Origin of the sequence: Natrinema halophilum (assembly GCF_013402815.2) — an archaeon.
GTDB classification, from domain to species: Archaea; Halobacteriota; Halobacteria; order Halobacteriales; family Natrialbaceae; genus Natrinema; species Natrinema halophilum.
The window spans coordinates 684894-915579 of the sequence record NZ_CP058601.1 but is presented as its reverse complement, the minus strand read 5'-3'; the positions used below and the strand labels follow the sequence as shown (position 1 = coordinate 915579).

Genomic DNA, 230686 nt, shown 5'->3' with positions numbered 1-230686 from the left:
CGCACGAGACGGTTCCGGCGGGCTCCACGAGTCGGTTCGAGCGGATCGCACCGGAGTCTCGGGCCGGACGAACGGACCCTGCCTGCTGACCAACGAATACTCAAAGCTGCGCGAACGATTGGTTGTAGGGACGATCATATGTCCGGATTACTGACGGGACTCGACTGGCTGTCGGAAGCGATTCCGTCGGCCACCCTCAAACTCGCAGTCTCTCTCGTTGCGGTTGCGATCGTAGTCTCGGTTCTTCTCTCCTATCGACGATTCCACGCGTGGGTTTGCCAACGGACGAAGCCGCTTTACGCCGACGTCATCTCGATGACCTTGCTCATCGGCATCTGTTTCGTGTGCCTCGGCGTCGTGACGGGTGTCTGGGGGCGCATGGAAGAAGTTCAGCAGCTGTACTCGGAACTCGATCTGAACAGTAACGTCATTCCGCGTGCGATCTTTTCGTTCCTTCTCATCGTCGTGACGGTGATCATCACCCGATTCGTCCGCCGATTGATCGAGGAAGTATTCGGTTCATCGTCCGCCGTGACGGCCCACCAGCGGAAAGTCACTCATCGCCTCTCGCAGGTGATCATCTGGTCCGTCTCGCTCGTCGTCGTGCTGGGCGTCTGGATCGAGGATCTCGGGAGCCTCCTCGTGGGTGCCGGCTTCCTCGGTATCATCGTCGGCATGGCCGCTCGCCAGACCCTGGGAACGATGCTCTCGGGCTTCGTGCTGATGTTCGCGCGGCCGTTCGAGATCGGCGACTGGATCGAAGTCGAGGACAACGAGGGAGTCGTCACCGACATTTCGATCGTTAACACGCAACTTCGGTCGTTCGACGGCGAGTACATCATGATCCCCAACGACGTCATCGCCTCGAGCATGGTAACCAATCGTTCGAAGCGAGGCCGCCTGCGCCTCGAGATCGAAGTCGGCGTTGACTATGCAACCGACGTCGATCGGGCGATCACCCTCGCCGAAGACGCAATCGACGACATCGAACAGGCGCTTTCCGCGCCGGCACCCCAGGTCGTTACCAAGTCCTTCGGCGATTCAGCCGTCGTTCTTTCAGCTCGGTTCTGGATCGATAAACCGAGTGCAAGGCGATACTGGCGGGCGCGGACTGAAGCGATTGGCGCTATCAAACGAGCGTACGAAGCCGAAGACATTACGATCCCGTTCCCACAGCGGGAACTCTCAGGACGAGCCGAAACCGGCGGGTTCCGGATCGCCGACGAACAGGAGCGGAGTGTGGGGAGCCAGACGGGCGAGAACGGCAGTGACGAAGCCAGACAGGAACACCGGATGACCACTCCGGAGGAGAACTGATGGGGCTCGACGATAGACGCGACCGGGAGCCGGACGTCTACCAGCCCGCCGAAGACTCCGCGCTCTTGGCTCGAGCGGCCTGTGATCGGGTGGGCGAAAACGAGCTGGTTCTCGAAGTAGGCACCGGTTCGGGCTTCGTGGCCGGACGGATCGCCGACGAAACGGACGCCCGGGTTATCGCATCGGACGTAAACCCGTGGGCAGTACGACAAGCCCGCCGCACCGATGTCGAGACTGTGCGGGCCGACCTCGTCGCGCCGTTTCGCGACGGAACGTTCGACGCCGTGGTGTTCAACCCGCCGTATCTCCCGACCGATCCCGAAAACGAGTGGGACGACTGGATGGAACGTGCGCTGTCCGGCGGTGAAGACGGCCGCGCGGTCATCGATCCGTTTCTCGAGACGGTCGACCGCGTTCTCGCTCCCGACGGCGTCGTCTATCTGCTTGTCAGTAGCCTCACTGGCGTCGACGATGTCGTCGGACGCGCCGGCGAGGAAGGGTTCAGTGCCGTCGCCATCGCCGATGAATCGTTCCCCTTCGAGACGCTAACAGTCCTCGAATTGCTTCGGTAAGCGGTGCCGACGGTCCGCGAACGACGAGGGGGTGAGCGCGCCGAATACTCGTTTGCGGTTCTCGTGCGGCGATACAGCAACAATGCGCCCGATGATACGCGACAACGCGGCTCACCGGGCTAATTCGGATCACGCCGACGGTTCTGTCGGCGGAACTGATGTTTTTGTCGCACGGAGAGGCTTCGGACGGCGAGCGGAATACCGGCGAATACGAACGCGGCCGTCGGAGACGGATTTCGAACTCCCAGGCCGTCCCGATTCGGCTATCGGATGCCGCAATGATTACTGTGAAGTATTACGATGGATGGAAAATATTAAGCGTCGGTATAGCCTAGCCAGGTCTACGATGACTGAGTACGTTTCGACCACGCCGGGACTGTATCCGCTCCCGGATTGGGCGAAAGACGACCTCTCGGACCTCAAAGGCCACCAGAAACACGATCTCGTCAGCGGTGACGAGGGCGAAGAGATCACCGCGGCCTACGATGCGGCCCGCGAGGAAGTGATCGAGGGACAGATCGAGGCGGGACTCGACCGCGTCGTCGAGGGCCAACTCCGCTGGGACGACATGCTCGCACACCCGCTCGCAGTCCACGACGCCGTTGAAACGCGCGGGATCGTCCGCTACTACGACAACAACAACTTTTACCGCGAACCCGTCGTCGACGGTGATCTCGAGTTCTCCGGTGACGTCGCCTCGGAACTCGAGTCGGCGGCCGAACTGACCGACGATCTGCAGGCCGTCCTCCCCGGTCCGTACTCGCTCGCGGATCTCGCGACCGACGAACACTACGGCAACGAGGCGGAATTTATCGGTGCGATCGGGGACTTCCTCGCCGGCGAGGTTGAGGCCTTCCCCGACCACGAGACCCTGTTCCTGCTCGAGCCGTCATTGGTCGAGAACGCACCGACGGACGGCGAAGACGAACGTGCCAGCGATGCGATCGATCAGGTCGCAAACGCAACCGACGCAGACGTCGTCGTCCAGCCGTACTGGGGCGCACTCGAGGAAAAAGTATACGCGCACCTGCTCGATGCCGACATCGACGCGGTCGGTTTCGATTTCGTCGCCAACCAGGACGACAATCTCTACAACGTACAGGAGTACGGGGTGACCGATGACATTTCACTCGGTCTCGCCGACGGCCAGAACACTCTCGTTGAGGACCCGGAGGCGATCCGGGACCGAGTCGACTGGGTCGACGACCAACTGCAGGTGACCGAGTTCGAAACGGTCTATCTGACGACCAATACGGAAACGTTCTATCTGCCCTACGGCAAGTACGTGGAGAAACTCGACGTCCTTGCGGAAGCCGCAGACCTCGCGGAGGTGACCGCCGCATGAGCCCACAGGAAACCAAAGATCAGTTCCGACCCGAGAATCACGAGAACGACACCTTCCTGCTGACGACCGTCGTCGGCTCCTACCCCAAGCCCAAATGGCTCAACCGCGCGAAGGAACTCTACGAGGACGACGACGCCGACTTCGACGAAGCGAACTGGCAAGAAGCCAAAGACGACGCTGCCCGGCTCATCACGGACGAACACGAACGCGCCGGTCTCGACGTCGTCGTGGACGGCGAGATGCGCCGCACCGAGATGGTCGAATTCTTCGCCCATCGTATCGAGGGCTACGAGTTCAACGGCCCGGTCAAGGTCTGGGGTCACAACTACTTCGACAAGCCAAGCGTCGTCAGCGAAGTCGAGTACGACGAGAGCTGGCTCGTCGACGAGTACGAGTTCACCGCGGCAGCGACCGATCGACCGGTCAAGGTCCCCATTACGGGGCCCTACACCCTCGCTAACTGGTCGTTCAACGAAGCCTACGACGACGAGGAGGAACTCGCCTACGACCTCGCCGATCTCGTCAACGAGGAGATCGAAAAGCTAGTCGACGCCGGCGCACGCTACATCCAGATCGACGAACCCGCGCTCGCAACCACGCCCGACGACCACGCCATCGTCGGCGAAGCACTCGAGCGCATCGTCGACGACATCCCCGAGGAAGTCCGCATCGGCCTCCACGTCTGTTACGGCGATTACTCCCGTATCTATCCCGAGATCCTTGAATTCCCGGTCGACGAGTTCGACCTCGAACTCGCCAACGGTGATTACGACCAACTCGACGTGTTCAAAGATCCCGAATTCACGAAGGACCTTGCCCTCGGCGTCTGTGACGTCCACGTCGCTGACGTCGAATCTGTCGATGAGATCGAGGACAACATCAAGAAGGGTCTCGAGGTCGTCCCGCCGGAACAACTCGTCGTCTCCCCCGACTGCGGCGTAAAGCTACTGCCACGCGAGGTCGCCTTCGGCAAGATGAAGAACATGGTACAGGCTGCTCGGAACGTCGAAGCGGACCTCGACGCGGGCAACATCGATATCGAACGCGGTACGCCAACCCCGGCCGACGACTGAGCGGTTCGCCGAACCGTCGCCCCCCGTTCCCGCGGGAGCCGAGTTTCGGCCACAGCCCTCGACCCGGGCTGGCACTCGCTTCGTTCCGACGAGCAACCGCTCGCCTCATAGCATCCCGACGCGACCACGTCGCGATCGAGCACGGATCGACGGAAATGGCAGAAATAGATGCAGTACCGCCGCGATGAATCGGCACGGCTACTGCACCGAACGGAGTCGACGAATCCGTCGCATTCGAACCGCCTGGGACGCCCGTCCCCGTCGAGATTGAATCGTTGGCGACTGAATAGGTGCTTTCGAGAGCAGTTAGTCCGCCACAGCCTGCGTCTCGAGGACGTCTATTTTTTCGGCAGAGTAGCCGAAGACGTCTTGATATCCGTTCGACGACATGAGGACCGGGTAGAACGATTCTTCGGCGATCTGCTTTTCACCGTCAGCCGCGGCGAACGGTGCACCTGGCTCGACTTCGGTGAAGTTGTCGACGAAGACTTCGTAGGTGTCGGCCTGATCCTTCCGGATGACGTCAGTGAGCCGGTAAACGGGGAGGTCCCGGCGAACCGTATCTCCGGGTAACGCGTCCACAGCGGTTAGAAAGGCCCGTGTCAGTCGATCGGCATTTTCGGCAGCCGTCTCCGATCCCTGAAGCCCACACTCGACTTCGATGGTATCGATAGCAGAGAACAGTCGGCCCTCCGCGAAGTTGCTCGTCTCGACCATTGCCGTGACGGGAAGTTGTGGAACGATGTCTCTCGCCGTCTCGGTGACACCGTTGACGATGGCGAACGGTTCGGCATGGCTTTGCGTCGAATGCATCGAGAACGCCAGACAGCCCTCGAGTTCGGAGACGAGATCGTGTGCGAGTTTACCCTCGTGGGTCGTCGCTGCCGGGTCACCCGGGAACGCGCGGTTGAGATCTTCATCGACGAACCGAATCCGTCGCTCCAGAGCCGCCTCGTTGACGACGATGAGTTTGATTGGGCGGTTGACGGATGGGCGGTCATCGAGGAGTCGCTCGACAGCCCGGACGCCGCATGGTTCGTCCCCATGGATACCCGCAACGACTGCAATTTCTGGCTCTCCCGTCCCAAGCTGTGCAACTCTCATTATCAGTTACTTGGACTGAGACGGCAAAGGCGGTTCGATCTATTGCGGTCCAGATCAGTCAGTAGCTCCCAGCTAGCAGCAGTTTTCACGCCCGTTGTCATGGCGGGCGGAATCCGTAGTGGTAGTCTGACCGACAGCTCGCGATCGGCGCCCCACGTCGTGCCGATCTCAATACCTGTTCGAACCCCACTGGTTCTCGGATGAGAACGGATATTCGCTGTCGACGGTACGATCGATCGGAAACGAGAATTCACGGTTCACAATCGCTTGGAGACGACCGCTGGTAAATGTACTGTCGGACGCGAATCGATTCCGAATCCAGGACGGCGGATGGGAGTTCCCAGTTTGACGGTTCCGAGCGGTTCGCTGCTCGAGTCAGACCTGTCGAAGTAGCTCGAGGACATCCGTGCCGTCGACCTGGCCGTTCCCGCTGAAGTCGAATTTCTCGGGGTTGTTCTGGACACCGTCGGACCGCAGGTGTTCGAGGAACGCCTCGACGTCTTCGTGGGTAGTCTCGCCATCACCAGTGAAGTCATTGTACAGGCCGTCGCCGGTAGTATCACGGATTTCGTACTTGCCGATTTCGATGGTTTCAGCTCCGACGGTGTCGTTGCCGGTGTCAGTACCGTTTCTCTCATCGGTGTCGTTGCCGGTGTCAGTACCGTTTCTCTCATCGGTGTCGTTGCCGCCGTCCGTACCGTCGGTAGCCGTGATTTCGAGCCAGTTGAAATTCCACTCGGCCGCGTTAGCAGTGACGCGAACGACGTGTTCGCCGGCTGACAGCGACGCGTTGCCAAGGTCGACCGTCGTCCAGTTTCGCCAGCCGCCGGTTCGCCGAAGGAACTGGCCGCGACCGTCGATCCGTCGACGGCGACGGTGAAATCGCCTCCTGTATACTCCGAAGCAACTTTCGCTGTCAGATCGTACGTCCCACCGGATGAGCCCTCGACGGTGTACTCCCACCATTCATCGGTTTCGATCCAGCCGACGTTGTAGCCGCCTTCGGACGCGGATTCGATGTCGACGTCGTCAGAACGATAGGCGCCACCCTCGTTTCCGGAGGTCCGTTCATGATACGCCACGCCTTCTCCCACAGTGTCGTAATTCTCGGCCTCGATCCGGCCCGGTATTTCGTGGGGCGAGCCACCATAGGGAGATCGCGTGTCAGTACTCTCGTCGTCACTGTTGCCACCGCCACCACTGCTTCCCTTCCGTGCAAACCTGGCGCCAAAATCCAGATCGAAGTGGAACTCGCTTCGCTCGTCCGTCATGTAACCTCGTTCCCAACCGGCGTTGACGACGTCGCCCTCGTGAGAGACGAAGGCGATGTTCTCGCTATCGACGTTGTTTGCAACCCATCGTGTCTGGTCGTGGGCGTATCCGATTCGGCTGTCCGATTCAGCGTAGTACTGCGTGTCCGAAAGTGCAACGATCGTCCATTCCTCGCTCGCTGCGCTCGCTGAGTGCGTGGCACCTGCCCCGAGGACGATCCCGGAAGCCGTACATCGCAAAAACGTTCGCCGATCTACGACGTTGCTGTTCCACTCTGTCCCCCTTTCGAACTGCCATCCTCGACTTGCATGTAACCTCCAGTTTTTGGGTATTGATGGATGCGCCGGTATCGCGGTCCCTGTGCGCTTCGAAGATAATGTACTTGATTATCTTCTTGGTAAATGTTACCATCTTTCATCCATAATACTTGCTATCAACAATAATATATTCACATCGAACCGTCGATGAGTGGACGTGCGGATCCAACGCGGTTATCGTATCGAGACAGCCGGCATTCGGTTGGCCTTTACGTGCCGGAATCGTGACACCACAGGTCGCTGGTCTCGGAAATCGATTCCGTCCTATGTCGCTTCCTGCCGTCCAACCTGGTAGAATTTCCAGTGTCTCTGCGTCCGAAAGCGGAAGTCGTCACGAACTGCAATCCGCGATCCTTTTCCCCGGAATGACGTTACAGAAACGTCGTCAAGGCAGCACCTCTGGTACGTGGCATCCGATCCTGGCGGCGACCGACCCGCGATACGTCTCTACTCGAGTTCCCTCGCGTATTCGAGATCGATTTCCGACGCCTCCGGGTGTGTCCCGTCGAGTTTAATCTGCCAGTCGTGCAGTACAGATGGGTCGTCCAGCGCGTCTTCGAGCGTCGATTTCACGTCAGGAATATCGACGCCATAGAAATCGCTCGGCACGTTCTCTAGGTACTGCAACGCCGTCTGAAACAAGCTCGACATGCCCCCGTCGTCCTCGAAATCGAAGTGCTTGTAGGCTCCCGCCGCGACTTGGACCATCCCGTGTAAAAACGTGCTCTCTGTGGACCCTCTTCCGTAATTGTACCATTCCGCTTCGAAACAATCGTGTGCATCGTGAAATTCACCGACGTTGTAGAGAGATATCCCGTGGATTACGGCTCGTCGAAGCGTCCCGTGTTCCCACCCGTTCGACGCCGCCCGCCCCTCGTTCCATCCGGCCGGATTCCCCGAAATAGGTGGCCCAACGGTATCGTCCCGAGTATGGTCACGCATCAGTTCTCACTACGTCGGTTAGGGCCGTATCTTTTATCCACGAATCGTCGACCTCGAGTAGACGGCCTCGAGGCAATCGGAGGACCATAGCACGCCTCGTCGTTGACGGGCCGTCACGATGGACGGTGGCGACACGAGACACGACGAGTAGCTGTCGACCGAGGTCACAGGCTGCTCTATCGGAGCCCGTGTAGTTGGCTCGTCGACGGTGAGGGAGCCGAAACTGGACAAGAGCAGTTGGAGGACTGTCTGGTCAATTCTGCGACCCCGTAGCCATGGAGTTGAGTGTGTAAGCACCGCCTTTATTCGGTTACGTCACGCTACATTGATTGAAATGACCCAGCCATACGGCCGGTGTCAGCACTGCGGTGAGCGCCTCTACTCCCACATCGAGGGAGGCTATCAGTGTCTGAACTGCAACGAGCGATACGCGAAGCTCGAACACTGAGTGACTCGATCGACTCGACAGCCTAACCGACAGAATGCGTTGCCCTGTCACGGTTATTTGTCGCTCCTCGAGTGAGGTCTAGGCCCACCATACCGATAACCGACGGTAGTCGTCACACGTAATTCCGTCTTTCTAGCCGACACGTCACCGAACGCGGATCGGACGATTTATCCTCTGGGAGGGCCTCAGGCTCAGATGCGTGCGAGGGTAGCCAAGCGGTCAACGGCGGCGGACTCAAGATCCGCTCTCGTAGGAGTTCGTGGGTTCAATTCCCTCCCCTCGCATCGCAAGATGCGGAAGATCCCGACGGAGCGATCTTCCCTCGCAAATATCTGCTGCTGATAGCCGCTGAGCGACGCGTAACCGATGGATTCGTTGGTCGACTGACGGACTGACACCGCACCAAACCCAGCGATGCGAACCGTCATCGATTCGGACCGGTCGATTTCGTCCGATTTCCCACCCAGGTTTATGCTCTCGACGGTGGGAGGTCGCCCCACTCTATGGCCAGTGATCAGATACCGGGGTATACGTACGGAACGGACGATATCCCCGATGCACCGATCAGTATGGACGAGTTCGATCGGTTGAAGCAGACGGTGCTGTTCGACGAGGAAGACGAGGAGGCACTTCGGCGAGCCGGCGACGTCCTCGAGGAACAGATCGACGACGTTCTCGAACTGTGGTACGGCTTCGTCGGTGACCACGACTTCCTGCTGTACTACTTTACAGACGGCGAGGGAAACCCCGACGAGGAGTATCTCGAGCGGGTCCGCGAGCGGTTCGGCCAGTGGATCCTCGATACCTGTGACGCGCCGTACGACGAGGAGTGGCTGAACTATCAGTTCGAAATCGGTCGTCGCCACACTCGCGAGAAGAAAAATCAGGTCGACGATGCGGACGCGGTCGATCACATCGACATGCGATATCTCGTCGCCTTCATCTATCCGATTACGGCGACGATTCGCGACTTTCTCACGGCGGGTGACCACACCGACGAGGAGGTTGACGAGATGTACCACGCCTGGTTCAAGTCGATCGTGTTGCAGGTAACCCTCTGGAGCTACCCGTACGTGCCGGAGGAAAACTGGTAACGGTCACCGCGTTCACCGGTCTCGGTCGCGTCGAGTTGAGGGGGACCGAGAAACGATAGTACGACCACTTTTGACTCCCGGTCGCCGAAGATGGCTCATGAGTGAAGTCGACTCCGATTCCGGTCGCGCGGCCGTCGCCGTTCGCGCAGCGAACGAAGGTGCAGCTGTCGCGGCCGACTCGTTCCGGACGGACCTGGCCGTCGAGAACAAAGGAACCAAGACGGACGTCGTGACGCAAGTCGACCGGGATGCCCAGAAAACCGTTATCGAGACGATTCGAGGGGCATACCCGGACGACCCGATCGTCGGAGAGGAGGACGGTGCCTGCAAGAAGGTCCCGGCATCGGGCCCGGCGTGGATCGTCGATCCCATCGACGGAACGAACAATTACGTCGGCGGCAATCGCGCGTTCGGGACCGCCGTCGCAGTAGTTGTCGACGGCGAACCCGTCAGTGCCGCGACGGTCTGCCCGGCCCTTTCCGATACGTACCGCGTCGGACCCGAAGGCGCGTTTCGCAACGACGAGCCGCTATCGGTCAGCGACTGCGACGATCCGGAGGCTGCGACCGTCTGCCCGACCTTCTGGTGGGACTTCGATCAACGCGATCAGTACGCCGCCGCGACTCGCGAACTCGTCCAGCGGTTCGGCGACATGCGTCGGTTCGGTTGCGCCCAACTCGAGTTGGCTATGGTCGCATCGGGCGCGCTCGAAGGGATTATGACTAACCTGCGGACGAACCCCTGGGACACCGTTGCCGGCGTTCAGTTGATCCGCGAGGCGGGCGGCGTCGTCACCGACCTCGAGGGAGACCGCTGGCGACACGACAGCGCCGGTCTGGTTGCCTCGAACGGTGCGATTCACGACGAGTTGCTCGCGGCTACTCGCGAAATAGAGCGATGAGCCGTGCTTTGACCTCCGTGATTGGTCAGTGCTCGGCGATCGAACAGTCACGCGCGGTGAAAATCGGAAACGGTAAGCGCTCCCGGTAGGGCATTCGGGTATGGACGACTTCATCGATCGGATCGGGCCCGAACGCGTCTGGGCCGCGACCGTCGCGAGTCTCGTTGCCGTCGTGGTTCTCGGCGCTGTCCTGTTCCCGCAGCGGGTGTACGTCGACATCATCTGGCAGTATTTCTGGGGTCCGGTCGTGGCCGATGCTCACAGCTGGAACTGCGTCACCTGGGCCGACGGCCAACAGGTTCCTTGCGGCCAGGCACCCGCTGATCCCGGTCCAACCGCTGAACCCGGTTACACGTTCGTCTCCTATAGCGGCTACATCCCGACACTGGTCTTACTGTTGGTCGGGGTCGTCTTCCTCATTCGTCGCCTCGAGATCGACCGTTACCGGGCTGGCTTTTTCGCCCTGTTCCCGTTCATGCTCTTCGGCGGCGCGCTACGAGTCGTCGAAGATGCGAACGCGGCCTCGTTCGAAGCGACCGGCGAAATGGCCATCCAGCTCCCGTGGTCCGGCTTCATCATCAGTCCGCTCATCTACTTCACCGTCTTCTTCATCGCCCTCATCGCGGTGGTGAGCTCGGTCTGGCTCGAGCGCAACGACTACGTCACTGGCTATGAGTACCCACTGGCCGGAATCGGAACGGCGCTGCTGACGATCGCAATCGTCTACCTCGCGTACATCGCCGCAACGGAGCCGTACGCGGAATTCCACCCCCTGATTCCCCTCGTCATCCTCGTGGGTGCCACCCTCACTACCATGATCACCTGGGTCGGGATCGAACGGTATGCTCCGGAACTGAACCGCGGGACGCGGAACATGGGGATTATCGTCATCTGGGCCCACGCGGTCGACGGGGTCGCAAACGTCGTCGGCCTCGACTGGGCGACCTCGCTCGGATTGCCCGCTAATCTCGTTCCGAAGCACCCGATTAACCGAGCGATCGCCAATACGACGGCGGACGTTTTGCCCGCCGACATCGTTTCGACGATCGGCTCCGCCTGGCCGTTCCTGTTGGTGAAAGTCGCCGCCGCCATCTTCATCATCTGGATCTTCGACGATACCGTGTTCGAAGAGAACCCTCGCTATGCGATCTTGCTCATGATTACCGTCGTCGCCGTCGGCCTCGGACCCGGCACTCGCGACATGTTGCGGGCGACGTTCGGCGTCTGAATCGCCATTTTCCCGGGTTCCCAACCGGTGACCGATCGCGAACGGGGGCTTTAATCGCCCCGGGCGGGAACGAGCGACTATGACCGACACGGACGGGTGGTTCGCGGACGCGGAACGCGACGATTCCGACGCGATGGCAGCCGGGATTCGCGAGGGGAATTCCGACGAACCGCGGAACTGGCCCGCTCTCGCGCTCGAGGCGGGATTCGCCAGCGACGAGGACGACTACTACGACGCTCTGCGCGAAGCGACGACCGCAGCGACGCGGACCGCGGTGGCCGAACGCGAGCAGGCCGACGACCGTCAACTCGTCCACGCGGTCCGAGCGATGGACGACTGTAACCGAACTGCCAACGAACTGGCAGAGCGGCTAGCCGAGTGGGCCGGGACTGTAGACCCCGAGGCGGGAACCGGCGTCGAGTACGCCAGAGCGGTGGCAAGCGGTGAATCCGGCGACGCGCTGACAGAGCCCGCGATTCGTTCGCTCGCCGAACGGATCGCCGACTTGGCCGACGAGGCCGACGATCTGCGCGCATTCGTCGAGCGGCGGACGCCGGCCATTGCGCCAAACCTCTGTGCACTCGGCGATCCGGTCCTCGCAGCGCGACTGATATCCCTCGCCGGTGGCCTCGAGGAACTGGCGAAGAAACCGAGCGGAACGATTCAGGTCCTGGGTGCGGAGGACGCTCTATTCGCCCACCTTCGGGGGCACGCACCGTCACCCAAACACGGAATTATCTACACGCACGACGCGGTCCGCGGCACGCACCCCGACGACCGGGGGTCAGCCGCCCGCGCAGTCGCTGGCAAGCTCGCTATCGCGGCCCGCGTCGATTACTACTCGGGCGAATCGAAGCCCGAACTCGAAGCGGAACTAGCTGAGCGGATCGAGACGATTCAAGCCCGGACTGCGGAGAAGGAGTCAGACGACGATGCCGCACCTGACGGGGGTGTCGACCATGAGTGACAACCGTCCGGCGGGGGTCGAGCGCCGCTCGTTCGACGGAGATGAGCGACTCGCGACCCACGGCGAGCCGGTGTACGGCGAACCGACGGACGGCGAGTGGCGCGCCTGGAATCCGAACCGGTCGAAACTCGGTGCGATGCTCGAGCTGGGGATGGACACTGGTCTCGAGGGAGGCGAGACCGTCCTCTACCTGGGTGCCGCGAGCGGGACGACCGTGAGTCACGTCGCCGATTTCGCGGGACCCACCTACGCCGTCGAGTTCGCCGCGCGACCGGCGCGCGATCTGCTCGAGGCCGCGAAATCTCGCGATCGGCTCTTTCCGTTGCTCAAGGACGCGCGGAAGCCGGAGACCTACGCCCACGTCGTCGAATCGGACGTGGACGTGATCGTCCAGGACGTTGCGACGCGGGGGCAGGCGCGTGTGGCGCTCGAGAACCGGCGCTTTCTGGCCGACGACGGGCGGCTCCTGTTGGCCGTGAAGGCGCGGAGCGAGGACGTGACTCGGGAGCCGTCAGCTGTGTACGATGACGTTCGGGAGGAGCTTTCGGAGGGCTATGAGTTTGTTGAGACGAGGGGGCTCGAGGAGTACCATACGGATCACCTCGGAATTGTGGCACAGCCTCTCTAAGTCAGAGATGGGGTTGCTGTCGTAATTCCTGCTGTCTTTCTGATTCACTATGCCGAAAAACCCGGAATTGCTGAGGTAACCACAATCAAACAACGCATATACACAAAAGCGAATGGACTATTATAACCAGTATGATATAATTTTGGAGGTGCGATTCAGTCACTTACTAGTTTCAGATAGCGATTGTGTTCCGACCTCCGAAGTCGAAACGACGCTCTCAAATAGCGGAACCCCTGCGGATAAGTACATCGCTGAGTCTCCTTACACCTCAGTGCGTACCATTTTGTCGAACGCGACTGTGACTGCTTCCGTACCAACGTTTTCTTCAGCATTTGCATCCAGTTCTGGCGGCTCATACTCCGTAATCCACGAGTTGGAAAACTGCCATTCGATCACTGCTTCACCGTCTTCGTTCATCAGGCTGACCGTGACTTTTTTTCGGCCTGAGTCTACCTTACCCGCGATGACGTCATCTTTCCACTCCCGAAGTACAGGATCACCGGGAACGAATCCTCGTACCAGTTCCAGTTCGTCGTAGGTCGTTTTTCCCCAGAGTTTCTTTTCGTAGTCGGGGTCAGAGCCGTCACGATATTCATCACGTTCGGTCGAACTACCTGGAATCTTTACGTGTTGAAACCCTGCAATTTCGGTGTCGTTTATTTGAACCGTGAATCGTCCAGTACGCATCGGTCCGTGACGGTCTTGTGTATTTGTGTTCATATCTATCATCTCGCTTAACATGCCCTGACAACCACTGAGTGCGACCGTAATCCCACCCACCGAGAGGGTTTGAATGGCCTTTCGCCGCGTGATGTCTTGATCCATCGGTGTTATTCGTTAGGGGAATGGTTTCGACTGCCACCAACCCGTTCGAGTCGCACGTTCACGGGTTGAGCGTAACACGATACGTGTGGATTCGATTGATACCGTTTCTCACACTCTCGCCAGTTGCCACATATACGTCAGTGTATATAGAATTTTATTTTTTCAATGGTATAATTTTATAGATTAAATTATTAAATAGTAAAATGTGGTGCGGTCGAACGTCTATCGAAAGCATTCCATTCCGACGATCGAAATGATCGTCGGTCATTTTCAACCGACACCATTAGAACGAGTTTGTCGATTACAGATATCTCTGATAATGAAGTTAAAATAGTTATTTGATCTCGAATCCGGGAAAAGGGGGACGTTTCCCACCTTGAGCAGAGTAATATCGTCTCTGACGTCACGACTGGTTCATTCCACCGAAATACCACTATCGTCATCCATGCACCGCGGTATGTTCGATGGTGATCCGCTTGCGAATCGTCCAACCGATGGAGAACTAACGGTCGGGCACAACTATCATATTCAACCTCTATCCAATTTTCTCCCGTCTAAATCGCCTTGAAGATACTTTTCGCCAGTATCAGTAATCGTATATACTCCATTTCCGATATTTTGGGTCAGACCATACTTTTCCAACTTCATACAGCGATTATTTATATGTTGGCGGGAGAACGGGATCGGACCCTCACTTTTGATCTTTGATGGCGATCGTGGTCCGTTCTCTTCCAAAAACTCGAGAATCCTGTCGTCAGCGAGAACCATCCAGTCAGCAGAAATCCGCATATTACTCGAATACCCTCACGGTATCTAATCGTCGTCGGAAAGCAGCTACAAATATTAGATAGATTGTTCAGACGCTATCGATAATTATACAAACTTTGAGAAACTATAGTTTCTCCAGGAGCTCTCAACAAACCCGATTGTCAGAGTAACGTGGAAAACGGCCCGGTGCTGGAGACACCGAGACCGCAGATAGCTCCCAAATCGACCCTGGAAGCCATGATTGACGACGTTCGCGGGGCCTTGAACGCCCCGCTCGAGCAGACGTACCACCCCGTAACCGACCCTGATCCGACGGCAAAATCGTCTGGACCGCCCTCACCGCCTTCCAGCGCGATTGCCTCGAGGCCATCGCCCGTCGCGAGCGCGACTGCAGACGGTGCGACGAGCGTGGAATCGCACACACCCTCGAGCGGGCCTATCCCGTGGTCGATCGCACCTGGCTGTATCCGACTCTGACTGTCCTCGTCGGTCGCGGTCTCTTCTCGAGACGCGAGCACCCGGCCGAACGCGCGACCGAGTACCGGTTGACTGGCGAAGGTTGCGCCCTTCTGTTGCAACGCGCCGAACGCATAGCCGACGCCTGTGGGATGTCGACCACCGCGCTCGGCGGCAGATCGGAGCGGGAGCGCGGTCGAAGGGTAAACGAAGAGGTCGTATGATCGGACCTCGAGACGATGCCCCGCTGCAGTGCCCGGACTGTCGCGCGGCGATCGACGAACGCGACCCGTTGCTCGACTGGTGTCTCTGTGACGACTGTGAAGTTGCGCTCGACGCCGACGGAGAACGGATCACTTGACTACCTCCCACGACTGACCAGTATACACCGTGTTTCGAGTGAGGCTTATGGTGATTGCCAAAAACTATTTAGTATGGGGATCTCCCGTCGGACTCTCAAAAGACTACAGAAAAGTCAGGATACTCCATCAGAACCCTCCACTCCACTTTCATCTGCAGTAGAGGCTGGAGAGAAAATCGAAGAATTACAGGCCCAACGCATAGAAAATCTCAATTCGACGGCGAATACGATTTTTGCATCCCTCGTCGGCGGCTCGAGTATCTTCGCTGGCCTCGCTGCCCTGTTGTCGTTTTTCGGATCAGGCGGCGGAGAGATGATAAGTGCCTCTCTTCTCAACTACATCACCGATTCGCCCTACTTCATATCGGGGATCGTGTTTTTCGGCAGTTCGGTCCTTTTCACACTGCTCGCTATTGCGCCGTATCGATACAGACGAGGTGTCGATCAGATCGATTTAACAAACGCTAGATTGAACAAGGTAACCAGTACGGACCAGTGGCACCGCGAAGTACTGGATACGGTGATCCGAAACATCGAATACAATGCAACGTCGATCACGTGGAAAGTTCACGTCCTGTTCGCGTCCGTAATATCCCTCGTTATTTCGTTATTTTTGTTCGCGATTGTGGTACTCGAATTGCTGTCGACACTCGAGCAAAACGGTTCCTACGAGATACCTAGTGAGGTCACACATGGGTATCTGGTGGACGAGGGGATAGTAACGGTTCTCTTTTTACTCATTATCTGCATTTCGTATTTCCCGGTTCACGTCCAATTCACCCCTTATTCGATCACGGAACGACTCGTAGATGGCGACTCGACTGATTGGTGCCAGGGAGCACGGAAATCTGTTTTTCACGATCCGATATCTCATTTTTCCCTTCTCCCCTTCACCGTCTTAATAATCGAATCAGTTGGTGTGTACTTCATTTTTAGAGAAGGGATGCCACCGGGATGGCGGTTAGCGTCCGCGATCATCGTCGGTCTCGTTTTAAGTTTCTTGCTCCACATCGGTTCGCACGTGATCCAGTACTGGATAGACCGAGAACCACTGACGGTTCGATTAGAAGGAGATTCAGCACAGCCGTATATAGAGCTAGGAAATAACTACAGGGATAAATTAAATGTAACGGGATGGAGTATCGAAGTTGCTCCTTTGCCAGCAGAACAGACGAGTGAATATACATTCCCTCCGAAAAGCGAAGTTTCTGAATCCGATAAAATAAAGATATACGGAGAGAGGGGAGAAAGTATGAATGACGAACTGTCTATTCCCGAACTTTCTCTTACCGAACGGGGCTCTGGTTGGATGGAAGAAAAATACGAGCTCACGGTTCGAGATTCGAACGGACACGTGAAACAGAAGGTCGTAATTCCATCGTGAGGGCTCATTAAAGAATATATGCGGGAACGTAGTATTCCGTGGTATGTCAGAGCACCCCACTTTGGGCGACACGTTGGAGGGGACTGTCGAGCGACACCCGGATCGCGATGCGATCATCTATCCGCGCAAGGACCAACGGTGGACGTACGCCGACTTCGACGATCGGGTAAATCGGCTCGCGAACGCCCTACTCGAGGCCGGAATCGAGAAAGGAGATCGGGTAGCAACCGTGCTCTACAACGGGTCAGAAATAGCACTCACCGTCTTTGCGTGTGCGAAAATCGGCGCCGTTTTTACCCCGCTTAACTTCCGCCTGCCAGCAGGCGAGATCGAGTACATCGTCACCGACGCCGAGGCGGAGATGGTCCTCTTCGAATCAGCGACTCGGGAGGCAGTCGAGAGTGCCCGACCGAACCTCGAGACCGTCGACGAGTACGTGTTCATCGACGACGACCGGGCGGATACCCCGTCGGATGCCGACGGTTTCTACGAGATGCTCGAGTCAGGGTCGCCCGACCGACCCGACGTTCGCGTCGACGAAAACGACGTGTACGCCTTCATCTACACGTCCGGGACGACGGGCCAGCCGAAAGGAGTCGTCCACGAACATCGGGACATGGTCGAGCACAACCTGCTGTGTATCGCGGAGTCGAATCTCACTCGAGACGACGTGGGACTGTCAATGATGCCGCTGTATCACTGCGCCGAACTCCACTGCAACCTATTCCCGCGAGTCCACCGCGGTGCGGCGAACGTGATCCACCACGAATTCGAACCAAATGCCGTCCTCGAGGCGATCGAAACGCATGCCGTTACGCTCGTATTCGCCGCACCGACAGCCTGGAACGCACTCTCGCTGACCGCCGCCGAGATGGACGTCGACGTCTCCTCGCTCCGACTCGGCCTGTACGGCGCAGCGCCGATGCCCGAACAGGTTCTCGAAAACTGTAGGCAACACCTTTGCGATGACTACCTGCAAGCCTACGGCATGACCGAAATCGGACCCGCGGGCGTCTTTCAGGCCCCGGAAGATCAGCTTTCGAAACAGGGATCGGCCGGCCTGCCCGCGCTCAATCACCGCGTGCGAATCGTCGAACCGGATGCGGATCCGGAACAGGTCGTCGATGAAGGCGCCGTCGGCGAAATCCTTATCGCCAGTCCGTGTACGATGCGCGAGTACTGGAACCGGCCTGAAGCGACCGCAGACTCGTTGCGCGAAGCCGATGGGACGACGTGGTACTACACCGGCGATCTGGGCTATCGCGACGACGACGGCTACCTCTACGTCGTCGACCGGAAAGACGACATGATCGTTTCCGGCGGCGAGAACATCTATCCGTCCGAAATCGAGGACGTGCTGTTTACACACGACGCCGTCGAAGAAGCGGCCATCGTCGGCGAACCCGACGATGAATGGGGCGAGCAGGTCGTCGCGTACGTCGTCGCCGACGACAGCATCACTGCGTCGGACCTCGATGCATTCGCCCTCGAGAGCGATCACCTCGCTGACTTCAAGCGACCGCGAACGTACTATTTCGTCGACAAACTCCCCAAGAATCCAAGCGGTAAGGTACAGAAGTTCAAACTTCGGACGCACGAAGCGGACGTCGAGCCCGAAACCGAATCGATCTCGACCTGACTCGACGATCAGGGACAGGGTGGCTCGACTTACTGTTCCGGTTGAACGCTCCGACTCCAAACCGTATTTATTGTCGGCGGCAAAACCACGTTACGATGGAACGCGGGTCGCGAGAATCGTTTACGCGCATGGGGACGCTGGGGATCGAAGAGGAGTGTTTCGTCGTCGACAAGGACGGCCGTCCGACCAGCGGGACTGACGAACTCGTCTACGAATACGACCCGCCGGAGATACTCGAGGACCGACTCGACCACGAACTGTTCAAGTTCGTGATCGAGACCCAGACGCCACTGATAGAGGACCTCGGCGACGCCCGCGAGTCACTGCTTGCGATCCGGCAGGCCCTCCTCGACCATGCAAAAGCGCACGGCTACAGAATCGCCGCCGCCGGTCTCCACCCACTGGCGAAGTGGCAGGAACTCGAGCACGCCGACAAGCCTCGCTATCGGGCCCAACTCGACCGGATTCAGTATCCGCAGCACCGAAACACGACCGCCGGAGTCCACGTTCATATCGGGGTCGACGACGCCGACAAAGCGGTCTGGATCGCGAACGAACTGCGATGGTACGTGCCGGTCTTGCTTGCGCTCTCTGCCAACTCTCCGTACTGGAACGGATTCGACACCGGACTCCAGTCCGCGCGAGCGAAGATTTTCGAAGCGCTACCGAACACGGGAATGCCGACCTATTTCGAGGATTTCGAGGCGTTCGACCGGTTCGAACGATTGATGCTCGAAACGGAGTCGATCAACGACCGCGGTGAACTGTGGTACGACGTTCGACCCCATACCGCCCACGGAACCGTCGAGGTACGGACGCCGGACAGTCAGGCCGACCCCGACGTCGTCCTGGCATTCGTCGAGTACGCCCATGCACTCGTCGAAGAGCTTGCAGACGAGTACGAGGACGGCGCAAACGGCCACCACCATCGTCGGGAACTGCTCGACGAGAACAAATGGCGAGCCATCCGCTACGGACAAGACGCAACGTTCATCGACCGCGATCTCGACGGCACCGTCGATCTCGGCGATCTGGTCGACCGGGAGTGTGAGCGACTCGGAATCGATGGCATCAAACGCGTTTACGAGCGGGAGAGCGGGGCAAACCGACAGCGGCGCTTGTCCGAAAAGGAGGGGCCTGACGCGCTGTGTGAGTCGCTCTTTTTGGACGCAGAATAACCGCGCCACAAAGGTTTAACTCCGCGCGAGACTTCGTCCTGTACGAGTAGACACATGAGTTCCGATGATACCGACGAGCATTCCGTCGATGCCGCTGAGGAGGGAGATGAACCGCTCGAGGAACCGGCCGACTTCGTTGGGACCGATGCGGGCGAACCCGAGCGAAACGCGGCCGTCGAGGAACTCGATCAGCGGATCGTCGACCTGCTTTCGTGGATCCTCGATACCGAAACCCGTGCAAAGATCTACGTCTACCTGCTGGCAAGCCCCGGTAGTACTTCCGAGGAGGTTGCCAAGGGAACCGGCCTCTATCCCAGCACCGTTCGCGAAGCGCTCGCTGAACTGCACGACGAGGATCGCGTTACGAGGGAAAAACGCGCGAGCAAGGGTGCCGGGAACAACCCCTACGAATACACTGCGATTCAGCCAAGCGATCTAGTCGGGGGTGTCGTCGATCAAGTCCAGCGCGAACTGAATACTATTTTCACACTCGATCGCGTTCTCGACCGAAATTCCGCTCGGGAATCCGGAGCCGAACTCGAGGAATCTGTCGAACCGGTCACGATCACCGTCGACGACACGACGCCGAGCGACGAGTCAAACTCGGACGCCGACGTCGTCGCGTTCGGCGACGACATGGAGGTCGGGTCAGTCGACACGGAGACCGCCGAACACGACGAAAGCGGTGACTCCGAAACTGATCCGTAGCCCCACTCGACCGCCGTTCTCGTCAGTCTTCATGCCTCGAGTTCGAGGACGTCGGGACGGTCCAGCTCGAGGTCGTACTCGACTGCCGCGACGGTCGTGGTCGGCCAGGCGTCAGTCGTCGTCAGCAATTCGATCCCGTCGTCGGTGACGAGCGCAGTGTCTTCACTCTTTGCGCCTTTGACGGTCGGATTCCACGCATAGGCCATCGGCGCTACAATCGGTGCTTCGTGGTCGGGCGCGGCGATCCACTCTCGTCCGGCGAAGCCGGCGGCGCCGCCCTGATGATGGTTCGTCCACTCGCCTTCGTATCCGAGTTCAGCGTAGGCGTTTTGGATCGACCCGAAAACGTCACCGGCCGACCCGGTCTCGCCGGTATTGGTAGTCGTTTCATTCGCAACCTCCACGACACCTGAAGCGTCTCGCGTCGCTGCCAGTGCAGTCGTCTCTACGCGAGCGGCGGCGGTGTGCCGGTCTGTAAGCCAGTCCGGTCCATCGAAGGCGACTGTTCGAGTGCAACTCGCGTGGAGGCCATCTCGTTCAGCGGTCACGGAGAGGAGGGCGTACTCGCCGAGTTCAGCCTGCGTCGGCGTGTAGTGTCGGTACCGCTGTGCCCGTTCTGCCCCACCAACGAGGACGACGGGCGCTTCGATCTCCCGAGCCGAAAGGGCGATGCGAAGGGCTGACGCCACCTCGTGTTCCGTGTCGTCAGGTCGCAGTTCCCGACAGACCGACTCGACGGCGGCCGCCGTCTCCCGCCCGAGGTCGCGGTATCGTTCGCTGTCGCGTTCCGTAAGCGGCTGACGCAACGGTGTCGGATCGATTCTCTCGAGGCCGGCAACCGAAATATCGGCTGCCACCCGACCGTCGTTCGGTACGCGTTCGGCGATGGCTTCGGGCAGTGACGTCGTGTACCAGGGGAACTGTTCGACGGAAACCTCGCTCGGTTCCAGCTCCGGCAGTTCCTCGGCCACGATGCGGTCGGCTTCGATGTTGTTCGTGAGCAGAGTCACGTCACGTCCGTCGTACCCGATCGCCGCAACGCCGGCATCAGTTTCTCTATCGACAACGTTGCTTCCGCCGGTCATCCACGCAAACGAGTTCGGTCGTGCGAACCAGACCGAATCGAGATTGTGGGACTCGATATAGTCCTCGAGACGTTCGCGTTTGTCCATGTCGTGTGCTGGTCAGGGTAGTTCTTGAATCCGACGAACGTCGAGCTGACGGTCTGTGTGAGTGTTCATCGGCTCCACATGTATCGACTCTTGGACTCCCACTGACCGTGGAGCGATGTCCAAACTTGTTTTCACTGCGAACCGAGGGAAATGGACGAGTTCCTAGACCTGTACTGGTTCCTCAGCAGTCAGCACGTTTCGGATGTACTCCCCGATCAGTATCGCGCCACCACACGTCACGGCACCGCCTACTCCCGTCAGTACCGAGGCTGATACGTCGGTTGTGGTTTGTAACGCGAACAATAGTCCGACGCAGACGAGAAACGGCGGACTCCACGCCAGTCCTGAGATGACGGCCACAGTCGCCCACGAAGATCCGACGGAGCGCGTGCGTCCGGCGACCAGGACCAGTGGAAGACCGACAACGGTGCCAAATAGTACGGAAAGAAGGGGCGCCTCATCGACGAAGGCGATGCTGGCAACCCCTGCGATGGCAATGGCGACTCCAACCAACGTGATCGCGACGAAACGGATGGACGGCTGTTCTCGTCTCTGCGGCCAGTAAAAGGCGACAACAGTAATTACAACGAGGATTGTCGCAACCGTGACCAAAACCGCGAAAAGTACGATCCCCGCAAATGCTGCACCCAGACCGCCTTCCATCCGAACGCATACGTTACTAGAGACCTTAACTACTTCGGAGGCTGAAGATAGCGGTAATTTCGAACGGACGCAACCGCTGGCGAACGATACTGACGACTGGATTGTACGGCGCTCGTATCGAGGATAGCAAACTCGAGACGAATTTCTCGCTTCGACAGAGAGCAGGCTGGCCGCGTTCCATCGAGCGAGCACCGACCCGCGTATCACGTCTCTGCAGTCCGTTCCCTGTACGTCGAATACAGTAGATAACGTCGTTCCAAATCAGTGAGCGGGTCGATTATTTCTACTGACCGTTTCCACTATCATCGGTTCATCGAGCCGTTTCTACTGCATCAATCGGTTCCCGGTATCCTTTGAGTATTCGGTTCGGTACGCTACCAGAACGAGGTCCCGTACTCCGTGTGGAGGCCGAATACGCGTCAGGGCCGATTCGATAGCTCACCCGCCCTCTCCCGGTTGTCGGCCACGAGAATTAAAAGCGAGCATTCCCATTGGTTACGGATAGGAGCCCCGAACGTGTTCGACAGTGATATTCCCGGCGAACCGGAGTCGATATTAGACCGATTCGTCGATACTCTTCCCGGACTTGCCTACCGATGCGACCCCGAACCGCCCTGGGAGATGATGTTTCTTAAAGGTCAAGTTGAAACCCTCACGGGATACCCATCGGCTGCTTTCGAGCGGGGTGAAATCACCTACGGCAATCTCGTCGAACAAGACGATCGTGAAGCCCTTACACAGGATGTCATGGAGGGCATCGGTGCCCAACGTCAATTCAGCGTGTCTTATCGTATCAAAACGCGTTCCGGTGATACGAAGCACGTCTTCGAGCGAGGCGTCCCTGTCGTTGACGACGGAGAGGTGAAAGCTTTGGAAGGCATCATCATCGATATCACACAACAGAAGGCATACGAACAGCGGTTGAAGCGCCAAAACGATCTCTTCGCTCATACCCAGAAGATGGCTGCGGTCGGCGGATGGGAAATCGACCCTCGAACCGATGATCTGCGATGGACCGATCAGGTCAATCGAATTCACGGCCTTCCGATCGACGAATCCCCGTCAATCGAAGATGCTATCGATTTCTACCACCCGGAGGATCAGCCGATCATACGGCAGGCAGTTGATGGTGCTATTCACGACGGCGAACCATTCGAACACGAGCTTCGTATTATTACTCGACATGACGAACAGCGGTGGGTCCGCACGAAGGGCGTTCCACGACTCGAGGATGGGGAGGTCGTTCGAATCCGTGGTGCCATCCAAGACATTACAGACCGGCGAAAACGGGAGCAATCACTTCGAGACGAACAGGCCTTCACGAAGAGCATCTTCGAGGCACTGCCCGATCTCCTCTACACGTTCGATGAAGAGGGGTCGTTCACGCGATGGAATGATCAGTTTCGACGCGCCACCGGGTACACCGACGAGGAGATAGCGGAGATGGGTCCGCTCGATTTCATCGCCGAGCAGGATCGAGGGCGCGTTCGAAAACACATCGAAAAGGTCCTCGTAGGCGACGAAACTACCACGGTCGAAGGTCGACTGAAAACGAAGAACGGCGACCTCATTCCCTACGAGTTTACCGGTGCACCGATGATGGACGAAGAGGGAACGCTAACCGAACTGGTCGGTGTGGGACGTGACATCTCCGGCCGTATAGAGCGACAACGCCAGTTCGAAGCAGTGTTCAACAACACCTATCAGTTTACGGGGCTATTGAATTTAGACGGGACAATTATGGAACCGAACGAAGCGGGGCTCTCATTCGCCAATGCGGACCGGCAAGAGGCCATCGGAACCAAACTGTGGGAAGTGTTGGATCTCCGTACTGACGAGGGTCGTGAATCCGTGCGTCAGGGGGTCGAGAAAGCAAAGGCGGGGGGCTCTTATCAGGATGAACTTCGGGTTCAAGACACAGACAAGGAAGCGGTCATCGACTTTTCAATTCGACCGATAACGGACGCGGATGGAGAAATCAACTTGCTGGTTGCGGAGGGGACAGATATAACAGGGCTCAAAGATCGCGAACGCCTCCTGCGTGTGCTCCATCGATTGCTTCGACACAACATTCGGAACGATTTGACCGTGATACGGGGGTACTCCGACACGCTTCAGGAGACGCTATCGGACGAGAAACTGATAGAATATGCTGATCGGGTTGATGACGCTGCAGAAAACCTGCTAACGACCACCGAAAAGGCAAAGCAAATGGTGGACGTGATTCTCGATCATGCCGGAGACACGAATCTCGATCTGGGCGCGGTGGTAAAGTCCGTAGCCGAACAGCTTCAAGAGCGCTATCCAGCGGCGTCGGTCGACGTGTCAATAGAAGATACGGTTGTCGTTACGTCTGACATCTGGGTCGAGACAGTTTTCGAACAGTTCATCGAAAACGGTATCGAGCACAACACCGCCTCCTCACCACGAGTAGAGGTGCGTGTGTTCGAACGAAACGGGGAAGGATGTGTGGAGATTGCCGATAACGGGTCTGGAATCTCTGAGGATGAGTGGTTGATGGTGGACGAAGAAGTTCGAGACGAACCGTCACAACTGCAACACGGTAGCGGGATCGGGTTGTTGCTCGCACAATGGTCCGTTCACAAATTCGGCGGATCACTCCAGCATAGGAAACGAGACGGCGGCGGCAGCGTCGTTACAGTTCGCTTCCCGTTCGATTGACATCCTCCCGCACCTGAAGACGCGGGAATCCCACGGCACCGAACCGCTGGATTGGGATATTAGGGTTTGCAGTCTACCACTTGTGCCTGCGGTTGGAATCCGCTGGACAAGTCGTGAAGGTAGACTCCGGGCTGTGCCAACCAGCCGGTACTCCTATCCCCGTCCAAATTGGCCGAAGATTCGGAGTTACTTTGATTCGAGTCGAGACGGATGTTCTCCGCCCCATTCACATCAGCGTTGAACGCCGCATCACACGTCTCACAGACGTACAAGCCACGTTCGACGCGCTGACTATCGTCTTCCCGACTGCAGACGCAACACGTTTTGCTCGTGTCGCGTTCAGACACGTCTACGACTTCAATTCCTTCGACTTTCGCTTTGTACGTGAGAATCGAGGTGAATCTGTCAAACGCCCATCCGTGCAAGTCGAGGTTGCCGTGACGACCCCAGTTCTTCGAGTCGCCGTTCTCGTCCTCACGGATACCAGCGAGTTTTCCGATGTTGATGCGCCCCACACAACGCTCGACACACTTCTCAACGATGTGTTTCGCGAGGCTGTGGAAGAAGTGTCTTCGGCGCTCCGACCACTTCTTGTGAAGACGAGTGGCTTCTTGGCCGCCTGAATCGTCACACTTGACGATTTCCTTCGGGAAGTAGTATCCATCCTGTTTCAGGCGGTTGCCGGGGTACAAGTCGGCTTGCTCGGTACTGTATGTGACCGCCGCGAAGTTACAGATGCCGAGGTCAACACCAGCCGTCTCGTTACCGGGAGCAGTGGGCGTCTCCACTTCGTGTTTGCACACTAAGTGCAGTTCCCAGCGTTCTTTCACTTTGTCGTAGACCGCTCGAACCTGTTGCAGGTTCTCGACGGTGACGCCGGGGTGCGTTTCGTACTCGACAAGGAGGTATTCCCATGCTTTCGGGTGTTCCTTGTGATTCGCACCTTTCGATAGGCGGACGCGGTTGTTCTTGGTGTCGTGACGGATGCCTTTTTGCTTCCACGTCACGGTGGAACGCGGGTGTTCTTCGTGGACGCGACGGCCTTGGTTGTCGTAGTAGTTTTTCTTGCGGTACCGGGCGGGTTCGCACGAGAATCGTTCGTGCGTTTGCCGTACCACGAGTTGAAGGCTTCAGCGAGTTCTTCCAGAACGCGCTGACTGGACTGAGAATGTAGTCCTTTGTATTTTGGATGAGTCTTCAACTCGTGTTTCAAGTCCGAATCGTCGGGAATCTCGCCCGTTTCATCCCACTCTCGTCGAGAGTGGTAGTTTGCAACGTTCCAGAGTTTCGATGCACTCCATCCGTGCTGGTCGAGCATCTCAGCCACTTGGCTGTGGTTAAGGATTTTCGCTCGGTAGGTTCGGTGGATGTACATCGTGGAATGCTTCCATAACTGGTTATGTAGCGTTCTGTCGTAAAAGTTCGGATTAAAGTGTGGAATATCCAGACGTGCGTTTGTACGGGGACTGTGTAGAATATTGTCGGGTTCATCCCGCGCCTAAAGGCGGGGGTATTCTCCTTGCCCTTTATAAACAGGCGGGAATACTGCGGCCTTCAGGCCGTGGGTGCGCTCCGTTACTGAGGCAGACAATCCACCCTTCGGACGCCTCTCCCGAGTTTCCAACGCTACCATTCAAGTGACAGTCTGTGGTCATCGCCGATAGGAATCGGTCGGAACGGAGCGGGTTCCGAACCGTGCTTCGAAGGCGGCCTGTCCGCCCACGCAACGCGGCAATTTCAGAAAGAGCAGGCGGTGACCGCCAGATGCTCGAAGCGAGTGCCAACGTGGCGTTTGCCCAACGCATGCGAAACGATATCCCCGAGTCCGTTGACGCGGTGGTGAATTCTCGGCGGCAAAGCCGATCCCTCGAATCTAGACTTGTCGAAGATAGGATCAAGGCGGTTTGGCACCGCCAGCAGTCCATCATTCCGATATTGTGGGATTCACCGTACCAGGAGGGCGTAGTTCTCAGGTGATAGAACTGTGAACCTGAAACACCCACCGCTCGGGATCCCGGTACGGTTCTCCTAGATACTTACCCAGTGGTACAATGCGCGTTGTCGAAGCAGGAAGCGCGTCTCTCGACGAACGAACCATGAAAGCAGTGAGCGGGGAGAAGGGGTCGCGACGGTAGCAGAGAGAAAGCAGTTCGGCATCGATGGACAGGTCAGTTCTTTGTGATCAATCACGGTCCCAGAGAGTCGTTGAAACGATTTACCCCGCTCGCACTGCTGCGGCCAGCGAATGCTCGCTGGCCGCGAACTGGCGAGCGGGGGGTACAGTGACTTTCAACGACTACCGATACTTCTAACAATACTGGACTGATTACCTCAGGCGATTCAGATACCAACGTTTTGGTTACCAGCCTCCGCACGTCTCTCCCGGGGGAAGGGCTGCCGATAGGATCGCCGTGTGGACCGTTCGGAGGTCCGAATCCTGGATCGTAGCGGCCGCCTGGAATCGTTCGCGGGCACTCGCTACCGTTTGCGGGGCAGCTGCGAGATGAGCGAGGACGAATGCATCGGCCTCGACACGCCGAGCGGCATCGAAATCTGCCTCGTCGTACAGATCTGCGAAATTAGCGACGAGATTCGAAACGAGTCCATCGGTTGCATCGGCGCCAGGATCGCCTGTGGGAACCGTCGATTGTGACTGATCGAAGTACTCTCCGTAGTCGACGACGCCTGCCTCCTCGTACAGAAACTCGCCAAGTGCGTCGAAGATGTCCGTCGAGACGTAGACACCGAACAGTTTGTATCGGCCATCTCCGCTCTGCGAGTATCGATTGTCTCGAGTCATAACAACTGGTGGCACCCCGTTGTGTACGGATTTTATGACTCCGACTACAATAAATCGCGGTCGTTTTGATTAGGAGTGATTCGTTCAGCTACCACCCCAGCATGGAATCACGTCTATTCGTTCAGCAGACGAGAATGGAACTGCGTGAATGAAATACTAGAATACCGAGAGGTTGCAACTCATACCAATATAAATATGCAACTCATGGGTTGGCAATAGCCACGGCGATCCGACCGTAGCTACAATTGATCGAAGTGAAAAAGAAACTCTTGTGACCTTAGAACGAGGGAACCGCAGACGTATGAATCGTCGTATTTATCCGGGATTTGCGAAATGACATCCTGGATACAATTCGATGTTTGACCTCTTATCACCGTTTCTCGGGAGTATCCGCCGCTTCATGGCGACAGTTGAAACCGACTGGTAACGGTACTCCACGAACAGAAACGAACACTGGAGACGGGATACGAACTCGAACCAGACCATACTATTATTGTATACTCACATATATGCCAATTGTAAATTCAGTCGAGTGAAGTCTACTGGATATACACATATCACATTCAATATCTATTATGGGAGCTGGTAGGAGGGGCAATTAAAACTGACCCTGAACCGACCACACAAACGTCGCGCTATGATCGTCTCGGCATCTCCTTTCTCGGTGAATCCAAGCCGACGAGAGAAAAAGGGTTTACGAGAGTAATATCGTAAAATCCACCGTTCCACCAGTTAGTCTGGATCGTGCGAGCTATGGCGATCTGCTGCCGTCTGAGGTAACATGCGCTTAGCCACGCAATACATCGTATATCGTGCCGACGACGACGGCAATGGCGTAGCAGCCGACGAGAAACGGTATCCAATAGAACTTGAGTTTGAGTCCTGGTGAAATTGCATTACCGATGGCCGTTCCGAGGACGTAGATCAGATATCCAGGCAGCGCCAGCGGTGTTAGTAGTGCTGTCTCGAACCAGCCGATCGCCAGTGGAACGACCAGTACGCCATAGGTAGCGATTGTGATGGGACTCGCAAGCGCACGCCGAATTGATTCGTTCATCAGTTGTTACCCACCTCGAGGAGGCCGTGCAAGGCGAGTGTCTTCGCTGCCGCCAGTCGTGTGTGTTCATTTCTCGTATCTCGATCGAGCATGAAATCCGTCGTTTCGAAAAGGTATCCCGTTGCGTCGAGGTCCCGGATCGCCTTTTGAAAGAGCAATGGCCCCCCACTATGGGTTCGCCGTGCCGAAATGCGGTGCAATGGCATGTACCAGGGTACCGCCACGTCGTTTAAGTACGATGCGAGTTCGTCGCCGTACGAATCAGACGAATGGTAGACGGCTTGGCCGACGTACTGTTGGTGAACACCTGCGATGCCGAGTGATCGATGGAGGTCGAGAACAACATCGGGGTCGTAGCGCTCGACGGCGTCCCAGATACCGCGCGCGAGGTCACTCACGGGCTCTTTTCCGGCCGGAAAGTGGCGGTTCAGATCGCCTTCGGGGCCTTCTCGTGTGTTCTCATCAACGGCGATACGATTGGTTTCAGGGACGACGACCAGCGTTCCTGCATCGGGATACCATTCGGTGGTATCGCGTGCGACTTCAATTCCAGTCCGTTCGTCGCCGTGGACACCACCGAAGATCATTGCCGTCGGGCCGTCTCGCGGTGCATCACGTTCGAAGACCGTCGTCTCGTGGACGGTTCCGGAGAGAATCGTCTCAGTTGCGGTCGACGACTCGGTAGCACTCCCGGGCTCTCGGGCCACTGTTAGAAGCGCGTTGTCGCCGGATGGTTGACTCATGACTCCTGTAGCGGTCGCCGCGACGACGGTCCCACTGGCGATTAACATCTGCCGACGCCTCATACTACCGTCCATAACGAACTCAGTAAAGCCTTTTCTCATCGAAGCTTCTGACACCCGTCGAATTTCGGTCAGTTTGCAATATCAAACGACCTTATCGCCACCTAAAGATAGTTGCACGTATTGATCTGTCGAGATCTGAATCGATTCCCCTGATCGAAAATGCGAGATAGTTCACGATTTGCAACCGGTCAAACCGCGATTGAGTCGTACAAACTATCAAAACGATACGTTCTATTTATGTATATGGTGAGTGGACAAAAAGGAGAAATGAAGGAAGAGACACGCCTTCAGCGTCGAACTGTACTTACTGCAACGGGGACGGCAGCACTGGTCGGTGCAACGGGGGTAGCCACTGCCCAGACAGCATCGACAGTTGCAACTGCCCCTATTCCGGACTCGCCGGACGCATATGCGTATCCCACGATGGGCGTCGACGACGGCGAGACTCCGACAGCAATAGTATACGGGAATTTCAAATGTCCGTACACGAAAGGATTTGTTTCCGGAAATTTCCCCGCTATCATCGAGGAATTCGTCAAAACAGGTCGGCTCAAAATTCAATTTTACAATCTCGCATACGAGCCAGGCACCACGTCGTCGTACTTCATATCGGGGAGCGATCCGCGCTGTGCGGCCATGGGCCTCGGTGCGTGGGATGAAGACCCAAACAGCTACTGGCAATTCTTCGCCGAGACGTTCGATGACCCGCCCAGCGGGTACGTCGATTACAACGAGCTCGCGTCGCGTGCACAGTCCGCAGGCGTGTCCAACGCCAACGAAATCGCCGACCGAGTCCGTTCGGGCAAGTACCATGCCGAGGTCGAGCAAGTCAGTGCCGAAGCTGCAAGGGACGGTGTCACGTACACGCCAACGCTTGAACTCGCGGGAGACACCACCGCGCCCCACCACGGGACGCAAGCGATACTCACGTGGATCGAATCACGATTGAACGACGAGGCAGTCGAAACTACCAGTACGAATACGGAACGCACAGACGACCGTTCGGCTGCCGAATCTGGAGACACCACTGACTCCGATACGCAAGAATCGGGGAGTAACATCGACTCCGACACGCCAGAGCCCAGTGGCGATACTGACTCCAGCACCCGAGAGACCGGGAGCGACACTGGCTCTGACACGCGAGAGAGCTGGGGAGACACCGTCTCCAGCGACCGAGACCCCAATAACACGTCTAATTCGATGTGTGAATCGGCCAGGTCCGACGAAAACGTGATACAAACAGAGATGCAAAACGTCAATAGTTCTGAAAACGGGGGAGCTGTTTGGAACGACGACGGGGGAAGTAACGACATCTGGGGGGTTGACGAGGAGTGTTGAGAAATCACGAGTCAGCATTACAATACAAAAATAAATAGAAACCCCTGGCCACTTCGTCCGGACGGACACTGAAGGAGTGGGGTCGGTAGCTGGGATATATCTGTTTCGACGAGCTGTTATTTTCGACACCTACTAGTTGTTTGTGACGCCAACTGTGCGCTCTCTACAGCTACTATTGCGGATTTGGACTCGATGGATGAAATAATAACTATATTGAGAAACGACGAATGAAACGGTTCGGGCAAGCCGTGTCAGATCTCACGGACATACTTATATGAGTCCGAGAGGGCTTCGGCATCTTCTCTGAGCAAGGCGACGACGAGACAATCGACGTACTCTTCGAAGTAATCGACGATTTCGGCGATTCGCGTAGAGTCTATCGACTCGAGCGAATCGAGGAGCATGAACGGGACGTCCTCGTAAACGTTGTGGACCAGATATCCAGCGAGCGCAAAGACCAGTCCCGTAACTTCGCGTTCGCTCTCGGAGAGATGATCAACAGTATCTTCGTAGGTCGTTCCGTCCTCAGTCGAGCGGACGATATGAAGGTCGAATGCGGTCCGTGTCACATTTCGGCGGCCTTCTCGGACAGTCTCTTCGCGGCGCTGGATCCAGATACGATCAATGTTCTGATATTCGAGGATCGAAAGGATCGAGCTCATGTGTTCGTTGAACGCATCGACAGCGTTTTCCTCGATCCGATCGACGCGCGTTCTGAGATCAGTAAGCTCGTCGTCGAGGCTCTCCCGTTCGCTTTCGAGATCGCTCCGTTCATCGACCTTTGTTTCGATTTCGTCGATACGGGCTTCTACCTCGTCGCGTTCGTCTTTGAGGTTCTCGAGTTCGAGTTCGAGGCGATTCAGTTCACGATGTGTCTCGATAACGTCACTGTATGCGGTATCTTCGAACGTTTCGGCGTTTTCCTCCAGTTCGTCGACGTAGTCTTGTTGCTCTTCGATATCTGCCTCGAGTTCTTCGATTCGTTGTGCGCGACGTTCCAGTTCGTCTTCGACTGTCGAAAGCCGCTCTTCGATCCGGCTGCGCTTTTGGGTTTGTTTCCGCAGTTCCTTCTGACGGGCGGAGATCTCGTCTATCTGCTCTTGCAAATCGTTCCGATCCTCCAATTTCGTCTGTCGGAGTGAGCGCAGTTGTTCGAGCGTCGAGTCGATCCGCTCGCGGTCCACTTGTGAACCGCAGGTCCAACAGACGATATCATCAGAGTCTTCAAGAAGCTGTTCTGTTATCGCTCCGTCGTCGCTGTCTGACGGACTCGAAGCATCGAGTTCGAGATCATACCCGTCATTGGCAAGGCGTTCTTCGTTGAATCGAATTACGCTTTGCAGTTCGCTCACGGTCGTATCGAGCGATCGTTTTCGAGCGCGGAGTTCCTGGATACGACCCTCGAGACGATCCGGCGACTCGTCGTCTTCGTCGATCGACTCGAGTTCATCCTCGAGATCGTCACGTTCTCGTTCGAGTTCGGCGTAGCTTTCCCGTTCGGTCTCAAGGTCGTACTCGATCGATTCGAGATCCGTCCGGGCTTCCTGGAGGTCAGCAAACGCTGATTCGATCTCTTCTTTTCGGTTACGACTTGCATCGACGTCTAGATCGAACTCGTCAAGTGTGACTTCAAGATCGGATATCTGTTCGCCCGTTTCGTCGATTTCTTCTTCGAGTGTGACTCGTCGTTCCTCGAGGTCCGGTAGTTCGCCTCCGAGACGAGAAAGTTCTTCGAGGCGGTCGTCGAGGTCGCGCTTTTCGGCCTCGAGCATACTGATCTCGGCCTCGATCTCATCGGTATCGATGGGGCGCATGATGAGTTCGCGGAGGTTGTCGCCGCTTCTGACGGCTCGGCGCGCCTCGTTGGACTCGAGTAAGAAGGCGAAGAGATCTGCGAGTTCCGGATCATCGAGGTAGGGGTCGCCCTCGAAGACGACCTCTCCGTTGCGCCGCTCGAGATATCGCGTGTATTGTTCGTCGTCGAACGTTAACTCGACGTGACCAGCGTCCGCGTCTCCTTTCAACGACGACCGTCGGCTGCCGAGACCTGCCATGATCGTCTGGAGAAACGAGGTTCGATTCGTCGCGTTCCGGCCAGTCAGAACGTTTACGCCGGGCTGGAGTGATACCTCGGTACTATCGATACCTCCAATATTTTCCGCTTCTACGGAAATCGACGAGGTGACTGACTCTGGGGATGACATGGGGTCCTCTTCTCGTCGCTCAATATAAATGTTATTTGGTTACGATCGTCTTTCTGCCATGGTCGTCATTGAACCGCGACGACGTCACAGTCACATCCACCTTGTTCGAGTAATTCGCTGACCGAGTAATCTGCCCCACAGTTGCCACAGATAGCGCGCACATCGATGAATACGTTGTAATCTCGAGCAGCGATTTCACCGGCGTTACCCAACTCCTCGAGCGTGGATTCTGTAACAACCTGTGTTCGACCGGCTAACCGTTGGATGGTCTCTTTCTTTCGTTCGACGCGGTCTTCGGTGTCTTCGTCGGGCAGAGAGGCGTCGCGAACGTTCGTGAGATAGGTATAGATCGTCTGATGGGTGAGAAAATCCGATTGAACGTCGTCGATGTCGACCCCTGAGCGTTCGAGATTGCGCCGCCTCCGAACGGCTTCTGACCGCGACACGTCATCGTCCGTTAACGTTTGGTAGAGGGCTTCGATGTCGGAATCGAGGACGGATGCCTCCGCCTCGCGCACTGCTGATCGAAGTACAGCCTGATTGAACTGGGTCGCGAGGTCGCGCAGACTCGTTCGCTCCGCACCGTCGCCGACCCATTCAGCTTCTAACCGATCGCCCCATCCATCGAGCTCGTATTTATCTATTACTCGCTCGACCTTTGTTTGTCGACGGTCGCTCGAGTCACCTGTCATACTGACCGTGTCAGCGTCCGATAGTACAAATGTTGTGGTTGACTCCAATGTGGACCCAAACGTCCTCGGTTGCCCAACACTGATGCCCGGTTTCAATTTTCTTCTCGGAATGTACTTGGGAGACGCTACGTTCGACACGTGTTGTACAAGAGGTGCGACGCATTTGGCAGACCTGAGATATTATGTATGTATTTTTATCTGTATGATTTCGGGACGTTCTAGTAATGCATAAGATGGACAAGAAAAAACGCGTCACGCATCGGACGGCTACCCGGCCAGGTTTGCGATTAGACCACGCCACTTTCGAAGGATCAAATCTGGTTTTTGACTAGGTTTCGCTCGATGCGCTTGAGGTAGTTCGTTCCCCAAAGTGGCCACCAGCGATTTGATACTCGTAACGGAAAAAGAGAAATCGAAGGATAGATAGTTCTATTTATGAGGGAGCGATACAGTATTACAGACGCTGGAACCGATCCCTATTACTGGAATATCCGATCAGTGCGACTGAAAACCCATCTGGTATTATTGCATTGAACTCACAAGATAAGATTGTGTTACTCGTGACAGCACCCACAACAATGGCTGTCCCCGGCCGCGTCATCGTCCGTCGCGATAGCCTATTCTTGGCGCGCACGGTAACCAGGCTCCTACGATAGAAACCCTATCTGACATGACGAGAATGAACTTATTTCGTCACAGTAAATTGCCTAACGTGATCGTTCTATCCCAGCCCAGTAAGATACTGATAGTCTACTCCGAAGCAAACGATTAGTTGTGTGGAATCCGATAGCGACCGCTACAATGGGCGTAGTCTGTCGGATTCACAGATGCCAAACACTCTGGTAATTCGTATGGTACTCCGTGTTTCGTTTAGTATTCCTTTCATTTCCTCTCTCGTATTGCCAATCAGTCGAACGAGAGGGTTCTTTCGGCCGTATTGAAGAATCAAGACCAGATATACAGATCAATTAATATTATATATGTCAACCTCGAATAGATATGTGTATTCATGGTGTCACGCAGACGATTCCTCAAAACATCGGCTACCGGTGCTGTTATCAGCACTTCCGTACTGACCAACACATCGGGATCCGTTTCAGCGTCCGCGACGGATCTGGGATTCGGCGACGGTACAAATCTCCAGCCATCGTATTACTGTAACGGAAACCAGGATCTTGGATGGGACCTGATGAACCAACACCGAGACAGCATTCACACACTTCGAATTGAACTCGAGCCACCCGAACGCGGTGAGTCACAAGCGGACGTCGCTGAGCAGAGACGATGGATCGAAGAAGGATACGAGGAAGGGTACGAGCTCATCGCAACCTACCACCACTACCCACACAACGGCCAGTCAGATCCGCAGTATCTGCAGAACGCAGCCGACTGGTGGGTCGAACAGTACGATGCCCTCTCGAGCAATGCCGAGTTCACGATCAACCTGATGAACGAATGGGGCGGTCATGACGTAGGCGCCAGCGAGTGGGCCTCAGCGTACACTGATGCGATTGCCACCGTCCGAAAAGGAACCGATTACACGAAACCGATCGTCGTCGACGCTCCCGGCTATGGACAGAACGTCCATGCTGCCGCCGAAGGAGTACACGAGATCGATGACGACAACATCATCATCTCGACGCACGTCTACGGTGTCGCCTACAATGCAGGCGCGGGCGAGTCGCTTCGTTCCGAACACCTTGATCACCTCGATGATCAGGGATATCCGTGTCTTATCGGCGAGTTCGGTACCCGGCGTCCGGGGAGCACTGATGCGACAGCAGTGATCCAGCACGCCAACGAGTTGGACTGGCCGGTAATCGCGTGGGCCTGGAACGGTGACGGGGAAACCCCTCCGATGAATATGGCCAGTCCAGCGTGGTCCGAGAGCTGTTCGGGTCCCTACTCCGCGTCGGACTATTTCGACGAAATCATCGGTTTCTTGCACGGCAGATCCGAAAATACTCCCGACACGCCCGAAGATCCGGATGAACCCGACGAACCGGACGGACCTACTACGCCGGCGAAACCCATCGCCGAAATCGACCCGAGCACGACGGAAATCAGCGTCGGCGAACGGATATCGTTCAACGCACGAGATACGTCAGGGAAGTCACGCTGGCCGACGTGTCTCTCGTGGAATCTGGGAGACGACACGACAAAGAACGGCTGGTGGATCGACCACCGGTACCGTTCTTCGGGCTCCTATACGGTCTCGTTGACCGCCACGGACAACGACGGCGAATCGACCACTGACGAGGTCACGATTACCGTCATCGATTGAAACACGGGGCTCAAACCGACTCGGATTTGTTCGCCGGTAGACGAAAGTTACGTTCTCACCAACCGATTCCACACTGTTGACACGGTCAGAGCGGTCGTCGAAGGTATCGGTCGTGGTGATGCCCTCGTGAAACATCGATATTTCGTCAGCGGTGGACCGTTTGATCTGACCGACGGCAATTATCTGACAGACTGACGCGAACACGATTCAACTCGATCGCGGCGAGATAGTGTGTAGCCGAGTACGCATTTCAGGTCGCGACGATCAAAATTTCGAACCCTCGAGTTCACTGTCCTCTCTGAGCAGCACGCACTCGTTCAGTCGACGGGCCGCTGCAGTCAATAGGTCGCTCGGAGGTGATTTACCGACAATTCTTCAGCGAGGCGGTGTTCGGTATCGTCGGGGTCACGATCGGTGTCGAACGCGACCGTGCGTTCCTCGTCGGCCGCCAGATGGAAGTAGTTGTCCGAAAACCGTCCATCCACCGACACGTCTAGTTCGACGAATAGTGCGACAGCGTCCGTACTGACCGTCACCTCGTTCCCGTCGACAGCGATATCCAAGATCGGTTCCGGAAGTTCGAGATGCTTATACTCCTCGAAGAACTCGAATACAGGATACGTCTCGTCGGTTCCGTCGAAGGTGACGCGAAGAAAGAGGTCTTCCACTGGGACGTCACCACCCATTCGATCGACGTCGACGGTCGCGACAGAAACGCTGTCGAGCGCTGCGATCGAAACCTGTTCGTCGACTTCGCACACGAGTTCACCGTCGAAGGTGTACGCTTCGACGGTTACGATCCCCTCGAGTGGTTCGGGCTCGTCGTTCGTAAGCCAGACGTCGACATCGTCGCCGTCATCAGTGGCTGTAGTAGAGAGCAGGACCGGTGCGTAGATGCGGCGCGCAATATGTTGGAGCGCCTTCCAGTCACCGCCGTACTCGATAGAAGACCACGATGCACAGGGCCAGAGATCGTTCAGTTGCCAGTAGAGCGTCCCCATGCAGTAGGGTTTCGATCGTCGCCAGTGTTCGACAGCAATCTTCATCGCCAGCCCCTGCTGTATCTGACTGAGATAGACGAAATCGCTGAAGCTAAACGGGATGCGAAACGATGCTGCCATCCGTTGGAGGATCGTCCGGTTCCCCCGTTCGTTTCGCTGATGATGCTCCATCAACGGCGCGGTCGGATTAAGCTCGTCGGCAGGAAGAACCGAGGAGAGGACGTCGACCGACGGAAACGACTGATATCCGAACTCGGAGACGAACCGCGGTTCGACCGTCTCGTATTCCTCGAAATCCGCACCGTCGTGCCAGACGTCCCAGTAGTGCAGGTCGCCCGTGTTTGTCTGGTGGGGATCTTTCATCCCGAAGCCGCTCGACGGCGAGCCCGGCCAGTACGTTCGCGTCTCATCCTCCTCGGTAACGGCGTTTCCGATCACGTCGTAAAACAACGTTTCGAAGTCATCCGTCAGTTGATCCAATTCGTCGACTTCGTTGAACCAGCTTTGGAGACCCATCTCTACCTCGTTGTTACCACACCAAAGCGCGATCGATGGGTGATCAGCTAGCCGGCGAACCTGGTACCTGACCTCCGCTTCGACGGAATCGAGATACTTCTCATCGCTGGGGTACAGGGCGCAAGCGAACATGAAGTCTTGCCAGACGAGGAGCCCCCGCTCGTCGCATGCCTCGTAGAAGCTGTCGCGCTCATAGTAGCCACCTCCCCAGACGCGAATCATGTTCATGTTGGCGTCTACAGCGCTGTCGAGCAATGACTCGTACCGCTCGCGGTTGACCCGTCCGTACAATGCGTCCGCCGGAATCCAGTTGGCTCCCTTCGCGAAAACTGGGGTCCCGTTGACTTCGAACGTAAACGATTCGCCGGTGCCGTCTTGGTCGGATTCACGAACGAGTTCGAGATCACGGAAGCCGATGCGAGTAGTCACCTCGTGAACAGGATCGGGAGGAACCGGCGTGTCAGCCGACTTCACGGAGCGGTTGGCCGTTTCTTTGTCAGTATCGGACGGCACCGACTCGGTTTCTGTGTCGACGATTACGGTGAGGTCATAGAGCGGCTGATCGCCGTACCCGTTTGGCCACCAAAGGTCGGGATCAAAGACGTCGAGTCTCACCGTAACCTCGTTGTCTCCCTCCGCAACGCTGATAACTTCGCGTACCGTCACGTCGGCGACTTCTGCTGCGAGTACCAATTTTCCATCCGTCGGCGCGTCGATGCCAACAGTTACGTCGAGGCCGACGCCGTCACTGCGGTGGTCCTGTCTGGTCTTCGTATACTCGATCCGCGCCTCGGAATAGGCGAGGAGTTCGATATCCCGCCAGATACCGACGGTTGGAAGGCACGGACCCCAGTCCCACCCGTAATGACACTGAGCTTTTCGAATGAAGTTTCGACCCGGCTGGTCGTTCGGGTACCGGAGCGTCGGAACCGGGTAATCGTGGCTCTCCGAGTAACGCGTACTGTATTTGACAGGGGAGTGAAATGTGATTTCCACCTGATTTTTCCCGGGCATGAGAGCGTCGCTGACGTCGAACTCGTACTTACGGTGCATGTTAGCGACTTCGCCGACGATTTCACCGTTGATGCGAATCGTCGCGACCGTATCGAGACCGGCACACTGCAGGCGGATACAGTCTTCATCGAGAAATGCGTCGTCGAGAATCACGGATCGTCGATACACCCAATCAGATTCACCGATCCACTGCAAGTCGAGTTCGTTATCGGCGTCGTATGGATCTGGAATCTCGTCTGCGTTGCGGAGGTCCGTGTACACTCCGCCAGGAACCGACGCTTCAAGCCATCGATCAGCATCCGACTCCCGGAACTCCCAACTGCCGTTGAGCGACTCTACCCGCATATAGTTCACTTCGACCGTAGGGAATAATAATGCTACCGGTACCCGTATCGAAATTCGCGACTTGCTCTCTGCTGAAAACAGCAACTGGACCCGATATTTCTCAAGGACTGTCAGGACGAGGCTTGCACGGAAGATAGCCTGTTCGGCAAAACGTCCAGCGAGGCGATCAAAACTGTCTGAGAGAACACGGTGAAAGGACCCGTGTGACGTCACCTGTTTTTTTACGCTGGATTGGTCTGAACTCCGGGAGTGCGTGTCTTATTTCTGACATTGCCATCTCGACCATATCGGCGACCTGAAAATCGTCTCGGTGCGTGCATCTGGTTGTGGATCGCTCACAGGGCAGATAAGCGACAGTCTCAGGAAACGGTTCTGGCCGCACACGAAGAAGAGTGCTAGTCTCCGATCGATTCAGCGGGAAATCTTTGGCGAGCATTTTCCAGCATCCTCTCGCCACCTCCAGTAATGACTAGCCTCCGCTGCAGGGTCGTTTGAAGGGGTTGATTTCCCGAAGCACCGCCGGTACTCTATCGCCGGCAGTTCCTGACGTTTGATAGTGGCAAACGAGATTGAATTATCATCGTCGGGCGTTTTCTGGCGCTGACACCAGAACCAGGTTCGATTCGAAGCGAGCAGGCTTCAGCGTTAAACCGTCCAGTGAGAGCCGACAACGAATAACCACAGGTTTTCGCAAAGTGGTGATCAGTTCCTGAGCAGTTTCCGATGATCAAACGTCACGGATCCGAGCACGGAGTCATTTGACGAGTCCGTCGCCAGTCCTCAGACGAGAACACGAGGCGAGATTCTCTTTACACACCTACTATTGTAATAAGACCCGTAGCATCCGAGAGGACCGCGATTTACTCAGCGTACGTCCGTCCACTCGGAGTACGTGGTGTTGATCTCGACGACGCCAGCGACGTTCTGTAGCTGATTCGGCACGTCGGTGCGAAACCGCTCTTCGGCCATCCGGTCGGTCGGCGCAGAAATGCTGAGTGCACCGAACAGTTCGCTCTCCGTGGTGCTGATAGCGGCAGCGACGCACCGGTACCCTTTGTATCGTTCTTCGTCGTCAAATCCGACGCCCAGATCACGGATCTCCTCGAGTTCTATCCGGAGCTCGCCGGGATCGGTAATCGTCCGTTCGGTGTAGGATGGAAACGATATCTCGTCGAGGAAGGCGTCGATTTCAGCATCCGACAGTTCAGCCAGGAATACTTTGCCGGCTGCAGTGCAGTGCAGTTCTTCGGTGCTACCCACGTGCGTGATCGGCTCATCGACGCGATCGCCGGTCGCTTGATAGAGCGTGATAACGGACCCGTTGCGTTCAACGATGAGTCGCGCCTGCTCGCCCGTCTCATGTGCGAGTTCATCGACGACGTCCTTTCCGAGATGATAGAGGCGTTCGCGTTCGCGGACCTGACCGCCAAGTGTAAGAAACCGAAGACTGAGCTGATATTCACCGTCTACTTTGTCGAGATAGTCGTGTTTGACCAGCGTCGTCACGTAGTGATGAACAGTGCTTTTGGAGCGATCCAGTTCCTTCGTGATCTCCGTCACACCAGCCCGCTCCTTTCGGCGGATGACCTCGATGACCTCCAACGCGGACTCGACGGATTGGATCGTCTTTCCGCGACCGCCGGTTGATTCTTCTGGCATATCTTCCTTTAGGAACCACTGACTGTTAAGGATATCCAACTATTCGACGGCGGTCGAAAAACGAGGGCAGGTACCCGCCAGCACCCATGAAGGGGATATACGGTACATCAGCGACTTGCCTGATAGATTCGGTCGATAGCACGCTGCACTTCGAGTGCCTGCTCGACGTTCGTCATCTCCGGTCGCTGACCAGACCTGACCGCTTCGAGAAACGTCTCCAGTTCGTCACGGTATGGATCGTTCGACGGGACGATGACTTCGCTATCGACGAAGTGGTCACATCGTCTCGAGCGCGTCTCGTAGAGTCGAAGGTCGTTCCGCTGCTCGACCTCCGGTTCGACTTCCTCGAGCGTGTTCGTGATATCGACCGACATACCCGCTTCCGTCCCTCGAAATCGATAACTGTGTGAGGACGCTACGTTTGCGGCCCACGCCACCTGGATGTTCGCAGTCGTTCCGGAGTCGAACTCACAAAACGCTGTAACAGAGTCCTCTACGTCGTATAATTTGCCCCGGTCGTCTTCCCCCCACATGTGGAGATAGCTGTAATCGTCGTGCTGGCCGAAATCTGACCGCGACGTTGCCATCGTCTGCGCCAGCGTCGGCCAGTCAGTCCAGAAGAAAAGCAAGTCGAGTAGGTGAGCACCAATATCGATCAGTGCGCCACCACCGGCGATGTCCTGTGACGTATACCACGTTCCCCGACCGGGAATCCCGCGCCGTCGCACGAACTGGGCATCGATATGTGTGATTTCGCCGAGATACCCCTCCTCGATATAGGATTTGGCAACCTGACAGACGCGCCGGAAGCGGTGGTGGAATCCGACCATGCAAACGTTTTCGGTCCGGTCAGCGACGTCAGCGATGCGCTCTGCACTCTCTACGTTGTGCGCAAGCGGTTTCTCGAGCAAGATATCGTGGCCGGTTTCGAGTGCGTCAATGGCAGCCGTCTCGTGAAACTTATTTGGGGTTGAGATGATGATCGCGTCCAGGTCCTGATCGTATAACTCGTCGAGAGACTCGAATATCGTAGCATCGTATTGCTCTTGGAACGCTTGTCTCGCCGATGTGTCTGCGTCGACTCCATACACTTCGTGGCCGAGTTCGCTGAGGATATCCACGTGGTTTGTCCCGTGTGGCCCTAACCCGACGATGCCGACCATGAGCGTCGTGTCCTCCATATTAATTGTGAGCTTGGTTGCTAATGATAAATCGTTTCCGGTAGTTTATTTTTATAAGATTCGTGTCTCTTGTCGAGAGGACGTGTCGAAGCCGGGCCTATTCGATATCTACCTATCTGTCCGACATCGCTGGAATACGACTAGGGCCCGGTCGAATCGTCGGCACACCTGTTTCACCTGGTCAAACGAACTGGGTTCGCCGTCGCGACCGGATACGTTTTACTGGAGACTGACGCCCCAAAGCGCGTTCGCTGTTCAGTCCAGCGTCAATCGCTTGCACTGCTTTATGACAGAATGCGATGAAAGGATTCGGCCGACGTTCACCAGCCATTCCGTTTGCTATCGTCAAATGACGTCGCAGACCTATCGAATTGTACTGATTTTTGTTGTGCACGCACAGCGTGTCGAAATCCCTCGTCCTCGCACATGTACGTTCGATGGGTGCCGGAGTAGCACTGCAGTTTTCGAGTAGCTGAACGAAATAGATGAACCGTGCCGTCTCGAAAACCCGTTCGGCTTTCTTCCGATCGGCTTTCTGCGGTACCGTCGCACGAGTGCTTCGGAGGCATGTCGAAGTATATCGATATGATTCGCTATCGAATCGGTATAGATTATTTCTAACGATTGCTAATGTACCTGCTTGATAGCATAGTTTTATTATCTTACAGTATAAGTATCATGGTGGACAATGAGAGATAAAGGCAATGACTATACCAGTTACATCGACAGACGTGTATTCCTGAGAGCGGCTGGTGTCTCAGGTGCCGCCGCGCTCGGTGGCTGTATGGGTGGGAACGCAAGCGGTAGCACCCACATCAGCTATACGAATCAAGTGCCGACAAAGATACAGTACAATCCCAGTAATCCGACCAGTTATTCGCAAATTTCGCATTACCTCCTCTTCGACCGGTTCGCGAATTTCAATTTCGCAAAAGGGGAGTTCGAACCGTACCTCATTCAGGACTGGCGGTCCGAGGGTGGGACGTTCGAATTAATTCTCCGGGACGGCGTCACCTGGGAGGACGGTGATGACGTTACTGCCGGTGACGTTGCAACGCAACTTCGTCTCGCGATGCTGAATGGCGGAGCGATCGACAAGTTCACGGACACCATCGACGCTCCGGACGATCAGACGGTCGTTCTCAATCTCAGCGGCGACGTCAATCCCCAGATCGTGGAGTTCAACGTTCTGGGTCAGCGGTTTATGACGCAAAAGGAGAGCGAATTCGGAAAGTACGTCGACCAGTTCGAGGACGACCCCGAAGCGGCACAATCAGAGATACAGGAGTTCGCCTATCAGGACGTTATCGCGAGCGGGCCGTTTACGCTCTCAGAACGAGGAAATCAGCAACTCCTCTTAGAAAAGCGAGACGATCATCCGGACTCGGACAACAGTAACTTCGACGAGGTGGCGTTTCGATACCTCGATGGGAACACTGCGGTCCACAACGAGATTGGGGCGAACAACCTCGATTCGGTTTACTCTGTGTTCGCTCCTCCGAGTGTCGTAAGTAACTTCCCGGATCACATCCAGATGGAGACCATCCCCGGAAAAACCGGCTACGGTCTTATTCCGCAACACGACCACAAACACGCGGGAGATAGAGCTGTGCGTCAAGCCATCGCGCACGTGCTCGACCGAGAGACCATCGTCAAAAATGTCGGCGAAACGCTAAAGCAGGTTCCACCGATTCCGATGGGGATTCCGTCCGACGATCAGGAACGGTGGATCGGCGACGTCTCCGATTCATTCGACGACTACGGTGCGGATGCACAACAGACTGACGAGGCTACCCAAATCCTTCGGGATGCCGGCTACTCTCAGGAAAATGGCATCTGGGTCGACAGTGACGAAGAGACGGTTACGCTTCCCGTGACGGTCCCGTCCGGGTGGAGCGACTGGGTCACCGCAACGCAGACAATCGTCGATCAACTGACTGGCTTCGGGTTCGAATCACAGGTCGACTCACGGAACTTCAGCGCGCTGAACGGAACGGCATGGCCAAACGGGGACTTCGTCCTCTCCGCCGGCGGGTGGCTCCCAGGCGGCGGTCGTGCTGCATACCCCTACTTCTCACTCCAGCACATGCTGCTCGAGCACTACCGGAACTTCACGTACAATTACATCCCGGCAAATTCCAACCGCGGGGGAAGCAACGGGGACGTCACTGTCCCGTCCCGAGCCGGTTCAGGGACGATGACGGTCAATCCGAATGACCGACTGTCGGAATTATCCGAGACGGCACAGGACGAAACGATTCAGGAGATTATCACCGAACAGGCCTGGGTGACTAACGTCGATTTGCCCATGATCCCCGTCATGGAAAAGCAAGAGCAGACATTCCTCGCGACCGACGAGTGGACCGTTCCCGAACAGGGTGCCGACGTTTCACAGGTCCGGTGGGCCAATTCGTGGCTTATACGGCAGGGCGAACTCCAGTACGACGGCTGAGAGACCGAGGAGGAAACAAGCTGATGTCTAACCGAAAAATCAACTAAAATCATAATGAATGAATAGCAATGAATTCGTACTATATTAAACGAACGGGGCGTGCAGTGTTCACGCTGTGGGTCACTGCGACGATCACCTTCGGGTTGATTCGGGCGATTCCCGGCGGTCCGTTGGAGATGCTCAGGGCCCGACTGGTCCGACAGGGCGTCGACCCGGCGCGAATCGACGCCATCATCCAATCTCGACAGCAGGAGAGTCAACCGATTTACGTCGAGTACTACGAGTACGTGTCATCTCTCCTGTCTGGAAATCTAGGACAATCGTTTTTTTACAGGCAGCCAGTTTCCGACATCATCACTGACGCGCTCCCGTGGACGGTATTTGTCATGGTGACAGCGACGATCATCCTGTTCGTGATCGCCGTCGTCTGGGGTGCACTAATGGCATACAACGAAGGGTCCAGATTCGACACGGTCTCGAGCAGCCTTTCGATTCTGCTGTCGTCGATCCCCTTCTACGTGCTCGGGATGCTGTTCGTGGTCGTGTTCTCGTACAAGCTGGGCGTCTTTCCGGCGCGGTACCGGACGAGCCCGGGTGTCTCCCCCGGACTATCGCTTGCGTTCGTCTCGGACGCCCTGTACCACGCGGCCCTGCCGATCGCATCGATCGTGATCACGCAGGCCGGCCTCCAGACCCTCGCGATGCGGGGCAATAGCATTCAGGTTCTCGGCGAGGACTACGTCAGGGTCGCTCGACTGCGCGGACTATCCGACCGCCGGATCGCCGTCAGGTACGTCGGCCAAAACGCGATTCTGCCGATGTACACCGGCTTCTTGACGCTCATCGGGTTCAACCTCGGTGGATCGGTAATCCTGGAGGAGGTTTTCACGTACACCGGGATCGGCTACTATATGTTCGAAGCCCTCATCAACCGTGACTATCCGCTCATGATGGGTATCTTCCTCGTCATCACGACCGCGCTCGTCCTGTCGGTGTACATCGCCGACCTGACGTACGGGCTGGTCGATCCGCGGGTCAAATCGGGTGATTCCAGTGAAGCATACTGACGCAGACAGCGGCTCGGAGCAGGAGTTCTCGTTCGGCACAGCCCAGTCCGACGTCGACGTGACGACGGCGGACCGCCTTCGCGACTTCTATCGGGAGTTTATCTACAAACCGGGACTGGTCGCATGGGAGGATCGCCGAACGCGTATCGGTTCGGTCATCCTGGCCGTGTACGTCTTCATTGGCACTGTCGGCGCGTGGCTCTACCGAGCGCCGAGTACGAATCAGTCGGCACGGGGACTTCGACCGTTTGTAACCGTGGAGGCACCGCTTGGGACGACCCGCTCCGGTGAGGACGTCCTTGCCATGGCGATCCACGCAACGCCCGAGATGCTCGTGATGATCCTGTCCGGTGGCATCTTCGCAACCGGTCTCGCCGTCCTGATCGGGACGGTTGCGGGATACAAGGGTGGAACGACGGATCGCGTTCTAACGACGTTCTCAGACGTCACAATGTCTATTCCGGGGCTTCCGCTCATCATGGTACTTGCGGTCGTCATTTCGCCGGAGCGAGCCGTCGTGATCGGTATCCTCATCACGATCAACTACTGGGCGGGGCTCGCTCGATCCATCCGCTCGCAGGTGCTGACCATTCGCGAACACGCCTACGTAGAAGCATCGCGAACGATGGGAGTGAGCACGCCCAGGATACTGCTGAAAGACGTCATCCCGAACATCATGCCGTACGTGCTCGTGAATTTCGCAAACGCCGCACGATACGTCGTCTTCGCGTCAGTCGGCCTCTACTATCTGGGCATCCTCCCGACATCGGTCGATAACTGGGGGATTCAATTGAACAACGCCTACAGCCAAGAGGGAGCACTCAGCGGCGGCGACACGATGTATCAGCTCGTCGTCCCCATGCTCGCGATCATGTTTCTCGCGCTCGGTCTCATCCTGCTCGCGCAGGGGATGGACCGAGTGTTCAACCCGCGTGTTCGGACTCGTCTCGCCGGCGAATCCGAATCGACGACGGACGACGACACTGCTGCGCCCACTGAGGTGATGACCTGATGGTAATCGATCAACGTCCGGATGACCAGGTGTACAGTGTCGACGATCCGATCGTCGAGATACGCGACGCGGCCGTAACCTACGACGAGGGCGACTCCTACGTCCTCGATCACGTCTCGCTCGACCTCGAGCGCGGCGAGATTCTCGGTATCGTCGGCGAGAGCGGTTCCGGGAAGTCGATGCTCGCTTCGTCGTTGCTCGATGCCGTCCCGTCCCCAGGTCGTCTAACGGGTGAGATCACGTACTACCCCGAGGACGACGATCCGGTCGACGTTCTGGGGCTGGGGAACGACGAGCTCCGGTCGCTTCGCTGGGCGGACATCTCGATGGTGTTCCAGGGTGCGATGAACTCGTTCAATCCGACGATGGATCTCCGGACGCACTTCGAGGAGACGCTGCGGGCCCACGACGCCGACCTGGACGCGGGACTCGAGCGGGCCGCGGAGCTGCTGCGGGATCTCCATCTCGAGCCGGAGCGCGTCCTCGGCTCCTATCCCCACGAGTTGAGCGGTGGGATGCAACAGCGCGCCCTGATCGCGCTCAGCCTCGTCCTCGAGCCGGATGTGCTGGTGATGGACGAGCCGACGGCGGCGCTCGACCTGCTGATGCAGCGGTCGATCCAGTTGTTGCTGGCCGACCTGCAGGAGAAGTACACCCTCACGATGGTGTTCATCACACACGACCTGCCGCTCGTCGCCGGCCTGGCCGACCGAATGGCCATCATGTACGCGTTTCGACTCGTGGAGATCGGTGAGACCCGTGACATCGTCGAGAACCCGGGTCACCCGTATACGCGCGCGCTGCTCAATTCGACGCCGAATCTCGACGCGCCGCTGTCGGAGATGCGACCGATCGAGGGGCAGAGCCCCGCTCCGGTCACCATGCCGTCCGGCTGCACCTACCACCCGCGGTGTCCGCTGGCGACCGAGGAGTGTCGAACCGAGGTACCTGACTACCACGAGGTCGGAGCGGGCCACGGCTCGGCCTGTTATCACTGGCAGGAGTCGGCCGACGAGGTGCCGCTCGTCTACGAGGAGTCGTTAGACAACGTCGTCGGTGGTGAGGGCCGATGAGTTCCGACCCGCTCGTCTCGCTCGAGGGCGTCGAGGTTCACTTCACCGAGGAGAATTTCTTGGATTTCGATGCAGCCGAGACGGTTCATGCAGTCGATGGCGTATCGCTCGACATCGAAGAAAACGACATCGTCTCGCTCGTCGGCGAAAGCGGCTGTGGCAAGACGACGCTCGGCAAGACGGCGATCGGTCTCCAGCGCCCCACTGGCGGGACGGTCGCGTATCGTGGTGAGGATATCTGGGCGATTCGTGACGGCGACGCCAACACCGACACGGAGTGGGCAGACGTTCGCACGTCGCTCCAGATCATCCACCAGGATCCCGGTGCATCGCTCAACCCCAACCGGCGGCTCGTCTCGATCCTCTCGGAACCGCTCCGGCAGGTCAACCCGGAACTCAGCCGGTCGGAGAAGCGCGGCCGGATCTACTCGCTGCTCGAGCGCGTCGGCATGAACCCGCCGGCGGACTTCGCGGAGCGGTATCCCCATCAGCTGTCTGGCGGCGAAAAGCAACGCGTCGCGCTCTGTCGCGCGCTGTTGATGAACCCAGACGTCATCCTCGCCGACGAGGCGATCAGCGCCCTGGACGTTTCTCTGCGGGTCGAGATGATGGATCTCATGCTTGACCTGCAAGACGAGTTCGACACGTCCTACATCTTCGTCTCGCACGATCTCTCGAACGCGAGATACTTCTCCGTCCACGGCGGCGGGAAGATCGGCGTGATGTACCTCGGCGAACTCGTCGAGATCGGACCAGCCGAGGACGTGATCGATGATCCCCAGCATCCCTACACGAACGTCCTCCGCTGGGCGACGCCGGACCTGACGCTGCGAGAGACCGGCGAGCCGCCGATGCGGAGGATCGACATTCCCGACCCGGTGAATCCGCCGAGCGGCTGTCGGTTCCACACCCGCTGTCCGAAGGCGACCGAGGTCTGCCGCCGGGAACCGCCTGCCGACTACCAGCACGGCGAGCAGACGGTCGCCTGCTTCCGCGAAGACGACGCTCACGAGTACTGGGAGAGCCCCGAACTCACGGACTGACCTGCGTCGTGTCAGTCAGTCCGACCAGGTGACCGTCACAGGCTCCCGGTCCCGGCTACCGGTATCGGACGTTTTCCCGTGGTCGTCACGCCTTCCGTTCCTGGTGGTCGTCACGCCTTCCGTTCCTGGTGGTCGTCACGGACTCGCGACTGCTGACCGTTGTACGCCCGGGACGCGGTGGAAAAGCTTAATCCGCTGACGGTACAGATCGTGAACATGTCCTGGAAAGAGATGCTCTTGTCGCTCGCTCGCGACTACCAGACGCAACTCGGGGTTCTGTGGCTGTTCCTCGTGTTCATGCTGGTCCTCACGGCGATCACCCTGCTGTTCGGCGAGCGCGGGACCCGGTCGTACACGCTCGCCGCGTTCAACCTCGTCCTCATCCTCGCCGTCGGGTCGATCGTCAGCGTCGCCTACTGGGGGAGCGTTCGCCGAGCCGCTCGCTGAGAGGTATCGTACACGAGGGGTCGAACCGGGGTGACCGTCTCGAGGCCGGCGCGTTTCCGTCTCGCCGCTAGCGCGTTTCCGTCTCGAGGCCGGCGCGTTTCCGTCTCGAGGCCGGCGCGTTTCCGTCTCGCCGCTGGCGCGCTCACGTCGCCAGCCGCGTGCCGGAGTGGTTCAATCACGTCCCCGTCCTCGAGGACGTCCACCCTGACGATTCGTCGGCGTAGCGGGTTCTCGTACGGGCCCACAGGCCATCGCCGGGACCAGTATTGTTATGACCGTATATGTATTATTTTAACACACGATGGCAGAGTTAGCGACTTGTAAAGACGAGTATCGCTCGTCGCTCGAACGGACGCTGACGGACAACGTGCTCGATTTCTGGTTTCCGCGCAGCGTGGACGACCAGCACGGCGGCTTCCTCACCAGCTACGACGAATGCGGCGAGTTCGCCGGTAATAGTGCCAAACAGATCGTCACACAGGCGCGCATGGTCTGGCTGACCGCTCGCCTCGCTCGAGAGGGATATGGCGAGGAGTACCGCGAGCTCGCGGACCACGGCCTCGCGTTCCTGCTCGAGGAGCTGTGGGACGCGGACGACGGCGGCTTCGTGTGGGAGGTCGAGCGCGACGGCACGACCCGGAAACCCAACAAACACCTGTACGGCCAGTCATTCGGCCTCTACGCGCTCTCTGAGTACTATCGGGCTACCGGGGACGAGGAGGCTGCCGACCACGCTCACGAACTCGTCGCGTTACTGGACGAACACGCCAAGGACGACGAACACGGCGGGTACGTCGAGTACTTCTCACCCGAGTGGAAACCGATCACGACGGGTCAGACGTACCTCGAGAACATCGAACCGGACTGGTCTCCCAAGGAGTCGGGGGAGAGCGTCCTCGACCCCACGCTGAAGCTAATGAACACGCACCTCCACCTCATGGAGGCGTTCACGACCTACTACGAGGCGTTCGGCACCGATCGCGGACGCGACCGGCTGCACGAACTGCTCACGATTCTCACTACCACCGTCCACCGGTCGCAACGGGGGTTCTGTACGGACAAGTACAAGCCCGACTGGTCGCCCAGACTCGACGACGAGGAGTTTCGGGTCGTCTCCTACGGACACGACCTCGAGACCGTCTGGCTCGTCATGGAGGCCGCCGACGCACTCGACGTTCCCGTGAGCCTCTACCGCGAGTTTTTCGAGACGCTGTGGGACTACTCGCTCGAGTACGGCTACGACGACGAGAACGGCGGGTTCTACTTCTACGGCGGCTTCGACGAACCCGCGAGCTTCCGCGTCAAAGCCTGGTGGGTACAAGCCGAGTGCATGACCAGCGCCCTCCGGACCTACGAGTGCACCGGCGACGATCGGTATCTCGACGTCTTCGCCGAGACGTGGGACTTTCTCGATACGCACCAGATCGACCGCGAACACGGCGAATGGCACTCCGGCGTCGACGACGACCTCGAGCCCGTTGGCCGCAAAGGCGCCGTGTACAAGGCGGCATACCACAACGGCCGGGCGCTTCTCGAATGCATCGAAGCTCTTAAACGCCTCTAGGATCTTTCAGACAATCGCTGGCTGGAGGCACACCGACCGCCGAGCGTCCGCGGCGACGATGGATAGGGTCTCATCCGTTTGTTGGTTTCGACGACGAACGCTGTGCCGCGATGCCCGGGCTCACGAGTCGACAGATCGGACGTTCGTACGGTTCAACCGACAGGAGCGAGCCGTTGAGCGGTGAACGGATGCGTTCGAGATATCGGATCGTGCGTCCGGAGCGTTTCGGCGTCCGTCTCGAGAGCGTCGATGGGTGCCGCCGCCAGAGATTCCGGTGCGATTTGACCGGGTGCTCATCTTTTAGCACGTCGCCCGTCAGATACGGGAGATGGACTACTGGGGAGATCTATCTTCGGGGACGAGCGAGATGGTCTCTTCCAACGAACCGCGCGGGGAAACGGTAGTGAGAACTCTGAACTGTCCGACCGGTATTCCCCTCCACAAACTCGTTTCGAGAAAATGGCTAGCAAGCGGATTTCGGTGACGGAGTCGGGACACGCACCATTATGACGTAACCTGGGAGATGATAGACATGGATGATCGGCGACGGATCGAAGCGTTATTCCTTCCCTCATTCGTTGAATCGGGACCGAGTTTTGCGCCACCGTGGCTGAGATTCCCCCGCAAACCGAGTTGCAACGTTTCGTGATCACGCCTCATGAAAGCCGAGCAGAGACGGGGTCACTGCCCCTACGGTCGAAGTGCTCTCTTGTGAAAGTTACCCTTCAAAGCCATTGCATACGACAACGACGCACTTCGCGGTTCTGGCGCGGTGCAACTGGACCACAATTTCTCTTCAGCTTTTCCGCCTGCCATCTGAGATGGGAGTTCGGATTTACAGATTCGGCGATTGGCCTGCTGCGTCGAGCGGGTCGTAAAACAATCAGAAAAATTAGTATTTTGACTATTGGTATTAATACCAGTACTAAATAACAGGTATTAATATCAATCTAGTAAAGATGAATGTCCAGCGAACGTGTCGAATCATCAAACGTATTTCTATCCATCCTAAGGTGCGGTTTATGACGTAGTATGCCCACAAAATAAATATTATTTGTATGGTGCCGCCTATAAGTTGAAGATTCACAAGTTCTCGACGCCAAAGTTCATCAGTTCTTATTATACGCTCCGCTGGCGGGAGGGGAATGACACGTCCGTTTGTAAGCTCATAGACGCCTGAAAATGGATCTACGACGATTGCTATTCAGGAACGGATCTTCTCGGCAGATCGTCTCACAAGAGACGATCACCACCACATACGGTTTCAAATGTCTGAATTAGTATATAGCTACTTATCTGGTATAAAGTTGCCAAATTGATCGGGACTGTCGAAAAAAGCCGATATTTGTGTTTGGTTTGGGTAGCGACGAAAACCGAGACTCCGCTCATATCACCAGCGTCTCGTTGGAACACTATACGTTACGGTATGCAAACACACGGCGACTGTGTTTTGGCACCGTATCCTTAAACGACCGCTCTGTTACTGATGTAGGCCGAAAAATAGACGAATGCTCGATGGAAACGATACCAAATCAGTATTTAGTTTATGATAAGTCATGAGCGTATCGCCTATACTTTTATACCCTATGCCCTAACGGTTGGACCATGCGAGCTGCCGTCATCGAAGAACACGGTGAACCACTTGCAATCAAAGATGTTGAATATCCGGAACCGGGCCCGGATCAAATCGTCGTCGAAACCGAAGCGTGTGGAATCTGCCGCAGTGACTGGCACGCCTGGCAGGGTGACTGGAGCTGGATCGGTGCTGGCGTTCCGGAGGGACAAATTCTGGGCCACGAACCCGCGGGCATCGTTTCTGCGGTCGGTGAAGACGTCGAAACGCTCGCGGAAGGCGACCGCGTAGCCGTTCCGTTCCACCTCGGCGACGGAACCTGTCCACACTGTCTCGAGGGTCGAGCGAACAACTGCGAAACGATACTGCCGCTCGGATTGTCGGAGTTTGCACCCGGCGCATTCGCAGAAGCGTTTCCCGTTCGAGAAGCCGATTTCAACTGCGTAAAACTCCCCGAAAACGTCGGGTTCGCTGAAATGGCCGGTCTCGGTTGCCGGTTCATGACGGCCTATCACGCCCTGGCCGATCGCGCCGACCTTCGGCCCGGGGACTGGGTCGCCGTCCACGGCTGTGGGGGCGTTGGTCTCTCTGCGATCCACATCGCTCAGGCGCTCGGGGCCCACCCGATCGCGGTCGACGTTCTCGACAGCAAACTCGAGCGTGCGGCGGAACTCGGCGCAGTCGAGACGATCAACGGTGACGAAGTGGACAGCGCACCGCAGGAAGTAAAGTCGATCACAGGCGGCGGTGCCGACGTTTCGATCGATGCGCTCGGAATCGCAGAAACCTGTCAGAATTCGATTGACAGTCTCGGGACGCGCGGCAGCCACGTTCAGGTCGGACTGACGACGGGCGAAGAACAGGGTCGGATCGACCTTCCAGTTGACGTTATGACGATGATGGAAATCGACTTTCACGGCTCGTTTGGCATGCCACTGGTTCGCTACAAGGAACTGTTCAATCTGATCGCACAGGGGACCCTCGAACCCGAAAAGATCATCGGCGAAACACTGTCGCTCGACGAAGCCCCCGAAACGCTGGCCTCGATGGACGATTACGAGACGGTCGGCATTCCCGTTATTACGGAATTTTGAGTCATCGGTTCACCGCCATGTGTCGATCCGTGGTCCACGATCAGCTCCAGTTTGCCGGTCCGTTTTCCTGCCGGTGATGGCCGAGCTATCGCTGTCCAAGAGAGTCGTTTGTGTCGGCTTGAAACCCGGGCGGGCGGGAACCGCCCTGGGCGTGAGAGACATGAGCGCACTCGAAGGCGGGGGCGAGTCCACGTCCGAGCGATCCGGGCACGAATGCACGCAATCGGCGCTGTAGCACGTCGGTTGGGCCAAATGCGTACCCGACGGGGTGTTTCATCCCCGCAGGTCGGCTAATGCACGTTTCGACCATTGTTATGCAGTATGGATGCCGACAGTAGCGTCTCCAATCTCACCGCAAGTAGCGTGTAATCCAACGGTAGCCACCTGCTACGAGTGGCCGTCGGCGGATTTTCGAGTCCGCCGCAGAAGGGTGATCGGCAGATCGTTCTGTTGCTTGCCGGCCTCGTCGGCGACCAGTACGGACGGCAGTAGTCGTGTTCGAACCAGGCCGACAGCCGTTGGACCATGCGGATCCGTTCGTGCTTGCTGACGACACCTCCAGAGGGATGCGACTGCGAGCCGAACGGAGGCATATGAGCGACGGGAACGCGTTACGGCCGATTCGAATCGGTATTGTCGGTCTAGGATACATCGGGTCCACCGTCGGCGGCCAGTTTCATCGCCACCCCGATGCGACCGTCCGTGCGATCTGTGATCTCGATGCTGGCCGCCGTGCCAAAGTTGGCCGCGAGTTCGACGTTTCCGCCGACAGATGGCATGCTGAATACGGCTCCCTTCTGGATGACGAGACCGTCGACGCGGTCCCCATCGGCACGCCTCACACCCTTCACTACGAGCAAGTCGTCGCTGCCCTCGAACGCGGGTGTCACGTCTACTGTGATAAGCCGTTGACGACTGACCTGGAGCAGGCTCGCGACCTCACAGCCCGGGTGAGCGGAGTGACCGAACGGTGATGGTCGGCTACCAGCGGCACTTACGGACGGCGTTTCGGACGGCACGGAAACGGTTCGCCGATCACGACCCGAACTGGCTGTCTGCCTCGATGACACAGGGATGGGTCGACGATTCGCGAGGGACGTGGCGTCTCGAGCCTGACCTGTCCGGCGACGGGTTTCTGTACGATACGGGAAGTAACGTTCTCGATGGAGTCCTCTGGACGACCGGCCTCGAGCCGTCGACCGTCGCTGCGAGCAGGACTTCCACGTCGAGGCGGCGCGAATCGACCGCCGTTCTCACCTCGACGTGCGATTTGACAACGGCGCAACCGGGACGATTTCCCTGTATGGCGATGCGCCGTCCGTTCGCGAACGCATCCAGTTGTGGGACGACGACGGAGTGGTTTGCCTCGAAGGGACCCACTGGGCTCGCGAGAGATCGTCGAAATCGACTCCGAGGCCGGTGAATACGTCCCGTACATCGATCCCCGCTGCGAACAATCGCGTGCCGATGCATTCATCGAGAGTATCCGCCAGAGGACCGAGCCGCCGGCGACAGTCCACGATGCACGTCGAGTAACAGCGCTAACCGATGCGGCGTACGAGGCGGCCATATCTGGGGAACGGATTGCGGTGAACCGGTAGTCACGGTGTCTCCAATAGGGTGGTCACGGGTCAGTTCACGGGAAAGCGGTTATTTTTCGGAGCGATCAACTTCTCGACATCGTGTCCATCCAGCACCGAGACTGGTTCTAATCGGTAATCGACCGACAGTTACCGTCGGCGGAGCGAAGTTGCGATCGACTGCGGACGACTGTTCCGAACGGCGTGTGAGGTATGCACTTTGTTCCACTCGTTTTCACTCATTTCATTGCGTAAGAGATGTTTTCGACGGCACGATTTGCTTCTCGGCCGTCGAAACTGATACCGCTGCAGTCCTGCGATTATGAGGTTCTTACTTCCGTTCTATCGGTACCGATTGTTTGTGAGTGCTTGTGGCGCCCGCCCGAAACTCCATCGGTGACCGAACAGTGGGTAAGAAACCCATAGTCTCTCATCCCTTTCGGTTACAAGCCGGATAACTACAACCGGTGCTGTTAATCGAACGGATATGATCACCTGCACAAACTGTGAAACCGCCCAGTTCCTGCAGATCACGCAGAGCCGCGTCTACTTCGAAGACGGGGAAATGATCAACGAAATTTCCGAAACCTACGAGTGTACGCTGTGTGGGGCTACCGGTCAGTACGCCTACGACGATGATCTGGACGAGGAGACCGTCACCGGCGACGTCGAACACACCACGGAACGACCCAAGTACGCCTGACGAGCGGCCCCCGTTCGGGGGCGTAGCCGTCCGATAGCTGTATCGGGTTCGCTCTCCAGTTCCGTCTCCCAGTCTCGCCGTCTCGATGTGCCGCTATTCGTCCCGTTCATCCCGTTCGTCCCGTTCGTCACGTTCACCGCGTTCGTCTCGATCCTGCATCTCTTCCCTGGAACTCCCAACGCCGAAATCGGGTAACTTCTCCAGATCGCTGTCAGCCTCAGTGTCGTGGTATTGACGACGATCGAGGGCTGCTTTCCGGCGGCTGGCATCCCACTCTTCGAAGAGTCCGTACTCGTTCATTGTCTCCATGCCGGCGATCGCCGCCGTGAGCTTGATGCCCACCAGAGGGACTTCCGCGACCGAAACGATCACGTCCGCACGGAGGATCGCGCCGTCCCTGAGCAAGACGTCGATCACGTCGACGAACGTCTCCTCGTCCTTTCGCGGCCTCATGGTTGTGGGTTCGCGCGATCGTCGGCAGTCGCGTCTCCGTTACTCTCCCCTCCCAGTTCGGGCGCGAACGTGTACGGTGGCCAGGGCCCCGTGAATCTGACCTCGAGCCCCTCGTTCGCCGCCACGTCGTCGAGTATCGAGCCGATCGCTTCCTCGTCGTCCTCGTGAGCTAGCAGCGTCAGCCGGCAGATCGTTTCGCCGTCATCCGGTGTGTCGGTTTCGCCGGTCGATCCCGACCCGCCAGCCACGTCGTCGGCCAGCGACGCGTTCGGCGCTCGCTCGAGCGCGTGGACTTCCCGTGCGTCTTCGGCCAGACGTCCCTTGAGGTCGGCGGTCAGCGACTCGCGGCGTGCCACTCGGAGTTCCGATAGCCGCTGGTCGAACTGCTTCTCGAGCAGGAACGCGGTTCCCTCTTCGGAGTCTCCGATCCGCTCGTCGAGTTCCCGTAGCCGCTCGTCGCGCTCGATCAACGAGTCGTCGCTGATCGGGTCGACCTCGACGACCTGGACCCGGTACTCCCAGTGGCCGGCAAATTCCGAGAGAGCGCGTTCGAGCGTTTCGTGTTCCTCGCGAAGCCACTCGCGAACGCCCGCGTCGTCACTTCGGAGGATCGTATCGAACTGGAACGGGATCGGCGTCCCGAAAGCCTGTCCAGCTTCGTCGACGACCGTCTGATGGCGAACGAGCCAGCGCCTGATCTGTGCGAGGTCCCCTGAGTCGTAGATGCTGTCGCAGGCGTGGACGATGGCGCCGATCCCGCCCTCGGCGAGGACCGAGACCGGTTCGCCGTCGACGCCGGTCATCTCGAGGTCGGCGTCCTCGTCAGCCCGAACGATACAGTAGAGGTACCGGCCTTCGTCGATTGCGGGCGTTTGGGCCGGTTCGCCCGTCGCCTGATCTTCGACGCGCTCGTGGGTGCTATCGGAACCGTCCCGACTCATTCATCCTCACCTCCGAACACCGAGTAGCCGGGTTTGCGAGCGGCGGTGCCCTCGCCGTGAAACTGTTCGATCGCGTCGGTGACCAGCCCGTCCAGATCGCCTCTGAGGTCGTCGACACCGTCTTCGATCCCCTCGTCTCTCTTGAGGCGTTCGATCTCGGCCTCGATCGTCGCGAGTTGGCCTCCGAGTCGTTCGATCTCCTCGTCCGTGAGGTTCCCCGACTCCATCCGACGAACCGCCTCACGCTCGAGGGCGTCAATCAGAATCTCGACGACGGTGACGACCAGCGTCATCAGTCCGTCGCGAGCGTCCTCGCCGTCGCCGACGTCGATCGCCGTCACGACTCCGCACCCTCCGTATCCGGGCTGGTTTCGTCCGGTTCGGACTCCTCGTCGCTCGATTCCGCGTCGTCGTCGTTCGACTCGGAGTCACTCGAGTCGCCGTCCGAGTCGTCTCCGAGGAGATCGAACCCGCCGGTGGTCGGCCGTTCGGGGTCCGGCCTCGTGCCGAGGTGTTCGCTCACCCGATCCTCGTCGCCGACGGCGAGGTCGCTTTCGTCCGACTCCCCGCTATCGCCGTCACGTCCACTGCTGTCGGGGCTCTCCTCGCCGCCCGCGTCTTCTTCGTCCGCCGTCACGTTGACGCCCCGGGTGGGTGCGATCACCGGATTCGGACGGTCCATCTCCGCCAGTTCGGGATCGCCGACCGCCTCGGCGACTCGGCGCATGTCCGTCCCCTCGGGGAACTCGAGGCCGTACTTCGCCGCGGTTTCGAAGGAGGCGATCGCGGCCCTGACCTGCACGCCGAGCAGTTGGGTGTCGCCGATCGAGACGGCGATGTCCGCGTTGATCACGATTCCCTTGTCCAGCAGCATCTCGACAACTTCGGCGAGGTCGGCCTTCTGCCGGCTGGGCTGGAAATCATTTACCATAGCGCTCACCTCCGGTGGCAACCGGTTTCGGTTCCGAATCAGTCGTCGGGCTTACCACGCGGCCGCGCTGTCGTTGTATCGGTGGATCAGTCATCGTTGGTTCTCCGCTGTCGTTCCCGCTCGATCTCGAACCGCCGGCCGTAGATTCGCTTCCGGGTTGGTGCCGTCGAGAGTTTGACCTCCTGTGGCACCGTCGAATAGCGGGCACCGCCGCCGAGGTCGAGTCGATCCATCGGCATCGTCGACGAGGCCGTCGGATTCCGTGAGTTCGTACTCTTGTCCTGCCGGCGCATCTTCTCGCGGTTGAACTCGTAGAGCCGCTCGAACGTCTCGTGGGTCTCGAGTAGCGCCGTCCGAAAGGCGTCGATCCCCCGCATCGCCTGCTGCTGGATCGCAATCTGGTAGGCCTCCGGGTCTTCCGCGACGTCGATGTCGCCGAGCGTTTCCTTGGTCGCGGTCGCGGCATCCATCCCCGTGTCGAGGACACCATCCTCGTCGTCTCCGAGCAACCCGTCGCCGCCGTCATCTGTGACGTCCGACACCGCGTCTTCGACCATCCCGGCGACGTCGCCGTCTTCGAGATCCGTCAGGGCATCGTCCAGTTCGTTTTTCTCCTGCCAGACCTCGGTCAGATCCGTGGCGTTCCAGGCGTTCAGCAGGTCGATCGCCTCGAACAGCTCCGTGAAGTCGACGAGCTCGGTCACACCCTCGTCTTCGTTCGCCAGTACGTCGGGAATCTCGCCGATATCGATCGCATCCAGAAGCTCATCTCCATCGATCGCGTCCGGAAGATCGCTGAGGTCCATCGCCTCGAGCAGTTCGAGTATTTCCTCGGTGACCCGTACGAGGTTGTCGACGTCACCCACGACCGTCTCGATGGTATCGTCGTCGAGGTCGTCCAGAGCGTCGCTCTCGCCGAGCGTCTCCTCGAGTCGATCGAGACTCGCTTCCGCGTCCTCGAGCAGCGCGTCGAACGTCTCGTCGTCGGACTCGGCGGTGCTCATTCGTCGTCCTCCGTCTCACCGTTTCCTTCGGTCGTTGTCGTCGCTGCGCCGATCTGGACTGTGAGTACGCCGTTATTGATCGTCGCCTGAGACGTCGTCTCCCGCCACGGGACTTCGATGCGATCGAGTTCGACCTCTTCGACGGCGATTACGAGCGCCGAATCGTCGAAACCGACTGTAACGTCGTCCGGATCGGCGCCGTCGATGTCCGCGGTGATGATCATTTCGTCGTCGTAAGACCGGGTGGCCACGTTGTGGTCTGTCGAGGGAGTTGACGATCGAATTCGACGCTTTCGTGACCGGTTATCGTCCTGATTCCGTCTCTCACCGAACGATTCCCGCCTGAACGGCGAATCGTCCGCCGGGAGGTCGTCCCCGGTCTGAATCGAGATGTCGTAATCGAACATCGTTCGATCGCCCCGCCGACGGCCCGAACGCGACATCGAGCCGGAGTCTAACGATTCCAGCGCAGACAGCAGGCTCGAGAGCCAGTGGCCGCTCTCGTCGGTGAATCGATCGTCGGGAGTGCGGTCGTCGTCCGATTCGTCGCGGTCGTCGTCGGGATTGATATCGCTCATTTATCGTTTCACCTCTACACGCCCGCTCGAGAGCCGTTCGTGTACATCACGAGCGGCTTCGAGCTCCGCCTCGAGTTCTTCCTTGCGGCGACGGTATTCCTCCTCGGAGCGCTCGCCGAGTTCGTACAGCAGCTGGTTCTCCTTTAGATCGTCCTCGAGGGCCTCCACGTCGTACATCTCGTCGAGGGCGATGGAGTGGAGTGCGTCGACGATGCCGACGAACGGGCGAAACAGGAGGTCATCGAGGATGAACATGGATATTACTGGGCTCCGATTTTCACGTCGACGAAACTGTAGGGCGCGAACGGCCCCGTGTACCGGACCATCAGTTCGTCGTGATCGTCCTCGAATTCTGCGACCGCTTCGTCGAAGGACTCTCGCTCGTCCGCATCGACGAGATACGAGCGGTTGAGTACGAGACGATCGCTGAACAGGTCGTTCTCGACGGACTGTGCGGCGATGGGCTCGAGGTGGTCGGCGACCTCGGTCTCGATCGCCTCGCGGTCGATATCGGTGTCCTCCTCGCGAACGAGTTTGAGGCCGAGTTCGATCTTGCCCTCGATATCGTTTAGCGCCCGTCGGAACGCCGGTCGCGCTCCGCGAAGGACGTTTTTTAGCGCACGATCGCTTTCGAAGGCCATGCCGAACTGCATTGGGACGATGGTCGTTCCGCCGTCGTAGTCCATGATCTCCCTGAGGACATCGTCGTGAATCTGTGCATCTTCGTCGGTCTCTTCGGGATCGGTGGTGTCGATGTCCGAGACGACCGCACCGAGTCGCCGATGGGAAATCGTGTAGACGCGGTCCGCGCCGGCGACCGCTTCCGTCTCGAACTCGACGGTATCCGACTCGACGACGCCGTAGACGTACCGGTTACTCATCGTGGATCACTCGCTGTACGTGCATGGAAGTATCACGTTACTGGTTCGAACCCGGTAATCGAGGCCCGTTACGAATTCGGAGCCGAGTCCCTCGTTACGAATTCGAAGCCGAGTCCCTGGTCTTGACAAACGCGTGCGTGACACGTCTCGGCCGGTGATGGGGCAACTGGATGCCATGGGTCTTCGATAGGTGTGCTCTCCGCGATAGCCAACTGAACGCCGCGACGAGCACTCGAGTATCGTCACTGACGATTCGTCGGCGTAGCGGGTTACGGTGGTGCTTGCAGTGGCAGCCTGTGGGACCCATCCGTCGGATTGGGGTTCCTGGTGTCGACAACGGACCCGGGGCCTAAGTGCCGGCAAATCGGCGCTGTGGGCTGCTGCGGGCCGGTCGGCCTGCCATCGCAGCCCAAGCCGTGTTACGAGCAGCCGATGAACGATCGGTGTATGGCACAACCACAACGACGACCCGACTCCTCCAGCCTCGCGGAAGTACTCGACCGCGTCCTCGACAAGGGTGTCGTCATCGACGTCTGGGCCCGGATCTCGGTCGTCGGGATCGAGCTGCTGACGATCGAAGCCCGCGTCGTCGTCGCATCGGTCGACACCTTCCTTCACTACGCGGAGGAGATCGCAAAAATTGAGCAAGCCACGGCAGAAGGCGATCTCGACGAACTCGAGGAGCTCGAGGTCGAGCCCCGCCCTGAATCGTCGCCGAAATCGGCAACGGAATAACTCTACATGGCCGACGACGCTTCGCGCAAGCGTAAGGTCCGCGGTCGGAAGATCACGGACAGTCGCGAGCAGAAGGAGGGTCGAAGAGCGAAGAAAGAGCTCGCGCGAACGGCATCGAACGCCGGCGAACGCAACGGCGACAGTCCCCTTGGCGATCCATCGGACGTCGTCCCCGAGCCGTTCATCGAGACGGATGCCATCAGATCACTGCGCGATCGGATCGGCGGCTGGCTCGAGGCGGACCAGCCGGTGCACCTGATCGGACCGACGGGCTGTGGCAAGACGGCGCTCGCGCTGTCCGCCGCCGCAGAGCGCGGCCGGCCAGTCGTCTGGCTGAACGGCGACGAGGCGGTCGACACCGCCGCACTCGTCGGCTCTCACGCCGGCGGGGAGCGCTACAAGGAGGACGACCGGTTCGTCGGCGGCGTCAGCAAACAGACGGAGATCGTCCGCGAACGCTGGGTCGATAACCCGCTCTCGGTCGCGGTGCGAGAGGGCGCGACGCTCGTCTACAACGAGTTCTCGCGCAGCGATCCCGCCGCTCACAACGTCTTACTCTCGGTTTTCGAGGAAGGCGTCCTGGAACGGCCGGGCAAACGGGGGGAGGACCGGACGATAGACGTTCACCCCGAATTTCGGGCGATCCTCACGTCGAACGACGTGGAGTACGCGGGCGTCCACGAGCAACAGGATGCGCTGCTGGATCGGTTCATCGGTGTCCGCGTCGACTACTATGACGAGGAGACCGAACGAGAGATCGTCGGCGCGCACGTCACCCTCTCCGAAGCTGATATCGAGACTATCGTGGAAAAGACGCGAGCGCTCCGCGACGAACTCGACATCGTCGTCGGGACCCGCGCAGCGATTACGGCTGCGAAGGGACTGGCCGTTTTCGACGGGCACGACGGGAACGGCGAGTTCGACGACGAGACGCTGATCCACGTTTTCACGGATGTGCTCGCACCGAAGATTGCGGGCGAAGACGGCGACAGCATCGACGGATTGCGATTGCAGATCACCGAGACCATCTGACCAAACCGGAGGCGATCGAAGGGACACAGGAGTCACACAGCGAACCGAATCAAGAAAAATGGCAGAAGCCGAAACCCAATCACGGGAGCAGTGCAAAGCCCTCACCGAGGACGGCGAGCGCTGTTCACGACCGGCTCAAGACGACGGCTTTTGCTACCAACACGACGAGAGTGATCCAACAGTGAACGACAGTCAGGCAGCCCAAGAGGAAGAACAGACGGACGAACAGGCCGAAGGCGGCAACGTCGAGGAGCAACGATCCCGCGGGACGGTCAATATGACCGCCGAAGAGATGACCGATCCTGAGGAGGTCGATGCGGACGTCGAGACCGACAACGAGGAGATTGCAGGGGTCCTCGCCGTTCGCAAGACCGTCCAGTCGACCGCCGGTCAACTCATCGGCCACGAGTTCGACGGCGTCAGCGAAATCTCCCCGACCGACGACGGCTGGCGCGCAGTCGTCGAGGTCGTCGAACGCCGCGCCGTCCCCGACACCCAGGACATCATCGGTCGGTACGAGATAGAACTCGACACCGATGCCACCGTCCACGGCTATCGGCGGGTCGACCGGTACCGGCGCGGTGACACCGCCCAGTTCGAGTAAGGGAGTCGGCGATGCTGGTGTCGACGAGGGAGGGCGAGAGCCGTCTGCATCGGTGGCGGCGCTTGGGCCGACGTCTCGCCACCGTCGTTGACTGTTGGATCATTCGCTGTCGGGTCTCCGCCTCCCTGGAGACCGGTCGTCCAATCGCGGACCGAGTAGCGAATACGTGTCAGATAGAAGCCGATCAGTCTTGATTCATTTGACCGGGTGCCACCGGAACGGTTTCGATCACCACCGGTTTCATCTCGAGGGTTGTCCGCCTCACAACAACCACCTTTCGTCGTCACTTTTTCGACAAAACCGGGCCGAGACCGGTTGGGAACTCCGTCGGAAACACACGGTCGGCCGCTCGGTGACTACGTGTCACTCGAGATATCAGTCGAGTCAGAAGATATCGTCGATAGCCGACCCTCCTATCGATAGGGTCGGGTTTCATCGTGGAACAGCTCGAACAGTCACAACGCCGAAGGTTCCAGCGCCCGACGGATCGGCTGGCGCACGCTTCCATGACGGATCACACAGTCCATGGCGTCGAGGTCGATTCCGAGACGCGATGTTCTCATTACCGCACCGACAGCGACGTCGTCGCGTTCAAGTTCGCCTGCTGCGAGCGGTACTATCCCTGTTTCCGCTGCCACGAGGCCGTCTCGGGGCACGAAGCCGTCCCCTGGCCGAGGGATCGGTTCGACGAGCCGTCGGTTCTGTGCGGCGTTTGTGACGGGGAACTCACCGTTCCCGAGTACCTCGAGTCCGACTACCGCTGTCCGGCCTGCGGCGCCGCGTTCAACCCCGGTTGCTCGAACCACGCGGAGTTGTACTTCGATATCGCGGACAGAGACCCGTGACCACCGGGGTTCGGTCCCGCATGCGGCGGTCAGTCGTCTGCCGGCGCAGTTCGCGAGTCGACAGCCGCCGCCGTCTGGTCGACCAGCGCCGCCTCGACCTGTGCCGGGAGTTCGTTGGCGATCGATCGCCCGTCTTTTTCGCGGGCGACCAGTCCGTCGTCCTCGAGCGCCGAGAGGTGGTGCGAGATCGTACTCGGGTCGCGGTCGAGTTCGTCGGCGAGTTGGCCGTTGTGTGCGCGACCGAGCGCCGCCAGTGCCTCGAGAACGTCGCGCTTTGCGGGTTCGGCGAGGGCAGCTCGGAGTTCGGCGCCGTCCGCGTCGAGGAAGTAGCGCCGCTTCCCGTTGACCTTGACACCGGTTACGAGCGATTCGTCTTCGAGAATGCGAACGTGGTACCGAACTGTCGAAAGCGGAATGTCGACTCGGTCGCTCACCTGAGAGAGATAACACCCGGGGTCGGTTTCGATCGTCTCGTAAATTTTCCGGCGGCCATCGTGTTCGAGCGGGTCCGAGTCGTCGTACTGGCTGTATCTGAACAGCGGGAGGATCTTCCAGGGAATTGCGGACCCAGCCCCTTGCAGATGTCGGATACCTCGGTTCTGGGTCAGCCAACTGGCGGTTACACCGCCTGCACCGCTTGCTGCACCGGACGCGCTGGTGCCGCCCACCGCAGCCCCGGAAACGCTAATTGCCCCAAGCAGCCCGACCAACACCGCGTCCGTCGCCGTTTCAGTGGCGCCGGGAACCCCGGTCGGAGCGGATTCGTCGCCGTTCCTGTCTGCACTCGGCGTTCCGATTTGCCGCGTGTCGTCGCGGTCGGCCCCCGAGGTTGTCCATCCGACTCCGGCATCGACTCCGGCATCGACTTCGGCGGAGACGGTGACCATTCTACCGCCGACGGACTCGACCGTAGAACCAGTCTCGTCGAGCGTCGAATTGACGGCTCCCGTCGTCGTATCGACGGTCCCGTCGACGGTTCCAGACGTCTCGTTGATCGCTGTATCGACCGATCCGTCAGGATTCGATAAATTTCTGGTCGTGTCTTCGAGCCCGTCGGTCGTAGTATCAGTGGTATTCTCGAGCCCGTCAGTCGTAGTATCAGTGGCGTTCTCGAGCCCGTCAGTCGTAGTATCAGTGGCGTTCTCGAGCCCGTCAGTCGTAGTATCAGTGGCGTTCTCGAGCCCGTCAGTCGTAGTATCAGTGGCGTTCTCGAGCCCGTCAGTCGTAGTATCAGTGGCGTTCTCGAGCCCGTCAGTCGTAGTATCAGTGGCGTTCTCGAGCCCGTCGGTCGTGGTCTCCGTGGTATTCTCGCGTCCGTCGGACGTGGTCTCCGTGGTATTTTCCAGTGTCGATGTCGTATCTTCGAGGCCAAACGAGATCGATTTCGTCGTCTCGCCCGTACCGAGGAGCCCATCGCCGAGTGAGTGAGTGGATGGACTCGACAGCCCCGGTCCGGCACCCGCTGCGACGCCCGTGAGCCCGCCGCCGAGGAGCATCGCAGCCGCGAGAACGGCGAGCAAGCGTGCCACGGTGGACGAATCCCGATCCATACCGATCGTTCCCCACTGTGTCGTGGATCGTAATACGTTTTGTCCGTTTCGTGACAATCAGGTGACCGAACAGGTGGGTTATCCTGCCGCAACTGAGGCCAGAACGGGAGTCCACGCTGAATCCCACGACTTCAGTCGTGGGTAGCTCAACGAGCGGCGTATCCAGCAAGGTATTTCCGCATCGGACGGCGGAATTTAGGTATGGATCCGGCGCTTGGCCCGCCCGACGCGATGGCCGAGAAACGCGACGAGTTGACGCCGATGATGCGCCAGTATCACGACCTTTGTGTGCGTTACGACGACGCGATCGTTCTCTTTCAGGTCGGTGATTTCTACGAGACGTTCTGTGGCGCAGCCGAACGAACTGCACGCCTGCTCGAGATCGCACTGACCAGCCGTGAGGATAGCACCGGCGAATACCCGATGTCCGGCATCCCGATCGACAATGCCGAGTCGTACATCGAAGAACTGCTCGAAGCGGGCTATCGGGTCGCTGTCGCGGATCAGGTCGAGGAGCCGGGGGAGTCCCCGGGCGTCGTCGAGCGCGCCGTCACGCGCGTTATCACACCCGGGACGCTCACCGAGGACGAACTGTTGACGAGCGACGACAACAATTTCGTTGCAGCAGTCGCCCGCGGGAGCGAATCGGGTACCAACGACGCGAACGACGAATTCGCGCTCGCGCTCCTCGATGTTTCGACGGGCGACTTTCTCGCGACGAGTTCATCATCGCCGGAGGCGGTCGCCGACGAAGTGAGCCGGTTCGAACCCGCGGAGGCTGTTGTCGGTCCCGACGCAACCGCTGAGCTGTTCCCGGACGATTGCATGGTCTCGCCGTACGACGAGAGCGTTTTCGATCGAGATCTGGCCAGCGAGAAACTCTCGGCGTACTTCGGAAATCCCGAAACGCTGCTCGCAAGCGACGCCGAAATTCGAGCCTGCGGTGCGCTCCTCTCGTACGCAGAGTACGTCCGCGGTGGGGAACACGAGGGAGAACGCGGCGATGAGCGACGCGACGACGAAAGCGGGGATGTCAATCGATCTGACCCGGACGATGACGCACGCCTCGACTATCTCACCCACCTCACTCGATACGATCCGCGAGAATACCTGTTGCTCGACGCGGTTGCGCTACGGAGCCTCGAGCTATTCGAATCCCGTGCCGTCCACGGACGGGATGATGCGACGTTGGTCGGCGTCCTCGACGAAACCGCCAGCGCGCTCGGCGGTCGAAAACTCCGCGATTGGCTCCGGCGGCCGCTGCTCGAACCCGACCGAATCGAGTCGCGACTCGACGCCGTCGAGGAATTCACGAGCGCGGTCCAGACCCGCGAACGGCTTCACGATCGCCTACGAGAGGTCTACGATCTCGAGCGGCTTATCGGGCGCATCTCCCGAGAACGGGCGAACGCGCGAGACCTGCGCTCGCTTCGTGACACGCTCGCCGTCGTGCCCGACGTTCGCGAGGAACTCGCCGACGCGGATTGCGATCGACTGCGGCGACTCTACGAGAATCTCGATCCGTTGAGCGACGTCCGCGAATTGATCGACAACGGGATCGTCTCGGACCCGCCGATCGAGATCACCGACGGCGGGATTATCGCCGAAGGGTACGACGACGACCTGGACGACCTGCGCGGGACAGCGCGGGACGGCAAGCAGTGGATCGACGACCTGGAGGAGCGCGAACGAGATCGGACCGGAATCGATTCCCTGAAGGTCGGTCACAATTCGGTTCACGGCTACTACATCGAAGTAACGAATCCGAACCTCGAGTTGGTACCCGAAAACTACCAGCGTCGACAGACACTCAAAAACTCGGAACGATTCGTCACGCCGGAACTCAAAGAACGCGAAGACCAGATCGTCGGAGCCCAAGAGCGCGCCGACAGGCGTGAATACGAACTGTTCTGCGACGTCCGCCGTGAGGTCGCAAACGAGGTCGAACGCATCCAGTCGCTTGCCGAGGCGCTCGCGTCGCTCGACGCGCTCGTTTCGCTTTCGACGGTCGCAGCCACGTACGATTACTGCCGCCCAGAAATCCTCGAGCGAGATGGAAGTCAGGTTCTCGAGATCGAGGGTGGTCGCCACCCAGTCGTAGAGCGGACACAGGAGTCGTTCGTTCCCAACGGCGCCCGCTTCGGGACGGATCGTCGCCTGGCCGTCATTACGGGCCCAAACATGTCGGGGAAATCGACGTACATGCGACAGGTCGCTCAGATCGTACTGCTGGCACAGGTGGGAAGCTTCGTGCCTGCCAGCGCGGCGCGGCTTTCACCCGTCGACCGAATCTTTACGCGCGTCGGCGCCAGCGACGATATCGCGGGCGGGCGCTCGACGTTTATGGTCGAGATGGACGAACTCGCAACTATCCTTCGGGAGGCCGACGAGAACTCGCTGGTCTTGCTCGACGAAGTCGGCCGAGGCACCTCGACGGCCGACGGGATGGCGATCGCACAGGCGATCACTGAACACATCCACGACGAGGTCGGCGCGACGACGCTCTTTGCCACCCACCACCACCCGCTGACCGAACTTGCAGACGATCTCGAAGCGGCCTTTTCGCTTCACTTCGAGGTCGGCCAGGACGACGACGAGGTGGTCTTCCACCACGAGATTGCCTCGGGGGCGGCGACGGGTTCGTACGGCGTCGAAGTCGCGACCGCAGCCGGCGTTCCCGACTCCGTCGTGGATCGTGCGCGAGAGCTGGTTTCGCCCGCCTCGAATGACACAGGATCCGTCGCCCGTGACAGTTTCGAGGCGAGCGATGACGCAGACCCGATCGAGGCTACTTCGAGCAGTGAACCGTCTTTCGACCCCGACAGCGAGTCACCTGCAACGGCGACTGCGGACGGTGGTAAATCACCCGCCAGTGCGCCGGCCGACTCGAAGGAAGTACCGGCTGCCGGCGACGTCCCGCCGGAGGTGGCAGCCGAACTCCGCGCGCTCGATCTCGCACACCTCACTCCTGTCGAAGCGTTGACCGAACTCGACCGGCTGAAGCGGTTACTCGAGGAATGAGGACCGATCACCCGTCGTCGACGATCGATTTCCGATAGACGATCTGTTCGAAGGGATCGTCGAATTTTTCAACCCGCTCGCGGCACACTGCTTCGAGCTCTTCCGTCTCGGACAGCCTGCGAACCGCGGTTTGTTTCGGCTCGTATCGAGGACGGCCCGTGTAGATCCTGGCGACCGGGTGCGCCGCTCGAGTTCCCGATATATCCGTCCTGCGTAGCCGCGGCGCTGCGAGTCAGGCGCGACGCGCATTCGAGTCACCTCGACCGCCGCGTCGTCGAGACCGCGAACGTACGTCGTGATAGACTCCGATTCGTCGACGGGGCGAAACGCACCCATCGCGACGATTCGTCCCTCGATCTCCCCCACGATAAGCTCGCCACCTGCCTCGAGAAATGACTCGGTGACGGATTCCAGGTCCTCGTCAGCTAGGTCCTCGACGTAGGCACCGGCGTCTCGCATGGCGGTTTCTGTAGCTTACGAATCCGAACGGCGACCGCCGGGCGGAAGCGACGGATCGTCGGAATTTGCCCCATGTCTGAACGGTCTCCCGGCGAGAGATAAAGTCCAGCCATTGGCCCACCGAACTGCATGGCCCGGCACAACACACAACCGGCTTGGCGTGGGCATTTCCCTATGACCTATCGAACGACGATCGGCTGGTCGCTCATCACCTCGGGAATCGTCACACTGCTGCTGGCGTATCTGCCGGGGAAATCGTGGTGGTGGGGCGTCGGGCTTCTGGCGCTCGGAATCATCATTTTCACGGTTCGACGGTAGCCGTTCACCGCCGCGAGGCCGGTATTCGGCCGGCCCGCGGACTCCGACTCTAGCGGCGTCGGTCACAATTCGAAGTACTGTCGCAAAATGTAGCTGAAAGTTTCTTCTGCCTCGTGAGCGAACGGTTGAGCGCAACTCATCCGAGGTGACGACCGACATGGGATCGACGACACTCGAGAGTCCTGCGTTCGACGACGGCGAACGCATCCCCGAGGAGTACGGCTATGCCGAAGACAACACCAATCCGCCACTCGAAATCGACGCCGTTCCCGACGACGCCGAGTCGCTCGCGCTGATCGTGGACGACCCCGACGCGAGAGAACCCGCCGGAAAGGTGTGGGACCACTGGGTCCTCTGGAACGTCCCGCCGGAAACCGGGACGATCCCGGAAGGCTGGGACCCGATCGAGGCGCGTGAGGGGATGAACGATTTCGGAGAACGGGGCTACGGCGGCCCGAACCCGCCGGACAGGGAGCACACCTACCGGTTCAGACTGTTCGCTCTCGATACGACGGTCGAACTCGAATCCGATGCCGACGCGAACGACCTCGAGTCGGCGATCGACGGTCACGTCCTCGAGCAGGCGAAACTCGAAGGAACGTATCCGGCGTAGCGCCGCGACGACTCGTCGGCCGAGTCGACTACCGCAATCGGTGACGTCAGGCGTTCACTCGTCCGGCGGCTCGAGAGAGATGAATTCGAGGCCGTGATCGCTCAGCAGCCGATTCGCACGGTCGGTCACCGACGGAGCCACCAGTATCCCGCGGACGGTGGCGTCGGCATGCATGTCTCGCTCGAGCGCGTCGACGTAGCGCCGGAGCTGGCTCACCGCGTCGGGACCGACCCGGCGGCGCTTCAGTTCGACGACGACGGCACGCCCCGTCGAGTCCTCGCCGTAGATGTCAACCGCTCCCGCTGGCGTCTCGCGCTCGGTCGCCAGCGGCATGAAGCCGGTCTCCAGCAGATCCGGCTCCTCGAGGATACGCCGGCGCAGATCCGCTTCGGTCCCGACGAGGGCAAGTTCCGTCTCGTCGGAGCCGGCGAACGCCGATACCTGCAGGACGTTCTGAAATCGCACCCGGAGTTGCTCGTCCGGCGACGTCCGGAGGCTTTCGATGACGATGTGTCCGTCCTCGCAAAAGACGTCGTGATCGCATCCCGGCGGTTGCCAGTTGACCGGTTGCTGGCCCTCGGCGGTGTGGACCAGCGCAGCCCCGTCGGGTTTGAGCATGACGTGGCGATCGCCCGCCTCGAGATAGCTCGTGGCACGACCGTCGTAGTCGACGGTACAGCGGCCATACACCGTGACGATGGCACCGCGGTCGATTCCGCGTGCGATCGCATCGCGGGCGGCCTCGGGCGACGGTTGCTGGAGGGTTTCGGTTCGGTGTCCGAACTCAGGGTCGCTCACTGAACCAACCCTACCGGCGGAGCGAATAAAAAGTGCCCGACAGCGGACGGTTCCATCCGCGTTTGCTAGTTCGGACGAACGATGCGGAGGGCTTGTCATTCGTAATCTCTGCACTCGAGACTGCTGGAAATCCGACCGGCTCGAAGGGCACCGACCAATCACTGCCAGGGGTCGCGTCGATCCAGCGGTGATCGATCTCGAACCGGTCTGCCGCGGGCATCGCGATCACGTTACGCTGAACGGACTCTCGCGTTCAGTCCAGTCCCAACCGGGGAGTCGCTCCTGGAAGCCGGCAGCGAGTGCGGCCTCGCAGTCGTCGATGCCTGCGTTTTCGTCTTCGCCGCCGTGGACGTTGACGTCGACGTAGTGAAAGGTGGCCTCGCCGAGGGTCCGCAACGGTTGCGTACCAGCGATCGTCGCGGCCAGTTCTCGGCCCAGTAGTTCGTCCACGACGAATCCGGGATAATCTCCCTCGACGTCGAGCGTTTTGAGGATCGCAACCATGGCGGCGACGTTGACGGCCAAATCGCCATCTGCAAAGACGATATCGACTTCCTCGCGATATTGGGTCTCGGTGACTGCGTCTACTTCAGTGTCGAAACGAGCGCCGAGATCCGCGCGGACGTCGTTGATGAGCGCGACGACTGTCTCCGCTCGATCGGCGACCCAATCACGTTCCTCGATGACACGATCTGGTGAAATATGCATCTGACGTCACGGACTACTGTCCGGAAGACCCTGGTTTTTGCGAAGGCTTTTATACTACGCAAAGAATAGCGTCGAGTAAGCGGGTTCTCCCTGGAATCTTCCCGCGCGGACCAGGATAACCGATTCGGGAGCGTGTTCGTCAGGCACGGAGTAGGATACGATGATTCGGAAGACGCGACGGAGTGTGAGCTACGTTGTCACACGGAGGCGACGAGACTCGCTGTCGGTTGCGGTTCGGTGGCCACCGGACGACGCCCCCACCGGAGCGGGCCGCCGTTTACGGTCATCAGTCGAAATCCCACTACCTGTCGTGGAATGCGAGCCCGAGCGGAGAGTTCACGCAAGCCACATTCGGCGATTATGAGTACTGTAGAGCAGCAACTTGACGATTTGAAAGCACAGATCACGAGCGAGTTACCGAGCGATATCTCGGTCTCCTCAGTGAAATACGAAGGCCCGGAACTCGTCGTTTACACGCGCGATCCGAAAAAGTTCGCCCAGCAAGGCGATCTCATCCGGCAACTCGCCAGCAAACTTCGCAAGCGAATCACTGTTCGGCCCGACCCGAGCGTCCTCTCGCGACCCGAGCAAGCCCGCGAAGAAATAATGAACGTCTTGCCCGAAAATGCGGGGGTAACGGACCTCGATTTCCACGCCGATACCGGCGAAGTCGTCATCGAGGCTGAAAAACCCGGCATGGTGATCGGTCGCCACGGGTCAACGCTCCGCGAGATCACGAAGAACGTCGGCTGGACGCCAGAAGTCGTCCGGACGCCACCGATCCAATCCTCGACCGTCTCGAACGTCCGGAGCTTTCTCAAGCAAGAACGCGACGAGCGCCGCGACATACTGGAGAAAGTCGGCCGGCAGATCCATCGCGAAGAGATGTCCGAAGACGAGTACGTCCGCATCACCACCCTCGGCTGCTGCCGAGAAGTCGGTCGTGCGTCGTTCATTCTCTCGACACCCGAAACGCGAATCCTCATCGATTGCGGTGACAAGCCGGGTGCGGAGGGCGAAGTTCCGTACCTCCACGCACCGGAAGCCCTGGGAGCAGGGCCACAGACCATCGATGCCGTCGTTCTCACGCACGCCCACCTTGACCACTCCGCGCTGATTCCCCTCCTGTTCAAGTACGGCTACGACGGTCCCATTTACTGTACCGAGCCCACGCGGGACCTGATGGGACTCCTGACGCTCGATTACCTCGACGTCGCCGCCAAAGAAGGGCGCGCGCCGCCCTATGAGAGCGAGCAGGTTCGCGAGGCGATCAAACACGCCATCCCGCTCGAGTACGGCGACGTCACCGACATTGCACCGGACGTCAAACTCACCTTCCATAACGCCGGCCACATCCTCGGCTCGGCAGTCTCGCATTTCCACATCGGCGACGGGCTCTACAACGTCGCGTTCTCCGGCGACATCCACTACGAGGACACCCGCCTGTTCAACGGTGCGGTCAACGACTTCCCGCGAGTCGAGACGCTCGTCCTCGAGTCGACCTACGGCGGTCGCAACGACTACCAAACTGACCAGGTTGACTCTGAGCGGAACCTCAAAGAAGTCATCAACGAAACCTACGACCGGGACGGGAAAATCGTCATCCCCGCGTTCGCGGTCGGGCGGTCCCAGGAGATCATGCTCGTTCTCGAGGAGGCGATGCGCAACGGCGACATCCCCTCGATGCCGGTCCACTTAGACGGGATGATCTGGGAAGCGACGGCGATCCACACCACCTATCCCGAATACCTTCGAGACGACCTCCGGGACCGAATCTTCCACGAGGACGAAAACCCCTTCCTCGCCGAAGAGTTCAACCACATCGACGGCGGTGAGGAGGAACGACAGGACGTCGCGGACGGCGAACCGTGTATCATCCTATCGACCTCGGGGATGGTCACTGGCGGTCCGATCATGTCCTGGCTCTCTCACATCGGGCCCGATCCGGACTCGACGCTCGTCTTCGTCGGCTACCAGGCCCAGGGGACCCTCGGCCGACGCATCCAGAACGGCTGGGACGAGATCCCAACCAGCGAAGTCGGCGCCATGGGCAACGGCGGCAGCGGCCGCGGCACCCTCTCGCTGAATATGGCCGTCGAAACCGTCGACGGCTTCTCCGGACACGCCGACCGCGCCGGCCTCGAGAACTTCGTCAAGACGATGAACCCGCGTCCCGAGAAGGTGCTTTGTGTCCACGGAGACGAACGTTCTACCCAGGACCTGTCGTCGGCGCTCTACCACGACTTCGACATGCGGACGTTTGCACCGAAGAACCTGGAGACGTTCAGGTTCCTGTAGGCTCGCCAGTTTCGGTCGCGTTTCCTGTATTGCAGTACCGACCATCGAAGGAAGCTGCCGGTACGTCCGGTACAACAAACTGGGATCGTACTGTTGGTGCGCGTTCAGTTCCGGGGAGAACCGTGTGATCGGCAACTTCGCTCGACGCATCGACGACCAGTGGAACCCTCGACCGTGACGCCGGTTCGCCGAGGAGTGGTAAACGATTCGCCAGTCGGTTCTGCTCGCGGCTGACCGGAGCTAGTCGGTCTTGCTTTGCGCAACGGTTCTGGTCTCAGACTCGTTGGTGGCTTTCGTGAGTTGGACGTTGAACGCTGCCCCGCCCTCGTCGGATTCCTCGACCCAAACGTCGCCACCGTACCCGTCGACCAGCGTGGCGACCAGGTAGAGCCCGATACCGGTCCCCTCGCTCTCGAGGCCTTTCTGGCCACGGCCGAAAATTTCGTCACGCTGTCCTTCCGGAATGCCGGGTCCGTTATCGGCGACGCGGATGACAACCGTTTCATCTCGTTCGTCGACAGAGAGGGTTACGCGTGGCTTGGCGGAATTATTGTGGAGGACGGCGTTGTTGAAGAGGTTCGTAAAGACGGATGACAACATTTCGTCTGCACGAACAGTGACGTCCGTCGGCAGTTCCCCGTCCATGGCGAATTCTGCCGACGGATAACTTATCCGAGCTTTCTCGAGCTGATTCCAGACGACCGGTTCGAGATGAACGGTTTCGAGATCGAGATCAGCATTGTTCGAGAGTGTTTCGACGAGATCGCCGACGACCTGGGTGAGGTCGACGACGTGACTGCTGCTCTCCTGGATCAACTCGAGGTGTTGCTCTCCCGCGGAATCGACGTGATCTTCGAGGAGTTCGCTGCGTCCCGAGATGACGTTCATTTCGTTTCTGATGTCGTGTCGGACGATGCGGTTGAGAACGGTCAGTTCCTGTTCTCGGTTTTTCAGTGCGGTGATGTCTCTGAGGACGATCAAGCGGCCGGTCTGAGATCCGCGGGAGCTCGTGAGCGGCGAAATCTGGATTGCGAAGTGTCTGGTTTCACCGTCGATTTCGAACGAGAGTTCGCTCTGTGCGTCGGATACATCGTCGAACTCCGTGATCTGCGACGAAGGGAATGCCTCCTCGAGCGAGTCTCCAACCACCACGTCGTTGTCGACGAGGCGTTTGGCCGCGGGATTGGCATCGACGACTCGATTCGTCGAGTTGACGACGAAAACGGCGTCTTGCATGTTGTCGATGACTTTCGTCCGTGCGACCGGGACGATATCGAGGAGTTGGAGGCGGTCGACCGCGAGGTAAAACCCGACGACCTTTACCGTACTCGTCAGGGTGAGCGTATCGAGGGTAACGAATCCGCGCCACCAGACGATCATCCCGACCACCACGAACAGAATGGTTGCGATGAGGATGCCAGCTTGCTTTTTGAACTCCGGGAGTGAGAGGAACAGCCGGATGAGGAGGTAGACGCCGACAAAGAGATACGTCGTCATCGGAACCGCGTAAAGCCAGTAGAGCGGTTCGAACGTAGGAACCAAGAGGCCGGTTTCCGGACTTATTGCAGCGGAGTAAACCCACCCGTGACTATCGTTGGTCCACACGAGGAACTGAGTCAGAATCGGTATGCTGACGAGTGCGGCTCCAGTTCGATAGGTGATGTACTCCTCGTTGTTGGTGTATTCGACCGCCATCAGCAGATAGCCGATCGCCATAAGCGGCCCCGCGACGAATCGCCAGTTCCACCAGAATAACTTCTGTGCCTCCGTCGTGGCAAACATCTGGAGGGTTACCGTCAGGCCGAGAAAGATGAGTCCGACGATGTCGAGAATAAACCCTTTCGCTCCTCGTCGATCGCGATGTCTCCAGATCGTCCCCAGGAGAACGGTACAGATAACGGAGGAAGCGATATACGGAAGTGCAACCGGTGTGAATTCGTATCCCATTCTGAACAGTCCTACTGAGGCGATCGGTCTCTTGCGCTCGAGACGGCGCCTCTCGTGGCGAAATACTGCCGACTGATGGGCGCCGTCCGCCGCTCTCGGTGGTGGTGGTGAGATGGTATTCGGTCGACAGCTGGTGGCATACTCATCAGATATCGCACGTTTCCATATTATCGTTACAGTTCAGTGGCCGGGTATGATTAACGTTTTGGCAATAATACAGTATCCCTCGGGACGACGCACGGCTTCCCAACACTATCAGTTACGGTTATAATTGCGTTTGGCTAACACTTCTGCGCTACACGGACCGCATCACCGAGCGCGGTCGCGACGAAACGGTCGACTCGCGTCAAGGCCCGTTTTCGCCTCCATTATCGGGAGTGGCCGTCACCGTCTGGTCCGAATACCATCGCTCCTCGTGGACGAGAGAATCGACGTCGAGACGACCACGCCATCCTTCGCTCTGGAGCACTGGTTCGTCGGGAAATCCACCGTCTGGGTACCCAAGACAGAGATACGCTACTGGTTTGACGTGAGGTGGGATCTCCAGTATCTCCTGTAACTCGTACGGGTAGAGGATGCTCACCCACCCGACGCCGATAGCTTCCGTCCGAGCGGCCAACCAGAGATTCTGGACGGCGAGACATGCCGAGTACACGTCGGTCCGTTTCATCGAACTCCGCCCCAGAACGTGTGGCGCGCCTCGCGTCGGATCGCAGGTCACGCAGATGTTGACTGGTGCGTCACGAATTCCCTCGAGTTTCAACGCCGCAAACTCCGCCCGTTTGGGCTCTTTGTACCCCTCGCAGGCAGCGGCAATAGCTCGTTCCGCGACCGACCCGATAGCGTCTTTCGTATCGTCGTCGGTGATGACGACGAAGTCCCACGGTTGTGAAAATCCCACACTCGGCGCACGGTGGGCAGCCCGGATGAGCCGCTCGAGGACGTCGTCAGGGATCGATTCGTCTCTGAACCGGCGAATGTCCCGCCGGGAGTAAATCGCTTTGTAAATCGCGTTCCGTTCTACATCCGAAAACTCAACCATGCGTCCATACGTAAAAATGACGTCGTATAAAGTCGACGGTACCGGTGGCGAATTCGTCGTGTTCGCACGACGGAACCGCCAGTTCGATCGACGGTCGATCACTTGGGCGCGTCGGCCGGGTCGACGACCTCATCCGTCTCCGGGTAGACCCCGACCTGATCGCACACGTCGGCCATCGGACACGCTTCCGGGTCCTCGAGACAGGCTGGTTTCCGTGCCGTACAGTACTCCCGGCCGAATTGAATCGTCGCCGTGTGTCCGAATCCACACTTTGCTGCGGGTACGTCCCGCTCGAGGACTGCTCGGACTTCTTCGTGGGTCGCCGATGGTGCTGCGATCCCCATGCGCCGATAGATCCGGTGAACGTGGGTGTCGACGGGGAAGACGCCGCCGCGACCGCCTGCAAAAAGTAAGATACAGTCGGCCGTCTTCGGTCCGACGCCCCGAACCTCGAGTAGCGTTTCTCGTACTGTCGACGGCGACTCGCCGCGAACGTAGGAATCGAATTCCGAAGCCGAACCGAATTCCTCGAGGACCCACACGGCGGCATCGATGAGGATTTCCGACTTTTGGTTGTAAAGTCCCGCGGTCTTGATGGTCTCGGCGAGCAGTGACTGCTCTGCGTTCGCGAGGGATTCCGCGAGGTCGACAGTTGTTCCGTCGTATCTGTCGATCAGCGCATCGTGTGCCGGCTGGCTCGCCTTGTCACTGGTGTTTTGGCTCAGGATCGTTCGTACGAGGCACGTGAACGCGTCCTGACCGCCGTAGGTCTTTTGCCAGTACAATTCCCCCAACCGATCGACGACCACCTCTGTGCGAGTCTCAGCTGTCGCAGGATCGAAATCAGTGGCCATGCCGCCGCCGTCAGCTCCGCCGCTGATGTTGATCGCAGGCTCCGGATCGTCGCTCATAGGGGAGCGTTCGAACTCGGCGAGTAAAACCGCGACGGAGCGCCGACCATTCGAACCATCAGAGACGGTATCTGTCACTCGACGGTGATTGTCACGATTGCCTCGGCACCCTCCGCCAGCGCTTCGACGAGGGCGCGATCGAATCCGTCGGCTGCAAATTCGGCTCCGAGCATGATCGTCCGATCATCGACGTAGTCGCTCGTCCGACCGACCGCGCTACGCTCGTTGGTACACTCGAGGGCTGGATCACCGCACCCCGTCACGGACTCGCGGTAGCCATCAGCCTCGAGAGTGACCGTGATCGTCGCATCGGCGTCCTGGCAGGCTGCGACGAATTCACGATCGAAGTCCGCAGGAGCACGGTTGGCGTCGATGGCGAGTATGCAGTCGCCTGCGGGGGTGAGGTAGTCGTCGGTCGACACTTCGAACGTGCTCGCGTGGTCTGCGCTGACGTTTTCGTGGCCGCGAGCATGAATGACCTCTTCCATACGAATTCAGTTCTGTGCCGATCGGAAAACGGACTCGAATCGTCGCGACGGCTATGCAATGCGGGCAATGGGAGTCTCGTGCACGTTCGCGAAAAAACGTATCGGCACTCGAGACGGCCGCTCAGACCAGACTCGCGCCGTCGAACTCTCCCCGATTGTAGTCGATGTTCATCAGGTCGAGGATCGTCGGTGTGATGTCGAAGAGGTCGGCGTTCTCGATGGTCGCATCGGGACTGTCGACGTACAGCGACGTGTCGTCGAAGCTGTGCATCCCGTTTCGCGGTCCCGTGTCGAAAACGTCCGAGTCCGCCTTGAAACCCGACTTGAGATCGAAACCGTTGTTCGGAATCGCGACCAGGTCGGGCGCGATGTCGTCGTGATCGCCGCGGAATGCCTCTTCCTTCTCGACGACGCGGTCGACGACTTTCGTTCCGTCGGGGCCTTCGAGCGCTTCGAGATCGGCCTTGAGCTCGTCGCGAACCGCGTCGTACTCGGATTCGGGAACGGACCCACGGGGCTCGCGGCCCTCGAGATTGATGTAAAAACGGCCGGGAATGAACGAGTAGGCTCTCGTATCGTCCGCGATATCGCCGAGTTCCTCCGGCTCGTCAGTCTGGAAGGAGAGCCATCCCTCCTCCCGAAGCCACTCGTTGAAATGGACCTCGTAATCGAGGCTGGTGAAGCCGTGGTCGGAGGCGACGATCATCGTCACGTCGTCGGGCAGCGCGTCTCGCAGGCGGCCGATGTAGTCGTCGACCTTCCTGTAGAAGTCGATGAACTCGTCTTTGTACTCGCCGTCGCGTTCGTAGTCTTTGAACAGGAAGTGGTTGACCCGGTCGGTCGTCATGAAGACGCCGAAAAACAGATCCCAGTCATCTTCCTCGATATAATGTTTGAAAGCTTCGAACTGGGCATCGACCGTGGCGTTAGCGTCCTCGATAAACTCGGATTTGTCTTCCTGGTGTCCCAGTTTCGGATTGACGTCGATTCGGTAATCTAGCGTCTCGAGGTAATCGCGAACGTCGTCGGGGTAGGCCGCCTTATCGAGTCCAGGAGAGAGAAAGCCCGAGACCATTCGCTGGACGTTTCGTTGTGGCGGAAAGGTGACGGGGACGTTCATCACCGTCGCCTTCCGGCCGTTCTCTTGAACGCGGTCCCAGATGCGATCGGCCTGGACTTCTCGACCCATCGGGACGTACGTGTCGTACGTGCCGACTTCTCGGTCCTGAAAGCCGTAGACGCCCGTCTCGCCGGGGTTCACCCCGGTCGTCAGCGACGGCCAGCACGCGCTGGATTCGGGCGGAACGATGCTCGAAATCTCGTTTGCGGTTCCATCGTTTGCGATCGCAGCGAAGTTCGGGAACAGTTCCTCGTTCTCCGATAGGAGACTATACGGCACGCCGTCGACCCCGATAAATGCGACCCGGGGATCGCCGTCGCCCCGCAATCGATCGAACAGACCCATAGAGAGACGTTAATCGAGCGCATACAAGAAGGTTCGTTTCGCGACAGTGTTTTGCGAACCGATGCCACACGGTTCGTCGCAGCGTTTTTGGACCTTGCATTCCGGAATCAGATGTGAGAATTGACAGGTTTCGGCACGGATAGTCCGCCACCTATTCGTCGGATTCGTTCGAATCGTCGGGGTCGAAGTTAGTCGGGACGACCGTGAGATGTGCCATACCCACGCCGGAATCGGTTGCAGCGTTGGTCGACGACGGACGGAGGGGTGGATTGGAGGCTGCCATACAGGTAGGCATACGCCGGGAGACGGGATAAAATTACCCATGCTCATAATGCATGCGACAGATGGGCGGGAATAACTCTCGGGAATCCATCGCAGCGATGACAGCACAAGGGTTCAGACTGCAGGACCCAGTACGTTACTGGAATTTCTCCTCGTAGAGATCCTGTGCGTGTTCGATCGCGTCGTACGCAGCCTGCTTGTCCTCCCAGCCTTCCGTCTGGACTTCCTTTCCTTCCTCGAGGTTCTTGTAGGTCGCAAAGAACTCGTCGATCTCGTCGAGTTGTTGCTGTGGTATGTCGTCGAGGTCCTCGATGTGATCGTAGCGCGGGTCCTCCGACGGAACGGCGATGACCTTGTCGTCCTGTTCGCCGTCGTCGTCCATTTTCATCAGTGCGACTGGACGGGCCTCGATGACGCATCCGGGAAACGTCTGATCCTCGACGAGGACGAGAACGTCGAAGGGGTCCTCGTCGTCGTAGTAGGACTGTGGGATGAACCCGTAGTCACTAGGATAATGGACATTACTGTGGAGGACGCGGTCGAGGACGACTCCCGGCACGTCCTTGTCGTACTCGTACTTGTTTCGTTCACCCTTGAGACACTCGACGACGGCGTAGATCTCTTCGGGCGGATTCGGTCCGGTTTCGAGGTCTTCCCAGAGGTTGACCATGTACCGGAAACTCCAGCGTCGATCAAAAAGTACTTTCGTAATCGAGTGTCACCATCTACGTGACGGTTGCCAGATACCCGACAGACAAGAACAGGACACGATTCACCGGTGTCCGGCGGTGTAGTGGTCGGTAGCGGGCTGTCTAACCGACTGACACGAAGTGATAGTTGACAAGTCTTAAATAGTCTGGTGACATTTGCACACGTATGTCAGAGGCACAATCAATCACCGGCGAACAGAGTATTGCACGCGAACTTACAGCCTTCCAGAATAACATTCTCGTCATCCTCGCAAAAGAGCCCATGTACGGGCTCGCTATCAAGCGCGAACTCGAGGATTACTACGGGACGGAAGTAAACCACGGACGTCTCTACCCCAATCTCGACGAACTCGTCAATCTCGGGCTGGTCGAAAAGAGCGAACTCGACAAGCGAACCAACCAGTATTCGCTAACCGAGGACGGCTACGACGCTGTCCTCGACGGCCTTCAGTGGACGCTCTCCAAGGTCGTTACCGACAACGATCGCGCCAGTGAAATCTCCGATATCGTCGAGAACAGCTACTAAGATCCTCGATCCGGAATCGGCTTATCGGCAATCTCAAAGAGGAGCCTGATCGACTCCTCGATCACCTCCTTTTGTTTTTCGGTGGGCCATGCGTTCCGAACGAAGTACTCGGTGCGAAACTCAGCTAGTTCTTCGCCCGTGAGTGATTCGATCGGCTTCGCGTAGTGATTGCTTGCAAAATCAGCGAGGAGCGACGCGTTGTCGCCGTGGACTTCGCCGTGAACATCTCTGACGGCCTCGACCAGACTTCGATTGGAAGCGTCGACGTGGTCCCAGTCGTCGGGATCGCCGGTTCCCTCGAGGGGGATCTCGACCGCACGTTCGATGTCGTCGATCCGATCCGTCCTGATGACCCCGTCCCCGTGCCACGCATCGGGATGGAGAACGAGGACGTCGTCGCCCTCGTCGTCGCGGATGCGGGCGGTGAATTCGTGGTCCGCCAGCAGTTCTTCGCATCGGCTCTCGTACGCCTCGGCCTCGGTCTCGTCTGCTGCAGATCGCTGGAGTCGGGTCAGCCGCTCTATTTCGTCGACGACATCTCGGGGGAGATCGATGCCAGCGGTATCCGCCCCGCACTCGTTTTCGCCGGACCACGAGTCTCCTGTTGTTTCCCTCGTTTCACTCGGTTCGTTGCTGTCTCCTTCCCTGTCGACAGCGTTGCGATCGGTCATAGAGGATCGTATGAGTTCGATCGGTTTTCCGCTTGCCGATTCAGCACCGGTGTCTGGCTCTTCGGTAGTGTCGCTTCAGGCCTGCTCGAGCGCTTCGTTCGCGAGGTCGTCCGCTCGGTCGTTGATTTCGCGCGGGACGTGTTCGATGGTCCACTCATCGAACGCCGCGAGGAGTTCGCGGACGGTCACGCGTTTCTCGCGCAGGTCAGGATCGTTCGTGTCGTACTCACCGCGAACCTGTTTGACGATGAGCTCCGAGTCGCCGCGAACCTGGACCTCGTCGTAGCCGTAGTCGCGGGCGGTCTCGAGGACCGCGATGAGCGCTTCGTATTCGGCCTGGTTGTTGGTCGCTCGACCGATCCTCTCGCCCCCTTCGGCGACGATTCCGTCGCCGGTGACGATCACCCAGCCGATCGCGGCGGGACCGGGATTCCCGCGGCACGCACCGTCGAAATAGAGGTGGGCGCGCCCGCCATCCTCGCGAAGCAACGACTCGATGTCCTGTGGAGTGGATCCCTGGATGACGACCTTGTCCTCGTATGCAACCGCGGTCGCTTCGTCCCGGCTTGCCCGCCACCGCTCGTGATCCGTGTTCCCAGACTCGACGACGATACCCGCCTCCTCGAGCCGTTCCCGAGCCGCCTCGACGTCGCACTCAATAACCGGCATTCGTCTCCGTGGTCCGGTGGAACCGGATAAAGCCTTTCCGGTTCCGAAGCGTAAACCTTCCGTCTGAAAGCCCCTACCGTCTGTTTTCGGCAAATACGAGAGAGTAGTCGAAAACGCTTACCCAATGTTTATATACTATGGTGATACTACTATAAAAGTGCGATGACACGGTCCACCCGCCAGCGGGAGCGAACGCGTGAGACGGACGAGACCGAGGATCAAGAGGGGGTACGTGCCTGCCCCGAGTGTGAATCGGACAATCTCGTTAAGGACTCCGACCGGGGAGAGCTCATCTGTGAAGACTGTGGGCTCGTCGTGGAGGAGGAACAGATCGACCCCGGCCCGGAGTGGCGGGCGTTCAATCACCAGGAGCGGCAAGAAAAGTCCCGCGTCGGCGCACCGACGACACAGACGATGCACGACAAGGGGCTGACGACGACGATCGACTGGAAGGACAAGGACGCCTACGGACGCTCTATTTCCTCGAAAAAGCGGAGTCAAATGCACCGACTGCGCAAGTGGCAGGAGCGAATTCGAACCAAGGACGCCGGCGAGCGGAACCTGCAGTTCGCGCTCAGCGAGATCGACCGGATGGCCTCCGCACTGGGCGTTCCGCGCTCGGTCCGCGAGGTTGCGTCGGTCATTTACCGGCGCGCGCTCAAAGAAGATCTCATCCGCGGCCGCTCGATCGAGGGCGTCGCCACGTCCGCGCTGTACGCTGCCTGTCGCAAGGAAGGAATTCCGCGAAGCCTCGAGGAAATCTCGGAAGTCTCCCGCGTCGAACGCAAAGAAATCGGTCGCACGTATCGGTACATCTCGCAGGAACTCGGCCTCGAGATGCGTCCCGTCGACCCGAAAAAGTACGTTCCGCGCTTCTGTTCTGAACTCGAACTGTCCGAAGAGGTCCAGACCAAGGCCAACGAAATCATCGAAAAGACGGCTGAGGAAGGATTGCTCTCGGGGAAGTCACCAACTGGATACGCCGCCGCCGCGATCTACGCCGCGTCACTCCTCTGTAACGAGAAAAAGACCCAGCGAGAGGTCGCCGACGTTGCACAAGTGACCGAGGTAACGATCCGGAACCGGTACCAGGAACAGATCGAAGCGATGGGAATTCACGGCTAATCGAGTTCCGACTCGATCTCTGCATTTTATGCGAGTCAGTATACGACCGCCAGCGACCAGTCGCTATCTACGTCTTCGTCTTCACCTTCTTCGATCGAGTGAACCGGTGGAACCGATGGGTCTCACTTACTCGTCTTTGCCCACGCTGATCACCTGCAAAAGCGAGTAAACGGGGACGCCCTCGAGTTCCTCGAGTCCCTGTTTGTCGGCGAGAACGATACAGGCGAGTGGCTTCCCACCTTCAGCGCGGATCGCCTCGATCGTCTCACGCATGGTCGTCCCGCTGGTGATCGTATCGTCGACGACGTAACACTCTCGGTCGCGGATGCCTGCGAAGTTTCTGGAGAAGGTGCCGCCCAGTTCTTCGATGTCGCCTTCCTCCCACTGGTGTTTCGCAGGGGTATAGGTGCCGAGGTCGGTTTCGAGTTCGCGTGCGACGAGGGTGGCGATGGGACCGCCGGCTTTTTCGATGCCGATCGTCAGGTCGACGTCCTCGCCGTGTTTGGCGAGCATATCGGCCATCGCTTCGGCGACGGCGCTCATTCGTTTGCTGTCCCGGCCGATCGCGGACCAATCGACGTGGATGTCCTGGGGGCCACTCGTACCGTTGTCCGACAGCTGTGGTGGTTTTTCGCTCGGTTGGGGTGTCGTCCCACTGCGCTCGACGAGCCAACTCGCCGTCTCGCGGGACACGTTTAATTCGTCAGCAATTTCTCCCTTCGAGAGCCCGCGTGCTGCGAGTTCTGCCGCGCTCTCGATCAGGTCGTCGACGTTTTTCATATAGCTTCAAATTCGACCGCCGTTTTTATAGTCGTGTCGTCCTCGACAGTTGCGGCCGTCCCGTGGCCGGCCGCCGCGACGTTCGCAGTGGCCTCCGGGAACGCCCGATCGACCGCGTCGAGTCCGTGAATTCCGGTGACAATCGACTCGAGGACACCGTCGGGCAGAGCTGCGAGCGTCTCGATCGACCGCTCGAAGTGAGTCCGATTCGAGTTGACGCTACCGACGAGGGCCTTGTTGTGGAGAACGAGTTCGCGATGAAGGCGGCCGCCGTCGACCTCGAACGACCAGTCACCGGGGACGCCCAGGAGGGCGGCGACGCCGTTCGGAGCGAGCGCGTCGATGGACTCGAAAGCGTGTTTTGCGTAGCCGGTCGCTTCGTAGATGAGATCCATGGGCTCGTAGACCTCGGCGATGTCTGAGACCGGCGTTTCACGGGAATCGATGTATGTCGCGCCCAGTTGTTCGATGATCTCGATGGAAGGGTCTGGTCGATCGCGGCGGCCGAGACAGTAGACCCGGTCGAATTCGAGCGTCGTGGTAAACATCGCGACTGTCAGAAGACCGAGCGAGCCGTTGCCAAGTACAAGTGCGGACTCGGGCTGCCAGTCGAACGCGGATCTGGTCGCGCGAGCGTGTTCGATCGCTTTTTCGCTGATGCTGATCGGTTCGACGAGAAAGCCCCACGGAGCCAACTCGTCTGCAATCGGAACGAGAGCGTCGGCCGGGCTGGTAACGTACTCCGCCATGAATCCGTGGGCGCCGACAATACCGCGTTCGACGTACTTCCCCTCGGGAGCCATGTCGGGTTCGCCGCGCTCGAAGTACTCGTTCGTCTCAACTCCGGCGGGCGGCCGACGGACCGTCGGGACGACGTACTGGCCCTTCTCGAGGGCTGTCCCGTTTGCATCGTCGACGATGCCGACGGCTTCGTGACCGAGAATCAGACGGTCGTCTCCAGCGGGAACCCCGCCGTGGCTTCCCTCGATAACTTCGTAATCGGTACCGTCGACGCCCACGCGACAGATCCGAACGAGCGCTTCGCCGGGGGCTGGTTCTGGAACGGGTCGGTCGATGATTTCTGGAATTCCCGCTCCGGGCTCAACTGCGATAGCTTTCATGGTGTGACAGTAGGAACCGTGATGTTAAATATTTATTCCTATTCGAGTAAATACCTGTGATATCGATTCGGTGAAACGTTGGTCCGGCCTGAACGAACCGTCTGTGGTTGTCGTTCGGTCCCGACCGGAAACGGTTATCCGGCTGCCCATACCTGTAATTTACATGGAACGGTACGATCTCGTTTACCAGCTATACGACGAGTACGACACGAAGACGTTACGGGAGTATCAGGAATTCGTCGACGTTTTTCCGGCCGTCGACTCCCGGGTCGCCCTGGAGCACTGGCAGGGTGCAACCGAGGAACTCGAACAGCGGAAAGACGAGATTCGCTCATCGTTTGCGGCCGGCGAGACGTTTGCGGAGATCGCCGCCCGTGCCACCCGCGATCAGGCCTTTACTGCCCTCGATCTCGAAGCGAAATACGGCAAAGCGGTGAACGTCCTCGTCCTCGACGTCGACGAGACGTTGCGTTCTGCGGGGGGAACCGACAACGAAATCCCGCGAGACACGCTGCATTTGCTGACGGAATTTCACGAATCCGGTGTCCCGATCGTCATCTGTACGGGCCAGACCCTGGAGAACGTCAAAGGGTTCGCGATTCAGGGTCTGGGCAGTGAGATCGTACACTCGGGGGACCTCTCGATCGTTTACGAAGCAGGAACGGGCGTGTTCACGCCGGGTCACGGCGCAGATACGAAGCAGTTGTTGTACGAGGATCTCGAGGAAACGATCCGGAACATCTTCGACGACGTTCGATCCCGCGTTTTACCGGACGCCCCTGAGGGACTCCGGCGAGGCTGTCACCTTCAGGGCAACGAGTTCAACATCACGATGAAACCCAATTACGAAACCGGCTCCGCAGATGCGCGAGAAATAATCGACGAGGCGCTCGTCTACCTGATCGATCTGCTCGCCGACGCCGTCGATGCTGCACTCGAAGGGGACAACGGTGCTCCCGCGGCTGAACCCGGAGGCGGGGCGGGCGACGGTGAAGATGATGGTACCGAAGACGACGGTACCGGAGAGACGACACTGGCTGGCGAAACGATCGGCGACTGGACGCGCGCGTTCTACGCCGTCCAGGACCCCGAGATCAGAGCTGTTCTCGAGGGGGAAGGTGCATATTCCGACCTCGATGCGACCGCAGTTCCCGAACAACTCGCTGCGGTCCTCGACCGCATCGACGTCGCGTACTACGAAGCCGACGCGGCCGAGATCGGTAGTCTGGAATTGAACAAGGTCGTCGGCGTCGAGCGCGCGCTCGACGTTCTCGGAGTCGACGACCCGTTCGCGCTCGTAATGGGCGACTCGAAGAGCGATCTGCGGGTTATGAAGTGGATCGCGGATACCGACGCCGGCATATCCGCCGCACCCGAGCACGCCTCTCAAGATACCCTTCACCACGTCCTCGAAACGGACGAACTCGTCTTCGATCGCGGGAAGAGCGTCGACGTCCTCCGAACGGTGTACGCGCTCAATCGCTTCGCCCGTCTCGGGTAGTAGTGCCGTCGTCGGTCAATCATCTCGAGTTACGTACGGTCGTCGATTCGCCTTCGTCTCCCGAGCCAGGCTCTCTTAAACGACCTGAACACAAAGGCCTGCTCAACAACCGGTTCCCAGCCCTTCTATCTATCAGCACGATCCGACTGGCCGCGTTCGGCAAGAATAGTCCACGGAATCGTCCAACAAACGCGGTGTCACGGAAGTGCACGGGTCCGCTGCCCCCAATCGATGCCGTAGGGGTTCCAGCACGATCATACTGAGGAAGCGGCCCCAGCTCGGACTCGAGACGCAACGACGATGTGATCCACCAATGACGACGATCGCAGAACTCTCACTTTCGACCGACGAGTTCGCACTCGCAGAGACCTTCCACCAACTACCGGCCCTCGAGGTCCGCGTCGAAAGCGTCGTCGCAGAAGGCCCGGTCCGAACGGCGCCGCTAGTCTGGTTCTCAAACGTCGACCGTGAGGAACTCGAAGAAGCCCTCACAGCAGATCCGACCGTTGCCGAGCACCGACAGCTCCTCGCGAAAACTGCGGATGATGAACTGTTCTACCGACTTCAGTACACGGAGGTTGTCGCTTCCGTTTGTCGGTGCGTTTACGCACACGGCGGGACGGTTCTCGATGCCCAGGTGTCGGACGAACAGTGGACGCTTCGGCTCCTCTTTCCCCACCGTGACGAGCTCTCGACCGCCGTCTCGGATATCGAAGAGCGCGGCGTCCGAATCGACGTGAAACGCATGGTCGAGGCGGGCCAGGACGAGGACTTCGAAACGACGGCAGCACTGACCGAACCGCAGCAAGAAGCTATCGCCGAAGCGTACCAACAGGGATACTACGACGTGCCTCGCGAGATCTCGCTCGAGGAACTCGCGAACGAACTCGAAATCTCCCACCAGGCGCTCTCAGAGCGGCTTCGACGGGCGAACCGCGTTCTCGCAGGTGAACAGGTAGACGACCCGACAGGCGAACCGGCGACTCCCGACTGAAGTCGTGACCGAAGCGATCGGGTCGCCGTTGGGTTCGACGAAGGGAATCACGCCAGATTCGTGTCGACGAAAAGGGACGGAACTCCAGAACAGCGTCGGATTCCCCCAGACGAGTCGATGCGTTGCGAGTCCGTCGGATCACACAGCGGAGTCTATCCGGTGGAGTCCGCCTCCATCGACCCCGGTTCCGAGCACGTATAGTTCGCCGACGGCATCACGACCAAAGGAGAGTATTCGCTCGAGTTTTGCTTCATCTGCTATGTCGAGGGTGGTGGTCGGCCACATCCCCTCATCGTCGGGACGCGTGGCTGCGAATATTCGTCCCGCTGGCAGAAGGTCGCCAAAAACGTACGCACCTTCCAATGCCGGCAGCGTCGAGCCGTCGTATACGTAACCACCGATTACCGAGATCCCGCTCACGCCCGAATCCGACTCTTCGTGGGGATACTCGACGATCGGGTCGCGGAACTGTTCGCCACCGCGAGGGGTTTTGGCCGCCACAGCTGAACAGTCGTCGTTTCGGTAGCATTGCGTTCCCTCCATGACGTTCCAGCCGTAATTTCCCCCCTTCTGGACGAGATTTACTTCCTCGTAGTCGCTCTCGCCGACGTCTGCGACGAAGAAATCGTCCCCGTCGAACGACAGCCGCCAGGGGTTTCGAAAGCCCCAGGCGTAGTACTCGTCGAGGCCATCGCGGCCCACCAGCGGATTGTCATCAGGGATAGCATACGCCCGATCGGCCGTCCGGTCGTCGACGTCGAGACGTAACACGCTCCCCAGGAAATCCTTTGATACGTTCTGTCCACCACCACCTCCACCGCCGCCGGCCCCAATTCCGACGTAGAGATACCCGTCCGGTCCGAACGCGAGATCGCCGCCGTTGTGGTAATTTGCTGGCTGAGGTATCTCGAGGATGACGCGTTCGGTGCCCTCTTTCACACCAGTTCCGTCGTCCGTCGCCTCGAACGCCGCGAGGACACCCGTATGGTCGAAGTCCGTGGGCGTTCCGGATCGACGTGGCGCGCTGTAGTGGACGAATAATCGTCTGTTCTCTACGAAATCGGGATGGAGCGTCATGCCGAGCAGCCCTCGTTCGCCACCTGTGGCAACCGCCTCGCCCAAATCGAGGAACGGTTCGTTGCGGAGACCGTCAGTCTCGTGGACGGAGACGCGTCCGTCTCGTTCGGCGATGTATCGTCGATCGGTTTCGGCTGCAAATTCGACCGCAAGCGGCATCCCCAATCCGTCTACGAGCGTCTCGAGGCCGACGGTGTCAGGTATTCGGTCGATGCCGACCGTCGATTCATCTGATTCGGGATCAGCGGCGGACGACCGACGCGTGTACCCAGCTAATCCCGTCGTCGTGCTCCCGGCTGCGATCGCAACGAACCGCCGTCGACTCACGAAAGGCGCCATGGAGGAATTCGTACAGCCTCGAGATGGAAATACGCCTATTCGAGACGTACTGACTGTTCCGCTGGGCAGATAGTCATCGGATAGGTTTCGTTCTCACATCGGATATGGCCGCTCGCGCTATCGGTGGTCGAGGGGGCAATAGAGGGTAGTTGATGTTCGAACAGTTCTTCGATCGTCGTTCGAATCGGCTACGACCGCCCCCTGAGGAACCGTTCGGCACGTCGCGATCCCCGCTCCATCAATCGATCGATGAATTCCGGATCACGGTCGATCTTCGACGACGACGGAAGGTCACTCCCCAGGTCGACGAACTCGACGGCGACGGGTTTGTACTCCGCGGGAAGGCTCCCTCTTTCGATCAGGTCGTTAATCTTCTCGATAAAAGCGATTTCCTGGTACAGCGAGAGGTTGCCCGCGAGTTCGTTACGACGATCAGCGATATCCTCCATCGATCGCGGTACGTCCTCGCGGTATTTCGGATTGATCTGAACGACCCAGATTTCGTCCGGTTTTTCCGACGCGCTTGCCGCCATCGTAAGAAAATCGCGGATCGGCGGATTTTGCGAGAAAAGGCCGTCCCAGTACCAGTGGTCGTCGATACCGACCGCTTCGAATAGCGTCGGGATCGCTGCTGATGCGAGGACCGTCTCGGCGGTGACCGCGTCGTTGCAAAACGTCGTAAACTCCCCTTCGGTCACGTCCGCCGCACCGAGGATCAAATCCACCGACGTGTCGGCCGCGAGGGTTGGCACGCGTTCGAACTCGATGTGGGCCTCGAGGGTCTCGAGAAATCGATCACGTCCGACCTCAGTGGTGGGAAGATCGTAGGGGCTAATCAGTGGCATCGGACCCCCGTGTGCGGCAAACTGCGCGAGGAAGACGATCCACTCGTTGAGGACCCTGTCGGGTGGCGAAAGTGCCGAAAAATCCCGCCATACCGCGTCGAGCGTCGCGACTGCACGTTCGGTCCCGCTGGTGACGAGACCGAACCAGGCGGCGGTTGCACAGACCGCTCCGCCCGACGTCCCGCTCAATCCGACGAGTTCGTACGAATGATCTTCGCGTTCACGAAGCAATCGTTTGAGGACGCCTGCGGTAAACGCTGTGTGGCTCCCACCTCCCTGACAGGCGATCGCGACTCGAGCGGTACTGTCGGCATCATCACCGGTGTGCATGCGAGTAGCTGTCCACGTATCTGGGCTTAGTGATAGGGGACGAATTCACACCTGGCCTAATGGGATTCTCTCGCTATTAGCGTAAAGAGAGGGTGCTAAGCCACCGTCTGCTCCCAGCTCCGCCGTTCGCATGGTCAGCGGGACGTCGGTCCCGCGCTATCCTCAAGGAGCGAGGCGAGCGAGTAGGGCCATTGCCCCCGAGCGAAGTAGGGGAGGGTAGTTTACTCGCTGATGAACTTGTTGTCCCGCCAGTTGACGCCGCCCTGCCCCGAGCCACGTTCGCGAGGACCTTCGACCACTTCGATGTCAGCGGGACGGGGTTCGCCGTCGACGATCCGGGTCGCTTCGAGCTCTCCGTCGTGTTCCGATATTGCCGTCAACGTCCCCTTTTCGGCGGCTTCGGCAACTTCACAAAGGACGAGGAACATCTCGTACTGGAGCAGTGAATTCTGGAGGACGGTCTCGCGGTCGCCTTTGAAAGCGGCGAACTCGACGAGCTCCGATTCGATCTCCTCTTCGTCTTCTTCGTCCCAACGGAACGATTGGCGCCGCTCATCGGGATCTTCCTCGTAGACCCGGTTTTCGGTGACGCTGGCTTTCAGTTGAGCCGACGGGGTGTATTTACTGACTGACTGGTCCTCTGCGACGGCTTTCAGGATAAGCGTATTATTACGTCGCGTGATCTCGACGTCGTCGATCCCATCAGGGAACGTTGCATCGTCGATGTGTTCGCGAAGATCTTCGAGGGGCAGTTCGAGGGTCGAGTGAAGTCGATATACGTGTCTGGATTCCTCTGTTGACATAGTGGGAAGGTGTGTGCGACGACAGTCGTGGTATACTAGTACGAGGGCGTGACTTATATGACCTGCTATTAGATCCGTGAAATATCAGTAGTGATTAATATAGTGTTATTTCGATGGCCATTACGCCCCGTTGAGCGTTTCAGCAAGTTCGTCGCGTTCTTCGAGTTCCTCGAGGATGTCGGAGCCGCCGACGAACTCACCGTCGACGAACGTTTGCGGAATCGTCTCCCAGCCGCTTTCGTCCGATAGCGCGTTTCGGAACTCGTCTAGCGACTCGAGAACGTCGACGGTCTCGTACTCGTCGCGGTGCTGGCCGATCAGTCCCAGCGCTTTGCGGGAATACCCGCACTGTGGCATCAGTTCCGTTCCCTTCATGAAGAGGACGACTTCGTTCTCTCCGATCGCTTCGGCAACTTGTTCGTCAACCTCCTCCTGATCGAGACCCTGGTTCGGTGGAAACTCCATGTCAGCCCGTAGGGCAGAAAGAGGCATATGCCTTGCGTCATTGGAACTCGCAGATTCGTTTCCGTATTGAACCGAACGGGGACGAACAACCGGACACGGTCGAGAAGACGAACGAAACATCGGAGAGGTATGTTCTCTGACCTGCGGCTAAAAATTTATTTATGTTGTAGTAATTATCTTTGGTAACGTGTTTGAAAAACAATTGTCCGAAGACGGATCGAAAACAGTCGACGAATCGCGGCGATCGTTCGTGAAGGCGACCGGGGCTGCCACGGCGACGCCGGCGGTCGGTATCGGTGCAAACGACGCATCGGCCGAAAAGCGCTCCATTGCGGGGGTGATCGACGAGATGACTCTCGAGCAAAAGGTCGGTCAGATGACCCAGGTTGCGATCGACGACCTCGGAGCGGGGTTCTGTCCCGGAACTGCGTTCAACGATCACGACGACGTGGAGACGGTCGGCGAACTGTTCACGGAGCTCAACGTCGGATCGATTCTCAGCGGCGGTTCGACGGGGCCGACGTTCGACGGGACGGAGTTCGTCACCGGGCTCAACAGGCTTCAGGAACACGCTCTCGAGAACACCGATCCGGCGGTCCCGTTCGTGTGGGGCTGTGATGCCCTCCACGGGAATACGTTGCTCGACGGCTGTACGAGTTTCCCACAGCGGCTCAACATGGGCGCAACTCGCGACGTCGAACTGGTCGAGACGGCGGCGACCCACACCGGAAACGAAATCGCGGCGATGGGTGGCCACTGGATCTTCGGTCCGACCGTCGACGTGCTTCGCGACATGCGCTGGGGGCGGTACTTCGAGGGCCATAGTGAGGACCCCATGCTGGTCGGTGAACTGGGGAAAGCGCGAGCCCGCGGGTTTCAGCGGACCGGTCGCGTCGCGGCGACGGTCAAGCACTTCGCTGGCTACGGGACGCCGAACACTGGCCGGGATCGCACGCCGGTCCGCACATCGATGCGTGACCTCCGCACGAGACAGCTTCCGGCCTACGAGCGCGCCCTCGAGCAAGCGAAGACGGTGATGGTTAACAGCGGCGCGGTCAACGGGAAGCCCGCTCACGCCTCCCGATGGCTACTGACCCAGGTACTCCGGGAGCGATACGAGTTCGACGGTGTCGTCCTCACCGATTGGGACGACTTCGAACGCATGCTCACCAACCATCAGTACCTGCCTGATACCGAGGAGGGGTGGCGCCTGGCCGTCAAGCAGGGACTCGAGGCCGGCATCGACATGCACATGTGCGGCGGAGAGACGCCACCGACGGATTTCATCGAAACCACGGTCGATCTCGTCGAAAGCGGCGAACTCCCGGAGGACCGTATAGACGAATCGGTCCGGCGTATCCTCGAACTGAAGCGAGATCTCGGCCTGTTCGACCAGCCGTACGCGCCGGAAGACGAAATCGATGATCTCGTCGGTGGCGCACGAGACGTTTCCGAGCAACTCGCCAAAGAGTCGCTGGTCCTGCTGGAAAACGAAAACGCTGTCCTCCCGCTCGAGGGCACCGAGAACGTGTTGCTAACCGGGCCCGGAATCGAGGCGGGAACCAGAAACCGGTTCCTGATGCAACACGGTGGCTGGACGCTCGGCTGGCAGGGAATCGAGAACGGCGATCTGACCGAGGACGGGCCCCGGCCACGTCAGACCACGATCGCAGGCGCACTTTCGGACCGACTCGGCGATCAGTTCATGCACGTTCCGACGGAGTTCGAGGCAGCGCCGTTTACGAGTATCAACGAGAATTTCGATAACGGATTCTTCGACGTCACCGACGAACAGAAAGCGGCGATCGTAGATGCCGCCCATACGGCTGACGCGGTCGTCATCGTGCTCGGCGAAGGTCCGCACAACGAGGGCTTCGGTGACCGCGACAAGATGCGGTTTCCGGAAGCACAGCGGAAACTCGTCGAACTGATTGACGAGGAAACCGACGACGACGTCTCGCTCGTCGGGGTAGTCCTCGCCGGAAGTCCGCGCGGAACTGAAGAGACGTTCGACCGCCTCGACGCCGTTCTATTTGCCGGACAGCCCGGTAGTGACACCGGTATCGCGGTCGTCGACACGCTGTTCGGTGACTACAACCCCTCGGGACGTCTCCCGTTCACCTGGGAGGCGAACGTCGGTCACGTTCCCCTTTTTTACGACGACTACCCGCCGCGACAGTCCGTCGACGCGGAAGAGGCGATGGTCCAGTACGAATTCGGCCACGGTCTCTCCTACACCGACTGGGAGTACTCGGAACTCTCGGTATCGCATGACTCCGTCTGCGATCCTGCGACGTCCCCGACGGTTACTGCCCGAGTAACCGTCGAAAACACCGGCGAACTGGCCGGAGAACACGTTATCGACGTACATAATACCGAATTCTATGGATCGGTACTGCAGCCCGTCCGCCGACTGATGGGCTTCGAGCGCGTCGAACTTCGCCCGGGCGAGACCACGACCGTCGAAATCGAACTCGACCTCTCGACGCTCGAGGTCGTTCCCGGCGACGTGCCCGGTAATCGGGCCAAGGTGGTCGAAGCCGGCGAATACGAACTATCGGTCGGCGACGAGACGACGATGCTAACGATTGAGAACGCGGCGTCGGTTACGGATTCCGAGCCGATGCCCGGACGCTATGACATCGATAACGACGGCACCGAGGACTTCGAGGACGCCATGGAACTCTACCGACGAATCAAGCAGCGGGGTGGGGCAGGTAAGTGATTTTCTTCCCACGGATAGCGCGTTGACGGTGTCGGTCCCGCCGAACGCTCGAGCGCTCGGTGACGGCGGCCAGGGGATCGAGACCATCAGAAGGGATCGAAACGTGTCAGGGTTCCGTCGCTGGCGAGAACGATGGTCCCGTCGCGTCGAACGACGATTCCGTAGCCGAGCAATGAGAATTCGACGATTATGTCGTTTCTAGATCCGCCGTCGCTGCTGACCGACTCCTCGACGGCGAACGAGACCGACTCGAACCGCAAAGCACGGTTCGGGAGTTCCCGGATCGTCGCCGCCGGAACGTCTCGGATGGTACCGTCGACGGTAAACGCGACCACGTTCGGTGGCGAATCGATTCCACCGGGATCGTCGTTTGCCGGCGAGCGGAAAGCATCGATTTCAGTTCCGATATCGTCCATTTCTGGCGTCGCAACGCCGACATCGGTTGTCTCGAGTCGAAGCGTCGGCGGTCCGGTCAGGTTGATGGTGACCCGCTCCGAGGCGTCGGTAGATACGGTCACCTGAACGGGGTCTAGCGTCGCTCCCGCGAAGCCTTCGAGCAGCATTTTGTTCACCACCAGCCGTCCTTCGACGGTGAACTCGAGTCGGTCGGGCGGTCGTTGATCGATGGTATTCTCGGTCAGGTTGACTGCTTCGGTATTGTTGAGATCGACTGTCACACTCATGGGACCCCTCGACTGAATGCGGTACGTTCCGGACGTGGGTAACCGTGACGAGTAGTGCGAAAGTGATACTCTCGAGTCGGTCGGCGGGTGTGGTTTCTGACCCACGGCAAAACGCTAACTGCCGGGCCGGCGAACGGCCATACATGACGCTCGAGGTCGGCGTACTCGGCTATCGTTTTATGGGAAAAGCTCACGCAAACGCGATGGCGCGGCTTCCGATGTTTTTCCCGGATGCACCCGAAATCCAACGGCGCGTTCTCGTGGGCCGCCACGAGGAGGCGCTGTCGGACGCCGCCGATCGACTCGGCTTCGAATCGATTGCGACAGACTGGGCGAACGTCGTCGACGAGGTCGACGTTTTCTACAACCTCGGGCCGAACCACGTTCACGTCGAACCTTCGGTCGCCGCTCTCGAAGCCGGCACACCCGTATTTTGTGAAAAGCCGCTTGCGCCGACGCTCGAGGGTGCCGACGTGATGGCTGAAGCGGCCCGCGATGCAGGCGATGCCGTCCCCGCCGGGTGCGCGTTCAACTACCGATTCGTGCCCGCGATTCGGTACGCAAAACGGTTGCTCGAGGCGGGCGAGTTAGGCGAGATCCACCACGTTCGTGCTCGATACCTTCAAGACTGGTTGGTCGATCCCGATGCCCCGTGGTCGTGGCGCAACGACGAGGAGATGGCAGGGTCGGGCGCGCTCGGCGATCTCGGGTCCCACTCGGTCGATCTCCTCCGCTTTCTCGTCGGTGACGTCGGTCTCGCCGGTGAGATAGATCGGGTCAGTGGCCACCTGCAAACGTTCGTCGAAGAGCGGCCGACCGAAGGGTCCTCAGCACAGAACGACTCCGAAACTCGGCCCGTCACGGTCGACGACGCATACACCGCACAACTCGAGTTCGAGAACGGTGCGATGGGCACCCTCGAGGGATCGCGCTTCGCGACGGGCCACAAAAACGACCACGTCATCGAGATTCACGGGTCGGCGGGCAGTCTGCGATTCTCACTCGAGCGGCTGAACGAACTCGAGGTGCTCCGCGGTGACGACCGGGGATACGAAACGATTCTGGTCACCGACGAGGACGATCCGTACGTCGACCACTGGTGGCCACCGGGTCACGTGCTCGGCTGGGAACACACGTTCGTCCACGAGAATTACGAATTCCTCAGCGCGGTCGAGTCCGGTAGCGACTTCGCACCGAACTTCGACGACGGCCTGGCCGCTCAGCAAGTGCTCGACGCGATCGAGGAGAGCGACGACGGGGGAGAGTGGGTCGAAGTCGGGTAGTCGAATCGAGCGACTGCCCGCCACTCGAAACCAGAATCATCGGATCGATGACCTGGAGCAGCGGGTGCGAACTGCCGAATCGGCGGGAACAACGTTACAGTTCGGCGTCAAACGTGTGGGCAGGCTCGACCCGGAGGTTCCTGGCACCGCACGCAACATGACGCTGGTGAGAGGACTGCCACACTGGAGCGTCGGGTTATGAGAGCTGGTCGTTCACTCCGTTTCGATTCTGCTAACCGTATGAATCCGGGTGTACGGGACACTGCCGTTCTCGGGTGGATTACCGTCGATCTCGAGATAGGTCGTTTCGAGTCCGGTTACCTCTCCAGTGACGTCGAGCTGGTGATCTTCGGTCCGCTCCTCGTTACGAACCTCGACGACGTCACCGATATCGACGTGACTCTGGACGAGCTCTGCAGCACGCTTTTCGTCGGTATCTGGTGGAATCGTCAGATCAGTCATGGCGATCTGTTTGTATCGTGTCTACTGGGGTAGCACTTGAGCAAGAATACGCAACTCGAGGGATCGACGGGACGACCGTTTTTGTACGAACCGGCCGAATGACGACCAATGAAGATTATCAAGGACAGCGTTCACGATCACATTCAGGTCGACGGCGTCGCTCGCGACCTCCTCGATACGCCCGAGCTCCAGCGTCTCCGGAACGTTAGTCAACTCGGGACCGTCTCGCTGGTCTACCCCTCTGCCAACCACACGCGGTTCGAACACAGCCTCGGTGTCTATCACCTCGCCTGCGAAGCCCTGGAGCACCTCAGCGTCGAAGGAACGCGAGCAGAGCGGGTCCGCGCGGCAGCGCTCCTTCACGACGTCGGCCACGGCCCGTTCAGTCACAACCTCGAGTCGCTGACTCACCGCCGGACGGGCCGATATCACGACGACGTCCACGAGTTGCTCACCGACGGGGCAGTGGGGGACGTACTACGCGATAACGACCTCGAGCCGGCAGCGGTGGCGGATCTCATCGCGGGTGAGGGGCGATTCGGACAACTGGTATCAGGCGAACTCGACGTGGATCGGATGGATTATCTGGTCCGTGACGCCCACCACACGGGGGTCCCCTACGGGACGATCGATCACGGTCGCCTCGTTCGGGAACTAACCTTTGCCGACGGCGAACTCGTTCTTGCCGAAGGAAACGTCCAGACCGCAGAGAGCCTGCTGGTCGCTCGGGCGTTGATGAATCCGACCGTCTACAGCCACGGCGTCGCCCGAATCAGCAAGGCGATGCTTCGGCGGGCCGGGGAACGCCTGCTCGAGGCTGCAACGACTGACATCGATGCCGAGACCCTGCAGCGGATGGACGATCACGATTTGATCGTGGCCTTACGGTCGTGTGAATCGACGACGGAGTTCTCTCGCCGGCTGGATCACCGCGACCTGTTCAAGCGGGCCGTGTGGGCCGAGATAGACGACGTGCCGGGTGGCGTCATCGAGGCGTCCCATGAAACGATCCGCGAGTTCGAACGCGAGATAGCCGACCGAGCAGACGTCGATCCGACCCAGGTGATTCTCGACGTGCCCAGCCGTCCGTCGATGACGGAGTCGACAACGCGCGTGATGGTAAACGGTGACGTTCGTCAGCTGGGTCAGCAGTCGCCGCTGGTCGAGGCTCTGCGAGCGGCCCAATATTCCCAGTGGCGACTGGGCGTCTACACGCCGTCCGCGTTACGCGACCGGCTCGGCCGAGCAGCAGTCGACGTCCTCGGATTAGATATCGACGGCGCATTGGTCAGCGAAGTCCGGAACGGACTCGACGCGACGTTGGATCAGTTCGTCGAATGAACCGGGCCTGCGTCCGACGTGAGCGTTTATTACGATACGTGGCTCTTTAGTTATATTTATGTAGTTATAGAAATGGACTATCGAAGTAATAATGCGGATATATTTGTCATGAGCGAAGAAGAAAACCGGACTACAAACCAGGCAACAGTAACGAGTCGATTGCTAGCCATCGTTACTGCTTTCGGCCTTACCGTTTCGGGCGTCGTCGCAGCGGGGATCGGCGTACTCATCGCCAGTTTCGGTGGGGTACTCGCTGTCGGCGATCCGAACGGGCTTTTCCTTTTCGTCGTCGCCGTAACCACCGCAGCCGAACTCGGATTCCTGGTGGTCGGATACGGATACGTCCGACTTCGCGACCGGAGCGTTTCGGTCCGTAGACCGTCTGGAAACGACACTCGAATAACGCTGCTCGGGACCGTCGGTGCGTTCATCGTCGGCGTCGGGCTCTTCTCGTTGTTGGGAGTCATCGGTCTGCAGCCACAGACGTTTTACACGGCGAAAAACATCGATACAGCGACGTTCGTAGCTACGGCTGCAGTGATCGTCCTCGTCGCTCCGCCCGCCGAGGAGTACCTTTTTCGAGGGGCCATCCAGGGGCGGCTTCACGATTCGTTCGGTCGGACCGGAGCAATCGCCGGAGCGTCCCTCCTCTTCGGTGCGATCCACATTCCGAACTACCTCGGGTCCGAGGTCCCCGCCGTGATCGCCGGTGCACTTATTCTCACTCTCGTCGGTGCCGTCTTCGGCTACGTCTATGAACGAACGGAAAACCTGCTCGTTCCGATCGCCGTCCACACTGGTTACAATCTCGCTCTGATGATCGTAAGCGCGACAGCATTCGTCTGAACTACCACGTATCTTGCCACAGCTACCGCCGTACGTCTCTCGAGGAGGCATATCTGCTTCCGAGGGTCGATTTGCAGAACCCGACGCAGGGCCCCACGAGTGGGAGGGGACGGAGGGCTGGCCAGACGTCGCGATATCGTCGGTGCGAAGTCGTTCGACGGAGCGAAGCCGTTTCGTGAGGCCACAACCACGCAATTTTTGAATTCGACGACTCGGATTGATTCCGACGGAACACCCCGGTCCGTACCTCTTCAGCCCTGTTTGCTGGCGAAAGACCATCACTCCCTCGAATCACAGCGATTTGGCTCTCCACTCTTTGTCGTCGTCCGGTACAGAAGGTGCAGTCGCATCTCGATTCACCTACCGGCGCCGAGCGGGTATAGTAGTCGTCGGAACGATGTACCCGCCGCTCGGCAGACAGCAGCCAGCGAGAACCGCTGGCCGTGAATTCGCGGGCAGAGTGCACTGACTTCCAGCGACTACGATAGCCGAACTCATCCGACGACGAATCGTTGAAGGCACTGACCGCAAACTGATCGGTATGGAACGAACGGGAACGATCCTGCGCGGGCGCGAATTCGATCCCGTCGAGGGACGGGTCGTGATCGACGAGGACGGTCGCATCGAAGCCATCGAGGAGGCGTCAGTGGATGGGGACGCCCTCATTCTTCCGGCGTTCGTCAATGCACACACTCACATCGGCGACTCGATCGCCAAAGAGGCCGGCGGGAGCGGGCTTTCGCTCGAGGAACTCGTCGCGCCACCGGATGGGCTGAAACATCGGCTGCTCCGGGCGGCGTCCCGCGACGAACTCGTAAGCGCGATGACGCGATCGCTGCAATTCATGCAGCGGTCCGGCACGGCTGCCTGTCTGGACTTTCGCGAGGGCGACGTCGACGGAGTGCGAATGCTCGAGGACGCCGCGGACGGCCTCGAGATCGATGCACTCTCCTTCGCTCGCGGCTCCGTCGACGCGATGCACGCCGGCGATGGCTTCGGCGCGAGCGGCGCTAACGATGCGACCTTCGATCGAGAGCGAGAGGCGACGCACGAGGCGAATAAACCGTTCGGGATTCATGCGGGTGAAGTCGACGAAAGCGACATCACCCCTGCGCTGGATCTCGATCCGGATTTTCTGGTTCACATGGTCCACCCCGAGCCGGCCCACCTGGAGCGAGTCGCGGACAACGAGATTCCGGTGGTCGTCTGCCCCCGCTCGAATCTCGTGACCGACGTAGGGCTGTCGCCCTACGATGCACTTCACGAGCGAACGACGCTCGCGCTCGGCACCGACAACGTGATGCTCAACTCGCCGTCGATGTTCCGCGAGATGGAATTCCTCGCCAAGCTCTCGAACCTCTCGGCAGACGAAATCCTTCGAATGGCGACCGTCAACGGGGCCGAAATCGCTGATCTCGAGTTCGGTTTGATCGAGACCGGTCGGGAGGCACGACTGCTGGTCCTCGACGGAGACTCGAACAACCTCGCCGGTGCGCAAGACCCGGTTCGGGCCGTCGTCCGTCGCGCTGGCGTCGATGACGTTCGGGAACTCGTGTTCGGCTAGCGGACTCAGTCGAGACGGTCGGACGTTTCCGCATGCTCTTTTGCGAGCGCGACGTACCGGTCTGCGGTCGCCTCGAGGCCGTCCCCTTCTATCTCCGTTTTCACCTCGGCTGGCGCGCCGACGACGAGCGACGACGCCGGTATGTCTGTCTCTTCGGTGACGACGCTGCCCGCGGCGACGACTGCCCCTTCACCCACCCGAGCGCCATCGAGGACGGTCGCGTTCATTCCGACAAGCGCCCGCTCGGCGACGGTCGCATTGTGAACGATAGCGCTGTGGCCGACGGTGGTGTATGGCTCGAGTTCCGCATCTTCGTGAAGAACAGCGTTGTCCTGAACGTTTGCGCCTTCGCCGATCACGATCGTGCCGTTGTCTCCGCGGAGCGTCGTGTTCGGCCAGATGCTTGCTTCGTCTTCGATGACGACGTCGCCGATGACGACTGCCGCGTCGTCGACGTGAGCGGTCTCGGCAATCTGCGGTTCTGACCCATTGAATGATCGTATCATACTCGACTCTGTCTCGAGAATCATCTTGAAGGTGATCATCTAGCACGGTGGTACTGTCACAGTCGACAGATTCGATTCCACGGACGACTCACAGCCTCACCGGAGTACGAACACGTCCCAGCCGCTGGGGCCCACGAAACGAGAGCGTTGAGAATCAGTCCTGCTGTCCAGCACCTACAAGTGGCTATTGCCGGCTCGTAGTGACGGGCTGTCGGTATGAGAGTCGAGTGCCGAAACGAGGTGTCCCCGCTCTCAGAACGCGTTGGCGTCGAGATTCGCGTCCGCGTGCAAGCTATCTTTCAGGGCGTCGTGAACTTTACAGAGCTCGAAGGCTCGCTCGAGGATTTCATCGCCCGTATCGTCATCTACGTCTGCCGCGACACGAATGTCGAACTGAATCGACTCGAGTTTGTCGTCGTCGTTCAGTTCGCCGGTCGTTTCGATTTCGATCCGCCCGAGATCGTCGGCACCCCGCTGTTGGCCGCCGACCCGAAGTGCGGGTACGTAACAGGACCCATACGCTGCCAGCAGTGCCTCTAGCGTGTCCGGAGCGTCGTCCCCGTTGGCGTCGATCGTCGTTTCGAACTCGCGGATATCGTTCGTGGCGCTGTATCCTTCGTCTGAGACGGTGGTGACCTGCTTCGCCATAGCACTTCGAGAGATACACGGGCGAGGCTGTAAACGTTGGTGGTGGATAGGGTGGCAGGCATCTCAACCACATCGCGGCGTGAGCAATCGAACCGTGGCCTGTGATTTGCGGTGGCGTGTTCCCGTTTTCCACCTGCGTGTGGATTACGTGCTAGAACCCTTGCGCTTGCAGCGGTGATTCGTTTGTTCATCACGACCGAACAGTAAACAGAGTACACCATGTCCTCCTTCGATACGCGATCGGCAAACAGGCTCAGTATGGTTTCAACGTTGATCGACAGCGCGCTGGCGTTTCGACGTGGCCGCCCGAAAAGCGGGCTCTTGCTACTCGGCGCGGCCGCACTGTCGTCGCGCATCCCCGGTGTCGGAACACTCGTCTCGTTGTTTCTCAGACTCGCGCGCCGACTTCGATGATCGAGACAACGGATGGTTGACGTAACTGGCCATCTCGCGATGGCGATGTTGTTCGCCGCGCCGGCGTGGATACTCTGGGATCGGCGCGGGGCGCTTGGATTTACCGGGTTTGCGCTACTGACAGCGATGTTGCCCGATTCCGACCTGGTGCTTCGACACGTCCTACCGGTTTCACACCACGGCGTAACCCATACCGTAGTGTTCGTGGTGTCGATGAGCATCCTCGCCGGAATCGTGGCTGCGAAGTGGCTCACCGACCGGTTCAACGACCACGGCTGGATCCGTAGTACGGAAATCCCAACCGAGACCGTCTTCGTCTTCGCGACCGCGGGACTGATTCTCGGTGGCACCAGCCATTTGTTCGCGGATATTCTCTCCGCCCCCGACATCGCGCCCCCGCTCAAGCCGTTCTGGCCGTTCTATTCGGAGCCGATTATCGTCGACGTTATCTATTACGATTCGGTGATCTGGAACTTCGGACTGATCATCGTCGCCGTCGGACTCCATCTGGTACTCGCCCGGTACCGAAGCTATCCGCTCGAAACGCGCTATCGAATCGGAAACTGAGACGAACGCACCGAGTCGAAGTTCGGCGCCAACATCACGGAAGAGAGGTTTCCTTTCGACGGGCGGTGACTCGAGCGAGTGGACAAACTGTCGCTCGGCCCGTCGTTCACTGGGTGGTCCCGCCTGCGATCAGGGTTCGAGTTCGAACGATTCGTCGGCCTCGAGTACGGTTACCTCGGCGTCACTGCCGGTCGCCGCGACTTCGCGGGCGAAGCCGTCGGGGTCCTGTTCGATCGGCGGGAACGTGTCGTAGTGCTGTGGAAAGACGTGGTCGACGTCGAGCCAGTCGGTGGCGACGGCGGCCTGCAACGGTCCCATCGTGAAGTGGTCGCCGATCGGTACCGTCGCAGCGTCGGGCTCGAGATACGGTCCGATGACCTCGCGCATCTCGGTCATGAGGCTGGTGTCGCCGGCGTCGTAGAACGTGGTCGATTCCTCGTCGCTGACCTGGGTCGGCTTCGTATCGGAGACGACGAAGCCGGCGGGCATTCCGCCGCTTGCGTCGTTCTCGGTCATGATCCCGTTGGTATGGTCGGCGCGGACCATCGTGACGTACGCGTCGCCGCATTCGACGGTGCCGCCGAGGTTCATTCCCATTCCGCCGACTGCGTCCTCGAAGCCGAACTCCTCCTGGCAGTACGAGGTCAGCTCGGGCGTTGCGACCAGCGTCGCGTCCGAAAAGGCACCGGCGTCGGCGATGTGATCTGCGTGGCCGTGTGTCAACAGCACGTAATCGGGCGTTTCGACATCGGACGGCTCGAGGTCGGTCTTCGGGTTATCGAAGAACGGATCGATCAGCAAGTTCGTCTCCCCTACGGTGACGTACCACGTCGAGTGGCCGTGCCAGGTAAGTTCCATAGCAGTGGAGGAATTTGAGGGAGGGCAACTTAAATGTGGGCGCGGCCGGCGTTTGCTATCGCCGGTCGCCGCGGTCACGATTGCCACCACCACCCCCGTTTGAAGCGAAGCTCTTTCTCCTCGAATTTCCTGTAATCGCATGCAGACGGTTCGTCATCAATGACTTCTTGAGGGTCTGAAACCGACGTGTACGATCACCCAGATTTATACGTCGAATTGATCTACAATAGAAAGCCGCAGGCGAACTGACACACCACGCATGCGGTCTGGGATCGCATCCGGCTACTCGCCCCTCGATCGTCGCTGGGCACTGGCCGGCGATACAAATGCGACATCCCAGCGCAATCTACAACCACCAACTACACACTTCCACTCGGCGACTACTCGACCGAGCATTGCAGCCCCGGCCGATCGCTCGGACGCTCCACCGGAGACGATGCCGTGTCGTTTTTTATCCGGGGCCCGTACGGCGACCATGCTCGCGCTAACGCTCGAGGAGTTCATGGTAGAGTTGAACGACGGATCGATCAAGAACGTCGGGCCGAAAAACAAGGCAGCGACGGCAAAGCTTTTCGACGTCGAATCGGCCGAAGCGCGGGAGTTTGGCGACAAGCGCATTAAACTCGTCTTCGAAGACGAAGACGAGAACGAAATTCAGATCTCGCTGTTTCCGGAGGACGTCAGATCGCTCGTTGACGATATCGAGGCGCTCGAGGACGATTCGCCCGTTTTCGAGTGACTGCGGGCCGACAGTGGGACTATTATCGGCGCTTGCAGTACGAACGCATTTCGACAACCGTTTTAGGGCGAAACTGCTTGGTTCGAATAGATGGGTAACTGTATCATCTGCGGCACACCCGTTGACGGCGAGATCTGTCAGAGTCACGAGGAGGATGCTGTTTTCGAATTCACTGGCACGTCCGCCTCACAGCTCACGCCCGGCCGGTTTTACCGGGGGACCGTCGACGGTTACGCCGACTTCGGTGTCTTCATCGACATCGGAGACCACGTCACTGGATTGTTGCATAGAAGCGAACTCGACCGACGACTCGAGAGTCTCGACTGGGACTCGGGTGACGACGTCTTCGTCCAGGTTCTCGACGTTCGAGACAACGGGAACGTCGACCTCGGCTGGTCGATTCGCCAACGTGAACGCGAATTCCGCGGGAAACTGATCGAGACTGCCGACGGTGAATACCGTCCTGGCGAACTCGAGGACGACTCCGACGACGAAACGGCGCCACCTGTACCCAGCGGGACGACCGACGAAAGCGGGCAGGAATCCGACGGCGACGAGTCGGCGAAGGCCGGTGAGTTACAGGCGGCTGCGGAGGAAACCGACCCGCAATCGCAACCGGAGACCGTCGACGAACAACCCGCCGCTTCGGAAGCAACCGGGGCCGTCGCTAGCAGTGGTTCTGTCGCGACCGAATCCGCCGCGGCTTCGGCTCCAACGACCGACACCGAATCCGCCGCCGAATCGGAACCCGCGCTCAACCGAACGACGATCGACGCGATCGAGAACCAGGTTGGCAGCGTCGTCCGCCTCGAGGGCGAGATCACCGGCGTTCGCCAGACCAGCGGCCCGACGGTCTTCGAACTGCGTGATGAGACAAGCACCGTCGAGTGCGCGGCCTTCGAGGAGGCTGGAGTGCGCGCCTACCCTGCTGTCGAGGTCGATAACGTCGTTGCGATAGAAGGCGAAGTCGAACGCCACCACGGGGATCTGCAGGTCGAGACGGAGTCCCTCGAAATCCTGGACGGCGAGGATCGAGAGACGGTCGTCGACCGCCTCGAAAGTGCGATCGAACGCGAAGCGAGACCGGCGAATGTCGAACTCTTCGCCGATCACGAGGCCGTCACGGCCGTCGAAGACGAAATAGCGGACGCGGCGACCGCGATTCGCCGGGCCGTCATGGAAGCACGTCCGATCGTCGTTCGCCACGGCGCGACAGCCGACGGCTACGTCGCGGGCGCCGCGATCGAGCGCGCCGTTTTGCCCCTGATTCGTGAGAAGCATACCCGAGACGACGCGGAGTATCATTACTTCGAGCGCCGTCCGCTCGACGGTCGCGTCTACGACATGGACGCTGCGACGTCCGACGTTACCTCGATGCTCGAAGCCCGCGACCGACACGGCGAACAGCTCCCACTCGTGGTCCTCGTCGACGCCGGCGGGACGGTCGAATCGGTCGACGGCTACGAGCTACTTTCGCTGTACGGTGCCGAGGCGCTCGTAATCGACGACAGTAGAGCAGACGAGCAGATAGCAGACGCCGTCGCCGTTCCGGTCGCACCATCGCTCGCGGACGTCGACGTCGCAGACGTCACGTCGACAGCACTCGCGGCGAACGTCGCCGCTCACGTAAACGACGACGTCCGCGCCGACCTCAAGCACCTTCCTGCTGTCAGCTACTGGGAGAACACCCCAGAAGCCTATCTCGAACTCGCAAGCGAGGCCGGCTACGACGAAACTGGCGTCTCCGAGCGCCGTGAAGCCGTCGCGCTCGAGGCCTACTACCAGTCGTACAAGGACAAACGTGAACTCGTCATCGACTTGCTGTTCGGCGACAGCGAGGGGACGGATCGGCCACACGACGGTAACCTCGCCGCACACGTTTCCGAGCAATTCCGCGATAAACTCGAGACCGAACTCGAGACGGCCCGCGAGAACCTCACCGTTCGCGGTGTAAACGGAGTCAGCGTCTCCGTTCTGGACACGGACGCGTTCACGCACCGATACAACTTCCCGACGACGATCCTGCTGCTGGATGCGCTTCACCGGAGCGAACGCGACCGGGCGAGCCCACCGTACGTTACGCTCGGTGTGGGTGACGACGAACTTCACGTCCGCGCGACCGAACCAGTCAACGTGCGCGATCTCGGCGATGCGATCGCCGAAGCCGTTCCGAACGCCGGCGTCACCGTCGTGGGCGGTCGCGACGGTCACGTCGAGTTCCTGCCAGGCGAACGCGATGCGGTCCGCGAAGCTGCGCTCGACGCGCTCGGCGAGACGCTCGCGTAAGACTCGTCTTCTCCGTCGCCCGCTACCTGCATAGCGGATGCGCTTTCTCCGTGCGGCGATCCGATCGATTCGATGCCCAGCGGGCGATACGGCCTCCGCTCGAGCCACCAACGTATTTTTGATGCCGATCGAATAGGCTCGTATGAACGGGATCGAGGGAAGCGATCGCAAGCGGACCGGGGACGATCCCCTGACCCGCCTTCGTGAGAACGCAACCGCAGTGGCGTCCATGCTCGTGACGGCGTTCTGGTTGGGCGCGATGTTCACCGGGCAGGAGTGGTGGCTCGCAGCGTTGCTCGTCGGTTACATTGCCGTCGTTCCGCTGGTCGCGATTCTGTTCGGTGACGAGGAAGATCGCCGCGAGTGGGTCGACGACTATTCGCCCGGTGAGACGGAAACGGAAACCAGCACTGACTCCGCGACGATAGCGTCGGACGCCGATGCCGATATCGAGGCTCGCGACGCACTCGAGTCCCTCCGCGAACGCTACGCGGCGGGGGAGCTTACCGACGAGCAGTTCGAGCGAAAACTCGATCGACTGCTGAGCACGGAAACGCTTGAGGACGCCGAAGAGTGGCGTCAGGGGACGCGTAACGAACGCGACGCGGAGACCGAATACGAGTCGTAAGCGGCGCGGCCGTCGCACTCGCTCTCGCCGGCGTCGCTGCGACGGGCGTCGCGCCGACCGCCAGCGCTGACCGGCTCGTCTCCCGGAGCGCTACTCGCGTAGTCGCGCCGTCCAGCACCCTGGGATCTGCACTTACTCGTCGTCCGCTCGGCCCTCGGAACGTTCCGACGGGCCTCTGTCGACCCGCGTTTCGTCCGGCCAGGTGACGCTCCCGAGAAACGGGATGCCGATCCGCTCGGCGGCTCGGGCGATCATGTGTGACCCGGTCGGGACAGTGAGGAACAGAAAGGCGATCCCAATGAGCGACGTTAGCCCTTCCCCACCGGGCCCGAAGCGAACGAAGCCCGCCAGAAAGATTGCGGCAGTACCCAATGTCGTCGGCTTGCTCGTGGCGTGCATCCGGTTGTAGACGTTCGGTAATCGGAGGAGACCGACCGTCCCGACCGTCAGGAAGAACGAGCCGATGACGATTAGCGCGATGACGACGATATCGAGAATCATTCGATCACCTCGCCTTCCGTGACGAACTTGGCGACGGCAACGGTCGCGATGAATCCGATAATCGCGAGGACGAGGCTCACGGTGATGAACAGTCCTCGATCGGTCAAGAGAGCGAACAGGATCGCAATCGCGACCACGTTCGTCGCGATGGCATCCAGCGCGACGACTCGGTCGGGGTTCGTCGGCCCGCGAATCACGCGGTATCCACAGAGGACGCAGAGACCGCTGACGAGGACCAACGCGGCACGGATCGCCGTCTCGAGGACCGCCGGGTCGGCTTCAGTCATCGTCGACACCTCCGTCTTGGCGGTCAGGACCCCTGTCTCTTGTGCCACCCGAGACGACGATTTCCGGCGGCGGATCGGACGGCGACGCGTCTTCGTCGAACATCTCGAGTGCGTAGTCCTCCCAGGTGTGGATGGGTTCAGCGATCGCCTGTGGGTCGCGGCCGTTGACGCCGTGTACGTACAGCGCGTTCGTGTCTTCGTCGTAGTCGAGCGTGACCGTCCCGGGTGTGATCGTGATACTATTGGCGATGACAGTGATCGCCACATCGGATTCGACCCGCAGGGGAACCAGAATCACCTCCGGTTCGATCGGCATGCCGGGCGAGAGAACTCGATAGGAGACATCGACGTTCGCCCGCAGGAGCTCCCAGCCGAACGCGGCGAGGTAGAGTCCGGCGTAAGGAAGCGCTCGAATCCCACGCCCGATATCGAGGTGTTTGCTGTACAGTCGCCGGAAAATGAACGCGACCGGCAGACCAACGATCAGGCCTGCGAGGAACCCACCAAAGAGCGTCGAGGGCGTAAGCGCCAGTCCGCGGACGAACACCCACAGCGCGGCGAAGACGACGCCGACGACCGGCCAGGTACGAACTCTCACGTGTGATCACCGCCGCTCGAGTCGGCCAGATCGCTGGCGTCGGCGGGATCGACTGCATCGACGTACCCCTCAGTGTCGAGCGCGGCGTCCGCTGCGGCTCCTGCGAACTCGTAGACGGGTTCGAATCCCACGCCGACTGCGAGGATCGCCGTTGCGAGGACGACGAGGACCGCCACCTGCAACGGGTCGATCGCCGCAGTTTCCACCGCGTCTGTCTGGGCCCCCCAGAAGCTCCGATTCCACATGCGGGTCGAATAGGCTATCGTCAGTAACGAGCCGACGAGGAGGAGGACGAGCGCGGGGCCCGCCGACGCGGAGCGAGCCGCGGCGTCGAACACGAGGAATTTGCCGAAAAAGCCAGAGAGCGGCGGAATACCGACGAGCGCTAAGGAACCGATGAACACCGCGATAGCAAGGGCAGGTGACCGCTTTGCCAGTCCGCCGAGGTCGGCGAAGCTGCTGGTTCCCGTTGCCGACCTGACCGCCCCGACGGCGAGGAAGAGAAGGCCCTTCGCGAGCGTATGATTGAGCGCGTACACCAGCGCGGCGACGATGCCCAGCTGGCGGAGTTCCGGACTCGTCGTCGTCGCCGCGATCGCCACCGGGATCGCGATGAAGCCGACCTGACCGATGCTCGAGTACGCGAACACCCCTTCGAGGGAGTCTCGGCCGACGGCACCGATGCCGCCGACGAGGATGCTGGCACCGGCCATGAGGAACAGTGCGACGCCCACGAACGAAAGCGGCGAGTCGATCGCAAATCCGGTTCCCGGAACCCCGAGATCTACGGCGATTTCGGCACCGGCGAAGACCGTAAACGACAGTCGGATAATAGCGTAGATGCCGACCTTTTTCGTTGCGCCAGCCAGCAACGCGGTAATCTGGGGCGGTGCGGCCCGGTACGCGCTCGGAATCCAGAACTGGAAGGGGACGAGTCCGGCTTTGATAGCGAACACCGACAGGAGGAGGCCGAGCAGCCCGACGACCGGGACCGGGTCGAGTCCGTACGCCGCCGGCTCGGCGAGACGTCGGGCAAGGTCCGCCATATTTAGCGTTCCCGTGGACGCGTAAATGCCACCGACGCCGAGCAAGAAAACGGCGCTGGCCAGCAAGTTGAGTGAGACGTACCAGAATGCGGCGCGTGTGTGTTCGGGACCGCCGGAATACGCGACGAATACGTAGCTGGCCATCAACATCACCTCGAACCAGACGAAGAGGTTAAAGAGGTCGCCAGTAAGAAACGCGCCGGTAACTCCAAGCGCCAGGAAGTGAAAGAGCGGGAAGTAGTAGCTTCGGCCCTCATCGCCGGGAAGGTGACGGGTCGAGAAGACAAGCGATGCGACGCCCAGAACGGCGACCATAGTCAGCATAAACGCCGACAGGCCGTCCGCGACGAGCGTGATTCCGATGGGGGCAGGCCAGTCGCCGACCTGATAGGTCGCGATTCCGGGCGCGTTCGGAGCGAGGACGACGTACCAGTCGATCGCCGCCACCGCGACTGCATACGCCGCGCCGCCGCCGAGACTGACCGCCGCTCGAGCTTGCGGTCGACGTCCGAGCAACAGCGTTGCGACGGCTGTGACGAGAACGATCAGCATCGGTGCGATCACGAGCTGTGAGTTCGTGCCGATCGGAGTCGTCGCCATAGTCGTCACCGTTGATCACCAGTCGTCATCGTCTGTCCCCGTCGATCACCCGCCGACTTCGTTTGTCGTCGTCGCAGTGTCGTCATCGTCGATCACCCGCCGGCTTCGTTCGTCGTCGCAGTGTCGTCATCGTCGATCACCCGCCGGCTTCGTTCGTCGTCGTCGCAGTGTCGTCATCGTCGATCACCCGTCACAATCCGGTCAGCCCGCACTGGTCCACTCATTTGTGATCACCAAGATTCGTCACGTCCAGCGTGTCGTGTTCTTCGTAAACCCGATACGACAGTACGAGCGCGAATGCAGTCATGCCGAAGCCGATGACGATCGCGGTCAACACGAGCGCCTGGACCAGCGGATCGGCTGTTTCCGGGACGTGATCCCCGTGGCCGGCCAGGACCGGTACCGACTCGGCAGTTGCCGGCGCGATACCACCCATCGTCAGGAGATAGAGGTTCGCAGCCTGACTGATGATCGTCAGTCCCCAGACGACGCGGATGAGGTCTCGTCGTAGCAGCAGGAACGTTCCGAGTGCGAACAGCGCGCCGATCGTCGCCGCGAGCACGACCGCCGTCATTCGGCTCCCACCACCGACAGAATCGTAAGCAGGCCGCCGACGACCACGCAGTAGACGCCGAAATCAAACGCCAGCGCGCTCGCCACCTCGAGATGATCGTAGATCGGAATCCCCTCGAGTATGACGAACGTCTGTGAGAGAAACGGCTGGTCGTAAAGCAGCGGAGCGAGGCCGCTCGCGACTGCGATCGCGAACCCGTACGCGAACAGCCGGCGGTAGGCCACGACGACGCGGTCCCGAGACGGTTCCTTACCGGGGTCGACGTCACGTCCGAGGATTCCCCGCTCGAGGAAGTCCAGGCCGAAGGCCATGTAGATGATCGCAAACGCCGTCGTCGTGAGGACGCCGCCGATGAACCCGCCCCCGGGAAGGTTGTGGCCCTCGATGAACAGCGATATCGCGACGACCAGGACGATCGGAACGATCACTCGAGCGGTCGTGCGCATGATGACAGTCGTCACTGCGTGTCACCTCCTTCGATCCCGGTATCGGCATCGTCCGAATTCCCGCCATCGGGAGGCGTTCCGGATGGACCGCCCTCGAGAGGGTTCTCTTCCGAGAGTCCGCCCTCGAGGCGTTCATCATCGGACGATTCGTTGTCGAGTAGTTCGTTTCCGGCTCGCGTATCGATCAGCCCACCGTCGCCGCTGCCGCGCATGACGATCAGCGTCAGGATCGAAATCGCAGCGAGGGCGATCACGACGAGTTCGCCGAGGGTATCGAAGCCGCGGAAGTCGACGAGAGTGACGTTGACGATGTTGGACCCGCCGCCTTCGGGCACCGCTCGTTCTGCGAATTGACGAGCGATATAGGTCGAGCCGCCGGGACGTGCGCTGGTCGTAACGAGAACCGTAACGAACGCAGTCGTACCGACTGCCAGCGAAAGGACGACGTCGCGGATGCTACGTCGAAGCCCGATTGCGTACGACTCGGGAATCTCTTCGATCACGAGCAGGAAGATCAACAGAACGAGCGTTTCGACGACGAGCTGTGTCAACGCGAGGTCGGGTGAGCTCGCGAGGATGTAGAAGATGGCGATCATAAAGCCGAGAATCGAGAGCGTGAGGACGCCCGCGACGTGCGAGTCGGAGAGAGCCACGGCGAGCGCACCGGTGGCGGCTACGAGCAACACGAGTGCGATGGAGAGCGTGGCTTCGACTCCGAGTTCGGCTGGCTCGATCGCACCTGCCGCGACGAAGCCGACGAGGGCGAGAACGCAGGTCCCACTCAGCGTCCACGTCGCGTACGTTCGAAGGAGCCCGTTGTGGACGCGATCGGCGAGCCATCTCCCTTCGTCGGTGAGGCCGTCGACGATTGCGTCGTACCACCAGTTCGGTCTGATCTGCGGAACGGCTCGCGAAATCGCGCGAATGCTACCGTTGAGCCGCCCGTAAAACGGAAACGCGGCGAGGCCGACGCCGATCGTGACGGCGCTCATCCCGACCGGAAGCGAGTACGACGTCGGAATTCCGACGTGCATCTCGTGGGGATCGATCGCCGTCGCCTCGAGGCCGGATTGGACGATGGCGTCTACGGCGAGTTGGGGATCGACGCTGACGACCGCGGCGAGCAGCGCCAGCAAGGCTGGCGGGACGAGCATCGTGAGAGGCGGGCTCTGGACGGGGCCGAGTTCGTCCGGTCGGTCCCCGAAGAAGAGAGACAGAAATCGAAGGGAGTAGAGGACGGTGAAGATACTCCCGAAGACGGCGACGGCGGGATAGAGCCGGCCGAGGGCACCGATATCGTGATGGTGGCTCGCCTCAACGGCGGCCTCGTAGAGTAATTCTTTCGAATAAAAGCCGTTGAACGGCGGAATCCCGGCCATGCTAAGCGCGACGATCGTCGTGATCGCCGCCGTCACCGGCAGATCGCGTCGGAGTCCGCCGAGTGAGTCGATCTGCCGGGTTCCAGTCTCGTGAGCGATGATTCCGGCTACGAGGAACAACGGAGCCTTGAAGAGGGCGTGATTGAATAGATGGAAGACTCCCGCCTCCGCGCCGTAAACCGACGTAAAACCGAATCCGGCGATCATCAGACCGAGGTGGCTCGCCGTCGAGTACGCGAGCAGTTCTTTGATATCCGTCGCCGCGACGGCCATGATCGCACAGACGGTCATGGTCGTCAACCCGAGTGTCACGAACAGCAACAGCCACTCCGATCCGAGGAACATGGGGCGAACCCGTCCGACGAAGTACACGCCCACTTTGACCATCGTCGCGGAGTGGAGAAACGCCGAGACGGGCGTCGGCGCAGCCATAGCGTTGGGCAGCCAGAAGTGCAACGGCACCTGTGCGGATTTCGTCGCTGCGCCGATCGCGAGCAATCCCATAACCGGAACGAACAGTCCTCGATCCCGAAGCGCCGACTGCATCGCGTCGGAATTCTCGAGCATCGCAGCGAGGTCGAACGCGGATGCGGGACCGACGACGTCACCGGCCATGACTGACAGCAAGAGGAGCCCCACGAGCAGGAAGAGGCCGCCGCCCACGGTGATGAGCATGGCCATCCGAGCGGCGTACTGCGACGAATCGTCGGCGGTGTAGAAACCGATCAGGACGAACGAACAGAGGCTCGTAAGCTCCCAGAACAGGAAGATTGCGATCAGATCGGATGCGAGTGCGACCCCGACGATCGAACCCATGAACGCGAGCATTGCTGCGTAGTACCTGACGAGACCCGACTGACCGTGCATGTACGCGGGCGAGTAAGCGAAAACGAGCGCACCGATACCGCTCGCGAGCAACGCGAACAGTAGTGCCCACCCGTCTACGTAAAACCGGAGTGCGATGTCGAGGGACGGAATCCACTGGAGCGCGACGGTCCCTTCGGCACCGTACTGGGTTAGCAGTAGAGCGAACGACGACAGTGCAACGAGGACACCCACGATTCCAGTTTCTTCCCCGAGGATACGGAAGACGAACGGCGTGAGTGCTGCAGCGGCAAACGGGAGCGCGACCGCGGCGACAATCACCGCCTGGTCAGGAGACATTCGCTACGCCGGGGATAGGGCGAGACCACCCTTAAACGGTTGGCATTCGGATCGCAGGAACGGAGGGATCTCGGCTTCGTCGGACCGACGACGGGCGCGATCAGTGTGACGACGACGGACCGGACGGCGACGGTCCGGCTCTCACCGAGAGAAGAGCGAGACGTGCAGTTTGCCATCGGCGAGTCCGACACGCTTATTCGCGAACGGCGACGAATCAAACACAGTGAGTACCGAGACGCCCGAACCGACCGAAACCGAAGCGTTCGAGCGGGTCTGTGAGACGCTCGTCGACCGGATTCTCGCCGGCGAAATCGAGCGCGACGAGGTCGAAAAAGCCAAGCTCGAGGCCTGCTCGGAACATTCCGCCCCGAAGGTGCCGAAAAACTCCGAGTTATTGGATTATGCGTCCGAAGAGCACCGCGAAACCCTCGAGGTCGTACTCCAGCGAAAGCCCGTTCGGACGGCCTCTGGCGTCTCGCCGGTGGCGATCATGACGTCGCCAGAACGATGTCCCCATGGGAAGTGTCTCTACTGTCCCGGCGGCCCCGACTCGGAGTTTTCGTCGTCACAAAGCTATACGGGCGAGGAGCCGGCCGCGGCTCGCGGCGTCCAGAACGACTACGACCCCTACGGACAGGTAACGCTCAGACTCGAGCAACTGCGCCAGATCGGCCACCCCGTCGACAAGGTCGAACTGATCCTGATGGGCGGAACGATGACTGCCCGAAGCCACGACTATCAGGAATGGTTCGTCAAACGGGCGCTCGAGGCGATGAACGACTACGACGTCGAGAAAGAACCCGAACCGGCCGAGGGCGTCAGCTTCGCCGAAGATCCGTCGGAATACGAGTGGCGCTACCTCGAGGACGTCATTGAAGAAAACGAAACAGCTGACGTCCGAAACATCGGGACGACGTTCGAGACCAAGCCGGACTGGTGCGATCCGGAGCAGATCGATCGGATGCTCGATCTCGGCGGGACGAAAGTCGAAGTCGGCGTGCAGACGACGTACGAGCGTATAAACCGCGACATGCATCGGGGCCACGGAGTTCAGGAGTCGATCGACGCGAACCGCAGATTGCGCGATTCGGCGTTCAAAGTCGGCTTCCACATGATGCCTGGCCAACCCGGGATGTCGACGGAGATGTGTCTCGAGGACTTCAGGCGGCTCTTCGAAACCGAGCAGTGGAAGCCGGATTACCTGAAAATCTATCCGACGCTCGTCGTGCGAGGCACCGCGACCTACGACTGGTGGCACAAAGACGAGTACGAACCGCTTTCGAACGAGGAAGCCGCAGACCTGATCGCCGAGATCAAGTCGATGATTCCCCGCTACACCCGTCTCCAGCGCGTCCAGCGCGACATTCCGGCGGACTTCATCGATGCCGGCGTCTGGAAGTCGAATCTGCGACAACTGGCCCGACAGCGGATGGACGAACACGGCTGGGAGTGTGAGTGCATTCGGTGTCGCGAAGCCGGGATGAACGACGAGGATCCCGAGGACATCGAACTCAGCGTACTGACCTACGAGGCCTGCGGCGGTACGGAACACTTCATCTCGTTCGAAGACTTCGAGAAGGATCTGCTCGTCGGCTTTTGTCGACTCCGGTTTCCGAACGAACCGGTTCGGCCGGAACTCGAGAACACGGCACTGATACGCGAACTCCACGTCTACGGCTCCGAAGTTTCGGTGGGGAGCAAACCGAGTGGCGGCGTGAATAACGCAGGCGAAACGAGTCAGGGAGCGAACGAACACACGAGCACCCAGCACCAGCACCAGGGGTACGGCCGTCGGCTAATGGAACGCGCCGAGGCAATCGCCACCGATGCAGGCTACGACAAGGTAAGCGTAATTTCCGGTATCGGTGCCCGAGAGTACTATCGAAACAAACTCGGCTATCATCAGGACGGTCCGTACGTCAGCAAACGGCTGTGAGCGATCCGACCGCGCGGCGAGCGTACCCATTCTTCCACTGAGTCGAACGCCACAACGACCGCTGCCGACCCGCCGACGTGGATCGGTTCCGCAGCAACCACCGGGAAAGAGACCCCTTCTTATCGTTTCCTCTCATCGGGCGGTGAGAACGTAGACGAACGGCCTGATTTCACACATCACCTATTGCACAAAATTTATAGTAATTGGCATTGGATATTCACGTGCCGACGATCGTCGGCACCGTTGTCAGTTCCCCCCACCCTGACAGCGACACACCGTCGCCGCTTGCTCGAGCGCGCTAATTCCACCGAATCGCTCTCCCCCCTGGGGCGATTACGGCGCGCTCGGCGCCCGACCCCCTTTCGAGCCTACTGCAGAAATCTCGAGGAAGTGGTTTCGTTCACTGCTTTACAAACGAGACAGCGATCATCGGTCTGCGTCCGATCAGCGGGTCTCCGATGGCATCGTTCCGTTCGGTCGCGCTCGTTTCTGTGGAATGGAACGATACGGCGTAGTCGTCGAACCTCTTTCCGGTCGAACGGGATTCGGCAGGTGCAATCGGAACGGTTTCACTCAAGTCGGCGTGGCACCTGTCGCACTGTAGCGATCAGGTTAGGACAGGTCAGGGATGAGAGGAACCGTCCACTGTTTCGTCAGTCGATAGTAACCTCGAGTTCGAGCAAGCCCAGATGAGAGGGAGCGCGCCCGCCGTTCGATCGGAACTCAGCGGGTGTGGAGTTGACGATGTCGTAGAACTCGGTCTGATCGTTCGGTACCAGAACGCTACCGTCGTCGCGCTGGAGGAACGCTGGTGTGTCTGTTCCGTCGATTAGATCGAGTTGGTCGGCCCACTCCTCGTCGGAGTAAATGAAGGTACCGAACGAGAACCGGCCTGCGGCGAGCGCGTCCTGTTTCGACAGGAACAAACCGGCTTCTTCGGCGTTGTACTCCTCGTCGCTCACCCAGGCGATCGCCGCGATACCTTCTGCCTGGAGAAGATAGAAATCCCAGGACAGCGTCGCGTCGAACACCGCCCACGTGCTCCGCGGGCCGATGGTCTGAACCTCGACGCTGAACGAAGGGACCATCCGTGACCCCTCCGGTTCCGGGACAAAGGTGACATCGTACCCCGGGACCCGGATTCCGCGGTCGTGGTAGACGACCCCGTCGGCATCGATATCGGCGTCGATCCGATCGACGATGCCGCGGACGGTAGCGCCACCTTCGGACTCGAGATGCTCGAGGAAGTCCGGAAATCGTGAGACGTCGTTCCAGGGCGGTTCATCGCCAGCACTCATGGCTCTGGACCCTCCTGATCGCGAGTACGGCAGCCGACAACGTCGTGCATACATCGTACTGGGTGCTTGCATGGATTATGCTTTCCGACCTCGGCTACCGGACCCGTCGAGCCCCTTCGGCGGTACCGGCCGGAGCAGGAACTCGGGTGTGGCGCCGTAGCTGCCGCCCTCTGGACTGGAGCAACGTTCAGTAGCGGTGTGGTCGTCGCGTGGAAGAGCAGAATCGATCGGCAGTGGCGGAACACCGTCTCCGGTAGTGGGAGGCGATCCTCTGGGACTGCATCCCGGTGGGAAATCACGGACCAACTCGGCTAGCACTATCAGAGAGGCTCCGACCGACAGATGACGCAAAACCGGCACTGGCGGTGGAGCGACACGCCTTTTTGACCGGGCCGGCCAGTGTACGGTATGGATCCAAAGCGGGAACTCACCAGCGTCGACCTCGCTGCTCTCGTCGGGGAATTCGGGGCCTACGAGGGAGCGAAGGTCGACAAAGCCTACCTCTACGGCGACGATCTCGTCCGACTCAAGATGCGAGACTTCGATCGGGGCCGCCTCGAACTGATCATCGAAGTTGGCGAGGTCAAACGAGCGCATACGGTTTCGCCAGAGCGGGTGCCCGATGCTCCCGGTCGACCGCCACAGTTCGCGATGATGCTCCGCAACCGGCTGTCGGGAGCCGATTTCGCAGGCGTCGAACAGTACGAGTTCGACCGCATCCTCGAGTTCACGTTCGAACGCGACGACGGCACGACCAGAATCATCGTCGAACTGTTCGGACAGGGTAACGTCGCGGTCACGGACGGCGAGTACGAGGTGATCGACTGTCTCGAAACTGTCCGGTTGAAGTCCCGAACCGTCGTTCCGGGCTCGAGATATGAGTTCCCCGATTCGCGGACGAACCCGCTTTCAATTTCTCGCGACGTCTTCGATCACGAGATGGACGATTCGGACACGGACGTCGTCCGAACGCTCGCCACCCAGCTCAATTTCGGTGGGCTCTACGCCGAGGAACTGTGTACACGCGCCGGCGTCGAGAAAGGCCTCGACATCGACGAAGCCGACCAAGACGTGTACGATCGCGTCTACCAGGCGATCGAACGACTCGCACTCGATATTCGAAACGGGAACTTCGATCCACGGGTGTATCTCGAAAGCGCCGACGAAGATGAGACCGATGACGCGGCCGACGAAGAGGGGAACGATACCGACGAGGGCCGCGTGATCGACGTGACCCCGTTTCCGCTCGAGGAACGCGTTACACTGCCCGCGGAGCCGTACGAATCGTTCTTGACCGCGCTCGACGACTACTTTTTCAGACTCGAACTCGACGAGGAGGGGGAACCGGATGCGACCGACCAGCGGCCGGACTTCGAATCGGAGATCGCCAAACACGAGCGCATAATCGAGCAACAACAGGGCGCGATCGAGGGATTCGAACAGGAGGCCGATTCACTTCGAGATAAAGCGGAATTGCTGTACGCCGAGTACGGACTGGTCGACGAGATTCTCTCGACGGTTCAAACGGCCCGCGAGCAGGATCGTTCGTGGGACGAGATCGAAGAGCGCTTCGCCGAGGGGGCCGATCGCGGGATCGAGGCCGCCGAGGCGGTCGTCGGCATCGACGAGAGCGAAGGGACTGTCACCGTCGAAATAGACGATCAGCGAATCGATCTCGTGGCCGAACAGGGCGTCGAGCAGAACGCTGATCGCCTCTACACGGAGGCAAAACGCGTCGAAGAGAAGAAAGACGGTGCGCTGGCGGCGATCGAAGATACCCGTGAGGACCTAGAGGACGCAAAGCGACGCCGCGACGAATGGGAAGCCGACGAGAGTGAAGTCGACGAGACGGATGACGACGAAGACGATCAGCGCGACTGGCTCGACGAGCCGTCCGTTCCAATCCGGGAAAACGAACCCTGGTTCGACCAGTTCCGGTGGTTTCACACCAGCGACGACTACCTCGTGATCGGCGGCCGAAACGCCGATCAAAACGAGGAACTCGTCAAAAAGTATCTCGAGCCCGGAGACAAGGTCCTCCACACGCAGGCCCACGGCGGTCCCGTCACGGTCCTGAAAGCGACCGATCCCAGCGAGGCGTCGTCTTCGGATATCGAACTACCGGACTCGAGCATCGAAGAGGCAGCAATGTTCGCGGTGTCTTACTCGTCGGTCTGGAAGGACGGACGGTATGCGGGGGACGTCTACGCCGTGGACGAAGAACAGGTCTCGAAGACGCCCGAAAGCGGCGAATACCTCGAAAAAGGCGGTTTCGCGATCCGAGGCGACCGGACTTACTTCCGCGATACTCCGGTCGGTGTTGCGGTCGGTATCCAGTGTGAACCGTATACTCGGGTCATCGGTGGGCCGCCGTCGGCGATCGAAGGTCAGGCGGAGACGACGATCGAAATCGAACCCGGTCGGTACGCGCAGGCCGACGCGGCGAAACGACTCTATCGGCGGCTTCGAGAGCGGTTTGCTGACGAGTCGTTCGTCCGGAAAATCGCGAGTCCGGACAAAATACAACACTTCATGCCGCCGGGCGGTAGTCGACTGGCGGACGACTAACGACGGCCCACAGCCGACTGCAGTTCGGTATCACTCCATCTTCGCGTCAAAGTCGGACGGAGGGCTGACTGTGCGGAGGAATCGGTGGTCGCGTTAGAGGAGGTACGATTCGGCGATCGAACCCACTACCGGGAGGCTCGTCCGCTTTCCCTGGAACGCCATGATGAAGAGGTACGCCCACATGACGAACAGGACGAGGCCAATACCACCCTGGGCCAGGAACGAAATCAGCCAGACCAGAAAGCCGAGAAGGTCGGGCATGAGCAGCGAAAAGACGGTGGAGAACACCCAGACCGTGGTGGAGATCGCCAACGCAGCGACTCCGAAGACGATGCTCTGGGCGGCGTGGAAGCGGGCGAACTCGTTTTCCTCCTCGAGGAGATATACGAGTATCCCCCCTATTGGAGAGAGGATGTACGATAACGCACCCAAGACGTTTCCATCCGGACCCACGCTCGTCGCTGTCGATGCGGCAGATTCCGGGCTACTTATCGCTTCATTTTGTGCAGACATTGGTGTTCAATCATTCTAACGTAATCCTCCTATTTTACTGTATCGCATATACATCAAATAAAAAACTTAATCACAAGTATTACATTTAAATAGATAGTTTGTGCTTCAAACCCCAGATCAGCAGTTTGACCTATACTCGGAAAACCATTCTACTGTCTTCTTGCCATTCCCATAAATAATTCTATATAATTATATCCATTATTAATACCTTTCCCATCCCACAATGAAGTGGCTGAAAGCGGTGCGAGATTTATAGTGCCTGGTCCACCGTCGGCTCGAGGCGTAGACCTCGCCAGACATTGCCTCTGGTCATCAGTTCGAGACGATCCATCCTCGCCAGACGCACGGTCGTGTCTCCGTCGTCTGTACGCACCGGGTTCTTCGAATCAACGGCGGTAGCCGGATAGAAAACTGTGCTACGAACTGATGGATCGGATCGGATCGACGCTCAACCAGGAAATCGGGAGCACGATATAGTCGGGGCAACGGTGATAGCTCGCGACCGAACTAGCATCGCCGATGACAGTATCCCGTGAACTCGCACCCGCGCTTCTCGGCGGCGGACAGTTCGTGAGTGCAGGTATCATCGCCGCAGTCGTCGTCTCACTGGCTCTCGTGGTCGGTTTCTTCGTGTTCCTCGCGTTCAATCCCGTACAATGACTTGGTTCACGGTTTCGCTCCACGCACCTGCTGGGCTCACGATTACACGATCGACCACCGATAACCGACCATGGTGGAAATCAACACCGACACCGAATCGGATCTCGAGGTCGGGACCGCGACCATCGTCTACGAAACGCCAGACGATGGCGTCGAGCGAGTGACCGTCGACAACGATCGCATCGCCTACTTTCAGGATCACTGGTTGTTCGAGTACGGGACCGACGACGACGGAAACGACGTCGTTCGTCGAATACCCAGGGCTCGGGTGCACTACGTCGAACGATCCGTCGAAGAAATCGAGGAGACGTTCGAGTCTGGTCTCGAGAAAGCCAAGGAGAAAATAGACGACATTCGTAACTAATTAGACGACATTCGTAACTAATCGTCCGGCGCGGAGCATCGAGGAGATACCGAGTTCGACGCGAACGAACCGACAGTGATGCGACCTCCCGTCGCTACTCCGATTCCTGAACGGCGTTCTCGACGCAGTCGCCGGACCAGTCTCGAGATGAGACGTGCGGGTCACCACGGGCGAAAAAGGGGGCGGTCTCGTCACGTTCAAGCGCTGCGAGACACTGGTCGACGCTGTACGTTCGGTCACCGTCTGAACAAGGCGCAACGTACGTAAGATCGTCGTTCACGTAAACGGCGACGCACACGACCGGTACCCGGATTTCCGTCACCGGGTCGTGACCGAGTCGAGAGGGAGTTTCGCGCCGTTCGAACGCGGGTCGAAGTGTATATCCTTCCCGGTCAGCCCAGTCCTGGAACGCATCGACCGTCAGGGTAACCGAACGCTCGGAGTCCCCCAGCGACTCGATCGCAGGCAGCGTCGACGACCACGTCTCGACGTGCACGTCGACGTTTCCGTCTTGCTCCTTGAGACGACGCGACCGGTCGACTGTCTCTCTGAGCACCTCCACGGTATCGGCTGAGACGCGCTTCCGGAGAAAGAGTTCTATCCGGATCGTTCGCGACGAGTCTGTGGCTGAGTCAGTCATTATGTGTGTTACGGTGAGCCGTCTCTGCCTGCGCCTCTACTCGTCGCGGCCACCCTCACCAACTTAAACCTAACAACGTATGAGCGGCATCGACTCTCAGAGCAGCGGACCAGTTCGATGCGACGTTCGAAGAAAAACGAGCCGTGTCGGTTATCGGTACACTCGAAAACCGTCCATCGGACGGCGCACGCTACTCGTCGGCGACGTCCGGTTCAGTTCCGGTTTGCCGTTGGGAACCCGTCACGGCCCCAGTCTGCCGTTGAGTGGGTGATTTCGTCATGGTATCGCCCGTTTCCCGATTCACGTACCGTTCGGACTCATCGTAGGACGAACCGAGGGCGATCAGGAAACCGACCATCGCAGTTACGAGTGCGACGCTTCCGATCGCGACGACGCCGATTGCTGCCACTGGTCCCGAGAGAACCTGACCGGCGGTCAGCAGCGAAACTGCGGTCACGGCGGCGATCAACCCGAGCAAACGGCCCAATCGACCGGCATCGAATCCGTGGTACGTCTTCTCGCCGGACGTATCGAGTAACACCGACACGATTCCGTTGTACGAATCGTCGGTCCGTGCGTTCCCCAGGGAGTGAACCGACTGTGCGACCCACAGTCCTGCAGTGAAGTTGAGTAACGCGACGAACGAGACGAGCCCGATTCGCCCATCGACGAGTAGCCCGGTCGCGATTGCCCCGCCAAATGCCACCGCCATGATAGCGTGAGTCACGAGCGAACGGACGCCGAAGTCTTCGAGGCGTGTGCCGTATTTATTGTCCATACGCCAAAGAGGCGACGAGCGGCAATGACGGTGCGCCCTAACTGTGTCAAACGTGAACGAATAGCAAACTATCCGTGTTTTACTGGCAGTGCCACAGAGTCGTCCAACGGAAATCGACGCGTCAGTAGCGACCGAGCGACCACACCGGTATCCGCCGACCGCAGTCCACTTACCGACACCCCGATAACGTCTGTCCATGCAGATCAAAGACCGGGAGGAGATCGAGGGCGGCCGCGAGCGGGTTACCGTCGTTCCCGAGAGCGTCGACGACCTCTGGCACCTCCAGTACGTCCTCGAGCCCGGCGATCGCGTCGCCGGCGATACGACCCGTCGCATCCAGCGCAACGACGACCAGATGCGGGATACCGGCGGCGAGCGCGAACACATGTGGGTCGCAATCGCCGTCGAGGACATCGAGTTCCACAAGTTCGCCAATCGGCTACGGGTCGGCGGTGAGATCGTCGCCTGCTCACGGGAAGATCAGCTCGGTTTTCACCACACGCTGAACGTCGAGGAACGTGACGAGATCTCGATCGAGAAGTGGTTCAAACCCGATCAGGAAGCGCGACTCGAGGAGGCCGAGGAAGCGACTGAAAACCCGGACGTCGCGATCGCCACCGTCGAGGAAGGTCAGGCACACGTTCACACCGTAGCCCAGTACGGGACCGAGGAGCGGGCGACGATTACGGGTCCGACCGGGAAGGGAGAGTATGCCCGTGAGCGCTCCGAACTGTTCGCCGAACTCGCGGCCGTCCTGAAACGGCTCGAAGTCGACGCGATCATTCTCGCAGGCCCCGGCTTCACGAAACAGGATGCCCGCAAGTATCTCGAGAAGAACGAGCCCGAGGTTGCCGAGTTGATTACGATGGTCGATACGTCCGCCGTCGGCGACCGCGGCGTTCACGAGGTGCTCAAACGAGGCGCCGTTGCAGACGTACAGGAGGAAACTCGAATCGAGAGCGAAGCGGAGTACATCGACGAACTCACCCGCCGTATCGCAGATGGAGCGAAAGCATCCTACGGTCCCGAATCGGTCCAGCAGGCCGCGGAGTTCGGCGCGATCGAGCGCTTGCTCGTCCTCGACGACCGGCTTCGGCAGGAACGCGGTCCCGACGGCGAGTGGGCGGTCGACGTAGACGACATCGTCCGAACGACCGAGCAAAAAGGCGGCGAGGTGACCGTCTTCTCGAGCGAGTTCCCGCCCGGACAGCAACTGTCGAATCTCGGCGGTATCGCGGCGCTGTTGCGGTACCGGCTCGATTGAGCGCGCCGCTCAGCGTCCGTGCGTATCGGTTTCGACCGGTACTTCGTCGCTGGCCTCGATCAGCTGAATCAGGACGGACGCGAACAGCGAGCCGGAACTCCAGATCGCCGTCTCGCTGCGTTCGGTTCCGAGAACGCTCAGGAGGATGGCATCGTCGTCACAGACGACGATCCGTCCCGACCGTTGCTCGTCTGCCCGGTGGGCCGGTGGGGTGTCGACGGAAACGCCTTCGACATCCTCAAACCGATTCCGGACCCCGTCCACCCGACTAACGACGGCGACGTTAACGCCGGCCGCCGCCCGCTTGGCGAGCGTCCGTTCGATCGAGTCCGTGATCAACTCCGGGAGCCGCGTGCCGAAGACGATCCGTTCCTCCGCTTGCGAGAGGATATCGACGATTCGATCGTCGATGCGATCGCGACCGCGAACCGTCCAGATGTCCTCCTGCGTTTCCTCGCCCCCGGGTTCGTCTTTAACGGTATCGACGTACTCGAAGGCGCGATCTTGCTCGCGTTCGAATCGGTCCCGGAGGGTCTCGCGTGCCTCGTCGACGCTGACCGGCCGGTAACGGATCGGATTCGATTGCTGGACCTCGAGCAGCCCGTGCTCTTCTAAGCTCTCTGCGACGCTGTATACCTGTGATCGGGGAACGTCGGTAACGTCGGCGACGTCTCGTGCCGTCCCCGCGCCGAGTCTGTGAAGCGCGATGAACACCTTGGCCTCGTAGCTGGTCAGTCCGAGACCCTCGAACGCGTCGACGGCCGCGTTTTCGTCGTCGGTCACCCTTCGTCACCGTCTGTCGTTCGGTCGTCACCAGCGGGCGGTACGCCGCCGTCGCTAGCTGCCGTGGCCGGGTGGGCGGTACCCGACGGATCGAAGGAGACGTCCGGCCCGAAGTACCGCGTCCATAGCACGAGCAGCGCTGGGAGGACGACGACGCTCGAGAGGAACGCGTAGGTGATGGTAAGCGCGGTAATGATGCCGAACTGCTGGAGCGCCGGCAGGATTGCAAACGCGAGCGTTCCGAACCCGCCGACGGTTGTCGCTGCACTTCCGAGCAGCGCCCCACCGGTTCCGGTCACCGTGGTCCGGAGTGCAGACCAGACGTTGCCCTGTCGCTCGAGTTCGAGCGAGTAGCGATCGCTGACGTGAATGCTGTAGGCGACGCCGAGACCGATCGTGAGACTCGTGATCATCCCCGTAAGCACGTTAAAGGGCATGCCGATGAGGTACATCGTCCCGAGAATCCAACTGACCGAGAACGCCACCGGCAGCAGGGTTACGATTCCAAGCGTCGCACTACTGCCCGTCAATCGGTAGGCGACGGTCAGGAACGCGAACACGGCTACGAGCGTGATCAAGAGACTTTCAAGGACGGTATCGAGCAGGTCCTGCTCGACGATGTAGAACACGATCGGATCGCCGGTTGCGATCGTGCTCCATCGACCGTCGCTCCCGTCTTCGATGCCGCCCGCGATGTCGCGCATCTCCTCGGTCAACTCGCTGCTCGAGGCGCTGCCCTGAACGGCGATGACGAGTCGCGTCGCCTCGTACTCCCCGCCGTCGGTCTGATGGAGGACCTGACTCGCAGCCTCCCCGTCGATTTCGAACAGCTGATCGTACAGCGCGGAGACGTTCTCGTCGGGGACGCCGTCGTCGTCAGTGTCGGCTGCGGTAAAGGATTCGTTGAACGACTCGTTGCGTGCGGCGACCGATTCCATGGTCGACAGCGGGTCCTGCACGTCGGCTTCGCCGGTCGCGAGCGTGTAGGCGACGTCGCTGTCGGCGGCATCTGACCGGGCAGTATCGATTTCCTCGAGTACGTCGGGATTGGCGACGTCACCTTCCACGAGGATCTGTGCCTGACTATCCTCTCGCTGGAAGCGATCGTTGACGTAGTCGAGATCGTTTTTGACCTGGTACTCGCCGGGCTGGAGCGATCCGGGAAGGTTGTTGGTCCACTCGGGCGGGGTGTCCGCGATGAAGTCCTCCTGCTGGAAGCTGGTGTCGACCTGTGTCGCGCCGTAGACGCCGCCAGCGGAGAGGACGAGTGCGCCGATGAGGACGATAATGGGCGCTTTTCGAGCGGCGACCGAGCCGACGGCGAGCGCGTCGCTGAACCGACCATCACCGGTCCCGAACGCGCGTTTCTGTCGGTCGAAGCCGTGTTTCTCGAGGAATTCGTCGCCTTCGATCTTGATCGCGGGGATCAGCGCACCGAAGACGATCAACGCCGCAACGATCCCGACGGAACTGACGATGCCGAACTCCCGAATGGGACCGATCGGGCTGACGAGGTTCGAGAGGAACCCGATGACGGTCGTTGCGGTCACCCAGACGAGGGCGACGCCGACACCGGCGAGCGCAATCGACATCGATCCGCGAACGCTATCGGTGGTGCCGGTCTCCTCGCGCTGTTCCCGGTGGCGCATGAAGACGTGGATTGCGTAGTCGATCGAGAGCCCGATCAACAGGACTGGGACCGCGACGAACATCTGGTTGAACGCGATTCCCGCCCAGCCCATGAAGCCGAACGTCCAGACGAGGACGGCGACGATGCCGACGATGCCGAGAACGATGTCGAGCAGGTCACGGTAGGCAATCAACAGCGCGATCACGACGAACAGGAGTGCGAGCGGGCCGACGATGGCGAGACTGTCACCCATAGACCGCTCGATCTCGTCGGTCATGACGCCGCCGCCGAAAATGAGGTAGTCTTGCTCCTGTGTCTCCGCTAGCTGACGGATGTCGAGTTGGCTATCGACGATCCGTTCGCTAACCGCACCGCCGCCCATTCCACCGGTGGCGTCGCTGGTAGTCGACTGGGAAAGTAGCGTCATCCGGGCGTCGGCTTGCACCGTCCCCGGATCGTACGACGTCGGCATCAACGCGATCGCGAAGTCGTCGTCCGAGCCGTCCGACGAGAGCGTCTGTTTGAGGATTCGCTCGTATTCGTCGTCACTCAGTTCCTCGAGCGCCGCGATCTGTTCGTCGAGCGGTGGTTGCTCCTCGCTTTGCAGTGCCGCATACTCCGCCTCGAGAACACCGGCCGTTCCGGCCCGATAGACGCCCTCGAGTTCTTCGGAAAGCTGCTGGTACTCTGTGCTTTCGCTCGGGTTCTCCGTCTGTGAACGGATCTCGTAGCGCTGCGATTCGATCGTTCGCGCCTGCTGGACGGCCGATTCGTACTGAGCCGTCTGGTTCTCGTCGAGCTCTTCTGTTGCGGTCTCGAAGACGGAATCGAACTGCGCTTCGAGTTCGGCCGATTGTGTCTGATACTGCGACTGGTTGATCGCACCGTTCTCGTACGATTCGTTGAGTTGCTCGTACTGGCGCTGGAGTCCAACCGTCTGATTGAGTCCGTCCTGGAGCTGCGAGCTCGTCTCGTTCAATTCTGCGGCTCGTTCGTTTCTGATCGTCGTGACCGCGACGAGGTTCTCGACGCCGATGATCGATTGATTCTCGGCGAGCGTCGAATTGATCGATTCGTTCGCTCGGAGTTCCTGCTGGAATTCGAGGGACGAAATCAACGACTCCCTGGTAAGAACGTTATCGCCGCGGGTAATTAGTTGAACGCGGGTCGTATTTTTCTCTTGCTCGCTCGTGAAGTACCCCTCTTTACTATCGTTGCCGACGCTACGCTCGAGGGCCTTCGCTTCGGGCGAGTCTCCCTCGAACTGGGAGAGCGAGGAGTCGTCCTCGACCCGTGGCATCCCCGCTCCGACGACTGCCGTCGAAAGCAAGAGTACAACCAGGACGATCCGCGTGTGAGTAGCAATACCGTTCGCGAGCCGTTCAGGCACGCTCATCCGTTCACCTCTCGGTCCATGAAAAGGATGTCGGGCGGGACCATTCTGTTGTTATGATCCTACAAACTCAACCATATATACGTGTTCGGAATTCGTGTCAGCGCAATCGATAGTCGCCAGACGGGGAAAGAGACGATTTCAGACATGGATGTGAAGACGATTCAGACGCGGCAGCGCGTCTGTTGTGTGGAAGTCCGAAAACGAGACGCAACAGGTCGAGGTCGAACCGATTACTCGATCGAAACCGTCTGCAGGTCCTCGGCGAATCGGACCTCACCGTCGTAGTGGGTGCCAATCGATTCGAGCATTTCCTCGTGACGACCGTTTGTGTGGGGATAGAGATGGGTGAGGTAGACCCGGCCAATGTCTCGGCCGGTCAGTTCGCGACCCAGCGCATCGGGCGTCGGGTGATTTGAAACGTCGACGTCGTCAGGAAACGAACAATCGTGGGCGAGAATCCCCGACCCGTCCGCGAAGTTCGCCAGCCCTGCGAACGCTTCGCTGTCTCCGCTGAACGTAAATAGATCGCCGAATCGATACGCCAGACACGGTACCGAATGTCGCGTTTCGTAGGCCGATACGTCGAATCCCGCGACGGAAAACTCCCCGGGAACGACCTCTCTGACCTGTAACTCGAGTTTTCCCTGCATGTACTCGTAGACTGAAAGCAAGTCGTCGACCAGCGCCTTCGTTCCCTGTGGGCCGACTATCTCGAGGTGCTCCTCGCCGGCGAGCCAGCGAGCCTTCATCAGCGGTAACAGGTCGGCAACATGATCGAGGTGGTGGTGAGAGAGGAGGATCGTCGAAACGGTTTCGTAACCGACTCCTGACTGCTGCAGTCGCTGAAGTGATCCGGCTCCGCAGTCGAGTAACAGCGTTCGTCCGTCGTCCTGAACGAGAATTCCCGCCTGAAATCGTTCGCCGGTGGGCAACGCACTGCCCGTGCCGAGAAACGTAATTCGCATACGCGGTTGTGGAACGGCCGTACCGATAAGGATACTCCTCGCACCCGACCGGCACAAAGATTCAAGCAGATGGACTCTCCATCGTGGGATACCGTATCGATGGTATCGCCTCTGATCGACCATGGCGGAGTCCGCCTTTCGACCTACAATCGCCAATCCATCGCCGACACCGTCGTGCATGCGAGCCGCTTTGCTATCCGAACGGGGGCGAAATGATTGGCCGCCTCGAGAACTCGTTCCCGCCTTCGGTCACCAGAACGATGCTGTACCGCGTGGTCGGCTGGCTGTTGCGACTGTACGTTGCCAGCTTACTCGTCGTCGGCGTCTACAGTCTCCTGTGGATACTCGAGATAGCAGGGCTTCTTCCCGGACGGTGGTTATCGACCGTCTGGATCGGGATTGCGACGATGGGTTCGATCTTCCTGATCCTGTTGATCCCGCTCTATTACGCCGCTCGGTCGAACGAACGCTGATGACTCGCGTTCAAAGCAGGGCTCATCGACGGGGTGATCGGTTCGGGTGATCGTCGTCGAATTTCGGAAGACTTTCCTTGCTAGTCGCGCCCTTCTCAGTGTCGAAACTCATGACCCTGAGTTTCATCGCCGAGTTGCACCTCTCTCATCCAGATCTACCGTTAACCCCGACTATCGAATCGATTTCCACCGGGACGATCGAAGTAGATGCACAACCGCTAACGGCTCCGGGAAACGGGACCGGCCCGACGGTCTTTTTCTCCCTCCGAGACGCAGACGATCGTTGCGTTCGTACGTTCGAGTCCGCCCTTGCCCGCGATCACACGGTAAACGAGTGGCAATCGGAACTCGAATTCGAGGACTGTCGTATATATAAGATCATATTGAGTCAGCACGCAAAGTTAACGGCACCGGAGATATCGACGCTCGGCGTTCGAATCCTCTCGATCCGTTCCTCCGGCGAGGGGTGGCAGTTCCAACTGCAGGCATCGGACAAGGAACGCCTCGGTGCGTATTGGCAGTATTGTCGCGACGAAGACATCCAGTTCACCCTCGAGAAATTGTATAGCACCGGGACCAGCGCACAGACCGACGTCGGTAATCATCTCCAAGCACATCTCACCGAACGCCAGCAAGAGGTCGCTCGTACTGCAACCAGAATGGGCTATTACGAATCGGATGGTTCGAGTGCGGCAGAGGTCGCAGCCGAACTCGATATTTCGCCCTCGACGCTGTCGACGCACCTTCGACGGATAACGGCGAAACTGTTCAGCCACGTTTTCGGTTCGTAGTCCGATAGGACCTCCCCAGGAAACGAAGCAGGAGAATATCACCCTCGAAATAAACCGTGGAAGAATACGACGGTAGATTTGAGGCCGTTCCGATAAAACCATCACGTGATGGAAAATGGGACTAAATCATCTCCTGATTCTCGGTTTGCTACGAAACCAAGTCTGACAGTCGTCGAGCGGATTGCAGATCTCGAGGAAACGAACCCGGCAGAGCTAACACCACCGCTGTACGCCGCTATCGATCCGGATGCTCTCGACACCCTCGTTCAGTCTTCGGCTACGAAGCCACGACAAACGGTGAATCGGATCTCGTTTACGTATTGCGGGTACGACGTCGACGTTCGTAGTGACGGTGAAATCGACATCGCGAAGGCTTGCTCGGAACCTAACTGTAATTAGTCCCAGACTCACTCGTTCGTGGGCGTGGGGTAGTCGCGCTTACTGGGTTCGTCGTGGGCGTGGGACAGTCGCGCTTACTGGGTTCGTCCGCACGACGACTCGACGAGTTAATCGCGAATCCCAGCGATCGTCGGTGCCGAGTCGTACACTGCTCGTGGGTAACCGTTGTCTCGGAGACCAGCACCCGACACGTTCGGAGTACAATCTCGAGCGACAACGCGTGACTACGTGACCACTCGACGAGGATCGGATGTCGTACTAGACGTACTTTGGGGCCCGATTTGAGGATTTCACGGGATTACCGGTCGCGGTCTCAGTACCGGCTTACCAACCACGAGAGACCTACACCGTTGGTATCGGTGGAACTCCATACGATCGAACGTTCACGGTGTTTCGGGGGTTTTTTCGCGTCTCAGATTCGTCCAACGAACAGGTAGTAACTATGACGGTTGTTCTCGCTGGTGTCGGTGCCGATAGCACGAATTTCGGCGCATTGGGCCCCCTCTATGACGACGGACGATTCGAGTACGTCCCGATTCCAGAGAAAACCAGGTCGACGTCGGAACCAGAAACCCTCGGAACGTGGAAACTTCGGGTCGGAAATGGCGTCGCTGCTGATTTGACGACCCGTATCACCCCCCAACCCGTCCACGACGGGACTGAATCTGTGACCGACGACGAGCTCGAATCGTGGCCTCTCCATCACGATCCCAATTTCGAGGCGATGACGTACGGCGAACATCGGACCAGCGGGTACGTTTCGCGACTGCGAGCGCTCGAGTCGGGTGACGTCGTCGGTTTTTACGCAGGGCTGCGCCGACCGAACGGTGACCGCGCCCACCGGTATCTGATCGGCTACCTCACCGTCGACGACGTGGTCGTCATCGGTCCCGAGACACCGCCAGCCGATCGCAAAACACTCCTCGCTGCACATTCGGAAAATGCCCACGCGAAACGCGCTCGGGATGATACCTTGTTCCTCGAGAAGACGATTGTGATCGTCGACGGTCGTGAACCCGGTGGTCTCTTCAACCGAGATCCGATTCGACTCAGCGACTACTACGTCAAAGACGGTAACGAGCGACCGCAGTACTATCTGCGTGAGGACATTGCGGCGGAGTGGAACGTCCAGGCCGGCGGCGAGAATATGATGTATAAGCCGGCCTACCGCTGCGATCTGTCGGGTAGCGAATTTAGAAAGCTGATCGGCATTCCTGGTGACCGACCGATGGGCGGCCAAAGCGTCGCGTAACCGAGGGGCACCTCTCGAAACCAGCAATATCCCTGTGTAGTGGTGTACTATCCCGCGGCAGGGTACGCGATTTCGACTGACATCTGCGTGACGATGCTAGGGTTCGGCCCGCTCAAGTCGGGCGACGAACGGTTCGACGCCGTCGAAGGCTGGGCCGACTGCTACCTCACCATCGGGGCCACCGTAGTCGATGACGTCGAGGTCATCGAGTCGCGGAAGGTGATCGTGAATAAGCCTACTCGCGACCCATCCGGGTCCGTCGATGTCACTGCTCGCGTCGCCCCGTTCGGAGTCCGTGAGATACCGAACCAGCTCTCGGGTCGTCGTACGCTCGACAGCGTGTAAACGACACAAGACTGCCCTGCGCGTCGCATTCGAGAGGAGCGTATAGACCGTGTCGATCTCCAAGCGTTCTGATTTGGGGTGTGACATATCAGCTCGTCGGCCGCCCAGGGTAACGTGAACATTGCCTAACTAGTGTGGTACATCCGTCTACGACCTGCTGCAGTTGACGGTCATACAGTGAACCGTTTCCCCTCGAGGAACCTCCGCAGAAACGGCCGCATACCGATCCAGTCTCCAGCGTCGTTCTTACGAAGTGGCCCGAAGTTTGATACGTATCGGATTCGACCGTCAGACCTGTGACCAAACGTGGTTGACAGATTGGTGGTCGCTCGATCACCATTAGCCATTGCTGTAAGCTATGCAGTGGTCGGTACGATCTGGATACTCACGTCTGATTTTTTGCTTTACGCGGTCGTCTCGAATCTTGGTGTTGCAATCTCTGTAGAGGTACTCAAAGGGTGGATATTCGTCGTTGGTTCGTCCATCGTCCTCTACGGGCTCGTGTCGTACAGCCAGCGTGATCTCGAGCGAGCGAACGACCAACTCGACCGGGCACTCCAGCAAACGAGCATCCTCCAGCGAATTATTCGTCACAATTTGAGAAATACCTGTAACATCATTCGGGGGAATGCAGAACTTCTCGCCGACGATTTCCCTGCCGAGGGCGAGCAGGCGGAACGCGTTGAGACGATCACGACCCAAACGGACCGACTCGTCGAACTGAGCGAAAAGACTCATTTGCTCAGAGACGCAGTCCTCGAAGACTCGAGTACGCTGCGACAGATCGATCTCTCTCAACTCCTCGAATTGCGCGTCAGAAAGGCGCGCAATCGGTACCCGAAGGCGACGATTCGGACCGATATCGCCGCCGATATCGTCCGTGAAACGGATCCACGGCTAGAGACGGCTATCGACGAGTTGCTAGAGAACGCAATCGAACACGATGACACCGACGACCCTGTCGTGGAGGTGATGATGCAGGAGACCGACGATGGGCAAGTGACGATCGACGTCAGCGATACGGGCCCTGGATTACCCGACATCGAACGGACAGTTTTCGAAGATGGGGTCGAATCGCCGATGGCTCATTCGGAAGGTGTCGGCCTGTGGATTACGCAAACGATCCTCTCCCAACTCGAAGGGACGATCGCGATCGAAGACAACGATCCGCGAGGGACGACGGTCCGACTAACGCTTCCAACGATGACTTCCATGCAGTAACAGTGCTTGCGCGTCTCGATGCCAAATCGATCGGTTTCATATAACGATGGCTCCAACAGTATTGGCAGTGACATCGTCCGACGAAACGACGCCCCGCCACGCGCGCGTCGAGCGCCACGCGACACCCGGGCCGGGTAACTCGCTGGCTCACTGGACAACTGCTCGCAATCCGATCCGGGTTGCGCTCAATTACGTCGTCATCTGGCTCGTGAGGATCTCTCCCAGCCTTCGGCTCAAACGGTGGCTTTTGCGCCGGATCGGTGTTACCGTCGGTGAGGGTGTCTCCTGGGGACTCGAGGCAACGCCGGACGTCTTCTGGCCCGATCTCATCACCGTCCGAGCGAATGCTATTGTCGGTTACGACGCGACGATCCTCTGTCACGAGTTCCTCCAAGACGAGTACCGAACCGGCGAGGTCGTCGTCGGCGAACGAGCGATGATCGGAGCAGGGGCGATTATTCTACCGGGAGTCGAAATCGGTGCGGAGGCGCGCGTTGCGGCGAATTCGCTCGTAACCCGTGACGTTCCGTCCGGAGCGACGGTCGCGGGCGTACCGGCGGTACCGATGGGGGACGAAAGCAGTGAGGAAGATAGTTCGCCGTTCACCGAGTAACAGCAGGGGACCCGTCCGTCTGGGTTATTTAATCCGATGGTATCTACGTTGGCGATAATTAAATGATTTTAACCCTATAGATAAATAAAGGCCATCGGTCGGATTTCTGTGACATGCAGTACTGTCACGACTGCGAAATGGAGGTCGAACGGGGGCCGATGTTCTGTCCAGAATGCGGCTCGGAACTGGCAGCGAACCGGGAGGAAGGGGAGGTGACCTCGGACTGGTCGAGTGGCGACCCGGGGGACGACGGCGATACGTTCGACCAGACGTGTGACAGCGAGTCAACCGATCGGTGCGAAAACCCGATTTCAGAAGAGTCGGGGCAAGGATCAACTGATCCATCGAATTCGAGAACACGAACGGACGACGTAGTCAGCTTTCCGTTTTCGTTTCCCCTCGGGAAAAACGGGAAACCGCTTGCACTCAATTCTGCTTTCATCTTTTTCTTCTGGCTTGTAGTTCCATTACTTACCAGTAGTGGGTATACGTATCGGGTCGGTCGCGCTGCAGCGCGGGGGGACGATGACCCACCGCCGTTCGACGACTGGGGAGAAATGACGATGGATGGGCTTCTAATTCTAGTCGGTAGCCTCGTGATGGCACTTCCGTTCCTCGTTGTGATCATACTGATAGCCGTCGCGCTCGGTGCGGTTGGCGTGTCTTCACCGCTCTGGCTCCCGATTCTTGGGACCGGAATGCTCGCTCTCGTTGGTATCTCCTACGTCGCTCATGCAACCATACCAGTCATGATTGGGACGGGAAGCCTCAGGAAAACGTTTTCCGACCGACGGGTTCTCACCTTTGCGTTTTCGTTGCATTATCTCAAGGGGGCACTGCTACTTTTCGTATTCGGAAGCGTTTTGTACATCGCTTTCGGGATCATCGCGTCCATTCTCTTTTTAACAGTCATCGGAATGCCCCTCCTAATCGTGCTCGTCCCCCTGATGTGTGCATATGCGATGGAAATGCAGTTTACGTTGTGGGGGCGCATTTACAACGAAGCGGCAGACGCAGGCGCCGTTCCGCCCGTCGACCAGGACGATCCCCTCGGATTCGAATACTGACCGACAATTCGGTGCGATGCTTGAGCACTCGCCGACGCGGGCCGGGCGCTCTGGTGCCGACCGCTATGAGCACTGGTTCGGCTTTGACAGGGCAACCACACAGAACTGCTGCGGTGTCCCCTCGGACGCGAATTCGAAGTGCATCGAAAACGTCGTGGATGATGAGGGAAATCCTACAGCGACGACCAGGATTTCCGGGCTTCGTTCCAGGACGTAATGTCGGCGATCCAGCGGGCAGCGATCATCTTCTTCAAGTTCTGCGCCGGGAAGCCCCCGAACGTATCGACGGGAAGCGAGATTCCGAACGCCGGCTTGACATCGTGGGCGACAGCTTTCTCCCCGACCGAGATGACGGTGCCCTTGTCCTCCAATTCCCAGGTCAGGAGTGGACGGTTCTCGATAGCGCGGGCGATGTTCTCGCCGACCACTTCTGCAGCCTGCCAGGCGGCCTGCGCCGTCGGCGGGGCGGGCTGGTCGCCCTGGTCGATAATCGCCGAGTCGCCGATCGCAAACACGCGGTCGTCGGATGTCTGGAAATTCGCTTCGGTCTTCACTCGGTTGTGTTCGTTCTCGAGATCCACGTCGTCGAGTGCGTCTCGGCCCGTTATCCCGCCGGTCCAGACGAGGACATCGTACTCGAGGGGTTCACCCACATCGAATTCGATGGCGTCGTCGGTCGCTTCAGTGATCGGATCGTCGGTGTGGATCGTGACGTTGGCTTCCTCGAGCAGGTCTCGCAGTGCTTGCTGAATCTCCGGATCGTTACCGGGAAAGATTTCATCGAGCGCTTCGACGAGGTGAATTTCGATGGGGGCGCGGTGGTTGTCGCGGAATTCGGCGATTTCCCCGGCTACCTGGATACCCGAGAGTCCTGCGCCGCCGATGACGACCTGTGCAGGGTCACCGCGAGTCGCGTTTTGACTGGCCTCGGTGACAGCCTCGTTGATCTCGAGTGCATCGTCGAGGCTTTTAAGCGTCAGCGAGTGTTTCTCGAGGCCGGGAATCCCGTAGTAGGCGGTTTGGCTGCCCAGACCGACGAGGACGTAATCGTATTCGACGTCCTCACCCTCCTCGAGTTCGACGACCTGGTCGTCGACGTCGAGGCCGGTGACTTCGTCCTGGATGAACCGTGTCGATGGATCTGCGATGCGATCGACGGAGAAAGTGATGTCCGAGCGGACGTCCGGGTCCCGAATGACGCGGTGGGATTCGTGTAGAACAAGATGATAGTCGACGTCCGCGATCCACGTTAGTCGGGCGTTGCTACCGAGTTCCGCCTGAAGTGTATTGACCGCACCGGCGCCTGCATATCCGGCACCGAGTACAACAACGTTCTCACTCATATACCACACTGCGAATCACTATGATACAAAGGTGTTGGAACGAGAGTCCGTGTGTTCTGTGTTCTCAAGAGCCTTATTCAGTGATATTCACAAATTCCAGAGCGACAACGTGCGCTCACAAAATACGTTTCCCAAACGTGCTCGCGGTCAGTTCTGACGCCAACGTCGCCGTTTCGTTCCCCTCGTCTAGAATCGGATTCACTTCGACGACGTCCATCGATCGGAGGATGTCGTCTGCTTCGTCCCTCCGGGAAATCGCCTCGAGAGCAGCGTGAGCTTCCCGATAGGTGACGCCGCCACGGACAGGAGTGCCGACTCCTGGAGCAGTCCTGGGGTCGAGCCAGTCGAGGTCGAGGCTAACGTGGACGCCGTCGGTGCCGTCGGTCGCAATCGTAAGAGCATCCTCGATCACCGCCGAGATACCTCGTCGGTCGATGTCGGACATAGTAAAGGCGGTCATCTCGCTATCGCGGATCAGCGTGCGCTCGCGTTCGTCGATACTCCGAAGGCCGACGTAGACGATCGCCGACTCGCACAGTCCGGTCGCAGGCGCCCATTCCGTATCGCCGAACGTACCGCGACCGAGGACCGCAGCTAACGGCATTCCGTGAACGTTGCCGGTCGGCGAGGTTTCGGGTGTGTTACAGTCCGCGTGGGCGTCGAACCAGAGCACGCCGAGCTCTGCTGCTCTTGCAGATCCGGTCAATGAACCGATCGCGACCGAGTGATCGCCGCCCAATACGAGCGGAAATTCGCCGTCTGCAAGCGTCGATGCAACCCGATCGCTCAGCAGTCGACAGACGTCTTCGATCTCCCTGAGGAATTTTGCGTTTCCGCGGCTAGGTTGGTCAGCGTCAGGATCGCGCTCTTCTGCCCGCGGCATCGACAGGTCGCCATCGTCAACGGGCACAGCGCCTGCTTGCTCGAGCCCATCCGCAAGATCGGCATATCTGATCGCTGACGGACCCATATCGACGCCGCGACGGTTCGCTCCGTAGTCCATTGGGGCACCGATTATCCTGACGGTCCGATCCATACGCGTCCTTCGGCATAGACGGGCTTGGTCGTGACGATTCCGTGAACGGGCGCGACCTCGTCGGTCAACCCGGTACAGCGCTGGCGATAGTTTTAGGGATAGACGACTCTTAAACCGCGATAGTATGATGCTGAGCGACGTGATGGAAGATTATCTCAAAGCCATCTACCAGCTCCAGCGCGAGACCGACGATCGGATCAAGACCTCCGAGATCGCAGATGAACTGGACGTCACGTCGCCGACGGTTACCAGCATGCTCGACAAACTCGAGGAACGAGAACTAGTCGACCGCGAGAAGTACCGCGGGGTCACCTTAACCGACGAGGGTGAGACCGTCGCCCTCGAGATCGTCCGCCACCACCGCCTGCTCGAAGCCTATCTGACGGAGCACCTCGATTACGACTGGTCGGAAGTCCACGCAGAGGCGGATCGACTCGAACACCACATCAGCGAAGATTTCGAAGCCCGCGTCGCCGCCGCGCTCGGCGAACCCTCCGTCGATCCACACGGATCACCGATTCCAAGCGCCGATCTCGAGCCGCCGTCACGACCCGACAGCAAGTCGATCATCGAATACGAGGAGGGAGCCGACGTCACGGTGGCGGAAGTCGCCGATCACGATCCGGCGGTTCTCTCGTATCTCGCCGAGCACGGCGTCGAACCCGGTGTCGAACTCAAAATTCTCGAGATCGCGCCGTTTGGAATGGTGACCGCTCGCTCGAGCGAAGCCGACGAACCCGTTTCGTTGCCGGAATCAGTCGCTCACCACGTTCGAGTTGCGAAACCGACGGAGCCAAAACCGTAAGCGAATCCATCGTTCGAAACGTAGGTCACAGTAGCCGTCCGAGCGGATCGGACCTGATCTTGACGAACTGTACTCTCTTCCGACGATCCGGACAGGACTAGTGGCTCACTCTCGATTCAATCCCCCCAATATCGGCGAAACGCCTGGTGACCCACCGGGTTTAAGGAATGCAACTACCAATATATGACTATGTCATCAATCGAACTCACACCGAGCCAGAAGAAAATACTCCGCGCGCTGACGAATCTCCACAAGGAGTCCGAAGATGCTATCAAAGGCGAGGACATCGCCGAACAGGTCGACCGCAATCCGGGAACGATTCGAAACCAGATGCAGAGCCTCAAAGCCCTGCAGTTAGTAGAAGGCGTACCCGGGCCAAAGGGCGGCTACAAACCAACGGCCTCGGCCTACGAGGCCCTCGAAATCCAGCAGATGGACGAGCCAGCAGCGGTCCCGTTACAACACGAAGGCGAACCCGTAAGCGACACCATCATCGAAGAAATCGACCTCTCGAGCGTCCATCATCCGGAACTCTGTCGCGCAGAGATCCACATTCAGGGAACCCTGAGCGACATCCATGAAAACGACGCGGTCACGGTCGGTCCGACGCCGCTTTCGAAACTCGTCATCGAAGGCTCCGTCGATGGGAAAGACGATACGAACAACATCCTTATCTTGCGGATAGATGACATGATTGCGCCCGCCGAAGAGCCGGCACACTGACCCACTATTTACCCGCGTTCTCCTCGATTTCTTTGCAGCGGTCGCCCTTGCTTTCGTTGATTCGTCCACGGACGATCGTCGAGACTCGCGTGGTTCGTCATTCCCGCGGGAAAATTGTAGTCGACGCGGTCAGGTCGCCGCGTCCGTATCGTCTCCCGCATCGGCTGCCGAGGCCGGAATCACGTCGACACTCGCGACCGCGTCACCGTCGCCGACTTCCATGACTATTACACCCATCGTGTTTCGACCGACGGTCGAAATCTCGTCGACACGCGTCCGAACGATCTGGCCGCGTTCGCTCATCATCACGAGCTGGTCGTTCGCTGCGACCGCTTTCACGGCGGTTACGGAGCTATTTCGCTCGCCGGTCTTGATGTCGATTAACCCTTTGCCGTATCGTGACTGCGTCCGGTATTCCGAGAGTAACGTGCGCTTGCCGTAGCCGTTTTCCGTAACTGTAAGCAGCGCGCGTTCGTCAGCTTCGTCGGTTGCAACCAATCCGGCGACTGCGTCGCCGTCTTGCAGTTTGATGCCGTTGACACCGCGGGCGTTGCGTCCCATCGCTCGAACCTCGTCCTCGTCGAAGCGAATCGTCATACCGCCTTCGGTCGCGACGACGAGATCCTTCGATCCGTCGGTCACTTCGACGTCGACGAGTTCGTCGCCCTCCTCGAGGTCGGCGGCGATGATGCCCGTCGAGAGGATGTTGTCGAACTCTTCGCCAGCAGTGCGCTTTACGTAGCCGTTGCGGGTGACCATCGTCACGTACTCGTCGTCGCCGAACGCGTCGGTGTCGACGATGGCTGTGATGTCCTCGCCGGGATCGAGATCGAGGATGTTGACTGCGGACTTCCCGCGTGCAGTCCGTCCCATTTCGGGGATCTCGTAGGTCTTGAGACGGTAGACCTCACCATGATTCGTAAAGCAGAGCAGATAGTCGTGGGTGTTGGCTCGAAACACCGCTGCGACGCGGTCGTCTTCTTTGACGTCCGCACCGATGATGCCTTTGCCACCGCGGCCCTGCGGATCGAACTCGTCGATCGGCATCCGCTTGACGTAGTCGTCTTCGGTCATGACTACGAACACTTCCTCTTCTGGAATGAGGTCCTCGTGGGTAACCGTCCCCTGGTCCTCTACGATCGACGTTCGGCGTTCGTCAGCGTACTCGTCTTTGATGTCACGGAGTTCATCCTTGATCACTCCGAACAATTCCTGTTCGCTCTCTAATATTTCGGTGAGTCGCTCGATTTCGGCCTGTACCTCCTCGTACTCGTCTTCGATCTCGGCGGCTTCCATCGAGGTGAGACTCCCCAGTTGCATCCTGACGATGTGGGTTGCCTGGTCCTCGGAGAAGTCGTAGCTCTCCTGAAGCGCCGCTTTGGCGGCAGACCGATCCTTGCTGTTGCGGATGAGTTCGACGACATCTTCGGCGTTCTCGACGGCCGTGAGCCGCCCCTCCAGAATGTGCGCTCGATCTTCGGCTTGCTCGAGGTCGTATTCGCTGCGTCGACGGACGACCTCGCGGCGGTGTGCGACGTATTCCTCTAGGGTTTCTTTGAGCGACAGTACCTTTGGCTGGCCGTCGACCAGAGACAGGTTGATGACGCCGAAGGTTCGCTCGAGGTGATTCTCGAGCAACTTGTTCTTGACGACCTCGGCGTTGGCTCCGCGCTTGAGTTCGATGACGATGCGGACTCCATCGCGGTCGGACTCGTCGCGGAGATCGGAGATGCCGTCTATCTCGCCCTCGTTGACGTCCTCGGCGATGCGCTCGACGAGGCGGGCCTTGTTTGCCTGGTACGGAAGTTCGGTGACGACGATCCGTTCGCGTCCGGATTTCCACTCCTCGACCTCGAACTCGGCGCGGACGCGAATGCGGCCGCGGCCGGTCTTGTACGCGGAATAAATTGCGTCCCGACCGACGATGTTCGCACCCGTCGGGAAGTCTGGCGCCTTCACGTGGTTCATCAGCTCGTCGACGGTCGCGTCGGGATTGTCGATCAACTCGATCGTCGCATCGATTACCTCGCCGAGGTTGTGAGGCGGAATGTTCGTCGACATCCCCACCGCGATCCCCGAGGAACCGTTTACGAGCAGGTTCGGAAAGGCCGCCGGCAATACGTCCGGCTCCTGTAGCCGGTCGTCGTAGTTCGACGAGAAGTCGACCGTATCCTTCTCGATGTCCTCGAGCAACTCCTCGGCGACGGAAGCCATCCGAGCCTCCGTGTATCGGGGCGCGGCGGCTGGGTCGCCGTCCATCGAGCCGAAATTCCCCTGCCCGTCTACGAGGGGATAGCGCATCGAGAAGTCCTGTGCCATCCGGACCAGGGTGTCGTAGATCGCACTGTCACCGTGTGGGTGATAGTCACCCATCGTTTCCCCGACGATCGAGGAAGATTTCCGATGGGACGAACCGCTCGAGACGCCCATCTCGTGCATTGCATACAGGATGCGCCGATGGACGGGCTTGAGCCCGTCGCGGACGTCCGGAAGGGCTCGACCGGCGATGACGCTCATCGCGTAGTCAATGTAACTTTGCTCCATCTCGTCTTCGATACGGACGTTTTCGACCGCTCTTGCCTCTACGTCCGTCGGGTCGGGTACATCTGAACTCATGTAGTCACCTCTAATACGCTATATGTCGATCCACTCCGCTTCCGGCGCGTGATCTTTGATGAACTGTTTTCGGGGTTCGACGGCGTCGCCCATCAGGACTGAAAACATCTTGTCCGCTGCAGCGGCATCCTCGACCGTAATCTGTTTGAGAATGCGGTTGTCGGGGTTCATCGTCGTCTCCCAGAGCTGTTCAGGGTTCATCTCGCCGAGCCCCTTGAACCGCTGGACCTGCGACGGGTTTCCATCGCACTTGTCGGCGACGATCTCGTCGCGCTCGGCGTCGGTCATCGCGTCGTAGGTTTCGCCGCGATAGCGGATGCGGTACAGCGGCGGCTGCGTCGCGTACACGTAGCCGCCCTCGAGCAGCGGGCGCATGTGCCGGTAGAAGAACGTCAAAAGCAACGTTCGTATGTGAGCGCCGTCGACGTCGGCGTCGGTCGCCATGATGATCTTCTTGTAGCGGATGTCGTCGACGTCGAATTCGTCGCCGATCCCCGCGCCGATCGCGGTGATCATGTTCCGGATCTCGTCGTTCTCGAGGATCCGATCGAGCCGATGTTTCTCGACGTTCAGGATCTTCCCTTTGATCGGGAGGACGGCCTGGAACTCGGGGTTTCTGGCCTGTTTTGCGCTCCCGCCCGCGGAGTCACCCTCGGCGATGAACAGTTCGGCCTCTTCCGGATCTTTCGTCTGGCAGTCCGCGAGTTTACCGGGCAACGACGTGGACTCGAGGGCCGACTTTCGGCGTGTCAGTTCCTCGGCCTTCTGGGCGGCCATGCGGGCCTTTGCGGCCTCGACGGCTTTCATCACGATCGCCTGGGCGGTGTCGGGATGTTCTTCGAAATAGGTGCCAAGCCCCTCGTGCATGGCGCTTTCGACGATTCCGCGGACTTCGCTGTTGCCGAGTTTCGTCTTCGTTTGGCCCTCGAACTGCGGGTCGGGGTGTTTGACCGAAATGACCGCCGTGAGTCCCTCGCGGATGTCCTCACCTTTGAGGTTGTCCTCGAGGTCGGAGAGTAGGTCGTTTTCGTTGGCGTAATCGTTGACGGTCCGTGTCAGCGCGGTCTTGAATCCGGTCAAGTGGGTTCCTCCCTCGCGAGTGTTTATGTTGTTCGCGAAGGCATGGATCGATCCCTGCAGTTCTTCAGTGGCCTGCATCGCTACTTCGATCTGGATGTTCTGATCTTCGTCCTCGAAGTAGATGATGTCGTCGTGCATCGCCGAGCGCGTTTCGTTCAGGTACTCGACGAACTCCCGGATGCCGCCTTCGTACTCGTAGGTCTCGGCGACGGGTCCTTCCTCGTCGGTCGTATCCGGGCGCTCGTCGCGGAGCGTGATGCGGACGCCGGAGTTCAAGAACGCGAGTTCTCGAAGCCGGTTGGAGAGGGTCGAAAACGAGAATTCATCCGTTTCGAAGATATCAGTATCGGACCAGAATCGGATTTCAGTACCTGTTTCCTCGTCCGATTCCATGTCGCGCACGCGTTCCATATCTCCGACAGGTTCACCTGCTTCGAACGTGTGGTGAAAGACGCCACCGTCGCGTTTGACCTCGGCTTCGAGACGCTCGGAGAGAGCGTTGACAACGGAAACACCGACGCCGTGAAGACCGCCTGAAACCTGATACGATTTGTTGTCGAACTTCCCGCCGGCGTGGAGGACTGTGAGGATGACCTCGAGTGCAGGGCGGTCGTACTCTTCGTGGGTATCGACCGGAATGCCGCGTCCGTCGTCGGCAACACTCACCGAGGCATCCTCGTGGATCGTGACGGTGATGTCGTCGCAGTGCCCGGCCAATGCCTCGTCAATCGAGTTATCAACCACTTCGTAGACGAGGTGGTGGAGACCTCGAGAATCGGTAGAGCCGATGTACATCGCCGGTCGCTTTCGTACAGCCTCCAGGCCTTCGAGAACCTGAATCTGACCGGCGCCGTACTCGCTTTCCTGGGACATGTAAAACCTGGTTTCGGATAGCGCCCGGGTACTAATAAAAGTCACGTGTACGCGCGCGAGCGCGAACCAACATCTATTTCGCCTGCTCGAACTGATGGTTATGGCCAGTCCATTTCGCCTGCTCGAACCGATGGTTATGACCAGTATCGGATTCCGTGAGGATCGTCTACTCCACTCTGGTCGCTGTTTCGCCGTGCACTTACTGTATCGCTGACGTTCTGTCCGCTCGTATTACTCTCCTTACCCATTCGGAAAGGCGGTCGTCGACTACAGGAGCGCGTCGAACGACTCGTGGCCCTGGATGTCGACGCCGCCGCCGGTGATTTCGGCGAGGAAAACGCCGTTGCCCGAGCCAGTATCGCGTTCGACGGCGCTTTTGACAGCGCGGACTGCTGCCGACCGCGCGTCGGGAAGTGTGAGGTCGTCTTCGTACTCGTTTTCGAGGACACCGTAGGCCAGTTGCATCCCGCTGCCGGTGACGGTGTAATCGTCTGCCATCACACCGCCGGCGGGGTCGATGCTGTAAACGTGGCTCCCGGCTTCGTCGACGCCGCCGAGAATAGGATGGATCGCCCGGAACGGACCACCACGGGCGAAATTCCCCGCAAGCGTTGCTACTGCATCGATCGGCATCGTCTCGCCACGACGGGACTCGTAGAGATTCACTTCGGATCGCAGCGTTCGAATGAACGACTGGGCACCGCCGACGGAGCCGACGAGCGTCACTGCTGCCGTTGGGTGGATCTGTTCGACCTTCTGGACGTCCTTGTTCGAGACGAACCGACCACCAAGACTCGCGCGCATGTCCGTCGCGACGACGACGCCGTCGTCGGTCGTGATACCGACGGTAGTCGTCCCCGTACGATTGACTGTGTCCCCGTGATCGTCACCTGTACGAGTACCGGCGGGGACGTCCCCCAGTTCCGGTGCGTACGGCGACGATTCGTTGCGACGGTGTGACGTCGACGGCGCGTTCCCGTTATTCATCCGCCCCATCCTCGTCGACATCCGCGAGGATCGACTCGAGTCGGTCGTTCGAAACCGATTGAAGCGACTCGTCGTCGGTCGTAATCGTCGCGACGTCGACGTCCTCTGCGGCGACGACTCCGTCGGTGGGTGCGCTGAGCGCGCTTACGGCAAGTTCGATGCCTCCGTCGACGTCGAAATCGGTGCGATAGTTTTCTTCCAGGTAGTCCTGAATGACGTCGCGGTCACCACCGACCGCCGCGGCTTGCCATTCGTAGTCCGTCCCCGAAGGGTCGGTCTCGAACAGTCGAGGCTCGCCGTTTTCGATACCGCCGACGAGCAACGCAACGCCGAACGGGCGCGCGCCACCAGTCTGAGTATACTCCTGAATGTGGTCGGTGATCGATCGAGTCAACGTCTCGACACCGATGCGCTGGCCGTAGCGGAGTTGTTCGCCCTGGGCGCGCCGGCGGGCGAGATCGACCAACTGGCGCGCGTCGGCGACGTGGCCGGCGCTTGCGATACCGATGTGGTCGTCGACGGTGTGAATTTTCTCGACGCTCGAACGTTCCATGAGCGACGAACTAACCTGACGGTTCGCTGCGAGGACGACGCCATCGGGCGTGAGGAGACCGACGCTTGCGGTCCCTCGTTTGACGGCCTCGCGGGCATATTCGACCTGGTAGAGCCGGCCGTCCGGGGAGAAGATCGTATTTCCTCGGTCGTAGGCCTGCTGCTGAGATTGTCCTTGCATTGCTGAATCAGGTCACGTCGACCTTCACCTTGGGTAATGGATAATAATTTAAAGGCCTTCTTTTGGAGGCAACGTCGGCTGCTTCGTCGTGCGCCCCTGCTGGTTGTCGCTCTGGGTCGGAGAATTAGTAGGTCTAGGTTCGTCCGTCGCTCGAGGACGACCGAGGCCGTCGGGAGTTAAACGACGTCCGTGGCTGTCCACGTTAACCGACGATCTGTCGGCACTCTCAGGTCGGCAGCTGCCGCTCGTTTGCCATCTCAAGCTTGGTGCTCAAACAAATCCTCGCCGTTGATTGTAGTACAGCATTCCGTAAATCGGTTCACGGGTTGCGTCGCTCTCCCCGGTCGGTTGCGGTCTCAACCGGGGACAACCCCTTCTTCCCTCACATAAATGCACGATCATCGTATCGCGGCATGTGCGTCCGTCGTACCGGCAGTCGAGACAATTCGACGACGCGGGCTCGGATTACTCCCCGCAGCAGCCAAACATGGGCCCGAGTCCGTCTCCGTCTCGACATATTTTAATCCCACAGTCGCGGCCGGATTCGAGCACGGGTTCGGGGGTGCACTCTCGTGAGCGAACGGTCCGCATCGGCCTCGGCAGTCGCCGACGCTGTCCCCGGCGGCGAAGCGATCCACGGTCTTCTCTACGACTACGGCCTCGGCGTCCTGTTCGCTGCAAACGTTTTTGGTGCCGGATCGGTCTACATCCTGGCCGATACGGGTGCGAACTACGCGTTCTCCCTGCTGTGGGTGTTGCCCCTCGCGTTCCTCGTCGACATCGCGTTGCACGATATGAGCGCGCGACTCGCCGTTGCGGATGAACCGCTCGCCGACTATATCGTCGACGCTCTCCCGATCGGCGGGTCGATGCTACTGATCGGTATCTCGCTGATGTCCGGTCTGTGGGCCGTCTCGAACTACGCAGTCGCCGGCGCGGCGCTGGCCTGGCTCGTTCCCGGCATCGATAACGTTCTCGTCGGCATCGTCCTCGCGGCCGGAATCGGGATCGCCATCGTACAAATGAAGGTGTACGACCGAATCGAAGCAGCGATCGCGGCGATGGTGTTCGCCGTGTTCAGTTCCTACGGTCTGTTGTTGCTCGGCCTCGACGTGCCGTGGCAATCGGTCGCCGCCGGTTTGCAGCCGCTTCTCGAGACCGAAATCGGGTACCTTACTGCGATCATCGCTTTGCTTGGGACGACGGTCTACTGGCCGAACTTCTTCATCCAGTCGAGCATCCGGCCGACCAAAGAGTGGACCGACATCTGGGAATACCGACGGGACAACGCCGCCGGAATCGCGACGACGCTCGTCATCGGCAGTTTCGTGATGATCGTCTCGGCGGTCACCCTCTCTGCGGGAGCAATGACGTTGACGACACCCGGAGAACCACTCGCGGGAATCCTCGGCGATTACGCGCTCGTGGTGTTCATCTTCGCCGCGTTTCTGGCCTCCATTTCCTCGGCAACCGGGACGTTATTCGGTGCCGGCTTTATGGTGCCACAGGCACTCGGTCGGGACACGGTCTTCGGCGACACCGCCTTCCGGCGCACGGTCGTCGCGTTGATCGTGCTCGCAGCAGTCACTGCTCTGCCGATGCTCACCTATACAGGCTTCGGGCCTGTGGAAATGGCGATCGTCATGCCGGCCGTCAACGGCGCGATCGGGCTTCCGGTAACCGTCTTCGCGCTCATCGGCGCCGTAAACAAGTTTCACGACGTCGAGTGGTACGAGAACGTGGCGTTCATCGCCGCTGGGACCGTTCTCCTAGTCGGCAGCCTACTGACCGTTCAGTCACTGTACGAGACGATCGTCGCCCTCCTCTAACGGCCTGAGCAGGCAGAGACGCGAAGAAGCGACTTCGATCTGAGAGGACTGCCGTACTGATCTCGGTCGCCGGCCGACCCAACACCGACAGATGAGTGACGACACAGAAAGGAAGAGTAACAATGAACGAAACAGAGACGCAGATGATTACAGCGATATGTTCGATCTATCCATTGGTCTTTCGCTCGTCCTGTTACTCGCTTCGATCGCCTTCTTCTCCGGCATCGGAATCACGACCATCGGTCCCGGCGGAATCTTCGTGACGATCGCGCTGTATTCGATGACATCGATTCCATCGAGTCAGGTCGCCGGCACTGCCCACGCAACCTTCGTTTTCACCGGGCTCGTCGGCAGCGTCGCCTACATTCACTCGGGGGAAATGAACACGGGCCAGAGCCGCGCGATCGCGGTCATCCTCAGCGTCGCGAGCATCCTCGGTGCGCTGGTCGGCGCGCACGTCAATACGTTCGTTCCCCGATCACTGTTCGGATTCCTGCTCGGTGGCGTCGCGATGGCCGTCGGCGCGACCATCCTGTATCGAGAGCGCCGCGGATTCAGCCCGATCTACGACCTCGAGCCCCTGACTCGAGACGGACAACTGATCCTTCTCGGACTCGGCTTCACCCTTGGCGTCTGCAGCGGTCTCTTGGGAATCGGCGGGCCGGTACTGGCCGTGCCAGCGCTCGTATTAGTCGGCGTGCCGATGCTGCTCGCCGTCGCCGTCGCGCAGGTTCAGTCGATCTTCATCGCGACGTTCGCAGCATCCGGATACTTCCTGCAGGGGAACGTTCTCGTATCGCTTGCAGTCATCATCGGCGCTCCGCTGCTACTGGGCGTCGTCGTCGGCTGGCAGGTCGCGTACATCATCGATCCCGAAAAGTTGAAAACCGCACTCGGGTTCGTTCTGCTCGGCGTCGGCCCCGTTATCGCGCTGTGACCGAATTGTGACATCCTCCTCTCCGTTTACGGCGGGGAGGATGTCACACTGTGCCGGAATTAGACTGAAGTCGACGCGCGTATAGCAAAACATGTCCTCATGTCACCCCGGATCCTCGTTCCGTTCGATGACTCGGAACCAGCTCGCGACGCCCTCGAGTACGCCACCGAACTGTTTCCACGCGGTGAGTTCGTCGTTCTGGCGATCCTCGACCCCACCTCCATCCCGTACATTCCGAACACGGCCGACGACGGCACCGGGACTGACGAAGCCGGGGAGTTACTCGCCAACGCCGCCGACCGGCTCGACACGGCCGAAACACTCGTTGCCGAGCGCGGGATCGACGTCGAGACGGAATCGAGAACGGGAACGCCGGCGCAAGAAATCCTCGAGTACGCCGAGGCGGAACCGATCGATCACGTCGTGATCGGCAGCCACGGACGGTCCGGCGTCGCACGGATTCTACTGGGGAGCGTCGCCGAAGTCGTCGTCAGGAATTCGCCAGTTCCCGTCACAGTGGTTCGCTAACCGTTCGTTCGAGCCGAGTGGCACGCCGGTCTGTCCCGATGACCTGCGATAGCGGCCGATACGCCCCTGCATTGACGGGCAACGGATTCTTCCGCTCGTGGCCTCGATCGCACGAACGATGAGCGAATACGACGGGACGGACAATCCGACGACGCCGTGGCGGGAGGACGGAACGAGCGAGAACGACAACCGCGGTGATGACGAGCTGACCGGCCGCGACAGGACCGAGTTCGAACCCAACCCGAACCGACGAGGGACGGTCATCTCGGCGGTGGTCAGTTTGGTTGGGTGTGCGTTGCTGGTCGAGGCAGCTCTCCTCGAACTCGTGGCGAGCCAGTTCTGGAACGTCGTGCTCGTCGGCGCGACGTTGGTCGCTGCGGGGGGGTACAACTACGTCAAACGCTCGAACGAGGAGTTCGGAAGTTTGGGTGTCGCTGCCCTCGTCGTCCTTCTCGGCCTCTGGCTCGTCGCATCACCGTTCCTGCTCGGTACCGGGACCACGGTAAGTATCGCCGAGATTGCGGTAGGTCTCGACTTCTGGGTCGAGGTCATCGTCGGACTGCTTGCGGTTGGCCTCGGCGGGTACAGTGCGTACGGAATCCGCGTTCGACGAAGAGAAGCTACCCCTCGTGAGACGGCGACCTGATCCGACGGTCCCGATCGGCGCCGTCATTCGCCGGGTGGGCGCAGTCAGCGCAGCAGCGAAACGGACGATGATGGCCGTCTGAACGGTCGATAGTGGCTGAGTGTCGTCGTTCGGAGGTGGCCGTAAAAGTCGCTGTGAGTCCCGCGAGTGTCCTTAACAGGCATACCACGAATCGATCGAACCGTCAGGTTGTAACGCAATTCCGATGTCCTCGCCGTCACAGTCTATATCCAGATCAGGTGCATACTTCCACGTCGCGGAGGGACCGTCGGGAGTGAAAACTGTCACAGTTGACGGTGTCGCTTCGATACCAGCAGAGGAATCGAGGTGACCGGGGTCGAGTTCGTACACGCGACTAAACATCATTTCTTCTTCCTCATTCTCTACCCGGACACCCATTCTCGCGAACTCCTCCGTTCGGTTTTCAACCATAATCTCGATTGTGTCATCTTCACCCTCCGAACCAGCGGATATGAGGAAATCACTACATCCAGATACAAGGATCGAAGCGACCACTCCTAGCAACGCAAACACGTTTCGCCGAGAAACACTTTCCGTAAGCACAGGAGGTGCTGCCGAGAATACGGTCATGATCTCGCCATTTATCATAACGAAGTAAATATTTTCGGTCGCTGCCGCTGTTTGTACGATCGATTCGCAGTTGTCGGTACCGAACCAGGAAGTGTCGTTTCGACCGCCACTCAAAATAAAAGAGCGCGTTGGCAACTACGACACCCGTGCGAGGCGGGATCTGATTCGGTCACTTGGAAAATGGCAGATTCCGGCATAACCCCCTTGGTCTCCCTTCTGTAAGGGAAATCCGATGCTTCCGTTCGTCGCGATAGCGCTCGCTGTCGTCGGTGGCGTGGTGACACTGGAACTCGTCTCGTACCGATCGCTCGAGCGGATTCCCTCGGTCGCGACCGAAGAATTCCCGGAAATCGACCGGGAATTACTGGGGAAGTTCAGCAGTTTCGATCCGGAACTCGGGTGGGTTCCCCAGTCGAACCGAGAGAAACAGAAGGATACGGGCGATCACCTTCCAGGCGAGGAGGTCCGGAGCGTCGTGACCTACTCGACTGACGAGTACGCGAGTCGAGTCTGTCCGGCGAAGGACCGAGACGAAGAGTCCGCCGTAACGGTCTCCACGTACGGCGACTCCTACTGTTTCTGCCGGGAAGTGGACAACGACGAAACCTTCCAGCACTACCTCGCACAGGAACTTGACACCCACGTCGGAAACTACGGCGGCGGCAACTACGGCCTCGATCAAGCGCTCATGCGGCTCAAGCGCACGTATCCCGATGATCCGACTGATTACGTCTTCATGGTCGTCACCGCATCCTCGATCGCGCGTATCCTGAGCGTCTGGAAACACTACCAGGAGTTCGGCAACATCCTCGCAGTCAAACCCCGGTACGTCCTCGAGGACGACCGCCTCGAACGCATCGAGAGCCCGATCGACGAAAAGGAAGAGCTGCTCGATCTCGAGTCGAAATCGGACTTTCTACACGAGTTCGATTTCCACTACGACCACTGGTTCGAACCGCACTTGGCGTCGATCCCCTATACCGCCGACTTCCTAGAGAAGCGCGACCACCTCAGGTACGCCGGCGCCACGGCCGGCAAGGAACTCGAGCGCCGAGCGGGGCGATCGATCCTCGGGATCGACTTCGACCAGGCCCAGACCCGTTCCGCCCTGCGGTTGGAACGGCCCCGCGTTCTGTACCACGAACGGCTATTTGAGACCCACGAGCCGCTGTTCGACGCGCTCATCGAGGAGTTCGTAGACTACGCGGACGAACGGGATTTCGAGCCGGTTTTCGTCATGGTTCAGCAGCTTCGGTACGCGACGTACGAGTCCGAACACGGGCCTATCTACGGCGATCTGATGACCCGTCTCGACGATCGATACGATGAGCTGAAGACGATCGATATGGCGACGCACCTCTCGCCTGACGACGGCGACGTCGAGTCCCTGTACGTCGAGCGTGGGGAAGGCGGCCACTACAGTCCCGAGACGAATGCGGAGATCGCAGCGGTCCTAGCCGACGCCATCGAAGTGAAAACCGCCGCGAAATGAATTCGTTCTACCTCGTCGGTGGGATTGCGTTGCTCGTCGGTGGGATCGTTGACATTCTCTGGACGACCCTCTGGGTCGACGGCGGCTCCGGCCCCATTTCGGGCCGACTCACGACCGGGATCTGGCGCGGTCTTCGGATTGCGACGGGTGACCACAACAAAGCGCTCAGTCTCGCCGGTCCGCTTACTCTCACCGCCACGCTCGTGCTGTGGATCGCCCTCATCTGGACCGGGTGGACGTTTATCTTCGCGAGCCACCCGACGTCCATCGTCAGCACCCGAACCGGCGCGGTCGCCGACTGGGCGGGCCGGTTCTACTACGTCGCCTATACGATGTTTACGGACGGCAACGGCGACTACACCCCGCTGGGGGATGTATGGGAAATCGCGAGCGCCTTGACGACCGCCTCGGGGATGGCATTCGTCACACTCGGCGTTTCCTACATCCTCACCGTGCTCGGCGCCGTCTCGGATAAACGCTCGTTCGCCAGCACCGTCACGGGACTGGGCGGTCGGAGCGAGGAATTCGTCCGTGCGGGCTGGAACGGGGAGGATTTCTCCGGGCTCGAGTTGACACTCGAGTCCCTCGCGTCGGAACTGAGCACCCTCGCCGAGCAACACGAGTCCTACCCGATCCTCCACTACTATCACAGTGAGCAGAGCGAGCGCGCCTCTGCCGTGGCTGTCCCCATCCTCGACGAGTCGCTCACCATCTTTCGACACGGCATTCCGGACGAGTACAGCCCCGATCCTGCCGTCGTCGAAACGGCCCGTGCGGGCACCCACAGTTACCTCGAGACGCTCGACGAGTCGTTCATCGAACCCGCTCCCGCGGTCGCGCGGTCGCCGAATCTCGAGCGCCTTCGGGAAGACGGCATCCCGACGGTTGCAGACGAGGAGTTCGCAACCGCACTCGCCGGGTTGACCGAACGACGCAGGCGTTTGCTCGGCGTCGTCGAAAGCGACGCGTGGGAGTGGCCTCCGCTCGAGGAGTGAGTCGATCCGGCGTTCGTCGACTGGGCGGGTACTCGGCGGGCCGGCCGATCTGGCCCGGCCGGTCGAGAGGCGAGTTGGGAGACCGATTATACTGAGCTGGCCCGACGTTCATGATCATGGAGGTCCTGTTGTGTCCATGGAGGAGTACGACTTTCTCGTCATCGGTTCTGGTTCCGGTCTCGACGTAGCGAACGCGGCGGCGAATCAGGGCCAATCGGTCGCAGTCGTCGAAAAAGGGAGACTCGGCGGTACCTGCCTCAATCGGGGCTGTATTCCGTCGAAGAAACTCCTGTATCACGCCGACGTTGTCGAAACGATCGAGCGTGCGGACGAATTCGGAATCGATGCAACAGTCGACGATGTCGCGTTCGCGGACATCGTTCGCGACGTCACCGAAGATGTACACGGCAGTTCGGACTCGATCAGGCGTGGTCTCCACTCGTCGGATCGCATCGACCTGTACGAAGCAAAAGCGCATTTCGTCGACGAGCGAACGCTCGAACTTTCCGGCGGTGAGGCCGACGAGTCGCGTCTCCGCGCGGACACCGTCCTCGTCGCAGCGGGAACCCGACCGGCGGTTCCCAACATGGACGGCATCGACGATGTCGACTACCTCACCAGTACCGAGGCACTCCAGTTGCAAACGCCGCCGGACCGTCTCGTCATCGTCGGCGGCGGCTACATCGCGGCCGAACTCGCCCAGTTCTTCGGAACGTTCGACAGCGACGTGTCGATCGTCAGCCGCCGACCGAACATGCTCCCGGACGCCGACGAGGAAGTGAGCGCGGCGTTTACCGAACGGTACGCCGATCGGTTCGACGTCCACGCCGGCTACGAGGCCGCGGCCGTTTCCAGAGACGGCGGCTCGATCACCGTCGAGGCACGCTCCTATACGTACTCCGACGGCGGTGGGACGAGGGGAGACGAGCGTCTCACTGTCACTGGAGACGAACTCCTCGTCGCTGCCGGACGAATCCCCAACACCGATACGCTGAATCTCGAGGCTGCCGGCGTCGAAACGGACGCAGACGGCTTCATCCAAACGGATGAGTACCTTCGGACGACCGCGGACGGCGTCTGGGCACTCGGCGACATCGTCGGCGAGTACTTGCTGAAACACAACGCCAACCACGAGGCGCGGACCGTCACACGTAACCTCTTCGGTGACGACCTCGTGCCGGCCGACTATTCGGCGATGCCGTTCGCCGTCTTCGCCTCGCCGGAGGTCGCGGGGGTCGGGCTGACCGAACAAGAGTTGCGCGCAACCGACCGCGAGTACGCGAAACGCGTCTACCCCTACGAGGAGACGGCTCGCGGGAGCGCGATGCACGCAGAGGGATTCGTCAAACCGCTCATCGACACCGAGGGAAAGATCCTCGGCTGTCACATCATCGGCCCCGGCGCCTCGAGCCTGATCCAGGAGGTCGTCGTCGCGATGACGGCCGGCACCGGGACGGTTCACGACATCCGCCAATCGGTCCACATTCACCCGGCGCTCCCGGAGGTCGTCCAGCGCGCATTCTCGGGGCAGTTCACGCTCGGCGATGGGCACGACCACGACCATCATCACAATGACGACCCCGGTCACACCCACGACCACGGTCACGATCACGCGCCCGAAGAGTGACCGCAGACTCGGCTTTCCTGGCGTATTCGCCGGATCCGTGCGCAACGTACACAACCGGCGTCGGCTTTTGTAATACCGGATCTCAGTTTCGGCCGCAATGGCAGAGACAGCGATCGTCATTCTGGCGGGCACCGAATCGCACAGCGACCTCGGCCGACTCGTAAACGGCCTCGAGGCGGCGCGAGAGTTCGACGAAAATCCCGACGACGAGCTGGAGGTGATATTCGACAGTGCCGGGACGGAGTGGGTTCCGGAACTGGAAGATGAAGATCACGATTACCACGAGCTCTATCGGTCACTCAGCGAGGAGGTTGCGGTCTGTGACTACTGTGCTAACGCCTTCGGCGTCGACGAGGCTGTCGCCGATACCGGCGTCGAGACGGTCGACGAAAACGGCGGCCACCCGAGTATCCGATCGCTGGTCGACGACGGCTACGAGATTATCACGTACTAGCGGATCAGCGCCCGATAGGCAGAGCCGCGCGGAATACACAGCGCGAATCCCACACGATACACATTCCAGAGCAGGGGTGTTGAAACCGTACGGTGCAGATGTTGTTGCTGTGTGATCTTCTTCTCCGCTGACTGTGAACTCGGTTCAATCGCCACTAGATCCGGTCAGCTATATCCAGTAGCACCTGTTCTCAGCACATAGAGCAATAACAGACGATGACAAGCGCTACTTCGAGGACCTAGAGGAAGGAACGACCTATGAGTGCGGGAGCATCGAGATGACTGAGGAATAGATGCTGGAATTCGCAGAGCGCTACGCCCCCAGCCGATCCACGTTGACGAGGACGCTGCGACGGAGTCGCTGTTCGGCGACCTGATCGCCAGCGGGTGGTTACCCTGCGCGCTGTCAGCCCGGTTGCTCGTCACAGGATACATGAACGACAATGCTACCCTCGGCGGTCGGGGGATGGATGGAGTCCGGTGGCACCAACCAGTGTATGCTAGAGACATCCTCTCGGTAACGACCGAACTGGTGGAAAAGCGCGCCGGTGACAACCCCGCGTATGGCCACACGCGATTACCAGTCACGACAACGAACCAGAGTGACGACGCAGTCTTAACGATGTACGGACTGGGCCTCGTCGAGAAACGCGAAGCGCCCCAAGTGTAACGGGTGACCTCGCACACCACACTCCGGTCCGTAGCTATTACGGCAGACCAACCTAACGGCTAGGACGAGGCAGTAGATGACCGGCGGCACCCAAAGTGCCACACTGTTTGCGAGCAACAGCTGCAAGCTATCACGCGTATCAGGGAGTTGTGCCAGTCCCGCTTCGAGTCTTATGGGGTGGAACAATCTCGCAACACCCCAAAAATATATCCGGATTTTCGGATCAGCGACCCCAGATGCACTCCGATAAGCGCATCATCGCTAACTAACAGGCTACTCACTACTCATGCAGTCTTTGCTGAATAGAGAGTAGGAGTATAACACGAATAGAGGGATGACTACTGAGAAATGCGCTTCGCCAGATAACTAACAGTACTCATTGTTCAGCGAGGGGGTGTCTATTGAGGATTCCTATGACCAATCAGTGAAGCAGAGAAACAGCTTATTCCCAGGGTGTCAAACAACGGAACGTGTCTCCGGACGTTCGATGTGCAGTCCCGGACGACGCGACGGCAATCCGCGACATCGCTCGCGAGAGCTGGCACGCCGCCTACGACCCGATCATCGGGGAGGAGACCGTCACTGAGACGATAGACCGGTGGTACACACTTGAGGACCTCGAGGCGTCAATTGTTGAGGCACGTGCCCGTGAAGATGCCGTCTTCCTGATCGCCGAGGAAGCGGACGAACCTGTCGGCTTCGCGCATACCGGCCCACACCGCGAGCGACCTGCGGTCGCGTCGCTGAACCGGATCTATGTCCGTCCCGACTGGTGGGGAGAGGGAATCGGTACGGCGCTGCTCAAGCGAGTCCAGGACACCCTCCACAGTGAGTACGATCGGCTGTACCTTGCCGTCCTCGCGGACAATGAGGTGGGTGTCTCGTTCTACGAATCGGCCGGCTTCGAACGGACCGGAACCCAGGATAGCGACCTGAAACCGGAGGTCACGGAGTACGTCTATGAGAAACCACTCTAATCCGGCCCCATAATATGATTGTTAACACATATATGGCGTCGGACAGGATGTGGTGACTGGCATTGTCTCGTTTGGCACCTCGTCAACTGGCGTTCGTTCGTCGAGCGATTGATGTGGTCTTTGATGGTTGTAGTACTGCACGAACTGTTCAAACCATTCGCGTGCACTCGCCCGACTGCCCATCCACGGGTTGTGGAAACGGTCGATGCGCATTTTGAGCGTGTGAAACCACTTTCCGATGCGGTTTCGGTCAGTCTACCCGACCGTTCAATCCTAATCGAGCAAGAGCAGCCCTGTAGCCAAGCTGACCGACGAGAAACATTGCCTTTGAGAGATCGTGGTCCTCACGGGGTCCATGCAGAAACGCAACCGCCGGATCGGTTCCGTGTCGTCCGAACAATTCCACGTCGAGAATCAGCTTTGTATCGAGGTCGATTGCAGCGTACAGCCAAGAGTACCCGCTGTTGATTTTGATAGCGGTTTCGTTAACCGTGTCCTTTGACGGCTTCGCCTATCCCAGTTGAGAGCGAAGTGAAAATCGCATGACTTCGAAGCCGTCGTATGCTCCGTCCTGGGGTTGAACCCAACACAGACGTGTTCGCTACGCTGCACCCGACTGGTCTCGGTCAAACCCCATCCGTGCGCGCTTCGCTCTCCGCTCGCAGTAGTGCTCCGTCTGGGATTTGAACTACGCGAAACGCTCGCTATCGCTTGCGTTTCTCTAATTCAAATCCCAGAGCGTGCGCTCCCTTCTCCACTCGCTTCGTTCGTTCAGAAGAGTGCTCCGTCTGGGATTTGAACCCAGGTCATCGGCTCGAAAGGCCGAAATGATTGGCCGGACTACACCAACGGAGCCTGTACTCACTCGTTGCCCCGGGCTAGTGAAAAACGTTCCGTTCCGAACCGCGAGTGCTACGGAGTCACGCACTTTCCGCATCACTCCGGGGAACTGCGGAGCGACGAGCCCTCGAGCGGGATCGACGAGTCGAGGTCGAGACCGAGCAGGTCGATGATCGTCGGCGTGACGTCGGTCGCGTCGACTGCACCGTCACCCTGAAGCGCGGGCCCCGCCGGGCCTCCGAGGCCGAAACAGCCGAACGCCGACCCGTCGACGCGGCCGTGTGACCCGCGTACCTTCGTCGCGTCGAGCGAGACGAGTCCCTCGTCGCCGATGAACAGTTCGCACGGGTCGAAGCCGGGTTTCGCGTGAATGTCCATCTCGGTCGCGTACGGCGGTGCGTTCGCGGTGTCGTCCCACCAGTAGTACTGGAACCACGCGTCCGGAGCCGCGACGAGGACGATCTCGCCCGCATTGGGGTGGTCGATCCCGCGGTGTTCCGTCCCGGATTCGCCGAGAACGTCGTCGACGCCCTCGAGCGCTTCGAGTGCGTTGTGAGCTGCATCGACCGACCCCTCGTCGGCGTAGACGTGTGCGATCTGGTGGTCGACCATCGCGAACGCATCCGAACCGGCGATGTCTACGTCACCGTCGTCAGCCACGTCGAGCAGTCCGGCCTCGCGGAGCGCACGGTTCGGGAACACCGGCCGGTCCACGTCGTGAAATCCGTACTCGCTGACGAGTGCGAGAACCGTCTCGTCCCAGCGGTCGGTCTCGGTGAGGGGAGTGAGGAATTCCTCGAGGAGTTCGTCGACGACCCCCAGTTCCTCCTCGAAGGCGTCGCTCCCCGGACCGTCGCTCTGTCCGACGTAGTCGAGGTGTGGCACGTAGATCCAGAGCATATCCGGATCGAAACGCTCGATCGCCTCGCGAGCGGCCGCGAGAATCCATCGGCTTCCCGCTTCGTTCGCACCGGGACCCCAGTAGTTGTGTAGCGGAAAGTGATTCAGTTCCTCGCGGAGGTCGTCGTAGAATCCATCCGGGTTCGACCAGCAGTTCATCTCGAGAATGTCGTTGTTTTCGTCTTCGATCGGCGACGGCGTGACGGCCACGTCGGCGCTGGTCCCGATCAAGTGTTGGAAGTTCAAAACGCCGGTAGTCAGCCCCGCTTCGTCGCTTGCGGTTTCCCAGATTCGATCGCGACCGTCGCGGTCGCGTTCCCAAAATTCGGCGGTCTCCCGTTCACGGTCGTACTCTCCGCTCGACACGTCTCCGTGGGTTTCCGGCCGTTGTCCCGTCGCGAGCGTCGTCTGGGCGGGAACGGTTACGGCCGGAAACGGTGGCCGAAGGTCGGTCACGCGGTCGTTCGGGAAGAACGACTCGAGCGTCGGCATTCTATCGGCGTCTATATGCTGGGGCTGGAGGCCGACGATGTCGAGGACGATTATTCGGCCAGCCGTCTCCGTCGTCTGGGGAATCTGTGGGTCGGTCATGGGATTTCGGAGGTCGTATCGGGGTGAGTCGCGTGGCGGTTGCGGTGGTTCGGGTCGTCGGACCGTCGGTTCGATCCGTTCGCGTTCGAGTCAATCGGGTATCGTTCGCGTCGGTCAGTTCTCGTTCGGGTTGATCGGTCGCTTTCGAGTCGGACAGCGGTTCGTGGGTGTCAGCGATCCTGTCGGGCGTAGTCGTACAACAGATCCAGTTGGCGGGAAAAATCGTGGTCGTCGACTCCGATCGGGGCTTTGAAGAACGACGCGAGTTGGGGCTGAAGTCCACCGTCGCCGTATCGGTCGGCATGGGCGATCAGGCGCACCAGATCGAGGACGAGCGGCGCGGCCAGCGCGGAGTCTGATCCTTCCCAGGTGAACTGCATCGTCATCTCGGTCTCGAGGAAGCCTTCGAAGTGGATGTAGTCCCAGGCGGTCTTCCAGTCGGCCAGCGACGGCGTGTAATCGATTCGAACCCGATTGTGGCCGATTTCGGGCAGGATCGAATCGAGCACGTCGCCTTTGCTCGCGAGTTTGCCGGCCGCGTTCGCGTCGTCCTCGAGGACCAAGCCGTCTTTGTTGCCCAGAATGTTGTGCCCCTCCCAGCTCAACACCTGCAGGTTGCGGCCGGCGAACATCGGCGCGAGCGCGGACTTGACGAGCGTCTCCCCGGTCTTTGCATCACGTCCCATGTGCGGGACGGATTCCGTAGCGGCGAGGTCGCGGATTCCCCCCACCGCATTGGCCGTACTCGGCGTGAAGTTGACGAACGGATGCCCGGAATCGATCGCGGCGTAGGCGTAGAGAACGCTCGCTGGCAACTCGCGGTCGTTCTCGTCGATTGCGCGCTCGAGTCCGTCGCGGTCGTCGTAGCGCTCCGGCTCAGTGGGTTCGGGCTCCGTCGAGGCGACGTTGACCACGACGAGCCGGTCGATACCGTGGTGGTTTCGGAATGTTTCGTAATCGTCCCGTATCTGCTCGATGACGTCTCGGATCGCGAGTGAGTCGTCGATCCGTTCGCTTTCCTCGGTAACCGCGGCACCGCAGTTGACCGCCGTTCCGACCTCGATCCGGTCGTCGATCGCAGCGAGGTCGTCTCGGACGGCTGCGAGCGTCGTTTCGTCGGGCACGTCGTTTCGGTCGCACTGGAGTTCGGCCTGGGTGACGAGCGACTCCGGATCGATATCGTGGCCGCCGAAAACGAGCCCCTCGATCGGCGGAAGGTCGAGACTTGAGACCGGTTCACGTTTGGTGACCATTCCGGTCGTGTCGGTCTTCCCCGCGGCGATCGCGCGAGCGCCGACGATCGACATCGTTGCCACGTTTCCGCGCGCACCGACGAGCCAGACGCCGGTTCTGTCGCCGGCCAAGCGGTGGTCGCTCCGGTTCATCTGGGATCGGTGAGTCTCGACGGCTGGTCGCGCTGTCGTCGTAACGTGGGTTCTCGCTCAGCGCGGGCCGAAGCGATAGTACGACGACGTGTCGCTCCCGTCGCTCGTTCGATAGCTGGCATTCCCGCGAAACTCGGGACCCGACGACTTTCGTTATGACTCGCGTAGTAGAAGTAAGACCAGTTTGACCGGTCACAACAACGTATTCCGCGGTCGAGCCCGATCGTTTTTCCGTCATCAACGTCGGCTTTGCTGTTCGAACGATCGGTGCACCAAACCGATCACTCGTCGAACGGCGGGTATGCGGATTATCGATCCACATATGCACATGGTCTCGCGCTCTGCCGAGGACTACCGGCGAGCGCGGCGAGCGGGAGTCGAGTGCTGTATCGAGCCCGCGTTCTGGAGCGGTCAGGACAAACACCACGCGGGTGCATTCTTCGACTACTTCGAGCAGATCATCGAGCACGAAACCGACCGCGCCGAGCGAGCCGCCAACGTGGATCATTACGTTACGATCGGTCTCGAGCCGAAGGAAGCCAACTACCGCGACATGGCCGAGAAGGTCGTCGACCGGATTCCGGAGTACCTCGACCGCGACCCCGTCGTCGGCGTCGGCGAGATCGGCTTCGACCAGGTCACCGACGACGAAGAGTGGGCGTTTCGCCGCCAGTTAGAAATCGCGGAGGACCGCGAACTCCCCGTAATCGTCCACACACCTCACACTGACAAGCCATCGGGAACCGAGCACATCGTCGACATCATCGAGGAGATGGGCGTCACCCAGGAGCGAATCATCATCGATCACAACACCGAGAATACGATCGACATCTCGACGCGAACGGATTGCTGGATTGGCTTTACGCTCTATCCCGGCAAGATCGAGGCCGACTCGGCGATCGGTCTCCTCGAGGAGTACGGCACCGACAACATGATCTTCAACAGCGCCGCCGACTGGGACCCGTCGGATCCGCTTGCGGTACCGAAAGCCCGCGACCGGATGATCGACCGCGGCTGGGACCGCGAGGAGGTCCGCAAAGTGATCTTCGAGAATCCTTACGAGTTCTTCGACCAATCCCCGAATTTCGACTACGAGGCCTGAGATGCAGTTCGGTTTCTCCACCAACGCCTTTCGCGAGTATCATCTCGAGGACGCCATCGAAGCCATCGCCGACGCGGGGTACGACGGTGTCGAGTTGCTGTTCGACGAGCCCCACCTCTATCCGCCCACCGCGACGGACGAGGAGCGCGAACGTGTCGAGAAAGCCCTCGACTGGAACGGAATCACCGTCAGCAACGGCAACGCGTTCATGCTGACCGCGATCGAGGACTTCCATCACCCGTCGTACATCGAACCCGACCAGGCGTATCGACGGGAGCGAATCGAGTACACCCTCGCGGCGCTCGATACCGCGGCCGACCTCGGTCTCCCTTACATTTCGATCGAACCCGGCGGACCGATCCCCGACGACAGATCGCGCGAGTGGGCGATGGATACTTTCGTCGACGGCCTCGAGTCGGTCATCCCGAAGGCCGAACGCGTCGGCGTCGACCTCCTCGTCGAACCCGAACCCGATCTGTTGATCGAGACCGCAGACGAGTTTCTGGAACTTATCGAGCGCGTCGACTCCGATCGAGTCAAGTGCAACTTCGATGCCGGCCACTTCTACTGCGTCGGCGAGAACCCGATCGATCTGATCGACCCGCTCTGGGAGTCCACTCGTCACTACCACCTCGAGGACATTCCGGCCGACAGGAGTCACGAACATACCCAGCTCGGCGACGGCGCGATGGAGATCGATGCTTTCCTTACTGAACTCGAGAACCGGGGCTACGAGGGCTTCGTCACCGTCGAACTCTACCCCTACGAGGAGACGCCGATCGAGACCGCGCGCGAGGCGATGTACTACCTCGAGGAACGCGGGTGGGCGTAGGGTGACCGGCGGCGTCTCGTCGGATCGCAACGGAAACACGGACGCGGTCGACGGTGAGGGTGGAGCCGCTCCCAAACGCGGTCCCCGGGCGACGCTCGAGGCGATCGCCGAACTGGTCCGAATCCCGAACCTCTTTACGGCGCCGCCGGACGTGATTCTCGGGGCTGCCCTGGTGGCCGTCACTGGCCACGACCCGACGTCGGTCACGGTCGGCGGACTCGCGATCGGCTCGGTCATATTGTACGCCGGCGGCACGACACTCAACGACGCCTTCGACGCCCCAGTAGACGTTCGCCACCGTCCCGACCGGCCGATCCCGTCCGGCCGCGTGTCGCGCCACACCGCATTCGGACTCGGGTTCGCGCTGTTGGCGCTCGCCGTCGGGATCGCGTTCGGCGTCGCCGGCCGACCGGCTGCAGTCGCCGCCGGACTCATCGCCGTCGCAGTCGTCACCTACGACGGTCTCTTGAAGGGAACGACAGCTGGATTCCTCGCGATGGGGACGACACGGGGACTAAACGTGGTTCTCGGTACAACTGCTGTCGGGAGATCGGTGTTCGAGTCGCCGATCCGACTGCTCGCCGTTCCCGCAGCCGTCACCGGCTACATCGCCGCCGTCACGTTCATGGCCGCTCGAGAGACGGAGGGAGAGAATCGGGGTGCCGTCGCAGTCGCCGCTGCGGGTGCGACAGCGGCGGTGCTCACGCTCGGCTGGCATCTCGTGAACGTGGGCCCGTCCGTCCTCGAGAGCGGCGTCGCGCTCGCGTTCGCTGCCGCGTTTTGCTGGTGGGTCGGGCGGCCCCTGCGAGCCGCGTTCGCCGATCCCGTCCCGAGTACCGTCGGACCGGCGGTCGGCGCGTGCGTCCTCGGGCTCGTGTTGCTCGATGCGGGCTTCGCCGCCGCGGCCGGGGTTGGCTGGGGGGTTGCTACGGGGGCTTTCCTCGTTCCGGCAGTAGTCTCCTCGCGAGTAATCGATGTGACGTGATTGTCTTGCGGATCTGTCGTGCGTACTCTCCGCGGCATCGCTAGTAATCGTCGTGATCGAGGCGGAACGGTTCGAGGAGACGACCGACGAGCAAACGGGGAATAGCTCGACGCGGTCCGGTTCCACCAGTGGTGCCCCGAACCACAACACTTCGCTCGACGCCGTACCGGAGATGCTGTCTGCCATCGAGAAGAACCCATCCGCCAACTGCGGTGAAGCATGCTGCGGGCAACAGTCCGCCGGCTCACGCCGACCAGCCTGCGAGACCCATGTGGCAACACCGAGGAGAACGTTACCAGCGTAGTCACCGATCACTACTTCGGCGGCGTCGGTACCCAGTTCCAGCGGTAGATATCCGGCTCCAACAGCAATCGCTTGGGTACTCTGATTGCCCAGAACGACCAGCGTCTCCGTGACTATGGCAGCCATCAGAAACGGGTGACGAGCCAGCGGCCGTAGTTCGCCATAGGTGGATTGGATCAGTAATTCAGTATACGATATACGTCGATTTATTCGTTTAGCCCCGGAGCCATCGGCTCTGCGCTGCCGTTCTGGAGTCGTCTCACAACTTTGAGCCGGATCGCATACAACTCATCGCGCCACGGCGAACGCACCGAATACGGATCGGTCCCGGTCACGACGTCCGCCGATCTCATCCCCTGACCGATTACGAGCGGGTTCTCCTAGTCTTCCAGTCTTCGCGTTCGTCGGGCCAACGAATTAGTGACTCGTCGATGTACGACACCAGGATCGATGGTCGAACTCGCTTTCTCGACGAACGCGTACACCAAATACGATCTCCCCGAGGCAGTCCGCCGGATCGCGGACCACGGCTACGCCGGCGTGGAACTGCTCGGTGACGACCCCCACGCCTACTTCCCGGACTTCGGCGACGACGAACGAGACGAGTTGCTCGAGGCTCTCGACGGCTCCGATATCGCGGTTTCGAACGTCAACGCGAACACGGCGATGGGGTATTACACCGACGCGCCGCCGTCGGCGTTCTTCGAACCGAGCGTGATACGCGCAGACGATGCAGCCCGCGAGTGGCGCGTGGATTACACGAAACGGGCGATCGACCTCGCCAAGACCGTCGACTCGCCCGCGGTCTGTCTGGCGACCGGCCGCCCGCTACCCGGCACGTTGCCCGCGGAAGCGCACGAATCCCTCCGGAAATCGCTGGACGAAATCCTCGATTACGCAGTGGCCGGAGACGTCGAGATAGGAATCGAGTTCGAGCCCGAACTGCTGGTCGAGAACACCGACGAGGTACTCGCGCTCATCGAGGACGTGGGTCAAGACTCACTCGGCGTCAACCTCGATGTCGGCCACGCGGCGGTCTACGGGGAGGACGTCGCGGAGAGCATCCGCGCCAGCGCCGGTTCCATCACCGGCGTCCACCTCGAGGACATCGTCGGCGGCCCCAGAGGCAAACACTACCATCGCATCCCCGGCGAAGGCGACCTTGACTTCCGGAACATCTTCAATGCACTCGATGATATCGGTTACGACGGCTTCGCGACGGTGGAACTCTATACCTATCCCGACGAACCCGACCGGGCGGCTCGCGAGGCGTACGCAGAGCTCGAAAGATACGTATAGTGGAGCACTTGCCGCCCGATCGATGGATTCCGCCCTCCGGACCGAACGGCCAAGACATCACGATGCCCGCGCTCGCCGACTTCTCAACGTTTTTGATAGCCGGTGTCTATTTCACTGGGTATGAAATACGCGCGTTTTCGCGACCCGGCCGGTGCCGTTCGTCGTGGCGAGTACGAGAACGGAACAGTCCACTTCGCAACCGAGAGCTATTCGATCGAGAGCGACGAGATCGACGTCCTGCCGCCGTCGGAACCCTCGAAGATCGTGTGCATCGGCAAGAACTACGCCGACCACGCAGCGGAACTCGACTCCGAGGTTCCCGACCGGCCGATGCTCTTTTTGAAGCCACCGAACGCGCTCGCAGCCCACGACGATACCGTCACCCTCCCCGCAGGCAAAGAGCGCATCGATCACGAAGCCGAACTCGGCGTCGTCATCGGCGAGCAGTGTCGTTACGTCTCCGAAGCCGACGCCATGGATGCGGTGGCGGGATTTACGTGCGTGAACGATCTCTCGAATCGAGACGATCAGCGCCAGGAACAGAATTGGATCCGTGGAAAGGCGTTCGACGGCGCGGCCCCGATGGGACCCGTCCTCGCGACACCCGACGAGATTCCCGACGATGCAGCCGTTCGGACCCGCGTAAACGGCGACCTGCGACAGGACGGCTCCCGCAATCAACTCGTGTTTTCGATCCCCGAACTGATCGCCGAGATTACGACCTATCTCACACTCGAGCCCGGAGACGTGATCGCAACTGGCACGCCAGAAGGCGTCGGACCGCTGGCCGACGGTGACGAAGTCGAAATCGAGGTCGAAGGCGTCGGCACGCTGGCACACTCAGTTCGGATTCCCTGACCATCGCTTCGCACGCGAGCCCGTCCGGATCGACCGCGAATCGAATCCTTTTCGGTGGGCTCGGAGGAGTGTCTCGTATGACCGTCACGTTCGACGCCCTGACGATCGACTGGTTCGGCCTCGCGACGATTCGGCTCGAGGGACAGACGGGCGCGGTCGTCTACGTCGACCCCGGTCCGGAGGCGTACGACGTGCTGAGCGGTTACGAGGCTCGAGACGGCGATCTGATTCTCGTTAGCCACGATCATCACTACGATCCCGAGTCGATTCGACGGGTGGCGAACGAGGATGCGCTGCTCGTCGTCCACGATTCAACTGACGCGAATGAAATCGATCGAGTCGATGAGAGGCCGGAAGAGCTGCCATTCGACGTGGAGCGAGTTAGCACTGACGAGTCGTTCGTTCTCGGGCCGCTCGACCTGTTTACGACGCCGGCGTACAACGACTCCGATGGCCCGCACACCGACGAAAACGGCATCCCCTACCATCCCGAGGGACAGGGGTGCGGGTTCGGCGTCACCCTCGACGGTACCACGGCATTCTGGCCCGGCGATACCGACGTCCTCCCGGTTCACGCCGACGTACCCGTCGATATCCTCTTCCCGCCGATTGGCGGGACGTTTACGATGGATCGCCACGAGGCTGCGGCGCTGGCAGCGCGGCTCGAGCCGGATCTCGTTCTCCCGGTTCACTACGATACGTTCGAAGCGATCGAAACCGACGCGGAGTCGTTCGTCGTCGACGTGGCGACCAGCGGGGTTCCGGTCGTCCTTGATAGAGACGAAACGTGAGTTGCCCCGAGGAACACACCGTGCTAATCTGTCGATTTGCGGTTTGAAGCAGTCGATCACACGCCGCGACGCGACCAGACGAACGCCGCGACAACGATGAGGACCAGGACAGCGAAGGCCGCCCACTGGCCGAGACCCGTGTCCGCAAACGGCGCGAGGAAGTCGACGAGTCCGGTCCCCTGCATGAGCCCCAGCGCGAGTACGAGGACGGCCATGATCGAGATGAGGCCGATCGTGACCCCTTCTTTCATCATCCACGCGGTTTCGCTCGCTTCCTGCGCACCGGAGGTCGTCGGTTCCTCGATGGCTTGTTCGTCCGGCTCGCTGTGCATCGGCCGTTTGTCATCTGTTTCGTCAGCCATGTCTCATCACGGCGAAGAAAGTCGATGCAGACAGGAACAGGTTGTACCTGCAGACACAGGGCGCCGAACCAAATAGAGCGGCCGATCGATTCGGTCAGTGACCCGGGGAACCGGCCGAGAATGACCGGTAGCCGAGCGACGTGTCGTGTTCTCCGTCCTTGCCGGAATGACAACCCCTTCGAACTGCTACGCCGCCTTGCTCGCCCGTCGTATCGCTACAGAACGCCCATATCGCTGAGCCGTTCGGGGAGATACGTATCCGTCACGAAGTCCAGGCCGTGAGACGCCAGCGACTGTTGTTCGGACTTCTTCTCGAGGTCGAGCTGGAGTTCGATCTGTTCCTCCCAGTAGTCGGTCTGGAATCGCGGGTCTTCCAGTTCACTCTCCAGAGCGTTCACGTCCGAATCGGAGAGCGGGTCGGTCGGCAGTTCGTACTCGACGATGTCGGCGGGCTGGATGCCGACGAACTGCGCCTCGGGTGTGGCGAGGTACTCCGAGAGATGGGCGGACTTGATCGAGCCGTAGGCGACGGAGCCGTAGATGCGGTACGACCACGGATCACCGTCGGTAAAGACGGTCACCGGCAGGTCGAGTTCGTCGTGCAGGCGCTTGGTAATCCGTCTGGTCGCCCTCGCGGGCTGGCCCTTGAGGTGGACGATTAACGCGTTGTACTCGTCATCGAATCCGTTTTCGACCAGTCGGTCGCGCATCCCGCCGGTCTCGACCGCGAGTATAAAGTCGGCATCGGAGTCGAGAAAGTCGATCGTATCCGGATTGTTCGGAATCTGGTAGCCGCCTTCGCCGACGTCCTCCTGGCAGTGGATCTCGCGCTCGCCGCGACGGGTTTGCTCGCGGAGGTGCAGCGGCCCCATGATCGTCGCGCCAGACTCTTCCGGGCGCATGTGGAAGTCTTCGCGAGTGACCCCCGAAACGATCTCCAGGTCCTCGATGAGGCCGTTCGATTCGTCTTGATCCGAGAACTGCGCTTCGTCGTTGTCCCAGCTCTCCGACAGGTAGTAGAGTTCACGGAGGGTCGACGAGCGGTCCTCCTCGAGTTGGTCCGAGAGGAATTCGATCGTGTAGACTGCCTTCAGGAGCTTTCGCGCCCCGCGGACGGAGTTGGCCGATCGGGTGGACTCCCGGTCGCCGTAGACCCAGACGTGTTTGTCTTCGTCGTACTCGATGTTGTTTTTCGTCCGCGTCGGCACGGACATGTGTGGTATTTCGCCCAGTTCAAACTGGTCGTAGAACTGCGCTGCGAGGTCGATCAACTGCTCTCGGGCCTGCTGAGTATCGTCTGTGCTCATTGGTTTCTCACCGCACGTTCAGTTCGCTCGGTATGAGGAAACAATCGGATGCTCATGATGACACCGTGAGTTTCTCGCTTTCGATGCCTTTGATGTCCAGATCGAACGTCGCGTCGTCCGGTACCTCGTACTCGAGCGTGGCGTCGTCGCCGCTTCCCACGTCGGCTTCCCACTTGACGAACCATTCGCCGTCCATCTCGACGACAGTCGCGCCGTCCGAGAGGTTCGTCGGTTCGGCCGAGACGATGTCGGTCACTTCAACGGACTCGGTCGTACTCGAGTTGTTCTCGATGACGAGGGAGACGGCTGACCCGTCGCCGTTTTCCTCGATTTGACGCTCGACGAGGACGTTGTTCATGATGCGTGCGATCGCATCGTCGATGTCGGGTTCGTCGCGATCCGTGACCTCTGCGACCTTCTCGGCCATCTCGGGAAGGATTTTCCCGAGGACGTTCTGTTTCTTTCGCCGCTGTTGCATCGACCGGCGCTTGTTGAGGTAGCTCTTGAGTTCACGAGAGGCTTCGCGAACCGCGAGTTCGATCTCGTCTTCTATCTCCGGAACGTTCGCGATGGCGTCTTTCGATTCGCTCGTGAACGGAACGTTCGTCGAGGCGACGTGAACCATGATCACCACCGGTCCGTTCGGGAGACCGGAGCCGCCGGGCTGGTCGAGCCCGTAGTTGCGCCAGCCGATGGTCTTGACCACGTCGGTCGTCGCACAGGCGCCACGTTGATAGACCAGCGGGACCCGGTTTGCAAAGCGAAGCACCTCGCCCTTGCCCTCGGCCTCGAGGTCGCCGCCGTAGGCGATTCCGGCTTCGACGACGAACGGGTCGCCGCCGGAGACCCCGGCGTCGCGAGTCGCGGACGCGAAGAAGTCGGCGTCGAACTCCTTTTCGAGTCCGGCGGTGATGAGTTCCTCGGTGATCGGCGAGAGACACCGCGTCGGCGGCGCCATGATATCGGTTGCGCGCATCGCGTCGACGAGGTTACTGGTGGCGTCGCGGTCGTCGTTCAGTTCTCGTACGAGGGGTGGATCGTCCGGGACGGTCCCCATTACGTCCCAGATGGCCTCGACGACGTTTTCCCGGGCCGTCTCCCCGAACGAGACGTCGTCGTATTCCTCGGTGAGGTCCGCCGCGCGGTCAACGTATTCTCGGAGTTGCGAATGTGTGAGTCGGTGGCGAACGTTTTCGGCCTCGCGTTCGTCCTCGAACTTGGCCGCCAGCCGGTCTGCAAAGGCGTGGATGATCCCGTCGTCCTTGCGGGTGCTCGTCGCGTCGTCCGCGAGGTCGTACAGGTCGGCGACGAGTCGTGAGTCGTCGGCTTCGTCCCCATTGTCGGCCGGAGATTGCGCCGCCTCGTCGTCCGTTTCAGCTGCGTCGATAAGTTCGAGCCAGGCCGCCTCGACGGCATTTTCTCGAACGGTGTCGCCAAACGTCGCCTCGTACTCGTCTTCGACGCCGTCCGCAGCAGACTCGACGACTTCGAACAGTTCGTGGTACGCGATTCGGTCTCGGTCGCCGACGCGGTCGGCGACGGCTTCGGCGAAAGCTCTGGTCGGTTCCGGACCCTTGTTCGCCGTCGCACTCTCAACCGCGACAGCCACGTCCGCCGATTCGTGGGATTCGGGGGACCGCCAGCGCATCTCGCGGCCGTAGTGGCGGTCGCGGAACGCGTCGATGATCGAGTCAGTGGTCTTCTTCCCGACGCGGGTGAACTCTCCCTGCAAGAACCCCGAGACTGTCTGGGAATCCGTCGCGGTCAGCATTTTCATCACGGTGCCGAGTTCGACCCCGTGAGGATGCGGGCGAATTTCCTCGGTCTCTTCGGGTAGCTGGTCGGTCGCTCGTTCGAACTTGAAGTGTTCCGTGGGCTCACGAAGCTCGAGACGGGCGTGGGGGTTGACGACCGCCGTGTGCTTGATATAGTCGTGAAGCTGCTGGCGGGCACGCATATTGGCTTCCATCTCGAGTTCGATGCGCGTGCCGTGGGGCCGATCCCAGGTGGTCGTCTCCTCGACGCTTATTTCGGGTTCGTTATCGTCGGTATCGATGATGAGCTCGAAGTATTCCGCCTCGCTAGAGCCCTGGGTTCGACTGGTGATCTTCGCGGGTTTGCCGCTCGTCAGCTGTGAATAGAGGACGGCTGCGGAGATGCCGATACCCTGCTGGCCGCGAGATTGTTCGCGTGCGTGAAAGCGAGATCCGTAGAGTAGTTTCCCGAAGACTTTCGGAAGCGATTCTTTCGTCAGCCCCGGACCGTTGTCTTCGACGATCAGGCGATAGTAGTCACCCGCTTCCTGAATCTCGACGTAGATGTCCGGAAGAATGCCCGCTTCCTCCGCGGCGTCCAAGGCGTTGTCGACGGCCTCCTTGACGGCCGTGACGAGGCCTCGAGCGCCGCTGTCGAAGCCGAGCATGTGCTTGTTCTTCTCGAAGAACTCGGCGATGGAGATAGCCTGCTGGCTCTCGGCCAGCTCCTCGGCGATCCCCGGCTCGTCACCGAGTGTCGACTGGAACGACGTCATCGTCTTCCCTTACTAACGGGGAGGCTAAAAGATGTGTGCTACCGGAGTGAAAGTGGACCCGTACAGAGAACGGTTTCGGTCGGTGCCTGGTGTGCTCGGCAGTCGGATCATCAGCTATAGCTCAACTGCGATGACCTTCTCGAACACGTCTCTTACATACCTGGGACATAGATTCAACAATCGAAGTCGACTAGCACGTTCTGGTGAGACCACCATGTCATCAGATAGCGATAGCAGTTCCCATCCAACGTTTGAACATACGTACGACGACGAAACCCCGGTCAGTACCGCCATTATTCAGGCGGTCTGCGCGGTCGAAAACGTCGATCCCGTAGACGCCCCTGCTGATCTCGGCTTCACACTTTACGAGCACGTTGATCCGGAAGCGCTCGACAGAATTGTCAAAGAGAATCCTGATTCTGCCGACGTGCAGGTTGAACTGCTAGTTGCAGGCTATGACGGTCTGATCAGGAATGAGCAGGTAGATGTACAGAGTGTGAGATACTTTCGGTAGATTATCTCACTAGATGAGTATATAACGTCACATCCTTCATCAGTGCTTAACATGAGTCTCACAGCCAGAGTACGTTTTGACGGAACGAGATGACAGTCGGTGGTAGAGCCCACCAACGGAACGATTCGAATCACGAAGGTGACTTTCCATGATGAAGCGCGCGGAAATTTCTTCTAACAGAGTAATACCGTATCGAGCAGCATCCTGACGCCGATAAAAATTACCATCGGCAAGGGAAATTCCCGATTATCCGACCGAATTCGTTCTAAGTACGTGTTGTGGTAACATACCTTGTTCTGCATACATTCCACGCAAATCCAGCGGTTCGAGTCGTCTGAAGAAATATATTTCAAATCGAAAACGGTGGAAGCATCTTAATGAGTGGGACCACGTCCCTCAGAGAGTGCCATGGTATACGGTACCAATCCAGAAGAACGATACAGCTACGGGGACGTAAGCGACGAGGACCGTCGCGAATTCCTGAAAGCGCTCGGCGTCGTCGCCGGCGGTGCCGTCGCCGGTGCGACGTTACAGGATCTCCGATCGGAGGTCTCGAGCGGAACCGCAGAGGGTCTCGCCGAGATGGGAGAGGCGGTGCAAAACGACCTGACAGGAACGCTCGACGCGACGCTGCTGAGCGAGCAACTGGCCGGCCTTGAGGGTAGCTTCGGACTGTTGGCCGAACTCGAGGCGATGGGGGTTCCTGAACAGGACGCGTCGGCCTATCAAGAACTGACGACGGCAGCGTGGGCGATCAACGACCACCTCGCTGAGGTAGGGTTCTTCGCGAGTGCAGAGGAGAACTTGCCGGGGTTCACGCCGGAGCACATCGAGGAGACGACGCGGCAACTGCTCCACATCGATGCGCTCCCGGCGACGCTATCGGAAGTCGGGTTCTCCGAGCAGGAGCAGACGGCGCTGGTGATGAACATCGTAAACGCACGTGAACAACTTTCCTGGTGGATGAAGACGGGCGACTATCCGCCGGCGAACGCCGTCGATGACGGTGTCGTTCACGAGTACGTCGCGCCGCTCCACCAACGGGCTGCGGAAGGTTCGTTACTGTGGATCGATGGCCTCGACCACTTCCTGTGGCAGCGCGAACCGCTGATCACGGGCGAGATGATAGACCAGGGGCTCTGGGACGTCAAATCGATGCTCGGCGGTTACTACCTGATGGGGTCGGCCGCGCGCGACCTCGCGGACGGCGACATCGCGGACGATCACCTCACGACATTGACGACCGCCAGCACCGCGTTGATGATCATCGCCCAGGAGTTCCTGATCGGCGATGTCATCCGGATCACGGACGACAAGCGGGCGCCGAGAAACCAGGTAACCAACTAACCAGGGTGAACACGAATGACATACGAATCTCATCTCGTCGAACTACCGGAAGACGCACCGTGGAACGAAAAACCGGGTGAATCAATCGTCGAACAGGGAGACACCGATCAGATACCGGAAGTAGACGTTACCGAAGAGGACCTTCGACAGACGGGTGAAGAGCCGACTAACTGGCTTCTCGCGGGCGGTTCGTACGAGGCACAGCGCCACTCGACGGCCGACGTCATCACACCCGAGAACGTCGATCAACTGGAAAACGAGTATCGACTCGAGGTCGCGGACCATCCGAACGACTTCCAGGGATCGCCAGTCATCGTGGACGGCGATCCACCGATCATGTATACGACCGTTGGGCCGGATCTGCTGTACGCGATCAACGCACGGTCCGGGGAAATCCTGTGGCGACACTTCTACCGACCGGTCGTCGGCGCATCCGACGCGACACCGCCAGCCGAACGTGGCCCGGCCATCCTCGGCGATACTGTTTATAAAAGTACGCTGGACCTGGGAGTCATCGCGATAGACCGGTACACCGGCGAAGAGCGGTGGTACTACAACGGCGCGGCGGCCTATCGCGGCGAAGTCGCCGACGACCTCATGCACGAAGAACTCCAGTGGGAGCGCTCGCGCGGAACCACGTCTTCGTTTCCTCCACTGATCTACGACGGTATGCTGATGAAGGGCAGCTTCGGCGGCGAATTCGGCGTCAGCGGATTCTTCGACGGTATCTCGCTCGATGGCGGCCAGCCGCAGTGGCGCGTCAACATGACGCCGGAACACGAGTGGGTGGGCGAATCCTGGCAGCACGGCGGCGCGACCGCCTGGGCGTCCGGCGCGGTCGAACCCGACGAGGGGACGGTCGTCATTCCGTCGGCGAATCCGGGGCCCTGGTACGGCACCGTCAGACCGGGATACAATCCATATTCGTGTGGAAAGGTCGCAGTCAACACGTCCGACGGCGAATACCAGTGGCATCACCAGGACTCGCCCCACGACTGGTGGGACTACGATTCCCCGAGTCCCCCGATCGTCTTCGAGGCGGACGTCGACGGCGAGACGCGAAAATTCGCAACCTGGCCCGGAAAAACAGGCTGGGTATACACGGTCGACATGGAGACCGGACAGCTCCACCAGCGCAGCGACGAGTTCGTCCAGCATCTGAACACGTTCAACCTGCCGCCGTACGACGACCTCGAGAGCGCCCCCTGGATCATGCCGGACCTCATCGGCGGCACGAATCCCCAGCCGAGCGCGTACGACCCCGAGACGCAGACGCTGGTCGTCAAGGGAACCAACTATCCGATCAAGTTCTCCTGGTTCGAAGTCGAGTACGAGGCCGGACAGACCTACATCGGGATGGACACCGTCCGAAAGACGGAGCCGGTCATGGCCGAGGAAGGAGAGCAGCGAGAGGGTGACGAGACGACCGAAGAGGAGCCGGCCGACGCGGAAAAAGCGGAAGAAGCCGGTCAGCGAGAGGGTGGCGCGGCACCAGGTGAGGAAGACGGCAACGTTACCGATACCGGCAACGAGACGGCAATCGGCAACGAAACGGAACCCATCGGGAACGAAACTGCAGTCGACAACGAAACAGAGGGCGATGACGGAGGCGACCTCCACGAAGAGCGAGAACGCGAGGACGAAGGTGACAACGACGAAGAAGAGGACGAAACCCAACAGTTCCAGAACGAGGAAGTTCCCGCGTGGAACGAGAACGCCGGAGTAATCGCCGGTATCGATCCGCTCACCGGTGACGTGAAATGGCAGAGCTGGTTCAGCTGGAAAGTCGGTCCGCCGTGGGGTGGGTCGCTGACGACCGCGACGGGCGTGACGTTCGCCGGCGGCCCCGGCGGGTATCTCCACGCCTTCGACACCGAAACGGGCGAGCGCCTGTCCACGAACGTTGTCGGCAATCACGGAGTCGACGGCGCGCCGGTGAGCTGGTACGACCCGAACGAAGGGAAGCAATACGTCGCGATACAGGGCGGGGGCGGTAACCAGGTCGAGGAAGAAGGCAATACGATCGCCGTCTACTCGCTCGAGGAGTAACGCCGTCGAACCGCCGTCGGTACTTTTTTCGACCCGGATCGGCCGTCGAGCCCCTCGAATTCGCCACCAGCCGTCACCTTACGTTCGCGGCCTCCTGTACGTCCCGACGGAAGGCGCTGCCTCCTGTACGTCCCGACGGAAGGCGCTGCCTCCTGTACGTCCCGACGGAAGGCGCTGCCTCCTGTACGTCCCGACGGAAGGAAGCGTCTCGAGGGCCGAGGGCGAGAGTGGTGATTACACCCCGTTCGTTTCGTTGGTAGTCGTCGTTTCGTTTTCGGTTTCCGTTTCGTTGCCGATTGTCGTCTCGTTATCGGCGGCAGTTTCGGTCTCGTCACCCGCATCGTCGTCAGCAGCTACTTCATCGCCGTCTCCCATTTCTTCGCCGTCGCCGCCTTCGGCAGGGACGAGGCGGTGAACGGCTCCCTCACCTTCTACCGTCGACGTGCTAGTGGTGAGGACGTAGATTTCGCCGTCGGCACCCTCACCGAACGCGTAGACGAATCTGTTTGGTCGACCGTTTTCGGCGGCCTCGCCCTGTAGCTGGATCTGTTCGATGGGCCACAACCCATCCTGGGTCGTATCTCCGGCGCCGTCTCCACCGGTCTCCCCGTCAGTTTCGTTTCCGCCATCGGTTTCGTTGCCCTCGTCTTCCGTCGGCGGGTCGAGGAACATGTCCTCCAGGTCCTCGCCACCGTCGGCTTCCTGCCATCCCTCGGTCGGTCGGGCGAGAAAGACCGTCCCCGGACTCTCGCCGTCGATGCTCCAGTCGCCGAAGACGTACGTTCCCTCGAGTTCGCTGATCTCGCTACCTTCGTAGAGGTAGCCGCCGGTAACGGAGACGCCGATTTGGCCGCCGCTAACGCCGAGGCCGCCGTCAGTGGCGCCGTTTCCGTCTGCAGTCTCGTTACTGATTTCCCCCTCGTTGTCGCCTACCGTTTCGTTGCCACCTTCAGTCTCGTTGCCACCGCCGTTGCCGGTATCGGACCGGAGGATTCCGACCTCGTGTGGGTACTCAATGACCGGATCGAGTAGTGGTTCACCACCTCGAACGTCGTCGGGTGTACTCCGCGGGCAGTCCTGAGGAGGCTCCTGAGGCGTCTCCGTACTAAAGCAGTGTGCACCTTCTTTGACGTTCCAGCTGTAGTTGCCGCCGTTCTGGACGTAGTTGACGCTCTCGAAGAGGTTCTGTCCCACGTCTGCGGCGAGAAGTTGACCGTCGTCGGTAAAGGACATTCCCCAGGGGTTTCGAAAGCCCCAGGCGAAGTATTCGCTGCGCTGGCCCTCCGTGTCGACGAGCGGGTTATCGTCCGGGATCGCGTACGGCGTCTCCTCACCCTCCTGGTCGACGTCGATTCGGAGGATTCCGCCGAGGAGATTCTCAGCGGTGTCCTGGCCGTTGCCGCCGTCGTTCTCGTCGTACCAGTCCTCGACGTGCCCGAGGCCGACGTCGTTCGCCCCGCCGCCGTCACCGGTGGCGACGTAGAGATACCCGTCGGGACCGAAGGCGAGCGCACCCGAGTTGTGGTTGAACTGAGGCTCCGGAATTTCGAGGATCGTCCGCTCGGAGTCGGGATCGGCTGTTTCGTTGTCGTCGCCGGATGTCTGGAACTCCGAGAGGACGAACGTGTGATCGTAGTCTTCTGGCGTTCCCTCCCGCGACGGCGAGCTGTACCGGACGTAGAACCGGCCGTTCTCGGCGAAGTCGGGGTGGAACGCGAGGCCGAGTAGACCGCGTTCGTCGAACTCCATGAACTCGACGAGCTGATCCGAAATATCGAGGAACGGTTCCTCCTGGAGCCCGTCAGGACCGTGGACGTAGATTTGCCCAGTCTGATCGGTTATGAATCGCCGATCGGCATCCTCGTCGGCGACGGTAAGACTCGTCGGCGCGCTCAATCCTTCCGCAACCGTCTCGATACCGACAGTCGGGCCGTCACCGATCAGTTGATCGGGCATCTGGGCCTCCTCGCCGCCGTCTCCGGCCTCGTCTACGAGTTCGACCTGGCCGCGCATCGAGTTGGGATGAGGAGCGCAGTAATATTCCGCCATCCCTTCTTCGGCGGTGAACTCGACGGTCTGCGTTTCGCCCGCAGTCGAAATGATTTCCGTCGAGACGAACTGTTCGTCCGCTTCGCTCTCGATGTTGAAGTTGTGCCCCGTCCCATCGAGGTTTTCCCACGTGAGCGTATACTGTTGGCCCTGAACTAGCGTGAGCGTCGGATTTCGTTCGTCAGCGATCGAATCCGGCGATATACCAACCCAGCCGCTCGTCCGACCGCCGAGCCTGATTTCGCCAGTTATAGCCTCATCCTGTGCCGCCACCGGCAGTGCGAGGCCTGCGACGGAGAGCGCCGCCGACGAGCGGAGGACCGTTCGCCTCGAAAACGCCGATTTGTCGTCGTCGTTTCGTGTCATAGTCTCTCAGTACGCCGCGCCGGACGTCAGTCCGGGTTACCCTGCGTACCGGGTAACGGAGTGTCGAGAATGAACAATAAACAGGCTCGATCGTTCCCCGCTCAAGATCGACTTTTCCACATTCCGATACCACAATGCTATTTTATCGGTCCCTAATGTCTGTTTTCCGACCGACCCCGTTTCCTCGATCATTTCAGAAACCGACCCGAATCCCCGCGAATTCGGCCAGTTCCGGATCGTTTTTCGGCTCTAAGAGAATGGCGACTCGAGAACCTCTTAACGCGTGTATTAGTATAAAAACAAGACTATGTATTAACTATGGAAGGGAGGGCAAAACGAATCAGTACAAGCGCAGTAGTACTTTCCGTCGCTGGGGATGTGATCTGGCCGCTGGACAACGTTGTGTGGCACTGGTTTCGCTCGTTCCCGAATCGTTACGCGGCCAGATTATATTCCTGGTCCTGATCCTAAGTGGGATACTCGGTTTTGGGATAACGATAGCAAGTCGTATTCGTCTCTCTGATCTCGCTATCGGTGGCGGTTTCGCCTACGTTTTCTGGATGGTGGTATTGGCTTTCGCTTTCCCCGAAAGTCTGCTAGCGTTTCTTGCATATGGAACGGTACTCGGTGGCGTTCTCCTCGGGCCGGGTATCGCGACGATACTATCATAAGCCCGCCATGAATCGATCGGATCGAGATGCCGATCGGAACTCACAGGTAATTGATGATCCAGTAGCCGACGTACCAGCCGATCAGGGCGATTCCACTGAGACGCGTCACGCGGCCTCGAGCGAGCGTCGCCGACACGAGAAGTAAACTGCCGGCGAGAAACGGCCAGTGGACCGTCAGGACGTCACCGCCGGTTGCGACGGGATGGAGCAAGGCGACGAGTCCGAGGTTGGCCGTCGTGTAAAACACGGTGCTGCCGACGACGTTCCCGACCGCGAGTTCCGGGTGGCCTTGACGGACTGGTTCGAGCGTTAGCGCGAGTTCCTCGAGCGACGCGATAAAACTCAGCACCGTCGCGCCAAATGCGAGCCCGGAGATACCGAGCGCGACGAAGATGCCTTCGGCGCTGTAGACCGTCAGTCCGGAGCCGATAGTCATCCCAATTACGGCGAGTAAAGCAACGCCAAGGGAGAACCGCCCGGATCGGTCCTCCAGCGACGGCACTAGTTCGTCGAAATCGAAATCGATGTCCAGGTCGCTCTCCAGTGGTTGCCGTCCCGTTTCGCCGCCGTCCGCAGCCTCAGTCCCCGGTCGGTTCTCCAGTTGGATCGCTTCCTGAACCTCCTCGGGGAGCAAATACGTCGTTTCGGACCGCCTTTCGTGCCAGAAAATGTACGCCAGTAGGGGGACGAATAGCCCGACGAGTACGGCACCATCGAGGAAATCGAGCCTGCCGCTGAGTGACAGCACGAACGCTGGAACTGGCGTGACGACGAGCAAAAGCAGGTACGCCCGTGGTACATCCATTCGAAACGGAACGACGATTCCTGCGAGTCCGACGGCGACGGTAAGGACGAACAGCGATTCACCGAATACCGTACCAACCGCGAGCCCCGGGAGGTCGGCAACGGCAGCAGTCACGCCGAGCACCGCGTTCTCGAGGTCGATGCCGGCCAGAACGACAGCGAGAAAGAATCCGGAGATCCCGAGCGAGATGGCGCTCTGAGCGACGGCCTCGATGAAGACCTCGACGCACCAGACGACGAGCACCACGCCGAAGAGGAAGACGCCGGCGAGGATCACCGGCGAACTCGGGGTGACCATGTCCGTTACCGTACCCCTGCAACGCACTTAGCTATCGGTCGGTGTCGCAGGTCACGGCGGGTCGGGTTACCCACCGATGGGCACACCGCCGAAGACCACGAGAGCGATCAGCCAGTAAGAGACGTAACAGGCACCGAGCAGATAGCCGTGCCACCGCCTTACTTCGCCTTGGTAGAGGAAGTACGCGGCCAGAATCGTAACGAGGATGACTGACGGAAGGTGAAACCTGAGCACGGATTGCGAAATCTCCAGGTCGCTGAAAAGCATGATGACGCCGACGTTTCCGGTCACCGAAAAGAGGACGCTTCCGATTACGTTCCCGACGCCGATTTCGGGAACCCCTCGTCGGACCGGTTCGATCGTCAGCATGACGTCTTCGAACGTGAGGATCACCGTCAGTACCGTCGCACCGAACACCGTTTCCTCGAGTCCCAATCCGTCGATTACGACCTCCGACCCCGCCTCGAGAAACATCGAGGCGAAGACGATGCCGACTAGCGAGAGGAAAGCGAGCAGAAGCCACAGTACTCCGGCAGCAGGCCGGTCGGCGACGAACCGATCTTCGGCGATCTGCGAAATTGGCGCCGGAAGTGTCGCGCCACCGTCGGCCCGTATCTCTTCGCCGAGTTCGGTATTTCTGAACACCGGCGTCTCCCGCTGGAATTCACGACGGATGATGTAACCGAATATCAGTACGAATGCACCGAGAAGCAAGAGACCGTGGACGAACGTCAGCGTTCCCGCGAGGACGAACGGTAGCAACAGCACCGGTGCCAGCGCAAAAAGGACGACGTAATCGGAGGGAATGTCGACTGGAAATGGTCTGACGATCGCCGCGAGTGCGAGCGTCGCCCCGACGATCGCCAGCCCCGTTCCGAGTGCTGTTCCGAGGGCAGCGGTCTCCAGATTACCAGCAGAGAGCACGAGGGCGAGGATCGTATCGTCGAACTCGAATCCCGTGAAAACTATCGCGAGTGCAAACAGCGATAGCTTTAGCCCCAGCGCTGCGCGAGTAAGATAACTAATTAATTTTTCGACACAAACTGTCAGGACGGCCCCGCCGATGACCAGAACGATCACTCCGCCCAGAATGCCGTGGCCCTCGACGATACGTTCGACCGCACCCTCGAGACCACCTTCCTCGTTCGACTCTTGGTCGACGTCGCTTGCACCCTCGTCAGTATCGTCGATACTTTGAGCGAGCGCCGGCGCAATCGGGACTGCGACGAGTGACGTGAGTACCAGAAAGAAGAGCAAGACACGTCGAGCGGTGCGGCGAGGCGAAAGCCCCGCCAACTCGAGACCGTGGCCGATTTCGACACCGGCCGAACCGATCGTTCGAAACAGTTTCGCTTCAGAGACGAGCAGCGACGGCCAGGCTCCGAACCGTGAAGGCCGGGTCGCGAGGGTACCCTCACTGAAGGAGTCAGACATGTAGCGGTCGTATGATAACCACTGACATATAGCTATCAGGTCGGGGAGGGATTTTCATTGGAAATCTCTACACGCATCGTTTTGAAACCCAACACGAACGCCACCGAAAACCCCCGACCGAATCCGGTGACGGATCACAAGCGGATTCTGTAGAGAGATTCTACGCGGAATCCGGTGAAAAACGCTATATGGACCCGGCTTCTCCCGAAGGCGAGCTGCGTTTTCTCTCTCGACCGCGTTTCTCAGTCTTCAGTATCGGGAGTATCTGCCCGATCAGGTGTATCTGCCTGAAGAACGAACGTCCGCTCGGGAGGCGGTGCAATTCGCAACTCGATACGTCGGTCGAGTTGGTAGTATTTTCTGTTCCCCTGGTGGTAGTAAGATATCAGGTCGGCGTCCTCGAGCGTCGAGAGGTGGTGAACGGCAGTTTTACCGTCCATTCCGATCGTATCCGCGAGTTCAGAGACGTACATCGGCTCCCGCGAAAGTTCCCTGAGAATGGCCAGTCGCGTCCCGTTCCCCAGAACGTCGATGAGGGTCATGCGATTCGTTCGTGGTCCGTCTCAAGAAGCGTTTCGTCGATTTTCACGGTACTCGAGTCAGATCCGGTGCACGAATGTCAGGAACGAATCGTGCGTCACAGACGATCGCTGTGAACGTATCGGACGTCTTGAACGCAGTTTTATGCGCGTCCTCGTGACAATGTTGCACATGGACGACCGCGTCGATCTTCCAGACGACCGGACGAGCGACCGACGAACGATCACGAGTGGATTTTTCGAACAGGAAGTATACCTCTCCAGCGAGGAGACGGCGACGTTCTTGCACGACCTCGCCGACCAACTCGAGGCGGGGTCGTCGTTTACGGTCTCCACGTCGGAGTGGGAACTTCCGTTCGACTATAGCGACCCCGTCGAAGTAGAGATCGAGTTTTCGGAGCAACGGGAACGGGAACTCGAGATCGAACTCGAGTTTACGGAACCGGACGGCGGTGACGACCTGACCGTCAGGTGATCAATGGCGGGGACCGGTGATACGGCTGACGCCGGTCTGAATCGGTTCGTTCCGAGCATTTGGTTCTCTCGACCATTACGTTCCTCCGGTTTTGAGGATTCCTCCCTGCGCGAGGGCGTCCTTGAGATTGCGCCACTCATCCGGCGAATGCCACCCCCATCCGGAGCGCCGAACCGCGTCATTGGATCCGAATCGGTCGGTCGCGCGGTCGAAGGTCCGAGCGATATGCTCCGACGGCTGATCTATTTCGCTCGCGAAGGCTTTCGCCGCCGTTTCCGTCGCGTAAACCGCGTCCGCCCAGCCTGCCATCGCTGCGACGAGGACGGACTCGAGAAGGGGTTTCCGGTGACGTAACGTGCGTTCGGTCGCGATCAGCGCCGGCCCGTATGCGGGGTATGCATCCGACACAGTGACGGCATCGACGGTTCGTTCCGCGGTCTCGAGTCGATCCGGATCGGGTACCATTCCCGTCACGGCGTCTACCGATCCGGACCGGAGCGCTGCCTGTTCTTCACCGTCGATGTCAACGAGTTCGACCGCGTCCCGAACGCCAGCCTGCTCGAGGAAGAGACGCCCGAGCAGTCCCGTTTCCGTCCCTGAAGAGATCCCGATTCGACGTCCCTCGAGTTGGTCGGTTCGTTCGAACGGGCCGCCAAAGGCTGCTTGTGTCGTATACAGAACGACCATCGAGCGCTGGAAATAGACCGCGATCGGGACGATAGGCTGGCCCCGAGTACGTTCTCGCAAGATCGTCGCTGCACCGGCGACGCCGACGTCGCACGACGCTGATGCGACGGCGCTCGCCGCTTCTCGGGAGCCGTCGTATTCGTCGAACGTGAACGAAACGTCGCTCGCGGAGCCATCTCCTGCGGCAAATAGTGGGAGGTGGAGGGGGTTCGACTGCCAGTTGAGGGCGATAGACGCACGCTCGGGTGCCGAGCGGACGCCAGTAGCGGTCGAATCGGAACCGTTGGCGTCGCCCCATTCGTCGACGGGGTTCGGCGCCGCGCCTGAATCTGCCTCACAAGGGTCTCCTGATTCAGACGACACCGACTCGAGAGCCGTTACAGTGTGGCGGCCCTGTTCGATCAATCTGTTGGCGTGGCGTACGTACGTCCGCCGAATCGTCTTCGATTCGGACTCGGCTGCATACCATGCCTTTGGCGGCCGACCGGGCGCTGCCGTTTCCGCCGTCGTTTCGTCGATCAGATCCGCTGCGACCAGATCGTCGAGCGCATCGGCTGCTGCGTTCTTGCTCACGCCAGCGCCGATATGGATGGCAGTTCGCGTCGCCGGATCAGCGAGGTCGGGGTCCGCTCGCCGGCACAGCAGATACGCCAGAACTCGGGCCGTGTTCTCGCCGACTCCGACCGAGAGACGCGCCACGAGGGGGTGGTCCTCGTCGGTCAGAACTGGAAACGTCCGGACGTCCATTGTGGTGAGTACTGCGGCCAACGTAATAAAGCGGCAGTCGTTGCCCCTTCGATCTCCGTCTACTATTCCCGTCGAGAATGGCTTCTGAAGGATAGCCAAGTAATGTTTTGTGAAGGAATGACAAGACGTCGTTTCGTACTCAACTGACGGTAACTGCTCGGTTTTTCGGGAAACGATGACGGTCATTTACCCGATTTCGGATAGCGCCGTCCGTCGCCGGACCCATGACAACTAGTGATCCGACTGAGACGATTACCAGTCCCGATTCTACCGCCGCCACTCGCAAACGCCCACACCGACGCTCGTTTCTGAGTGCTGTTGCCACAGCGGGAGCGTTGGCGGGAATCCCGACTGGCGGTTTAGGTTCACAGAACGGGGAAACGGCGACGAACCTCGTTGTTGTGGCCGACTTCGATCCGCCATCATTGCCCGAAAACCTCGCTATCGACGACGAGGGAACGGTCTATCTGAGCATGGGACCGTCGGGCGAGATCCAGGCGGTTAAGTCCGACGGGAGTCAGTCGTCGGTTGCAACGATAGACACCGGAGAGCAGGGTCTTCTTCTGGGGATAACGATTCTCGATGGTGTCCTGTACGCAGTAAACGCATCGGGCCAGCCCGAAACGCACGGGATCTGGCGCGTCGAGATCGACGAAAGCGGTGAACCCCAGCGGGTCGTCTCCCTGCCGGCCGGAGAGTCGATGCCCAACGGAATTATACCCGATCCGTCGACGTCTGATGCGCTCCTCGTTTCCGATCACCTCGCTGGCGCGATCTGGCGGGTGTCGATCGACGGTGAAGCCGAGCCGTGGGTCTCGGATCCCCTGCTCGAGCCGAATATGGGGGCGCAGACGCCAGTCGGGGCAGATGGACTGGCGATCCATCCAGATGGCGACGTATACGTGGACAACCTCAACGCGGGATCAGTCATGCGAGTCCCGATCGCCGACGATGGGAGCGCGGGACGAGTCGAACAGATCGTCCAGGATGAAAGGCTGGTCGGCGCAGACGGCATGACGATCGACGAGGAGGGGACGCCGTACCTCGCCGTGAACGCACGAAACGAAGTCGTCCGCCTCAGGGACGACCAGCAGATCGAGACGGTCGTGAGCGGCGCGCCGCTAGATTTCCCCGCTGACGTACACTTCGGGACTACTGAACCGACGTCGACGTCGCTGTACATCGCAAACTTCGCGTACGGGACGTTTCTTCGGGATGAATCGGAAGCAGCCCCGAGCCTCGCGAGAATCGACGTTGGTGTGAGCGGGTATTTCCCTACCGACGACGGAGGCCGCGAATAGAGCAACGATACCGACGACAGAGGCCGCGAATAGAGCAACGATACCGAGGCGGCCAGCGAGTAAGAGGTAGTTGCCGATGATGAAACGAACCCTTCGGCAAGGGCGCAGACGCCGAGTGGTTCCGACATGCAGTATATCAGTTGGTGCTGATCCCTGATGAAGTAGTGACCGTTGGAGGCCACTACTTACGATCTCGGTTAGACACGGGCGGCAGTTTTAGTCCGTACAGATCGGCTGAAATAATCGAACCATCAATACTGGTAGCCAAATACGGAGTGAAATTCGACAATCGCGTATCGGACAGAGATAAGCACAAAAAAGTTCCAATGGTAATTTTTATCAGCCCCGCATATTCCGTAAACTATTAATGGAACTGTGTAGCGTTACCTGCTAATGGAACAGTCCCTCGCAGCCGACGCCAACGACGTGTACGAGCGAATCGTCACCGGGGTAGCAGCACTCAAGGGGGCCGATCCGACGGAATTGCCGCCATTGTTCGAAGCAGTTGATCCCGACGCGCTCACCGCGATCTTTTCGAACACCGAGTCGGGCGGACTCCGGACGGGACACGTCGAGTTTACGTACGCTGATCATCGAATTGCTATCGAATTTCCCGATAGCGACCAGCCGGTCGTGACCATAGACTGAACGGAACGAAAACCGACCGTCCCGACGCTGCTCGGTTCCGGTTCGAAACGAGTCGACCACGAAGAGATGCTTTTGTATCGATCTCGAGACGGCCGAGTCGGCTCTCCTGTCTCTATGAGGTCGGATCAGACCGTCCGAAATTGTGATAGAGTCCTGGGCTTTCGCGTTGGTGTCACTGCAACGGAAATCAGACCCTTCTCGTTCCGGTCCAGTTAGTGGTCGATCCCGGGGCGCTGGAAGGTAGTCTCAGCGGTCGACCGCCCGTCGTCCGGACCGTTTAGTGCCGCCTCTAGTTCCGGCGCAGCGAGAACGTCGTTTCGTTCCGGTTCGTTCGGCCGCCTGAAATAGTACGTCTGTGCACAGCCGGCGACCAGTTCGGAGAGCGGTTCATCTTCGTCGTGGACGACGGAGACGAGATCCCCCGTTACCGCAATCAGTACCGAATCATCGGGTTTGTACAGTGCATCCCGAAGTTCGCAGACGGTACAGTCGGCCGGTAGCTCAAGGGTGACGCCGTCGACGGTCGCCCAGCGCGTCTCCATATCCGGTCGTTTGGGAGCAACAGTCTATACGGTTGTGCGCGCAGACACATGCCGTCCCGACTATCTGACCATGAATCGTCTGGAGACACTGAAATCTACTGGCTGTGATCCCTGCTTCCGACTGGCCATACTGTGGAACATCGCGAACCGTCAATAGCCAGTGAGATAAAGTACATTCGGTCAGAATTATCAGTTGTGATGAGCGATCGGAAGGGGGATGCGATCGAGTTGCTCGAGTTCGTCGCGCGGTCGCCGTGTCGGATTCGCGTTCTCGAGACGCTGTACGAGACGAGTCCCGTTTCACGAGAATCATTGAAAGACGAGGTCGACGTCGTGCGAACGACCCTGCTACGAAACCTGCAGGGACTGGTCGATCGCGGTCTGATACGTGAGCGTGATCGCTATTACGAGATCACGACGGCTGGGGCCCTCACCGCAGCGGGAGTGCAAAACGCATTAGAACAGGTCGATACGGCCATCGGCCTCCGGCCGGTGATCGAGCGAATCCCGTCGAACGAACTCGAGTTCGATCTCGAGCGTCTGGCCGACGCAACGGTCGTCGAAGCCACGACTGCGAACCCGTACGGTCCGGTCGACCACCATGCGGCGAGCCTGGCTGAGATGGAACACGCCAGGTTAGCGTTGCCAGCGACGGGCGCCAAACCGCTCGAAGTATCGCAAGCGCCCATCGATGCGGGGGCGACGTTCGAACTGGTCGTCACCGAATCGGTCGCAGAAACGTTGCAATCGGAGTCGCTGGTAGCGGACGAGTTCGAGACGATCGCAGACTACGACACCGTTTCGGTCTCCGTCGTGGATACGCAGATTCCGTTCTTTCTGGGAATTATAGACGACTCCGTTCAGATCGGTGTTCACGACGATAGTGGCCTGCCAACAGCGCTCCTCGAGTCGAGCGATCCGGTGGTCAGAGAATGGGCGGTCGATCGGTTCGAAACGCTAGCAAGCCGATCGGCGCCCGTCACCGACGACTAATTGACGCCGTAGTAGACGCAGCCGACAGTGAACACATCCGTATTACACCGTGTGCAGGGTATGCACAATTTGTGCGGGATACACTAATGTCCTTTCGAGGCACGAATCTTGATGCGGTAGGTGGTGAAACGGTAACCGCATACCGTGCCTCTGACGGCCGAGGGATAGGGGTGGTGAACCCACCACCGGCCACGTTTTCGTCCAGTACCCGATTGCGTAGAGGGATGACTCGAGCACGACAGTTCGGAGCGGTTCATGTGACGTGGACCGAATCGGTCAATCACACGGACGACTGATTCAGGAAACGCTTAGGATGTAGTACCCGTTATGTCGCGTGTGAGCGAGAATCGCGTCGTTCAGGGGCGAATGGTTACGGCCAAAAAACTCGCCGAGCTGGTCGAAGGTGACTCGGTGATGGAAGTCGATACTATCGCGGAAGCCGATGAGTCGTGTCCGGAATGTGGCGGCAACGTTCTCACAGTGACGTACATGCCGTCAGTCACCGAACTCGTCACCGGCCGGAAGTGCCAGGACTGCGACTGGAGTGAAACCGATCGGGACTGATCGCAGTCCGTATTGGCGGACGGCGAACGGTCGGCAGCGATAGCGTCTGCGTCGCTCATTGGCGAACAATACGGTGCTCACCAGAACGAGTGTCCCCGTGTGGATACCGATACTGCAGACTCGATCCGTCGTGGTGTCCGGACGCCGGGTTATCGCGACCATTCGGTTACTGTACCCGCCCGCTCGAGTACCGTACTCAGGTAGTCGGCCTCGTCAGCGGGGTGATTCGACCCAGCTGTCTGTTCCCCGCTCCGTGACGTCGCCAATCGTCCGTGGAGTCAACGACCACCGTTTTGGCTCCCGGTCGTCGACCTGCACTTCGGCAGCGGACGCGACGGGGTGCGTGAGGGATTCCGGATACGGTCGCGATTCACCGGCATCGACCGCGAACTGGACCGTCGGTTCGTTCCGGATGGTGGTCACAGGGCGAATTGTCCACATCTTTCGTGGCGTACTCGGTCGCTCCCCCGATGGCGATTCGAATGGTGTCACTAACGCGGTGTCGATTTTCGATACCGAGCGTTCCCCGTCCATACCCATCTTCCTACAAGGAGGGAATCCCGCCGTTTACGGCGGGAGGGAATCCGACAATTCTCACACTAACCACGTCCTGATACACGGCCCGAATGCTAACCGTTAGCTTTAACTTACGTAATAACTTACGCTTAGGTGGATGAGAGCCGACTTCGATATGGAGCGAGGCGGGCCACTCCACGAAGCCGTCAAAGAATACGCCCGCGACCACGGAATACGCCACTCCCGCGCGTACCCCGAACTCCTCCGGACAGCACTCAAATCCGAAGGCTACGATGTCAACAACGAAGACAGCGAATAAAACACTGGAAACCACGCTCGCACCCCCAACACGGTGCAAAGAGCAACGCCTCCAGCAAACGCTGTCCGAATACCGAGACGCACTCCACGATGCCTTCGAGCAAAATTGTACGACGATGAGCGCCACGAACGACGTGGTGACACCGTACAACCTGCCGTACCAAGCCAAGGACGCCCTCAAATCCTACGTCCCGAAACTCCACAACACGTACAACGCCAAAGAGTTAGACAACGAACACCCACTTCGATTCGTGAATCGAGCCGGGAAGTTCGACCGTGACTCCTCGCGTGAATACGAAATCTGCTGGAACGTCCCCCAGCCCAGGCGCGGAACCAACTTCTGGATTCCACTCCGACTGAATCCAGACCAAGAGAGATTGTGGGACGACCTGCTCGATGACGAATCGAGTACCAAAGTGGGCGAGCTTCGCTTGCAGAAACACCGGAACACGTGGATACTCCACGTTACCGTCGAATACGAGGTTGAAGACACGACCGAGCTACCCGAGGAACCAACTCGGGTTGGGTTCGATATTGGTGAGTCGATGCTGGTCACGGGCTGTGCCCTCCAGCACGACACTCCCACGAAACCACTGTTAATCAACGGGAAGAATGCCAAGCAACTCCGCAAGGAGATGTACACAACGCTCAAGCGCCTCCAAGAGCGAGACGCTTTGGAGTGGCGCGTTGAAGAACGCTTCTCATACTACCAGTACCGACTCACAGACATCATCGAGAAGGCGTCTCGTGAGTCTGTAGAGTATGCCAAACAGTTCGAGAATCCTGTCATCGTGATGGAGGACTTGGCGTATATCCGTGAATCTCTGGACTACGGGAAGTACATGAACCGACGCCTGCACTCGTGGGCCTTCGCTCGGTTGCAGGGCCGTATCGAAGACAAAGCGAAGGACGCCGGGATTCCGGTTCAATACGTTCATCCGCAGTACACCTCACAGACGTGCCATTCGTGCAAGCACATCGGGTATAGACCTCGGCAAGCCGAGTTCAAGTGCAAGAAACCCTGAGTGCCATGTATCGACGTTTCAGGCGGATATCAACGCGAGTGCGAATATCGCACGTCGCGTAGACCAGTGGGGAGAGAGCCTGCCGTGGAAACAGGCAGGCGATGACTTCTTGGAAGACCAAGTCTTCCAATGGTCAGGAAATCTTCGATTTCCTTCGACGCCACAGGACGGGAGCCGTAGTGACACGGCCACGAGACAATCGCAAGAACAAGACACGAACGGTGTAGGAAGCCAAACCTCCGTGAGGAGTGGTGTTGATGAAAATGCTGAGTCTAGCACCCACAGTAGTGGCTCTGCGGGGATGACGCAGACGACCTTGCGTGAAGCAGTCTCGAAACCCTCTGGCAACGACTAATCGGCATTCCCGCCGTGTGGGAAGCCCCGCCGTTCACGGCGGGGAGGATGTCACACGATACCGTTCACTCTCATCCAGTGACCGATATACGATACTGATCACGTTCACCCGTTCGCTGATGTATCAACTAACGTTTACCTTCACCAGACCAGGGCCTCGAGCGCGGCGACGACCACAGCGAGGAAGACGTGTTCGCCGTCGACGACGAACCCGTAGTACAGTGGACCCAGATCGGGAGATGCGAAGGGAATGTACGCACAGACGTAGGCGTTCATCGCAAGGACGACGAGAAATTCGGTTGGGATGACACCGCTTGCGACGAGCGCGACGACTACAACTGCAACGACGATGGTGGCCACCAGCGAGACGATTCGGGTCACCCGTGGACCGAATAGATTTGGAACAGTCGGAATTCCTTCCTCTTGATCACCCTCGATGTCCTTTACGTCGAAGATCACAGCGGCGATGGTGATCATAACGGTCACGTAGACGAACAGGAACTGGATCTCGAGGGTACCAAGCCGTTCGTAGTAGTAACCGACGCCCAACGGGATCGCACCCCAGGCGAGGCCGACGACGAGGTTCTTTACGAGAAATATTTGCTTGACACCGCCGACGGAATACAGCACGACTACTGCCAGCGGAAGCAGCATGTAAATGGCACCCGCCAGACCGAACGCGACTGCGATTCCGATCGCAATTCCGTAAAGGCCGACGCCGAGTGCCAGCCAGATCCGTCCGTAGCGTTTCGTAAATGCTGCACGCCGCGGCACGTTCTGCTCGTCTTCCTCGAGGTCGGTGAATCGGTTGACGGTATAGACGAACATCGTGACTGCGAAGACGATGAACAACGGCAGGGGCTCGAGCGGGAGGTCTGCGAGGAAAACGGTGGTGACGACGACGCTTACAGTTGCCAGCGAAATGAAGAGGTTGCTGTGAACTAGAAACCGGAGGACGGCCGCTATCGACGAAACCCATTGCGTTCGGTGAATCGTTGTCGGGTTCGTCACAGGGAGTGCCTCGTGGTAGAGGTAGGGGGAGACGGACTTTGAATGCTGTGCTGGCCGTCCTCGTACCGCTGGAACGTCGTCGATCGTCGTCGAAATCCTCGAGCGAACTGATTCGATGGATTCGTCTCAGATACACCCTATCCCGTACTAACAGTATTCTCGCGATCCAACAGGAAACGGGTTGGGTTAGATGATACGTTCAGACCGGATTTCAGTTGAATATGTACGATAGCCGTAACACGTGGTGGGTACGACGACGGCTAGACAGACGTTCTCGAGTCACGGGAATGGAATTACCGTGGCGATTGGAAACTGGCAGGATTTAAGCAACGGCGGAACGGCCGTTCGAATGGTATGAAATTACATGAGTACCAGGCGAAGCAGGTCTTCGCCGATGCCGGGGTACCTACGCCGGATTCCCAGCTCGCGGACGACGTCGACGGCGTCGTCTCCGCAGCGGAGGAAATCGGGTATCCGGTAGCGGTAAAGGCGCAGGTACAGGTTGGCGGTCGCGGGAAAGCCGGCGGGATCGAACTCGTCGAGGATGAAGACGAGGCTCGCGAAGCCGCCGAGTCAATTCTCGGGATGGACCTGAAGGGATACCACGTGGATCGGGTTCTCGTCGAGGAGGCGGTCGACTTCGTGAACGAACTCTACGTCGGCATTACGATGGATCGTGGCGAGGGCAGACCCGTCGCGATGGTCTCGACGAAGGGCGGAGTCAACATCGAGGAGGTCGCCGAGGAAGATCCCGAAGCGATCGCCCGCGAACATATCGACCCGTCGTTCGGAATGCATCCATATCAGGCTCGCAAAGCGGTCTACGATGCTGGCGTCGGTCAGTCTGTCGCGCGCGACGTCTCGAGCGTTCTCACTACACTCTATCAGCTCTGGGACGACAAGGATGGTGCCGACGCCGAAATCAATCCGCTGATGGTCACGAGCGACGACGAGGTCATCGCAGCGGACGCTGTCATGAACATCGACGAGGATGCGTTGTTCCGACAGCCCGAACTCGCCGAAATGGAAGAGGAGGCCACCGGCGGCGACGAACTTGAACAGAAAGCCGACGAGTACGACTTCGATTACGTCCGACTGGACGGGAACGTCGGCATCATCGGCAACGGTGCCGGACTCGTGATGACGACGCTCGACCTGGTCGACCACTACGGCGGCCAACCGGCAAACTTCCTCGACGTTGGCGGCGGCGCGAAGGCCGCACGCATCGCAAATGCACTCGACATGGTGTTCTCCGACGGGAACGTCGACAGCGTCGTCTTCAATATTTTCGGCGGTATCACCCGCGGTGACGAGGTCGCTCGAGGCATCAACGAAGCCTTAGAGCAGTTCGACGAGATACCCAAACCGGTCGTCGTCCGACTGGCCGGAACCAACTGGGAAGAAGGCATGGAAATTCTCAACGAGGACCTCGTCACGGTCGAACAGACCCTCGAGGACGCAGTTCAGCGTGCCGTCGAGTACGCTGGGGAGGTGAACGACCAATGAGCGTACTAGTCGACGACGAGACGCGCGTCGTGGTACAGGGCATCACCGGCGGGGAGGGGAAATTCCACGCCGAACAGATGATGGAATACGGAACCAACGTCGTAGCCGGTGCAGTCCCGGGTAAGGGCGGGCAAGAAGCCGCCGGCGTCCCCGTCTACGATACGGTCCACGAAGCGGTCGAGGAGGAAAACGCCGATACGTCGGTCATCTTCGTCCCGCCGGCGTTCGCAGGCGACGCAATATTCGAGTCGCTCGATTCCGGTCTCGACCTCGCGGTTGCGATCACGGAAGGAATCCCGACCCAGGACATGGCGCGAGTGAACAAGCGCCTGAGCGAGACCGATACCCGTCTCATCGGTCCCAACTGTCCCGGCCTCATCACCCCCGGCGAGGCCAAACTCGGAATTCTCCCCGGCAACATCTTCTCCGCAGGAAACGTCGGACTCGTTTCCCGCTCGGGAACGCTGACCTACCAGGTCGTCGATAACCTGACTAACCGCGGCATCGGGCAGACGACTGCCATCGGCATCGGCGGTGACCCGATCATTGGAACTGACTTCGTCGACGCCCTCGAACTATTCGAGAACGACTCCGATACCGAGGCTATCGTCATGTGCGGCGAAATCGGCGGCGAAGACGAAGAGGAGGCCGCCGCATTTATCGACGAACACGTCGACACGCCCGTCGCCGGCTTCATCGCCGGTCGCACCGCACCGCCGGGTAAACGGATGGGCCACGCGGGTGCGATCGTCTCCGGGTCCGGCACAGGGACGGCAGAAAGCAAAATTAACGCCCTCAACGATGCCGGCGTGCCCGTCGGCGACACCCCCGAGGAAGTCGCAACTCACATCGAGGACTTCCTCGCGTAATCCCCTCGAGCGGATTCACAGGTCCGTCGTAACGACCTGCACCGCTTGAGATCGGTGTACAGTCGCCTGCGACCCCTAGATAGCTATTTCGTCGTATCGACGAGTTCCCGGCAATCGCCTGCTATAGGATCATAGTCGTGCTCGTCGGCGTATCGCTACCTGTGCCAGTACGCATCGTATGTGACGCGTGTGGAAACGAGCATACGATACCGTCCCGGACCGACGACTTCGAATCGGGCGGGACGCGCTGTCCCGACTGTGGCGAGCAGGCGTATACAGTTCGACACGACGGCCTTCGGTGGCATCCCGATCAGTGACACCACTCGAGGTGGACGGCTGTGATCGTGAATACGAGGTCAGCAAGGAGTGGGAACCGGGTCAATCAGACGATTCGTTTCCACGGCGCCGGACGACATCGTGGAACCGGCGAGAGCAGTCAACCTCAGTCGCTGAGAATAGATCGAATCCCTCCGATGAGTCCCGACGATTCCTCGTCGTCCGATTCAGATGCGTCGTCGGGCTCTGCGTTCGAGGTATTGCTGTTGCTGTTTTTGGCCGCGTTCGCGCCACCATTCCGTTTCCCGGGGCTATCCGAATCGAACTCGACGTCTTTCGGTCGCCGTCGCCGATCTCTCGCTTCGGAGAGGTGCTGGTTTGACGCCGATTTGCGGTTCCCGTTGGAAGACGCGGATGACGTGGTCGAGGAATCCGTTTTGACCCAGAGGAACTCCTCGCCTTTCGTTCGTTCTGTGAGCAAGAGATCCGCGAGTTCGTCGTCGTCGGCCAGTAGTTCATCTGCAATCTTCGGCTCCGGTTCCGGCTCGTTAGCGCTCGCGATGATATCTTCCGGGCTCTCCTCCGCGAGGATATCGTCCGCTCCGTTCGTCTCGGTCGCGTCAGCACGAAGCTGATCGAAAACCTCGGCAGCGGTTCTATCTTCGACGCCGTCGGTATCCTCCCCCATTGTGGTTGTATCCCGGTGTTCCGTTGGTGTCCGGCGCTCCGCCCCTGGGTCGTCGCCGGCCTCGGATTCCCCGAACAGCTCGTCAACGCTCGAGCCCACATCGAACGCGACGTCGCCCGGATTATTGTTTGTTGTGCTATCTGTCATGAACTCGCTTCTATGAAAGTGGATTATCACGCGACTTTAATTTTTGGAATTTTCTTAGTCACGATAGATGAGATATATGATATATTAACATTTTGGCCGTCAGTCGGATTGAACGGGGCGGAAGTTACCAACTGGTCACTTCCGACGCTCTCCTGGCAGTAATGAAGAAAAAGAGGGGGAAACAGGCAGTTCCCATAGTATTCACCGATGGATATTCGGGTACGTCGGTGCCGGCATAAACTCTAATAGTCGGCCCATTGAACGTGGGTCGTTATCATGACCGGGATCGAGTACGACGATTTTCTGGACCTCGAGTACCAACCCGCAGAGACGGAACTCGTCTGTGAGTTCGCCATCGAACCGGCCGCTGATATGACGATGGAAGCGGCAGCGAGTCGGGTCGCGTCGGAGTCGTCGAACGGAACCTGGGCTGCGCTCCACGTCGACGAGAGCGAGTTGACGGACCTCGGAGCGGTCGCCTGCGACATCGACGGGAGTGACGTCCTCGTCGCCTATCCCCCCGAGTTATTCGAGGCAGGCAGCATGCCACAGATTCTCTCGTGTATCGCGGGGAACATCTTGGGGATGAAAGCCGTTGACTCGATTCGACTCGAGGACTGTCGGTGGCCGGAAACGGTCGTCGGCGGGTTTCCAGGGCCGCAGTTCGGAACCAGCGTCGCCGGAGAGAAGCTGGATGCGGAGGATCGACCGGTGCTGGCGACGGTGCCAAAGCCGAAAGTAGGGCTGTCGACCGACGCTCACGCCAGCATCGGCGAAGCAGCCTGGCGCGGCGGGATCGATCTCCTGAAGGACGACGAGAACCTCACGGATCAGGCCTTCAATCCCTTCGTCGATCGACTGACAGAGAGCCTCGCTGCCCGCGACCGCGTCCAGGAGGATACTGGTGAACGAAAGGACTACCTCGTCAACGTCACCGCAGAGACCACCGAGATGCTCGAACGTATCGACCTCGTCGCCGAACACGGGGGCGGATTCGTTATGGTCGACGTTATTACCTGCGGATGGGCCGCCGTCCAGAGCGTCCGGGACCGTTGTGAGGATCACGGACTGGCCATCCACGCTCACCGCGCGATGCACGCAGCCTTCGATCGACTGGACCACCACGGCGTTTCGATGCGCGTCATTGCCCAGGTCGCCCGCCTCTGTGGCGTCGATCACATTCACACCGGGACGGCGGGGCTGGGAAAACTCGAGAACGAGGACACGCCGGGGATCAACGCGTGGCTCACGGGGGAGTGCTACGGCCTGAACCCGGTCCTTCCCGTCGCCTCGGGGGGACTTCACCCCGGCGTCATCGATCAACTCATCGACGCTCTGGGAACGGATATTATCGTTCAGGCCGGCGGCGGTGTCCACGGCCATCCCGATGGGACGCTCGCAGGTGCGAAAGCGCTCCGTCAATCCGTCGAAGCGGCGATGGCCGGCGAAGCGCTTGCGGACTACGCTACCGATCACCCGGAACTGGCGACAGCACTCGAGACGTGGGGAGCAGAGACGCCCCGGTGAAAGACGATAGTTCTCCCACCGAAGGGGTTCGATCGGACGATAGTGAAAGGCTCATAAAACTAGACATTCGTCTAGATTTTAGATATGTTCTTATGGATATCGTTAATACAATCGTTCATGGCTTATAGACAGTCACGTCATGGTGGGTTTCCGTCCGCAGAGATGGTTCTTACCACGGTGACGGCGGCCCTTATCGCCGGGACGGCGCTCGGTGGCATCTTGCACGCCACGGGAAACCTTCGGTCGGTGACTGCAATATACGGATTGGACGGTGTGGTAAACGAGTGGACGCTGGTATTCTGTCATAGTTTCGTTGCAGCGGGGCCTTTCGTTGCGATTGTTACCCGTCTGAAAAGAGGGAAGCACGTCCCTCGGCCGCTTGCAGAGAGTTATCGAAATCCATTTCTCTGCGCCTGTGTGGGCCTTTCCTACGGTGCTCTGCTCTGGGTGACGGTCGTCGCATACGGGGCTCCGTTCTTGCTCGGTCTCGCTGCGGGACGGGCATATCCCGTTCCGTACCATCACTCGGGAAGCTTCGTCGCTCTCTTGCTCTTCGGGGCAGTCCTCGGGGCATGGTTTCCCTTACTCAGAGATTTCTTCACCGACCAATGACGGCTCGATGTCCGCCTCACGACGTTCGGTCGACGAAATCTACGATCCGCGCTGCGATTTCCTCACCGGCATCTTCCTGCAGGAAGTGCGAGGCGTCGTCGATCCAGACGTCGGGTTGTTCGCTCGCGGTCGGGATGAGGTTCCGGAGGGGATCGCGGTTGTCGGACGTAATCGGGTCCTCCATCGCGAACAGGACGAACGCCGGTTTCTCCCACTCGGCGAGTCGTTCCTGGGCGTCGGCGAACAGGTCGGCTCCCGGATCGTCCGGCGACTGCGGGACGAGCCCCGGGAACGTCCGGGCCCCCGCCATGTACCGTTCGTCGGGGAACGGAGCGCGGTAGGCCTCGACCACGTTCGCAGGGAGGTCATGATAACATCCGTTCGCGACCAGTTCCCCGATGTCCAGTTCTTCGGCCGTTGCGACCATCTCCGCGAACGCGTGCCAGGTCTCGGTCATCTCCTGCGTTCCGTCGGGGAGACCGGTGTTCATCGGTACGAGACGCGCGAACCGTTCCGGTTGGTTGGCCGCGAGTGCGAGTCCGAGCAACCCGCCCCAATCCTGGCAGACGACCGTGATATTCTGTAGATCGAGTTCCTCGACGAACGTTCGCAGCGCGTCGTAGTGCATTTCCACCGTGTACTCGTCGCGATCCTCGTACCTGTCGGAGCGGCCACACCCGATGAGATCGGGGACGATCACGCGACCGCGCTCGGCCAGGGTGGGCATCATCTTCCGGTAGAGGAACGACCAGGTGGGTTCGCCGTGGAGACAGAGGAACGTCTCCTCGTCACCGTCGCCATCGGCGCCGCCGGCTTCCACGTACGCCATGCGCAACTCACCGACGTCGACGTACTGTGGCTCGTAGTCGAAATCCGGCACGTCCTCAAACCGTTCCTCCGGGATGCTCAGAACCATACCGTTTGATACCATACAACACTATTCAAGGATTTGGAAACCGGGAAAAACCTTCTACCACGTTGTCGCAATCGAAAACGCCAGGGAACGGCCCGTCGACCCGCTACACTGGTCGGCCGTCAGAGCGCCTGGCGTCTCTCAGCGATGTTCGAAATGTTGCTACTATCTAAAAACTTTATACTCTCGTAAACGTCTTCCAGAGATGTGGTTTACGAGACTGGAAACGAGACGATCGACAACGCACTCGAGCGGGTACTGGCCGGGGACCGTCTCGACCGGACCGACGGGTTGGCGTTACTGGCCCAGCCGACCGCCGAGCTCTCGGAAGCCGGCGCATTCGTGCGCGATCACTTCGGTGACGGTACGGTCGACGCCTGCTCGATCGTCAACGCGAAGGCGGGTAATTGCGCCGAGGACTGTGGTTTCTGTGCGCAATCGGTCCACTTCGATACCGGTATCGACACGTACGGGTTTCTCGGTCCAGGGAAGATCCTCGAGGCCGCGAAGCGAGCCGAACGCGACGGCGCCCAGCGGTTCGGAATCGTCGTCGCCGAGAAAGGCGTCTCGAAGGAACACCGCTCGGAGGAGTGGGAGGAGGTACTCGAGTCGATCCGACTCGTCCGAGACGAGTGCGATCTCGAGGTCGACGCCTCGCTGGGGATTCTCACAGAAGAGGAAGCCGCGATCCTCGCCGAGGAGGGAATCAATCACTACAATCACAACATCGAGACATCCCCGCGGTACTTCCCCGAGATCGTCGGGTCCCACAGCTTCGAAGACCGAGTGAAGACGCTCGAGGTCGCCAAAGAGGCGGGAATGGACCTCTGTGCCGGCGTCATTCTCGGGATGGGCGAGACGCCGACCGACCGGGTCGAAGCGGCCATCGCGCTGCAAGACATCGGCATTTCGTCGCTGCCGGTGAACGTGCTCAATCCGGTCTCAGGGACGCCGTTAGCCGAACGGAGCGTCGACATCACGACCGAAGAGATCGTCAAAACGGTCGCAGTCTACAAGTTGCTCCACCCGGAATCGCGCGTTCGGCTCACCGGCGGCCGCGAAGTCAACCTCTCGCCCGACGAGCAGCACCTTCCCTTAGAAGCCGGCGCGGACGGCATCCTCACCGGCGACTACCTCACGACCGAGGGACAATCGCCCGGCGAAGACATCGAAATCATCGAGCGCGCGGGTCTCGAGCCCAACCGAGAGACCAACGACTTCGACCCGGAAGCGGTCAAGGCCCGTCACAGCGGGGCCGCGGAGTCCTCGGCCGAGACGACTGCGAATACAGGCACGGAACTGAGCGACGACTGACGACTAACGACCTGCAGCGAACCCAGAACGATACACATGGACGATATCACGTTTGCGGTACTCGGAACCGGAGGCATCGGCCGACGAGCACTCGAAGTGAGCCAGCACAAAGACGCGCTGACGCCCGTCGCGGCGTGTGACCGCCACGGCGTTGCGTTCGATGTCGACGGCCTCGACGTCGACGAACTGTTGGCAGCGACGGAAGGCAACATCGACAACGAAGTAGCGACGGACGGCGGAAACGGTACCGCAGCCGCCGAGGGCGGAGTCAAACAACACGGCGAAGACAGAGGCGTCGTCGCCTCGAACCAGGCCCGGCCCAGCGACGACCCGATCCAGGAGGTGATCGACCACGGCGACCGGATCGACGCAGTTTTGCTCGCACTGCCGAACTACGAACACGATTTCATCCCGCGGACGGCCACCCGTTTCGTCGAGGGCGGCTATTCGGGGGTGCTGATCGACGTCCTCAAGCGCTCCCGCGTGATCGACATGCTCGACGATCGCAGCGACGAGTTCGATGATGCGGGGATTACGTTCATCTGCGGCGCTGGTGCCACGCCCGGCCTGCTTACCGGGGCGGCTTCGCTTGCCGCACAGTCGTTCGTCGAGGTTACGGACGTCGATATCTGGTGGGGTGTCGGCCTCAAGTCGGGGTACGAGGATAACCGCGGCACCGTCCGCGAGGATATCGCTCACCTCCCCGAGTACGACATCGAGACCGCCCGCGAACTCTCGGACGCCGAAATCGAGGACATCATCGACGACCACGACGGGGTCATCGAATTCGAAGACATGGAACACGCCGACGACGTCCTCCTCGAGCGCGCCGGCGTCTGCGACGCGGAAGACGTTTCGGTCGGCGGCATTCTCGACGTCCGTAACGACGAGAAGCCCACCACGACCACAGTGCGTGTCACCGGAACGACCTTCGATGGCGAGACGGCGACGAATACGTTCTCACTCGGCGACGAGACGAGTATGGAGGCAAACGTTAACGGTCCCGCACTGGGCTACCTGAAAGCCGGCGTGCGTCGGAACTGCGCCGGCGAGTACGGCGTCTTCGGGCCCGCCGAACTGATGCCCGGATTCTGATCTCCTGGCGAAGCCGTCCCTTCATAAAACGTGACTACCGATGACCCCGATACTGCCGCATATCAGCCGGCTCGAATCGCGAGCGACTCGAATCTCCCGTCGAATCGGAACCGTGAGAGTGAAACCATGGCGCTGAGTCCGTTCACCCGAATGGCCGACCGCGGGTTCGACCTCGAGAACAGACTCGAAACGCTCGAGGAGAACGATTTGAAACGTACATTGTCGCCTGTCGATCGGGTCGCCGAGCGCGGCTACTTTGCGCAGCCCTCCGGCAGTGAACTACCCGTCCTCGAGGCTACAGAGGCGCTAGTTTTCGCCTCGAACAACTACCTCGGTCTGACGGACGACCAGCGGATTCAGGACGCGGCCCGGCAAGCCGCCGCGACCGTCGGGACGGGTGCCGGAGCTAGCCGGCTCGTCACCGGCGATACGCTGGTTCATCGGGATCTGGAGCGACTGCTCGCCGAAACCAAGGACACAGAACGCGCGCTAACCTTCTCGTCGGGATACGCAGCAAACGTCGGAACGATTACCGCACTCGAACCGGACGTGATCTTTTCCGACGAGTTAAACCACGCGAGCATCATCGATGGCTGTCAGCTGGCAGGCTCCAATACCGTCGTTTACGACCACTGCGATGTGGCGAGCCTGCGAACGAAGCTCGAGCAACGAGCCGAACGAGCAACTCGAGAGGGGCGGGAGCCAGCCGACGAATCCTGGTTGATCGTCACCGACTCCGTTTTCAGCATGGACGGCACTGTGGCGCCACTCGACGCGATCTGTGACGCTGCCGAAGAGTTCGGGGCGTGGGTGATGGTCGACGAGGCGCATGCGACGGGCCTCTACGCGAACGGCGGTGGCATCGTCCAGGCCGAGGGGCTCGAAGACCGCATTCAGATCCAGCTGGGAACGCTCTCGAAAGCGCTGGCGAGCCAGGGTGGATACATCGCCGGCAGCGCGGAACTGATCGAATGCGTACTCAACGAGGCACGTTCGTTCGTCTATTCGACCGGGCTCTCACCACCGGCTGCCGCAGTAGCGAGCGAGGCGCTGCACGTCGCCCGTCACAGTGATGCCCGGGAGCGACTCTGGGATAACGTTGCACACCTCCGTGACGGACTCGAGTCGATGGGATTCGAAATCTGGGGGGACTCCCAGATCCTCCCCGTTCTCATCGGCGATCGGCGCGACGCAATCGCTTTCGCCGACGGAATCCGTGAACGGGACATCGTTGCACCTGCGATCCGCCCACCGACCGTTCCCGATGGAACCAGCAGAATTCGCGTCGTACCGATGGCAACTCACGATCAGGGTGATATCGTCACCTGCCTCGAGGCGTTCCGTGCCGCGGGTGAGGAGGTAGGGCTGCTGTGACTGACCCGATCGCGGTCGTCGGCACCGGAACGGGCGTCGGAAAAACAGTCATAACGGCTGGACTGACGCGTCTTCTGCGCGAAGCCGGCCACGATGCGCGGGCGATCAAACCAGCACAGACCGGTCACCCGCCGGACGACGACGCAGCGTTCGTTGCCACAGCCTGCGCCGATCCGTCAGCAGCGACCTGTCCCCAGTACCTCGAACCGGCGCTGGCCCCGCGTGTCGCCGCCGAAGTCGCTGCGGAAGACATCGAGTACGAGTCGATCCGTACGGCATGCGAGCGTGAAATCGCGGCCGCGACGGTGCCGATCGTCGAAGGTATCGGCGGTCTCAGGGTCCCGCTGGCCGGCGATCACGAAGTGATCGACCTCGTCGACGATCTCGCAGCCACCGCGGTCGTCGTTACGCGTTCAGGATTGGGTACGCTCAATCACACTGCGCTCTCTATCGATGCGCTCGAGGCACGCGGTATCGACGTTTTCGGCGTTATCTGTAACGAGTACGCCGGCGAAACCGTGGCCGAGCGGACCAATCCGGCCGAACTCGAGCGGATGACGGGCCACCCAGTCGAGACGGTACCGTTGCTGGCCGACGAAGCCAGTGCTGGGCCACGCGACCTCGCCATCGGTATCGGTGACGCGTTGTCGGCGGCGTTTCGCGACCGACTACCGGTAAAAGACGTCTAATCGTATGCGGCGACACTCAGGGCGACGGTGCCGATTTCTCTTCGTCGATGGTTCGGGATCTGTGGTCGGTTGAGACTGTAGTTACCCCCGGGTCTCGTTCGACAAGATACGAAACCACCTCGGATTTTCGGTGTTGCACCTCGAGATGGACCCGAAGGTCTGTGCGGTCGTCGTAGGTCTCCGTGCAGAGCGGGCATCTGTGGGTGTTTGTCATTCGGGGGTCACCTATAGACACTCTCATCGTTCATCGTCGTAATAGTGTCGATCAATCAATATATGGACGTATTCGAGGAGAATATAACCCGTGATTCACCCCACGGCGGTGTTCCGGGTACGGGTCTCGGTGTGACGAGGTACCAGCTTACATAAAATCGCTTAGCCCCGACTGATCATCATCCGGATCGTCGGCGCCTCTGTCGGCCGCTTCGTCCGCAGTGTTCCCGTTGTCTTCATCGACGGCCGCGAGCGTGCCCTGTTCGCTCGGGGCGTCGTCGCCCTCGCTACTATCGCTGGCACTTCCGGTCGAATCTACGGTCACTTCCTCAGCGTCAGAACTCGAGCGCTCGGCTTCGAAGAAGGCGCCGCCGGAGTGATCGACCGCTTCCTGGGCCATCCGCTCCTTGGCGTCCTCGACGATCGACTGTACCTTGTTGGTGTCCTTTCCGCTACCGGTGACGAACGACACCTCTGATTCGTCGAGGTCGTAAGCTGCAGCCATGCGAACGGTAAGGTCGCGGTTCTTGCAGTGGTGGGTCATCTTCGACAGAAACGGGAGTACTCCTCGTCGAACCGTTGCGACGCTTGCACCCTCACGTTCGGCGATACGTTCGGCGATCGCATCCCGGGTATTGCGGGTCCCTTTGGTCCGGCCGAGCTTCGACCAGTAACTCGGCGGTCCGTACCGTGTCCAGCCACCCTTGTCGCCGCGTCTCGAGGCAGCGACGCCGGCGGTCATATTGTCCGTCGCGTAGCGCCAGTACGAGTACTCCTGCGTGGCCCGGACGCGGCCGAGCCATCGATCAGCGTTCGAAAGGAACTCGTATGCGTCGGCCAGTTCAGCGCCCTCGTAGTCTTTCGGGAGGTTGTCCTCGATCCAGTTTAGCAATTCATCCGGCGTCTCGTCGACGTCGTAGGATGCCCGCAGCGCCCCTTCGGCGTCTTCTTCCTTGATGAGCGAGTCGAGGAAATCGAATATCCCCTCGGTCGTATCGCGTTCGCCCGTCACGACGTCGTCGACGGTCAGCCGTTCCGCCTCCTCGGCGACCGCCTGCAGGTCGTTGACCGCCGAACGGAGATCGCCACTGGTCGACTCGGCGATTTTCTCCAGGGCTTCTTCGTCGAACTCGACGTCTTCGCGCCGGCAGATGTCCCGAAGGACAGGGACGATCGATCGCTTCGAAACGTCCCGGAATTCGATGGTCTCACAGGAGTTTCGAAGCGACTGGCTCATGTCGTAGAATTCGTTCGCGACCAGAACGACCGGCTGATTCGCCTCCTTGACGACGCGGGTGACCTCCTTCGAGCCGCCGTAATCCGCATTTCCGTGGAAGTTGTCCGCCTCGTCTAAGATGACGAGTCGACGGCCCGACCCGCCCCCGGTTAGCGTGCCGCTCTTGGCCGCCTCACCAGCGATCCGTTCGATGACATCCGCCTGACGGTTGTCGCTGGCGTTGAGTTCCATCACGGGCCACCCCATGTCGGCGGCCAGCGCGTGGGCGGCGGATGTCTTCCCGACGCCGGGACTGCCGTGAATGATCACCGCCTTTCGGTGATCGTCCCAGGTTTCGGCCCACTCCTCGAGCTTGTCGCGAGCCTTGTTGTTGCCGCGTACCTCCGACAGCGTCGTCGGGCGGTACTTCTCTGTCCAGTCGGTCATTACTGGCTGATAGGAACGAGGCGTGTTTAGTGGTTCCGGAGCACTACGCCGCTTATCCCGTTCTGTTCCGCCAACCGAAGCGCAAGTCGGATGCCAAATCTGTGGTCCTCCTCACCACTCGAGGCGAAACCACCGCCGCCGCCGACGATGCGATTTTCCAGTGCTCTTCTGTAAATCATGCGTCATCGCTGGGCCGTCACATTCCCCTTAGCTGGTCGGTGACTCGTCGTTCTCTGCTGATCGAATTTCCTCCAGACACTCCCTCGCGCGCGGATTCGGATGCGTACCGCTGACGGCCATAAAGTCCGAACGATCGGTCGTCAGCGACGTGATTACGGTGCCGTCGTCGCCGTAATTCGGTATTTCGATCCGTATCTCGTTCGGTCGTTGGGTCACGTTTCGCTCGTTGCCGACCTCGAATACGACGGTCCCAGAAAACGGTGCGGCAACGTCGTCGCCGAATTCCACGCCGTCCTCGAGAAGCGTATTCCCGAAGAGACCGTCGGTAAAGAACCCTGTGTTCGCGAACGCGACGTCACCTGCGTCGAACGTCCCGGTGACCTCCGCTCGAGAACAGGATGGAAACGTAGCGGTTCGACGCGCATCCTCTGCTTTCTCTGTCATGTCCTCTTCCTCGTCGGTTTTCTCTTCGCCCGTGGCGGTCTTATTCTCTCCCTCGTCGGCGTGCTTCTCGCTCGGGCCTTTCTCGCTCGTCTTTTTTTCGGGCTTCGACTCGTTTTCTGTCGGGCCAGTTTCATTCCCATCGTCAGTGCTTGAAGATGTACCGGACGTTGACGGATTCGTGTCGTCGGTTGTCCCGTTTTCCGTTCCTGACCCGGCATTCGAATTCGCGTTGAGACATCCAGTGAGTCCGACTCCGACTCCCGTCGAAACGAGGAATTTCCGGCGGTCCATGTCCGGAGGAAATAACGCCATGCTCCATAAATATGTAGGATTTTTATCATTACCGATTACAGTCATCGGTCTAGACTGAAGTCTCCGAAAGTAGGCTAATGGACGATACAGACGACGATTTCACCCTCTGAGACTTCGTTGATTCGCAGATCAGAATCCAATCCTTTCCTTGTTTCGATAATTTAAGACCTAGTACATATTAGAATCCTGATATAAGGTCACAGGAGTCCAGGCAAGAACGAATTACCGGTAAGTGAGGGCCGTAAAGCCCCTTCTGCTTACGGCTCCGCCGTTCGTATGGGTAGCGGGACCGTCGGTCCAGCGGTACTCTCAGGGAGCGTCGAAGACGCAAGCATGGAGGGTATACACCATCCATACGGCTTTCTTTCACCCATATCGCCACTTTTGCTGCCCTCGCGGTTGATGGTAGTGCGATGCTCACTGCGTTTCCGACGATGTTCAAACGTGGTTCGAATCGCCTTCGGCGTTTCGTCACCACGCGGATCTTCGCTCCGCGGGGTCAACGAAACCAACGGACCTTCGCTCCGCGAGGTCAACGAAACCAACGGTTTCGCCAGATCACGAAAGAGTGAAGCTCTTTCGAACGACGACAACAAGCGTGCATCGTCGGTTGTGGCCGAGTGTCCATTAGGCAGGAGCGGGACACTCCGAACCGCCCGGAAAGAGAAATCGCCTGTGGTATCTGGAATCGTCAGCAGAACGACGTTGGCGTTCTGCCGTCGAGACGAATCGACGATTCGCCGACCATTGGAGAGCAAAGCTCTCCGAGAGGCCGCACAAGATGCCCCACGTCTTGTGGACGCTGTGGGATCTGTTCCTGCAAGTTCTGACACAGAAACAGGAAGCCCCACTCTCAACAAGCGAAGGTTGAGTAAGCCCGGGCGCGGTAGGGTGTGGTAGTTCACGTCTCGGCTGTCTGCTGGATTGCGACGGGGCCAAGGCCGAGAACGATCGATTGCGCGAAGCATGCAATCGCCCCCTGACGAAACGGACGACGAATCATGTCCGACGCGCAGGGAACGAGACGTTCCAATTCGCGATGGACGAAAGAGGTTGACCGAATCGTTTTCGTCGACCGCTTCCGAGCGGGTTACTACGATACGCCGATAGTTCAGTCGGTAGGTTCCTCCGCCTCTGGGGACGCATCGCTGACGGTTACCCTCGAGATACGCGTTCCATCCACCTCTTTGACCGTCAACTCGTAGCCGTCAGCCTCGACCGCATCACCAACGTCGGGGGCCCTGCCGAGGCGGCTCAACACGAGGCCACCGACAGTGTCGAACGCCTCGCTCTCGAAATTCGTCTCGAGCGTCTCGTTTACGGAAACGAGCGAGACACCGCCGTCCACGACGTACCGCCCGTCCGCGAGTTCGTCGATAGAGGGTTCCATTTCGGCGATGTCGAACTCGTCTTGAATCTCCCCGACGACTTGCTCGATGATATCCTCGATGGTCAAAATTCCCTCGAACGCACCCCATTCGTCGATAACGATGGCTAACTGGACGTTCTGTCGACGAAATTCCGCGAGGACGCCGTCAATTCGGCGCGTCTCCGGGACGAAAAGGACGTCTCTTGCGAGGTCGCGGGCAGTCGGTTCGGTCCCCGTCGGCTCGTCGCCACGGCCCGACGTTTCGATGGCGTGAAGCACGTCTTTCGCGTGAACGAAGCCGACGACCGGTTCGTCGGCCTCCTCGTCGACGACGGGGAATCGGGTATAGCTCCCGCTCGAGGCGACGGTCCGCAGTTCCGACAGGGGCATGTCTGCAGAGACGGTCACGACGTCCGGTCGGGGGACCATCACTTCGCGGGCGACCGTGTCGCTGAGGTCGAAAATCGCCTCGATCATCTCGACTTCCGCCATGTCGACGGATCCCTGTTCGCCGGACCGGGAAACGATCCGAATGATTTCTTCCTCGCTGTGGCTTTCGTCGCGCTCGGACGCCGGCTCGACGCCGATGAGCCGGGTAAAGAAATTCGCCGTGCCGTTGAACACGATGATTCCGGGGATGAAGACGTAGTAGAAGACTTTCATCGGCGCTGCGACGAGGAGCGCGATCCGCTCGGCGTCAGCAATCGCGAGCGTTTTCGGCGCGAGTTCACCGAAGACGACGTGCAGGAAGGTGATGACGCTGAACCCGATACCGATCGATACCAGGTGAATCGAACCTGCAGGAAGCACCGGTCCCAGGACGGGGTCGAGAAGCGCAGCGATAGCTGGTTCGCCGACCCATCCCAACCCCAGCGAAGCGATCGTAATTCCCAGTTGAGTGGTTGCGAGATAGTCGTCCAGATTTTCTTCTGCTTCCTGAACGAGCTTGGCCGACGAACGTCCGTCTTCGACGAGTGCTTCGATCTGTGTCGACCGAATTCGGACGTACGCGAACTCCGCTGCGACGAAGAACCCGTTCAGGAAGACCAGAAAGAACGCAAAGCCGAGCCGCGCGAGTGAGAACGCGAGTTCTACCACAAAATCCACCCCAAACGTCGCGAGCTGCTCGTTAGCAACCCTGCCACGGTAGTTCTATGTGAAACTGGCGCATCGATCCGGTCGAGCCATCCACTCTGCCGACGACGTTGGCACCCGTCGGGTAGCAAGGGGGACGCGATGAGAGTCCCGCCACTAGTATATATACCCATACGATCACTTGGCATACGACTTACAAAACCGTAGCGCTACCGTTCGACGAACGACGGTTCCAACTCGACGACGATTCCAACTCGATTCGACTCTCGAAAGATTGCGACGTGAAGTTGCATCCGTCCGACAACACCCGCCACACCGATATCGAGCGTGGCAGGCCGTTAAATACCGCGGAAGCACCGGAAACCGGCAAATCGACGGAACTCGACCGTCGACACCCGGAGCGGATAACTGCCTGTAACTCCAAGGCCGTCTATGAACGTCGCGATCGTCACCGTGGGCGACGAAATTCTCGCAGGATCGACGACCAACACTAACGCGTCGTGGCTGGCCGAGCGGATCACCGAGCGCGGGAGTACGGTCGGTCGAATCCTGACGATCCCCGACGACCGCGGACTGATCGCCGACTACGTCGCCCGCTGGAGCGACGAATTCGACGCCCTGATCGTCACCGGCGGTATCGGCGGCACGCCCGACGACGTGACCGTCGAAGCGGTCGCCGACGGCCTCGAGCGCGAGGTCGGCGTCCACGGGGAGATCCGCGAGCGACTGGTCGAGAAGGCGGCAGCGTTCCGGGACGAGAACCCAGAAATGGTCGCCGAATACGAACTGCAAATCGATCTCGAGGCCGCGGCGTCGGTTCCCCAGGGCGCGACGCCAATCGTCGTTGACGACGGCTGGGCACCGGGCTGCGTCGTCGATAACGTCTACGTGTTCGCCGGCATCCCCGACGAAATGCAGGCCATGTTTGAACAGGTTGCCGACGAGATCCGAGGGGATTCGACCGCGGAAACGCTGTACACGCCGGCTCCCGAAGGAGCGCTCCACGTGGCGCTCGAGAACGTCGCCGATCGTTTCGACGTTTCCGTCGGCAGCTATCCCCGAAGCGAAGACCGACCGGGACGAATCCGCGTCTCGAGTACCGATCCCGAGGCGGTCGATGCGGCGATCGCGTGGCTCCGAGCGAACGTCGAGACGACAACGCCGCCGTCCGAGAGCGAAACCGAATCCGCGTAAGGAACGTCTTCTACCGGCTGGCGATGAAGGTCCCTCGACTACGTCGGATCAACGCCCGTCAGGCCTATCGGCGGTCCTCGAGTACTCGAACGATAACTGCCGTAAATCCGGTCGCTGTAAGGACGAACCGTTCGCCGGTCGCGGCGATGGGGAAGATCCGTTCGACGCCGGTGGTGGGTTCGTCTCGAGTGGGATCGAACCCGGTTCTGTAGTGCGTGTTTTCGGTCGTCCCGCGGGCGGTCGACTCGGCGATCACGCCGGTGTCGAGTTCCACGAACGTCTGGACGAGGCCGCGCTGGTCGGTCACGAGTAGTGTCCCGGACAGGTCGTAGAAACGATCGTGGACCGGCCAGAACAGATTAACGCCGTTGAAGAAGGCGTCGAACGATACGTGTGTAAAAAACAGTGCCGCAAGCGTCGTCCACGCGATGCGTCGGCCATACGTCCCCCACCGTTCTCGGACGATGGACTCCGAGCGGATCCTCCCGTCCCACAACAGCCCCACAGCGGGAATGATGACGATCCAGACGTTGTGCAACGCCGCGCGGTGTGTTCCAGGAACGACGATCCCGATAAGCGTATCGAGGTCGAGCAAGGCGCTACACCCCATTACGATCAGGATCGCCCGCGTGTCGAACTTCGCGCCGAGCAACGCGACACCGAGCAGTCCGGCGAATGCGACGTGGACGACGGTCGATGGCATATCCCGGCGACTCGAACTGCGTGGGCTTGACTGTTGGGGCGCTCGTCTGTCGTTGTTCCGGCCCCCATCAAACGGATAACACTATTCCAATTGACCATAGTGGCCGATATTCGACGCGTATTTTTCATCCTTCATATTTCGATTTAATCGTATGGGTTTCGTTCGGTCACTCGATCTGGCGATCCGTGCTGCACTCGCAACGCTCATCAGCGGCTCAGCGTTGCTCGGGAGCCTCGGTATCGTGCTCGTTTTGTCTTTGACCGGTGGTGTAGCCCTTTCGGCGTACGCAGCCGAGTTGCTGAACGCTATCGGGATCACGGTTCCACCCTCCGTGTGGCCGGTCGTGTGGACGACGGTTTCTGTCGGTGGGCTTGCCTGGTTCGGTCGAGCGACCGGCAATGCAATTCGTGCCGAACGGGCCGCGTTGCTCGAGCGAACGACGCCCGTCTCTCGGGCATCGCTCGAGGAGGCGACTGTGATCGACTCCGCAGTCATCCGACTTGCGAGACAGGTCGACATTCCGAAACCGGCTGTCCGGATTCACTCGACGTCGGTGCCACTGGCATACACGACGTATCGATCGGATGACCCAATCATCAGAACTGGCCACTGCGGGACGCCGGTCGTCGTGCTTTCGCGAGGAATTCTAATAAATTTGTCACGATCGGAAATGACGGCGGTCCTCGCCCACGAACTGGCACACATCGCTAACGACGACCACCGACTATTCACGGGCGTCCTGCTCCCGCTTGTCGCTGCTGAGACGATCATCGAGGACGAAGGGTATCCATCGAGCGTCACCGACGTCTGTGCGTCCCTCTTGGTGTTTATCGCATCGATCGGAGTCGGTGTATTTTCTCGCGGCCGAGAATTGGCCGCCGACCGCGGCGCTGTGACCATGACCGGCGACCCAGTAGCGCTCGCGACTGCACTCGAAAAACTCGACGGGACTGGTCCCGACAAACCGACGACGGACCTCCGCAAGTACGCTCGGTCTACAAACGCGATCAACATCCTGCCCTCGTTCGACACGGCTTCCACCGCGTCTGGCCTTCGTTCGACACACCCGTCGCTCGAGACGCGTCTCGACCATATCCTGTCGCTGTCGGCAGAGCGAACTGAAAGCCGACGGTAGTCTCGCTAGCTACCGACCCGACGGAACACCGTACGGCGGCGGTCAGCGACCGTAAACGGGTCGACTATTCCAACACCTCCACGTCGAACATCGACCGCCAGCGATAGCGTCGGCCGCCCCAGACGAACGTCCGCCGGGCGAGGGCGTACGCCAGCAGCGGCACCTGCGCGATCGTGGCAGGATACGAAAGCAGGACGGTCCATCGGCGGATGCCGAACGCGGCGTAGACGGCACCGTAACACAGCGTCGACAGGACGAGTCCGGCGAGCGGATAGAGGAGATACGCGACGGAGACGAGCGTGCCGACGACGGCGGCGGCGATCATCGCGTCTCGATCGTGATGCCGGACGAGTTTCGTAAACCGGACGTGTCGCTCGAGCGATTCTCGGATCGTCCCGCCGATTTCGACCCGGCGCGTGCGTTTTACCGCGGTGAAATCCACGTATTCGGCGAGTGTCCCGTCATCGCTCACCGTCCGCCGGAGGTCCCGGAGAAGCGCTTTCCCGTTTACGTCATCCCGTTCGAACACGAGCGCACCGCCCCACGCCACGTCGGCGGCGTAGACCATGCCCGTTCCCGTATACGCATAGAGCGGTTCGACCAGATACGAGAGGGGGTCGTTTCCGATGAAGACGGGGAGTTCCGAGGTCGGCCCATGTCGCTCGTAGTCGGCGTTGAGCGTGGTCAGCCAATCCGGCGGGTGGTGAAAGTCGTCGTCCGTCCAGATGATCCGGTCGTTTCCGGCGGCCTCCATTCCGGTCGCAATGGCGTTTGCCTTCCCCGAACAGCCCTCCGGCTCCCCGGCGGCGATGACGCGAGCCGTTACCGGTAGATCGTCTCGACGGTCGTACACCGGATCTGACCGGTTATCACAGATGATCAACAGCTCGTCGCCCGGCTCGAGCTGGTCGAGAACCTCCGCACAGGCGTCCGCCCACTCGACGGTCGGCAGTATCACGCTCGTGGGAGGGTACCCTGACATATGTAACCTGTATGTGAATTCTACCCTATATCTTTCGTCATTCACGGATCGGTTCGGCACCCGCTATTCGGGTCGCGTGGGGACCTGCCGCCGACCGCTGCGAGACGGCAACGCGCGTCCGTCGTCGCGGGACGCGGCTCGAGTCTTGGTGAGCTCTGGCACCTCGGGGATACCTGCCGATCGGGGTGTCGGAGACGGTATGCACCGAGTACGGATCGGGTGGCCGTCTCGACGATACGCCGCCAGTCCCGGGGAAACGAGCAAGTGGTCGGGCGAAACCCACGACCCGTAACGGGGACGACAAACGGGAAAGTGCCACGCCGAGGGAGTCTCCGGTAGCTACTTCAGCCGACCGGATGACCGACGAGTATGAGCGGGCGCGGACCCAAACGGGAACTCGCGGAGAAAATTGCCGGTGAAATCACACTGAGCGACGACCCCGGCGCGACGCTGCGCAAGTGGCGAACCGACTTCGATATCTCACAGACTGACCTGGCGGCCGAACTCGAGGTTTCCTCGTCGGTCATCTCCGATTACGAGAGCGGTCGCCGAGAAAGTCCGGGCATTGGCGTCGTCGGTCGACTCGTCCGAGGGCTCCTTACGATCGACGAACGGCGGGGCGGCGAGCGCATTCGACAGTACGGCCGAGTCCTCTCGGCGGGCTTCGAGAGCGACGTCGTCTACGACCTTCGGGAGTACGCCACGTCGATTCCCCTCTCCGAGCTCTACGCCGACCTCGAGGCGACCGAAGTCGCCTCGAGCGGCACCGACCGCGTCAGCGGCCACACGGTCATCGACAGCATCGAGGCGATCACGCGCCTCTCCAGCGAGGAGTTCTTCAGACTCTACGGCCAGAGTACGAACCGTGTGCTCGTGTTTACGGGCGTGACGCGAGGAGAATCGCCGCTCGTAGCATTACGCGTCGTCAACCCCACGCCGAACGCCGTCATCCTCCACGGAATCGACGAGGAGGATCTCTGGGATCACGCGGCCGATCTGGCGCGAATCGACGGGTACTCGTTAGCCGTGGCGAATCCGCCCATGGACGACATGCTCGAGCATCTCGTGAGTCTCGAGTGACTTCCACCCCACCTGACCGTCGTGGGTGATCAGGTTACTCCGTGTTCATGATCGTCGGACCGCCCATCGTCGAGACAGTATTCTCACCGTAGAGTTCCCGCTCCTGGTAGTCCTTGATCGGGTCGGTGAAGGCGCCGATCCCGCTGATCGCCGCTTGCCGCGGGAGGTCGCTGTCGAGACCGATGCCCACCGTCGCTGCGTAGCCGTAGTATCGCCCGATTTTCCGCATCCGATTCAGATCGATCGGGGTCGTTTTGTCGGCCAGGTCGACGCCCCTACTGTAGATTTCGTCCGTCGTATTCACCAGGTTCTTGACTCGGTCGAGGACGCCTCCCTTGTTCGGGATCGCGGCGTTGATCGTCGTCGATTCCGTGCCATCTCGCAGCGAAGAGTTGCTGAAATCGACCTCGAGTTCGACGTCGAGCGGGCGGAAGTAGTTATCGGCGACGACGTTCGTCTGCGTGAATTTCGGTTGGAGGAGGTCCGAGCCCGGCGATCCGCTCTCGACGGAGACCGATTCGTTTCCGGTTTCGAACCGATGGACGGCACCGTAGCCAGTCCCACTGTTCTGCTCGGTCTGGACGATCACTTCTACCTCGCCGTAATCGTACTCCTCGCACTGCCACTCGAGGATGTACGGAAGGGATGCACGGTAGGTTTCGCAGGGATCGAACCAGCCGCCACAGTCTGCACCCTGGGTGTCGTTTGGCAGGATGAACATGCCATCGTATCCGTACCCTTCCCAGCCCTCGACGACGCCATCGGCAGCATCGACGTTGAAGAGCACCTCGTCACCACCTTCGACTTTCGCGAGTGTCGGGAACGAGAGGGCAACTCGCCATCGCGTGTCGGTCCCGGACGCCGCTGTGGCACCCGCGCTGGGGATAGTGAGTGCCCCTGCACTGGCCCCTGCAATTTTCAATACTGTTCGACGCGAGGTCGCTCGAGGCTGCCCGCCGTTCGTGTTGGGTTCAACCATAGAAGGTTCAATTTAGTCAGTTATTGAAAAATATTTTGTAATCCATCTGCCGATAAATATGGGGCGGAGCCAGGTACCGAAACTGCAGAGCAGGGGTTGACCGGAGAAAAGAAGTCGGAACCGGTCGATCAACCACTCCATCAGAGACAGGGGGTGCATCACCTGCCACAACGACGGCAGCGCAGTGAGCACGTCGACCCAGGCACTGTTGTGGGGCGGGTTCGACTACACCAACTGAAACGATTACCAGCTACCCGTCTCGGCCCGGTAGGAGGCTGCGGCGACGAGGAGTAGCAGTCGACCCGAAGTCGGAAATACGAAGCCGGGAGCCACCGACGAATCCACTGTGCGGATTCGAGCACAGGAGCCGCCTTATGCGATCTGCTCTTCGTACTCGTCGGCGGAAAGCAACTCCGCCAGCTGGTCTCCGTCGGCCGGGTCGATCTCGAGCATCCAGCCCTCGCCGAACGGATCGTCGTTGACGAGTTCGGGTGCGTCGAACAGGTCGGCGTTGACCGCGGCGACGTCGCCAGATACCGGCGCGTAGAGGTCTGAGACCGCCTTGATCGATTCGACGACGCCGAACTCATCGTTCTGCTCGAGGGAGTCGCCCTCGTCGGGAAGCTCGACGAAGACCACGTCGCCGAGTTCGTCCTGAGCGAAATCGGAAATCCCGACCCGGACGACGCCGTCGGTCTCGTGTGCCCACTCGTGCGATTCTAGGTACCGTCTATCATCTGGAATTTCGAATCTCATTGTACTATGTCAATGAACGGTGTCGTTTCAACCCTTGCTTTTTTGAACTGGCCGCGGACGATCACCTGCAGCGTCGTCCCCGGTTCAGCGGATTCGACCGGTACATAGCCGAGACCGATCGGTTTCTCGAGCGTCGGACTCATCGTCCCGCTCGTAACGGTGCCGATAACCCGGTTCTCGGTCGTCGTAATATCGTAGCCGTGTCGGGGAACGCCGCGGTCGATCAACTGGAAGCCGACGAGTTGCTCTTCGACGCCGGTTTCCTCGACCGCTGCCAGCGCATCCCGTCCCACGAATTCGGTATCGAGTGCGACGACGAAGCCGATACCGGCCTCGTAAGGCGTTCGCGGGTCGGTTTCGGGATCGAAGTCCTGGCCGGCAAGCAACAGTCCAGCCTCGATCCGCAGCGTGTCGCGAGCGCCGAGTCCGCAGGGTTGGCAATCGAACGCCGCCCAGGTTTCCTCGGCTGTCTCCCAGGGGAGGATCAGTTCGAAGCCGTCTTCACCAGTGTAGCCCGTTCGAGCCGTCCAGCATTCGACGCCGTCGATCGTCGCGTACCGGGCCTCGAAGCGCTCGAGGTCGTCGACCGACTCGTCGGCGATGCTCTCGACCAGATCGACCGCGTGTGGCCCCTGAACGGCGAACATCGCGTATTCGTCAGTTCGGTTGTCGACGGTCGCGTCGAGGTCCCACTCGTTTCGGTAGCTGATCCATCGTTCGTGGGTCGCCTCGTCGGTGCCGGCGTTGGGGACGAACAGAAAGGTCGACTGGTCGTCTTCGTCGGGTAACCGGTAAACGACGGTATCGTCGAGGATGATCCCGTCTTCGTCGGTGATAGCCGCGTACTGCGAGTCGCCAACCTCGAGTCGGGAGACGTCGTTCGACGTCAGTCGCTGCATCAGTTCCGTTGCGTCCGGTCCGGTGACGTGAATCTGGCCCATGTGTGAGACGTCGAAGATGCCGACGTCCTCCCGAACGGCCCCGTGTTCGATCTGGATCGAATCGAATTCGACCGGCATGTCCCAGCCGCCAAACTCCGTGAACTTCGCTCCGCGCTCGTCGTGAATCCCACGTAACGGCGACGTCTGAAGCGGCATATCCTGAATGTAATCCGCGGAGTAGTAATGTCTTTTCGTCGGCGGAACACACGGCGGTCACTTCGCGTCTGACCGATGGATTTCCCCGACGAAGAAGGGTTCTGCGACCCACAGTGTGTCTCGGCTAGCACCGTAATCGAAATCGGTTACAACGGGACGGGCTATCGTCTCCGGTTGGCGAAAATATATGATTATAAACCGCGTAAAAACGGAGGTATGAGCGTCCCGAAGCTCGAGCCACAGGCCGACTGGAATCAGTTGTTCATCGATGGCGAATGGCGTGAGGCTGCCAGCGGTGACACCATCCCGGTCGAAAACCCGTCGAAACAGGAAGTGTTTACGGAAGTACCGGCGGCGACCGAAGACGACGTTGACGCTGCGTACGAGGCGGCAGAGTCGGCACAACCGGCATGGGAAGAGACGCCACGCGAAGAACGCAACGAGATAGTCAAATCCCTGCTCGACGAACTCAATGCGCGGTTCGAGGAAGTTGCGGGCCTGCTCGCGACCGAAGCCGGTACGCCATCGTACCGCGCACTGGGCGAGTTTGCGACTGCGACCGGTGACGTGGAGATGGCACTGGAACTCGAGGCGCCCGAGGAGGAGGTTCGACCGTCCACGTCGATCGACGATAAGGACAACCACATCGTCTACGAACCGGTCGGCGTCGTCGGAGTCATTTCACCGTGGAATTTTCCGCTACACCTCTCGTTGCGAGCCGTCGCACCGGCAGTCGCGCTCGGAAATACAGTCGTCTTGAAGCCCGCGACGGATACCCCGATCACCGGCGGGCTACTGATCGCGGCGATCTGTGAAGCGGCAGGCGTTCCCGACGGCGTCGTCAACGTCGTCACCGGTCGCGGCTCCGACATCGGCGACCGGTTCGCCAGCCACCCGATCCCGCGCGTCCTCTCCTTTACCGGATCCACTGCCGTCGGCACGTCCGTCGCCGAAAATGCCGCCGGGAGCCTTGCCCTCCCTGCGCTGGAACTCGGCGGAAACGCGCCTTTCGTCGTCACCGACGGGGGCCGACCTCGAGGAGGGCGGCTCGAGCCGGCGCGTTCGGCTCCTTCTTCCACCAGGGTCAGGTCTGCATCTCGATCAACCGCCATCTGGTCCACGAATCGCTGTACGACGACTACGTCGACTCGCTCGTCGAACACGCGGAGTCGCTGGTCGTCGGCGACCCCTCAGAGAACGAGGATGTCACGTTCGGTCCGGTTCAAAACGAGACGCAACGCGACGATCTGGTCGAGTTCATCGAAGCGTCCGTCGATGCCGGCGCAACCCTCGAGACGGGCGGGGAGGCCGATGGCCTGTTCGTCGATCCGACCGTCCTCTCGGATTGTACGAACGATATGCCGACGGCGTGTAACGAACACTTCGGCCCTGTCGCCCCAGTCATTCCGTTTTCTAACGACGAGGAGGCCATCGAACTGGCTAACGACACCGAGTACGGCCTCTCCGCGTCGGTGTTCTGCGAGGACGTCGAGCGCGCTCGCGATCTCGCCGATCGGATCGAAGCGGGCATGGTTCACATCAACGACCAGCCGATCAACGAGGACCACAACGCGCCCTTCGGCGGCGTAAAGCAATCCGGCCTCGGCCGCTACCACGGCGAGTGGATCGTCCAAGAATTGACCGAGCCCAAGTGGATTTCCGTCCAGAATGAGGAGCGCGACTACTTCGTGTTCGAGTAACAGACGAGGTCAGCCCAGTCGCGGCCCGATTCCGGCCTGCACTGACTACCGCCCGCGTTCCTCGAGCCGAAGCGCGTACTCACCACGCCCGCTTTTCGCGTGCACCTGTAGCCCGAGGTCTTCGTCGCCCTCGAGCGAGAACGTAACCGACTCGGTTGTCCCGGATTCCGTCGACGATTCGTCGTGGTCCCATCGGGTGGGCGAGCGACCGTCGGTGGTCACGTAGAGGTCGAAGTCGCCGGCCGAGGGACCCTCGAGCGATATCGTAATCGAACAGGGCTCGGTCGTCTGCAGCGCGTAGCCGTACCGATCGCTCTCGCCCCACCAGCCGCTACCGTCGAGTGTGCCGCCGGTGCTCGCGGTGGTGGTCTCGTCACCACACTGGTTCGTGGCATCCTCCTCGGACTCTTCACTGTCAGTCCCGCCGTCGCCGTACGGATCTGTTTCGACGGCCGCAGCCGCATCCACGCGTCCGTACCCCTGTTCGGTCTCGCCGAGGCCGACATCGACGGCGGTTTCGCGGAGGTGCTGACGGAGGTCCGATCGCGCCAGGTCGGGATGTGCCGAGAGCGCGAGACCGGCGACGCCGGCCACCACCGGCGACGCCATCGACGTCCCCGACATCCGCGCGTAGCCGTCGCCGGTGACGCACGAAACGAGGCGGCTGCCCGGCGCGGCGAGTTCGACCTCTGGACCGGTGTTCGAGAAGGAGGCGATCGAATCGTCGGATTCGAGCGCCGAGACGGCGACGACGGTATCCTCAGAGGCGGGTGAGAAGACCCGGTCTGTCCCCGCATTCCCGGCCGCAGCGACGAGGAGGACGCCACGGTCGGCCGCGTACTGGCAAGCCGATCGCATGCTCTCGTAGGAGCCGTCGACACCCAGTGAGAGGTTGACGATATCCGCGCCGGCGTCGGCAGACCACTGGATCGCGTCGACGACGTCCGACAGTGATCCTCGCCCGGTCTCGTCTAAGGCGCGGGCTGAGAGCAGCGAGCAGTCGCTGATCCCCGCGTGACCGGTCCCGTCGTCGGTCCCACCCGCAGCGATACCGCCGACATGGGTGCCGTGGTCCTCGTCGCCCGCGGGGTACGGATCACCGTCATCGTCGGTGAAATCCTCGCCGACTCGGTCGTCGATAACCGACTCGAGGGCGGGGTGGTCGTACTGGACCCCCTGGTCGACGACGGAGATGATGACGTCTTCGCTCCCGCGTGTGGTCTCCCAGGCACGCTCGCAGCCGATCTGCTGTGGCGCGTGCTGGTAGTCGTAGTAGGGGTCGTCGGGTTCGAGCACCGACTGCACGGTGACGTTCGGTTCCGCGTACTCGACTGCGGGCGAACGGGTGATCGCCTCGATGAACTGCTTGCGTGCGTGAGCGGGAGCCTCCGAAGGGAAGGAGACGACGGCGTAGCGGATCGTCTCGTTGGTGTGGACGACTTCGGCGTCGCCGGGGACGGCGGCGCGCGCTTCGCTGGCCACGTCGGCGGCGTCCGATTCGATGCCGACGATGATCTCCTCTTTCTTCGGGCCAGGCTCGCGACCGGGCGTCGCACGTGCGACGCCGCTCGAGCCGATCAGCCCGCCGAGGGTGATCGAGCCGGCACCAGTCAGGATCGTTCTACGGTCGTACGTTCGGTCGAAGGCGGTCCGGTCGGGGGGACCGTTCTGTGTCATGAGACTATAGTCATACTATCCTGAAATTAGTAAACTCTTATCGAACTGAACTTCGTTTATTCCAAAATATTCCGATCAATAGTGTTCCGAACGAAATGCCTTTACGACTTAAGTTGACAATATGTTCAGTTGGGCAGTGAAGGGGCGGAATTCGGCGGAAAAAACGGCGACTACGTTTTCGGCGAACGACGCCGCGTTCGAGCGTCCATCGGGCCCGTGCGATCGGCACTTTGCTCTCCCGAATGGCTCCGAAGTCACAGCCCGCACTGACTACAGTCGGCGTGAGAGCGCTGGCGAGTCGATGCTACCGTCGAGCATTCCGCGTGCGTCAACTCGGCGCGTAAACGCCACATTCGAGTCAGGCGGGGGCCGGTTCCGGTTTCGGGATTCGCGCCTGCCTCGATTATCGGCCGCGTTCCTCGAGTTGCAGCGTGTACTGTCCGGCTCCCCGTTCTGCGTGAATCTGTAGGCCGAGGATGTCGACGCCGTCGAGTGAGAGATCGACCGACCCGCTCGACCCCGAATTGGTCGCGGACTCGTCGTGGTCCCACCTGCTAGGGGAACGACCATCGGTGGTCACATAGAGTTCGAAATCGCCGTCGGCCGGTCCCTCGAGAGTAATCGTGGCCGAACAGGGGTCGGCTGTGCGTAGCGAGTAGCCGTATCGGTGGCTCTCGCCCCACCAACTGCGGCCGTCGAGCGTTCCGCCCGTGCGTGCTGTGAGAATCTCGTTCCCGCATTGACCGGACGGATTCTCTCCGTTTTCGTTTTCGTCTGGGCCACCGTCTTCCTGGTTTGTATCCTCATCCGGGTTCGTCCCATCACCCGGGTCCCCGTCCCCGGACGGGTCCGTTTGGACTGCTGCGGCGGCATCGACTCGGCCGGCTCCCTGTTGTGCGTCGGAAAGGCCGACATCGGCTGCGGTTTCTAAAAGGTGTTGCCGGAGTTCGGACCGTGACAAACCGGAGTGTGCCGAGAGTGCGAGTCCGGCGACACCAGAGACCACCGGCGCCGCCATCGACGTTCCCGACAACCGTGCGTAGTCGCCGCCGGTGACGCTCGAGACGATCTGATTACCCGGTGCGGCGAGGTCAATCTCCGGTCCCGTGTTGGAAAACGAAGCGAGTGAGTCGTCAGAATTCAGTGCCGAGACTGCGAGGACGGTTTCTTCGGAGGCAGGCGAAAAAACGCGGTTGACACCCTGGTTGCCCGCTGCGCCGACGAGCAAGACGCCGCGATCGGCGGCGTACTGACAGGCCGATCTGAGCGTTTGGAAAGAACCCTGGACACCCAGCGAGAGGTTGATAATGTCCGCGTCGGCATCGGCGGACCACTGAATCGCATCGGCGACGTCCGTGATCGCCCCCTGACCGGTCTGATCGAGCGCACGTACGGAGAGCATCGAGCAGTCGCTGATACCTGCGTGGCCGGTTCCGTCGTCCGTTCCGCCGGTCGCGATACCGGCGACGTGCGTTCCATGGAATTCGTCTCGACCCGGGTACGGATCACCGTCGTTGTCCACGAAATCTTCGCCGATGCGGTCGTCGACGACCCCCTCGAGGGCGGGATGGTCATATTGGACCCCCTGGTCGACGACGGAGATGACCACGTCCTGGCTCCCGCGGGTCGTTTCCCAGGCTTGCTCACAGTTGACCTGCTGGGGTGCGTGTTGGGAACCATACTGGGGATCGTTCGGCTCGAGGAGCGACTGGACTGTGGCGTTCGATTCCGCGTACTTGACGGCGGGCGATTGCCTGATGGATTCGATAAGTTGCTCGCGATTACGATCAGACCCATCCGAGGGAACGGAGACGGTTGCGTACCGAATCGCCTCGTTTGCATGGGCGACCTCGCATTCTTCAGGAGTGCAGACGTGTGCCTCGTGGGCGACGTTCGAAACTGACGGCGAAAGACCGACGATGATCTCGTCGGACTTCGGACCCGGTTCACGGCCAGGTGTTGCAGTCGTAACATCGCTCAATCCGAGCAGCCCACCAATGGCGATCGACCCGGCCCCAGAGAGGATCGACCGACGGTCGTAGGTGCGATCGTTCCCGTCTCGGTCGGGGGGATCTTTTTGTGTCATTAGATGACATTCATCAAGGTTTGAAATTAGTAAAAACTTTCTAAACCAACGATAGTTTATTTTGGATGCTAGATGGACGAATATATAGGGCACGTTACATCCTTAAAAATAGTGAGTGAATATACGAAGGCGATCGATTACGGGGGTAGTACATCTCGAAAAACTGGGTTCGAGTTTCCGCGCGTCGAGCCGAGTTCGCTACGCGATTCTGGGTCTGGAACTAGGGTGAAAATACCACACCGGTGGTTCGAAGGAGCGGTTCTATCGGCCCTGTTCTTCGACGGACAGGGTGTAGGAGCCACTCCCTCGATACCGTCTGACGAGGATACCGAGCGTTTCCTTGCCGGAGAGTTTGATCGGAATCTCTTCGCTGGCGTTTTGGCTTACCGACCGTTCGTCGTAGTCTAACGTCGTCGGGGTTCGCCCATCGAGGGTCAAGTAGAGGTCGAAGTCGGCGCTCGACGGTCCATCGATGGACACAGTCGCGTGACAGGGCATCTCGGTCTTTAGTTGGTATACGTAGGTATCGCTCGAATCGCCCCACCACCCCCCACTGAATTCGCCATCGGCAGTCGTCGTATTGACCTCGTCGCCACAGGTACCGGGATCGGGGTCAGGGTCAGGATCAGGGTCAGGGTCAGGATCAGGGTCAGGGTCAGGATCGGGATCTGGATCTGGATCTGGAGAGCTACCGGGTTCAGTGGTGACGGCATTGCCGGCGTCGACGCGGCCGCTTCCTTGCTCGGTTTCCGCCAGACCGACGTCGACGGCGGTCTGTGTGAGATGGTCTCGCAATTCGTCGTTAGAAAGGGACGGCCACGCGGATAACGTGAGCCCGGCCACGCCGGCGACAACCGGCGACGCCATCGACGTTCCGGAGTAAGAATCGTAATCGTCCCAGGGGATACTCGAGAGGACGTTGCTCCCGGGTGCAGCCAGTTCTATCTCCGGGCCGACGTTGGAGAAATCCGACAGCGTTTCGCGCTCGTTGAGCGCGGAGACGGCAACGACACTATCATATGCGGCTGGATACGCGACGGGAGCACCATAGTCGTTGCCAGCAGCCGCCACGAGCAAGGAGCCATTCGAGTACGCATACTGGCAGGCCTCGGCCATGAGTTCGGTGGGGTTACCACCGCCGAGAGACAGGTTGATGATGTCGGCACCCTGGTCGGTCGACCACTGGATGGCGTCTGCGATATCTGAAAGCGAACCGCCGCCAGTGTCGCTTAGCACTCGTGCTGACAGCAGCGTACAGTTCGAGATACCGGCGTGACCCGTCCCGTTGTCTGTGCCGCCGGCGGCGATCCCCCCCACGTGCGTTCCGTGACTCTCGCTTGCACTCGCCGGATATGGATCACCGTCGTTATCCACGAAATCGTACCCGCCGTTCGAGACGCTGTCGGATACGGTCTCCGTAAGATCAGGGTGATCGTACTGAATGCCCTGGTCGACGATAGATATCGTCACGTTTGGGTCGCCGAGGGTCGTCTCCCAGGCCTCTTCGCAATTGACCTGTTGCGGTGCGTACTGGTTAGCATAACTGGGATCGTTCGGCCGATAAAGGGGATCTTGGGCCGTGGCATCGCTCTCTGAGCCAGCGGAACCCGCATCGAGAGCCCGATAGGTCGCGTTGTCCTCCGTATACCGGACCCAATCTACGGTGCGGAGGTCATGTTTGATGGTTTCTCTTTTCTGTCCGCCGTCGTCGGGAACGATAACTGCGGCGTAGCCCAACGTCTCGTTCGTATGGACAATTTCTGCGTTGCTCGGAAGCCGCGGTGAAATCGTCTCCTCGACGGTTCCGTCAGTCGAATCGACCCCGACGATCAGTTCCGATTCCTTCGGTCCCGGTTCGCGACCCGGCGTCGCGGCCGTAACGCCAGCGAACCCGGCCAGTGCGCCGAGCGTGCCGAGTGATTCGAGGACGGAGCGACGGCCGACATTGCGGTTATTACTATTGGCCATTTCCAGAAAGAAAGGCAGTGTGGCGGCATTAATAACTTACTATATTTTTCAGAATTTAATTTGGCTCAGATGACTGGGAAGGTTATAATATACATCCGCGAACGTCGGGCCACGCTACTGAAGGGAAAATGGATCTGTGTACCGACGCACGCACAGGATATTAGCCGATCCAGGGGGTGCGTTGCATTTCGGACTCGATCAGCCGAAACGGAAGTCACAGTCGTCGATCAATCCGTCGAATAGAGATCCAGTCGTCGAAACCACGCGGACACCGGGTTTTCGTTACATCTATTCTTGGGCACGGGAAAGGACGGACGACTGCCAATGTTCGAGAAAGGACGGACGACTGCCAATGTTCGATAGCCTTCGCGCTCGTCTCGCTCCCGACACGGCGACAGAGCCGGTAGTAGGGCTGTTCGTCGACGGGCCGAACGTCTTCCGCGAAGAATTCGACGTCGACCTCGACGATCTTCGAGACGCTGCGAGCGACTTCGGTCGGGTCGGGGTGATCCGTCTGTATCTCGACGAGCACGCTACACCAGGTCTTATCCAGGCCGCTGAGGCCCATGGTTTCGAGGTGATCGTCACCAGCGGCGACGTGGACGTTAAACTCGCCGTCGATGCGACCGCGCTCGCCGCAAACGGGACCATCGACCGGCTCGCGATAGCCTCGCGAGATACGGATTTCAAACCCGTCATCGAGTACGCCGGGACCGTCGGCGTCGCAACGATCGCGATCGCTCCTGGAACGTACGGTCGCTCGGATGCGTTGCGAAACGCGGCCGACGAGGCCGTCACGCTCGAGACGGCGGACGATCAGCACGCGAGCAAAACCTAACCTGTAAACGAACTCTGACCGACGACATCGAGGAGATCGCCGTGTCCGGTGGCACTTGCCTCGTCGAACTTGGTCACGCGAACACGAACCTGTTTCTCGACGGTTTCCGGTCCAGCACCGTCAATGATCAGTTCCGTATCACCAATGAACGCCCGACCAGAGGTCCCGTTGGTCTCCGCGACGAAAACCTCGAGTTCGGTCCCTTCCTCGAGAGTCGGCCGGTTCGCTCGGAACCGCCAGCCAGTGAGATACTTCTGCAGGAAATTCATACGCGGGCTACCTCCTCGCTCTCTCTGTCGATTACGTACTCGCGACCGAAGCCGGTCAGTGCGGCGACGACGAAGACGGCCACGAGGAGCCACCCCTGAAAGACGAACGGGACGACATCGATCGGCGTGACGACCATCGACTGGTCGAACCAACCGTACTCGCCGGGGAGTTCCTGCATCGCGCTGTAGCCGGCGAGTACGCCGCCAGACCACGGGAAGATGTAACCCAACGCGGCGGTCTGTCCGTCCAGAATGTTCGCTCGGCGATAGCCATTGAGATTGAATCGCTCGCCGATCTTCGAGATGTAGGGTCCGATCGCAACCTCGGCGGCGGTGTTGATCGTGATGATCGCGTTGATCAGCGCTGCCGTGCCGACCATCGTCAATTCGGCGTTGCGGACGCTCGTCGCGAGGTTCTCGATGGACCAATCGAGCAGCGCCTCGAACGCGCCGCCACGGATCATGATCTGAGCCGCTCCGATGATCAGCAAGACGAGAATCGACAGTTCGAGAAAGCCCGACACGCCGCTCATCAGGCTTCCCGTGACGCCGACCGCGTCGGGGTCCTGGACGACCGTCAGAAACGGCAGTTCGGCGAGCGGTTCGGCCAACGGTGCGTCCGGCGGCGCGTTGAACATGACGATGTCACCGATACTCGCGAGGCCGAAAACGAGGTTGAAGAAGACGGCGAGTACGATTCCCCACGAAATCGCCTCGACAATGTGGCGCCCGGCGACCGCCGCACCGATCACGGCGAGCATCGAAATGACGTGAACGAGGCCGATCGCTTCGCTTCCCGAGAGAAATATTTCCTGGGCTTCGGCACTGACCTCGAGTCCGCTCATCCCCTGGCCAACAGCGACGTAGCCGAGGAAGGCGATGGTTGCGGCAATAATGACGTACTTGAACCGCGAGGCCACGACGCCGCCGATGTCGGCGTCTTGAGTGACAGCGCTGACAATCGTCGTGTCGCTGACGGGTGCGAGATTGTCGCCGAAGATCGCTCCGGAGAGAATCGCCCCGAACAGCAATACTGGATTCGCTCCGAGGACCACGCCGGCCGGGAAGAACAGTCCGACGAAGGCGACGGTCGCACCATATCCGGTGCCGATTCCTGTCGTGAAGATGGCGGCGAGAACGAACGTGATCGCCGGAAACAGCGCCGCACCGACGCCCCCGGTATCGGCTAGCCAGACGAGGCCGCCGACGAAACCACCGTCCTGTAGCAACTGGGCGAACATCCCGGCCCAGATCCATGCCACGATCGCTGTCACGGCGACCGGCTGCGTCATCCCTTCGAAGATGGTGTTGGCGTAGGTCTGCCAGTTTCCCCGGACGAAGAACATGCCGAGGATGAGCCCGATCAGTATTCCAACGATGAGTCCGCCCGTATCCCCGATCCGCCAGAGAGCGGTCTGGACGATCGCCCAGACGATGAAGAACGCGATCGGGAACGCGCTTACCCCGCGACCGCCGTAGAACTCGACTCGAGACTCGCTCTCACGATCCGGCTGTGTGAACTGCTCGGTTGGTCCGTCGCCGGCCGAATTATCTTCGGTACCGCTCACGTTGGGTCACCCATACTGATACACGCAATTCCTTACCACACCCGTTTTTATAACCATTACTGACAATACTTTATCCGAAGGAAGCCGTGGTTCAGGGGGCAGTAACCAGATGTTTAATGTCCCAGAAATTCACATCACAATCTCTCCGGTCGTCGGGGGTCACAGAACCTAAGCCCGAGTCGGTGACTTTTCGAGCGCGGGTCCCCCACTGTCTCCTATGATCGACGAGACGCCGGTACTGGACGACCACCTCCACCTCGATCCGGACAACCATCGAGGCATCGCTGCCGTCAAAGATTTCGCCCGCGTCGGCGGTACTCACCTGCTCGTGGTTAACAAGCCCTCCTGGCATCTCGGCGTCGAGGCCGAAACAGGCGACGATTTCCGGTCCGTCTTCGAGCGCACCATCGAAATCGTCGAAGAAGCATCGAGCGAACTCGAGGGACGAGCCTGGCCCGTCCTCGGCGTCCACCCGGGGCTGATTTCCAGACTCGTCGACGACCGCAACTTCGCACCCGAGGAAGCCCGCGACCTAATGATGGCCGGAATCGACGTCGCCGCAGAGTACGTCGAAGCGGGCGATGCGCTGGCGCTGAAATCCGGCCGCCCCCACTACGAGGTAGCTGACGACGTCTGGAAGGCGTCGAACGAAGTCATGCGACGGGCATTCGAGCACGGTGCGGCCCTCGACTGTGCCGTTCAGTTGCACACGGAAGCCAGCGAGGATCTGTCGGCGGTCACCGACTGGGCCGAAGACGTCGGCCTCCCGGCTCATCGAGTCGTCAAACACTATGCGGGCGGCCGCCTCGAGGGTCCGACACCGAGCGTGATGAGCGAGAAAGACCGTCTCGAAACCGCTGTTGCGCGCGGTGATCCGTTCCTGATGGAAACCGACTACATCGACGATCCTGATCGACCAGGAGCGGTTCTCGGACCGAAAACGGTACCTCGTCGCGTCCGATGGCTACTCGAGTCCGGTCACGACGAGGCAGTCGAGACCGCACACGTCGATACGCCGGAACAGGTCTACGACATCGACACGGTAGCGACACTCGAGCAAAACCAGTGAGCAGGTTCGGGAAAGTGAGCTACCAGCATCCCCGTCGACCGCGCGGGAGTACGGCCACCCGAAACACACTCGTTCGACGGACGTGTATCGATGGTGGACGACCGAGTGACAGGTGATTGCAAACGAGTGCAGCGTCAGACGCCGCGAGGAACGAACGGCGGATTGTCGCGTGTACCGACGTTTTCATGGCCAGCGAGGTCCTTCGACGGATCGTGAACATTCAGCTGATCCGGCTGATGTAGAGAAAGGCATTTCAAGCGGCCGGTGTAGGTGTCTGTATGAGCAATTCCCCGACCGAGTTCTACTCGGAGGAGCGCTGGCAGAACTGGATCGATCGCATCAAAGACGAAGAGATCGATCCGGAAGACGAATCTTCGGCTCGGCTCCTGCTTAATCTGCAGGACGATACGGCTATCGCAATCGCGAAAATCGTCGCAGCCTACGACGACGGGGAGCTCGGTCAGGAAGACGCGTTAGCGGAAATCAACGACGTCCGCGAGATCGTTCTCAGCGAGGTCGACATCGAAAACGAGGAGAAACTGATCCTCGTCGACGGCGTCCAGACGAGTCTGGTTTGCGTCTTCTTTGCCGCCGAAGAGTACATCGCCAACGGCCCAGTCGAAGACGGAAGCGTCGGGGATTATCTCGGGGCTGCGGCGGACGCCGAAGCCGAGGAAGATCTCGACGCCGCACTCGGTTACGCAGCCCAGGCCGGGACGCTCATTATCGACGACGAGGAACTCGATATGACCGTCGCCGACGATCTCGAGTACGGGCTCGTTACCGAATGGATCAACGGACTGGACAGTCTCCAGAGTGCGATGAGCGATCCCGAAGTCGTCGAGGAAGACGAATAGCGGCCGTCGCGACCAGTTTTGAGTCACGATCGGTAGCCACCAGACGTTTAAGCAGCGACGACTATCCTCGCCTATGCCACCGTGGGAAGATGAGCGGGCGGTGACCGTCCAGATCGGGGCGGTGTTGATGCTCGCTATCGTCTTCGCCGCGCTCGCGATGTATCAGGTAAACGCCGTTCCTGCGCAGAACCACGCGATAGAGAGCGATCACAATCAACGGGTTCACAACGAGATGTTGGAGTTGCGAAACGCGATCAGAAACGTTGGGAGCGACGGCGGCTCGAAGTCGGTTTCCGTAACTCTTGGCGCTCAGTATCCGTCCCGTACGTTTACCGCGAATCCGCCGGACCCGTCGGGAACGCTGAAGACGACCGGGACGGGGAACGTGACCGTTTCGAACGCAGACGTGCAAAATTCGTCGGAGTACGACGAGAATCCGGATCGTCTGGTCGGGATGCCGTACGAATCGACCACGCTCGTGTATCGACCGGATTACAACGAGTACCGAGACGCGCCGGCGACCAGGATCGAACATGGTTTCGCGTACAACGACTTCGAGGAGGCGACCATCCCCCTGTCGGGGAACGGAGTGATCAGCGACGGAACGATCAGGCTCGTTCTGTTGAACGGGAGCGTTTCGGAGGCCGGTCGCGGTGGCGTCTCACTCGATCCGGAGATACTCAGCGGACCGAACGATCCGGTCCCCGTTACCTCGGACGGAAGTGGCAATATTACGCTTTCGATCCCGACACGATCCCCGAGTGCCTGGAACGAAACGATCGGAACCACGTTTGACGACGGCGAGTCGGATGCTCGAGTCGTGGCCTACGCGGACGGCACGCTTCGGATCGAACTTGCGAAGAAGGGGGAACCCTACGACCTCCAGATGGCGCGCGTTGGAGTCGGTGACCACGGGGCTTCCAACTCTGACTTCGATGTCGAACGCCGGGGAAGCGAGTCCGGATCGAGTCCAGCGTACTCCGTCGACTGGCAAGATCCGTCGGGGCAGTCGAGCGTCGTCGACAGCAACTGTACCGACGACTCCTGTGTCGTTACCGGTACCTCCGTCGACCTGACGATGGGTACCAACGCAACTGCGGACGGTGCGACCGTCAGGTACGCAGTCAGTGATCAAAACGTCGGGAATGTATCACCGACGGAAGGGACGACAAATAGTAGCGGAATGAACACCACGATGTTCACAGTCAACTCGAGCGCTACGGACGGGGACACGGTTGCCGTCTACACTTCGAGCGGAAGCGACGGCGACAAAATCTCCCTCGAGATATCGCGCAGCGGCCCCTCGCTCGAGTCGGCTACCGGTCGAATGAATACCGAGCATACGAAACATGGACTCCGATCAGCCGAGTTTACCTGGAACCTCTCCAACCGTGGGGACATCGACGCTCGAATCCGTGATCAGAAAGGTGGAACGGTCGTCGGCAACGAGACAATTACCAACGCAGCAACGAGCGGTAGCACGATCGTTCAAGTTAAGAGCGGTTCCAATCAGGGTGGCGCAGAGCCCTACCCAGTATGGCTCGAGGTCGAAGTCCGCGATACTGGAGAAGTCTGTGGGGCCCAACTGAGCAAAGCCGATGGAACGGTCGATCTTTGCAATTGAAAGACGGGTAGACCGATTCGCCACAAGTTCAGTTATGGGCGCCATCGACAGGCGCCCAGATCCCCGAAGCCGTACGCTGCTCCATTACACACTTTGACACCTCTTTTCTCGGTGCGTCGACTAGATGTGATCCGAGAGGTTTAGACAATCGTCGAATCGACGAACGACAATATCTTGTACTATCACCTGTATTGGAAACGTATGACAGCAGTCGGCATTGACGCCGTCGAAATCTGGACCGGGAACCTCAAACTCGATCTTCCTGGGACGTTCGCCCCGGAGAAAGGCGAAGACCCCGCTAAATACACGAAGGGGCTCGGCCTCAACGTCAGTTCCTTCCCGGACAGCTACGAGGACATCGTCACGATGGGCGCGAACGCCGCCCACCGGCTGATGGAGCGCAAAGGCCTCCAACCCGACGATATCGGACGAATCGACGTCGCGACCGAGAGCGCCTTCGACAACTCCAAGCCGGTTTCGACGTACGTCGCTGGATGCCTCGAACAGGTCTACGACGGGGATTTCCACCACGCGAACAAGGGCGAACGGAAGTTTGCCTGCATCTCGGGAACGCAAAGCCTGGACGACGCGTACAACTGGATTCAGGCCGGTCGCAACCGTGGTCGCTCGGCACTGGTTATCGCGACCGATACGGCGCTGTACGCACGCGGCGACGACGGCGAGGCGACCCAGGGTGCCGGGGCCGTCGCGATGCTCATCAGCGAGGACCCGAGTCTGGTCGAACTCTCCACCGAGCAGGGCTACGGCTCTGCCGACGAGACGGATTTCCTCAAACCCAACCAGCAGTTCCCCTCAGTCGACGGCAAACGGTCCGTGCAAGTCTACCTCGCACGGATGCGCGAAGCCCTCGAGGACTTCGAGAGCGTCGCCGGCGACGTCCACGAAGACGACATCATCTATGCGCCGTTCCATACCCCGTTCCCCGGCATGGTCCGAAAGGCTGCACTGTTAGCCTACCGCCACGTCATCCGCGATACGAGCATCGAGGACGAACTCGCCGAGGAAATCGGTCGACAGCCCCGGCCCGAAGCGTTCGACTCCGACGACGAGTACCGCGATGCCCTGCGGGACTACATGGATGCGCTCAAAGACACCGATCGCTACACCCAGTGGTACGACGCAACCATCGACCCGACGCTGACGATTTCCCGTGAAGTCGGAAACTGGTACACCGGATCGGTCCACGTCGCCCGTGTGAGTGCTCTCAAACACGCCCTCGAGAACGAACGCGAGGTCGCTGGTGAGAAACTGCTCGTCGCCTCTTACGGAAGCGGCGCGCAGGCAGAAATCCACGCTGAGACGATTCAGGAGGGCTGGCAAAACGAAATCGAAGCTCTCAACGTCGACGAACAGCTTGCAGATCGCTACGAACTCGAGTGGGAGGACTATGAAGAAATTCACGACGTTCACAACCACGAGATGGACGTCGATGTCGAGGAGTTTACGACGCCAGATTCGGAGTTCGTGTTCGACGGGTGGGGCAGGATGGGCGAACGAAAGTATCGATACGTCGAATAGCAGTCGTAACCATCGTGGAGTAGCAGGTCGCGGTACGCAAACGAAACCGCTGAACCTGTCGAGGCCGAACTGATCCGTCCGACTCGGAATTCTCGATTTGTATCAATGGACTAATGTAACGTGTCGCTCTAGGACTCCACATGGCAGACCGTCCCGGTCCACCGGACTGGCTCGTAGACCAGCCCGGATTGACCGCGCTCGCACTGATTAGCGGTACCCTCGCGCTGTTCGTCGTTCTGCCGTATCTTCAATACGTCCTCTTCGGTGTCGTTCTCGCGTACATTATGCACCCAGTCCAACGACGACTCGAGAATTATGTCAGATCGACGGTCGCAGCGATCACGGTGGTCGTTGCGACGTTGCTCGTGGTTTTGCTCCCTCTCGTGTACGTCGTCTCTGTCGCTATACGCCAGTCGATACGGCTCGTCAGTTCCATCAGACAGGGTCAAATCGACGTCGAGACGATCGAACAGGCCCTTGCCACTAACGGGTATGCCGTCGATCTGGCGGATCTGTACCAGTCGAACCAGAACCGTATCGCAACTGGTCTCCAGGGAATCTCGACGGGAGCGATCGATATCGTCGGCGGATTGCCGGGTGTTTTCATCGGGCTGACTATCACCCTGTTCGTTCTCTTCGCACTGTTGCGGGATGGAGAGAAGCTCGTTATGTGGTTCCAGTGGGTGCTTCCAATCGACGACGACGTGCTCGAGGAACTTCGTATGGGACTCGACCGCCTCATGTGGGCCTCAGTCGTCGGAAACGTCGCTGTTGCGGCCATACAGGCGGTAATGCTCGGTATCGGGCTTGCGGTTGCCGGCGTTCCCGCAGTCATTTTTCTCACCGTGGCAACGTTCCTTCTGACGCTGCTTCCCCTCGTTGGCGCGTTCGGAGTATGGATTCCAGCGGCGGTTTACCTCCTCGCGGTCGGCCGGCCAACTGCCAGCGCTACCCTGGGAGTCTACGGACTGTTCGTTACGTTCTCTGACTCGTATCTCCGGCCTGCCTTGATCGGGCGATCCAGTACGTTCAACTCAGCGATTATCGTCGTCGGAATTTTTGGCGGCCTCGTGGTCTTCGGTGCCGTCGGGCTGTTCATCGGTCCCGTCGTCCTCGGCGGCGCAAAGATCACGCTGGACAGTTTCGCTCGAGAACATACCGGAGAACGGGCCGATGAGTCGGCGTTGGAAACGGCTATCGAGGAACCCGAATCGAAGGAAACGGCCGTCGAATCTGCGTCGACGACGAGCGAGGACACCAAAACGGAGCCGACGGAGTGTGCAAACGACGAGGCTGGTTTCGAGCAGTGAGCTGATCCCGCTCCTTTCTCACGACCAGCAGAGTACCGGCCGAGCTAACCGCACTCGGATTTCCATCGGGGGACTCGGTCTCGAGGTGACGGTAAAGGGTAGTGGAAATTGACATCCTCCCGCGCCGAAAGACGCGGGAATCCACGAAGTGGATATTCAGGTTGCGCGTTTCCTCGGGGTTCAAGTACGCTTTCGCGTGACCCGTCAACGGTCGCCACCGAATTGTGACCAGCGGTGTGCTTTCCAGCGCGTTCGGCTTTGTACATGATGAACTGTTGGAGTTGGTGGAAGTGCCACGAGTGAACACCCGACCACGAACTATTCTCAGGGATTCCGTCGAGGTCTTCCATCCGAATGACGGGGGTCTCGAACTGTTCCGCGAACGTGATGAGGCGATGGGAGAGTTTGTGGTTCAAGTCCGTAATCCGACGATTTTCTTTGTCACCTACACGGTTGCGTGCGCGAAGCGCACCCGCTTCCGAAAGCGAATCGCGGAGGGAACGATATTTGCATCGAACGTACTTTGCCTCTCCACCAGATACCAACATCGACTCGCATTCGCCAGAGGGCGTCGCAGCAAGGATGTGGCATTCCCAATATCGACACCGATGGGTATTTCGCCCGACGTATCGGTGTCGTATTCTACGTTGAAGCTACAGAACCAGTCCTCACCACGCCTGTACACCTGAAGCCGTGTCTTCTTGGCGTCCCCTTCAACCAGTCGGTCTACAGGGTCGGCAATGTCGTCGTAGATTTCGATAGGCGTGTACCACCATTGTGAGATACAGGGGAAGCCGACGATGACCGTGCCGATGTCGTTCGTGACGAGTTCCCAGTTCTGAGTATTACCGGCGAACGGCTAACTCTCTCGGTATCGAACCTCTCCATCCGTGTCGTGGTCGGATTTGGCCTCACGAATAGCTTGGTTCTGAATGGCCGAGTAGAGTGCGTTGTCGATGCTGGCTGTGGTCACGGACTTGCCGAAGTCTCCATTCTTCCATCCGTCAATGCAGAATTGGTTGGTGTCACGGTAGAATCGAGAGGCGTGTTGCCACTCTTTGCGCCGTGAGAGGGATGGATTGTGGAACTTCGCGGTGACAGTCACCGTGACCATTACAGATGTAACTCGCCCCAGTTTCGTAAGTTTCCGTTGGAATATCTGGTTGTGCTATCGTCGGGAG

At 59.7% G+C, this 230686-nt stretch carries 206 protein-coding genes, 2 tRNA genes and 7 pseudogenes; 109 read left to right on the top strand and 106 right to left on the bottom strand.

Translation table 11 applies throughout. The features are described 5' to 3' along the window. The first annotated feature begins 138 nt into the window (after positions 1 to 138). The 4 genes from HYG82_RS25195 to HYG82_RS25180 all read left to right on the top strand — a co-directional run bounded on the left by HYG82_RS25195 (position 139) and on the right by HYG82_RS25180 (position 4307). On the top strand, positions 139 to 1317 hold the full coding sequence (locus tag HYG82_RS25195) for a mechanosensitive ion channel family protein (protein ID WP_179259868.1): 1179 nt from the start codon (positions 139 to 141) through the stop codon (positions 1315 to 1317). Then, a complete protein-coding gene (locus tag HYG82_RS25190) occupies positions 1317 to 1889 on the top strand; it encodes a HemK2/MTQ2 family protein methyltransferase (RefSeq protein WP_179259867.1) in 573 nt (190 codons plus the stop codon). Before HYG82_RS25195 ends, HYG82_RS25190 begins: the two co-directional genes overlap by 1 nt. Before the next feature lie 346 nt (positions 1890 to 2235). Beyond that, the gene (locus HYG82_RS25185; RefSeq protein WP_179259866.1) at positions 2236 to 3234 is read left to right on the top strand and encodes a 5-methyltetrahydropteroyltriglutamate--homocysteine methyltransferase; all 999 of its coding nucleotides are present in this window, start codon (positions 2236 to 2238) and stop codon (positions 3232 to 3234) included. Further along, positions 3231 to 4307 (top strand): methionine synthase, encoded by a 1077-nt coding sequence (locus HYG82_RS25180; protein ID WP_179259865.1) that lies wholly within the window; start codon positions 3231 to 3233, stop codon positions 4305 to 4307. Before HYG82_RS25185 ends, HYG82_RS25180 begins: the two co-directional genes overlap by 4 nt. 306 nt (positions 4308 to 4613) lie before the next feature. Here HYG82_RS25180 and HYG82_RS25175 read toward each other — a convergent pair whose 3' ends face one another. The 4 genes and pseudogenes from HYG82_RS25175 to HYG82_RS25160 all read right to left on the bottom strand — a co-directional run bounded on the left by HYG82_RS25175 (position 4614) and on the right by HYG82_RS25160 (position 7942). Continuing rightward, positions 4614 to 5411 carry a M14 family metallopeptidase gene (locus HYG82_RS25175; protein ID WP_179259864.1) on the bottom strand — a complete coding sequence of 266 codons (798 nt, stop codon included), beginning with the start codon at positions 5409 to 5411 and terminating at the stop codon, positions 4614 to 4616. 375 nt (positions 5412 to 5786) lie between these two features. Next, on the bottom strand, positions 5787 to 6377 hold the full coding sequence (locus tag HYG82_RS25170) for a carbohydrate-binding domain-containing protein (protein ID WP_235217822.1): 591 nt from the start codon (positions 6375 to 6377) through the stop codon (positions 5787 to 5789). Then, positions 6323 to 6682 (bottom strand): annotated as a pseudogene (locus HYG82_RS25165) (hypothetical protein); the annotation flags it as partial. The pseudogene HYG82_RS25165 and the gene HYG82_RS25170, both read right to left, overlap by 55 nt. Positions 6683 to 7447: 765 nt before the next feature. After that, complete coding sequence (locus HYG82_RS25160; RefSeq protein ID WP_179259863.1) at positions 7448 to 7942, bottom strand: DUF309 domain-containing protein; 495 nt, start codon at positions 7940 to 7942, stop codon at positions 7448 to 7450. 649 nt (positions 7943 to 8591) lie between these two features. On the opposite strand from HYG82_RS25160, the gene HYG82_RS25155 reads away from it, so the two are divergent. The 6 genes from HYG82_RS25155 to HYG82_RS25130 all read left to right on the top strand — a co-directional run bounded on the left by HYG82_RS25155 (position 8592) and on the right by HYG82_RS25130 (position 13208). Continuing rightward, positions 8592 to 8674, top strand: a tRNA-Leu gene (locus HYG82_RS25155). A gap of 219 nt (positions 8675 to 8893) precedes the next feature. Further along, positions 8894 to 9484: a protoglobin domain-containing protein gene (locus HYG82_RS25150; RefSeq protein ID WP_179259862.1), complete on the top strand. Its 591-nt coding sequence runs from the start codon at positions 8894 to 8896 to the stop codon at positions 9482 to 9484. A 97-nt stretch (positions 9485 to 9581) separates the two neighbouring features. Beyond that, positions 9582 to 10385: an inositol monophosphatase family protein gene (locus HYG82_RS25145; protein WP_179259861.1), complete on the top strand. Its 804-nt coding sequence runs from the start codon at positions 9582 to 9584 to the stop codon at positions 10383 to 10385. Positions 10386 to 10485: 100 nt separating this feature from the next. After that, a complete protein-coding gene (locus tag HYG82_RS25140) occupies positions 10486 to 11613 on the top strand; it encodes a DUF63 family protein (RefSeq protein ID WP_179259860.1) in 1128 nt (375 codons plus the stop codon). Between the two features lie 79 nt (positions 11614 to 11692). Next, entirely contained in the window at positions 11693 to 12580 is an 888-nt protein-coding gene (locus tag HYG82_RS25135) for an NOP5/NOP56 family protein (RefSeq protein WP_179259859.1), read from the top strand. After that, positions 12573 to 13208, top strand: coding sequence for a fibrillarin-like rRNA/tRNA 2'-O-methyltransferase (locus HYG82_RS25130; protein WP_179259858.1), 636 nt, complete (start codon positions 12573 to 12575; stop codon positions 13206 to 13208). Before HYG82_RS25135 ends, HYG82_RS25130 begins: the two co-directional genes overlap by 8 nt. 261 nt (positions 13209 to 13469) lie before the next feature. On the opposite strand, the gene HYG82_RS25125 is transcribed toward HYG82_RS25130, so the two are convergent. The 3 genes from HYG82_RS25125 to HYG82_RS25115 form a co-directional block, all read right to left on the bottom strand. Further along, on the bottom strand, positions 13470 to 14033 hold the full coding sequence (locus tag HYG82_RS25125; RefSeq protein ID WP_179259857.1) for a phage tail protein: 564 nt from the start codon (positions 14031 to 14033) through the stop codon (positions 13470 to 13472). A 528-nt stretch (positions 14034 to 14561) separates the two neighbouring features. After that, a complete protein-coding gene (locus HYG82_RS25120; protein ID WP_235217821.1) occupies positions 14562 to 14822 on the bottom strand; it encodes a MarR family transcriptional regulator in 261 nt (86 codons plus the stop codon). Positions 14823 to 14962: 140 nt separating this feature from the next. Further along, on the bottom strand, positions 14963 to 15379 hold the full coding sequence (locus HYG82_RS25115) for a hypothetical protein (RefSeq protein ID WP_179259856.1): 417 nt from the start codon (positions 15377 to 15379) through the stop codon (positions 14963 to 14965). 98 nt (positions 15380 to 15477) lie between these two features. Here HYG82_RS25115 and HYG82_RS25110 point away from each other — a divergent pair, with 98 nt between their 5' ends. The 5 genes from HYG82_RS25110 (at position 15478) to HYG82_RS25090 (ending at position 20527) form a co-directional block, all read left to right on the top strand. Further along, the gene (locus HYG82_RS25110) at positions 15478 to 15618 is read left to right on the top strand and encodes a hypothetical protein (RefSeq protein WP_179259855.1); all 141 of its coding nucleotides are present in this window, start codon (positions 15478 to 15480) and stop codon (positions 15616 to 15618) included. Positions 15619 to 15691: 73 nt separating this feature from the next. Next, positions 15692 to 17002 (top strand): hypothetical protein, encoded by a 1311-nt coding sequence (locus HYG82_RS25105; protein WP_179259854.1) that lies wholly within the window; start codon positions 15692 to 15694, stop codon positions 17000 to 17002. Positions 17003 to 17045: 43 nt separating this feature from the next. Then, positions 17046 to 18641, top strand: coding sequence for a fatty acid--CoA ligase (locus tag HYG82_RS25100; RefSeq protein WP_179259853.1), 1596 nt, complete (start codon positions 17046 to 17048; stop codon positions 18639 to 18641). A 95-nt stretch (positions 18642 to 18736) separates the two neighbouring features. After that, the gene (locus tag HYG82_RS25095; RefSeq protein WP_179259852.1) at positions 18737 to 19819 is read left to right on the top strand and encodes a glutamate--cysteine ligase; all 1083 of its coding nucleotides are present in this window, start codon (positions 18737 to 18739) and stop codon (positions 19817 to 19819) included. Between the two features lie 54 nt (positions 19820 to 19873). Next, the gene (locus tag HYG82_RS25090) at positions 19874 to 20527 is read left to right on the top strand and encodes a helix-turn-helix domain-containing protein (protein ID WP_179259851.1); all 654 of its coding nucleotides are present in this window, start codon (positions 19874 to 19876) and stop codon (positions 20525 to 20527) included. Positions 20528 to 20556: 29 nt separating this feature from the next. Here HYG82_RS25090 and HYG82_RS25085 read toward each other — a convergent pair whose 3' ends face one another. Together HYG82_RS25085 and HYG82_RS25080 are read right to left on the bottom strand one after the other, a co-directional pair. After that, positions 20557 to 21699, bottom strand: a complete 1143-nt coding sequence (locus HYG82_RS25085) for a M24 family metallopeptidase (RefSeq protein ID WP_179259850.1) — start codon at positions 21697 to 21699, stop codon at positions 20557 to 20559. A gap of 162 nt (positions 21700 to 21861) precedes the next feature. Next, positions 21862 to 22362, bottom strand: coding sequence for a hypothetical protein (locus HYG82_RS25080; RefSeq protein ID WP_179259849.1), 501 nt, complete (start codon positions 22360 to 22362; stop codon positions 21862 to 21864). Positions 22363 to 22878: 516 nt separating this feature from the next. Between HYG82_RS25080 and HYG82_RS25075 the strand changes: the two genes are divergently transcribed. Continuing rightward, on the top strand, positions 22879 to 25044 hold the full coding sequence (locus tag HYG82_RS25075) for a PAS domain-containing protein (RefSeq protein ID WP_179259848.1): 2166 nt from the start codon (positions 22879 to 22881) through the stop codon (positions 25042 to 25044). A 59-nt stretch (positions 25045 to 25103) separates the two neighbouring features. Here HYG82_RS25075 and HYG82_RS25070 read toward each other — a convergent pair. From HYG82_RS25070 to HYG82_RS25055, 4 genes and pseudogenes are all read right to left on the bottom strand, one after another. Further along, positions 25104 to 26419: pseudogene (locus HYG82_RS25070) on the bottom strand (RNA-guided endonuclease InsQ/TnpB family protein). 984 nt (positions 26420 to 27403) lie between these two features. After that, positions 27404 to 27844 (bottom strand): hypothetical protein, encoded by a 441-nt coding sequence (locus HYG82_RS25065; RefSeq protein WP_179259847.1) that lies wholly within the window; start codon positions 27842 to 27844, stop codon positions 27404 to 27406. 787 nt (positions 27845 to 28631) lie between these two features. Then, the gene (locus HYG82_RS25060; RefSeq protein WP_179259846.1) at positions 28632 to 28901 is read right to left on the bottom strand and encodes a hypothetical protein; all 270 of its coding nucleotides are present in this window, start codon (positions 28899 to 28901) and stop codon (positions 28632 to 28634) included. Further along, entirely contained in the window at positions 28901 to 29707 is an 807-nt protein-coding gene (locus HYG82_RS25055; RefSeq protein WP_179259845.1) for a succinylglutamate desuccinylase/aspartoacylase family protein, read from the bottom strand. Before HYG82_RS25055 ends, HYG82_RS25060 begins: the two co-directional genes overlap by 1 nt. Before the next feature lie 267 nt (positions 29708 to 29974). Here HYG82_RS25055 and HYG82_RS25050 point away from each other — a divergent pair, with 267 nt between their 5' ends. Next, positions 29975 to 31045, top strand: a complete 1071-nt coding sequence (locus HYG82_RS25050) for a DsbA family protein (RefSeq protein WP_179259844.1) — start codon at positions 29975 to 29977, stop codon at positions 31043 to 31045. 251 nt (positions 31046 to 31296) lie between these two features. On the opposite strand, the gene HYG82_RS25045 is transcribed toward HYG82_RS25050, so the two are convergent. Then, on the bottom strand, positions 31297 to 33249 hold the full coding sequence (locus tag HYG82_RS25045; protein WP_179259843.1) for an archaea-specific SMC-related protein: 1953 nt from the start codon (positions 33247 to 33249) through the stop codon (positions 31297 to 31299). 65 nt (positions 33250 to 33314) lie between these two features. Then, positions 33315 to 33941: a rod-determining factor RdfA gene (gene rdfA, locus HYG82_RS25040; RefSeq protein ID WP_179259842.1), complete on the bottom strand. Its 627-nt coding sequence runs from the start codon at positions 33939 to 33941 to the stop codon at positions 33315 to 33317. Positions 33942 to 35130: 1189 nt separating this feature from the next. On the opposite strand from rdfA, the gene HYG82_RS25035 reads away from it, so the two are divergent. Beyond that, on the top strand, positions 35131 to 36225 hold the full coding sequence (locus HYG82_RS25035; protein ID WP_179259841.1) for a cellulase family glycosylhydrolase: 1095 nt from the start codon (positions 35131 to 35133) through the stop codon (positions 36223 to 36225). A gap of 338 nt (positions 36226 to 36563) precedes the next feature. On the opposite strand, the gene HYG82_RS25030 is transcribed toward HYG82_RS25035, so the two are convergent. The 3 genes from HYG82_RS25030 to HYG82_RS25020 form a co-directional block, all read right to left on the bottom strand. Then, positions 36564 to 39101, bottom strand: a complete 2538-nt coding sequence (locus tag HYG82_RS25030) for a beta-mannosidase (protein ID WP_179259840.1) — start codon at positions 39099 to 39101, stop codon at positions 36564 to 36566. Positions 39102 to 39965: 864 nt separating this feature from the next. Continuing rightward, positions 39966 to 40760, bottom strand: a complete 795-nt coding sequence (locus HYG82_RS25025) for an IclR family transcriptional regulator (protein WP_179259839.1) — start codon at positions 40758 to 40760, stop codon at positions 39966 to 39968. A 107-nt stretch (positions 40761 to 40867) separates the two neighbouring features. Continuing rightward, a complete protein-coding gene (locus tag HYG82_RS25020) occupies positions 40868 to 41941 on the bottom strand; it encodes a Gfo/Idh/MocA family protein (protein WP_179259838.1) in 1074 nt (357 codons plus the stop codon). 784 nt (positions 41942 to 42725) lie between these two features. Here HYG82_RS25020 and HYG82_RS25015 point away from each other — a divergent pair. The 6 genes from HYG82_RS25015 to HYG82_RS24990 all read left to right on the top strand — a co-directional run bounded on the left by HYG82_RS25015 (position 42726) and on the right by HYG82_RS24990 (position 49035). After that, on the top strand, positions 42726 to 44393 hold the full coding sequence (locus tag HYG82_RS25015) for an ABC transporter substrate-binding protein (RefSeq protein WP_179259837.1): 1668 nt from the start codon (positions 42726 to 42728) through the stop codon (positions 44391 to 44393). 68 nt (positions 44394 to 44461) lie between these two features. Further along, positions 44462 to 45460: an ABC transporter permease gene (locus HYG82_RS25010; protein WP_179259836.1), complete on the top strand. Its 999-nt coding sequence runs from the start codon at positions 44462 to 44464 to the stop codon at positions 45458 to 45460. After that, a complete protein-coding gene (locus HYG82_RS25005; RefSeq protein ID WP_179259835.1) occupies positions 45447 to 46472 on the top strand; it encodes an ABC transporter permease in 1026 nt (341 codons plus the stop codon). Before HYG82_RS25010 ends, HYG82_RS25005 begins: the two co-directional genes overlap by 14 nt. Next, positions 46472 to 47545, top strand: coding sequence for an ABC transporter ATP-binding protein (locus tag HYG82_RS25000; RefSeq protein ID WP_179259834.1), 1074 nt, complete (start codon positions 46472 to 46474; stop codon positions 47543 to 47545). Before HYG82_RS25005 ends, HYG82_RS25000 begins: the two co-directional genes overlap by 1 nt. After that, positions 47542 to 48588 carry an oligopeptide/dipeptide ABC transporter ATP-binding protein gene (locus tag HYG82_RS24995; RefSeq protein ID WP_179259833.1) on the top strand — a complete coding sequence of 349 codons (1047 nt, stop codon included), beginning with the start codon at positions 47542 to 47544 and terminating at the stop codon, positions 48586 to 48588. Before HYG82_RS25000 ends, HYG82_RS24995 begins: the two co-directional genes overlap by 4 nt. 216 nt (positions 48589 to 48804) lie before the next feature. After that, entirely contained in the window at positions 48805 to 49035 is a 231-nt protein-coding gene (locus HYG82_RS24990; protein WP_179259832.1) for a hypothetical protein, read from the top strand. On the opposite strand, the gene HYG82_RS24985 is transcribed toward HYG82_RS24990, so the two are convergent. Further along, entirely contained in the window at positions 49002 to 49280 is a 279-nt protein-coding gene (locus HYG82_RS24985; RefSeq protein WP_179259831.1) for a hypothetical protein, read from the bottom strand. The two genes, HYG82_RS24990 and HYG82_RS24985, sit on opposite strands and share 34 nt — an antisense overlap. Before the next feature lie 56 nt (positions 49281 to 49336). On the opposite strand from HYG82_RS24985, the gene HYG82_RS24980 reads away from it, so the two are divergent. From HYG82_RS24980 to HYG82_RS24965, 4 genes and pseudogenes are all read left to right on the top strand, one after another. Next, positions 49337 to 50599, top strand: coding sequence for an AGE family epimerase/isomerase (locus tag HYG82_RS24980; protein WP_179259830.1), 1263 nt, complete (start codon positions 49337 to 49339; stop codon positions 50597 to 50599). A gap of 1605 nt (positions 50600 to 52204) precedes the next feature. After that, positions 52205 to 53266 carry a zinc-dependent alcohol dehydrogenase family protein gene (locus tag HYG82_RS24975; RefSeq protein WP_179259829.1) on the top strand — a complete coding sequence of 354 codons (1062 nt, stop codon included), beginning with the start codon at positions 52205 to 52207 and terminating at the stop codon, positions 53264 to 53266. 593 nt (positions 53267 to 53859) lie between these two features. Beyond that, a pseudogene (locus tag HYG82_RS24970) lies at positions 53860 to 54867 on the top strand (Gfo/Idh/MocA family protein). A 466-nt stretch (positions 54868 to 55333) separates the two neighbouring features. Further along, positions 55334 to 55549, top strand: coding sequence for a hypothetical protein (locus tag HYG82_RS24965; protein WP_179259828.1), 216 nt, complete (start codon positions 55334 to 55336; stop codon positions 55547 to 55549). Between the two features lie 93 nt (positions 55550 to 55642). Here HYG82_RS24965 and gvpM read toward each other — a convergent pair whose 3' ends face one another. The 8 genes from gvpM to HYG82_RS24925 all read right to left on the bottom strand — a co-directional run bounded on the left by gvpM (position 55643) and on the right by HYG82_RS24925 (position 60337). Continuing rightward, entirely contained in the window at positions 55643 to 56002 is a 360-nt protein-coding gene (gvpM, locus tag HYG82_RS24960; protein ID WP_179259827.1) for a gas vesicle protein GvpM, read from the bottom strand. After that, a complete protein-coding gene (gvpL, locus tag HYG82_RS24955; protein ID WP_179259826.1) occupies positions 55999 to 56943 on the bottom strand; it encodes a gas vesicle protein GvpL in 945 nt (314 codons plus the stop codon). The genes gvpM and gvpL overlap by 4 nt, the downstream gene beginning before the upstream one ends. Further along, on the bottom strand, positions 56940 to 57284 hold the full coding sequence (locus HYG82_RS24950) for a gas vesicle protein K (RefSeq protein ID WP_179259825.1): 345 nt from the start codon (positions 57282 to 57284) through the stop codon (positions 56940 to 56942). The genes gvpL and HYG82_RS24950 overlap by 4 nt, the downstream gene beginning before the upstream one ends. Continuing rightward, positions 57281 to 57874: a gas vesicle protein GvpJ gene (gene gvpJ, locus HYG82_RS24945; RefSeq protein WP_179259824.1), complete on the bottom strand. Its 594-nt coding sequence runs from the start codon at positions 57872 to 57874 to the stop codon at positions 57281 to 57283. Before gvpJ ends, HYG82_RS24950 begins: the two co-directional genes overlap by 4 nt. An 86-nt stretch (positions 57875 to 57960) precedes the next feature. After that, positions 57961 to 58878 (bottom strand): hypothetical protein, encoded by a 918-nt coding sequence (locus tag HYG82_RS24940; protein ID WP_179259823.1) that lies wholly within the window; start codon positions 58876 to 58878, stop codon positions 57961 to 57963. Further along, positions 58875 to 59456 carry an Hsp20/alpha crystallin family protein gene (locus HYG82_RS24935; RefSeq protein WP_179259822.1) on the bottom strand — a complete coding sequence of 194 codons (582 nt, stop codon included), beginning with the start codon at positions 59454 to 59456 and terminating at the stop codon, positions 58875 to 58877. The genes HYG82_RS24940 and HYG82_RS24935 overlap by 4 nt, the downstream gene beginning before the upstream one ends. Then, positions 59457 to 59711 (bottom strand): gas vesicle protein GvpF, encoded by a 255-nt coding sequence (gvpF, locus tag HYG82_RS24930; protein WP_179259821.1) that lies wholly within the window; start codon positions 59709 to 59711, stop codon positions 59457 to 59459. 5 nt (positions 59712 to 59716) lie between these two features. Further along, on the bottom strand, positions 59717 to 60337 hold the full coding sequence (locus tag HYG82_RS24925) for a GvpL/GvpF family gas vesicle protein (protein ID WP_179259820.1): 621 nt from the start codon (positions 60335 to 60337) through the stop codon (positions 59717 to 59719). 447 nt (positions 60338 to 60784) lie between these two features. Between HYG82_RS24925 and gvpA the strand changes: the two genes are divergently transcribed. From gvpA to HYG82_RS24905, 4 genes are all read left to right on the top strand, one after another. Then, positions 60785 to 61072 (top strand): gas vesicle protein GvpA, encoded by a 288-nt coding sequence (gene gvpA / locus HYG82_RS24920; protein WP_179259819.1) that lies wholly within the window; start codon positions 60785 to 60787, stop codon positions 61070 to 61072. 6 nt (positions 61073 to 61078) lie between these two features. Continuing rightward, positions 61079 to 62104: a gas vesicle protein GvpN gene (gvpN, locus tag HYG82_RS24915; RefSeq protein WP_179259818.1), complete on the top strand. Its 1026-nt coding sequence runs from the start codon at positions 61079 to 61081 to the stop codon at positions 62102 to 62104. 58 nt (positions 62105 to 62162) lie between these two features. Beyond that, the gene (gene gvpO, locus HYG82_RS24910) at positions 62163 to 62708 is read left to right on the top strand and encodes a gas vesicle protein GvpO, halophile-type (RefSeq protein ID WP_235217820.1); all 546 of its coding nucleotides are present in this window, start codon (positions 62163 to 62165) and stop codon (positions 62706 to 62708) included. Between the two features lie 506 nt (positions 62709 to 63214). Then, positions 63215 to 63553: a CHY zinc finger protein gene (locus HYG82_RS24905; protein ID WP_179259817.1), complete on the top strand. Its 339-nt coding sequence runs from the start codon at positions 63215 to 63217 to the stop codon at positions 63551 to 63553. A gap of 29 nt (positions 63554 to 63582) precedes the next feature. Here HYG82_RS24905 and HYG82_RS24900 read toward each other — a convergent pair whose 3' ends face one another. After that, the gene (locus tag HYG82_RS24900) at positions 63583 to 65103 is read right to left on the bottom strand and encodes a helix-turn-helix domain-containing protein (protein ID WP_179259816.1); all 1521 of its coding nucleotides are present in this window, start codon (positions 65101 to 65103) and stop codon (positions 63583 to 63585) included. A 201-nt stretch (positions 65104 to 65304) separates the two neighbouring features. Between HYG82_RS24900 and mutS the strand changes: the two genes are divergently transcribed. Next, positions 65305 to 68124, top strand: coding sequence for a DNA mismatch repair protein MutS (gene mutS, locus HYG82_RS24895; RefSeq protein ID WP_179259815.1), 2820 nt, complete (start codon positions 65305 to 65307; stop codon positions 68122 to 68124). Here mutS and HYG82_RS24890 read toward each other — a convergent pair. After that, positions 68110 to 68583 carry a GNAT family N-acetyltransferase gene (locus tag HYG82_RS24890; RefSeq protein WP_235217819.1) on the bottom strand — a complete coding sequence of 158 codons (474 nt, stop codon included), beginning with the start codon at positions 68581 to 68583 and terminating at the stop codon, positions 68110 to 68112. The genes mutS and HYG82_RS24890 overlap by 15 nt on opposite strands. 174 nt (positions 68584 to 68757) lie before the next feature. Here HYG82_RS24890 and HYG82_RS24885 point away from each other — a divergent pair, with 174 nt between their 5' ends. Together HYG82_RS24885 and HYG82_RS24880 are read left to right on the top strand one after the other, a co-directional pair. After that, entirely contained in the window at positions 68758 to 68901 is a 144-nt protein-coding gene (locus tag HYG82_RS24885) for a hypothetical protein (RefSeq protein WP_179259814.1), read from the top strand. A gap of 157 nt (positions 68902 to 69058) precedes the next feature. Then, a complete protein-coding gene (locus tag HYG82_RS24880; protein WP_179259813.1) occupies positions 69059 to 69514 on the top strand; it encodes a YbhB/YbcL family Raf kinase inhibitor-like protein in 456 nt (151 codons plus the stop codon). Between the two features lie 54 nt (positions 69515 to 69568). Here the strand turns inward: HYG82_RS24880 and nucS are convergent, their stop codons facing one another. After that, a complete protein-coding gene (nucS, locus tag HYG82_RS24875; RefSeq protein ID WP_235217818.1) occupies positions 69569 to 70312 on the bottom strand; it encodes an endonuclease NucS in 744 nt (247 codons plus the stop codon). A gap of 225 nt (positions 70313 to 70537) precedes the next feature. Beyond that, positions 70538 to 71020, bottom strand: a complete 483-nt coding sequence (locus HYG82_RS24870) for a DUF7984 family protein (RefSeq protein ID WP_179259811.1) — start codon at positions 71018 to 71020, stop codon at positions 70538 to 70540. A 360-nt stretch (positions 71021 to 71380) separates the two neighbouring features. Here HYG82_RS24870 and HYG82_RS24865 point away from each other — a divergent pair, with 360 nt between their 5' ends. Then, positions 71381 to 73318 carry a beta-CASP ribonuclease aCPSF1 gene (locus HYG82_RS24865; RefSeq protein WP_179259810.1) on the top strand — a complete coding sequence of 646 codons (1938 nt, stop codon included), beginning with the start codon at positions 71381 to 71383 and terminating at the stop codon, positions 73316 to 73318. Between the two features lie 240 nt (positions 73319 to 73558). Here the strand turns inward: HYG82_RS24865 and HYG82_RS24860 are convergent, their stop codons facing one another. The 7 genes from HYG82_RS24860 to HYG82_RS24835 form a co-directional block, all read right to left on the bottom strand. After that, the gene (locus HYG82_RS24860) at positions 73559 to 75265 is read right to left on the bottom strand and encodes a sensor histidine kinase (protein ID WP_179259809.1); all 1707 of its coding nucleotides are present in this window, start codon (positions 75263 to 75265) and stop codon (positions 73559 to 73561) included. 346 nt (positions 75266 to 75611) lie between these two features. Further along, positions 75612 to 76307: a 5,6-dimethylbenzimidazole synthase gene (bluB, locus tag HYG82_RS24855; RefSeq protein ID WP_179259808.1), complete on the bottom strand. Its 696-nt coding sequence runs from the start codon at positions 76305 to 76307 to the stop codon at positions 75612 to 75614. A 98-nt stretch (positions 76308 to 76405) separates the two neighbouring features. Further along, on the bottom strand, positions 76406 to 77218 hold the full coding sequence (locus HYG82_RS24850; RefSeq protein WP_179259807.1) for an endonuclease III domain-containing protein: 813 nt from the start codon (positions 77216 to 77218) through the stop codon (positions 76406 to 76408). Positions 77219 to 77292: 74 nt separating this feature from the next. Continuing rightward, positions 77293 to 77706, bottom strand: a complete 414-nt coding sequence (locus HYG82_RS24845) for a DUF371 domain-containing protein (RefSeq protein WP_179259806.1) — start codon at positions 77704 to 77706, stop codon at positions 77293 to 77295. A 121-nt stretch (positions 77707 to 77827) separates the two neighbouring features. Further along, the gene (locus tag HYG82_RS24840) at positions 77828 to 79171 is read right to left on the bottom strand and encodes an alkaline phosphatase family protein (RefSeq protein ID WP_179259805.1); all 1344 of its coding nucleotides are present in this window, start codon (positions 79169 to 79171) and stop codon (positions 77828 to 77830) included. A gap of 151 nt (positions 79172 to 79322) precedes the next feature. Next, entirely contained in the window at positions 79323 to 79454 is a 132-nt protein-coding gene (locus HYG82_RS44265) for a hypothetical protein (protein WP_284145028.1), read from the bottom strand. Positions 79455 to 79589: 135 nt separating this feature from the next. Further along, the gene (locus tag HYG82_RS24835) at positions 79590 to 80123 is read right to left on the bottom strand and encodes an inorganic diphosphatase (RefSeq protein WP_179259804.1); all 534 of its coding nucleotides are present in this window, start codon (positions 80121 to 80123) and stop codon (positions 79590 to 79592) included. Positions 80124 to 80329: 206 nt separating this feature from the next. On the opposite strand from HYG82_RS24835, the gene HYG82_RS24830 reads away from it, so the two are divergent. Then, entirely contained in the window at positions 80330 to 80689 is a 360-nt protein-coding gene (locus HYG82_RS24830) for a PadR family transcriptional regulator (protein ID WP_179259803.1), read from the top strand. Here the strand turns inward: HYG82_RS24830 and HYG82_RS24825 are convergent. Together HYG82_RS24825 and rnhA are read right to left on the bottom strand one after the other, a co-directional pair. Then, complete coding sequence (locus HYG82_RS24825; protein WP_179259802.1) at positions 80686 to 81360, bottom strand: DUF7108 family protein; 675 nt, start codon at positions 81358 to 81360, stop codon at positions 80686 to 80688. The two genes, HYG82_RS24830 and HYG82_RS24825, sit on opposite strands and share 4 nt — an antisense overlap. A gap of 75 nt (positions 81361 to 81435) precedes the next feature. Beyond that, entirely contained in the window at positions 81436 to 82029 is a 594-nt protein-coding gene (gene rnhA, locus HYG82_RS24820; protein WP_179259801.1) for a ribonuclease HI, read from the bottom strand. Positions 82030 to 82191: 162 nt separating this feature from the next. On the opposite strand from rnhA, the gene HYG82_RS24815 reads away from it, so the two are divergent. Then, a complete protein-coding gene (locus HYG82_RS24815; protein ID WP_006184711.1) occupies positions 82192 to 83154 on the top strand; it encodes a transcription initiation factor IIB in 963 nt (320 codons plus the stop codon). Between the two features lie 126 nt (positions 83155 to 83280). Here HYG82_RS24815 and gfcR read toward each other — a convergent pair whose 3' ends face one another. Further along, positions 83281 to 83934 carry a transcriptional regulator GfcR gene (gene gfcR / locus HYG82_RS24810; RefSeq protein ID WP_179259800.1) on the bottom strand — a complete coding sequence of 218 codons (654 nt, stop codon included), beginning with the start codon at positions 83932 to 83934 and terminating at the stop codon, positions 83281 to 83283. Then, the gene (locus HYG82_RS24805; protein ID WP_179259799.1) at positions 83931 to 85055 is read right to left on the bottom strand and encodes a glucose 1-dehydrogenase; all 1125 of its coding nucleotides are present in this window, start codon (positions 85053 to 85055) and stop codon (positions 83931 to 83933) included. The genes gfcR and HYG82_RS24805 overlap by 4 nt, the downstream gene beginning before the upstream one ends. Positions 85056 to 85218: 163 nt before the next feature. Here HYG82_RS24805 and HYG82_RS24800 point away from each other — a divergent pair, with 163 nt between their 5' ends. Further along, positions 85219 to 86556 (top strand): HAD family hydrolase, encoded by a 1338-nt coding sequence (locus tag HYG82_RS24800; protein ID WP_179259798.1) that lies wholly within the window; start codon positions 85219 to 85221, stop codon positions 86554 to 86556. A 313-nt stretch (positions 86557 to 86869) separates the two neighbouring features. Next, positions 86870 to 87550 carry a helix-turn-helix domain-containing protein gene (locus tag HYG82_RS24795; RefSeq protein WP_179259797.1) on the top strand — a complete coding sequence of 227 codons (681 nt, stop codon included), beginning with the start codon at positions 86870 to 86872 and terminating at the stop codon, positions 87548 to 87550. 138 nt (positions 87551 to 87688) lie between these two features. Here HYG82_RS24795 and HYG82_RS24790 read toward each other — a convergent pair whose 3' ends face one another. The 4 genes from HYG82_RS24790 to HYG82_RS24775 all read right to left on the bottom strand — a co-directional run bounded on the left by HYG82_RS24790 (position 87689) and on the right by HYG82_RS24775 (position 91409). Then, entirely contained in the window at positions 87689 to 88966 is a 1278-nt protein-coding gene (locus tag HYG82_RS24790) for a PQQ-dependent sugar dehydrogenase (RefSeq protein WP_179259796.1), read from the bottom strand. 188 nt (positions 88967 to 89154) lie between these two features. Continuing rightward, positions 89155 to 90141, bottom strand: coding sequence for a patatin-like phospholipase family protein (locus HYG82_RS24785; protein WP_179259795.1), 987 nt, complete (start codon positions 90139 to 90141; stop codon positions 89155 to 89157). A 221-nt stretch (positions 90142 to 90362) separates the two neighbouring features. Then, positions 90363 to 90944, bottom strand: a complete 582-nt coding sequence (locus HYG82_RS24780; protein ID WP_179259794.1) for a DUF7110 family protein — start codon at positions 90942 to 90944, stop codon at positions 90363 to 90365. 120 nt (positions 90945 to 91064) lie between these two features. Continuing rightward, positions 91065 to 91409: a glutaredoxin family protein gene (locus tag HYG82_RS24775; protein ID WP_179259793.1), complete on the bottom strand. Its 345-nt coding sequence runs from the start codon at positions 91407 to 91409 to the stop codon at positions 91065 to 91067. Between the two features lie 187 nt (positions 91410 to 91596). On the opposite strand from HYG82_RS24775, the gene HYG82_RS24770 reads away from it, so the two are divergent. Beyond that, on the top strand, positions 91597 to 94134 hold the full coding sequence (locus tag HYG82_RS24770; protein WP_284145027.1) for a glycoside hydrolase family 3 protein: 2538 nt from the start codon (positions 91597 to 91599) through the stop codon (positions 94132 to 94134). An 86-nt stretch (positions 94135 to 94220) separates the two neighbouring features. On the opposite strand, the gene HYG82_RS24765 is transcribed toward HYG82_RS24770, so the two are convergent. Then, a complete protein-coding gene (locus HYG82_RS24765; protein ID WP_179259792.1) occupies positions 94221 to 94817 on the bottom strand; it encodes a hypothetical protein in 597 nt (198 codons plus the stop codon). A gap of 143 nt (positions 94818 to 94960) precedes the next feature. Here HYG82_RS24765 and HYG82_RS24760 point away from each other — a divergent pair, with 143 nt between their 5' ends. Beyond that, positions 94961 to 96100 (top strand): Gfo/Idh/MocA family protein, encoded by a 1140-nt coding sequence (locus HYG82_RS24760; RefSeq protein ID WP_179259791.1) that lies wholly within the window; start codon positions 94961 to 94963, stop codon positions 96098 to 96100. Between the two features lie 213 nt (positions 96101 to 96313). On the opposite strand, the gene HYG82_RS24755 is transcribed toward HYG82_RS24760, so the two are convergent. Further along, the gene (locus HYG82_RS24755) at positions 96314 to 96562 is read right to left on the bottom strand and encodes a hypothetical protein (RefSeq protein WP_179259790.1); all 249 of its coding nucleotides are present in this window, start codon (positions 96560 to 96562) and stop codon (positions 96314 to 96316) included. A 108-nt stretch (positions 96563 to 96670) separates the two neighbouring features. Between HYG82_RS24755 and HYG82_RS24750 the strand changes: the two genes are divergently transcribed. The 3 genes from HYG82_RS24750 to HYG82_RS24740 all read left to right on the top strand — a co-directional run bounded on the left by HYG82_RS24750 (position 96671) and on the right by HYG82_RS24740 (position 100313). Continuing rightward, complete coding sequence (locus tag HYG82_RS24750; RefSeq protein WP_179259789.1) at positions 96671 to 97903, top strand: HD domain-containing protein; 1233 nt, start codon at positions 96671 to 96673, stop codon at positions 97901 to 97903. A 108-nt stretch (positions 97904 to 98011) separates the two neighbouring features. Beyond that, positions 98012 to 98749, top strand: coding sequence for a type II CAAX endopeptidase family protein (locus tag HYG82_RS24745; RefSeq protein ID WP_179259788.1), 738 nt, complete (start codon positions 98012 to 98014; stop codon positions 98747 to 98749). A 541-nt stretch (positions 98750 to 99290) separates the two neighbouring features. Beyond that, a complete protein-coding gene (locus HYG82_RS24740) occupies positions 99291 to 100313 on the top strand; it encodes an amidohydrolase family protein (RefSeq protein ID WP_179259787.1) in 1023 nt (340 codons plus the stop codon). 5 nt (positions 100314 to 100318) lie between these two features. Here the strand turns inward: HYG82_RS24740 and HYG82_RS24735 are convergent, their stop codons facing one another. Beyond that, complete coding sequence (locus HYG82_RS24735) at positions 100319 to 100819, bottom strand: gamma carbonic anhydrase family protein (protein ID WP_179259786.1); 501 nt, start codon at positions 100817 to 100819, stop codon at positions 100319 to 100321. A 252-nt stretch (positions 100820 to 101071) separates the two neighbouring features. Then, positions 101072 to 101467 (bottom strand): OsmC family protein, encoded by a 396-nt coding sequence (locus HYG82_RS24730; RefSeq protein ID WP_179259785.1) that lies wholly within the window; start codon positions 101465 to 101467, stop codon positions 101072 to 101074. A gap of 219 nt (positions 101468 to 101686) precedes the next feature. Here HYG82_RS24730 and HYG82_RS24725 point away from each other — a divergent pair, with 219 nt between their 5' ends. Both HYG82_RS24725 and HYG82_RS24720 read left to right on the top strand, forming a co-directional pair. Further along, positions 101687 to 101881 (top strand): hypothetical protein, encoded by a 195-nt coding sequence (locus tag HYG82_RS24725; protein ID WP_179259784.1) that lies wholly within the window; start codon positions 101687 to 101689, stop codon positions 101879 to 101881. A 12-nt stretch (positions 101882 to 101893) separates the two neighbouring features. Continuing rightward, positions 101894 to 102448, top strand: coding sequence for a metal-dependent hydrolase (locus HYG82_RS24720; protein ID WP_179259783.1), 555 nt, complete (start codon positions 101894 to 101896; stop codon positions 102446 to 102448). A gap of 129 nt (positions 102449 to 102577) precedes the next feature. Here the strand turns inward: HYG82_RS24720 and HYG82_RS24715 are convergent, their stop codons facing one another. Continuing rightward, positions 102578 to 103306, bottom strand: a complete 729-nt coding sequence (locus HYG82_RS24715) for a metal-dependent hydrolase (protein ID WP_179259782.1) — start codon at positions 103304 to 103306, stop codon at positions 102578 to 102580. A gap of 475 nt (positions 103307 to 103781) precedes the next feature. On the opposite strand from HYG82_RS24715, the gene HYG82_RS24710 reads away from it, so the two are divergent. From HYG82_RS24710 to HYG82_RS24700, 3 genes are all read left to right on the top strand, one after another. Next, positions 103782 to 104045: a hypothetical protein gene (locus HYG82_RS24710; RefSeq protein ID WP_179259781.1), complete on the top strand. Its 264-nt coding sequence runs from the start codon at positions 103782 to 103784 to the stop codon at positions 104043 to 104045. A gap of 90 nt (positions 104046 to 104135) precedes the next feature. Then, positions 104136 to 106331, top strand: coding sequence for an OB-fold nucleic acid binding domain-containing protein (locus tag HYG82_RS24705; RefSeq protein ID WP_179259780.1), 2196 nt, complete (start codon positions 104136 to 104138; stop codon positions 106329 to 106331). Between the two features lie 142 nt (positions 106332 to 106473). Then, positions 106474 to 106959, top strand: a complete 486-nt coding sequence (locus HYG82_RS24700; protein WP_179259779.1) for an SHOCT domain-containing protein — start codon at positions 106474 to 106476, stop codon at positions 106957 to 106959. Between the two features lie 132 nt (positions 106960 to 107091). On the opposite strand, the gene mnhG is transcribed toward HYG82_RS24700, so the two are convergent. From mnhG to mbhE, 7 genes are all read right to left on the bottom strand, one after another. After that, positions 107092 to 107460, bottom strand: a complete 369-nt coding sequence (mnhG, locus tag HYG82_RS24695) for a monovalent cation/H(+) antiporter subunit G (protein ID WP_179259778.1) — start codon at positions 107458 to 107460, stop codon at positions 107092 to 107094. Next, a complete protein-coding gene (locus HYG82_RS24690) occupies positions 107457 to 107747 on the bottom strand; it encodes an MrpF/PhaF family protein (protein ID WP_179259777.1) in 291 nt (96 codons plus the stop codon). Before HYG82_RS24690 ends, mnhG begins: the two co-directional genes overlap by 4 nt. Next, a complete protein-coding gene (locus HYG82_RS24685; protein ID WP_179259776.1) occupies positions 107740 to 108345 on the bottom strand; it encodes a Na+/H+ antiporter subunit E in 606 nt (201 codons plus the stop codon). Before HYG82_RS24685 ends, HYG82_RS24690 begins: the two co-directional genes overlap by 8 nt. Next, positions 108342 to 109991, bottom strand: coding sequence for a complex I subunit 5 family protein (locus HYG82_RS24680; protein ID WP_179259775.1), 1650 nt, complete (start codon positions 109989 to 109991; stop codon positions 108342 to 108344). The genes HYG82_RS24685 and HYG82_RS24680 overlap by 4 nt, the downstream gene beginning before the upstream one ends. 220 nt (positions 109992 to 110211) lie before the next feature. Further along, positions 110212 to 110565 (bottom strand): sodium:proton antiporter, encoded by a 354-nt coding sequence (locus tag HYG82_RS24675; RefSeq protein ID WP_179259774.1) that lies wholly within the window; start codon positions 110563 to 110565, stop codon positions 110212 to 110214. After that, complete coding sequence (locus tag HYG82_RS24670) at positions 110562 to 111026, bottom strand: MnhB domain-containing protein (protein ID WP_179259773.1); 465 nt, start codon at positions 111024 to 111026, stop codon at positions 110562 to 110564. The genes HYG82_RS24675 and HYG82_RS24670 overlap by 4 nt, the downstream gene beginning before the upstream one ends. Beyond that, entirely contained in the window at positions 111023 to 113554 is a 2532-nt protein-coding gene (mbhE, locus tag HYG82_RS24665) for a hydrogen gas-evolving membrane-bound hydrogenase subunit E (RefSeq protein ID WP_179259772.1), read from the bottom strand. Before mbhE ends, HYG82_RS24670 begins: the two co-directional genes overlap by 4 nt. A 223-nt stretch (positions 113555 to 113777) precedes the next feature. On the opposite strand from mbhE, the gene HYG82_RS24660 reads away from it, so the two are divergent. Next, positions 113778 to 115490, top strand: coding sequence for a tRNA uridine(34) 5-carboxymethylaminomethyl modification radical SAM/GNAT enzyme Elp3 (locus HYG82_RS24660; protein WP_179259771.1), 1713 nt, complete (start codon positions 113778 to 113780; stop codon positions 115488 to 115490). 653 nt (positions 115491 to 116143) lie between these two features. Here HYG82_RS24660 and HYG82_RS24655 read toward each other — a convergent pair. Then, complete coding sequence (locus tag HYG82_RS24655; RefSeq protein WP_179259770.1) at positions 116144 to 116788, bottom strand: hypothetical protein; 645 nt, start codon at positions 116786 to 116788, stop codon at positions 116144 to 116146. 408 nt (positions 116789 to 117196) lie between these two features. On the opposite strand from HYG82_RS24655, the gene rqcH reads away from it, so the two are divergent. Then, complete coding sequence (gene rqcH / locus HYG82_RS24650; RefSeq protein ID WP_179259769.1) at positions 117197 to 119356, top strand: ribosome rescue protein RqcH; 2160 nt, start codon at positions 117197 to 117199, stop codon at positions 119354 to 119356. Positions 119357 to 119449: 93 nt separating this feature from the next. Here rqcH and HYG82_RS24645 read toward each other — a convergent pair whose 3' ends face one another. Next, positions 119450 to 119869, bottom strand: coding sequence for a DUF4870 domain-containing protein (locus tag HYG82_RS24645; RefSeq protein ID WP_179259768.1), 420 nt, complete (start codon positions 119867 to 119869; stop codon positions 119450 to 119452). Positions 119870 to 120388: 519 nt separating this feature from the next. Between HYG82_RS24645 and HYG82_RS24640 the strand changes: the two genes are divergently transcribed. After that, entirely contained in the window at positions 120389 to 120529 is a 141-nt protein-coding gene (locus HYG82_RS24640) for a hypothetical protein (protein ID WP_179259767.1), read from the top strand. A 70-nt stretch (positions 120530 to 120599) separates the two neighbouring features. After that, on the top strand, positions 120600 to 120893 hold the full coding sequence (locus HYG82_RS24635; protein ID WP_179259766.1) for a hypothetical protein: 294 nt from the start codon (positions 120600 to 120602) through the stop codon (positions 120891 to 120893). 94 nt (positions 120894 to 120987) lie between these two features. Here the strand turns inward: HYG82_RS24635 and HYG82_RS24630 are convergent, their stop codons facing one another. Both HYG82_RS24630 and HYG82_RS24625 read right to left on the bottom strand, forming a co-directional pair. Next, the gene (locus tag HYG82_RS24630; RefSeq protein ID WP_179259765.1) at positions 120988 to 121533 is read right to left on the bottom strand and encodes an HTH domain-containing protein; all 546 of its coding nucleotides are present in this window, start codon (positions 121531 to 121533) and stop codon (positions 120988 to 120990) included. A gap of 190 nt (positions 121534 to 121723) precedes the next feature. Further along, positions 121724 to 122245 (bottom strand): hypothetical protein, encoded by a 522-nt coding sequence (locus tag HYG82_RS24625; protein ID WP_425495418.1) that lies wholly within the window; start codon positions 122243 to 122245, stop codon positions 121724 to 121726. A gap of 262 nt (positions 122246 to 122507) precedes the next feature. On the opposite strand from HYG82_RS24625, the gene HYG82_RS24620 reads away from it, so the two are divergent. Beyond that, on the top strand, positions 122508 to 123575 hold the full coding sequence (locus HYG82_RS24620) for an mRNA surveillance protein pelota (protein ID WP_179259764.1): 1068 nt from the start codon (positions 122508 to 122510) through the stop codon (positions 123573 to 123575). 9 nt (positions 123576 to 123584) lie between these two features. On the opposite strand, the gene HYG82_RS24615 is transcribed toward HYG82_RS24620, so the two are convergent. The 3 genes from HYG82_RS24615 to HYG82_RS24605 form a co-directional block, all read right to left on the bottom strand. Further along, on the bottom strand, positions 123585 to 124358 hold the full coding sequence (locus tag HYG82_RS24615) for a TrmB family transcriptional regulator (protein ID WP_179259763.1): 774 nt from the start codon (positions 124356 to 124358) through the stop codon (positions 123585 to 123587). Continuing rightward, positions 124355 to 127384: an MMPL family transporter gene (locus tag HYG82_RS24610; protein ID WP_179259762.1), complete on the bottom strand. Its 3030-nt coding sequence runs from the start codon at positions 127382 to 127384 to the stop codon at positions 124355 to 124357. The genes HYG82_RS24615 and HYG82_RS24610 overlap by 4 nt, the downstream gene beginning before the upstream one ends. Positions 127385 to 127614: 230 nt before the next feature. Then, on the bottom strand, positions 127615 to 128349 hold the full coding sequence (locus HYG82_RS24605; RefSeq protein ID WP_179259761.1) for an MBL fold metallo-hydrolase: 735 nt from the start codon (positions 128347 to 128349) through the stop codon (positions 127615 to 127617). A gap of 212 nt (positions 128350 to 128561) precedes the next feature. Here HYG82_RS24605 and HYG82_RS24600 point away from each other — a divergent pair, with 212 nt between their 5' ends. The 4 genes from HYG82_RS24600 (at position 128562) to HYG82_RS24585 (ending at position 131264) form a co-directional block, all read left to right on the top strand. Beyond that, the gene (locus HYG82_RS24600) at positions 128562 to 128822 is read left to right on the top strand and encodes a hypothetical protein (protein ID WP_179259760.1); all 261 of its coding nucleotides are present in this window, start codon (positions 128562 to 128564) and stop codon (positions 128820 to 128822) included. Between the two features lie 110 nt (positions 128823 to 128932). Beyond that, on the top strand, positions 128933 to 129613 hold the full coding sequence (locus HYG82_RS24595) for a helix-turn-helix domain-containing protein (protein WP_179259759.1): 681 nt from the start codon (positions 128933 to 128935) through the stop codon (positions 129611 to 129613). 108 nt (positions 129614 to 129721) lie between these two features. Next, the gene (gene ddfA / locus HYG82_RS24590) at positions 129722 to 130012 is read left to right on the top strand and encodes a DdfA family disk-determining factor (RefSeq protein ID WP_179259758.1); all 291 of its coding nucleotides are present in this window, start codon (positions 129722 to 129724) and stop codon (positions 130010 to 130012) included. A gap of 442 nt (positions 130013 to 130454) precedes the next feature. Then, complete coding sequence (locus HYG82_RS24585; protein ID WP_179259757.1) at positions 130455 to 131264, top strand: Nmad3 family putative nucleotide modification protein; 810 nt, start codon at positions 130455 to 130457, stop codon at positions 131262 to 131264. Between the two features lie 96 nt (positions 131265 to 131360). On the opposite strand, the gene HYG82_RS24580 is transcribed toward HYG82_RS24585, so the two are convergent. After that, positions 131361 to 131696 carry a DUF7344 domain-containing protein gene (locus tag HYG82_RS24580; protein ID WP_179259756.1) on the bottom strand — a complete coding sequence of 112 codons (336 nt, stop codon included), beginning with the start codon at positions 131694 to 131696 and terminating at the stop codon, positions 131361 to 131363. Positions 131697 to 131972: 276 nt separating this feature from the next. Between HYG82_RS24580 and HYG82_RS24575 the strand changes: the two genes are divergently transcribed. The 3 genes from HYG82_RS24575 to HYG82_RS24565 all read left to right on the top strand — a co-directional run bounded on the left by HYG82_RS24575 (position 131973) and on the right by HYG82_RS24565 (position 134510). Beyond that, positions 131973 to 132830, top strand: coding sequence for a sensor histidine kinase (locus tag HYG82_RS24575; protein WP_179259755.1), 858 nt, complete (start codon positions 131973 to 131975; stop codon positions 132828 to 132830). A 67-nt stretch (positions 132831 to 132897) separates the two neighbouring features. Further along, positions 132898 to 133443: an acyltransferase gene (locus HYG82_RS24570; protein ID WP_179259754.1), complete on the top strand. Its 546-nt coding sequence runs from the start codon at positions 132898 to 132900 to the stop codon at positions 133441 to 133443. A gap of 113 nt (positions 133444 to 133556) precedes the next feature. Further along, positions 133557 to 134510: a DUF4013 domain-containing protein gene (locus HYG82_RS24565; protein ID WP_179259753.1), complete on the top strand. Its 954-nt coding sequence runs from the start codon at positions 133557 to 133559 to the stop codon at positions 134508 to 134510. Between the two features lie 173 nt (positions 134511 to 134683). On the opposite strand, the gene HYG82_RS24560 is transcribed toward HYG82_RS24565, so the two are convergent. After that, positions 134684 to 135853 (bottom strand): NAD(P)/FAD-dependent oxidoreductase, encoded by a 1170-nt coding sequence (locus HYG82_RS24560; protein WP_179259752.1) that lies wholly within the window; start codon positions 135851 to 135853, stop codon positions 134684 to 134686. Between the two features lie 115 nt (positions 135854 to 135968). Further along, positions 135969 to 136889, bottom strand: a complete 921-nt coding sequence (gene rocF, locus HYG82_RS24555) for an arginase (RefSeq protein ID WP_179259751.1) — start codon at positions 136887 to 136889, stop codon at positions 135969 to 135971. A 124-nt stretch (positions 136890 to 137013) separates the two neighbouring features. On the opposite strand from rocF, the gene HYG82_RS24550 reads away from it, so the two are divergent. Beyond that, positions 137014 to 137694 carry a metal-dependent transcriptional regulator gene (locus tag HYG82_RS24550; protein WP_179259750.1) on the top strand — a complete coding sequence of 227 codons (681 nt, stop codon included), beginning with the start codon at positions 137014 to 137016 and terminating at the stop codon, positions 137692 to 137694. A 189-nt stretch (positions 137695 to 137883) separates the two neighbouring features. Then, entirely contained in the window at positions 137884 to 138417 is a 534-nt protein-coding gene (locus tag HYG82_RS24545; RefSeq protein WP_179259749.1) for an Rrf2 family transcriptional regulator, read from the top strand. A gap of 129 nt (positions 138418 to 138546) precedes the next feature. On the opposite strand, the gene gyrA is transcribed toward HYG82_RS24545, so the two are convergent. The 4 genes from gyrA to psmA all read right to left on the bottom strand — a co-directional run bounded on the left by gyrA (position 138547) and on the right by psmA (position 144706). Next, a complete protein-coding gene (gene gyrA / locus HYG82_RS24540) occupies positions 138547 to 141033 on the bottom strand; it encodes a DNA gyrase subunit A (protein WP_179259748.1) in 2487 nt (828 codons plus the stop codon). A gap of 18 nt (positions 141034 to 141051) precedes the next feature. Continuing rightward, the gene (gene gyrB / locus HYG82_RS24535) at positions 141052 to 142986 is read right to left on the bottom strand and encodes a DNA topoisomerase (ATP-hydrolyzing) subunit B (protein WP_179259747.1); all 1935 of its coding nucleotides are present in this window, start codon (positions 142984 to 142986) and stop codon (positions 141052 to 141054) included. A 267-nt stretch (positions 142987 to 143253) separates the two neighbouring features. Beyond that, complete coding sequence (gene psmB / locus HYG82_RS24530; protein WP_179259746.1) at positions 143254 to 143994, bottom strand: archaeal proteasome endopeptidase complex subunit beta; 741 nt, start codon at positions 143992 to 143994, stop codon at positions 143254 to 143256. After that, on the bottom strand, positions 143966 to 144706 hold the full coding sequence (psmA, locus tag HYG82_RS24525; protein WP_179259745.1) for an archaeal proteasome endopeptidase complex subunit alpha: 741 nt from the start codon (positions 144704 to 144706) through the stop codon (positions 143966 to 143968). Before psmA ends, psmB begins: the two co-directional genes overlap by 29 nt. Positions 144707 to 145278: 572 nt before the next feature. Between psmA and HYG82_RS24520 the strand changes: the two genes are divergently transcribed. The 4 genes from HYG82_RS24520 (at position 145279) to HYG82_RS24505 (ending at position 148646) form a co-directional block, all read left to right on the top strand. After that, complete coding sequence (locus tag HYG82_RS24520) at positions 145279 to 146535, top strand: NRAMP family divalent metal transporter (protein ID WP_179259744.1); 1257 nt, start codon at positions 145279 to 145281, stop codon at positions 146533 to 146535. A 157-nt stretch (positions 146536 to 146692) separates the two neighbouring features. Next, entirely contained in the window at positions 146693 to 147472 is a 780-nt protein-coding gene (locus HYG82_RS24515; RefSeq protein WP_179259743.1) for a sulfite exporter TauE/SafE family protein, read from the top strand. A 99-nt stretch (positions 147473 to 147571) separates the two neighbouring features. Then, positions 147572 to 148000 carry a universal stress protein gene (locus HYG82_RS24510; RefSeq protein ID WP_179259742.1) on the top strand — a complete coding sequence of 143 codons (429 nt, stop codon included), beginning with the start codon at positions 147572 to 147574 and terminating at the stop codon, positions 147998 to 148000. Positions 148001 to 148118: 118 nt separating this feature from the next. Continuing rightward, on the top strand, positions 148119 to 148646 hold the full coding sequence (locus HYG82_RS24505; protein WP_179259741.1) for a hypothetical protein: 528 nt from the start codon (positions 148119 to 148121) through the stop codon (positions 148644 to 148646). A 153-nt stretch (positions 148647 to 148799) separates the two neighbouring features. Here the strand turns inward: HYG82_RS24505 and HYG82_RS24500 are convergent, their stop codons facing one another. Continuing rightward, the gene (locus tag HYG82_RS24500) at positions 148800 to 149237 is read right to left on the bottom strand and encodes a hypothetical protein (RefSeq protein ID WP_179259740.1); all 438 of its coding nucleotides are present in this window, start codon (positions 149235 to 149237) and stop codon (positions 148800 to 148802) included. Between the two features lie 232 nt (positions 149238 to 149469). Here HYG82_RS24500 and HYG82_RS24495 point away from each other — a divergent pair, with 232 nt between their 5' ends. The 6 genes from HYG82_RS24495 (at position 149470) to HYG82_RS24470 (ending at position 155451) form a co-directional block, all read left to right on the top strand. Continuing rightward, complete coding sequence (locus tag HYG82_RS24495; protein ID WP_179259739.1) at positions 149470 to 150729, top strand: hypothetical protein; 1260 nt, start codon at positions 149470 to 149472, stop codon at positions 150727 to 150729. Further along, positions 150726 to 151724, top strand: a complete 999-nt coding sequence (locus HYG82_RS24490) for a two pore domain potassium channel family protein (RefSeq protein ID WP_179259738.1) — start codon at positions 150726 to 150728, stop codon at positions 151722 to 151724. Before HYG82_RS24495 ends, HYG82_RS24490 begins: the two co-directional genes overlap by 4 nt. Positions 151725 to 151860: 136 nt before the next feature. Then, positions 151861 to 153351 (top strand): dihydrolipoyl dehydrogenase, encoded by a 1491-nt coding sequence (locus tag HYG82_RS24485; protein WP_179259737.1) that lies wholly within the window; start codon positions 151861 to 151863, stop codon positions 153349 to 153351. Positions 153352 to 153448: 97 nt separating this feature from the next. Then, complete coding sequence (locus tag HYG82_RS24480; RefSeq protein WP_179259736.1) at positions 153449 to 153805, top strand: DsrE family protein; 357 nt, start codon at positions 153449 to 153451, stop codon at positions 153803 to 153805. 288 nt (positions 153806 to 154093) lie between these two features. Next, positions 154094 to 154474, top strand: coding sequence for a MaoC/PaaZ C-terminal domain-containing protein (locus HYG82_RS24475; protein WP_179264347.1), 381 nt, complete (start codon positions 154094 to 154096; stop codon positions 154472 to 154474). 470 nt (positions 154475 to 154944) lie between these two features. Next, complete coding sequence (locus tag HYG82_RS24470; RefSeq protein ID WP_179259735.1) at positions 154945 to 155451, top strand: GNAT family N-acetyltransferase; 507 nt, start codon at positions 154945 to 154947, stop codon at positions 155449 to 155451. Positions 155452 to 155472: 21 nt separating this feature from the next. Here the strand turns inward: HYG82_RS24470 and HYG82_RS24465 are convergent. From HYG82_RS24465 to HYG82_RS24450, 4 genes and pseudogenes are all read right to left on the bottom strand, one after another. Beyond that, positions 155473 to 155941, bottom strand: a pseudogene (locus HYG82_RS24465) (integrase core domain-containing protein); the annotation flags it as partial. A 290-nt stretch (positions 155942 to 156231) separates the two neighbouring features. After that, positions 156232 to 156306 (bottom strand) — tRNA-Glu (locus tag HYG82_RS24460). Positions 156307 to 156387: 81 nt separating this feature from the next. Then, positions 156388 to 157782, bottom strand: coding sequence for an alkaline phosphatase family protein (locus HYG82_RS24455; protein ID WP_179259734.1), 1395 nt, complete (start codon positions 157780 to 157782; stop codon positions 156388 to 156390). Between the two features lie 170 nt (positions 157783 to 157952). Continuing rightward, positions 157953 to 159167: an inositol-3-phosphate synthase gene (locus tag HYG82_RS24450; RefSeq protein ID WP_179259733.1), complete on the bottom strand. Its 1215-nt coding sequence runs from the start codon at positions 159165 to 159167 to the stop codon at positions 157953 to 157955. Positions 159168 to 159468: 301 nt separating this feature from the next. On the opposite strand from HYG82_RS24450, the gene HYG82_RS24445 reads away from it, so the two are divergent. The 7 genes from HYG82_RS24445 (at position 159469) to HYG82_RS24420 (ending at position 165337) form a co-directional block, all read left to right on the top strand. Continuing rightward, positions 159469 to 160269 carry a TatD family hydrolase gene (locus tag HYG82_RS24445; protein ID WP_179259732.1) on the top strand — a complete coding sequence of 267 codons (801 nt, stop codon included), beginning with the start codon at positions 159469 to 159471 and terminating at the stop codon, positions 160267 to 160269. 1 nt (position 160270) lies between these two features. Continuing rightward, on the top strand, positions 160271 to 161101 hold the full coding sequence (locus HYG82_RS24440) for a sugar phosphate isomerase/epimerase family protein (RefSeq protein WP_179259731.1): 831 nt from the start codon (positions 160271 to 160273) through the stop codon (positions 161099 to 161101). A 1-nt stretch (position 161102) separates the two neighbouring features. Continuing rightward, positions 161103 to 162086 carry a UbiA family prenyltransferase gene (locus HYG82_RS24435; protein ID WP_179259730.1) on the top strand — a complete coding sequence of 328 codons (984 nt, stop codon included), beginning with the start codon at positions 161103 to 161105 and terminating at the stop codon, positions 162084 to 162086. 219 nt (positions 162087 to 162305) lie between these two features. Then, positions 162306 to 162437: a hypothetical protein gene (locus HYG82_RS44260; protein WP_284145026.1), complete on the top strand. Its 132-nt coding sequence runs from the start codon at positions 162306 to 162308 to the stop codon at positions 162435 to 162437. 402 nt (positions 162438 to 162839) lie between these two features. Beyond that, positions 162840 to 163688 carry a sugar phosphate isomerase/epimerase family protein gene (locus tag HYG82_RS24430; RefSeq protein WP_179259729.1) on the top strand — a complete coding sequence of 283 codons (849 nt, stop codon included), beginning with the start codon at positions 162840 to 162842 and terminating at the stop codon, positions 163686 to 163688. A 120-nt stretch (positions 163689 to 163808) separates the two neighbouring features. Further along, complete coding sequence (locus tag HYG82_RS24425) at positions 163809 to 164546, top strand: fumarylacetoacetate hydrolase family protein (RefSeq protein ID WP_179259728.1); 738 nt, start codon at positions 163809 to 163811, stop codon at positions 164544 to 164546. A gap of 77 nt (positions 164547 to 164623) precedes the next feature. Next, entirely contained in the window at positions 164624 to 165337 is a 714-nt protein-coding gene (locus HYG82_RS24420) for an MBL fold metallo-hydrolase (protein WP_179259727.1), read from the top strand. Between the two features lie 56 nt (positions 165338 to 165393). Here HYG82_RS24420 and HYG82_RS24415 read toward each other — a convergent pair whose 3' ends face one another. The 3 genes from HYG82_RS24415 to HYG82_RS24405 form a co-directional block, all read right to left on the bottom strand. After that, positions 165394 to 165699 carry a hypothetical protein gene (locus HYG82_RS24415; protein WP_179259726.1) on the bottom strand — a complete coding sequence of 102 codons (306 nt, stop codon included), beginning with the start codon at positions 165697 to 165699 and terminating at the stop codon, positions 165394 to 165396. A 215-nt stretch (positions 165700 to 165914) separates the two neighbouring features. After that, a complete protein-coding gene (locus tag HYG82_RS24410; protein WP_179259725.1) occupies positions 165915 to 167006 on the bottom strand; it encodes a DNA topoisomerase IV subunit A in 1092 nt (363 codons plus the stop codon). Between the two features lie 52 nt (positions 167007 to 167058). Continuing rightward, positions 167059 to 169536, bottom strand: coding sequence for a DNA topoisomerase VI subunit B (locus HYG82_RS24405; RefSeq protein ID WP_179259724.1), 2478 nt, complete (start codon positions 169534 to 169536; stop codon positions 167059 to 167061). A 214-nt stretch (positions 169537 to 169750) separates the two neighbouring features. Between HYG82_RS24405 and HYG82_RS24400 the strand changes: the two genes are divergently transcribed. From HYG82_RS24400 to HYG82_RS24390, 3 genes are all read left to right on the top strand, one after another. Beyond that, complete coding sequence (locus tag HYG82_RS24400) at positions 169751 to 170050, top strand: HalOD1 output domain-containing protein (protein ID WP_179259723.1); 300 nt, start codon at positions 169751 to 169753, stop codon at positions 170048 to 170050. A gap of 408 nt (positions 170051 to 170458) precedes the next feature. Further along, on the top strand, positions 170459 to 171397 hold the full coding sequence (locus tag HYG82_RS24395) for a twin-arginine translocation signal domain-containing protein (RefSeq protein WP_179259722.1): 939 nt from the start codon (positions 170459 to 170461) through the stop codon (positions 171395 to 171397). Positions 171398 to 171412: 15 nt separating this feature from the next. Next, positions 171413 to 173446 carry an outer membrane protein assembly factor BamB family protein gene (locus HYG82_RS24390; protein ID WP_179259721.1) on the top strand — a complete coding sequence of 678 codons (2034 nt, stop codon included), beginning with the start codon at positions 171413 to 171415 and terminating at the stop codon, positions 173444 to 173446. A 234-nt stretch (positions 173447 to 173680) separates the two neighbouring features. On the opposite strand, the gene HYG82_RS24385 is transcribed toward HYG82_RS24390, so the two are convergent. The 4 genes from HYG82_RS24385 to HYG82_RS24370 form a co-directional block, all read right to left on the bottom strand. Beyond that, positions 173681 to 175861: a PQQ-dependent sugar dehydrogenase gene (locus tag HYG82_RS24385; protein WP_179259720.1), complete on the bottom strand. Its 2181-nt coding sequence runs from the start codon at positions 175859 to 175861 to the stop codon at positions 173681 to 173683. Positions 175862 to 176572: 711 nt separating this feature from the next. Further along, on the bottom strand, positions 176573 to 177634 hold the full coding sequence (locus HYG82_RS24380; RefSeq protein ID WP_179259719.1) for a sodium:calcium antiporter: 1062 nt from the start codon (positions 177632 to 177634) through the stop codon (positions 176573 to 176575). A 66-nt stretch (positions 177635 to 177700) separates the two neighbouring features. After that, a complete protein-coding gene (locus tag HYG82_RS24375) occupies positions 177701 to 178825 on the bottom strand; it encodes a sodium:calcium antiporter (protein ID WP_425495417.1) in 1125 nt (374 codons plus the stop codon). 485 nt (positions 178826 to 179310) lie between these two features. Continuing rightward, positions 179311 to 179610 carry an ArsR/SmtB family transcription factor gene (locus tag HYG82_RS24370; protein WP_179259717.1) on the bottom strand — a complete coding sequence of 100 codons (300 nt, stop codon included), beginning with the start codon at positions 179608 to 179610 and terminating at the stop codon, positions 179311 to 179313. Between the two features lie 169 nt (positions 179611 to 179779). Here HYG82_RS24370 and HYG82_RS24365 point away from each other — a divergent pair, with 169 nt between their 5' ends. Further along, entirely contained in the window at positions 179780 to 180082 is a 303-nt protein-coding gene (locus HYG82_RS24365) for an amphi-Trp domain-containing protein (protein WP_179259716.1), read from the top strand. 75 nt (positions 180083 to 180157) lie between these two features. On the opposite strand, the gene HYG82_RS24360 is transcribed toward HYG82_RS24365, so the two are convergent. Continuing rightward, positions 180158 to 181516 (bottom strand): ABC transporter substrate-binding protein, encoded by a 1359-nt coding sequence (locus HYG82_RS24360; protein ID WP_179259715.1) that lies wholly within the window; start codon positions 181514 to 181516, stop codon positions 180158 to 180160. Positions 181517 to 181740: 224 nt separating this feature from the next. Here HYG82_RS24360 and HYG82_RS24355 point away from each other — a divergent pair, with 224 nt between their 5' ends. Beyond that, positions 181741 to 182817: an SMP-30/gluconolactonase/LRE family protein gene (locus tag HYG82_RS24355; RefSeq protein ID WP_179259714.1), complete on the top strand. Its 1077-nt coding sequence runs from the start codon at positions 181741 to 181743 to the stop codon at positions 182815 to 182817. Positions 182818 to 183210: 393 nt separating this feature from the next. Further along, positions 183211 to 183465, top strand: a complete 255-nt coding sequence (locus tag HYG82_RS24350) for a HalOD1 output domain-containing protein (protein WP_179259713.1) — start codon at positions 183211 to 183213, stop codon at positions 183463 to 183465. A 212-nt stretch (positions 183466 to 183677) separates the two neighbouring features. On the opposite strand, the gene HYG82_RS24345 is transcribed toward HYG82_RS24350, so the two are convergent. After that, positions 183678 to 184007 (bottom strand): hypothetical protein, encoded by a 330-nt coding sequence (locus HYG82_RS24345; RefSeq protein ID WP_179259712.1) that lies wholly within the window; start codon positions 184005 to 184007, stop codon positions 183678 to 183680. A gap of 198 nt (positions 184008 to 184205) precedes the next feature. Here HYG82_RS24345 and HYG82_RS24340 point away from each other — a divergent pair, with 198 nt between their 5' ends. Both HYG82_RS24340 and HYG82_RS24335 read left to right on the top strand, forming a co-directional pair. Beyond that, on the top strand, positions 184206 to 185000 hold the full coding sequence (locus tag HYG82_RS24340; protein ID WP_179259711.1) for a helix-turn-helix transcriptional regulator: 795 nt from the start codon (positions 184206 to 184208) through the stop codon (positions 184998 to 185000). A 336-nt stretch (positions 185001 to 185336) separates the two neighbouring features. Further along, positions 185337 to 185564: a DUF5795 family protein gene (locus tag HYG82_RS24335; RefSeq protein ID WP_179259710.1), complete on the top strand. Its 228-nt coding sequence runs from the start codon at positions 185337 to 185339 to the stop codon at positions 185562 to 185564. A 213-nt stretch (positions 185565 to 185777) separates the two neighbouring features. Here the strand turns inward: HYG82_RS24335 and HYG82_RS24330 are convergent, their stop codons facing one another. Continuing rightward, positions 185778 to 185987 carry a hypothetical protein gene (locus HYG82_RS24330; RefSeq protein ID WP_179259709.1) on the bottom strand — a complete coding sequence of 70 codons (210 nt, stop codon included), beginning with the start codon at positions 185985 to 185987 and terminating at the stop codon, positions 185778 to 185780. A gap of 250 nt (positions 185988 to 186237) precedes the next feature. Between HYG82_RS24330 and HYG82_RS24325 the strand changes: the two genes are divergently transcribed. Both HYG82_RS24325 and HYG82_RS24320 read left to right on the top strand, forming a co-directional pair. Next, the gene (locus tag HYG82_RS24325; RefSeq protein WP_179259708.1) at positions 186238 to 186399 is read left to right on the top strand and encodes a hypothetical protein; all 162 of its coding nucleotides are present in this window, start codon (positions 186238 to 186240) and stop codon (positions 186397 to 186399) included. Then, positions 186374 to 187778: pseudogene (locus tag HYG82_RS24320) on the top strand (RNA-guided endonuclease TnpB family protein). Before HYG82_RS24325 ends, HYG82_RS24320 begins: the two are co-directional and overlap by 26 nt. A 140-nt stretch (positions 187779 to 187918) precedes the next feature. On the opposite strand, the gene HYG82_RS24315 reads toward HYG82_RS24320, so the two are convergent. Continuing rightward, on the bottom strand, positions 187919 to 188788 hold the full coding sequence (locus tag HYG82_RS24315; RefSeq protein WP_179259707.1) for a UbiA family prenyltransferase: 870 nt from the start codon (positions 188786 to 188788) through the stop codon (positions 187919 to 187921). Positions 188789 to 189142: 354 nt separating this feature from the next. Here HYG82_RS24315 and sucC point away from each other — a divergent pair, with 354 nt between their 5' ends. Continuing rightward, the gene (sucC, locus tag HYG82_RS24310) at positions 189143 to 190294 is read left to right on the top strand and encodes an ADP-forming succinate--CoA ligase subunit beta (protein ID WP_179259706.1); all 1152 of its coding nucleotides are present in this window, start codon (positions 189143 to 189145) and stop codon (positions 190292 to 190294) included. Beyond that, on the top strand, positions 190291 to 191163 hold the full coding sequence (gene sucD, locus HYG82_RS24305; protein WP_179259705.1) for a succinate--CoA ligase subunit alpha: 873 nt from the start codon (positions 190291 to 190293) through the stop codon (positions 191161 to 191163). The genes sucC and sucD overlap by 4 nt, the downstream gene beginning before the upstream one ends. Before the next feature lie 442 nt (positions 191164 to 191605). Here the strand turns inward: sucD and HYG82_RS24300 are convergent, their stop codons facing one another. Beyond that, the gene (locus HYG82_RS24300) at positions 191606 to 192274 is read right to left on the bottom strand and encodes a hypothetical protein (protein ID WP_179259704.1); all 669 of its coding nucleotides are present in this window, start codon (positions 192272 to 192274) and stop codon (positions 191606 to 191608) included. A 276-nt stretch (positions 192275 to 192550) separates the two neighbouring features. Here HYG82_RS24300 and rbcL point away from each other — a divergent pair, with 276 nt between their 5' ends. After that, a complete protein-coding gene (rbcL, locus tag HYG82_RS24295) occupies positions 192551 to 193801 on the top strand; it encodes a type III ribulose-bisphosphate carboxylase (RefSeq protein WP_179259703.1) in 1251 nt (416 codons plus the stop codon). A gap of 117 nt (positions 193802 to 193918) precedes the next feature. Then, positions 193919 to 194413: a hypothetical protein gene (locus HYG82_RS24290; RefSeq protein ID WP_235217815.1), complete on the top strand. Its 495-nt coding sequence runs from the start codon at positions 193919 to 193921 to the stop codon at positions 194411 to 194413. 16 nt (positions 194414 to 194429) lie between these two features. Here HYG82_RS24290 and HYG82_RS24285 read toward each other — a convergent pair whose 3' ends face one another. Next, on the bottom strand, positions 194430 to 195329 hold the full coding sequence (locus HYG82_RS24285; protein ID WP_179264343.1) for a haloalkane dehalogenase: 900 nt from the start codon (positions 195327 to 195329) through the stop codon (positions 194430 to 194432). 204 nt (positions 195330 to 195533) lie between these two features. On the opposite strand from HYG82_RS24285, the gene bioB reads away from it, so the two are divergent. The 4 genes from bioB to bioD all read left to right on the top strand — a co-directional run bounded on the left by bioB (position 195534) and on the right by bioD (position 199798). Next, positions 195534 to 196640, top strand: coding sequence for a biotin synthase BioB (gene bioB, locus HYG82_RS24280; RefSeq protein WP_179259702.1), 1107 nt, complete (start codon positions 195534 to 195536; stop codon positions 196638 to 196640). A gap of 36 nt (positions 196641 to 196676) precedes the next feature. Then, positions 196677 to 197735 (top strand): (S)-8-amino-7-oxononanoate synthase BioU, encoded by a 1059-nt coding sequence (bioU, locus tag HYG82_RS24275; protein ID WP_179259701.1) that lies wholly within the window; start codon positions 196677 to 196679, stop codon positions 197733 to 197735. Positions 197736 to 197885: 150 nt separating this feature from the next. Then, positions 197886 to 199109: an aminotransferase class I/II-fold pyridoxal phosphate-dependent enzyme gene (locus tag HYG82_RS24270; protein ID WP_179264341.1), complete on the top strand. Its 1224-nt coding sequence runs from the start codon at positions 197886 to 197888 to the stop codon at positions 199107 to 199109. After that, the gene (gene bioD, locus HYG82_RS24265) at positions 199106 to 199798 is read left to right on the top strand and encodes a dethiobiotin synthase (protein ID WP_179259700.1); all 693 of its coding nucleotides are present in this window, start codon (positions 199106 to 199108) and stop codon (positions 199796 to 199798) included. The genes HYG82_RS24270 and bioD overlap by 4 nt, the downstream gene beginning before the upstream one ends. Before the next feature lie 16 nt (positions 199799 to 199814). Here the strand turns inward: bioD and HYG82_RS24260 are convergent, their stop codons facing one another. From HYG82_RS24260 to HYG82_RS24240, 5 genes are all read right to left on the bottom strand, one after another. Continuing rightward, the gene (locus tag HYG82_RS24260) at positions 199815 to 200012 is read right to left on the bottom strand and encodes a hypothetical protein (protein WP_235217814.1); all 198 of its coding nucleotides are present in this window, start codon (positions 200010 to 200012) and stop codon (positions 199815 to 199817) included. Positions 200013 to 200159: 147 nt separating this feature from the next. Beyond that, positions 200160 to 201674: a replication factor C large subunit gene (locus tag HYG82_RS24255; protein ID WP_179259699.1), complete on the bottom strand. Its 1515-nt coding sequence runs from the start codon at positions 201672 to 201674 to the stop codon at positions 200160 to 200162. 26 nt (positions 201675 to 201700) lie between these two features. After that, a complete protein-coding gene (locus HYG82_RS24250) occupies positions 201701 to 201853 on the bottom strand; it encodes a hypothetical protein (protein ID WP_179259698.1) in 153 nt (50 codons plus the stop codon). 28 nt (positions 201854 to 201881) lie between these two features. Beyond that, on the bottom strand, positions 201882 to 202589 hold the full coding sequence (locus HYG82_RS24245; protein ID WP_179259697.1) for a hypothetical protein: 708 nt from the start codon (positions 202587 to 202589) through the stop codon (positions 201882 to 201884). A 1132-nt stretch (positions 202590 to 203721) separates the two neighbouring features. Beyond that, a complete protein-coding gene (locus HYG82_RS24240; RefSeq protein ID WP_179259696.1) occupies positions 203722 to 205077 on the bottom strand; it encodes a hemolysin family protein in 1356 nt (451 codons plus the stop codon). A 429-nt stretch (positions 205078 to 205506) separates the two neighbouring features. Between HYG82_RS24240 and HYG82_RS24235 the strand changes: the two genes are divergently transcribed. Beyond that, complete coding sequence (locus HYG82_RS24235; RefSeq protein ID WP_179259695.1) at positions 205507 to 206268, top strand: competence/damage-inducible protein A; 762 nt, start codon at positions 205507 to 205509, stop codon at positions 206266 to 206268. A gap of 64 nt (positions 206269 to 206332) precedes the next feature. Here HYG82_RS24235 and HYG82_RS24230 read toward each other — a convergent pair whose 3' ends face one another. Continuing rightward, a complete protein-coding gene (locus tag HYG82_RS24230; protein ID WP_179259694.1) occupies positions 206333 to 206971 on the bottom strand; it encodes a metal-dependent hydrolase in 639 nt (212 codons plus the stop codon). A gap of 151 nt (positions 206972 to 207122) precedes the next feature. Between HYG82_RS24230 and HYG82_RS24225 the strand changes: the two genes are divergently transcribed. Further along, entirely contained in the window at positions 207123 to 208106 is a 984-nt protein-coding gene (locus tag HYG82_RS24225) for a M48 family metallopeptidase (RefSeq protein WP_179259693.1), read from the top strand. A 64-nt stretch (positions 208107 to 208170) separates the two neighbouring features. Here the strand turns inward: HYG82_RS24225 and HYG82_RS24220 are convergent, their stop codons facing one another. Next, positions 208171 to 209088, bottom strand: coding sequence for a glycosyltransferase family 2 protein (locus HYG82_RS24220; protein ID WP_179259692.1), 918 nt, complete (start codon positions 209086 to 209088; stop codon positions 208171 to 208173). A 369-nt stretch (positions 209089 to 209457) separates the two neighbouring features. Here HYG82_RS24220 and HYG82_RS24215 point away from each other — a divergent pair, with 369 nt between their 5' ends. Further along, on the top strand, positions 209458 to 210168 hold the full coding sequence (locus HYG82_RS24215) for a helix-turn-helix domain-containing protein (protein ID WP_179259691.1): 711 nt from the start codon (positions 209458 to 209460) through the stop codon (positions 210166 to 210168). Positions 210169 to 210202: 34 nt separating this feature from the next. On the opposite strand, the gene HYG82_RS24210 is transcribed toward HYG82_RS24215, so the two are convergent. From HYG82_RS24210 to gcvT, 3 genes are all read right to left on the bottom strand, one after another. After that, on the bottom strand, positions 210203 to 211147 hold the full coding sequence (locus tag HYG82_RS24210) for a hypothetical protein (protein ID WP_179259690.1): 945 nt from the start codon (positions 211145 to 211147) through the stop codon (positions 210203 to 210205). 372 nt (positions 211148 to 211519) lie between these two features. Then, the gene (gene gcvH, locus HYG82_RS24205) at positions 211520 to 211903 is read right to left on the bottom strand and encodes a glycine cleavage system protein GcvH (protein ID WP_179259689.1); all 384 of its coding nucleotides are present in this window, start codon (positions 211901 to 211903) and stop codon (positions 211520 to 211522) included. Next, positions 211900 to 213000 carry a glycine cleavage system aminomethyltransferase GcvT gene (gcvT, locus tag HYG82_RS24200; RefSeq protein ID WP_179259688.1) on the bottom strand — a complete coding sequence of 367 codons (1101 nt, stop codon included), beginning with the start codon at positions 212998 to 213000 and terminating at the stop codon, positions 211900 to 211902. Before gcvT ends, gcvH begins: the two co-directional genes overlap by 4 nt. A gap of 216 nt (positions 213001 to 213216) precedes the next feature. Here gcvT and HYG82_RS24195 point away from each other — a divergent pair. Further along, a pseudogene (locus HYG82_RS24195) lies at positions 213217 to 214700 on the top strand (aldehyde dehydrogenase family protein). 45 nt (positions 214701 to 214745) lie between these two features. Here the strand turns inward: HYG82_RS24195 and HYG82_RS24190 are convergent. From HYG82_RS24190 to HYG82_RS24180, 3 genes are all read right to left on the bottom strand, one after another. Then, the gene (locus HYG82_RS24190; RefSeq protein ID WP_179259687.1) at positions 214746 to 216377 is read right to left on the bottom strand and encodes a S8 family serine peptidase; all 1632 of its coding nucleotides are present in this window, start codon (positions 216375 to 216377) and stop codon (positions 214746 to 214748) included. 403 nt (positions 216378 to 216780) lie between these two features. Then, the gene (locus HYG82_RS24185; RefSeq protein ID WP_179259686.1) at positions 216781 to 218463 is read right to left on the bottom strand and encodes a S8 family serine peptidase; all 1683 of its coding nucleotides are present in this window, start codon (positions 218461 to 218463) and stop codon (positions 216781 to 216783) included. Positions 218464 to 218724: 261 nt separating this feature from the next. Further along, a complete protein-coding gene (locus HYG82_RS24180; RefSeq protein ID WP_179259685.1) occupies positions 218725 to 220431 on the bottom strand; it encodes a S8 family peptidase in 1707 nt (568 codons plus the stop codon). 352 nt (positions 220432 to 220783) lie between these two features. Between HYG82_RS24180 and HYG82_RS24175 the strand changes: the two genes are divergently transcribed. Continuing rightward, entirely contained in the window at positions 220784 to 221269 is a 486-nt protein-coding gene (locus HYG82_RS24175; protein WP_179259684.1) for an NYN domain-containing protein, read from the top strand. Here HYG82_RS24175 and HYG82_RS24170 read toward each other — a convergent pair. After that, a complete protein-coding gene (locus tag HYG82_RS24170; RefSeq protein WP_179259683.1) occupies positions 221266 to 221538 on the bottom strand; it encodes a DUF7513 family protein in 273 nt (90 codons plus the stop codon). The two genes, HYG82_RS24175 and HYG82_RS24170, sit on opposite strands and share 4 nt — an antisense overlap. After that, positions 221535 to 223106 carry a Na+/H+ antiporter NhaC family protein gene (locus tag HYG82_RS24165; RefSeq protein ID WP_179259682.1) on the bottom strand — a complete coding sequence of 524 codons (1572 nt, stop codon included), beginning with the start codon at positions 223104 to 223106 and terminating at the stop codon, positions 221535 to 221537. The genes HYG82_RS24170 and HYG82_RS24165 overlap by 4 nt, the downstream gene beginning before the upstream one ends. A gap of 217 nt (positions 223107 to 223323) precedes the next feature. Here HYG82_RS24165 and HYG82_RS24160 point away from each other — a divergent pair, with 217 nt between their 5' ends. The 5 genes from HYG82_RS24160 (at position 223324) to HYG82_RS24140 (ending at position 229505) form a co-directional block, all read left to right on the top strand. Further along, positions 223324 to 224175, top strand: a complete 852-nt coding sequence (locus HYG82_RS24160; protein ID WP_179259681.1) for a TatD family hydrolase — start codon at positions 223324 to 223326, stop codon at positions 224173 to 224175. A 278-nt stretch (positions 224176 to 224453) separates the two neighbouring features. After that, entirely contained in the window at positions 224454 to 225032 is a 579-nt protein-coding gene (locus tag HYG82_RS24155; protein ID WP_179259680.1) for a DUF2150 family protein, read from the top strand. Positions 225033 to 225105: 73 nt separating this feature from the next. Continuing rightward, entirely contained in the window at positions 225106 to 226656 is a 1551-nt protein-coding gene (locus tag HYG82_RS24150; RefSeq protein ID WP_179259679.1) for a hypothetical protein, read from the top strand. A 201-nt stretch (positions 226657 to 226857) separates the two neighbouring features. Continuing rightward, positions 226858 to 228195 carry a hydroxymethylglutaryl-CoA synthase gene (hmgB, locus tag HYG82_RS24145; RefSeq protein WP_179259678.1) on the top strand — a complete coding sequence of 446 codons (1338 nt, stop codon included), beginning with the start codon at positions 226858 to 226860 and terminating at the stop codon, positions 228193 to 228195. A 140-nt stretch (positions 228196 to 228335) separates the two neighbouring features. Then, positions 228336 to 229505, top strand: coding sequence for an AI-2E family transporter (locus HYG82_RS24140; RefSeq protein WP_179259677.1), 1170 nt, complete (start codon positions 228336 to 228338; stop codon positions 229503 to 229505). 242 nt (positions 229506 to 229747) lie between these two features. Here the strand turns inward: HYG82_RS24140 and HYG82_RS44440 are convergent. After that, positions 229748 to 230619, bottom strand: a pseudogene (locus HYG82_RS44440) (IS200/IS605 family accessory protein TnpB-related protein); the annotation flags it as partial. Positions 230620 to 230686 lie beyond the last annotated feature (67 nt).

Excerpts from the sequence above, each read along its gene's own strand:
- HYG82_RS25195 (WP_179259868.1), top strand. The coding sequence starts at position 139 with ATGTCCGGATTACTGACGGGACTCGACTGGCTGTCGGAAGCGATTCCG.
- HYG82_RS25190 (WP_179259867.1), top strand. The coding sequence starts at position 1,317 with ATGGGGCTCGACGATAGACGCGACCGGGAGCCGGACGTCTACCAGCCC.
- HYG82_RS25185 (WP_179259866.1), top strand. The coding sequence starts at position 2,236 with ATGACTGAGTACGTTTCGACCACGCCGGGACTGTATCCGCTCCCGGAT.
- HYG82_RS25180 (WP_179259865.1), top strand. The coding sequence starts at position 3,231 with ATGAGCCCACAGGAAACCAAAGATCAGTTCCGACCCGAGAATCACGAG.
- HYG82_RS25175 (WP_179259864.1), bottom strand. The coding sequence starts at position 5,411 with ATGAGAGTTGCACAGCTTGGGACGGGAGAGCCAGAAATTGCAGTCGTT.
- HYG82_RS25170 (WP_235217822.1), bottom strand. The coding sequence starts at position 6,377 with ATGGTGGGAGTACACCGTCGAGGGCTCATCCGGTGGGACGTACGATCT.
- HYG82_RS25160 (WP_179259863.1), bottom strand. The coding sequence starts at position 7,942 with ATGCGTGACCATACTCGGGACGATACCGTTGGGCCACCTATTTCGGGG.
- HYG82_RS25150 (WP_179259862.1), top strand. The coding sequence starts at position 8,894 with ATGGCCAGTGATCAGATACCGGGGTATACGTACGGAACGGACGATATC.
- HYG82_RS25145 (WP_179259861.1), top strand. The coding sequence starts at position 9,582 with ATGAGTGAAGTCGACTCCGATTCCGGTCGCGCGGCCGTCGCCGTTCGC.
- HYG82_RS25140 (WP_179259860.1), top strand. The coding sequence starts at position 10,486 with ATGGACGACTTCATCGATCGGATCGGGCCCGAACGCGTCTGGGCCGCG.
- HYG82_RS25135 (WP_179259859.1), top strand. The coding sequence starts at position 11,693 with ATGACCGACACGGACGGGTGGTTCGCGGACGCGGAACGCGACGATTCC.
- HYG82_RS25130 (WP_179259858.1), top strand. The coding sequence starts at position 12,573 with ATGAGTGACAACCGTCCGGCGGGGGTCGAGCGCCGCTCGTTCGACGGA.
- HYG82_RS25125 (WP_179259857.1), bottom strand. The coding sequence starts at position 14,033 with ATGGATCAAGACATCACGCGGCGAAAGGCCATTCAAACCCTCTCGGTG.
- HYG82_RS25120 (WP_235217821.1), bottom strand. The coding sequence starts at position 14,822 with ATGCGGATTTCTGCTGACTGGATGGTTCTCGCTGACGACAGGATTCTC.
- HYG82_RS25110 (WP_179259855.1), top strand. The coding sequence starts at position 15,478 with ATGATCGGACCTCGAGACGATGCCCCGCTGCAGTGCCCGGACTGTCGC.
- HYG82_RS25105 (WP_179259854.1), top strand. The coding sequence starts at position 15,692 with ATGGGGATCTCCCGTCGGACTCTCAAAAGACTACAGAAAAGTCAGGAT.
- HYG82_RS25100 (WP_179259853.1), top strand. The coding sequence starts at position 17,046 with ATGTCAGAGCACCCCACTTTGGGCGACACGTTGGAGGGGACTGTCGAG.
- HYG82_RS25095 (WP_179259852.1), top strand. The coding sequence starts at position 18,737 with ATGGAACGCGGGTCGCGAGAATCGTTTACGCGCATGGGGACGCTGGGG.
- HYG82_RS25090 (WP_179259851.1), top strand. The coding sequence starts at position 19,874 with ATGAGTTCCGATGATACCGACGAGCATTCCGTCGATGCCGCTGAGGAG.
- HYG82_RS25085 (WP_179259850.1), bottom strand. The coding sequence starts at position 21,699 with ATGGACAAACGCGAACGTCTCGAGGACTATATCGAGTCCCACAATCTC.
- HYG82_RS25080 (WP_179259849.1), bottom strand. The coding sequence starts at position 22,362 with ATGGAAGGCGGTCTGGGTGCAGCATTTGCGGGGATCGTACTTTTCGCG.
- HYG82_RS25065 (WP_179259847.1), bottom strand. The coding sequence starts at position 27,844 with ATGACTCGAGACAATCGATACTCGCAGAGCGGAGATGGCCGATACAAA.
- HYG82_RS25060 (WP_179259846.1), bottom strand. The coding sequence starts at position 28,901 with ATGAACGAATCAATTCGGCGTGCGCTTGCGAGTCCCATCACAATCGCT.
- HYG82_RS25055 (WP_179259845.1), bottom strand. The coding sequence starts at position 29,707 with ATGAGGCGTCGGCAGATGTTAATCGCCAGTGGGACCGTCGTCGCGGCG.
- HYG82_RS25050 (WP_179259844.1), top strand. The coding sequence starts at position 29,975 with ATGAAGGAAGAGACACGCCTTCAGCGTCGAACTGTACTTACTGCAACG.
- HYG82_RS25045 (WP_179259843.1), bottom strand. The coding sequence starts at position 33,249 with ATGTCATCCCCAGAGTCAGTCACCTCGTCGATTTCCGTAGAAGCGGAA.
- rdfA (WP_179259842.1), bottom strand. The coding sequence starts at position 33,941 with ATGACAGGTGACTCGAGCGACCGTCGACAAACAAAGGTCGAGCGAGTA.
- HYG82_RS25035 (WP_179259841.1), top strand. The coding sequence starts at position 35,131 with ATGAACCAACACCGAGACAGCATTCACACACTTCGAATTGAACTCGAG.
- HYG82_RS25030 (WP_179259840.1), bottom strand. The coding sequence starts at position 39,101 with ATGCGGGTAGAGTCGCTCAACGGCAGTTGGGAGTTCCGGGAGTCGGAT.
- HYG82_RS25025 (WP_179259839.1), bottom strand. The coding sequence starts at position 40,760 with ATGCCAGAAGAATCAACCGGCGGTCGCGGAAAGACGATCCAATCCGTC.
- HYG82_RS25020 (WP_179259838.1), bottom strand. The coding sequence starts at position 41,941 with ATGGAGGACACGACGCTCATGGTCGGCATCGTCGGGTTAGGGCCACAC.
- HYG82_RS25015 (WP_179259837.1), top strand. The coding sequence starts at position 42,726 with ATGGGTGGGAACGCAAGCGGTAGCACCCACATCAGCTATACGAATCAA.
- HYG82_RS25010 (WP_179259836.1), top strand. The coding sequence starts at position 44,462 with ATGAATTCGTACTATATTAAACGAACGGGGCGTGCAGTGTTCACGCTG.
- HYG82_RS25000 (WP_179259834.1), top strand. The coding sequence starts at position 46,472 with ATGGTAATCGATCAACGTCCGGATGACCAGGTGTACAGTGTCGACGAT.
- HYG82_RS24995 (WP_179259833.1), top strand. The coding sequence starts at position 47,542 with ATGAGTTCCGACCCGCTCGTCTCGCTCGAGGGCGTCGAGGTTCACTTC.
- HYG82_RS24990 (WP_179259832.1), top strand. The coding sequence starts at position 48,805 with ATGTCCTGGAAAGAGATGCTCTTGTCGCTCGCTCGCGACTACCAGACG.
- HYG82_RS24980 (WP_179259830.1), top strand. The coding sequence starts at position 49,337 with ATGGCAGAGTTAGCGACTTGTAAAGACGAGTATCGCTCGTCGCTCGAA.
- HYG82_RS24975 (WP_179259829.1), top strand. The coding sequence starts at position 52,205 with ATGCGAGCTGCCGTCATCGAAGAACACGGTGAACCACTTGCAATCAAA.
- HYG82_RS24965 (WP_179259828.1), top strand. The coding sequence starts at position 55,334 with ATGATCACCTGCACAAACTGTGAAACCGCCCAGTTCCTGCAGATCACG.
- gvpM (WP_179259827.1), bottom strand. The coding sequence starts at position 56,002 with ATGAGGCCGCGAAAGGACGAGGAGACGTTCGTCGACGTGATCGACGTC.
- gvpL (WP_179259826.1), bottom strand. The coding sequence starts at position 56,943 with ATGAGTCGGGACGGTTCCGATAGCACCCACGAGCGCGTCGAAGATCAG.
- gvpJ (WP_179259824.1), bottom strand. The coding sequence starts at position 57,874 with ATGGTAAATGATTTCCAGCCCAGCCGGCAGAAGGCCGACCTCGCCGAA.
- HYG82_RS24940 (WP_179259823.1), bottom strand. The coding sequence starts at position 58,878 with ATGAGCACCGCCGAGTCCGACGACGAGACGTTCGACGCGCTGCTCGAG.
- HYG82_RS24935 (WP_179259822.1), bottom strand. The coding sequence starts at position 59,456 with ATGAGCGATATCAATCCCGACGACGACCGCGACGAATCGGACGACGAC.
- gvpF (WP_179259821.1), bottom strand. The coding sequence starts at position 59,711 with ATGTTCATCCTCGATGACCTCCTGTTTCGCCCGTTCGTCGGCATCGTC.
- HYG82_RS24925 (WP_179259820.1), bottom strand. The coding sequence starts at position 60,337 with ATGAGTAACCGGTACGTCTACGGCGTCGTCGAGTCGGATACCGTCGAG.
- gvpA (WP_179259819.1), top strand. The coding sequence starts at position 60,785 with ATGGCACAACCACAACGACGACCCGACTCCTCCAGCCTCGCGGAAGTA.
- gvpN (WP_179259818.1), top strand. The coding sequence starts at position 61,079 with ATGGCCGACGACGCTTCGCGCAAGCGTAAGGTCCGCGGTCGGAAGATC.
- gvpO (WP_235217820.1), top strand. The coding sequence starts at position 62,163 with ATGGCAGAAGCCGAAACCCAATCACGGGAGCAGTGCAAAGCCCTCACC.
- HYG82_RS24905 (WP_179259817.1), top strand. The coding sequence starts at position 63,215 with ATGACGGATCACACAGTCCATGGCGTCGAGGTCGATTCCGAGACGCGA.
- HYG82_RS24900 (WP_179259816.1), bottom strand. The coding sequence starts at position 65,103 with ATGGATCGGGATTCGTCCACCGTGGCACGCTTGCTCGCCGTTCTCGCG.
- mutS (WP_179259815.1), top strand. The coding sequence starts at position 65,305 with ATGGATCCGGCGCTTGGCCCGCCCGACGCGATGGCCGAGAAACGCGAC.
- HYG82_RS24890 (WP_235217819.1), bottom strand. The coding sequence starts at position 68,583 with ATGCGAGACGCCGGTGCCTACGTCGAGGACCTAGCTGACGAGGACCTG.
- HYG82_RS24885 (WP_179259814.1), top strand. The coding sequence starts at position 68,758 with ATGACCTATCGAACGACGATCGGCTGGTCGCTCATCACCTCGGGAATC.
- HYG82_RS24880 (WP_179259813.1), top strand. The coding sequence starts at position 69,059 with ATGGGATCGACGACACTCGAGAGTCCTGCGTTCGACGACGGCGAACGC.
- HYG82_RS24870 (WP_179259811.1), bottom strand. The coding sequence starts at position 71,020 with ATGCATATTTCACCAGATCGTGTCATCGAGGAACGTGATTGGGTCGCC.
- HYG82_RS24865 (WP_179259810.1), top strand. The coding sequence starts at position 71,381 with ATGAGTACTGTAGAGCAGCAACTTGACGATTTGAAAGCACAGATCACG.
- HYG82_RS24860 (WP_179259809.1), bottom strand. The coding sequence starts at position 75,265 with ATGGGATACGAATTCACACCGGTTGCACTTCCGTATATCGCTTCCTCC.
- bluB (WP_179259808.1), bottom strand. The coding sequence starts at position 76,307 with ATGGTTGAGTTTTCGGATGTAGAACGGAACGCGATTTACAAAGCGATT.
- HYG82_RS24850 (WP_179259807.1), bottom strand. The coding sequence starts at position 77,218 with ATGAGCGACGATCCGGAGCCTGCGATCAACATCAGCGGCGGAGCTGAC.
- HYG82_RS24845 (WP_179259806.1), bottom strand. The coding sequence starts at position 77,706 with ATGGAAGAGGTCATTCATGCTCGCGGCCACGAAAACGTCAGCGCAGAC.
- HYG82_RS24840 (WP_179259805.1), bottom strand. The coding sequence starts at position 79,171 with ATGGGTCTGTTCGATCGATTGCGGGGCGACGGCGATCCCCGGGTCGCA.
- HYG82_RS44265 (WP_284145028.1), bottom strand. The coding sequence starts at position 79,454 with ATGGCAGCCTCCAATCCACCCCTCCGTCCGTCGTCGACCAACGCTGCA.
- HYG82_RS24835 (WP_179259804.1), bottom strand. The coding sequence starts at position 80,123 with ATGGTCAACCTCTGGGAAGACCTCGAAACCGGACCGAATCCGCCCGAA.
- HYG82_RS24830 (WP_179259803.1), top strand. The coding sequence starts at position 80,330 with ATGTCAGAGGCACAATCAATCACCGGCGAACAGAGTATTGCACGCGAA.
- HYG82_RS24825 (WP_179259802.1), bottom strand. The coding sequence starts at position 81,360 with ATGACCGATCGCAACGCTGTCGACAGGGAAGGAGACAGCAACGAACCG.
- rnhA (WP_179259801.1), bottom strand. The coding sequence starts at position 82,029 with ATGCCGGTTATTGAGTGCGACGTCGAGGCGGCTCGGGAACGGCTCGAG.
- HYG82_RS24815 (WP_006184711.1), top strand. The coding sequence starts at position 82,192 with ATGACACGGTCCACCCGCCAGCGGGAGCGAACGCGTGAGACGGACGAG.
- gfcR (WP_179259800.1), bottom strand. The coding sequence starts at position 83,934 with ATGAAAAACGTCGACGACCTGATCGAGAGCGCGGCAGAACTCGCAGCA.
- HYG82_RS24805 (WP_179259799.1), bottom strand. The coding sequence starts at position 85,055 with ATGAAAGCTATCGCAGTTGAGCCCGGAGCGGGAATTCCAGAAATCATC.
- HYG82_RS24800 (WP_179259798.1), top strand. The coding sequence starts at position 85,219 with ATGGAACGGTACGATCTCGTTTACCAGCTATACGACGAGTACGACACG.
- HYG82_RS24795 (WP_179259797.1), top strand. The coding sequence starts at position 86,870 with ATGACGACGATCGCAGAACTCTCACTTTCGACCGACGAGTTCGCACTC.
- HYG82_RS24790 (WP_179259796.1), bottom strand. The coding sequence starts at position 88,966 with ATGGCGCCTTTCGTGAGTCGACGGCGGTTCGTTGCGATCGCAGCCGGG.
- HYG82_RS24785 (WP_179259795.1), bottom strand. The coding sequence starts at position 90,141 with ATGCACACCGGTGATGATGCCGACAGTACCGCTCGAGTCGCGATCGCC.
- HYG82_RS24780 (WP_179259794.1), bottom strand. The coding sequence starts at position 90,944 with ATGTCAACAGAGGAATCCAGACACGTATATCGACTTCACTCGACCCTC.
- HYG82_RS24775 (WP_179259793.1), bottom strand. The coding sequence starts at position 91,409 with ATGGAGTTTCCACCGAACCAGGGTCTCGATCAGGAGGAGGTTGACGAA.
- HYG82_RS24765 (WP_179259792.1), bottom strand. The coding sequence starts at position 94,817 with ATGAGTGTGACAGTCGATCTCAACAATACCGAAGCAGTCAACCTGACC.
- HYG82_RS24760 (WP_179259791.1), top strand. The coding sequence starts at position 94,961 with ATGACGCTCGAGGTCGGCGTACTCGGCTATCGTTTTATGGGAAAAGCT.
- HYG82_RS24755 (WP_179259790.1), bottom strand. The coding sequence starts at position 96,562 with ATGACTGATCTGACGATTCCACCAGATACCGACGAAAAGCGTGCTGCA.
- HYG82_RS24750 (WP_179259789.1), top strand. The coding sequence starts at position 96,671 with ATGAAGATTATCAAGGACAGCGTTCACGATCACATTCAGGTCGACGGC.
- HYG82_RS24745 (WP_179259788.1), top strand. The coding sequence starts at position 98,012 with ATGAGCGAAGAAGAAAACCGGACTACAAACCAGGCAACAGTAACGAGT.
- HYG82_RS24740 (WP_179259787.1), top strand. The coding sequence starts at position 99,291 with ATGGAACGAACGGGAACGATCCTGCGCGGGCGCGAATTCGATCCCGTC.
- HYG82_RS24735 (WP_179259786.1), bottom strand. The coding sequence starts at position 100,819 with ATGATACGATCATTCAATGGGTCAGAACCGCAGATTGCCGAGACCGCT.
- HYG82_RS24730 (WP_179259785.1), bottom strand. The coding sequence starts at position 101,467 with ATGGCGAAGCAGGTCACCACCGTCTCAGACGAAGGATACAGCGCCACG.
- HYG82_RS24725 (WP_179259784.1), top strand. The coding sequence starts at position 101,687 with ATGTCCTCCTTCGATACGCGATCGGCAAACAGGCTCAGTATGGTTTCA.
- HYG82_RS24720 (WP_179259783.1), top strand. The coding sequence starts at position 101,894 with ATGGTTGACGTAACTGGCCATCTCGCGATGGCGATGTTGTTCGCCGCG.
- HYG82_RS24715 (WP_179259782.1), bottom strand. The coding sequence starts at position 103,306 with ATGGAACTTACCTGGCACGGCCACTCGACGTGGTACGTCACCGTAGGG.
- HYG82_RS24710 (WP_179259781.1), top strand. The coding sequence starts at position 103,782 with ATGCTCGCGCTAACGCTCGAGGAGTTCATGGTAGAGTTGAACGACGGA.
- HYG82_RS24705 (WP_179259780.1), top strand. The coding sequence starts at position 104,136 with ATGGGTAACTGTATCATCTGCGGCACACCCGTTGACGGCGAGATCTGT.
- HYG82_RS24700 (WP_179259779.1), top strand. The coding sequence starts at position 106,474 with ATGAACGGGATCGAGGGAAGCGATCGCAAGCGGACCGGGGACGATCCC.
- mnhG (WP_179259778.1), bottom strand. The coding sequence starts at position 107,460 with ATGATTCTCGATATCGTCGTCATCGCGCTAATCGTCATCGGCTCGTTC.
- HYG82_RS24690 (WP_179259777.1), bottom strand. The coding sequence starts at position 107,747 with ATGACTGAAGCCGACCCGGCGGTCCTCGAGACGGCGATCCGTGCCGCG.
- HYG82_RS24680 (WP_179259775.1), bottom strand. The coding sequence starts at position 109,991 with ATGGCGACGACTCCGATCGGCACGAACTCACAGCTCGTGATCGCACCG.
- HYG82_RS24675 (WP_179259774.1), bottom strand. The coding sequence starts at position 110,565 with ATGACGGCGGTCGTGCTCGCGGCGACGATCGGCGCGCTGTTCGCACTC.
- mbhE (WP_179259772.1), bottom strand. The coding sequence starts at position 113,554 with ATGTCTCCTGACCAGGCGGTGATTGTCGCCGCGGTCGCGCTCCCGTTT.
- HYG82_RS24655 (WP_179259770.1), bottom strand. The coding sequence starts at position 116,788 with ATGAGTGCTGGCGATGAACCGCCCTGGAACGACGTCTCACGATTTCCG.
- rqcH (WP_179259769.1), top strand. The coding sequence starts at position 117,197 with ATGGATCCAAAGCGGGAACTCACCAGCGTCGACCTCGCTGCTCTCGTC.
- HYG82_RS24645 (WP_179259768.1), bottom strand. The coding sequence starts at position 119,869 with ATGTCTGCACAAAATGAAGCGATAAGTAGCCCGGAATCTGCCGCATCG.
- HYG82_RS24640 (WP_179259767.1), top strand. The coding sequence starts at position 120,389 with ATGACAGTATCCCGTGAACTCGCACCCGCGCTTCTCGGCGGCGGACAG.
- HYG82_RS24635 (WP_179259766.1), top strand. The coding sequence starts at position 120,600 with ATGGTGGAAATCAACACCGACACCGAATCGGATCTCGAGGTCGGGACC.
- HYG82_RS24630 (WP_179259765.1), bottom strand. The coding sequence starts at position 121,533 with ATGACTGACTCAGCCACAGACTCGTCGCGAACGATCCGGATAGAACTC.
- HYG82_RS24625 (WP_425495418.1), bottom strand. The coding sequence starts at position 122,245 with ATGGCGGTGGCATTTGGCGGGGCAATCGCGACCGGGCTACTCGTCGAT.
- HYG82_RS24620 (WP_179259764.1), top strand. The coding sequence starts at position 122,508 with ATGCAGATCAAAGACCGGGAGGAGATCGAGGGCGGCCGCGAGCGGGTT.
- HYG82_RS24610 (WP_179259762.1), bottom strand. The coding sequence starts at position 127,384 with ATGAGCGTGCCTGAACGGCTCGCGAACGGTATTGCTACTCACACGCGG.
- HYG82_RS24605 (WP_179259761.1), bottom strand. The coding sequence starts at position 128,349 with ATGCGAATTACGTTTCTCGGCACGGGCAGTGCGTTGCCCACCGGCGAA.
- HYG82_RS24600 (WP_179259760.1), top strand. The coding sequence starts at position 128,562 with ATGATTGGCCGCCTCGAGAACTCGTTCCCGCCTTCGGTCACCAGAACG.
- HYG82_RS24595 (WP_179259759.1), top strand. The coding sequence starts at position 128,933 with ATGACCCTGAGTTTCATCGCCGAGTTGCACCTCTCTCATCCAGATCTA.
- ddfA (WP_179259758.1), top strand. The coding sequence starts at position 129,722 with ATGGAAAATGGGACTAAATCATCTCCTGATTCTCGGTTTGCTACGAAA.
- HYG82_RS24585 (WP_179259757.1), top strand. The coding sequence starts at position 130,455 with ATGACGGTTGTTCTCGCTGGTGTCGGTGCCGATAGCACGAATTTCGGC.
- HYG82_RS24580 (WP_179259756.1), bottom strand. The coding sequence starts at position 131,696 with ATGTCACACCCCAAATCAGAACGCTTGGAGATCGACACGGTCTATACG.
- HYG82_RS24565 (WP_179259753.1), top strand. The coding sequence starts at position 133,557 with ATGCAGTACTGTCACGACTGCGAAATGGAGGTCGAACGGGGGCCGATG.
- HYG82_RS24560 (WP_179259752.1), bottom strand. The coding sequence starts at position 135,853 with ATGAGTGAGAACGTTGTTGTACTCGGTGCCGGATATGCAGGCGCCGGT.
- rocF (WP_179259751.1), bottom strand. The coding sequence starts at position 136,889 with ATGGATCGGACCGTCAGGATAATCGGTGCCCCAATGGACTACGGAGCG.
- HYG82_RS24550 (WP_179259750.1), top strand. The coding sequence starts at position 137,014 with ATGATGCTGAGCGACGTGATGGAAGATTATCTCAAAGCCATCTACCAG.
- HYG82_RS24545 (WP_179259749.1), top strand. The coding sequence starts at position 137,884 with ATGTCATCAATCGAACTCACACCGAGCCAGAAGAAAATACTCCGCGCG.
- gyrA (WP_179259748.1), bottom strand. The coding sequence starts at position 141,033 with ATGAGTTCAGATGTACCCGACCCGACGGACGTAGAGGCAAGAGCGGTC.
- gyrB (WP_179259747.1), bottom strand. The coding sequence starts at position 142,986 with ATGTCCCAGGAAAGCGAGTACGGCGCCGGTCAGATTCAGGTTCTCGAA.
- psmB (WP_179259746.1), bottom strand. The coding sequence starts at position 143,994 with ATGTCGACGAGGATGGGGCGGATGAATAACGGGAACGCGCCGTCGACG.
- psmA (WP_179259745.1), bottom strand. The coding sequence starts at position 144,706 with ATGCAAGGACAATCTCAGCAGCAGGCCTACGACCGAGGAAATACGATC.
- HYG82_RS24515 (WP_179259743.1), top strand. The coding sequence starts at position 146,693 with ATGTTCGATCTATCCATTGGTCTTTCGCTCGTCCTGTTACTCGCTTCG.
- HYG82_RS24510 (WP_179259742.1), top strand. The coding sequence starts at position 147,572 with ATGTCACCCCGGATCCTCGTTCCGTTCGATGACTCGGAACCAGCTCGC.
- HYG82_RS24505 (WP_179259741.1), top strand. The coding sequence starts at position 148,119 with ATGAGCGAATACGACGGGACGGACAATCCGACGACGCCGTGGCGGGAG.
- HYG82_RS24500 (WP_179259740.1), bottom strand. The coding sequence starts at position 149,237 with ATGACCGTATTCTCGGCAGCACCTCCTGTGCTTACGGAAAGTGTTTCT.
- HYG82_RS24495 (WP_179259739.1), top strand. The coding sequence starts at position 149,470 with ATGCTTCCGTTCGTCGCGATAGCGCTCGCTGTCGTCGGTGGCGTGGTG.
- HYG82_RS24490 (WP_179259738.1), top strand. The coding sequence starts at position 150,726 with ATGAATTCGTTCTACCTCGTCGGTGGGATTGCGTTGCTCGTCGGTGGG.
- HYG82_RS24485 (WP_179259737.1), top strand. The coding sequence starts at position 151,861 with ATGGAGGAGTACGACTTTCTCGTCATCGGTTCTGGTTCCGGTCTCGAC.
- HYG82_RS24480 (WP_179259736.1), top strand. The coding sequence starts at position 153,449 with ATGGCAGAGACAGCGATCGTCATTCTGGCGGGCACCGAATCGCACAGC.
- HYG82_RS24455 (WP_179259734.1), bottom strand. The coding sequence starts at position 157,782 with ATGACCGACCCACAGATTCCCCAGACGACGGAGACGGCTGGCCGAATA.
- HYG82_RS24450 (WP_179259733.1), bottom strand. The coding sequence starts at position 159,167 with ATGAACCGGAGCGACCACCGCTTGGCCGGCGACAGAACCGGCGTCTGG.
- HYG82_RS24445 (WP_179259732.1), top strand. The coding sequence starts at position 159,469 with ATGCGGATTATCGATCCACATATGCACATGGTCTCGCGCTCTGCCGAG.
- HYG82_RS24440 (WP_179259731.1), top strand. The coding sequence starts at position 160,271 with ATGCAGTTCGGTTTCTCCACCAACGCCTTTCGCGAGTATCATCTCGAG.
- HYG82_RS44260 (WP_284145026.1), top strand. The coding sequence starts at position 162,306 with ATGCTGCGGGCAACAGTCCGCCGGCTCACGCCGACCAGCCTGCGAGAC.
- HYG82_RS24430 (WP_179259729.1), top strand. The coding sequence starts at position 162,840 with ATGGTCGAACTCGCTTTCTCGACGAACGCGTACACCAAATACGATCTC.
- HYG82_RS24425 (WP_179259728.1), top strand. The coding sequence starts at position 163,809 with ATGAAATACGCGCGTTTTCGCGACCCGGCCGGTGCCGTTCGTCGTGGC.
- HYG82_RS24420 (WP_179259727.1), top strand. The coding sequence starts at position 164,624 with ATGACCGTCACGTTCGACGCCCTGACGATCGACTGGTTCGGCCTCGCG.
- HYG82_RS24415 (WP_179259726.1), bottom strand. The coding sequence starts at position 165,699 with ATGGCTGACGAAACAGATGACAAACGGCCGATGCACAGCGAGCCGGAC.
- HYG82_RS24410 (WP_179259725.1), bottom strand. The coding sequence starts at position 167,006 with ATGAGCACAGACGATACTCAGCAGGCCCGAGAGCAGTTGATCGACCTC.
- HYG82_RS24405 (WP_179259724.1), bottom strand. The coding sequence starts at position 169,536 with ATGACGTCGTTCCAGTCGACACTCGGTGACGAGCCGGGGATCGCCGAG.
- HYG82_RS24400 (WP_179259723.1), top strand. The coding sequence starts at position 169,751 with ATGTCATCAGATAGCGATAGCAGTTCCCATCCAACGTTTGAACATACG.
- HYG82_RS24395 (WP_179259722.1), top strand. The coding sequence starts at position 170,459 with ATGGTATACGGTACCAATCCAGAAGAACGATACAGCTACGGGGACGTA.
- HYG82_RS24390 (WP_179259721.1), top strand. The coding sequence starts at position 171,413 with ATGACATACGAATCTCATCTCGTCGAACTACCGGAAGACGCACCGTGG.
- HYG82_RS24385 (WP_179259720.1), bottom strand. The coding sequence starts at position 175,861 with ATGACACGAAACGACGACGACAAATCGGCGTTTTCGAGGCGAACGGTC.
- HYG82_RS24380 (WP_179259719.1), bottom strand. The coding sequence starts at position 177,634 with ATGGTCACCCCGAGTTCGCCGGTGATCCTCGCCGGCGTCTTCCTCTTC.
- HYG82_RS24370 (WP_179259717.1), bottom strand. The coding sequence starts at position 179,610 with ATGACCCTCATCGACGTTCTGGGGAACGGGACGCGACTGGCCATTCTC.
- HYG82_RS24365 (WP_179259716.1), top strand. The coding sequence starts at position 179,780 with ATGGACGACCGCGTCGATCTTCCAGACGACCGGACGAGCGACCGACGA.
- HYG82_RS24360 (WP_179259715.1), bottom strand. The coding sequence starts at position 181,516 with ATGGACGTCCGGACGTTTCCAGTTCTGACCGACGAGGACCACCCCCTC.
- HYG82_RS24355 (WP_179259714.1), top strand. The coding sequence starts at position 181,741 with ATGACAACTAGTGATCCGACTGAGACGATTACCAGTCCCGATTCTACC.
- HYG82_RS24350 (WP_179259713.1), top strand. The coding sequence starts at position 183,211 with ATGGAACAGTCCCTCGCAGCCGACGCCAACGACGTGTACGAGCGAATC.
- HYG82_RS24345 (WP_179259712.1), bottom strand. The coding sequence starts at position 184,007 with ATGGAGACGCGCTGGGCGACCGTCGACGGCGTCACCCTTGAGCTACCG.
- HYG82_RS24340 (WP_179259711.1), top strand. The coding sequence starts at position 184,206 with ATGAGCGATCGGAAGGGGGATGCGATCGAGTTGCTCGAGTTCGTCGCG.
- HYG82_RS24325 (WP_179259708.1), top strand. The coding sequence starts at position 186,238 with ATGAGAGCCGACTTCGATATGGAGCGAGGCGGGCCACTCCACGAAGCC.
- sucC (WP_179259706.1), top strand. The coding sequence starts at position 189,143 with ATGAAATTACATGAGTACCAGGCGAAGCAGGTCTTCGCCGATGCCGGG.
- sucD (WP_179259705.1), top strand. The coding sequence starts at position 190,291 with ATGAGCGTACTAGTCGACGACGAGACGCGCGTCGTGGTACAGGGCATC.
- HYG82_RS24300 (WP_179259704.1), bottom strand. The coding sequence starts at position 192,274 with ATGACAGATAGCACAACAAACAATAATCCGGGCGACGTCGCGTTCGAT.
- rbcL (WP_179259703.1), top strand. The coding sequence starts at position 192,551 with ATGACCGGGATCGAGTACGACGATTTTCTGGACCTCGAGTACCAACCC.
- HYG82_RS24290 (WP_235217815.1), top strand. The coding sequence starts at position 193,919 with ATGGCTTATAGACAGTCACGTCATGGTGGGTTTCCGTCCGCAGAGATG.
- HYG82_RS24285 (WP_179264343.1), bottom strand. The coding sequence starts at position 195,329 with ATGGTTCTGAGCATCCCGGAGGAACGGTTTGAGGACGTGCCGGATTTC.
- bioU (WP_179259701.1), top strand. The coding sequence starts at position 196,677 with ATGGACGATATCACGTTTGCGGTACTCGGAACCGGAGGCATCGGCCGA.
- HYG82_RS24270 (WP_179264341.1), top strand. The coding sequence starts at position 197,886 with ATGGCCGACCGCGGGTTCGACCTCGAGAACAGACTCGAAACGCTCGAG.
- HYG82_RS24260 (WP_235217814.1), bottom strand. The coding sequence starts at position 200,012 with ATGACAAACACCCACAGATGCCCGCTCTGCACGGAGACCTACGACGAC.
- HYG82_RS24255 (WP_179259699.1), bottom strand. The coding sequence starts at position 201,674 with ATGACCGACTGGACAGAGAAGTACCGCCCGACGACGCTGTCGGAGGTA.
- HYG82_RS24250 (WP_179259698.1), bottom strand. The coding sequence starts at position 201,853 with ATGATTTACAGAAGAGCACTGGAAAATCGCATCGTCGGCGGCGGCGGT.
- HYG82_RS24245 (WP_179259697.1), bottom strand. The coding sequence starts at position 202,589 with ATGGACCGCCGGAAATTCCTCGTTTCGACGGGAGTCGGAGTCGGACTC.
- HYG82_RS24235 (WP_179259695.1), top strand. The coding sequence starts at position 205,507 with ATGAACGTCGCGATCGTCACCGTGGGCGACGAAATTCTCGCAGGATCG.
- HYG82_RS24230 (WP_179259694.1), bottom strand. The coding sequence starts at position 206,971 with ATGCCATCGACCGTCGTCCACGTCGCATTCGCCGGACTGCTCGGTGTC.
- HYG82_RS24225 (WP_179259693.1), top strand. The coding sequence starts at position 207,123 with ATGGGTTTCGTTCGGTCACTCGATCTGGCGATCCGTGCTGCACTCGCA.
- HYG82_RS24220 (WP_179259692.1), bottom strand. The coding sequence starts at position 209,088 with ATGTCAGGGTACCCTCCCACGAGCGTGATACTGCCGACCGTCGAGTGG.
- HYG82_RS24215 (WP_179259691.1), top strand. The coding sequence starts at position 209,458 with ATGAGCGGGCGCGGACCCAAACGGGAACTCGCGGAGAAAATTGCCGGT.
- HYG82_RS24210 (WP_179259690.1), bottom strand. The coding sequence starts at position 211,147 with ATGGTTGAACCCAACACGAACGGCGGGCAGCCTCGAGCGACCTCGCGT.
- gcvH (WP_179259689.1), bottom strand. The coding sequence starts at position 211,903 with ATGAGATTCGAAATTCCAGATGATAGACGGTACCTAGAATCGCACGAG.
- gcvT (WP_179259688.1), bottom strand. The coding sequence starts at position 213,000 with ATGCCGCTTCAGACGTCGCCGTTACGTGGGATTCACGACGAGCGCGGA.
- HYG82_RS24190 (WP_179259687.1), bottom strand. The coding sequence starts at position 216,377 with ATGACACAGAACGGTCCCCCCGACCGGACCGCCTTCGACCGAACGTAC.
- HYG82_RS24185 (WP_179259686.1), bottom strand. The coding sequence starts at position 218,463 with ATGACACAAAAAGATCCCCCCGACCGAGACGGGAACGATCGCACCTAC.
- HYG82_RS24180 (WP_179259685.1), bottom strand. The coding sequence starts at position 220,431 with ATGGCCAATAGTAATAACCGCAATGTCGGCCGTCGCTCCGTCCTCGAA.
- HYG82_RS24175 (WP_179259684.1), top strand. The coding sequence starts at position 220,784 with ATGTTCGATAGCCTTCGCGCTCGTCTCGCTCCCGACACGGCGACAGAG.
- HYG82_RS24170 (WP_179259683.1), bottom strand. The coding sequence starts at position 221,538 with ATGAATTTCCTGCAGAAGTATCTCACTGGCTGGCGGTTCCGAGCGAAC.
- HYG82_RS24160 (WP_179259681.1), top strand. The coding sequence starts at position 223,324 with ATGATCGACGAGACGCCGGTACTGGACGACCACCTCCACCTCGATCCG.
- HYG82_RS24155 (WP_179259680.1), top strand. The coding sequence starts at position 224,454 with ATGAGCAATTCCCCGACCGAGTTCTACTCGGAGGAGCGCTGGCAGAAC.
- HYG82_RS24150 (WP_179259679.1), top strand. The coding sequence starts at position 225,106 with ATGCCACCGTGGGAAGATGAGCGGGCGGTGACCGTCCAGATCGGGGCG.
- hmgB (WP_179259678.1), top strand. The coding sequence starts at position 226,858 with ATGACAGCAGTCGGCATTGACGCCGTCGAAATCTGGACCGGGAACCTC.
- HYG82_RS24140 (WP_179259677.1), top strand. The coding sequence starts at position 228,336 with ATGGCAGACCGTCCCGGTCCACCGGACTGGCTCGTAGACCAGCCCGGA.